This window comes from Chryseobacterium cupriresistens, from assembly GCF_046614675.1.
Lineage (GTDB): Bacteria > Bacteroidota > Bacteroidia > Flavobacteriales > Weeksellaceae > Chryseobacterium > Chryseobacterium cupriresistens.
Window position 1 is genome coordinate 288,357 of the sequence record NZ_JBKKJT010000004.1, and the last position, 192,058, is coordinate 480,414.

Sequence of the window (192,058 nt, forward strand, 5' to 3'; positions counted from 1 at the left end):
GAAGCGGTTGGCAACAAGAGAGGCAACAAGATTGGGAATTAATCCCATGGCGGTATCGGCTGCAAAACGGCCTTTACGCTGTTGAAAAGCGTGTTTTACTTTTTCAATGTCAGCAGAAGAAACCTGAGGTAATAACTCTTGTAACAATGAAGAAATCTGTTCTCCGGTTCTTACAATTTCAATCGCTCGGGTAGCACCCGGACCCGTATAGTTTCCTTTACCGATAATGATCCCTGTTTTTTCAAGGGAAATATTCTTTTGAAATACACCTGCATCTTCCAGCGCTTTCTGTACCAGATCAAGGGTAAGCAAATGGTCAGGTTCCGTTCCTTCAACAGCCAGTGGCAAAATACCAAATGCGGTAGGATCAAATGTATAATCAGGGATAAACCCTCCACGCTGACAGTAAAAACGGTCAACGGGACTTGTGGCATCACTGAAATGAACAGGATCTATCCGATCCGCCGGAGCGACTTCGGTAGAATCAACTTTATTGACAATATTCTGCCAGAAAGTGTTGGCATCCTGTGCCCCGGGAAAGACACAGGATAAACCAATTACAGCAACATCTGTTTTTTTCATACTTTGTTTATGCAGAGTTTTACCAATTATTTCCTGACATGATCAGCACCTGGCTTTCCGTTCCGTATTTGATCTCATTAAGGAAGATTTCTTTTCCTTCATCCAATGGGATCATAGAAATTCCTCTGCGTTCGTACTCAGATTCCAGGGTGGAAGAAACCATTCCGGCACCTTTCCATGGTCCCCAGTTGATAGAGATTACTTTTCCTTTTAATCTTTTGTTTAAAGCATTCGCGTAATCATCCAGTACACTGTTGGCTGCCGCATAATCTGTCTGACCTTTGTTACCGTATACTGAAGCGATACTTGAGAATAATACTACAAACTGACAGTCGGAACGAAGCTGTTCTGCCAATACACGCAGGGGTTTTACTTTGGTATCAAATACACGTCCGAAAGAGCTTGTGGTCTTTTGTTTGAATAATTTATCTTCTAAAAGACCTGCTCCGTGGATGACTCCATCCAGACGGTCGTATTTTTCATAGATATTGCTGATTAATCTGCTCAAACCTTCTTCGTCACAAAGATCCAGCGATTGGTAAATGATCGTATTTCCAAGTTCTTCCATATCACGGATAGTGCGAAGAATCTGATTGTTTTTGAAAATTTTCGTTGTTTCTTTTTCAATCTCTGCCGGAGAAGTGAATTGTCCGGATCTGATCAGGAATCCTCTGATTTCCTCTTTGGTTTTCATTCCCTGAAAATCTTTCGCAGAAAGTTCATTTCTTGGGTCTGCGGATCTTCCTACCAGAATATAGGTACAAGGATAAGCCTGAGACATATGCTTTACCAGTTCGGCGGTGATTCCCTGTGCACCTCCAAGTACCAATACCACAGATTTCTGGTCCAACTGGATATGCGCTTCATGCAAGCTTGTGGATAATGGAGAAGGGATGATGTCTATTTTATGTCTCTGATCATTTTTGTAAATGATTTCAGCGGGTTTATCATTTGTAAGGATTTCCTTTAAAGTGATTTCAGCAATCTGATCCACTTCCTGAGGCGTGCTAAGGCTGATCAGTCTGCAGGCGGTATTGTCAAATTCTCTGGCTAAACTTTTGAAAAGTCCCGGATAACCCTGATGATGGCGCAATACGCTTACATCTGTGATTTCCTGAAGATGTGCAGGAATATCAGAGATCAGGTATACCCATTTTGCTTTATCAAAGTCCAGTTTTTTGATCAGATCCACATGATCGATAATGCTTGGTTTATCAGCTGCTGAGAACAGGTCCAGCATAATTAATCCGTCAATGTTGGAAAGATCTTTTTCTGTATCTGCCACTTCTACGATAGCTCCGTGTTTTTCCAGAGCTTCTTTGATTGCGGAGGTGTGAGTGCTGTTATCCTGGGTAATGGCAAAACGTTTTCCCTGCAATACTTCTGTGTTTTGCACTAAAGAAGGATCAGTAGGCGTGATGTCAAAACGAAGACGTGAAAGTACATTTTGAGTTGGCTCTACCGTATTTTCTTCTTTAGCTTCGTGAGTAGTTTCATTATTTTCACCATTCATTTCACTGATCCAGTTGGCCAATCCGCGAAGGGTTTTAATGGCCGCCAGTTTTTCCATCACATCATCCGCCTGCTCAAGGTTTTGACCAAAACCGATCTTGATTTTAAGATCACCTATGATTTCCATACGTTTGATGGAGTCTATACTTAAATCCGCTTCCAGATCCAGATCAAGACCCAGCATTTCTTTCGGATATCCTGTTTTCTCACTTACGATATTCAGAATCGCATTTTGAAGATCTTCAAGAGAAAATGCCGGTTGATTTTGTGATTTTGAAACGGTGGGTTCAGTTGCTATTCCGTTTTTTTCAGGTGCAGCAGTTGTTTCAGCACCTGAGAATTCAGTAAGCCATGAAACTAATCCGCTTAATGTTTTTATGCCTGCCAGCTGTTCCATAACGGTGTCTTCGCTGGTGTTTCCGTTGCCCAGAGTTCCCAATTCGTTACGAAGTGTTCCGATGATCTCAACTCTTTTGATAGAGTCGATACTTAAATCCGCTTCCAGGTCCATTTCCATACCCAGCATTTCCTGAGGATATCCTGTTTTGTCACTTACCACCTGCAGTAATAAGGATTTGATATCTTTTGAAGGAGCCTGTTTCACGGCTGCAACGGCTACGGGTCTTTCTTGCTGAACAGGCTGAACCGGAATAGCAGAAACTGGCTGTTGAGCCGGAGCCTGCACCGGTGAATGATATACAGGAGCAGGAAACGCCTGAGGGTTCTGTCCTATAAAGGAAAGCATCACATCGCGTTGTGCTTGTATCATTAATTTCATACTGTTTAAATATTCCTGCAGCATACGTTCAGCGGTAGATTGCGCTTCAGCTGCCGGTGCCTGATGATTCGTAGTAAAATTGTTCATGGGAATAGGGTTTATGAGTGGTAATGCACCATTAGATGGCAGATTACCATGAGTTGGATGGGCAGTCTGCCCGTTAACACGCCAGATGGCTGGACTTTTCTTATAAAGCTCAGGTTGGTTTAGATCAATAACCTTCACGTTTCGGCCATCAAAAAGTTTTTCAATATTAAAGCTTCGGCCGGTTCCTAAATATTGTGCCAGCATACAAAGCAGGTGACTGAATTTATTGTGGCTGTTGTCTTCAACATATAAGGTCAGCTGATCTTTTTCCAGACAGGACTTGGTTAATCCGGTAAGAACTTTTCCCGGTCCTACTTCAATGAAGATTCTTGCTCCGTCATTGTACATGGCCTGCAGCTGTTCTACAAATCTTACAGGCTGTACCAGGTGGTCAGTAAGTCTTTCTTTTATTTCTGCCGGATCTGCGGGATATACTTCTGCCGTGGTATTGGACCACACTGGAATCTGCATTTCCCCAAAAGGAATATCTTTCAATACCTCAGCATATAATTCCTTGGATTTTGCTAACAACGGACTGTGGAATGCACAGGCGACTTCCAGTTTTTTAGCAGAAATCCCTTCCTGTTTAAGTGTCTCAAGCAGTTTATTGATCGCATCCGTATTTCCGGCGATCACACATTGTGTTGGCGCATTGAAGTTGACAGGATAACATCCTTCTATTTTCGCAATAATCGGTTGCAAGCGTTCCGCTGTAGCGCTTGCTGCCAGCATTGAACCCGGATCTCCTCCTTCCACAGAATTTAAAATAGACTGAGCTCTCTGAACACTTAAATCTACCAGTTTATTTTCATCAAATACTCCTGCAAAGCATAAAGCCGGAATTTCACCGTAGCTATGACCCGCCAGCATATCTGGAACAATACCCAATGATTCTAAGAATTGAGCCAATGCAAGGTCTACAATTCCTAAAAGTGGTTGTGCCAAACGGGTATCTTTAATGGTTTCTTTCTGTTGTTTTAAATCAGTTTCATTAAAAGTTTTAGATGGAAAAACCACTTTTTCAAGCTCAGGATAATTATCAATAATCTTACGCATGGCCGGGAAAACGACAAATAAGTCACGGGCCATATTGATTCTCTGGCTGCCTTGTCCGGGGAATGTGAACGCTACTTTACCTTCTTTTTTATTCACGGTAAATGTATCTTTAGTCTCAATTCCTAACAATACAAGCTCAACCTTCATCATCAGATCTTCAACCGTATCAGCCACAATGCTGAACTGGATAGGCTTTTCTGAACTGATGCTTAAGCTGTATGCAATATCCTGTAACGGAATACCATCATTAATTTCTAATAAAGTTTTAATCTGACCGGACTGTTCTTTCGCTTCTTCATATGTATCTCCACGGAAAACAAACAGTTCTGAAGGCCATGACTGCATGGCAATTGAATCATCCTGCTTAGGATGGTTCGCAATAACGGTATGGAAGTTTGTTCCTCCAAATCCGAAAGCACTGATCCCTGCATAACGGTTTTTCTCTGCCCATAATCCACTTTCTGCATGGAATGCAAACGGACTGGTTTCTGCATTGTAATACGCGTTAGGCTGCTGAAGGTGAAGGGTAGGTGGCTTTACACCGTGATATACTGCAAGAGAAGCTTTGATTAATCCTGCTAATCCTGCTGCACATTTTGTATGACCAATCTGTGTTTTTACAGATCCTAAATGAGTCTGCCCGGGTAATGCCCCTGAACGGCTGAATAAATTAGTCAGTGCACTTAATTCGGTTTTATCACCTACCACCGTTCCTGTACCGTGAGCTTCCACTAATCCAACAGATGCAGGGCTTATACCTGCCTGGGTGTAAGCACGTTCTAATGCTCTTACCTGACCTATCTGTCTTGGAGCAGTCAAGCCCAATGCTTTTCCGTCACTGGATCCTCCAACGCCCTTAATCACTGAATAAATACGGTCTCCATCACGTACGGCATCCTCATATCTTTTTAAAACAAGGATGGCAATACCTTCTCCAAGAGCAATACCGTCTGCATCGCTGTCAAATGTAGCACATCTTCCTTTTCTGGATAGAGCATGCGTGCTGGAGAACATCAGATAATCGTTAATTCCATTGTGTAAGTCTGCACCTCCGGCAAGAACCATATCAGATTTTCCTAATACAAGTTCCTGACATGCCAGATCAATGGCAGCCAAAGAAGAAGCACATGCTGCATCTACCGTAAAGTTTCTGCCGCCAAGGTCTAATCTGTTCGTAATCCTACCTGCGATTACATTTGCCAGAATACCCGGGAAAGAATCTTCAGTCGTATGTGGGAAGGCTTCTTTTACTTCTTCATGAAGTTCTCCGAAAACCTGCTTATAATATCCTCTGAAACTATAGCTGTTGGCAAGATCATTTCCTCCTTCAGCCCCTATGATGACAGAAATGTTTTCTCTGTTGATGTGTTTTTCTCCATATCCTGCATCTTCCATGGCACGCTTGGCAACCAATAAAGTTAACAGTTGAGTAGGTTCAATAGCGGCAAGAGATTGTGGTGGAATACCGAATGCCAATGGATCGAAATCGATTTTAGGAATAAATCCTCCCCATTTGGAGTGGGATACATCCGGTCCGTCAGAATCCGGATGGTAGTATAATTCCTTATTCCATCTTTCGTCGGGTACTTCAGTGACACTGTCTTTTCCTAAAATGATGTTTCTCCAGTATTCATCAAGGTTTTTAGCTCCCGGGAAAATACATTCCATTCCTACGATGGCGATGTCCAGCGGTTTTTCCGTAGAAACGGGTTCTTCCGGTAATGCCGCCTCCTGAATATGTTCGTAATTGTCTACAACACTTTGATGAAGTGCTGCCAGTGAGATCACACGATTCTGCATGGTGGCTACCTGTCCGATCATATACATTCCTAAGTCCAGCTGATCCTCTTTAGGAATATTGACAAGCTTATCGCCCTGTCGTTCTATGCCTTTCGCAGCAATACGTAAACGGCCTACATTTAATTTTTCAAGCTGTTCCCAGACTTGTTTTTTATCCATTCCGGCAGCAAGAAGTTTTGCTTTTTCTGTATTGAAATGGTGGGTAAAAGCTGTATTTAAACAACGGGTTTCGTGTCCTGGAGCTGTTTCCAGCAAGACCGTATCTTTTGCCTGCATAGCCTGGGACTGAAATTCTTCCTGAATGGCTCCTGTCTGTACAGCTTCATGAGTATACAGATAGGCTGTACCCATCAATACCCCGATTTTTACTCCTCTTGCAGCCAATGGAGCTGTCATGATGGAAACAAATGCTGTTGAAAAGGCGTTATGAATTCCCCCTGCAAAAAATACACTGATGTTTTCAGGATGCTCTTCTTTTAAAATACGTTCAATTTGTTTTTCCCAAAGAACCGTACTGGACAGCGGACCTACGTGGCCTCCGCATTCACGTCCTTCAAAAATAAAGTTTTTAGCTCCTTCTTTAAGGAAAATATCCAGAAGAGCAGGGGAAGGAACATGTAAGAATGATTTTATTCCCGCTTTCTCAAATACTTTGGCCTGTGCGGGTCTTCCCCCTGCAATTAAAACTACCGGAGGTTTTGCTTCCAGTATATAAGAGGTTTGCTCATCTCTTAATTCCTGAGGGGCAAATCCTAAAATTCCTACTCCCCATGTTTTTTCTCCGGCCAGCTTTTTGGTGTCCATTACCAGAGACTTTGCAGCTTCTCCTTTTAATAAGGATAAAGCAACAAAAGGTAAAGCTCCGGCATCTGCTACTGCGTTGGCAAATGAAGGAACGTCACTCACACGGGTCATCGGACCCTGAGCAATAGGGTATTGCAGTCCCAGTTCCTGAGCTAAAGAGTTTCCTTTATCAATTACTTTGAGTGCTTTTGCCTGCTTCAGATGTCCATACATGGCTTCTTTGAAACCGAAAATAAGTTTTTTCAGTGTTTTGAAATCTTCATACAGATCTGTGGCCAGCGAAATGTCCTGTCCCATTGGAATGTAACAAGTGCTGAGATCCAGGTCTGTAAAATATTGTTTCAGATCTCCGGCAGTTGCATTCTCGGATAAGGAAGGTGAGTTGGGTCTCACCAATACGCGATGGTTGGCAATCACCTTAGTTTCTGTACCATTCAGTTTTGAGCATATTTCTTTCAGATCCTGAGGAACTGCACTTTCGGGGAACAACGCTAGCTGGCTGTCCAGTACAATTCCTGTTGCTCCCAAAGCTTTTGTTGCCGCTGCGGTATGGAGACCTATTCCTCCCTGTACCCACACCGGAATGCTCTGGATTTCTTTGATCACACGCTGGAATAATACAAACGTGGATTCATAGCCTACCCATCCGCCTGCTTCATTTCCTTTGATAATGATTCCTTCTGCTCCCGCCTGTTCAGCCTGTCTTGCTTCTTCCAGACTCGTTACCTGATAAACTGCAGGCAGCGCAGAGGGCTTAGACATTCCGAATGGAAGGATCGCAAATCTTACCTTTTCAGGAATTTGAAGAGAGACGAAGTTGTCTGCAGAAAAATAAATACCATAAGATGGTACGTCTATCTGATCAAGTTGATGTAACGCTTCCTGTGCAGCCGTTATCTCATTTCCTAAACTTAAAACGGGGAATGCACCCGCCTGGTGTAATCTGGATATAAGAGTAACGTCCGGCTTTTCAAAAGGCGTCAGTCCAATAATGGTTAAGTTTTTCATGGCGTGATAATTATTGAATGATAGCAGAGATTCATAACAACATGCTTTGCCTTTCGGTAATAAGGCAATTGCTTATCATTATGATATAATAAAATTGGTTTTTGTTAGATCGTTAACGAATTGAATCTTTTTTTGGCAATTATTCAATGATCTATTGGTCTGGAATAGATTGCATAATATAAGGTTAGTGTCCGGTTGTTCAAAGGGCATCAGCCTGATTGTGGTCAAGTTTTTCATAGCATTTACGGTATTGGGATAGGTAATGTTGTTTCATAACAAAACATCAATATCACTGGGATATACAATGATATTTTGTTACGATGAAATAAAAATAATAAAATTGTATTATATATTTAATCATAAATGCAATTTGATAACTATTTTTTAATATAAAAAGTATAATTATTCAAATGCTATTAAAGTATATTTATTGTTTTATTATTCTTAGAAACGTGACGATACAATCTTAGTAATTTTAACTATAACTATTTATAGTTAAAAAAATGTTAAGCAAATATAGGAATAAAAAATAAAATATTTCAAAAACAAGAGATTTGTTTTGAGTAATATTACAAAAAGATAATATACAGTGATAAGAGTCCGAAAGTGTAAGAATCTCCTTTGTCAATCTGATAAATGGACAGTGCAAATTTATATAAAATTAATCAATATATTGTGATTTAATTTAAATTATTTATGAATTTTTCCTATCCTTTTGATAAAGAAATAGATAGGATATTTTAAGAATAATTAATATATGTTTCCGAAATTCATAAAAAAAACAGTAAGTGTTTGATATGCTTACTGTTTCTTATGTGTCGATTGTTGTTGTTTTTGTTAATAAGCCATTGGCATGCTTTGTGGGATCATTGAAGTAAAATTCCTTTCAGTGAGCAGGATTGCAGGTGAGTTGTTGTTGGTTTAAAAAACTAAAAGATACTTAATCCATACTGTTTGGCCAGATCTAAAATCATATGATAGCCGGCCAGAGAATTTCCATGCTGGTCTAAAGCAGGACTGAAAACTCCGATTCCTATTTTTCCCGGAACACTTACGGTAATTCCGCCTCCTACACCGGATTTGCTTGGCAGTCCTACCATTCTGGAATATTCACCGCTGAACTCATACATTCCGGCAGTCAGCATTTGTGATTCTATCAGTTTGGCCATATCGGCATTTTTAAAAGTGGTATCTCCGTCGAATCTTACGCACTGGTTGGCAAAGAAATAACCTATTTTAGCAAGATCCTCAGCGGTAAGTTCAATGGAACACTGCTTGAAATAGTTGTCCAGCTGGTCTTCATTTCCCGAAATCAGTCCGCTGTTTTTCATAATATAAAACATTCCACGGTTGCGGTGTCCTGTTGATTTTTCAGATTCGTAAACTGATTTGTTGTAATCTATGGACGGGTTTTTGGTGATGTACCTTACCATATCCAGTATCTTCAGGAATGGTTTTTCTCCGTCACCGGAAATTAATGAAGTAGTAAGAATTGCCCCTGCATTCATCATAGGATTAAGCGGCTTTCCTGTAGTTTCAAGGTTGGAAAAATGGTTGAAAGGTTTATCGGAACCGAAATATCCCATTTTTTCAAAGATATTGGTTTCTCCTTTTTCATTGACAGCCACCATTAACGATATGATTTTGGAAATGCTCTGCATGGTGAATTTTTTATTGATATCTCCGGCATTGAATACTTTCCCATTTTTGTCTACCACTGAAAAGGCTATTGCTTTAGCGTCCATTTTTCCCAGTTCAGGAATATAATCAGCTACTTTTCCCTGGCTGTAATAAGCTCTGTTCTTCTCCAGGATGCTGTTTAGTGTTTTGTCCGAAATGGTTGAGATATCTGCGGTTTTCTGAGCATAAACAATTGTGTTTAAGGAAATAAAAGCTGCTGTACAGATTCCTTTAGCAGAGAATAAAAAGCTGTTGTTTTTCATAGGGAAGGTATATTCAAATATAATGTTGATGATAAGCCTTGAAAAACAAAGATAAAGTATTTTAATCTTGTCAGCAATTCTCTTTATCGTGGTTATGAATATCGGTGCAGGTCTGTATAGGTGTTGCTTATTGAAGAAGATTAAATTGCCGGATTACATGAGAAATTTTTAAGAAAAGAAATGGATAAAAGTTTGTTGTTTTACCTGTTTTTATATGTGATTAATTTTAATTTGAATTATTGTTTTAAAGTAAAAAATTAATTTTATTTACTTTTTTGTTGTTTGTTTTAGTTTTTAATAAGCTAAAATGAATGATTTTATTCTATTAAAATGAGGTTGGAGCGCCTACATTGACCGTAGCATAAGGATTTTTTTACATAACTAATATGTTGGTGAAATAGCATATAATCACGAATTTGTTTATATTGTTGAAATTCAGTTGTGAAATAATGTTATTTTTTCACGATTAAATGATTTTTGTATTATTATTTTTATTAATTTGACAAAAAATTAATAACACTTTTTTAATAACTATGAAAAACAACACCTACTTTGGCAGGCAGCACGTCTTCAGATGGCTCCTGCTATGTTGGCTTCTGGTACCTTGGGTACTGCAAGCACAAGCTCAAATTACATGGACCGAAGAGGTCGGATGCCAGGAATTCCGCGGCGAAAAAGAAGGTCAGGTTCCTGACAACGGTATCGCCAGTTCCTACATCAATTCTGCGCAGTGCCTCCGCGTCTGCGAGAAATCAATAGACCCTGTCAAATATCTTGTTCAGGGATCCAACGTTTCTAATGTACAATGGTCAGTTTCAGGAGGAACTGCCACAATTTCCGGAACCGGAAATACCTTGGCGTATGTTACGTGGGGTGCCGCCGGTAATGGATCTTTACAGGCTGTTATCACATACAATGACGGAACTGTGGAAACACAGACCATCTGTATTGAAAAAATCAACAGACCTATTGCTAAGTTTGAATTGCTTAATCTGGATTACACGGTATGTAATAATACAACGGTGTATTTTGATAACCTTTCCGAACAAAACGGAGGGTCAGATATTGTCAATTATTTCTGGCAGTTCGGAGATGGAACTACTTCCACTTCCACAGCTTTTGAGCCGTCTCATATCTACACTAATCCCGGTATTTACACCATCCAGCTTACCGTAACCAATAAGTGCGGATGCCAGAGCAAGTACAGAAAGGAAATCAAGGTAGTAAAATCTTATCCTGTACAGATCAATTGTGCTTCTGTAGTATGTGAAGGAAGTACTGAGAAATACAATGCTCAGGATGGGTGTAACAAAGGACAATGGAAAGTTATTGGTGGAAACATTATAAACAATAACGGTAACGAAATTGAAGTAGTTTGGGATCAGGTGGATCCTCTGGACGGTTTCGGGTATGTCATGTATATGTCTGAATGTGCCTGCCCTGAATGGACTACAGTTAAAATCCCAGTGATTTTAAAGAATGCAAAAGTTAAAGGACAGGATAAAGTATGCGCCGGAAAGCAATATACCTATTCTATTCCTCAATGGCCTACGACAAAAGTTAACTGGAATGTATCCGGGCCTGGAACAGGGCTGCTGGTTAATACCCAGCAGAGAAATGAAATTGTTTTCTCGGCTACTCAGCCCGGAACATATCACCTTGAGGCCACCTACTACAATACTTTATTAGCTTGTGAAGGAAATGCCTCAATTGATATCACTGTTGAACAGCCTGTAACGATAAGCGGCGGTACGGATGAGATCTGTGCGGGAACAAGCCAGACATTTACAGCTACCCCTAATGTACCTGTTATCTGGAAAGTAACTACCGGAGGCTCTACTGTGACTTCGGGAGTAGTATCCGGGCCATTCAGCTATACTTTTAACACCGCGGGAACCTATACTATCGTTGCTGTGAAGCAAGGAGGAGATTGTGAAAGTAACCCAAGAATTATTAAGGTATTACCAATTCCGCAGCCCCCTACAGGAACTATTTCAGGTGAGACAAAAGTATGTCCTGGAAAACCTTATGTGTATACCATCAGTTCAGTGGATCCGGGAATGGTTCCGGTTTGGAGTGTTACTAACGGAACAATCCAGGGTAGTAATGCAGGATCTTCTGTAACGGTTATCTTTAATACGGGTGCTTCATCCTATTCAGTATCTGCACAGAATAAATCGATGAGTAATGCAGGATGTCTTTCTGCTCCGATTTCGTTCAGTGTAGCGCCGTTAGACCTTAATACCATTACGGTTAATCCTAATCCGGGCGGACCTTTCTGTCCGAGCAGCACACAGACATTTACTGCAAATCTGAACGGTATTGTTCCTGATTTTATGGAATGGACATTCGCAAGTCCTAACTTCGGAAGTGTTGTAGGAGGACAGGGTACCAGTAACATTACTGTCAACTTCAACGAAATCTCTACAACAAGCAGCACTATGCTGAACCTGAGAGTTGTAAAATGTGGAGTTACAAAAATCATCAGTGTTCCGGTATCTTTATTACCGCTTCCTGTGGTAAGCTTCACAAATGTTGGAGGAATCTGTTTAGGTTCCAACCTTACATTCTCTGTTAATCAGGGATCAATCACTTCAGCAACGGGTGTAACTTTCACTTTTGCAAACGGAAATACCTATAATACCACTTATAATCCATCAGGAAATTACAGCTTCCCTAATAACGGATATATTCAAAACGGATCAGGAAGTAACGTTTCTCAAACGGTTACAGTAACTTATACAGGAACTAACGGATGTAACTATAAGCCTACTGCAAGCGCAAACTTTACAATCTATCCTGAAACTATTATTACAGTTTCTCCGGTATATAATATCCTGGTATGTGATCCTACAACAATGACACCGTATACGCTTACGGCAAATAGTTCTACAGGACTTACCAATATTACTTCCTGGCAGTGGTTCCAAAACAATTCACCTATATCAGGTGCTACAACCAACTCATACACCATAGGCGGTGCAGGTGCTTTTGGAACTTATAGAGTACAGGCTGTAGATATTAATGGTTGTGTGGTTTCTTCACAGAATATTAATGTGAGCCAGCTTTGCCCAAGCAGCGGAACTTGTAATACAGATCCTCAGATCAACTTTACAGCTGCGTGGTCAGGTTGTAATACAATTTCAACATCAGGGTTAACGTATAACGGAACTCCTGATCAGATAGAATGGTCATCAGACAACGTACTTACTTTAACTTCTCCTCAGGGACAGCCTACAGCAACGTATCAGACTACACTTGCAGGAGCACATATTGTTTTTGTACGTTTAAGATATGGTTCATGCTGGTACAGCAAAGCAGTAGAAGTAAGAAAGAACTACGAGCCTAAATTCAGTGTAAGCACGGTGTGCAGCGGAGGCGGATATAATGTGACTCTGTTTAACAGTTCTACTATATTTGAGATTAACCAGTCATCTATTACGTATACATTCACCAGCCCGGGTCAGCCAACTCAAACAGGACAGACGGCTACTTATAACAACCTTGCGCCAGGTACTTATACCTTCACCATGACAATGTCTGCGCCAGGGAAACCAGCGTGTACCACTACACAGACGATTACATTAGCTCCGGTTCCTAGTACCAGCTTCCTGGTTCCGGCATGGCTATGTGTACGTGAACCTATTACATTCACTGCACCGGGATACAACTCGGCTAATACCTACACATGGCTTTTTGATGGTACAGCGTATGTAGCTTCGGGAGCAACTGCTACGGTTACCTATAATACAAGTGGTGCCAAGACAATACAGCTAAAAGTAACTACTCCTAACGGATGTGTATATATTTCACCAATTGCAAACATTAGCGTGAATGAAGCTTCCATTGATGGTAATATTTCACCTGTTAACGTAGTTGCCTGTGCAGGATCTGTTCCTACACTTGTATTTAATGGTTCGGTAGGAACTGCCAGCCAGTATATCTGGATGAATGGTTCACAGCCGGTGCCTGGAGCTCCAAATTCAATGACATTCACGCCTACTCAGTCGGGAACTTACTGGCCGGTATTGGTATCACCTGATGGTTGTAAAACAAGCATCATGAGTACTAAACCTGCAACAGTAACGGTTAAAAATGCTCCATATGTAAATATTTCTGGTAAAGCTACTATCTGTGCAGGATCTTCTACCATACTGACTGGTCTTGTAACAGATAATACATTAGAATACCAATGGAAGAAAGCAGGTTCAGTAGTTATACCATGGACTTCTGCTCCTTATCCGATCACTCTTAATACAGGATCATTAGCTGCAGGTACCTATGTTTATACTCTTGAGGTAAGAACTCCGGGTACATCAGGATGTGTAAGCTCTAAAAACTTTACCCTTACGGTAAGTAATCCGCCATCATCTATTACGGCAACGTATAGTTTGGTAAGCTGCCAGCCTTATAAAATCCAGTTAACTGCATCAGGACCATCTACAGGAAATTATAACTGGAGTAATGGAATGTCTGGTCAGACAATTACAGTCAATGAAGGTGGTGTATTCCAGGTTACTTATACTGCGCCAAGCGGTTGTAAAGTATCCAGCTCTGTGGAAGTACCATTAAGCCTTGAAAGCCTGATGTGGGTATTCCCTACAGGATGCTATGATGAATGTCTTAGAGAGAAGAATTATATTATAGGACCAAAAGGGGTATTTGATCATCATGATTGGATGTTGTTCGGAAACAGTATTCAAACCGGGAACAATAACTTTATCTTCCCGTTATATATCGGCTCTCCTGGTACATACCAATTACAGGTAAATCACTTAGGATGCCAGTATACATCAGGAACCATGAATTACTATCCAGGTAAAGATTGTGGATACGAAACAGATTGTAAGATTGAAGGAGATATTAAACCAATGAAGTGGGTAGGAGACCATTATTCTGTTTCTGGTATTATTCACAATGCCGGAGGACAGCCAATAAGTCTTAATGTTTCAAGTGTTAACGGATACGGAACTTATATTCCGTCTATTATTACCATTCCTGCAGGAGGAGTGTATGATTTGAATGCTAATCCGTTAGCTTTCTATCCAAATCCAAACTTCCAGGGTACAGACGAGGTTTTATTCTATAATGAGACATGTAAGTTTAGTACCAAAGCGGTAGATCCGGAATGGATAGGCATGAGAAGTGCATCAAGAAGTGTTACCGCTGCTGCAGTTTCTTCTCTGAAAATGATACCAAATCCTGCGAAGGAAAAAGTGAAAATCTCATACAATACAGGTAACGAAAAGTTATTGGCAAAACAGATTACAGTTTTTGATGCCATGGGCAATGTCAAATTCCGTAAAGAAGTGAAAGCGGCTTCCGGAGAGGTAGACGTGGAAGTTTCCAGCTGGCTGCAAGGCGTTTATATCGTTATTGTGCAAACGGGAGACACATCATTACAAGGGAAACTAATTAAAAATTAGTGACTTATAAATCAGTGTTCTCTTCGGAGAGCACTGTTTTTTATAGTATGTGATAATTAAATGAATTTATATGATACAACTAAAAAACAAGCTTTGGGGATTACTATTGATGTTGCCGGTATTATCTTTCAGCCAGACTTACCAGTGGCAATGGGCAAAACAGGCCGGCGGCCAATCCGGTTCTGCCGATCCGGGGTTTAATTACCAATTTGATGAATCTATACGGGATATTGTTGTAGATAACAATAACAACACCTATTATCTCGCAAGTGTATGGAATGGAGGCCAGAATCTGAATGGGGTGGCTGTACCTAATTATGGACTACGTGATCTTATTTTGTTTGCTACGGATTGTCAGGGGAATGCACTGTGGTCTACCGTTATTGGCGGATCAGAAGATGGTGAAAATGCCTGGCATATTGAAGTGGATAATAATGGTGGTTTATATGTAATGGCTACTCTTTATAATAATTCTTACAGCGGCGATCCTACCGCTCTTCCTATGCATTTTGATGCTACTCACACCATGCCTTTGTATACCTATTATGATCAGACAGTAGAACCGGCGCATAAAGCGGCATATCTGCTTAAATATAAAACTTCTGACGGAACATTGGATTGGAGTAAAGCTTTGCAGGGAGATGTCAGTTATCTCAGCAGACGTTGTGATGTTCAGATGATGTATATGGATTCATCCAAAAATATTCATGCTGTTATGGGTTTCAGAGCAGGAAATCATTTAAATGGTTTAATTACCGTGCCTTCAACCTTCACTACCTCCTTTCAGTACTATCTGGTTAAATTCAACTATGATAACGGGAGTATGACACCTGCAACGCCACTATTGCTTCCTATAAGCGGAGGATTAACTGCAGGAGGAACTGATGGTAAAGTAAATCTGCTGTACGATGAAAGCTTAAACAGATACTATCTGGCAGGAAAAAGAATGGTAGGAAACTACAGCAGTACTATGGAAAGTCTTTCGTACAATAATATTCCTTTTACAAAAAATGCCTATATACTTGCTTTTAACGGAAGTACCGGAGCTGAATTATGGAGAAAAGAATTTGACAATAGCTTACCGGCATTTATGGATGATGAAATTCATTCCGTAATCAAAGGTTCAGGTTCTTCAGATATTTATATTTCTGGACGTTATTTTTCAGGAACAGTTCCTACCACTTTCGGAAACTATTCTTTTCCTGTACAAAATTATCAGGGACAGACTCCTTTTGTGATGAAGCTGAATGCTGATGGAGCTGTACAATGGGCAAAAGTTCCGGATGGGCTTACAAGCTTTTCTGCGTACCGTTTCATGAAAGGAAAACTGGCACTGAACGGAAATGAACTGGCCTTCGCCAAAGGAAGCTGGAATGAGATTTGGGGAAGCTTTTCAATGACACGTCCTAATTCAGATTTATCAGATCCTTTGCTGGTACGTTTCAATAAAGATACGGGTGCAGTAATTGGAACCGGAGAAATTCATAGTAATTTTCAGGTTCAGGATGAATTTACAGCCATTGCTGTAGATAAAGATGGAAATTATGTACTAGGCGGTCTTTTTCATGACCAGCTCTTTACAGATTCCAATGATAATGTCAATACCATGACAGTAAATGTGACGGGAGGAAAATCCCAGTCTTTCATTACTAAATATTCTAAGTCAGCATGCAGCCAGATGTCGGTAGAGGAAGCAGCCGTACACGCAGGAATTCAATTATTCCCGAATCCGGTTCAGGATGTGCTTACCATCAGGAGCAAAGAGCCTTTGGTTTCCTATGAAATCTTTGGAACTACGGGACAACTGGTAAAACAGGGAACTTTGAATATGATGCAGGAACAGATCGTATTATCTTCTCTTCAGACAGGAGTATATTATATTAAACTTAAAACAAAATCTTCAACAGTAACAGAAAAGATACTGAAGAAGTAAAAAAACAAAACTGAAAATCAATAACCTTATATATAAACGGTGTTTCCATTGGAAAACACCGTTTTTTGTTGAAAAAGATCGGTCTGTTCGCAATTTTACAATTTTGGGATTTCGGAAATGCATTGTTTTGTATAAAATTTTTACAATGAAAAAATTACTTACTCTAAGCGGATTATTACTATTTGCATTCTGGTGTAATGCTCAAAACACTGATCTTATGAAAACAGTAAGAAAAACCATAGAAGCCAGTAACGGAATCTATGCTGATCTGGCTAATAAAAATGACGGTTCTATCCTGACCCGATATACTGATGATGCATGTCTTTTTCCACCCAATGCTGCGCCATTATGCGGAAAGGAACAAATACTTTCTTTCTTTAAAAACGGCCCGAAAGTACATGTTAAGTTCATGATTCAAAACCTGTACGGAGATGGCAGAACCTCGGTTACCGAAGAAAGTTATTATGAAATGACAGATTTAGAAGGTAAAAAACTGGATGACGGAAAAGTGATCGTCATCTGGAAAAATACAAAAGACGGATGGAAGATGCATCGTGATATGTTCAGCAGTAATCATCCAGCAAAATAAAGCTAAAAACCAATATTAACAGCCTGCTGAAGATCCGTATCATTTTTGATCAGTGAATGTCTGGATGCGGAAGGGGTAATGCCTGTAAATTTTTTAAACTCTTTAATAAAATGTGCCTGGTCATAATACCCGCATTCATAAGCTATCGCTGTAAGGGGTTTCCGGGTGTTGAGAATCATGGGCAGGCTTTTGTTAAATCTGGTAACCGCAGCAAAAGATGAAGGGGGTATCCCGATATGAGCAAGAAAAAGCTTTTGGATATACCTTTCTGACAGCCCTGAAATTTGCGCCATGGCAGGTAAATCTAATGAGTGTTCATTCATAAAAAACTGTTGGCTGAGTGCCTGGATTGTTGCGGCTTTCTTTATCTGGGATTCATTTTTTTTCAGCTGTTGAAGAAAATACATTTCTAAAACACTGATTTTTGAATAAAGATCGCCAGCCTGCATGATACGGTCGTATATTTCTCTGCTCTCATTCTTTGTTACATCATACATATCGGTGGCATAGTTGGTAAATTCTGACAAAGGATCAGAAAAAAATAAGCTGCCGGCATGTGGGTAGATCCTTGCTATAAGGACTGAAGTTTCTTTTGCTGCGCTGAGACGGGTCGGAACAGTGAGATGTCCCAGCAATTCTATATCCGGAGTATCTTTTTGTTTACCGTTGATTGTGGTAGCAGCAAAACCACCGGAGATATTGATAATCAGATCTACATATCCGCTGGGGTAAAATACTTCATCCCGGAGATCCTTATCAATGGTAACAATAGTATAACTCTTTATATAAGGTGCTAAGCTGGCGGATGGTAAAATTTGCATAGCTGTTGTAGGGGTTAATTCATTGACGGATAGTCTGTTCGAATTTAGGAATAAATATGATATGAATTCAAGAGAAGATTGGTAAAATAAAATTCCATTATAAAAAGATATCAGGATTTTTGTAGTGAAGGTTTATAAACAACCTATTCCGTATTTTTGCAGAGAATTAACCCGCTAAAAGGGTTTATTTAAAAATATGAGCGATACATTTTCTGACAATCCTCAAATAGAGGTGGTTTCTTCTTTTTCCGAACTTGTAAATACCTCTTTTCAGGGAGTCCGGAATGCGGTTTGCTGGCAGAGAAACCTGGCCGGTGATTTTACAGAAATTGTTTCCAAGCTTCGTTTGAAAGAGAATATCACAGTAGTTTCTTCAGACGATCTCTTAGCACTGCAGCTGACGGAAGAGGGGAATGTGGCGAGAGGAATTATCTTACATGATTTGAAATTGTTGACAGATTTCGGAGCTTCACCGGTTCTTAATTTGCTTAAAAACTATGAACGGGATGAAGAGCTTGGTTTTATTTCAACGGATGTATACTCGTATCATGTAGACCGTTCGCCTGTTGCAACAGATACTTTTCTATGCACTTATCACGGAACAGCGAGTGATATCATCGCTAATGATCAGGTGGAACAGAAAATTTTAATTCCTGAAGTCCGGGAACAGCTCAAAAAATTATATGATGGCACTGAAGACGAATTTGAAGACTTCCTGAAAGAGTATTTCTTTGATCTTCATTATCAGCCTAAGCCCGATGCAGAGCCTGTCAATTTAGGAATTGGCCATCTTTGGCGTATTGCAGTAGATCATCCTGAGCAATCCGCTTTGCCATGTGTTCACAGGGCACCTGTGGAAAATGATGGTGAATACAGGCTTCTCCTGATTTGTTAATTCAATTTGCATCGAAATCAATGAGGTCATGAAAAATCCAACATCATCAGGATATTGGATTTTCATAATTGATAGACTGAGTTACATATCAGTTATTTATTTTCAGAAGATCAGCTTCACCATTTTATTTTTATTTTGGGCACTACCTTTTTTATTTCTTTGGCTACATTAGTTCCTGCTTTCCCAAGCTCGTTACTAATGTTTCTGACCACCTTTACCGCTTCATGATTTTTTCCGGGGCCGTATTGTAAATCATGAACAGTCGTATTCCATGTTTTGACGATATCGTTGTTAGGACCAAACTGACCTTTTAAAGCGTCTCCAATCTGGTTTAATCCTTTAACAATCGTATTATTTTTTCCAAAACAGCCGTTGTCACCACCAACTCCGTTTGTTAGACATTTATTTAATTCACGATAGGTTAACTGGCCGCCCGCACATCCTGCAAATGCATACGGCTGGCCTCCAGTGCTTACCGCACATTCCACGGCTATTTGAGCTTCTGTATTCAGATTAAGCTTACTTGCACCATAACAAACCGCAGTTCCCATAAAAGATATTTCTCCACTGTTGGCCTGATCTTTAAAGCAGGAAACTAATTGCTTGAGTTCAGGATCATTGACTTTATCAGCGAAACAAAGAGGATACATTTCATAATTACCGCCATACTCTTTATAGCATTTCAGCATATCCTGAGTAATTTGTTTTTCTTTTGAACCGCCTAAAATACTGAGCATACAAAGGCTTTGTTCTTCCATGGTAGCAGAATTTTTGGCACATTTATAAATTTCAAGCTCTTTCTGTCCTGCCATATTCGTTACCATACAGTCCCCGAATTTCAACTGGTTTAATGAGCCATCAAAATTCAAAGAATTTTTATAACAATCCACGGCATTCTGCTCACTGGTCATCATGACATCCCCATAAGGTTTTTGCTCGTCAATAATCTGGGTGGGTAAAGGTCTTAATCCGTCAGCGGTTTCAATTCCTATTTGATTATCGTACGTAGGCTTTGGCAGATACATAGGCGGCGGTGGAGGAACTGGAATATTGGAATAACCCACGACGCGGTATCCATATCTGTAATCTAATTCTATAATATTTTTATTAAAATCCAGGAAAAAAGCCTTTTGATAAGGAATGGCAGACGGCAAGAGTAAATAATTAATTCCGGTCTGATCATATACGGCCTGGCCGGCATTTCCCGGATTGCCATCCTGAACAATCACCCCTGTATTGTACATCGTAAAAGACTGACCGTAAGTAGTCAAAAACATCTGTCCGATTGGATAAACCTGCGCAAACAGGAAGGAACAGAAACTCATCAGTGAAACCAGCGCACTTAAAATGGATAGTTTTTTAATAATTGCGTCCATGATACTTATTTTTGATAAAGGTACCGTGTAGACTATTATCGGGAAATTACCCTTTTTCGCTATTTTTGAAGTTGAAGAGGCTTTATAAATGAAAAACAGCCTTGGAAAGGGCTGTTTTATGTTTGCGGATTTGAAATTTTTGAAAGGTTATAAAGGAGGTTGGAGTTATTTCCCGATGCAAAAGTAGTGAATCTTGATTATCAATAAATTATAAATAATAGAAGCACTGTGGAAACAACTTTTGTAATTATGTTAAAAAACTATTCATATCAAAAAATAAAAAATAATCACTTGGTGTAGAATATTCATTAATGTTGTATTGATTTGCAGAAGCATAACAAATCTGAATATTCTCATTTTTCAATGCAACAAATGCCACAGCTATTGTTGAAATTTTATTATTCAGAGGAGATAAAATAATATTATATTCTTCACCATGTGTATTAATAAGATTTTCAACAACTTTTATTGTTTTTTCAATCTCCACACAAGAAAATTCAAATTCTCCAATTATATTAGACTGATATTTTTGTTTAATCTCATCAAAATTTGCTTTTCCTCTATTACTTAATTGTTCATTAATAGATTCTTCATATGAAGGTCTACCAAGAAGAATAGCATTTGGTTCAAAAGAATTAATTATTTCTTCTGTTCTTTCATTCTCAAAACCATTCAAAATTACCAACATTAATTTTTTACTTGGTAATATCATACCTGAATAGCCAAAAATAGATCGTATATAACGAACACCTCTTGTTAACCATTCACATGGATAATTTTCTGCTGGTGTATATACTAACTGAATATTAGATCTGTTTAAATACCACTCATTATTCAGGGCTTTTAATAGTATTAGTAAAACTTCTCTTGTGAAAGTTGTTATGTCAATAATTATATTGAGTTTTTCATGAGGGTTCTGATCTTTATAAAAACCAGTCAGTTTTTCTAATATAATATCATATGTTTCAAGCGGATTATTTTTAGGATGCTGAATTGTTTTTAAATATGGCATCCTATTTTCTAACTCTTTAAGATTTTCATAAGATACAGTATAATTCTCATCAATATGAAAAATAAATCCATTTTTTACACGATCCACATCTAGTGCCAAAGGAAAGGATTTTGATCTAGTTTCAAACCCTGATGAACAAATAAATAAATCAATATTATTTATTACTGAATATAAATTAGAAAATTGTACTTTCATATTTTAATCATCTAAATTATCAAATAAAGTCGGTTGCAAATTATCACCTGCAGTGAAGCTCTTTGTAGTAGTTTCTATAAATGATTGAGGATTTGTCAAACATGTTTTTAGGACACTGCTGTTCATAAATTTATAACCTCTAAATCCAGTTGGATCAAGTTTAAAAAAAGGAGCTAAAGTTCTACTTAAAATGAATAATTTACTTCTTCCTGTACCTTTTTTATTACCAATTGTACTTTGATGTAAATATCCATAATGAATAGCCAGATCTAAAATTTCTCTTAATTCATCATCTGGTAAATCATTTAATCCGACAGAAAAGACAACTCGTTCAGTTCTCTCACTAACAAATATTTTACGAAACATACCTCCTAAGCCTGTTATCAAATTATACAACTTATCTGCCTTGCTTAATCTTTCAGTACTTGATACATCACCATGCTGTTCTATCACCTTTTTAAACTCATCTTCCAAAAATTTTTGAGAAAAATCATTAATGACTTCATTTTGGATTCTGATTGGGATAAAGTCAACATCATTTATATTTTTATTATCTCTTGATAAATGCTCCGAAAACATGGTTGATGCAGGTTCTAAAAAATACCGTATAATTCCTGAAGAAATATTTACTAAATTATCAAAACCAGCATAATTAAATGTCCCTCCTGATCTTCCCGCAATTAAACTTTTTACATATTCGGATGTTGCATATCTTCTAGCTGCATCTGTACCCGCATAACTCTTGTCTTCATTTTCAAACTTCTCTTTTATTTCGTCGTATTTTTTATTTATTGCATTTTCTTGATTTGTATCATTTGGAAAAAAAGCTTTCGGATCAATTTCTTTGCCTAAATATTTTTGAATCCTCTTCGTTACAATGCTTTCAATTCTTTGATAATAATTTTTTCCAGATGATGTATAGATAGTTGCAATATTTATCTGAGAATAATCATGAGGATAATCAATTGTCTTATCGTTTACAGTATTATAGCTTTTGTAATCTAGTTGTGTTGAAATTTTTAAACTAACAAATTTTGAAGTTCTATATGAAACCCAAGTATTTAAAATTTTTGTTTGGGTTATATTTAGATACCCCGCATCATCTATTAATAAAAAAAGAGCTTTATCTTTAGGTAGAAAAGATAGTTCTTTTAATTTTAACAATATTGGATATAAAAAATCTAAGTAATTACATAAAGACCCCTTATATTCTTCAAGAGAATTAGGGTTCATTGCAATTCTTTTACAATATCCTTTACATTCTAACTGCATTTTATCAATAATTTTCACCATACTTTCAACACATTCAACTGAAGATGTAAATTCTGTTTCAAAATTATCAATTATTCCTCCAGACAAATCAACATACCATAGGAATACACTTTTGTAAAATTTTTCAATTTCGTCTTTATGATCATTAATTTCGTCTCTAAAAGTCAATAAATAATTAAAACATTTACTTGCAACATGTGTTGTCAATAAATGTTCATTAAAAAATGTATTAGAGTTACTTTTTAATCTCTCAAGTTCAGGATAATTAATATCTGTCAATTTGATTGGTACATATAAGCTAAAGTAATCTAAACCACTAATAGAACAATTTTTATCTATCATTTGACAATCAGGCATCATATACCTAAACATCATACTTTTACCTGATCCTCTCGGTCCATTTAAAAATGTATGCCCAACTTCTCTTACTTGATAAAAATCTGTAAAAACATCTACAAAAAGTTCGTGAACTTCACTTGCGGTTACATCTTCAGGGGTTTTAACTTCGAATGGATTCATAGTCAGATAGTTGTTCTATAAAATTTTTAATAAACTCACCATTAATTTTTAATTCATTTTCTTTAAGAGACTCACATAGATCGTAAATATCTTGATCTGAAATAAAAGGATAACCTGTTTCTTTTAATTCATAATAAATATTTTTAATCACATCATCATTTTTACTTTTTAGGATATGAATATTTACTTTTACAATAGTAATCCGTGCTTTTTCGGGTAAAAATCTACTACAATATAAAGCTTCAGTAAAAGTTTTAAATGTTCTATCATAAATTTCATCAAGAAGGTATTTATCAATAATACCGCTTTTAGTTTTTATGGGAAACATCTTTAACAAAAATTCATCTTGAATATAAAAATCTAATTTTAGCTCTCCTCCAGATATAGTTATACTTTCTAAAGCTGCGGAATATCTATGAAAAATTTCACTTGTTGGTGTAATTGCTCCAATATTTAATAAAAAGTTAGAAGCTCTACTTTTATCTTCTGCAAGTTCGTCAGCTAACCTTAAAATTGCAGCTAAAAACTGAGGCCTGATTTTCTGATGAGAAATATTTTCTTGTAAAGGTAATGCTCCTATAGGGTCTTTTTTCCCCCCATGTGCTTTTGCAATATTACCTATATGCATCCTTTCGGCAGTCGATAAAGATCTTCCTGAATCAAACTTTGCCAATAGCTCTTTTCCTTTCTCTGCATGCTCAGATCTGGTCGCAATTAGATGACCCGCATCATGCAACTGAATTGCCATCAGTAAAATAAATAACTCATAAGGCGATAAATAAAAACCTTCCTCATCTCTTATAAATGTAATATTAAGGTTATTCAATAATCTTGTAGCTCTTTCAATGACCATATTTATATGGTCTATACCATGATCATTGTAATAACCTTCCTTTTCAATTTCTAAAATTCTTGTTTTAATTTCAGGATGTATCTCGTCTTTAAACTTATCTTTGAATTCTTCATACTTATTAATATAATTTTTCCCCAAAGGAAAATCATCTAACCTGTCCTTTAAAGAAATGAATTCGTTTTCTATATTTTTAATATTACCTGCCACTTTATTTTAATAGTCGTTATTTGTTTTTATAATTTGATTTATAATTGCTTTTGCTAACAATGGAGGAACAGCATTTCCAATTTGTTGTTGTTTATTCATTAGACTTCCTTTAAAAATAAAATTGTCAGGAAAACTTTGTAATCTAGCTGCTTCTCTTACTGAAAGACCTCTGTCTTGAAAAGGATGAATAAGCATGTTTTTTCTATAATTAGCTATTACAACGGAAGGCTTATCTGCTTTTAGTCTTCTATAAATACCACTATGGCAATTATTTAAATCTTTATAGTTAGTCATTAAGTTTTTAGGAATAGCTTGCCAATTTTCTCCCTGCTTTATATATTTGTATCGTTCAATGACATAATCTTTATTAGTCGAAACAATATTCTGCAATGATTTTGTAGAATTTTGTCTCATAAGCTTAGCATATTTACTTGGCTTATCCCTATAAGGTAGCTCTTCAAAATTACTCCCATTTTTTAGCTCTGGTAAATCTGCAATTGCTTCAGCTACAGAAATTTTATTCTTATTTGGTTTTGGAAAATCAAAATCAACCCCAATTCTATTACCTACCATGAAGAATCTATTTCTATTTTGTGGTACTCCATAATCGGATGCAGTTAAAACTTTTTCTTTAGTGACATATCCCAACTCTGACATTGCATCACGGAGAATCTTTAATACCTCTCCTTTTTTGAACAAAGTAATCCCTTCAACATTCTCAAATACAAACCACTTTGGATTTAGTTCTTTTACAGCTCTAATAAATTGATGGAATAATGAATTATTAGTATTTTGATCATTTCGTGTCTTAGTATTGGAAACTGAAAAACCTTGACAAGGAGGTCCCCCCATCAAAATAAAATAATCATTTTTATAATTTTCAAAACTAATATCTTTAATATCTCCACATAGTGCTTCAGCTTTAGGATGGTTGAATTTAAAAGTTTCAATAGCATCTTTATTGTGATCAATTGCTAAAGAAATTTCAATACCTGCCATTTGTGCTCCTAAGCTCATTCCACCTGCGCCACTAAATATATCAATTCCATTGTATTTTTTATTGGCCATTAGTAATAATATCTTTTATCTACAAAAAAACACAAAAGTACAAATTTAATATTTTCTTTAATGTAAATAAAATAAAATGCTGATATTAAGAATTTTAAACACAATCGTTTATCAAGTGACTTGAGTCTTTCTATCAAAATAAATTTTCTCAAGTTTTATCAGACAATTGATTTTTATTAATTCCTTAGGTATGCATAAATAATCACTTAAGTATTCTATTAGAGCTTCTTCATTTCCCCCATATAGATTATAACGAGATATAGCTTCAGTAATGTCAATATTATTCAATGAAATTTTAGAAATCATTTGTCTTGTTTCTGTACTCCATTCTGTTTTTGTTATTTTATTTGATGCAACAATATCAATATCATAAATTACATCCTTAGTGTCTGGTAAATAAATCTTATTATCTTGTTGTTCAATCAAAAGGTTTTTAATGAAATCAAAGGAGTTTTTTAGTTCTTCTTTTTTTCTAACTTTAAAAATTTCTTGTAACAATCTGTTTTTTTTATCTTTTCTATAATTTCCATTAGAATCAAAATAAACTTCAAAGAGAATACCGTTCAAAAGGTGATTATCTCCATTTTTTTCTTGATAAGCTACCACATTGGTTTTTAAATCTTTAATGAAATTTATACATTCCCACGCTCCACCATTAGCTGCTTGTAAAATATTTCTTCCTAGTACAAATTTTTGATTTTTATCAAGGGTTTCAGGTGAAATTTTTAAAACTTCTTCTAATCCATTATTTTGTGTAGTAAAATTATAACTCTTAAACTTATCTATAATTTTACCAAAATCAGAATCTTCTGAAAATTTTTGATCCATTACTACAGATTCATTATATGGAATTTCTAATGAAAACACAAGCTGTCCTGTATTAAAATAATAATCACTTATTAAAGAGGTATGTTCCCATGTCGTTTGGCTACCATTAGTTAATGAGTAAACAGATTTCCTTACCTTTTTAAATAGTTCTTCAACTGATAGCCTTTCTCTACCTAAATAATCTAAAAGAACACCAGTATAATAACTATGTCCTTTATATCCACCATCACTAGCTCCGTCATTAGGAGATGTAGAAAATGCAATCAATGTTCCACGAGGTGATTGAATCGATGAAGACCCTAAGCCTCCTCCTCTTTGAAAGGTTCTTCGGCACGCATCAATAATCATTAAATTAACCTTATTCGGGTAATTTGAATAAATAGACAAAATTTCTGAAACCTTTATTGAATCCATTCCTGCAGAAAATTTATTAGCTGGAGGAATTTGACAAGTGATTGATGTTAAATAATTCTCTCCATCTAGTTCAAATCCATGCCCTGCAAAATAAAATATTGTTGAATCATAGTTTTTAATATTGGTTTCAAGATAATGTAGTATGTCTGGAATATTACTAGCTGTAATATCTGTAAAAAAATTTACATTAAACCCTAACCGTTTAAATGTTTCCGAAATAGCCGTAGCATCATTTACAGCATTATTTAAAACAGCGCCCTCATGATAGTTATTATTACCAATAACAATTGCTAAAGTTTTCATAGTTTTTAATTATTGCATAAAAGTATTATTTTCACTAAAATTAATATAAATTTTATAACCATTTTAGATACAGAGAATAATAAATAAATTACTTTCTTTCAATTATAGGAATATCTCGATCTTATCCTGTTCTCTATTGGTGTTCAGTTCAATATCCGTAAAAATTTTGTAAAATGGATATTTTTATAATATTGTTTGTCATAAGCCATTAGATATTTGGATAACTTTCTAATGATGCAATAAAAATAACACAAATTTAATATCTGACTTTACGGGTTTCCGTAATGATCTAAATGAATTGACGGTTGGTTATTGAAATAAATTTTTTTTTATTTATACCTAGCTAAAGTCTCCAGTCTTTGAGGCAGTAATAAAGCTCCAAGTTCAGAAACCACGAACAGGAAATTCAATAAACAAAAAAACAGCCTCAAAAAAGGCTGTTTTATATTTCGAATTCAAAATTCTTAAAATATGGTAAAGAAGGTTGTATCTATTTCCCAATACAAAACTTAGAAAAAATATTCCCCAGCACCTCATCATTGGTCACCTCTCCGGAAATTTCTCCAAGATGTTCCAGTGCATTTCTAAGCTCGTACGCCAGTAATTCTGTAGAGATCTGGAAAGAGATCGCTTCTTTTACTTTATGAACCGCATCCATGGATTTTCTTAAGGCTTCAAAGTGTCGTTGATTGGTGATCACAACATTATTTTCTTCAGTTTTTAAATGCTCTACATACGAAGAAAGTTCATTTTTCAGGTCCTGGATGTTTTGATTTTCAACTGCTGAGATTTTAATAAAATCAAAATCGTGGGAAATGGCGTTTCTGAAAATATCTTCTACCGTTTCGTATTTTGTGGGAATTACTTCGTCAATTTTTGTTGCGCAGATAATCAGCTTCAGATCTTCTCTTAACAAAGATTGAATCATTTCAATATCTTCAGAAAAATCCTCGGTAGCAGCATCTGCCAGATACACCAGAATATTGGCGTTTTCTACTTTTTCTTTGGCTTTCTTTACCCCGATTGCTTCAATTTCATCTACCGTTTCACGAAGTCCGGCAGTGTCAATTAACCGGAAAGCATGACCTTTAATATGAAGAACTTCCTCAATGGTATCTCTCGTTGTTCCGGCAATATTACTCACAATCGCCCTTTCTTCCTTCAAAAGAGAGTTCAGCAGCGTAGATTTTCCGGCATTCGGTTTTCCGATGATGGCAACAGCAGTTCCGTTTTTAATGGCATTTCCGTATTGGAAACTTTCAATCAAAGAATTTAGTTTGACTTCAATTTTATCCAATAATCCACTTAAAGCACTTCTGTCAGCAAATTCCACATCTTCTTCCGCAAAATCAAGTTCCAGCTCAATTAAGGAAACGAAATTTAAAAGATCCGTTCTTAATACAGATATTTCATTGGTGATTCCTCCTTTCAATTGATTGATCGCAACTTTTCTCGAAGCTTCATTTTCAGAAGCAATCACATCAGCAATCGCTTCCGCCTGGGAAAGGTCAATTCTACCATTGATAAAAGCGCGAAGAGTAAATTCTCCTGCTTTGGCCATTCTCGCTCCGTTTTTGATCAGGGTTTCCAGAATACGTTTTCCGATATGCGGAGAGCCGTGAAAAGCAATCTCCACAGAATTCTCAGTGGTGAAACTTTTCGGAGCCAGGAAAATAGAAAGCATCACTTCATCAATCGCTTCCTCTTCATCCATAAAATAACCGTAATGGATGGTGTGGGATTTCTGTTTTTCCAGATTTTTGGCCGGAAAACTTTTCTGAACCACAGATAAAGCTTCATTTCCTGAAACACGGATGATGCCTAAAGCACCTATTCCATTGGCCGTAGCCAGCGCGCATATCGTATCGTTATTCATGCTGCAAATTTACGGTTTTTAATGTGAATTTTCATTCAGATCTGCTATTCAGATTATCTATTGCTGTATTCAGTTAAAAACTGCGTAGGTTTTAAAAACAAGCTATGTTTTGAGAGGCTTGCTGTATAAAGAAGTACCTGTTATATCAACAAGTGCAGAATTATTTCTATTAAACACAGGGTGAAAATACGATTTGAAATGTAAAAATTTAAAAAATAATTCTGCTGAATATAAACATAATTTGGAAGGTGTAGTTGGTTGTGGTGTAACATTTATAAGAGTTTTTTAACAACGCCGGTAATAATGTGGGGTGGTAAAATATCATGTAAGTATTAAAAAATTAAACAATTGTTTGGTATGTTAATTGTTGTTAGTGGGGTCGATGATGTTGAAAGTTTAAAAATTTATTATTAAAGCAGTAATAATTTGTTAAAGTATTATAAATGTATATGAATAAACTATTTTTTTTAAATTTTAATAAAAAATTGATTTTTTTATTAATGCTCATTTTCAGTGCTGTAGCCTATGCTCAGTGTATTCCTTATACAGGGCAGGCCATGACAAGCGGAAACACGTATTGCCTCAATGGAAACCTAAGTGTAAGTACCAATATCAGCATTCCGAACGGGACTGCCCTTATTATACAATCCGGACAGCTGCAATCCAATAGTATTCAGGTTGATGGGATTCTGGAAATTACTGACGGAACAAGTGTTAAATGTACAGGAACTGTGAAAGTAGGAACTTTCGGGTCTCAGAAAAATTCAAAAATTAAACTGGGAACCAAATCTTTCTTATCTCTTGTAGGATCAGTGATTCAGGAAGACCCGACATTTGGCGGTTTCTATCCCGGAACAACTTCCGTTATTGAAATGGGAACAAGCAGTGTGGTAGAAATTTGCGGAACATTTACCCAGCAGTCTACGACATACCCTTCTGTTGAATATGTAGGTGTTCCTACCGGAAGAGCGTACTGTATTGCAAAAGCAGACGTAAGTGGTGGTGGAGCTTCCATTATCAGTGATGACAGCCAGATCGTAACCATTGCCATGGGATCTGTTATAGGATTGGGAATGGGGAATTCAAGCTTCTGCGGACCCAATGCAACCAAAGCCATGTGTCCTGCTCTCTGGCCCGAAGGACTATCAGAAGACAAAACAAGCTGTGGAAATGCTCCCGTGATTATTGATGAGATCGACGGATTTTGTACAAAGCCCGGAATTTCTGGGACACCGGACGGATATACAAAATTCGGAATTACCATACAGCAGAAAAGCGATTCATGGCCTGAAAATATACCTAACGGATTCCTGGCTATGGAATCAAAAAATAAAGGTTTCGTGATTACCAGGGTTCAGCATGTAAGCCAGACGCCACAGCCCGGAGATGCCATCGCAGAACCGAAAGAAGGAATGCTTCTCTATGATATTCAGGATAAATGTGTAAAGCTTTATAACGGTACGGAATGGAAATGTGTAGAAAGAAGCTGTAATGATTAAACTGATAAAGAATATGAAAAATATAAAAAATATAAGTATAGCAGCTGCTTTGGTTATTTCCAATACATTTTTTGCTCAGGTTGCGATTGGTAAACAATCCGTGGATGGAAACAGTACGGTCTTAGATTTTGATAACGTGGCAGGAAATACAAAGGGTATAATTCTTCCCGCAACATCTGGTTTTCCTGCAGGATCTTTGGAGAACGGAACATTCATCTTTGATGTCACGGATAACAAAGTAAAAATGTATGAAAATGATGTTTGGAAATCCCTGTCAGATGCAGGTAATTCAAGTGTGGTTATCAATAATAATTCTGCAGAAACGGGAAAAGGAGTCATTATGGGTGAGGCTGCAAGTTCTGCCGATGGCGTATTGGTTCTGGAATCTCAGAATAAAGCGATGATTCTTCCTCAGATAGCAGCACCGCATCTTAATGTGAAAAATCCTTATCCGGGTATGATGTGCTATGATACAGTCAGTAAAACACTGGCGGTATTTGACGGATCAGTCTGGAATTACTGGAAATAGATGATGAAAAATTAATCTAATATTGATTGACTATAAAAAGCAGCTGCATGTTTTCACGCAGCTGCTTTTTATTTTGTCTTAAACAATCTGCGCACTTTCCTTAATGCTGTTCATGACAAAAATGCTCTTCGTCTGGCCGATTCCTTCAATTTCTGATAATTTGTTTACGAAAAACTCGTGAAACTCATCCATATTGGGAGCAAGGATCTTCAGCATAAAATCAAAATCCCCGCTGATATTGTAAAATTCTACCACTTCCTTCAATCTGCCCACTTCCTCAATGAATTTTCCCGCAGTTTTTTTGTTGTGAACATTTAAAGCAATCATACAGATCACCATCATTCCTTTATTAACCTTTTTACGGTCAACCACAGCAGTATACTCTTTAATGATTCCCTGTTTTTCCATACGTTTGATACGCTCATGTGTAGGTGTAGGACTTAAGTTGATCCTGGCCGAAATATCACGGACACTCATCTTCGCGTCTTTCTGAAGCAAACGGAGGATGGATAAGTCTTTGTCATCAGGAATATAATTTTCAGTTGCCATTTTGTTCTGTTTTTATAGGTTTTTTATGGTGTATCAGGTATTTTGTTCTTTTAAATATTTTAAATATTCAATATTGTTCCAAATTTAAGGTTAAATTTTCAAATACGTTCTGTTAATTTTAATTTTGCAGGAAATTTGAAACATGGATACAAGGAAGAATGTAATATTAATTTTAGCATCGGTAGGAACATTTGTAGAGGCATTGGATATTGCGATTATTAATTTGACCATTCCTTCCATTCAGCAGCAGTTTCAGATTGGAGCAGAGACGGTTCAGTGGCTGCAGACGCTTTATGTACTGTTCTTTGGAGGATTTCTGATCATTGGAGGAAAGCTTTCAGATCAGATCGGAAGAAAGAAAATGTTTTTATGGGGAGCCCTGATCTTTATGCTGACTTCTTTAGGAGCCGGACTATCTCAGAACTTTGAAGTGCTGGCCGTATTCCGTGCTTTGCAGGGACTGGGAGCAGCATTGGTAATGCCTTCTGCATTGTCTATAGTGACCAATACCTTCAGAGGAGAACAGGAGAGAAACCGCGCCATCGGAATTTTCAGTTCATTTGCTGCCATTGGTTCAGGGAGCGGACTTTCAGTAGGAGGAATCATCAGTACTTACCTGAGCTGGCATTGGGTTTTCCTGATCAATGTTCCTATTCTTTTAATCACATTGTTGCTGTCGTACTATTATCTGCCAACCGATGAAAAAAGCGAAACCGCTCAGAAAACCGATATGGTTTCAGGAATATTGATGGTGTTTGGATTGCTAAGCCTGACTTACGGAACGCACGAATTGGTTCACATCAAAGAACAGCCTTTCCTGGTAACAGGTTCTTTAATACTCGCTTTAGTACTTCTTGTTATGGTGTACTACCGTTTAAAATCCGTTGCAGAGCCTTTGGTAGATTTAAAACTGTTTAAACACAGATCTTTAGTAGTTTCCAATGCGGTATTTTTTACCCTGGGAGCATTTTTTATCGGATTTTTATTCCTGATTTCACTGATGCTTCAGAAAGATATGGGCTACAGTGCTGCTTCTGCAGGATTAATGCTTGTTCCGTTCAGTATTCTGTCAGCTTTAACGGCTAAATTCATTCTTCCACACATATCAAAACGTCTGAGTTCTTCTCAAATGGGTGTTTTGGGATGGATGTTTATGCTGGCCGGTGGTTTGCTGCTCTTAATTTCTGTATATGCAGGACATCCTCTGACTATGGTTTTGCTTGGAGCGGCATGTATTTCAGGAATAGGAATGACGTTCTGTTTTACCGCACTTTCAGTAATGGGAATTCAGGATGTTGAGCCGGCACATTATGGATTGGCATCAAGTTTGAGCTCTACAAGTTACTTTTTGGGAGCAGGAATCGGATTGTCGTTTATGACCTTAATGAGCCAGATTTTTCCGTCAGAACTTTCTGTGGGAAGTCTGAATCTGATTATTTTGATCAGTTACGCTTTACTGGCTCTAGGAATGTTATTTTATTTTATATTGAAAAGCATAAAAGTGAAGCAGGCAGAAGTAGCCGTTTCATAACGAGCAGCCTTAAAAATACACAAACTATATGACGAAAGAATCGGTGCTTAGAGGCCGGTTCTTTTTTTTGATTTTTGCTATTCTGCTTTCCTTTATTACCTTTGCTGTTTACTATATATCATGAAAATACAGGTTATCAGCGATCTTCACCGGGAATTTGGGAGTACAGAATTATATTTTGATCATGCTGATATAATTGTGCTGGCAGGAGATGTCAATCTGGGAACCAAAGGAATTGAATGGATAAAAGAAACTATATCCGATAAACCTGTCATCTATGTTTTGGGCAATCATGAATATTATAAAGGCTCATATCCGAAAACACTTCACAAGATTAAAGAAGCAGCCCTGGGTTCCAATGTTTATGTGCTGGAAAATTCATTTATAGACATTGACGGCATCCGTTTTCATGGAACCACTTTATGGACGGATTTTTCCATCTTTGGAAATCCTGTTGAGTACGGAATGCTCTGTCAGCCTAAAATGAATGACTATAAAATGATCAGAAGAGATCCTTCCTATTCGAAAATGAGAACATTGGATACCTTTAAAATTCATCAGCTTTCAAAACAATGGCTAAAAGAAAGTCTTGAAGACTCAAAAGGACTTGAAAATATTGTCGTTACCCATCATGCACCCAGCATACAATCTGTACCAGAACATTACAAAAATGATCCTTTAACAGCGGCTTATGCTTCTGATCTGGAAGATTTCATCAGAGAATATCAGCCTCTGTGCTGGATTCACGGGCATATTCATACTCCCGTAAGATATAAGATCGGAGAAACGGAAATTATCTGTAATCCTCATGGTTATATTGATGAAAAATATAATGGATATGATAAGGAGCTGATGATTGTTGTTTAAAAATAGAAGTAAAATTTCCACAGGATTCTTTTTAATGTCTTAAAATGATAAAGTAAAATTGAATCTGCTTCGTCTGTAAGGATGAAGCAGGTTTTAATCCATTATCATTATGAAGACAACTATACAGGAGGGGATTATTCTCATTCCGGATTTCAGCGGATTTACCGAATTTGTGTTCAATACAAAATTGTATACAGGCGAGTATATTGTACGGCAATTACTGTCGACACTCATTGATGTGAACGATCAGTATTTTGAAATTTCCGAGATTGAGGGAGATGCCATTTTATTTTACCGTTATGATGAAAATCCGTCTTACCAGAGTATTTCAACAATGCTGTGGAAGATGCGGACTGCTTTCAACAGGAAAATAGAAGAGTTAAGTAAAAGTTTAAGTACCAAAATTGATCTGGCTCTCAAGTTTATTGTTCATTACGGATCTTTTTCACAGTATAATATCGGAAACTTCAGAAAATTATATGGAAAAACAATCGTGGAAGCCCATCAGCTTTTAAAAAACGGAGTGGCAGAACAGCCTTCTTATGCACTTTTCAGTAATTCTTTTCTGGAAAGCAGCAGGAATAAAGAATCCGGTTTTAATAAAGATCCGCTTCGTCTGCCTGAGGTAGGTGTTATTCATTACTTTGAAAGTGTAAACTAGCATATATTTTTAATAGTAATCCTTGTCAATTTGCTATTGCTAACGGCCCGGGTGAGATCCGGGCTTTTTGCTTGTCAAATTGTTGGAATTTTAAATAAATTTTCAATTTCGTATAAATACTGTTTTTTAAGAATATTTATAATGGAAGTGAGTTTTATTGGTTTGATTTATTGAAAAATTTACATCGTTTTTAAATTTATGTTTATGTTTTAATTGTTATATGCTTGAAAATTAAATAATTATTTTACTTTTTTTACTTTTTAATGTAACATATTAATGAAGATAGTGGTCTTATAGAAAAAACTAAATTTCACATGAAAATACTATTATTTCCCATAGCAATATTAACAGGCGTATCAGCAATGGGCCAACAGGTTCCAGCTCCGGCTGCCAACGATACTGTAAAAGGAAATGCAAAAGAAATAGAAGCGGTTACGCTGGTTGCCAGAAAACCAACCGTAGAATCTAAAGTAGACAGAACTGTATTTAATGTAGCGAATAGTGCAATTCTAGCGGGAAATACAACATGGGATGTGCTGAGAATGACTCCTCTGGTAAGTATTGATAACAATGATGAGGTAAAAGCTGAGGGACAATTGGTTACCGTATATATCAATGACAGGAAATCTGTTTTTACAGGTAAGGAGCTCAAGGAATATCTTAAAACAATTCCTGCCGATAACCTGATGAAAATTGAAGTGATCACCAGCCCGTCTTCCCGTTATGAAACTTCCGGTTCCGTAATCAATATTGTCCTTAAAAAAAGGGATGATGAAGGACTGAAAGGAAGCATATCTCTCAACAACAGACAGAGTACCAAAAACTCACAATACACGAATTTCAACCTGAACTACCATAAGAAAAAGTTTACACAAACCCTTATAGGAGGTTATAATAACGGAACTTATGTACAGACGAATCAGACATGGGATAACCGCTATGCGGAAAATAAACTTACACAGTTTAATCTGAAAAATGTAATGAGAAATGAAAGCCCTTCTGTTTCTTCCACTTCGGAGTTTGAAATTAATGATAAAAATAACTTCGGGCTTGTACTGGAATATTCACAAAACAGGAATTTTCATACTGCAGAATCTGATGGGACCACTACAAAAGACGGAGATCCTGGTGAGTCTTTTCTCCAGACTCAAAACAACGGGGGATTCAGCCGTAATCTGGGGACTAATGCTTTCTATAAATATTATGATAAAGAGAAAAACAGGATTTTAGATATTAATTTAGGAACCAATTATTCCAGTGATAATAATGATAATCTGATCGACAAGCAAATTACTAAGCAAGGGGTGATAACCCATCAGCAGCTGGGCGTTATCAGTAGCAATCAGATGCGTAATTATTACCTGAAAGTTGATTATACACAACCTTTTGGTAAATCGGGTGGCACCATGGAAGTAGGAGGGAAGACCGAAATAAACAACCATGTTATTCCTAACAGCCTGTATGGATTCAGCATTGATAATGCCATCCCGGAATTCGCTAATCTTTCCCGCAATGACAGATTCCATTATGAAGATCATCTGAGCTCCTTATATGCCAATTACAGCAAGACATTTTTTGAAAAACTGGAAACCAGAGTCGGAATCCGTTACGAATATATTGATTATAAAGTAAGACAGGATGTAGCAGGTACGGAAAGAAGGGATTCTTACGGCTCTTTTCTTCCCAACTTATTGCTGAAATATAGTTTTTCAGAGAAATTTGACCTGAGTCTTACCTACAACCGAAGCATATGGAGACCCTGGTATTCTGAATTTAATCCTTTCCTCGTTCCTGAAATTAACGGAACGTATTCCAGAGGAAACCTTTATCTGAATCCTAACCCGAATGACAGGCTTTATCTGAAGTTCGGAATTCTGAAAAAGTACTTTATCTCTGCAAGATATATGCACACGAATCAGGATTACTGGACGACTTACGTAACGGAAAATGGCAGAACAGTTTCATTGCCGGGGAACTTTGATGGAAAGGTTGAAAAATACTACCTATTTGCCAATACCAATCAGAATTTCCTGAAAAATAAACTGAATGTGAATGCCGGATTTGGATGGTACTACATTAATAATAAGGATTTTAACGAGAAGAATAAATTGGGAGCTAAGGATTATATCAGCTATTGGGGAGCCTCAGCGAATATATCTTATACTAATCTGTTTAATAAAAACATTAATGTAAGTGCATGGATGGAACTTGCCAATCAGAATAACGGTAACTCATATGCCAACAATACCAATGTTTTCCATAATATTTCAGTGACTAAAATATTCCCGAAAACCCAGATGGAGCTGAGCATGCAGCTGATGAACATCTTTAAAAGGCCTTATGGCGATAACACAACATACAGCGCGGACGGAACTTTCAGAGAGTACTCAAAATGGGACTGGTATGGAGTTTCTCTTACTTTTGTAAAGCGTTTTGGAAACCAGAAGGTAAAGGAGAATACAAAAACCGACGTAGAGAAAAACGGCGGCGGCGGAAAATAATTCAGGATTTGTTAGATACGTTAAAAGCAGGTTTTCAATTGGGAATCTGCTTTTTATTTTTGGCTGGAAGCTGGAAGCTGGAAGCTGGAAGTAGTGAGGTACGTCCTTGATTGTCTATAAAAATCTGTGAAATCTCTGTAATCTTTGGGAGAAAAATTAAAAAAACAGATCCCAATCCGGAATCTGTTTGCATTCTATCAAATAATTATAAATAGAGTTTATACTCAGTTTTTCTATTTAAGAGTAAATTTCACTTTGGTTTTAATGGCATCTGAAGAATTTCCAATAAGAGCTTCAAAGTCTCCGGGCTCAGCTACCCAATCGTGTTTTTGAGCATCAAAATAACTTAAAGCCGTTTTATCAATGGTGAAAGTCACTTCTTTCTGTTCTCCCGGATTCAGGTATATTTTTTCAAAACCTTTCAATTCTTTTGCAGGGCGTGGAACAGAAGATTTTAAATCACTGATATAAAGCTGCACCACTTCAGCACCTGCCTTTTTACCTGTATTTTTAACGGTTACTGTAAATGTGATTTTACCATCCTGTGAAATAGTAGTCTGGTCTGCTTTTGCTTTTCCGAATTCAAAAGTAGTGTAGCTCAAACCATGCCCGAAGCTGAACAGTGGTTTTATATTTTTGGTATCATGCCAGCGATACCCTACAAAAATGCTTTCGTTGTACGTAATATTGATAGGATTTTTCTGGTCTTTTCCTTTTCCTGCAGCTAACTCATCTTTCTGCCCCGGATATTCTCCAAGCTGGTGTGCTGCATTGTCTTCAAGTTTTACCGGAAATGTAAACGGAAGTTTTCCTGATGGGTTGGCATCTCCTGCTAAAATGGCTGCAATAGAATTTCCGGCCTCGGATCCAAGATACCAGGCTTGTACAACCGTTGGAACTTCTTTGATCCACGGCATGGCCACTGCATTTCCGGAAACTAAAACCACAGCAAGGTTTTTGTTCGCTTTGGCCAGAGCAGAGATGATTTGATCCTGATTGTAAGGCAGTCCATAGCTTTTTCTGTCGTTTCCTTCACTGTCCTGGAAGTCCGCTTTGTTCAGTCCGCCTACGAAAATGACGTAATCTGATTTTTTTGCCAATTCTATGGCTTCATTCAATAATTCAGCCTCAGATCGGGTGTCTTTTAAATCCTGTCCGGATTTTACTCCGTTATATTCTCCTCCGATATCTCCTACATAGCCTCTTGCGTACTGTACATCAGCCTGTTTTCCGAATCTGGATTTGATTCCGTCTAAAGGAAGCGTTTCATATTTCACTTTTAAAGATGAAGAACCACCGCCAACAGTCATTATTTTGATGGCATTCTCTCCGATAACCGCTATTTTTTTGGCCTTGTTAAGATCAATCGGAAGAATATTCCCCTGATTTTTTAACAGAACAATTCCTTCTTCTCCGATTTCTTTGGCAACCGCTTTATGTTCTTCAGAAGCAATATTTCCGAAAGGCTTGTTACGGTTCATTGTTGTTTTATAAGCAAGACGAAGTAATCTGGTTACTTTGTCATCCAATTCTTTAGTACCTACTTTTCCTGCTTTAATCAAATCAAGGTAAGGCTTTGCCAGATAATAATTGTCATAGGCATTTTTAGTTCCTGCAGAAAGTCCGTTGGTCCATGAACCGAATTCAAGATCAAGACCATTGTGGATAGCTTGTTCTGTATTGTTTACAGCACCCCAGTCGGATACCACTACGCCTTTATAATTCCATTCTTTCTTTAAAATATCATTTAAAAGATATTGATTCTGGCTGGCATACTGGCCTTTATACATGTCGTAAGCTCCCATGATCGTCCACGAATCACCTTCTGTTACCGCTGCTTTAAAGGCAGGAAGGTAAATTTCATACAATGCTCTGTCATCCACATTCACACTGCTTGTATGACGGAACATTTCCTGATTGTTCAGAGCAAAATGTTTTACAGAAGTTGCCACTCCGTTAGATTGCACACCTTTAATATAAGGAACCACCATCTTGGATGTCAGATAAGGATCTTCACCCATGTATTCAAAATTTCTGCCGTTCAGTGGAGTTCTGTAAATATTAACTCCAGGTCCCAGAAGAATATCTTTTTTTCTGTAGCGGGCTTCTTCACCCAATGCTTTCCCATAGTTCCATGACATTTTTTTGTTCCAGGTTGCGGATAAAGCAGTCAGGGCAGGGTAGGCGATAATAGAATCGTTGGTCCATCCGGCCTGATCCCATTCGTCCCACATTACTTCAGGACGAACCCCGTGCGGGCCATCTGTAGTCCAGAATTCAGGAATTCCCAATCTCGGAACACCCGGTGAACTGAATTTCGACTGTGCATGAAGCATAGCCACTTTTTCTTCCAGGGTCATTCTTGATAGTGCATCCTGAATACGCTGTTCAACAGGTTTGGATTCATCCAGATAAACAGGAATGGTAGTATTAGTCTGAGCCATATAAGAAGCAGAAATAAAGGTGAATAAACTTATAATGACGGTTTTCTTTAACATAATGCCTTACTATTTGATTAAAAACAAAAATAGAGAAAATTTTTATTATCTCAAATTGAGAAAATAAAAAATTGATAAATAAAAAAACTGCCTGATTATTTGCAGACAGCTTATTATTAAATATTGTATTTGTAAATGCGGAAAACTGAAGAGAAGTTGATGTTGAGACATCAAAGTGAAAAGGCTGAAAGCAAAATTGCAAAATGGTAAAAGACGAATGAAGCTACTCTCATATACTTTCATTCAACACCTCGAATCTTACAACGCTCCTAGCACAGTGTTTAGATTCCTATGGAATGATAAGGCGGACGTATAGGTATAGCATGTAGTTTGTTCATTCCGAAGGAATCTACACTCAAACCCTCTTACTCTCCAACCCGAAAACTCGTATCCCGAATCCACTCTCACAACTCTAATACTCTCAAACTCTCCAACTCATCAATCCCATCCTTTCACAGCACCTCCTTTGAAGATTTCCTTAGCTTTCTTTTCCACTTCCGGAGACTGATAGGCTTTTACAAAGTTTTTTACTTTCTGGCTGTTTTTATTATCCTGTCTGGCGACTACCACATTCACATAAGGAGAATCTTTATCTTCCACAAGAATACCTTGCTTTTCCTGATCCAACCCTGCCTGAGCTGCGAAATTATTATTAATTACCCCTACAACAACATCTCTGTCATCCAAAACTCTTGGAATCTGAGCACCTTCGATCTCCATGATCTTCAGTTGTTTCGGATTTTCCGTAATATCTGTTACTTTGGGAAGAAGTCCCACACCATCTTTCAATTTCAGCAAACCGCTTTTTTGCAGAAGCAGTAAAGAACGTCCTCCATTGGTAGGATCATTGGGAATAACAATCGTGTTGCCTTCCTGTAACTGACTGATATTCTTAATTTTTTTGGAGTAGGCAACAATAGGATACACAAATGTATTTCCTACAGGTACAAGGTTATACCCTCTCTGCTTTGACTGTTCTGTTAAATAAGGAATATGCTGAAAGGCATTGGCATCAATATCTCCGTTAGTCAAAGCTTCATTGGGAACTACATAATCGTTGAAAGGGATCAGTTCCACTTCAAGATTGTACTTATCTTTAGCCACTTTTTTAGCTACTTCAGCAATTTCCTGCTCCGGGCCATAAGTGATCCCGACACGGATAAAGTTCGGATCATCCTTTCTCCCCGAACAGGCACTGAACAGCAATATTCCGGCAGCCACTAAACCAAAAATCTTTATTTTTTTCATTCTATTTTTTTATTTAAATACTATTGAAGCAAAAGAGTAAAAAATGATCTCATTCATCCCCATATCCCGAAACTTGCACCCCGGATCTCAAACACTCCTAATCTCAAACACTCTCACCCAAAAACTACCTGTGATCAAATCTTTTTGACAATCCGTCGCCCATAAACTGGATGATGAAAACCAAAAGAACAAGCAGAATCAAAACGGTATTCATAATTACAATATCATATCCGATATATCCGTACTGGTAACCCACCTGTCCAAGTCCGCCAGCTCCTACAGCACCACCCATTGCAGAGTAACCTACTAAGGTGATCAAAGTGATGGTTGCATTATTGATTAATGAAGGAAGTGCTTCAGGAAGCAAAACTTTTCTGATAATCTGTAATGGAGAAGCTCCCAAAGCTCTTGCCGTCTCTATAAGGCCGTGTGGAACCTCAATAAGGCTGTTCTCTACAAGTCTTGCAATAAAAGGGGCAGCTCCCACACTTAGAGGAACCAAAGCGGCATTTACTCCAATAGAAGTTCCTGCAAGAATTCTTGTGAAAGGAATCATCCATACAATCAGAATAATGAAGGGAATGGCACGGAAAATATTAACCAGAATAGATAATCCTCTATGGTAGGCGGTATTTTCCAGCAGTTGTCCTTTTCTGGTTAAAAATAACATGATTCCTACCGGAAGTCCAAGTACAAATCCAAAGAATCCGGATAAAAATGTCATGTAAACCGTTTCCCAGGTTCCTTTTGCCAAAAGGGCAATTACCGTATCACTAAGCATATCCTTTTACTGTATTTTGAATTTTATTTTGGTTGAAATAATAGATCGCCTGCTGGTTTTCTTCAGTCTCACCCTGAAGCTGTAAAAGTAGTTTACCGAAATTGGAATTTCCAAAATATTCTACATCTGCCTTTAACAATTTATAAGGGATTTTATATTGGCTGTATAGTGTTGAAAGAATCTGTTCAACACTGATGTTTTCGTTAAGTTCTATTTCGACCAGCGGAAATAAACCTTCTTTTGGTTCTTTCTGCAGTCTGCTGCTGAGTTCCTGTGGCAGAGTCATGATGTCTGAATTGATGAACTGGCGGATGATCGGGTGTTCTTTATCCGAAATAATCTCGCTTAAAGTTCCTTTTGTTAATAATTTTCCTTTGTCGATCACAGCAACGTGGTTGCAGACCGATTTGATGACTTCCATTTCGTGGGTAATTAAAAGGATGGTAATTCCCAGTCTCTGATTGATATCTCTTAAAAGCTGCAGAATAGACTGTGTTGTTGCCGGATCCAGTGCGCTGGTTGCTTCATCACAAAGCAGAAGGTGAGGATCATTGGCCAGAGCCCTTGCTATCGCGACTCTCTGTTTCTGTCCTCCGGAAAGGCTTTTTGGATAATCATTGGCTTTATCTTCAAGGCCTACGATCTTCAGGAGTTCGTTTACTTTTCTGTTGATTTCGTCCTTGCTGGTATGATCCAGTTCCAGAGGAAGCGCTACATTATCAAAAACAGTTCTTGAAGAAAGAAGATTGAAATGCTGGAAGATCATTCCGATTTTTTTACGCTCCTCAGCCAGTTGTTGGGAACTGAGCTTTGTAAAATCCTTTCCATTGATAATAATTTGTCCTTCATCCGGTCTTTCCAATAGATTTACGGTACGGATCAGCGTACTTTTTCCTGCACCTGAAAAACCGATAATTCCTACGATATCTCCTTTATCTATAGTAAGACTTACCTTATCCAGTGCTTTGAAAGACTGTTTTTTCTGATGAAATGTTTTTGATATGTTTCTGATTTCTATCATTCTGATTTTATATACTTTTTAAATAGGCTGATATCTTCTGCCCGTTCTGTTTAAAAATCTCCTTACTCTTCTGATTTTGACCTTGGCCCGTTTTGAAAGTCTGAAATACTTGGTGACATTGGTTAGAAGTACTCCCAGCAATATGATGAATAAACCATACAGCTGACCTCCATTGATGCTTTGGTGGGCAACAATCCAGCCTGCAATCACGGTTACAATAGGATTGATGTAGGTATGGGTGCTTACCAAAGCAGCGGGTTTTACGGACAGAAGCCAAATGTACGACAAATAAGCGACTATCGATCCAAAGAAGATCAAAAATAGAACCCCAAACCATGCCGATAATGGAACCGCAGAAACTGAAAAATCAGTCCATTCTCTTCTGAAAAAGGCGATAATAAAAGAGGCTAATCCCGCTACGATAAGCTGTTGGGCAATATTCATAAACGTAGATTGGGAAGCCGGATTTTTCTTTGAATATAATGAACCCAGTACCCAGGCAATGGAGCTTAGTCCTAATACCACAAACGCAGTAATACGCAGGTTTCCATCTGCCAATGCATGGGCATTAGAATTTACACTGCCCTTTAAAAACATAATCAGCCCTACGAAACCGATAATCAATCCTATCGGAATAAATTTATCCGAAAAATAATATTTCCAGTTTTTCTTATCGATAGCAATGAACCAAAATGGTCCTGTTGCAATAGAAATGGCCGCCTCAGAAGCCGTTACATACTGTTCTCCCCAGGCAACAAGCCCGGTTCCTCCGGTAAGAATAAGAATACCGGTTATGGCATTTTTCTTCCAGTTGATCAGAGAATTTGCTTTTTCCCCTTTAGACAGAAGATAACCTATCATCAGAATTCCGGCAACCAGAAATCTTAACCCCGAAAGAATGAATGGCGGAAATCCTTTTAAGCCAAATGAAATAGCTAAAAACGTAATTCCCCATATCACATAGATGTTTGTAAACGCCAATGGAATTAACCATTTGTTTTTAGAATTGCTCATTTTTATGTTTTTAATGTTGTTGTGTTCAATGAAAAAAGGCTCTACCACGTGGTAAAGCCTTTGAAAATATATCTAAATAAAAGTAAGGTCAACCACAGTATTCTTGATGTATAGGCATACACATATCCTTCATCATATTTTTGATGTTATGTTTCTTAATTGAATTATATTTTAATTCTGCCTTCATTTTGTCTTATTTCCTGAATACGTTTGCAAATATATAATATAATTTTTATTAGTCCATTAAAAAAGTAGGCTTTTTAAATATTAAATTATTGTTAATGGATTAACTGTATTTAATTCAGTGTTTTATGTGTTTTTATTTTTTTGATTATTTTAAAGTGTTTATCGATTTTTTATGCTTTTTAATTCAAATACTATAGAGATTGACCGGTAATTGGGGTTGTGGAAAACATAAAATAAATTGAATTTTTTGAGAATTGTGTAAAGGTTGGTTGTGGGATGTTTAAAAAATGATTTAAATGTGTTTCCGAAAAGAGGGTTTTGCATTTATTAAACTAGTTAAATGCACAGGATTTCTGTTCACTGTAATTTAGCATCAAAATTAAAAGACATGGACAATAGAATTTTAGGTCTGCATCATATTACTGCTATTGCAGACAACGCCAAAAGAAATTTAGATTTTTATACCAAAGTTTTAGGCGTAAGACTGGTAAAGAAAACTGTAAATTTTGATGATCCGGGAACGTATCATTTTTATTTCGGAAATGAAAACGGAACTCCGGGAACCATTCTTACATTCTTTCCGTGGGAAGGAATAGGAAAAGGAACCAATGGAAGCGGAATGGCTACTCATATCGGATATTCTGTACCGAAAGGAAGTCTTGACTTTTGGAAAAACCATTTACAAAACCTTAATGTAACCACGGAAGAAGGCGAAATATTCGGAGAAAAGATGATTTCTTTTAAAGATCCGGACGGACTTCAGTTACAGTTAATAGAACCATTAGTTGAAGACAACAGAAAAGTATGGACAACAGATGATATCAAAGATGAAAATGCATTAAAAGGTTTTCACAATGTCACTCTAACCTTAAAAAAAGCAGATCCTACCATTAAAGTTCTGACCGATATTTTAGGATATGATTTGCAGAAACAGGAGGGAGAAAGATACAGATTAGCAACTGATGCTATTGATACCGCTAATATTGTTGATATTATTGAAAATGACACCATTCCGGCAGGTAGAAATGCAGCTGGAACCAATCACCATATTGCATTCAGAGTAAAAGATGATAATGTTTTGATGGAATATCGTGAGAAAGCCTTATCTGCAGGACTAAGCATCACACCAAAAATCAACAGAGATTATTTCTACTCACTGTACTTCCGTGAGCCGGGTGGAGTTTTATTTGAAATTGCAACCGATAATCCTGGATTCACTGTAGATGAGCCTTTGGAAGAGTTGGGAACCAACCTTAAACTTCCTGTTCAATACGAAGGAATGCGTGAGAAAATAGAAGGAGTATTGCCGAACTTATCATAGGTCATCGGTCAGAACTTATAAAGATGCTAATTTTGAATTAACAATTAAAAACAAGAAAAATGGAAAGAACAGAAATAGTTTTAGAAGGAAGAAAAGGAGAGATTCAGCTTTTCTCAGACGATCATAAAGCAGGTAAAATGGACATATCAGTTATAGGAAAAAAACTGACCGTTTACCATACCGAAGTAAATCCGGAATACGAAGGAAAAGGCTTTGCCAAAATCTTACTGGAAAGACTGGTTTCCTACGCAAGAGAAAATGATTTGAAAATTCTACCGCTATGTCCTTATGTTCACGCTCAGTTCAAACGTCATCCGGAAAAATATAATGATGTATGGTTGAAGGAAGAACTGTAGGGAGTTTGAGAGTCGGGATGCGGGTTTTTGAGATTCGAGTTTGAGAGTCTGAGGGGAAGAGGGTTTGAGAATCTTGAGCTAAAAACAGAAGATGAATAAAGTTATTCTCGAACTTATCAACTCGAATCCTGAACCCCGAAATCTCGCCTCCATCATAATAACCAATTAACAATTTTATCACAATGAAACTTATCACAGGATTGCATCACGTTACGGCAATTACCGGCAATGCACAGGAAAATATAGATTTTTATACCGGAGTTTTGGGGCTTCGATTGGTCAAAAAAACAGTCAATTTTGATTATTCAGATGTTTATCATTTTTATTTCGGTGACGAATACGGAACACCGGGAACGATTATGACTACTTTTCCTTATGGTAAAGATCTGATCAATGGCAGACATGGCAAAGGAATGCTCAATACAACAGCTTTTTCAGTTTCTATCGATGCCCTGTATTATTGGATAAACCGTCTGGAACAGTTTAATATTCTCTTTAAACAGCCGCAGCAAAGATTTTCTGATGAAGTTTTTATTTACCTGGAAGATTTTGACGGACTGGGGTTGGAATTGGTTTTTAATGATAAAGACGAAAGAAAAGGTTATTATAATGGTTATATTCCAAAAGATTATGCCATCAAAGGAATTCATCATGTGGAAATCTGGCAGGATGCCTATGAAAGAACAGCAGCACTTCTGACGACCCAGATGGATCATAAAGTAATCAAAGAAAGCCCTGACCGATTGAGATTGGGAACCGACAACATGCCGGGAAAATATGTAGATCTGCTTTCTACCCCAAATGCCTTAAAAGGTTTAGCAGGAAGAGGTACCGTTCATCATGTGGCTTTTGCTACTCCCGATGCAGCATCCCAGCTTGAAATGGTAAAGAGACTCAACGCATACGGATTGGAGCATACCGAAGTGAAAGACAGAAAATATTTTACTTCCGTATATTTTAAAGAACCGGGAGGCGTTTTGTTTGAAATAGCAACTTCAGGCCCAGGGTTCGACGTGGATGAAGAAGCTGCATTTTTAGGTGAAGATCTGCAATTGCCGCTACAGTTTGAAAAAAGAAGAGAACGTTTGAAAGAAGTTCTTCCCAAAATCGATTATCCAACAGAAAAATTCAGATAGAAATAATGAGTCATACTTTAAATATAAAAACAGCAGGAATACCCTTAAATCAGGCGGAAAAAGCTTTGATCATGATTCACGGACGCGGAGGAAGTGCTCAGGATATTCTGAGTTTATCCCGGCATTTGAATGTAAAAGACTATGCACTTCTAGCCCCACAGGCTTTGAATCACAGCTGGTATCCTTTTTCATTTATAGCTCCGGTGGAACAAAACGAACCGTGGTTATCATCAGCTCTTGAAATGGTTGAAGAGACTGTAAAAGCAGCCGTCAATGCAGGAATAAAACCTGAAAATATATACTTTTTCGGATTTTCCCAGGGAGCCTGTCTTACCCTTGAATTTTTAGCCCGCAATGCTCAGAAGTTCGGTGGAGCGGCAGCTATTATTGGTGGCGTGATTGGAGATAAAATCAACTGTGAAAATTATAAAGGTGATTTTGCAGGGACTCCGGTTTTCCTGGGAACCAGCAATCCTGATTTTCATGTTCCGGTAGAAAGAGTATATGCTACAGCCAATATTTTTAGAGAAATGAATGCGGAGGTAACAGAGAAAGTATATGCCAATTTTGGACATTCTATTAACGAAGAAGAAATTGAAATAGCGAATTCAGTTATATTTAAATAGTTTAACCACAAAAGTCACAAAAGATTTGATAAGTAAATATCGAGCGCTTAAAAAGAACACTTAAGTTTTATAAAAATCTTTGATTTTTCTCTCATGTGATCTTTATATTGTATATTATTAAACTTTACAAACATTTTAAAACAAAAACTTTGTGACTTTTGTGGTTATTACATTTTTAAGTAACCTAGTGAAGTGGAGATTCCTACGGAATGGCAAAGTATGAGGATTAACTATCCATACAGATTGTCACTCCGTAGGAGTCTCAATAAATAAATTAACATTCAATAGCGGTGGGCTTTAGCCCGCCTTTAAAAAAATAAATTTACCACTGGCTTTAGCCCAAACATAAATGATCAGAATCTGAAATCTAACTTCAAAAACATGCACGAACAATTACTTTTAATATTAGGACTTTTATTACTTGTTATGCTGCTGGTCATGCTGGCACAACGGATCAAAATTGCCTATCCTATCTTTCTGGTACTTGCCGGATTGGGGATCAGCCTTATTCCCGGAGTCCCTGTTTTAAAGCTGGATCCGGAGATTATATTTCTGATTTTCTTACCACCTCTTTTATACGAAGCAGCCTGGTACACTTCATGGAATGATTTCTGGAAATGGAAACGTCCCATCAGCTTGTTGGCATTTGGTTTGGTATTTCTTACATCTTTGGTTGTTGCTTACACTTCACAAATGCTGATTCCGGGATTTACGCTGGCTTTAGGCTTTTTATTGGGAGGAATTGTTTCGCCACCGGATGCAGTAGCAGCCACAACAGTTTTAAAAGGATTAAAAGTACCGAAACGTACCCTCGCTATACTGGAAGGAGAAAGTCTGATTAATGATGCCTCTTCACTGATCGTTTTCAGGTTTGCTCTGGCCGCTGTAATGACGGGTGCTTTCTCAATGCATGAAGCTACAGGACAGTTTTTTCTGGTAGCAGGAATGGGAATTGTCGTAGGAATTGCCGGAGCACATATTTTTTATGCCATTCACCGTTTTTTACCTACAACACCTGCTATTGATGCGGCACTTACCGTAATGACGCCATATATTTTATTTCTTTCTGCAGAACATTTTCATTTTTCGGGAGTGATGGCGGTAGTGAGCGGAGGATTGTTTATGTCATTCCGTGTTCATGAGATTTTTAAAACAGGAACTACGAGAATCAATATGACAGGAGTCTGGAACACCCTGATTTTTGTGATGAATGCTTTGGTTTTTGTATTAATAGGTCTTGAACTTCCTGATATAATCAATGGATTGGGTGAAATTTCAGTAATGGAAGGCATCAAATATGGTTTGATTATAAGTTTGATCGTCATTGTGGTACGTCTTTTATGGATCTATCCCGTAGCTCATCTTCCAAGATGGTTCAGTGAAAAAGCCCGTCGTGATCCGAGTCCGGGATGGAAAAACCCCCTGATTATAGGATGGGCAGGAATGAGAGGAGTGGTCTCACTGGCAACAGCACTGTCCATTCCGGTTATGATGAATTCGCAGGCTGAATTTCCTATGAGAAATCTGATCATTTTTATCACATTTGTCGTCATTTTTGTGACATTAGTGTTTCAGGGACTTACCCTGCCCTTGATCATTAAATTAACCAAAATAGGGGAGATCGATCATATCCTTCCTTCCCATGAACAGCAGGCCGGGATTCAGATGAGACTGGATAAACTTGCCGTTCAGAGGCTTGATAACGAATACAATGAGGTGTTGAACAGCAATAGTCTCCTTGAAAATCTTAAAAATACGCTGGAAAGTGATATCAAACTTCACCAGAATCATCTCAATTCTATTGAAATGTGTACCAACAGGCAAAACGATATGGCCGAATATCATAAAGTAATGATGGATATATTTGCCTTACAGAGAAAAGAACTGTTTAAAATGAAACGCGAAAAACTTTTCAGTGATGACGAGATTCGAAAAGCAGAATCACAACTGGATCTGAATGAATTAAAAATTACAGGAAATAAACATTTGTAGCGGGTTTCGGGTTTGAGGGTAAGAGAGTGGGTGCGAGGTTTCGAGGTTTTGGATACGAGTGGGAGAGTATGAGGATGGGTGCGTTTGAAATTATAAGAGTGTAAATTATTACAGACAGAATGAACAAACTAAACCCTTTATCTATTTTACACTATATCATTCCGCAGGAATCCAAATCGTCATTTTACCCTTCAAGTAAACAATATAAACATTAAACTCTGAACCTTGAACTTTAAACTTTAAACCTTGAACAACATGAAAACATTACATTTTTTAGTGATTGGAAAGAACCAGGAAATTCTGGATACTTTAAAAAGAATTATCGAAAATAATGAGGGCTGGACAGCAGAGATACAAAATGATGAAAATTTCTGCTATGAATACATAAAGGAAAATACGGTGGACATTGTCCTTTTAAGCTCCGGCTTAGAAGATGATTTTGAGAAAGATATAAAAATATTTTGTGCCGGTTTGGATAAGGATGTTAAAGTAATCGATCATTATGGAGGAGGAAGTGGACTTTTAAAGAACGAAGTTTACAGTCTTTTTCCTAATTTGCAGGGGTAAACTCTGCATTATGTTCGAAAACATCATCAAAAATATTACGCGATTTATTTCAATCACTCCCGAAGAAGAAAAAACTTTTACAGACCTGCTTGTCTGTCAGTCGTTTCCTAAAAAAACAGTTTTACTGAGAGAAGGAGAGATTTGCCAGTTTGAAGGGTATATTCATAAAGGATGTGTGAGAATGTATTGTTTGGATGATAATGGTTCCGAAGTAACGTTACTGTTTGCCATCGAAGATTGGTGGATCAGTGATATTGCATCATTTCATGAACAGAAGCCTTCTAAGGTTTTTATCGAAACACTGGAAGACTCGGAAATCTATATGTTGAATACTACAACAAAAGAAAAACTGCTGCAGGAAGTTCCCAAATTTGAAAGAGTTTTCAGAATGCTGGTTCAGAGGAACCTGGCAACCCTGCAAAGCCGACTGGTGAATACCATTTCCAAGACTGCATCCGACAGATACCTTGAATTCATCAAAGTATACCCTTCCATCCCGCAAAGAGTAGCACAATACTACATTGCTTCTTACCTTGGGGTTTCAAAAGAATTTGTAAGCACCATTAGGAAACGTCTTGCTTCAAAGGAGAAATAAATCTTAGTTTTTTATACTTGCAGATTGCAGAGATTTGCATGGGTTTTATAGGTGTGAATATTTCTGTGAAATTATAGTCACCCATTTTATCGGAGATAAAATCCTTGCGCCTTAAAAATATTTAGCTTAAAAAACAACTCGCGTCTTTGCGTTTTCCAATTATTTTTTTGCTTATCATTCCTACAGAGGTTCCTAAGGAATGACACAGTTGAAATAACGGTCTTACCCACACAGTTTGTCATTCCGTAGAATCTAAATAGAGTTATTCTTTAAAATATTATATCAAATTAAATAGTTCCTAAGAGTAAAAAGACTTTTACACTTTCCAAAAAATAACAATCCATTATAGTTATACTGCCGAATACAAAAGTATCCGGCATTTTTTTTTGCTTCAAAGTCATTTATTAAACTAGTTAAATGTGCAGGGTTTCCGGTCTCTCTAAATTTGTCCTATCAAACAGGAACAAATAACAATCTGATATGGACAGAAAAGATTTTTTAAAGAAAGGATTATTGGGAACAGGAATGTTTGTAGCATCAGCTTCTTTGGCAAGCGCTATGAAAAATGATATCGATGAGATCGAACCACTAGAACCGATCGGATACAATCATCTTCCCAATACAGAATCAAAAATAAAAGAAAACTCTGTGATCCACAGAGCTGATACAAGAGGGAAGGCAGATCACGGATGGCTGTTGAGCCAGCACACTTTCAGTTTTGCCAATTATTATAATCCTGAAAGAATGCACTTTGGAGTATTGAGAGTCCTGAATGATGATAAAGTGGAAGCAGGAAGAGGTTTCGGAACCCACCCTCACGACAATATGGAAATCATCAGTATTCCTTTGGAAGGTGATCTTGAACACAAAGACAGCATGGGAAATACAGCGGTGATCAGAAGCGGAGATATTCAGGTCATGAGTGCAGGAACAGGAATTATGCACAGCGAATTCAACAAAAACAGTGATAAACTTGTAAAATTCCTTCAGATCTGGATTTATCCGAAAAAAAGAAATGTGACGCCGAGATATGATCAGATTACATTAGATAAAACCAAAGGTCATAATCAATTTCAACAGATTCTTTCCCCCAATGCAGATGACGAAGGTGTATGGATCCATCAGAACGCATGGTTTCATCTGGGAACTTTTGAGGAGAATAAAGAAACACAGTATCAAATCAGAAAAAAAGGAAACGGAGTCTATGCTTTTATTTTGAAGGGAAGCGCAGAAATAGGCGGTGAGATTATAGAAGAACGAGATGGATTCGGAGTCTGGGATATTCAGGAAATTACGATCAAAACCCTTCAGGAAGGTACAGAAATCCTTTTAATGGACGTACCGATGACACTATAAAAATTAAACAAAAATAACAACTCTTAAATTTTAAATTATTATGAAAAAATTAATCCTATCATTTGCAGCTGGTTTATTATCATTAACTGCATCAGCTCAAAACCCTGGAAAATCATTATTAAATCCTACCAATCACGCCGTAGTACTCATCGACCACGAAGGACAAATGGCTTTTGCAACCAAAAGCATCAGCATGGAAGAGTTAAGAAACAATGTGGCACTGGTAGCAGGTGGATCAAAAATATTCAATGTTCCTACAGTAGTAACGACGGTGGCAGAAAAGTCATTCAGCGGACCTGTTTTCCTGGAAATTTCAGAAGTATATCCGCAAGCAACCAGTGGATATGTAGACAGAACTACCATGAATACATGGGAAGACGTTAATGCCCATAAAGCCATTACAGGAAAAAATAAAAAGAAACTGGTTTTCGCAGGATTATGGACAAGTGTATGTATCGTAGGACCTGTATTATCAGCGATTGACGAAGGTTACGATGTATATGTAGTAACCGATGCTTCTGGGGATATTTCTAAAGAAGCGCACGATCAGTCAATCACCCGTATGGTTCAGGCAGGAGCACATCCTATCACTTCTGTTCAGTATGTATTGGAACTACAGAGAGACTGGGCTAGAAAAGAAACATACAAACCGGTTAATGATCTGATGAAAAAACATGGTGGAGCTTATGGTATAGGAATTCAGTATGCTCAGGAAATGTTAAAACACTAATGGGACTGTTTCGGCAGGCTTTAAGCCTGCCGAAACCTTCAAACTTAAATATTGAAATTATGAAACTACTGAATATACTTACCCTTTCCACAGTTTTGGCAGCAGGAATTCTGAATGCTCAGAAAGCAGACATGATCATTACCAATGGAAAGATTACCACAATGGATGATAAGAATCCTGAAGTACAGGCTGTGGCCATCAAAGACCATAAAATCTTACAGGTAGGAACCAATGCCCAGATTTTAAAATTAAAAAACGGCAATACAAAAGTCATTGATGCTAAAGGAAACAGAGTGATTCCAGGCTTATTTGACAGCCATTTGCATGTAATCAGAGGAGGACGATTTTACAATACCGAACTTCGTTGGGATGGTGTGAAATCATTAAAAAGAGCATTGGAAATGCTGAAAGAACAGGCTCAGAGAACACCGAAGGGACAATGGGTAAGAGTCATTGGAGGCTGGAATGAATATCAGTTTGAAGAAAAAAGACTTCCCACACTGGCTGAAATTAATGAAGCTACGGGAAATGTGCCTACTTTCATCATGTATCTCTATGGAAAAGCCTGGCTGAACAAAGCCGGATTAAAAGAACTGAATATCAATGGAGATACCCCAAACCCTGCTCAAGGTTTAATTGAAAAAGACAATAACGGAGATCCTACAGGATTATTGGTGGCAGAACCCAATGCATTTATTCTTTATTCAACATTGGCGAAACTGCCGGAACTGAAAGAAGAAGAAAAAGTAAATTCTACCCTTCAATACATGACGGAACTGAATAGATTAGGTGTAACTGCAGTAATGGACGCAGGCGGAGGATTCCAGAATTTTCCGGATGACTACGGAACAACGGATCAGCTGAACAAACAAGGGAAAATTACCGTTCGTCTTCCTTACTATTTATTTGCCCAGAAAAAAGGATCTGAGCTTGCCGATTACACCAAATGGATTGGAATGGTAGAAATTGACGACCATGGTCATAATGATTTTAATGAAATCGATTATCATGTCAACGGTGGAGGGGAAAACCTGGTATCAGACGGAGCCGACTTTGAAAACTTTCTTTTCCCAAGACCCGAACTTCCGGCTACCATGGAGAAAAATATGAAAGACGTAGTAAGTCTTCTGGTAAAAAACAAATGGCCTTTCAGAATTCATGCAACCTATAATGAGAGTATAACCAGATTTTTAAATGTCATTGAAGAAGTAAACAAAGAAACTCCTTTGAACGGATTAGTATGGTTTATCGACCACGCAGAAACCGTTACCGAAGATAATATGAAAAGAATCAAAGCGTTGGGCGGAGGAATTGCAGTACAGCACAGAATGGCGTATCAGGGAGAAAGCTTCATCCACAGATATGGTAAAAAACCAGCTTTGGCATCTCCTCCGGTGAAAAAAATGCTGGAAATGGGAATTCCGGTTGGATTAGGAACAGACGGAACAAGAGTCGCAAGTTACAACCCATGGGTAGCTTTATACTGGATCACCACAGGAAAAACAATAGGAGGAACTCAAGTGATGGGTAAAGAAAATACGCTGGACAGAAAAACTGCTTTATCACTTTCTACTTACGGAGGATACGAACTCATTAAAGACTATCAGAAAGGAAAAATACAGAAAGGATACTTTGCAGATCTTACCATTCTGGATAAAGATTATTTCACAGTCAATGATGAAGACATCAAAAACATCACTTCAAAATTGACGATCGTAGACGGAAAAGTCGTATACGGAGATGAAACCTACAAAACAGCAGCTCCGGTACCACTTCCAGTCATCCCCGACTGGTCACCTGTAAAATATTACGGAGGCTATCAGACAAAATAATTTTTTAGCCACAAAAGTTTTTAATTATTCAAATCAATCAACGTTCCAACTGAAGGGGTGAAAATTCCCCTCCTTTGGAGGGGTGTCAAAAATTCAAAGAATTTTTGACGGGGTGGTCAACCCAGCATTAATACAATCACGACAATCAATTTAATTCATAGCTAAAATTTATTCCAATCATGAAAAAGTTAATCCATATCATCACCAATACCAATCCGGGAAGAAAATTAACCGATGCTGCACTTTTAGTCTTCAGAGTTTTCCTTTCCGTAGAATTAATCGTAGCCCACGGATTAAAAAAAATAGGAGTAGGTGTTTCAGAAGCAGAGCAGGTTCCGAACCCGCTGCACCTTCCGGAAGCATTCAACAGTCTTTTTGCTGATGCAGCCAATCTGGTATTTCCGGTATTTGTGATCTTTGGTTTTTTCACAAGAATTGCAGTGCTGCCAATTTTAGCGGTGACGCTTACAGGATACTTTATTCTCCATTGGAATGATGCTTTACTGGTAAAAGACACTCCTTTTATGTACAGCTTGTGTTATCTGTTTTTACTGTTTATGGGAGCTGGAAGATATTCTGTGGATCATTATTTAACAAAGAAATCATCATGAAAAAACTGATTGCCATTGTACTGTTGCTGCAGATTTTTATTCCACTTCAAATTTCTGCCCAGTTCAAGCTGATGAGGTTTGATGAAGATTATGCTTCCTATAAAGACTCTGCAAAAACTTTTTACAACTCCATCAAATACATACCTATTGCAGAAAAAAGCAACCATTATCTTTCATTGGGGGGAGAAGCAAGACTGGAATTTGTAGATTTTAATAATGAAGATTGGGGTAGAATGGATATCGGGAGCAATCCTTTTCTGATTCAAAGATACAGTGTACATGCAGATCTGCATCTGGGCTCACGGGTAAGAATTTTCGGGCAGGTGAGAAGTGCCTGGGAAAACGGAAGGAAAAATGGTCCGAGACCTATTGATGAAGACCATTTGAATATCCAGAATCTCTTCATTGATATTGATATTCTGAAAAATGACAAAGAAAAGTTGACTGTGCGTGCCGGAAGGCAGGAGCTTGATTATGGAAGCGGAAGACTGATCTCGGTAAGAGAAGGTCCGAATTTAAGACTCTATTTTGATGGATTAAAATTGATGTACAAAAGAGGGAATTTCAGATCTGATGCCTTTATGATGGCCGCCAGTGAAATAAGCCCGGGAGCATTTGATAACAAATCTTCAAAATCAATCAACCTTTGGGGAAGTTACAACACATGGATTATTCCCAGAAGCGGAAATCTGGAGCTCTATTATCTGGGGATTCACAGAAAGGATGTACGTTTTGAAGACGGGCTTTCCGATGAAAACAGACATACTTTTGGCGGAAGATTCTGGAAATATGGAGGAGGTTTTATTTACAATTTTGAAGCAGCCTACCAGTTCGGGAACTTTAATAAAGGAAATATCAGCGCGTGGACGGCTTCTGCAGATATCGGATATATGTTTGAAAATGTAAAAGGAAAACCGACCATCAACCTTAGAAACGATTATATTTCAGGAGACAGCAATAAAGGAGACGGAACATTGGGAACATTCAATCCATTGTATCCGAAAGGAGGTTATTTTGGATTTAATCCTCAGATTGGTCCGGTGAATTTAATTGATATTCATCCCTATGCAACTATTGATTTAGGTAAAAAAATAACCGTACAGGCAGACGTAGTTTTCAACTGGAGATACTCTACTCAAGACGGAATTTACAGACCCAGCGGAACACTAAACCTGGCGTCTTCCAACTCAAAAAAGAGATACATCGGAACCGCATTTTTAGGAAGCTTTAATTATAAGATCAATCCATTTTTAACCTTTAATACAGGAATACAGTATTTCAATACCGGAGCTTTCATTAACGATGTAATCGACAACCACAAAGACGGACTCTTCATCAATTCCAGAATTGTATTTAAATTTTAAAAAAACACAGGGAATTTGAAAATTTGAAAATGAGATCATTTGAAAATAAATTAAACAATTATCCCACATCAATGCACCTTTCCATCACAGAAACTACCTTTGAAAAACAAATAAAAATAGCCGGAGCGAAGCGACTCGCGCCTTAACAACATAAACCTTAAAAAAACTTTGCGTCCTTGCGTTATTCCAACAAACAAAAATTAAAACCCGCAACAAAAATAACCCGCAACTCGCATCCCGAACCCCTCAACAAACAACAAAAAATAAATCAAATGAAAAATACACTAAAACACTCACTGGTAATTGCAGCTTTAGCATTATCTACCTTAAACTTTGCACAAACTACAACCACAGCTCCTGCAAAAACAACAGCCATCGGAACTTCCAAAACCTGGGGAACCGTAGACGGAATCTCCATGATAGGATTGGTACAGGGCCCATCGTCTGCTGACGCCCAGCTTCAGGTAGCCTGTGTTTTCGAATATACAGAAGGTGACATCTTCAGTGCTCAGGCATTGCCGGCAAAACTGAACGGATTGGTTCATCTTGATGAAGCTTTAAAAGGAGAACTGACCAACCTTAGAAAAACAGGACAGTTTCAGGGGCATTCTTTGGAAACGATTTTAATTACGCCACCTGCAGGATCGATGTCTGCAAAGAAATTATTATTGATCGGTTTAGGTGACCGTAATAAATTTACTCCTGATTTAATGACTTCCGTAGGCGAAGTGGCAGCCCGTGAAGCCATGAGATTAGGCGTTACCAATTTTGCATTCGCCAGCGATCTGAAAGATGCCGGAATAGATTCACCCACCGCTTTGGTAGCCGGAAATGTAGTAAGAGGAATTGTACATGCCAACCGTTCTGAAAATTACCTTAAAGAACACAAATTATCCACCACAAAAAAATTAGAAAAAGTATACCTTCTGGCTGGTCCTGCCTTCTTTGAAACCGCAGGCGGAGGAATTTCCGATGCCATTTCAGAAGTAAAAAAGAAATAATGAACTAGTTTCATTACATTGTTGATCCGGCCCTCTTTTTTAGAGGGCTTTTTGTATTATGGGAAACCGTATTAATAATAGGTTGGATTTTATTATATTTAAAAAATAAAAACTTATAACTAATCCTCTTTTATATAATTAAGTATGGGTGGGAATTTTGAATTTAATAGAGATAATATTAGACAAGTTGAGCTACTTCTACCTAAGCTTAAATATTCTGTCTTACCAACAGATATCATAAAATGGCTAGAAAACTTTGAAGATGAAGATATTTTTCATGCCCTAGATATTTTAAAGGTTTTTGAATATATACCTTTTAATGAATTTATGAATAGGATAAATAGTTTATTAAGAAAGATTTATAGCGTGATTCCAATTAAAGAAAGAGCTATTATTTTCCCTTATGGAAAAGTAGGTAAAAGTGGAACTTTAGTTACCTATCCACTATCACATACAAATACCTATAAAAAAAGAGAAAAAGAAGCTAAAGCTAAACTTTCTAAAGATAAAAAATATGATCATAATATTATTACTAATGATCTAAAAAATATTCCAAACCCAAATGACTTTCAGCATATTATTTTTTTGGATGACTTTATTGGAAGTGGCAAAACTTTTTTTAAGGCCATTGAAGAAAAAGAAACGCGCGAATGGTTAAACACTTATAAACTTAAAAATTATTTTTTGTTAAGTTCAATTATCATGGAGGAAGGTGAAAAATATATTTTGGAAAATGTTAAATTAAATTTAATTATTAAATCTGAAAAAAGATATAAAGCTTTCCATCCCGAAAATTCCATCTTCAAATTATTTAGAAATAACCAAAAAATTTTAGACATTGTAACGAATTATGGGGATAAAATTATTGTAAATTATAGACCTATTACCAAAACTCCTTTAGGTTATGATGATAGTGAATCTTTAATATCTTTCTTTCATGGAACTCCTAATAACACATTTCCTATTATTTGGGGGGATAATAAATGGCACCCACTTTTTCCTCGAAATGCTGAAAGAAGAATTTCTGAAGCTTCAAAGTTTAAAAGAACAATAAAGTATTATCTTTTATTGTGTGAAAAGTTAGGGATTGATATCATCGAAGGGAAAAAGACAATTGACCGTTTTGAAGATAAACGTAAAGACGAAACTGTTAAAAAAAAAGAGCAAAACCATGCAGTCGTAGCACTCTTATACTTAAAGGATAAAGGATTTGAAAACATTTTTATTTGTCAATTATTAGGATTGACACTTGATGAATTGCACGATGTCTATATTGAAGCAAAAAATAAAGGTTTGATTGGAATTGGATATAAAAAGATTACCAAGAAAGGGTTGGATCTGCTAAAAGGATTAAAAAGTTTATCTCGCAAGTTTAGTATAAGAGAAGAAACTGAAAAAAATTTTTTAATAAAAGAAGAAAATAGTATATATATACCTTATACGTTCATGGGAATGAAATAATTTGTTAGCAATTATCTGCAAAGATTTCTCAGTGCCTTGTATTGAGAATTAATAAAGAGTCTTTATGACAAATAATATGATTGTATACATTTATATTACAGTTGCAATATATCTTTAAAGCTAAAAAGAAAGATCTATAAAAACTCTTATATGAAAACTACATTAAAACTGGTTTTACTTCAATTATATTTCAAAATATGTTTTACGTTTGATATAATTGGAGGTTGAATTATTAAGGAGTAGAATAAAGGAAGGGAAGACAAGATGATTAAATGAATCTAATTTCCCTTATGTATATTAAAATAATTTTAACATTCAAGTAAAGTAGTAACAATGAATACATTCCCAATTGAACGTTTTGAAATAGTAGCAAAAGAAAAAGGTCATTCAGAAGAATATATAAGAGCGTGTGTGGAATATGCTCAAAACCTAATAAAAAAAGATTATCCAGTTCTTTTTACTCTAGAGCATTTAGCTATTGCAATGGGGATTAAATCAGATTTTCTTAGATGGCTTATTGGAGACCTAAAAACCCAAGATATAATATCAAAACCGGTATTTGAACTTAAGCAAAAAAGATATAAGTTATTTTCAATTAAAAAGAGGAGAGGTGGTAAGAGAGAAATAATGGCTCCTGATAAAGACCTTAAGTATATTCAAAAATGGATTATGTTTAATATTCTCGATAAATATCCATTAAAAGATAGTTGCAAGGGTTTTAGACAGAAGATATCAATAAAAGACAATGCTTTAGTACATGAAGGTGCATGCAAAATTTTAAAAGTAGATCTTTTAAAATTTTATGATACCATTACAGAAGAAAGGGTTTATGGTGTATTTAAAAATATGGGGTATCAAGGTAATTTAGCAGTAAGTTTATCAAAACTATGTACTTATAAACATAGTCCTGAATATTGGAATAGCTTTGAACCCACCGAAAAAGAAATTCTGTCTCGTTATATAAAAGAAATGCCGGCTATTTTACCTCAAGGCTGTCCTTCAAGTCCCATGCTTGCAAATATTATTGCTTCTAAAATGGATTTTAGATTTGAAGAATTAGCAAAGAAAATGAATTTTTCTTACTCTAGATATGCTGACGACCTGACTTTTTCAATTAAAGATAACGGAACTTTACCATCAGTATCATTTATAACTAAAATTATTATAGATGAAGGGTTTTATATTAACTATAAAAAAGTGAAGTATATGTTAAAGGGACAAAAACAATATGTCACTGGTTTGACAGTAACTAACGGAGTTCATACCTCAAAAAAATATAGAAAAAGAATAGCTAGACATATCCATTTTTGCCGAAAATTTGGTGTTGATACACATTTAAATAAAATTCGTAAAGATTTTTTAGGATATACAACATTAAATTTTCATGATTGGTTATATGGACACATTTGTTTTATACATTCAATTGATAAAGAGTACAGTGAAAAATTATTAAAAGATTTTAATAAGATAAATTGGTTTATATAATTTGAGAGATACTATCCCAATTTGCAATGTCAAAAAAAATCCCGATTTTTGCACTCCTTCAATAAACCCGAGTTCATGAAATTATGTATTGCCGAGAAACCCAGTGTTGCCAGAGATATCGCCAAAGTATTGGGCGCTACCACGCCTAAACAAGGCTATATGGAAGGAAACGGCTATTGCGTAACATGGACGTTCGGACACCTTTGTACCCTGAAAGAACCACACGACTACGGTCCGCAGTTCAAATCCTGGAACCTTTTTTCACTGCCGATTATTCCCAGCAGTTTTGGAATCAAGCTGATCCCTAATAAAGGTGTTGAAAATCAGTTTAAAGTCATTGAAAAATTAGTTGAAGAATGTGATGAGGTCATTAACTGCGGGGATGCCGGGCAGGAAGGAGAACTGATTCAGCGTTGGGTATTGCAGAAAGCAAAATGCAACAAACCGGTTCAGCGTTTATGGATTTCTTCACTAACGGAAGATGCTATTAAAGAAGGATTTGCCAGTTTAAAACCGGCAGAAGATTATAAAAACCTTTATCTGGCCGGAAATGCCAGAGCCATAGGAGATTGGTTATTGGGAATCAATGCTACGAGACTATTTACGAAAAAATTTGGGGGAAATAAAGCAGTTCTTTCCATTGGAAGAGTACAAACTCCTACATTGGCGATGCTTGTGCAGCGTCAGAAAGAAATCGATGCCTTTACCACGGAAGAATATTGGGAACTGAAAACCAAATACCGTGACGTGATTTTCAATGCGGCCATTGACCGTTTAAAAACATTGGAACGTGCTGAGAAAGGACTGGAATACCTTAAAGTCAATCCATTTGAGATCGTTTCTTTCGAAATTAAAGAAGGAAAAGAAAAAAATCCACGACTTTTCGACCTGACCGGACTTCAGGTGGAAGCCAATAAAAAATACGGTTATTCGGCGGAAAATACGTTGAATTATGTGCAAAGTCTTTATGAAAAGAAGCACGTAACCTATCCGCGTGTTGATACCACCTACTTATCAGACAGTTTATATCCGAAAATTGCAGGAATTCTTCAGAAAATGTATCCTTATCAGGATCTGATTGCTCCGTTGCTGGAAGCTCCGATTCCAAAATCAAAGGTGGTTTTCGACGATACAAAAGTAACCGATCACCATGCGATCATTCCTACGGAAATTCCGCCTTCTCAGAATCTGAGCAGGGAAGAAAAACTGATTTATGATCTGATTGCAAAACGTTTTATAGCCGTATTCTATCCGGAATGTAAAATTTCCAATACTTTGGTAGAAGGAAAAGTAGGAACCATTCCTTTCAAAACCAGTGGAAGACAGGTTCTTGAAGCAGGATGGAGAGCCGTTTACGCCAAAGAGCCTAAAGAAGAAACCACCGATAAGGAAAAAGAAAAAGAGGAAGAACAAACCATCCCTGAATTTACTGTAGGAGAAACCGGGCCCCACGATCCGATGATTCACCAGGGAAAAACAACGCCTCCAAAACCTTATACCGAAGCAACACTGCTGAGAGCGATGGAAACTGCCGGAAAACAGGTTGAAGATGAAGAATTGCGTGAAATGCTGAAAAACAACGGGATCGGAAGACCATCTACCCGTGCCAACATCATCGAAACCCTTTTCAAAAGAAAATACATCGAGAAAAAAAGAAAAAATCTGATCGCTACCCAAACCGGAATCCAGCTGATCGATACCATCGAAGACGAACTGTTAAAAAGCCCGGAACTGACCGGAGAATGGGAATCCAAACTTCGTAAAATTGAAAAAGGAGAGTATGAAGCCAATCTTTTCAAAGAAGAACTGATTCAGATGGTGACAGAACTCACTGAAAAAGTGGTGTACGGAAAAGGAAAAGTAATTACACTCCAGGAAGAAGAAAAAGAAGAAGTCAAGGAGAAGAAAAAAAGAGAACCTGCGCAGAAAAAAGAACTTCAGTCCTGGGAAGAAACGAAATGCCCGAAATGTAAAGAACATAATCTGATCAAAGGAAAAACCGCCGTAGGCTGCTCCGATTTCAAAAACTGCGGTTTTAAAATTACGTTCGAAATCTTCGGCAAGAAACTATCCGATAAACAACTTTTAGATTTGGTATTAAAAGGAAAAACTTCAAAATTAAAAGGCTTCTCTACCCACCCGGAAGCAATCACAGAAGGTGTTTTGACTTTAAGTAATGATTTCCAGGTGCAATTGAGCTAATCAATAGTATACTTAATCTAAATTATCAGCTACCATTTGGAAAGAATAAACTAACTGGAATTATCAGGTGGAGAATACGGGATTCGAACCCGTGATTTTTCAATACCTGATTAAGCGTATCGGTTATTTTATATCGGGATTCCTGCACTTTTCTAGATATCATTCAGCAATAACCATTTTATCGGAGATAAAATCTTAGCGCCTTAAAAATATTTAGTATGGAAAGAACTTGTGTCTTTGCGTTTTCCAACCCATCTAGATTCCTATGGAATGACTAGGTGTACGGATAAACTAAGCGTTGTATTTGTCATTCCACAGGAATCCAATCTTATTCTTTTCTGCACAATCACAAGCCTTATCCTAGATACCAATACTCCAACTGAATATGTAAAAATTCCCATCTTCCCGAGGGTGGCAAAAATTCAAAGAATTTTTGACGGACTGGTTTTACAGTTTCTCGAATAACCTGTCATCATGAAACTTCAACATTCTCCCTTTTCTGTTTGATAAACTGAAAAACAGATCCAACAATAAAAAGCAGAAGAATAACAAGAAGAGTCTGCCCGATGATGGGATCTTTGATATCTTTAGCCAAAGGATGTCCAATCGGAACCCGTGTGAAAGTCTCATTGATAGTAGGAACTAATGAAAGAAAAAAGCTGAATGACAACAGGAAATTCTCAAAATACCGGGCTTTCTTACTTTCTTTTTTATTGGAAAAAAGAAAATAGGCCACAGTGATCAAAACAAGGATAAATAATGAGAACACATGTCCTGCATTAAAACCTCCGTTTTTGGAGATACCTAATGCTGTAAGTGAAGTGACGGCCGTCGCATAAAAATAGACTTTTCCTGACGGCTTAGCCAGATTGATTTTACCATATCTGATAAATCCTATCACTGCGCCAACAAGAGCTGTTACGCCAATAATAGTGTGAAAAATTCCTAAACCTGATAGATTCATATTGATTGTATTTTAAAATTGATACTTATGAGCTGCAGGTATATTACTGTTCCCTGTAACTGACGGTACAAATTTGCGATAGAAATACAGAAATGATTTTGTGATTTAGTTCAAGAATTTGGGATTTTGGTTCAAAAAAGAACTCCTTATCAAAACAGGAAATACATTTATAATCTTTAAAAAGGTACGATTATCATCCTTTCCGTTCCTGGCGGTAATTGGAGGGCGTTATATGAAATTTATCGCTGAAGTTTTTGGTAAAAGTGGTCAGATCGTTGAATCCGCATTCGAACGCGATATCGGTAATGCGTTCATCGGATATTAAAAGTAATTCGGCGGCTTTTTCCAGTTTTTTGTTTCTTATATAATTGGCGGGGGTATCATTGTAAAGTTTTGCAAATTCTCTTTTGAAAGATGATACACTTAAATTGCTTTGCTCAGCAAGCTGTTCGATTGTTAGCTGTGAAAATAAATTCGCTTCAATGATTTGCTTAAAAGAATAAGTGGTGGGAGAGAAAAGCTGTGACAGGATCAGCTGAACGGCCTTAGCATTCTGTGACTGAGCCAACAGCAAAATGATTTCCTTGAGTTTTAGAACCAATATATCTTCATTAACGAGGGAAGGGTTTTCAAAATAAAAAAGCAGCCCTTCTACGTACTTCTGAATCAGAAAGTCATTGTTTATTTTCTCATTGGATTTATTCGAAACGATATCGGAAGGTTTTTGCAGTAATAAAGGCAATTCTCTGTCATAGATTTTTTTCAGGATGTCAGGATAGAACGTAACGATCACAATCTCACAATGATCTTCTGACGCTGAGTTATGAATATGTTTTCCGGAGCTCATACAGTTCAGAAAAAGAGAATAATTTGCAGAAACATCAAACTCCTGTTCCTCTGTTTTGTACTGAAACTCACCTTTAAGCACATACAGAAAACAAGCTTGCTCCGAAACCGGAAAATCATACCTGAAGGACCCTGATATATCAATTTTCTGTATCAGGGTTTTCCCAAATAATTCGTGTTTTTTGTAATCATTCAGCATAATGGAGTACGTGAGTTTTTGAATTCAATAATAGGAAAGTTAAATAAATTTTTTTGTAAATGTAAAGCAATACTATATTTTATCGGAGATAAAATCTTAACGCCTCAAAAACAGATAGTTTGGCGACAATTGGCGACTTTGCGTTTTCCAACCCGTCTATCCAGAGATTCTTACGAAATGACATTATGTACGAATAAACTAAACGTCGTAAATTTCATTCCGAAGAAATCCGGCCTTACACTTTTTTTGACAGGTGGTTTTACCGGAATAACTTCTCATACCAGCCATCCACATCGCTTTTAATCTCCTCATGATGCTTACATAAAATCATAGCCAGCTCCAGCTCAGATCTCTCAGATTGATAAGGATTCTTTCTGAAGAATCCGATCTGGAAGCCCTTTATCAATGCGTTGAAATATGCCGTGAAATGGGAAAAACAAAAGAGGAAGTGATAGATCATATCAAAAAATCATGTTCCACCTTATCATCATATGACCGGAACCTGTAAAATGGGAGTCGACAGCCTTTCTGTAGTAGATCCGAGACTGAAAGTATACGGAATAAAAGGATTAAGGGTAGCTGACGCATCCATCATGCCGGATGTGGTTTCCGGAAATACCAACGCACCTACCATTATGATTGGTGAAAAAGCAGGCGATATGATCAGAGAAGATCATCATATGAAAGCGTCAGGTTCATCCGAAAAGTTATCGTTTGTTGTGTAAGAAGGGTATAAAACCTTGAAAAGAAGCCGTTTCATGTTTATGGAGCGGCTTTTTAATGAAAAATTGAAAGATCATTGAGATCAAAAACTTTATAGCGCTTACCTTTGTTTAAAATAAAATTCATGACACCAGAAAAAAAGAAACTCATTACAGACAGCTTCAGCCGCTCGGAAACCTTGAAATTCTATAAAGCAGAACTGCTGGTAGTAGAAACTGATTTTATATCGATGAAGATCCCTAAGATGGAAATGATGACCCGAAAAGCAGGAATGTTCAATGGCGCAATGATCGCCTCTCTGGTGGATGTTTCTTCAGGATATGCCGCTGTGAGCCACTATCCGGAAGATTGTTATGTAGTGACCGTTGAATTGAAAGTGAACTACCTTCGTCCGGCAATGGGTGATGCTTTGATTTCAAAATCCTATGTCATTAAAGGGGGTGGAAAAATTGTTGTGGTGAGAACGGAAATCTATGTCCAGACCGAAGGTTCTGCTTCTGAAAGTCATGTGGCGACCTCATTAGTTACCATGATGAAAATAAAATAAGAATTTAAAGGGAATAAAAGCTGGAATATTCCTTCAATAAAGGGTTTCAAAGCATTTTTTTTCCGGAATGGAATGGCTTTTGCTCAACAAATCCCATAAACATTAAAAAATATCACAATGAACTTAATTATCCGACTTTTTATTACAGCAATTGTTGCTTATCTTTTAACTAAAATTTTACCGGGAGTGCAGTTTGAAGGATTTTCTTCAGCCATCATCTTTGCGATTGTACTTGGGGTTCTTAACATATTTGTAAAGCCAATTTTAAGTCTGTTTGGCCTTCCGCTGACTATTCTTACCTTAGGATTCTTTGCGCTGGTAATTAATGCCGCAATAGTCCTGATTGCAGACTATTTCATAGACAGTATGGTTGTAGATGGGTTCTGGTGGGCATTTATCTTCAGTATATTATTATCAATCGTAACTTCTCTGGCGAATTCAATGTTCTCAGATGGAGATTAATTAAAATCATAAAGATCAAAAAAGAAATCCGCTCAACGAGCGGATTTCTTTATTTTTTAATGAACTTCAGTAACACGAGGTCTCCTTTCGAATCTTTAAGCTTTAAAAAGTAATTTCCTGAAATAAGCTGACTAATTAAAATTTCTTTCATAAACTGATCTTTTAAAATCACCCTTCCATTCACATCTATAATCTCATATTCGTTGAAGTTCCGGTCAGTATTTACTTTTAAAATATCTGAAACAGGGTTCGGATAAACTTTGATTAAAACGCTTTTATTTTTAGAGACTGATTCATTAGATGCTAAAAATAAACATGAAGGCGGAGTGGTTATTACCCCATCTGTAAAATCATAATACAAAGTACTTCCCATCGGAATCAGATTGGTACTGACGGTAGCAGGAATATTCTCAAATAGAGTACAGTTATTAAAACGGACATTGGCACTTTCAAAATCTCTCGTAGTCTTATACCATGATTCACATCCGGCAGGTTGCATTACAACTCCGGGCCAGAATGTATCGATTGCAAATCCGTCTATAGAATTGGGACTGACCATATCAACCATTACACAGCTTCCTGATGCCCATGTGGAAGGTGCTTTAAAATAAATAGCAGCAGTAGGAATACTTCCTGTGTAATACTTTTTACTGATTACAGGAGACGAACTTCCTTGTCCGTTAACAAGAAATGCCTTGATCTCTTTATTCTGATCAATAGAAATCTGCACATTATTTACGGCAGAGGAAGAACTAATCGTCGGAGTGCTTCCGTCAGTGGTATAATAAATAGTCCCGTTTCCATTAATAGTGACCTGATAAGGATTATAATAATGATTGGGAAAAGGACTCATCGTAAGCTGTGAAAAAAAAAATGAGGACACACAAAGTGAAGAAAAAAGTATAAATTTTTTCATATTAAATGGGTATTAGTTTAGTTTTTTGTAAAACTAATAAAATTTTTGCCATACATAAATCAATTATTTTTCAACTTTAAAAACTTAATGTTAATTCTTTCGTCCGTTTTTATTTTAAATATTAACTTTGGCAATCTTTGAATTTAATAAAAGGATGTAGGAAATCAACTGATTTTGTACATCCGTTAAAAATGAATATCAACATATGAAACTTAAGTACAGCCTGCTGGCTTTGGCAGCTCCGCTTTTAATGAATGCACAACAAGTAATGACGCCTGAAATTCTTTGGACTTTGAAAAAAGTTGGGGTACAGGCAGTTTCACCAGATCAGGGTTCTCTTATCTATAAAGTAGGGCAGGTAGACCTGAAAACAGAGAAAACGAAAAATGAAAACTATTTTCTGAATGTTCTTAATAACCAGTCTTCCAAAATCGATTTCGGGAAAAAAGCCCTTATTCAGTGGGATAAAAACGGAATCTATGCTCAGGAAGGAGATAAAATCTATCTTTCTAAAGATGCCGGAAAAACCTGGACAGAATTTTATACCATTGGTGAAGCAGATAATATCGTAATTTCTCCTGACGGAAAGAAAATTGCTTTCAGCAAGCAGGTATTGGTAGAAAAAGTAATGGGGAAAGATAAATTCAGCGATACTCCTAAAACAACGGCTCAGGTATACACAGACCTGAATCACAGACACTGGGATTATTTCAATGAAGGAAAATATAACCATGTATTTGTAGTGAATACAGCCGATAAAGTAGAAGGAGCGAAAGATCTTCTGGAAGGAAAAACCTGGGATTCTCCGCAAAGACCTTTCGGTGGTGCTGAAGATTTTATCTGGAGCCCGGATTCTGCACAGCTTTTATATGTTACCAAACCTAAAAGTGGTAAAGAATATGCTACAAGTACCAATACCGATATCTTTGCTTATGATCTGGCATCAGGTACTACCAAAAACCTTACAGAATCCAACAAAGGATATGATGTAAACCCAAAATTCAGCCCGGACGGAAAATCTCTGATCTGGCAGAGTATGGCCAGAGATGGATATGAAGCAGATAAAAATGATGTGAAAATCCTGGATTGGAAGTCAGGGAAGACCACTAACCTTACCTCAGGCTGGGATGAAAGTGTTTCAGGAGACGTTCTTTGGGGAGCAGATTCAAAAACGATCTACTTCACAGCGGCATTCAGAGGTACAAAACAGCTTTTCTCGCTGGATTCAAAATCAGCAAAAGTACAGCAAATCACTAAAGGAGATTTTGACGTAAACGAAATCTTTACAGACAATAAAACTTCACTTTTAGTAGGAAGAACAGACGTAAACCATGCTACAGAATTATTCTCTGTAAACGTTAAGAATGGAGAAATGAAGCAGGTAACTGAAGCGAACAAGGAAACTTATGCTAAGCTGGCTCAGGGGAAATCTGAACTTAAAATGGTGAAAACTTCAGATGGTAAAGAAATGGGAGTTTGGTTCCACTATCCACCGAACTTTGACCCGAACAAAAAATATCCGACTCTGGTATATTGCCAGGGTGGACCACAGTCTGCGCTTACTCAGTTTTTCAGTGTAAGATGGAACTTTGCTCTTATGACAGCCAACGATTATATCGTAGTGGCTCCAAACAGAAGAGGGATGCCAGGCTGGGGAACAAAATGGAATGAAGAAATTTCAAAAGACTGGGGTGGGCAGCCAATGAGAGATTATCTGGCAGCAACAGACTTTGCGAAAACTTTACCTTACGTGGATGGTGACAGAGTAGCAGCTGTAGGAGCTAGTTATGGAGGATACAGCGTATTTATGTTAGCTGGAATCCATGAGAACAGATTCAAGACATTTATTGCTCACGATGGTTTATTTGATATGAAATCATGGTATCTGACTACCGAAGAACTATGGTTTGCCAACTGGGATCTTGGTTCTCCATGGGAAAAACCACTTCCAAAAGCGTACACAGAATTCAATCCAAGCAATTTTGTAGAAAAATGGAACAAACCTATTATGATTGTTCAGGGAGGAATCGATTTCCGTGTTCCCTACGAGCAGGGTCAGGAAGCTTTCCAGGCTGCAAAATTAAGAGGATTAAAATCTAAACTGGTGTACTTCCCGAACGAAAACCACTGGGTACTTCATCCACAAAACGGATTGGTATGGCAGAGAGAATTCTTTGACTGGCTGAAGGAAACTTTGTAGACAAACAATATAAAATATCAATAGAAACGGGCTTTAGCCCGTTTTTTTTAATTAAAAAAACAATGACTTTAGCCAAAACCTCAATAACTTCCTTCTTCAGGCTCCCGGTTTCCTGCCTAATTAAAATAAATTAAATCTTTATATTTGAATATGCAAAAGCGTATTTCTTCATTTCCACCCATTATTGACGCTCAGTCTGAAATTCTGATTTTAGGATCAATTCCCGGAGTGAAATCACTGGAAAAACAGCAGTATTATGCCCATCCGCAAAATAAATTCTGGAAAATCATTTTTGAATTGCTGAACGAACAATTTACTGATGATTACACACAAAGAATTGAAACGATAAAGAAACATCATATTGCCCTGTGGGATGTCATTGATTCCTGCGAGAGAAAAGGAAGTCTGGATTCTGAAATCAGGAATGAAGAAGCCAATCAGATTGCAGAACTGTTAGAAGAACATCCGAACATCCAAGCTATTTTCTGCAACGGCGGAAAGTCATACAAGAACTTACAGAAACTGCTCGGGAAAGATTATAAGCTGCCCGTTTTTTTATTGCCTTCTACCAGCCCGCTTCATACGGTTTCTTTTGAAAAGAAGCTGGAAGAGTGGAAAAGAATTTTGGAATTTTTGGGTGATTAGGAGTTCTGGAATTCGAGGTGCGGGATTCGGGATATTGACTGGGAGAGTTTGAGAGTTTGGGAATGAGAGGGTTTGAGAGGGAGAAGATAAAGCTAGATTCTTACGGAATGGACAACTGGGACGCTTTATTTATCCGTACACTTTGTCTTTCAGTAGGAATCTATATACTTTATAAACCCAGCCCTCAAACCCTCAAACTCTCCGACTCTCCACCAGCTCCAGATATTCTCTCAATCCTTTTAACAGTTCCAATTGATTTTTAGTTCTGTCCAGATTGTGTTCAGGATGCGCGATAGAATAATAGGTACTCCCATTCAGATAATCGGTTAAGAAACGAAGTTCCTGAATATAAATGGCGACCTGTGCTGCATAATCGAGATTCTCAGTTTCCAGCGGTGTCAGTTTTTCTTTTAAATGAAATAAAAATCCTTCTTTTACGACTTTATACATTTCAGGGTTGAAATTATCTATGGCACTTCCATCATCTTCCTGGGTGGTATTGGTATACGACTGGATCATCGTTCCAAAATCATATAAAATGGTAGAAATCATTATGGTATCCAGATCAATCACAGCCAGCGGCTTATGATTCTGATCAAAGAGAATATTACTGATCTTTACATCTGCATGAATAATTCTTTTTGGGATCTGATTGTTTTTCTCCATTTCAATCCATCGGTCCGGCAAGGATAAAAGCTGGTTAGTGATTTCAATTTCAGCTTTAGCATTTTCTTTTAACTGAGGAGCCGCATCTTTGAGTGCATTTTTATAATCCGTAACCCTTTTCTCAAAATTGAGGAAATTGGGAAGAGAATCTTCAATGGCAGGCAGTTTTTCAGTATTTACCGTATTGAGAAAATAACTGAAGGTTTTAGCAGCATCAAAAGCCGTCTGCAAAGAGGGAGCAGTAAGGAATGTTGTACTGTTTTCTATAAAATTGAGCATACGCCATGGCTGGCCATTTTTATCTTTTACCAGAATTTTACCGGTAAGAGAAGGAACAGGTTCTATAATTTCAAATTGATAATGATTTGACCTGAGCACTTCATTGATCATTAAATGGTTATTAACGACCACTTCCGGCTGTTTAAAAACATGATTGTTGATTTTCTGCAGAATAAACTTTTTCCCCTGACCTTTATCCTCCAGAAGATAGGTGGTATTGATCAACCCGTCAGTAATAGGAGTAAGGTCATAACTATCCGTACCGATAAATTCAGCAACAATATCATTTAGCTCCATAGATTTTCCGGGTATCTGTTGTTTTTAATCTCTGAAATCAGAAAATCTTTAACTTCCTTTTTATCATCAGCATATGTAACTCCCATCCATGGGGAAGGAGATACTTTCACCTTTACCTTTACTCTGTTTTCATCCATCATTCTTTGTACTGCAGAAGGAATATAAAATTCCTGATCAGGCAGTGGATCAGATTCTATGAAATCATAAAAATAGGTGTCCAGATAACAGAAAATGTGAGGGTGGAAAATAAAAAAATTCATGGATACCAGGGTGTCAGGATCCAGTTGTATACTTTCTCCGTTTTCAATGTAAACAATTGAGTTATTTATTCTTTGAATGGATGTTTGTTCCACTACTTTGATCAGGTAGTTTTCAGCATCCAGCGTACATATTCCTCTGGCTACAGTACCATTTCCACTCAATGTTGTACCCACAGGATAAGCAATCATCCCTAATTGTGTATCTGATATATGATGATGGTTAATTTCATGTGCAGCGAGCTGATACACTTCTTTTCCGTAGAAATCATCCGCGTTAATCATCACAAAAGGTTCCTGTATTGAATATTTGGCGCAAAGTACGGCATGAGCGGTTCCCCATGGCTTATTACGATCGGGATAATCAAAACCTTCCAGTGAAATAGGAATGCTGTCTATCTCCTGATATACCCAAAGCAATTCAAAATTTTTAGCTTTTGAAATGCCGTTGAGCCTTTCAATATAACTTTCAGGAATCAGTTTGTTGACAATAATAACTACTTTTTGGAAACCGGCTTCCAGTGCATCAAAGATGGAATACTCAAGAATTGGCGAGCCGTTATCGAGTATTCCGTCTACCTGTTTAAGCCCCTTGTATCTGCTTCCTAATCCGCCTGCCAGTATAAGTAATGTTTTCTTAGAACTCATCGGTCATTCCAAATACAGGTTTACGGGTTTTCCATTTTCCATTGGTGAAATCAGGAATATCAACTACCTGACCTCCTTTGGCAATAGACTCTTCGCTTAATGGTGTAATTGAATACCACAATGCAAGATCATACACATCCATCGGGAACTCTATATTCCGTTTGATACATTCAATAAAAGTATTCATTACAAAGAAATCCATTCCGCCATGTCCTGCGCCTGCAGCAGTAGCTTCAAACTTTTTCCACATCGGATGATCGTGTTCTTTCATCCATTTTTCAGTATTGTCCCAACGGTGGGTATGGTTCATGGTTTTTTCAAAATAAATATGTCCCTGGTTGAAATCTCCCCATCCGAAATCCTGCCACAATCCTTCAGTTCCCTGAACTCTGAAACCAAGATCATAAGGTCTTTGTAAACTTGTATCATGAGTAAGAAGAATGGTTTCTCCATTGGCACAGGCAATCTGAGTGGTTACAATATCTCCCTGGTTGAATTTTACTTTGGCATTAGGATGGTTTTGTCCCCCTTTGGGATGCTCAACAATATATTTATGAAGCCCTACAGATTTTGAAGAGAATGAAGAAAGCCTTGTTAAACGGTTCCCTCTGTTGATATCCATCATCATTGCAACCGGACCTAATCCATGAGTAGGATAAAGCTCGCCGTTACGCTTTACATAATGTTCGGTTCTCCATTTTGCCTCACTGAAGCCTTTTTCTCCAAACTCAGCACCGGAATTGTATGGATTAACCCCGTCATTGAAAAGAACACCTCTCAGATCATGCTGATAACCGCCTCTTCCATGTACCAGTTCTCCGAACATTCCTTTACGGACCATATTCAGGATGGCCATAATATCTCTTCGATAGCATACATTTTCCATCATAAAGATAGGAACTTTCGTTTCCTCATATACCTTTACAAATTCCCAGCAGTCCTGAAGCTTTATCGCTCCGGAAACTTCCATGCCTACAATCTTTTTAGCGCGCATGGCTTCCACACCCTGGGTAAGATGCCATTCCCATGGAGTAGCGATCACAACAGCATCTATCGTTTTTAATTTTAAAAGATTCCTATAATCATATTCCCCGTTGGAAAACTCCTGGGCAGCCGGTTTATTGTTGTCTTTTAAGATTTTTTGAGATGCGGCAAGCATCCTTTTTTCCGGATCTGCAAACGCCACAATTTCCACATCATTACGTTTTGCTAGTAATTTTACATGCTCCTGGCCACGAAGACCTACACCGATAAAACCGACGCGGACTTTTTTATCTGTTTTAAAATCATTGGAATAAGCAAATAAAGAATTGGGTAAAACCAATGCCCCAAAGCTTGCCAAAGCTGCAGTCTTAAGAAAGGTTCTGCGGGAGTTACTATTGTTCATCTATATATTTTTTTTAAATATATTAAAACTTTTGTAAATCCCGGTAAGGTGATAGATAATTAGAGAATGAAGTGATGAAGGTGGTTTGTAAGAATTTGAGGCTTATTGGATTTTAAAATTGAACAGTTTTGTAGTTATTAAAATATAGATTATTAATTTTCACTTTTTTAGCAGTTTTACTCATTTATATTTTTTTTAAAAATATTTGTTATATACGTGAAAATTTATTGATTGATCCAGTCTTTTCTTAATGCAATTTGTTTTGAATCAGGGTTGGAGTCATGAGTTACTTTTCCAGTGGCTTCATCATAACTAAAACTTGCTTTTTCCAGATATTCTTTTAAAGGAATGGGATGGCTGCCTTCAATATAGTCTCTGAAAAATGTTCGTATTTCAGAATAAGTCATTTTTGTAATCTCATCAAAAAGTTCATTATCATTAAAGTATTTACACTAAATCACTTCACAATTTGTCTCTTTTATTTTTCCATATAATATACCTCCTCATAAGGCTGAATCAGTACCCATCCATGTCCTGAAAATTTCATCTGAAACTCTTCGCCGCTTCCTCTGCCGATAAGACTTTTGAAAGAAACATTCGTTTTCAGTTCCGGGCTTAGGTTTCCGGACCATGCCACAGTAGCATTCGGATCTGTAAATACAGGTGTATCAGGAGTTACAAGTAAAGTTAAAGGATCTCCGTGAGTTGTAATAGCAATATGGCCCGTTCCTGAAAGTTTTGCCTGGAAAAGACCTCCGGACATCATTCCAGCAATGCTTTTCAGCATAGTAATATCACTTTTTACGCTTTGTTCGTGGGCAAGGATATCATTTCCGTTTACACAAACAGATTCATTGTTCAGATACAGAATACGGACTTTCTTCCCAGAATCTGCAACATATAGTTTTCCGGTTCCTTCTGCTTTCATCAGCCTGGCTCCTTCACCGCTGATAGCTTTCTTTAAAAGATTTCCAATTCCTCCGGACAGCATTCCCTGTCTTTCAAAATTGATATTTCCCACATAGCTTACCATGCTTCCTCTTTTCGTCCATACTGCCTGATTGTTAAGGTTGATTTCCAGAAGATGTTTCGTTTCCAGTTCAAAATAATCTCTTTGCTGCGGATTTTCTTTGGTTTCGTTGATAAATGCTTCAATTGAATATTTACTCATAATGATATTTTTTAATTGGCTGTTTTTAGAGTGTTATTACTTTAGTTTGTCGAGTTTATACTCCCTTTTGTTACTTTTAGGATTCAGATCTACAAATTCATACGCTTCAAAATGGGCAAGTCTGGTTTTGAACATCTCAGTTGCCTTTTCCAGTGACCAGGTTTTAGGGTAATGAAAACCTTCAAATTCTGTATTGAAAATTTCCGCTTTGAAATCATGTGAAAACTCATAATCGCCTGCGTAGGTCAATGCTATTTTGCCTGTCCATATAATATCATACCGGTGATTCTCTTTTTTTGAAAACCGGATCTGATGTCCGGCACAGCTGTCATGCCCCAGCAGGTAGATGTTGAAAGCAAGATCATCATCATCAGAATGTTGTTCAGACGGAAGATCATTACTGAAAAGATCATTTTGAACAACAGCATCGAAATCTAATTTTTCATCAAGGTTATTAATTCTGATTCCTCTCTGTTCACCCCAATAGTTGGACGAGAGTGTACAGGCATGATAGTTTCTCCATACGATTTTGGAGTCCCAGTCGGACAGATCTTCGTCGTCGTCTTCCCCGTTTTCATCGTCATTGGCGTAATAATTTTCAGTTTTTAAATGAAAATCAAACCAGATAAATCCAGATTCATCAATTCTTCCACTCCAGCTAAAGGTTTCAATTTTGTGGCCATTAGGATACGGATTATCAATGAAGTATATTTTACTTACAGGTTCCATATTGAATTTTAATTTTTCCAAAAATACTCTTTTATGTCTTGAAACTCCCCGTAAAATCACGGTTTTATATTTGATTGTAAATAATACTTGACAAAGGGGTGTTCAATGTCGTATATTTGCACTCCGAAAATTACACCTTGTAATTTCAATAATTTTTAAACCGTAATTTAAAAAATGAAAACATCAGATTTTAATTTTGATCTTCCTGCGGAATTATTAGCAGAACACCCATCAGAGCACAGAGACGAAGCGAGATTAATGGTACTTGATAGAAAAACACAGACTATCGAGCACAAATTATTCAAGGATGTTGTGGATTATTTTGATGAAGAAGATTTGTTCATCTTCAACAATACAAAAGTTTTCCCTGCACGTCTTTACGGAAATAAAGAAAAAACAGGTGCTAAAATTGAAGTTTTCTTATTAAGAGAGCTTGATAAAGAAACCAGAGTTTGGGATGTTTTGGTAGATCCTGCAAGAAAAATCAGAATTGGTAACAAATTATTCTTCACTGAAGATGAGTCTTTGGTAGCTGAGGTTATTGATAACACAACTTCAAGAGGAAGAACATTAAGATTCTTATTCGACGGATCTTACGACGAATTCAGAACAAAACTAAAAGAATTGGGAGAAACTCCACTTCCAAAATATATCAAAAGAGCTGTAGAACCTGAAGATGCAGAAAGATATCAGACAATCTATGCAAAAGTAGAAGGAGCAGTAGCTGCCCCTACAGCAGGTCTTCACTTCTCTAAGCATTTGATGAAGAGATTGGAGATCAAAGGGATCAATTTTGCTGAAGTTACCCTTCACGTGGGATTGGGAACATTCAACCCGATTGAGGTAGAAGATCTTTCCAAACATAAAATGGAGTCTGAAGAAATCATTATCGATGAGAAAAATGCTGCCATCATTAACAAAGCGGTAGAATCTCACAGAAGAGTATGTGCAGTAGGTACTACTACCATGAGAGCATTGGAAACTTCTGTTTCTTCAAACAAAAAAATCTCTGCTTTCAACGGATGGACAAACAAATTCATTTATCCTCCTCACGATTTCGGAGTAGCGAACTCAATGATTACGAACTTCCACACACCGAAGTCTACTTTAATCATGATGATTGCTGCATTTGCCGGAAGAGATTTTGTAATGCATGCTTATGAAGAAGCCGTAAAAGAAAAGTATAAATTCTATTCTTACGGTGATGCAATGTTAATTCTATAAAAAAGATAATAGGTAAAAGGTTGCAGGTAATAGTATCTGCAACCTGCCACCTAAAATCTACAACCTTACAATGAAAGATATCCGTACATTATCACTAGACCAGCTTAAAGAATACTTTGTGTCTTTAGGAGAAAAGCCGTTTCGTGCGAAACAGGTCTATGACTGGCTATGGAGTAAAAACCTCCATTCGATTGACGAAATGACGAATCTTTCAAAATCACTTCGTGAGAGAATTTCGGAAGAATATACCATTAATCCTGTTTCCGTAGACCTTCTTCAAAAAAGCTCTGACGGAACCATCAAAAACGGAGTGAAACTTCATGACGGACTGATGGTGGAATCTGTTCTTATTCCTACAGAAACAAGAACAACAGCCTGTGTATCTTCGCAGGTAGGATGCTCATTAAACTGCGAATTCTGTGCTACAGCAAGACTGAAAAGGATGAGAAACCTTGAAGTTGCTGAAATTGTGGATCAGGTAGCCCTGATTGACAGCCAGAGCAGAATGTATTTCGACAGACCGCTTTCCAATATCGTATTTATGGGAATGGGAGAGCCGATGATGAATTACAAAAACGTAGTGGAAGCCATCAAAAAAATTACCCAGCCGGAAGGATTGGGAATGTCTCCAAGAAGAATTACCGTTTCTACATCCGGTATCCCTAAGATGATCAAAATGCTTGCAGATGATGAACTGCGCGTGAAACTGGCTTTATCCCTTCATTCTGCTATCGAATCCAAGCGCAATGAAATTATGCCTTTCTCTGATAAGTTCCCATTGACGGATATTATGGATGCTCTTCAGTATTGGTATCAAAAAACAGGTTCTGTGATTACTTTTGAATACTGCGTATGGAAAGGAATCAATGACGGCGATGAAGACATTAAAGCTTTAATCAAATACTGCAAACAGGTTCCTTCAAAAGTAAACCTGATTCAATACAATCCGATCGGGGACGGAAAATATGACCAGTGTAACAAGCAGGCAGAAGAAAATTACATCCGTCAGCTTGAAAATGCAGGGATTACTGTAATGGTCAGAAGAAGCCGTGGAGGTGATATTGATGCCGCCTGCGGACAGTTGGCCAACAAAACAACAGATTAAAATTTCCTTAAAAAAAGCCTAAAACTTTCTTAAAAAATAGCTTAAAACCCTACCTTTGCACAAATTATTTTGTGATGATGGATTTTCTTATGAGCGAGGACGGGCTGGAAAATGTGTATGCATGGGCTATCCCATTGCATGCCACTGTTATTTTAGCGGAAATGATTTACAGCCACGTTTCAGAAGCTAAGTTATATAGCGGGAAAGATCTTGCCACCAATGTTTATCTTGCATTGATGAACTTTGGCCTTGACCTTATCATGAAGGCATTTGCTATGGGCGTAATGTTCTTCTTTTACCATCACAGGCTTTTCTCTTGGGACCTTAGCGTATGGTACTTGCTGGCATGTTTTATCATCACAGACTTTGCCTATTATGTGCTGCATTATGTGGACCACCGTTCCAGAGCATTCTGGGCAGTTCATATTACGCATCACAGCTCAGAATATTTTAACCTCACAACAGGATTCAGAAGCCCGGTATTACAGCCGCTTTACAGATATCTATATTTTTCGCCGCTGGCATTTTTAGGATTCAATCCCTGGCATATTATGGTGGCATACGCTATAGGACAAGTGTATGGAACATGGGTGCATACGCAGACTGTGAAGAGTATGGGATTTCTGGAATATATTCTGGTAACGCCTTCTCATCACCGTGTACACCATGCTTGTAACGTAAAATACCTGGATAAAAACATGGGAATGTGTCTCATTATCTGGGATAAAATATTTGGAACCTTCCAAAAAGAAGATCCGAATGTACCCGTGAAATATGGAATCTATCCAAAAATGCCGGATAACAGACCGGATACGGTATTATTTTATGAATGGAGAAAAATCTGGAAAGATCTGAAGCAGCCTGGATTAAAATTTACAGACAGAATCAATTATATTTTCAATTCACCGGGATGGAGACATGATGGAACGGGAAAAACGGTAAGGCAATATCAGAAAGAGTATTTTGCAAAACAGGCACAAAAGAAAGAACAACAGCAAAATCAGAAAGAGCAGAAAACGGCTTAACTTCTGATTTAAATCAATAGAAATCTAAGGGAAAAGCGGACTATTTTAGTCCGTTTTTCTATTTTTAGAATGGGCATTTTTCAAAGGCTATACAGTATTTATATTCCGTAGGAATCTCCACTCTTATCTCAAACCCGCATCCCGAAACCCGTACCTCGCATCGCATGCAAACGCTTTTAGCTCAAACCCTCCAAGTCTCCAAGTCTCTAACTCACAATAAAACCTTATTTTTGTCTTATGAAAAAACTCCTTCTGATTGTTGCACTTTTCGTTGGCCAATCTGCATTTTCCCAGCGGACTGATTTTCTGAAAATAAAAAAATACAGAGTTAATTACCTAGATGATAAAATTCAGGAAACTTCAGGACTGAATATTTTAAACGGAAGATTGTATACATTCAATGACAGTGGAAATCCTGCCGAACTTTTTGAATTGGATAAAAAGAGTGGAGAAATTATCAGGACACTGAAAACCAATTTGATCAATACAGATTGGGAAGCGTTAGCTAATGACGGAGAAAATTTTTATATCGGGGATTTCGGAAACAATACCGGAACAAGAAAAGATCTGATGATTTACAAAGTCCCATACCAACGTCTCAATGAGTCTAATGATATTAAAATTCCCGGCTCGGAAAGAGCCTTTGACGGAACAAAAATTCTGTTTTATTATCCCGAACAGATTGAGTTTATTTCTAAAAACACAAAAAACGATTTCGATGCGGAAGCCATGATTTATCTGAATGGAAAGCTGCATATATTTACCAAAGAGTGGGCTTCAAAAGCAACCTCACATTATATCGTAGATCCGGAAATTTCAGAACTGCAGAAAGCAGAGAAGATAGAAACCTATAAAACAGGTTTCGTGGTTACAGATGCCTCTTATTTTGATAAAAAGCTTTATTTAGTGGGATATACCAGGAAAACGGAGATCTTTTTAGATGTTTTTGCAGAAACGGAACCCGGCATATTTTTTAAAGAAAAACCCAGACATTATTACCTTGGAACTGCGCTTTCATTATCACAAATTGAAGGGATAAGCGCAGATGAAAACGGAATTTATATTTCAGGAGAAAAATTCAGGTCTCCGTTGGGAACTGCAAAACCTTCACTTTATTTTATCCCGAAAGAACAACTCAAAGATTAATTTTACCTTAAAATTGAGCGAAAAAAATTATCTTTGTGAGAATTAATAATTATTCACCCAGCATCGCAGATTGTGGCAAACATTGTAGAAGAGATTAAACGACCGATCAATGATGAAATGAAACTTTTTGAACAGAAGTTTTATGAGTCAATGCAGAGTAAAGTAGCTTTATTGGATAAAGTAACCCGTTTTATTGTTACCACCAAAGGAAAGCAGATGCGTCCTATGTTTGTGTTTCTTTGTGCCAAACTGGTGGGTGAGGTGACGGAAAAAACATACCGGGGTGCTTCGATGATTGAGCTGATCCACACCGCTACTCTGGTACATGATGATGTGGTGGATGAAAGTTTTAAACGTCGTAATTTCTTTTCAATCAATGCACTGTGGAAAAATAAGATTGCGGTTTTGGTTGGGGATTACCTTTTATCAAAATCAGTTTTACTATCTACAGACCACAAAGATTATGATCTTCTTGGAGTTATTTCCAGAACCATCCGCGAAATGTCTGAAGGAGAACTTCTTCAGCTGGAAAAGGCCAGAAAACTGGATATTACGGAAGAGGTTTATTATGAAATTATCCGGCAGAAAACAGCAACTCTGATTGCTGCATGCTGTGAAATAGGAGTTCTTTCCAACAATGCTGATGAAGCTCTTGCCAAGAAGATGATGGATTTCGGAACCTTTACCGGAATGGCATTTCAGATTAAAGATGACCTTTTCGACTATTTGAGTTCAAACGTCATCGGAAAGCCTGTAGGAATTGATATTAAAGAACAGAAAATGACACTGCCTTTGATTCATACCTTAAAGATCACCAGTGAAAAAGACAGAAAGTACTATTTCGATACCATAAAACGATATAATAACAATCCTAAGCGTGTAAAAGAGCTTATAGAATTTGTTAAAAGTTCAGGTGGATTGGATTATGCCATTACAGTGATGAAAGAATTTCAGCAGAAAGCAAAAGATATTCTGAATGAGTTTCCGGATTCTGAAGCAAGAAAATCGCTGCATATTATGCTGGATTATGTCATTGAAAGAAAATTCTGATAGTAACACTTTTTGGTCAGTTCTGATTTTTTTATTCTCCTTTTTCCTGTAATCCCGCATGGTGTAACGGATCCTCATTATTGAAAGAAAAATAATCTTATCTTCCAATAATTCAATGAGTTGTGATTAGTTTGCTTTTTTATAAGATTAAATTACTGTAAATTAATATTTTGCATTACTTAAGCAAAATAATTACTAATAATTCATTGATTTTCAATATAATTTTTGTTTATTTGTGGTTAGAAAAAAACAACAAATAATGAGAAAAATTCAAACAATGATGATAGCGTGTGCTATCAGTTCAAGCTTCATCGCGTACGCACAAGTGGGAATAGGTACTCAAAATCCCCAGACAACTTTTCATATTGACGGTTCTAAAGACAATCCTGCAACAGGAATTCCTTCTGTGGCTCAACAGGATAATGATTTCAGTGTAACTTCAAGTGCTAAAGTAGGGATTGGTACGGTTTCACCCACTGAAAAATTAGATGTTGCGTCTGGAAATGCCCGTATCCGTAATATTAATTCGAATATTGGTATCGGAGGAACCGACAGGGTAGTTGTAGCTGATGCTACCGGAATTCTGAAGACCATAGATTTTACTGCTTATTCACTGTTTCATGCGCGTTTAGCAGCGAATCAGAACATCAGTTCTTCTACGATCACGACTTTATTATTCGCAGCACCGATAGCGACTTCCCCTTTCTATTCTTATAATACCGGAACTGGGGTGATGACTTTTAACCAGCCTGGAAATTATCTGGTAACGCTGCAAGCAAGTTTTACCAATATGCCCGCAGGAACACAGCTGCTCATCGGTATCAGACCTGTACCGGATGCGAATTATCTGGGAAGAGGAAGCCATTATAACGCAGTTGCTGCTTCGGGAACTGTAGGTGAACTGATGAATTATACAACCGTGGTTGTTGCGCCTACAGCTGGGTATCAGATCCGTTTTACGGCAGCGCCGAATCAAAATTCTACGATTATTTCGACAGAAACCGGATCTACAGGAAGTGGAAATGTTACCAATGTAACTGTTCAGAAGATCTGATTCTATTTTTACTTTAATTAAACTAAAGTGCTGTATATAGATTTTCGGGAAACTGAAAATGTATATACAGCACTTTTCTTATTAGATTCAGAATCTGATAGTGATTCAGTGTAAAAAATAAGAAAAGAACTGCTTAATGAATTCTTGTATTTTCATATAATTATCCTTATTTATTACCTTCGATTGCTTAATTAAGCGAAAAATTTAAATTAAATAATTTTCAGGGTTACAATGATAACGGCTAGAACTATACAAAATAAAGCGATTAAAAATAAATAATCCGCAATGTTCTCAAACGTGTATTCCCGCTTACTATTTTTTGTTCTGATTGCCAGAAAGGAAAAGAAACAGCTGCAGGCAAAAAGAATACAGGCAAATCCTGCAAATTCGTCCAAATAGGTATGCTGACTGATTTTAGAGATTTTCAATGAGGTGATAATGAGTAGGGAAAATCCTAAAAGATTGCTGGAAGCATTCAATATATGTGGCGATTTTTTTTCCATCTTTTACATTTTTTTTCAAAATAAAGCACAATTTTTTTTATTATCAAATTTTTAAAAAAGATTATTAAAAATTAAAATTAATTTAAAAAGTGTATATTAGCAAAATACTTGAAGATTAAAAACTTTTTTACTTAGCTATGCAAACAACCTATATTGAAACACAGCAAATATCCTTTCAAGATTTTAAAAATCAGATACTTGAAGACTACAGGTTAGGAAGGATCTCTCGTGAAATGTCTTATCTCGGAAGGAGAGAAGTACTCACTGGAAAAGCTAAATTTGGAATTTTTGGGGATGGAAAAGAACTTCCTCAGCTTGCAATGGCGAAAGTTTTCAGAAATGGAGACTTCCGTTCAGGATATTACAGGGATCAGACTTTTGCATTGGCAATAGATGCCTTGACGGTAGAAAGTTTCTTTGCGCAGATGTATGCAGATACCAGCGTGGAAAGAGAACCTGCTTCAGCCGGAAGACAAATGAACGGGCATTTCGCAACAAGAAGTTTACATGAAGACGGAAGCTGGAAAGATCTGACAGCTCAGAAAAATATTTCTTCCGATATTTCTCCTACAGCAGGGCAGATGCCAAGATTATTGGGATTAGCTCAGGCTTCAACTATTTATAAAAGCGTAAAATTTGACGGTTCAGAAAAATTCTCAAGAGAAGGGAACGAAATTGCTTTCGGAACCATTGGGGATGCTTCTACAGCAGAAGGACACTTCTGGGAAACCTTGAATGCTGCATGTGCTCTTCAGGTTCCAATGATTGTTTCTATCTGGGATGATGGGTATGGTATTTCAGTTCCTACAAAAAACCAGAGAGCAAAAGCGGATATCAGTGAAATGCTAAGTGGTTTCCAGAGAAAAGAGGGAGAAAACCAGGGGTGTGAAATTATCCAGGTGAGAGCCTGGGATTATCCTGCATTATTAGATGCATACGCTAAGGCAGAACATTTTGCAAGAACAGAAAGTGTACCGGTGGTAGTGCACGTGGTTGATGTTACTCAGCCACAGGGACATTCTACATCCGGATCTCACGAAAGATATAAAAACGAAGAGCGTCTTGCATGGGAAGCTGAGTATGACGGTCTGGCGAAATTCAAAGAATGGATCCTGAACTATTCTATCGAAATTGATGGGAAAGAAGAAGTGATTGCTACAGCTGAAGAACTGGAGGCTATTGATGAAGAAGCGAAAAAAGCAGCAAAAGCCGGACAGAAAGCAGCCTGGGAAAATTATCAGAAAGCCATTTCAGAACTTATTCAGTCTGTTTTACCTTTAGTAGAAAACCTTAAAGGGCAGAATGCTGAAGTTGAAAATTATATCGCTCATTTCAACAAATTGATTTCAAAAGCTAAAAAAGACATCTTCCATCTGGTAAGACAGACTTTACTGGCGACAAGAGGAACAAATTCTGCGGAAAGAAATCAGCTGATGCAGAAATACAATGAAGTATCTGCTGTTGAAAAAGATAACTATTCTTCTCACTTATATTCTCAATCTCAATGGAAAGCTGAGAATGTTCAGGAAATCAAACCTGTATATTCTGACAGTTCCGAAGAGGTAGATGGAAGAGTAGTGATCAGAAACAATTTTGACAAAATTTTTGAAAAATATCCTGAAACTTTAATCTTTGGAGAAGATACCGGAAACATTGGTGACGTCAACCAGGGATTGGAAGGAATGCAGGAGAAATATGGCGCTTTACGTATCGCTGATACAGGAATCCGTGAAGCAACAATTCTTGGACAGGGAATTGGTATGGCGATGAGAGGTTTAAGACCAATTGCTGAAATCCAATACTTAGACTACGTTCTTTACTGTTTACAGGGAATGAGTGATGATCTGGCAACGGTACATTACAGAACGAAAGGAGGCCAGAAAGCTCCGTTGATTATCAGAACAAGAGGTCACAGATTAGAAGGAATCTGGCACTCAGGTTCTCCAATGGCTGGTATTCTGAACCTTTCAAAAGGTATTTTGGTATTGGTTCCTAGAAACCTTACGAAAGCAGCAGGATTCTACAACACAATGCTTCAGGCTGACGAACCTGCGATCATCGTAGAATGTCTGAACGGATACAGATTAAAAGAAAAACAACCGGATAACTTAGGCGAATTCACTGTTCCTGTAGGGAAAATTGAAGTGACAAAAGAAGGAAAAGATGTTACTTTGGTCACTTACGGATCTACCTGGAGAATTGTAACGGAAGCAGCTAACGAATTGGAAAAATTAGGAATTTCCGCAGAGGTAATTGATATCCAGTCATTGATTCCTTTCGATTTATCCCACGAAATTGCTGAAAGTGTTAAGAAAACCAACAGATTAGTAGTGATTGACGAAGATGTGGAAGGGGGAACTACAGGATTCATCTTACAGCAGATCCTTGAAAAGCAGAAAGCTTTCAGATACCTGGATTCAGATCCGTTGACGATCTCCGCCAATGATCACAGACCAGCATATGCAAGTGATGGTGATTATTTCAGTAAGCCGTCTGCAGACGATATGGTAGAAAAAATCTACGCAATGTTTAATGAAACAAATCCTCAGAAATATCCAGCGATATTCTAATCGGGATTTTAGATAAATTTAAAACCGCTTCCTTTTTGGGAGCGGTTTTTGTTTGCTAATCTTCTTCCGCCAAAACAATTCTCAATTTATTCAATGTATTCATCAAGGTAATACTTGCGGTAAGCTCTACAATCTCTCGTTCTGAAAATTGGTCTATCAGCTTTGCTTTGGTGCTTTCCAAATTATCTTTGCTGTAAATGACAGCTTCTGCCCATTCTAAAACAAGCTTTTGTTGGTCATTAAAGACATTGGTGTGTTTCCAGCCCGAAAGTCTGTTGATGACATCTTGTTCAAAGCCAAAATCAGAGAGCTCTTTAGCATGATAACTACAGCAATAGGCACAGCCATTGATCTGAGATACCCGAAGCTCCACCAATGCAATCAGTTTTTCATCAATACCGGATTTTCTAATGCTGTTATGGGCTCTGTACAGATTTCCAATCGTTTCTTTTGCAATTTCTTTGTAATTCATAATGCAATTTTTTCTGCAAATTTGAATCAGAAATAGTTTTGAAACTATATACTTACATTTTGGTGATATACTTACCTTTTTGAAAGTGCTATCCAAGATAAAAGGCTATCACACATTGACAGCCTTTTTATTTTTTACATCTTCATTCAGAAAAGCACAATCTTTATCTTCATGCTGTCCTTTCACCTGATATTTTGCTTCCCACTCCTCAAGTAAATATAAAATAGGGAGCAAAGCCAATCCCTTTTCTGTAAGAGAATATTCCACTCTTGGAGGAAGTTCTTTAAACTCTTCACGGATTACCAATCCATCAGTTTCCATCTCCCTCAGCTGATCGGTCAAGACCTTTCTGGAAATAACATTAATACGTACTGCCAGTTCCCCGAAACGTAACTTCCTGTCCTTGATAACAAGAACTATAATGGGTTTCCATTTGCTTCCCAAAGCGGCCATTGCCTTACCCAGAGGGCAGCTGTATTGCATTAATTCATTCTTTTTCATAGAGAGATCTTTATTTTAATATCATATGAAACTGCAGTTTCATATGTTACTTTGATGTTACTAATGTAAGTTACTGCGAAGTTACCACTATTTTTTATATAAAAGATACAAAAGTGAACTATTATTAGTTACTTTGTGTAACAATTATAAAATATAAATTTAAATATGAGCACATCATCATTATTTAAACCGTTTCAATACAAGAATTTACAGCTTAAAAATAGAATTGTAATGGCTCCAATGACCAGAGCACAGTCTGACAATGGAGTTCCTACACAGAACATCGCAGATTATTATGGAAGAAGAGCCGCTTCAGAAGTAGGATTGATTCTTTCTGAAGGAACTGTGATCAACAGACCGGGATCAAAAAATATGCAGAATATTCCTGATTTCTATGGTACAGAAGCTTTAAACGGCTGGAAAAATGTTATTGATACTGTACATCAGAATGGAGGTAAAATGGGACCTCAGATCTGGCACGTAGGAGATACGAGAATGTCTGAAGACTATCCGTTGGTTCCAATGGAAAAGGCTTCAACAATGACTATTGAAGATATTCAGGATACCATTGCGCAGTTTGCAGCATCTGCAAAATCAGCAAAAGACCTTGGTTTCGACTGTATTGAAATTCATGGTGCACACGGATACCTTATCGACCAGTTTTTCTGGGAAGTAACCAATACCAGAACCGATGAATATGGCGGTAAAACATTGAAAGAAAGAAGCAGATTTGCTGTAGAAGTAGTAAAAGCGATCAGAGCAGCAGTGGGAGAGGATTTTACCATTATTATCCGCCTTTCACAATGGAAACAACAAGATTATAAAACCAGACTGGCATTTACTCCTAATGAAATGGAAGAGTGGTTATTACCATTAAAAGAAGCTGGAGTAGATATTTTCCATTGTTCACAGCGTCGTTTCTGGGAACCGGAATTTGAAGGTTCTGACTTAAACTTTGCAGGATGGGCAAAAAAAATTACCGGGCAGCCAACTATTACCGTAGGTTCTGTAGGCTTGAACGGAGATTTCCTTAATGCTTTTGCAGGGCAGGGAACAGAAAAAAGAGATCTTACGGAACTAATCAGAAGACTTGACAATGAGGAATTTGATCTTGTTGCAGTAGGAAGAGCTATTTTGCAGGATCACCAGTGGGTACAGAAGATCAAAGACGGCAATACAGAAGCTCTTCTGGATTTTTCAGCAGAAAGTATGAGCGTCTTATTTTAATATCAACAAGGAATGGTGAATTCGCTTTGCTGTCGGTTAACAGCATAATTTTGGGGCTTGCGAAGTAGAATTGACTATCCTGACAGGTTTAGATCAGCATAATTCACTTTATTTTATATTTAATTTTCACCTATTTATTAAAGAACCGGCTTTCAGGATTTCCTGAAAGCCGGTTTTGTAAATTTATGGACATCCAACTGAATCCAGGACACATTTCCATCGAGGAGGGATTCCATTGCTGCCAGGAATGTAGCAGGCTGTAGTCCCTTCCGGACAATCAGGAGCATTTCCACCATTGATTTTTTTTAGATCTGATTTTAATAATTTTCTTAGATTTTTCATAGGTAATAATTTGTTGATTTACACAAATATAATATTTTTTGAAAATGCAACAATACTTTACGGATAATAATGTGAAATACATTATTTAAATATGACAAGATAAAATAAACCCGCTCACAGAATTTTCATGAGCGGGTTTTAACAGATTTAAATATCTAAAACTGCCTGTAAATTGGCAGAAATGATTTCCTTATAAACCGATATTCTTGGTCGGTTTCAATTGTTTTAAGATACTTTTTGGGATGGCATTTTTGTGAACAAGAATTGCTGTTGATTTGTATTCAACATAAGGTCTTGTTACATACAGATATCCGGCGAAATCATTGGTTACACCCCATGAATTTTTTACCATATAATATTCTTTACCAGTCTGATCTTTTGCCAGACCTACGATATGCATACCATGGTCATCCGTTGTAGAAAGATTGTTAAGTGCTTTCTGACGCATGTCTTCAGTGATGGTTTTATCTTTTTTAGGCTCTGTAAACAAAGTCTGCTTGTTCTCTGCAGTAATTTGGTCAAGATCCATATCCGGAACGTAAGCTACACCGTTTTTATAAGAAAAATAAGGCTCAGAAACGTCAGTTGCCCAACCTACAGAATATCCTTTATTTACAGCGTTATCAATAATTGCAGTAAGATCTTTCATCGGAACATTCCAGTCAGAATCATGGCTCCAGTTATCAGGAATCGGAACTACAAATTTCTGAAAATATGGATAATCTTTATAAGAAGATAATTCCACATAATCTTCAGGGTTGATTCCTACTACTTCTTTAGCAAATGTTTTCGGAGTATAGTTTTTTCCTTCATAAGTGAAGTTAGCAGGTACTTTGCCTAAATATTCATCAAGAATAGCATCTACAGAATCCATCCAGTTGTCTGTAAGCTTTCCTTTTGAAGAAGCCTGAACAAGGCTGTCAAGAACCGGCTTCAGTTTTCCCTGCATTTCCTTGAAGTTATTGGTAGTCTGTCCTGCTTTTAATCCTGTGTAAACATCCTGAGGAACTGCTCCGTACTTTTTGTACATATTGATTACGTCGTGAAGTTCTCCTCCGTCACCCCAGCTGATAGCGCCATTATTCAAAACATATAATTTTGCTTTATCGTGGTAGGAATTTCTTGCTGTAAAGATTTCAGCAAGATCTACAGGTTTTTTGCCCATTCTCTGCATTTCAGATTCAAGGAAAGAGTTTCCGGAGTAGCTCCAGCAAGTTCCTGATGAACCCTGGTTCTTTACAGAAGTCGCACCTACGTCCTTTAACGTTGTGAACTGAAAATTAGCATTTTGTGATTGGTTGTTTTTTAACTTGTTGATTAAGTCATCTTGGGCAAACATCATACTTCCTGCAGACAAAACAAAAAGTAATGATGCAATTTTGGCATTTTTCATTACTATAAAAAGATTATTTATATTAAGAGTCGTTGATAATAGAGATTTGTTACACAAGGAAAAGTTAAATTTGAAATTAAAAAAAGACTCAAAAGAAGTAAGAAGTTGCTTTATAATTTTATTTTTTAATTATTTTCTTAAAGAAGTTGATCATGTTTCCAACCCTTTCAAAAGTTTCCGCATCTATCATAGTATAACTCCTGACTATGGAACAAGAATTATTATTGGAATGCCAGCGTAACAACCGCAATGCCCAGCGGAAGGTTTACGAGAAAATGGCGGGCAGACTCTACGCAGTCTGCAGACGCTATCTGAAAAACGACGAAGATATAGAAGAAGTATTGGCTGATACATTCTATAAAATCTTCACGAAAATTACTCAGCTTCAGAATCCCGAAACTTTTGAAGCATGGGCAAGAAAAATAGCGGTAAACGAATGCCTACAGAAGTTGAGATCGGATAAAGGACTGTTTATTTCCCTGGAAGAAAATTTTCCTGATCATCCTGAAGGAACTACAGAAAACCTTTCTCTGGAAAAAGATATTCTGAGCTTACTGAATTTTCTTCCTGAAGGCTGCAGAGCCATCTTTAATCTTTTTGCTATTGAAGGATATCCTCATAAAGAAATAGCGTCCATGCTTTCCATCAGTGAGGGAACATCAAAATCCCAGCTCAATTTTGCAAGGAAAAAGCTGCAGGAACTTCTCGTAAATCAAAACATTTAAACTTTTACAACAATGGAAAATAATCATATAGATCAACAATTCAATGAAGCTTCCAGGCTTTCAAAAGAGCCAGCTGTTTTTCCTGGTTTTGAGAAAGTATGGGGAAAAATTGAAAAGAAATTAGATAAAAAAGAAGATAAAAAGAAGATTATTCCTCTTTGGCTGCCGTATGGTATTGCTGCAAGTTTGATGATTGGCCTTGGGGCTTTTTACTTTATGAATAAAAAAGAGACTGCAGAACCTTTACAACCTGTAATTGCAGAGAATACAAGTTCAAGTAGTCCGATTAACAAAATGGATATTGCAAAGATAGACAGGACTATCAAGGAGAATATCAGAAAAGAAGAATTGCCTGTAACGGTACCTCTTCCCACAGAACTTAAATCTTCATCAGTTGCAGGAATAGATCCGTATCAATCTCATCCTATCTGCAATATTCCGCCATTGGAAGTTTCTGAGAGAGTAACAGCATCTTTGCCTCAGATATACAGTGATACTTTAAAGACAAAAGAGATTGATGAAGTTGTTGTCACTGCTTATGGGATTAAAAAGAGTTATAAATCTGTTACCGCTTCCTCAACGGTTATGATTGCTTCTACAGATAAAATTCCTGTGCATGCTCCGGCTGCCGTTTCTTCACTGGCTGGAAGAGTTGCCGGGTTAGAAGTGTCAACCGGAATTAAAAAGCATGATGCAATATTAATAAGGGGTTCAAGAAGTATTGATGGTCGCTCGACGGCTCCTTTATATATTGTTGATGGAGTTGTTTTAGGCGGAGAATCTGGATTTTTAAATACTCTGGATCCAAAAAAAATAAAAGAATTAAAAGTACTGAAAGGGCTTGAAGCTACTGCCCTGTATGGAAGCAAAGCTAATAACGGAGTTGTTATAATTACCACAAAAGGTTTATCTAACGATGAAATAGAAAAACTCAAAAAGTTATCTTCAGACAATGCTGAGAAAATACTAAAAGAAGCTGAAGAACCTGAAAAAGAACTTCCCAAAGCAGGCCAGCTCACAGCGGGAGAAGTTAACGATTTTTCTAAGTGGGATTATTGGAAAGATATTGCAGTTCCTACACTGGATCAGTATAAAAATACATGGAAATTCTTTCCTGATAAAAGGGTTTCAGTTCAGTTGGTCAATAAAGACAGAAAACCGATAATAGGGGAGAAAATAAAACTATTGGATGATAAGAAAAATATTATCTGGGAAGCCGTTTCAGATAATCTGGGCAATGTGGAATTATGGATATCACCGATGACTGACGAGAAACCTGACTCAGAGAAATATTATTTATCTGATGGTTCAGGGCAGATCATCAGTAGTAATCTCAGAACCTTTAAAAATGGACAAAACCTGATTATTCTTGATAAACACTGTCTGCAAAAGCGTGTATTGGATCTTGCTTTTGTAGTTGATGCTACAGGTTCTATGGGGGATGAAATTTCTTATCTCCAGTCTGAACTTTTGGATGTATTGAAAAAGATTGAAGGACAGCTTAAAAATACAACGGTAAGATATGGATCAGTTTTTTACAGAGATCAGGGAGATGAATATGTGACCCGAAAATTTGACTTTTCTGATAATGCAGAAGATCTTGTTGGGTTTATTAAAAAACAGAACGCTGGGGGTGGCGGAGATACACCGGAAGCGGTTGTTGAAGCATTGGAAGTTTCTGTTGATGAGCTGAAGTGGAGTGATGAAAATTCAACGAAAATTATGTTTTTAATTCTGGATGCTCCTCCACACCATTCGGAGCAGAATATAAAGGATTTATACAGAACAATAAAGACTGCGACAAAGAAAGGGATTACCATTATACCATTGGCAGCCAGTGATACCGATAAACAAACAGAATATCTGATGCGTACATTTGCTTTACTCACCAATGGAACCTATACGTTCCTTACAGATGACAGTGGAATAGGAAACAGCCATATTAAACCTACCATAGATTCTTATGAAGTTGAAAAGTTGAATGATTTATTATTAAGATTAATCCTTCAGAGAGCTGTTTTGCCAGAATGTAGCGCAGGAATTTCAAATGATAACATCAACAAAAAAATGGAAAAAGAAATTGACAGTCAGATTGATATTAAAACTGTGCTATTTCCAAATCCTACAAAAGGTCAGCTGCAGATAAAAACAAGAAAACCAATTGAAGAACTGTTTGTGTATGATCTTGCCGGAAAGATTATTATGAGAAAAGAAAAACTGCCGGAAGGTAAAAATACAATTGATTTAACTTCTTATCCTCAAGGGATTTATCTTGTACGTATTCATACTAATGATCAATGGGAAACATTTAAGGTCATTAAAAATTAATTATCTTAAAAAAAGAAATTTCCCCGGAAATTTCTTTTTTTATATTTTTAAGCATACTAATAATTGATGAAAAAGAATTATTTGCTGTTATTGCCATTTACGATTACCTTATTACAGGCACAAAATTCACAATTGTACTATTCCGGAAAATTTTTAACATCTAAGGATAAAGAACAGAACTTTTTAAAGGTTTATAATAAAAACAGTGGTATTTATGAGCTGACTGATGAAAAAGGATTTGCCATTATTGCAGCTAAACCTTATGATACCCTAGTGTGGAACCAGGGGAAAAATACCCATGTTATTTCTTCTTATGAACTCAGGGAATTAAAAACGATTCTGGAAAATCAGACAGGAAGTAAAAGTGTAGAAAATGTTTACAGTAAAGCCTATGACAGTCTTGTTTCAAAGGAGATTAAAGACGATTTCAGTATTGAAAAAACTAAAACTCAACTCAGTAAAAGATCACATTCTTATTTTGATAAAATAAGAAAATTAAAGCAGAAGAATGATAGTGTTTATGTTTTAAAAAGGATCAATAAGACAACTTTGCTTTTTAACGGAAGCTTTACCACGTCTTTTGATATTAAAAGCAGGAATGCTGTTCCGGGGACTCAAAATAAGTATGTCCAGGGAAGATCTGAAAATGGAAATCTTGTTTGGAAAGGCCCTGAAACGAATGAAATGTTCAGTTTTGGACCAGAGCTATCTACCCTTGGATTTAACGGATTACCTTATGAGTATGATCAGAATGGAAAACTGATTCCATGGGTTGATGGACTTCAGGGTGCAAAAAGATATGATAATAACCTTTTTAAAACCACAGTAGGTTATAATAACCAGTTGAATCTAAATGCTTTTATACAACAGGGTAACAATGAAAAACTCCGTCTTGCCCTGAATCTGGGGCAGCAAAAGAACCAGATGTATTTTATGGATCAGTTTGATATTACCAATACCCTTAAAGCAAAACTGAATGCAGATTTGGGTGGATATTACATTAATCTTGCTTTTAGCTACGAAGAAGATAAAGTTACGAATACCAATAGAATAGGGCTGTTCAACAGAGCTTACCAAAACTCATTGTTAACGCCGGTTTCTTTTTCAAATGAACAAAATACTTTTCTGAATAACGGTTCGCAGAGAAGCTACAGCCAATATGCAGACAATCCTTCTTTCCTTTTGGAGCAGGATAGCCGATACCGCTATAAGAATCGGGACAGACAGTTGAGTCTCAGCGTAGCGAAAGACTGGGATCAGTTTAAACTGAATATTACTCAGTCCTATGAAAGTATTACTACCTGGAATCAGGACCAATATAAACCTTCTACCTATGGTTTCCTCAGCGGTGTATCGAATGAAAGGATTCAAAACAACAGCTCCTATCATTCCAATATACAGGGCTCTTATTCATTGGGAAACTATGACTTTAGAAATACTTTCAGCCTGAATTTTATTTTAAATGATAAAAAATCCGACATTTATAACAGCCTTACCCATCAAAGATATCTTTATCAGAGAACTTCACAGGATCATATTTTTAATTATAATATGAATATCCGCGATTATGATTTCGAAGCAGGTTTTAATCTCGGGAATTCATTTTACATATCCAATACTTCACTTAAAAATAATTATTGGCTTCCAAAAGCTAACTTTTATCTGAAGTTCAATGAGATCTTCAATTGGTATAATTACAATTTTAAATTGTTGGGAAGCTACACACAATTAAGTTCCGAACCGGAAATTACAAGATCCTATGCTTCGTATTCTAGTACTTTGCTGAAGGCGGAAAATTATAATCAATACTTTCCGGTACAGGAAGTAGAAAGTTTCCGGGGTTTATCAAATATTGATACTCGGGAATGGAAGATTGGAGCCAGGCTGAATCTTGGGTATAAAATAAGTGTAGATGGAGAATATTTTAATAAAAAGAATACTGACGATATATTTCCTATCTTTGAAAACAATCAGCTGAGGTTAAAGAATGTAGCAGATCATACCTACAGCGGATATGAATTCAATTTTGCTTACGAACGATTACGTCTGGGATACGATATGTATACCACCCATAAAGTTTCCTTTTTCAAATATAAAGATATTGTAGACCGCATGGCTCCTGGATATCAGAACCTTGCCGTTTCGGGATTTAAAGACATTTACAAAACATTGGCAGAAGGACAGGTTTTGGGTGCTGTGATGGGCAGTTACTTTGAAAGAAATGCAGCCGGACAACTGATCATTGATGAGTTCGGTTTTCCTAAAAAAGCAGACGGAATGAAAATTATTGCAGATCCTACACCGGATTTTGTGATGAAATTCAATCACAGTTTTGCCTATAAAAACTGGTCTTTAGATATCAATTGGGAATGGAAAAAAGGAGGCCACCTTTGGAACGGGACACAGGCGGTTCTCGATTACTACGGTCGTTCTTACGGCTCAGGAGAAGAAAGGAATATCAAAAATTATATTTTTGAAGGTGTACAGGCCAATGGAACTGTCAACCAGATTCCTGTGGATTTCTATGATCCCAACCAAAATGTTATGGAAAACAGATGGTCGAGGTACGGTTATTTAGGCGTGGCTGAAAATTATGTTCAAAAGGCAGATTATATAAGAATAAATAACCTTTCACTTTCCTCAGATTTCCCTATTAACAACAGGAAACAGAATCTTAAACTGACTTTTTATGTAAACAATATCATGCTCTGGCAGGCTAATAATGGGGTAGATCCCAACCAGAATTTCTACGATATGAGCAATGGAAGAGGATTGGATTTTTTTAATCTTCCTTCATTTAAAACATTTGGCTGTATTGTTTCACTTAAATTTTAACTCATGAATCTCAAGTTTATATCCACCTATATCATCCTGCTGTGCTTATTGTTTTCAGCCTTTTCTGTGAAAGGGCAGCAACCATTTCAGGATTTTGAAAAAGAAAAGACCTACATCCAGACCAATCATGTTTTTTATAAACCTGGGGAGCAAATGTATTTTAAAATATATGTTGTAAAAGGGAATAATAATTTACCTGTCGAAGAAAGCAGAGTAGTAAATTTCGAAATAACAGACCCTGCAGGAAGTGTTGTGAGAAAATTGAAATATGAAATTACCAATGGATACGCCCGGGGAGATTTCTATTTTGCTGAAGACATGAAGGGTGGCATCTATAAAATCAGAGCTTTTACCAACTGGATGCAGAACGAAGAAGGGAAAAATACCTTCGAAAAAGAAATTACCCTCCAGAAAATTGTATCTCCAAGAATTTTAATGAAACTGGATTTTCCTAAAAAAGGATATGGCCCTGGAGATGAGGTAAGTGCTGATTTTTCAATGAGAAGTCTTAGCAATCTTCCGATTCCTTTTTATGAAGCAGATTACACCGTAATGCACAACGGAGAAACGGTTTCAGAAGGAAAACTTATTACCGATAAAGAAGGTAGAAAACTGTTAACCTTTAAGCTTCCTGAAGTTTTGAAATCCTCTGACGCTCTTTTGAATATCAAGGTGAATTTTGACGGATTTACCGAATCCATCTCCAGAAATATTCCTGTTGTCCTGAATAATCTGGATGTGAAATTCTTACCTGAAGGCGGAACTTTTGTCAATGGAATAGAACAGAATATCGCTTTTAAAATTCTGGATGAGTTTGAAAAACCTGTAGATGCTGTTTTGGCAGTTTACAATCAGAATCACGAAAAAATAAAGGAAATTTCAGCCTATAATTTCGGAATGGGAAACTTCCGGTTTACGCCTAAAATAAGAGAAACTTATTATGCAAAAGTGCTGAAACCGGAAAATATTACCCAGACTTTTAATCTCCCGGTAGCAAAAAATGAAGGACTGGTTTTGAATATTCGGAATGAAAATAAAAACCTGAATGTTACCATCGTTTCTACCCGGGAAAAAACAATTACCCTGTTGGGAAGTTTCCGCGGAAAAGACGTTTACAGCAAAATCATTTCGCTGAAAAAAGGAATGAATTCTTTAAAAATTGCAGAAAAGGATTTCCCTACAGGAATCTGCAGGTTCACTGTTCTGGAAAACAGTATGCCGATTGCAGAAAGGATTGTTTTCGCTAATAAAGTAAACCAGCTGAATATAAAAGTTACCCCTGTAAAGCAACATTATCTGCCGAGGGAAAAAGTGATGCTGAATATTGAAACTACCGATGAAAATAATAAACCTGTTCCCGCTAATCTTGGAATAAGTGTGGTAGATGATAAGCTATGGACTTATGCTGATGATAAACAGAATCATATTATTTCCTGGCTTTTGATGGACTCTGAGCTCAAAGGAAAAATTGAAAAACCTCAGTTTTATTTCGATAAAAAAGAAGAAAAAGCAGATAAAAGCTTAGATCTTGTGATGCTGACAAACGGTTACCGATATTTTGAGCCTATTCCGGAAATTGTGAAGAGCAATAAATACAAATACCTTCCTGAAAAGAAAAACACAATCTATGGCGTGGTAGAAGATGAAAACAAAAAACCGGTGAAAGCAGATGTTTTTCTTTTGGACACCTATAATAAAAAGATCCTCAAACAGACTGTTGCTGAAAACGGGAAGTTTTATTTTTCGGATTTAAATGCAAATAATTTTTATAAAATTATTGCAAAGTCTTTTCAGCCTAAACATCAGCTGAAAATCAGAATTCTGTCTTATAATCTGGATATTAATCCTTTAGCGAAACAGAAGCTTACCCATATAGACGTAGAAGAAATTGTAAAGGAAGCTGAAAGAAAAGAAGAAGTAAAAAAAGAAAACAGAAACAATACCAGTCAGCTGAATAATCCCGGCAGATCAAAAACCGATACCATCAGTAGAAATAAGAGTATTGAAGAAGTAATTGTTGTGGGGTACGGTGTAAAGAAAGATCAATTAACGGTTGCTTCTACCACAGTATCTTCTTCTATGGAAATGCAGAATGCCAGCGTAACTTCTCTGTTGAGTGGAAAAGTAGCAGGATTAGTTATAACAGGTACCGGACAGTCGGGGACAGGTGAACAGATCAATATCAGAGGAACGGCCTCTATTACCAATAAGAACCCGCTATTCATTGTGGATGGTATTCCTGTCGAAAACTTTAATACAACGATCAATCCAAATGATATCAACAGTATTACCGTTTTGAAAGATGCTGCGGCTACCGCTATTTACGGAAGCAGAGCTGTGAATGGAGTGGTGATCGTCAACTCATCCAAAAATAGAAAATCAGAAATAAGTTTTGATATTACACCGAAATCTTACCTTGCCATAGAAACCGTGCCTTATGGAAAACTAATAGCATATGAGGGGGCAAGAGAATTCGTTTATCCTGAGTATAAATCCACCAGTACCTCTTACCGTTTTGATTACAGAGAAGCGCTTTACTGGAATCCCGTAGTAGAAACCGATAAAAGCGGAAAAGCAAAAGTAGAGTTTTATAATTCAGATGCGAATTCCACTTTCAGAATTATGACAGAAGGAATTGCCGCATCAGGACTTTTGGGAAGAGATGAAACAACATATGCTGCCCAGAGTCTGATTTCGATAGATACTAAAATTCCTCAGTACCTGACGAGAACAGACCAGATGACAATTCCTGTGGTAATTAAAAATAATTCTCCTGAAACGCGTAAAATGACCATGGACGTTATTGTACCGAACCATGTGAAACTCATCAGTTCTGATAGTCTTATCACTCTGAAATCATTAGAATCAGGAAGATTATTTGTGAAAATACAGGCTGATGAGACTGTGAATTCTGATATTCAGTTTTCAGTAAGATCAGGAGATTTCAGAGAGACAATGATTCTTCCGTTTAAAGTAGAAGAAAAAGGATTTCTCCATCAGTTTTCCATCATTAATAATAAAACAGATGATCTCAAAATCAATATTCCGGAGTATATCAACGGAAGTCTGTATTCGTCCTATTATGTATTTGAAAGTACGGCTCTGAAGATGTTTGGAGACATAGAGCAACTTAAAAAGGAACCTCATGGATGTTTTGAACAGCTTTCCTCAACAGTATATCCTAACATTTTTATTCTTGACTATTTAAAATCAAGTAAAAAAATAAACACCGCAACTGAAAATCTGGTGATAAAAAATCTGAAAAAAGGCTTCCAGAAGCTGCTGAGTTATAAAAATAAGGACGGAGGTTTCGGATATTTCAGCTCCGCAGAATCAGATGTCGCCCTTTCAGCATTTGCGTTATTGGAATTTATGGAATTAAAGAAGTACGTGAATCCGGATGCTAAGCTCATCCAGGAACTTTCCTCATTTATTTTGTCAAAAAAGAATGCAAACGGATTATTCGAAGTAAGAAAACCCTATGAATCCAAAAAAGACTTTTCTGAATTTTCCTGGTCGAGAAATATGTATGTTGTATATGCTCTGTCCAAACTTGGGTTTAAAAATGAAATTGAAGATTCCTTTCAGGTAATGCTGAAAAGAGCTTTGGCTACAAAAGATTCTTATCAATTGGCTTTACTTGCTAATGCAGCAGCATATCTTGGGAAACAAAAAGAATATGATGATATGATAAAAATTCTGGACAAACAATATGAAACAAAGAAGGTAAAATCTGAAGTTACTTTTACTGGTTCATGGGGAATGTCTGCGGATGCGGAGACACTTTCATTATATATTATGGCCCTTCAGAAAGATGAGAAACTCAACCAGTTGAAAATTGCTGAAGCAGCTGATCAGCTTATTGGTTTGAATGGTTATTTCGGATTCGGCTCTACACAGGCCACAACACTGGCAATCCAGGCATTATCTGATTTTTTCTCTAAAAATGAGAAATTGTATGGAACTGAAAAACCGGTTATTAAGATTAACAAAGCGAATACTTATCCTAATATAAGTCTGTCATCAGCATATAAAACAGGGGAAAATGATATCACTATTCATTATCCATCACAAAAAGGACTTCCTTATAAGCTGGAATATCAATATTACACGCTGCAAGCTCCGGAAAGCAAGGATATTCCACTTACCATGGAGACCAAATTAAAATCCGGAATGTCAAAAACAGGGGAGACCAGGAGAATGACCATTACTGTAAAAAATAAAATAAACGGTGAGCTGCCGATGACCATAGCAAAGATTGGTATCCCGGCAGGACTAACGCTGCAAAATGCTTTACTGAAAGATATGGTTGATAGAAAACAGGTTTCTTACTATGAGATTTTCGATAACTATCTGGTTTTATACTGGGAACATTTCAATGCTGAGGAAACAAAAACTATTAATCTTGATCTCAAAGTGGAATTTGCCGGAACGTATACAGGGAAATCAAGTAATGTTTACCTCTATTATATGCCGGAAGCAAAATATTGGAACCAAGGGATTACAACCAGTATTGAACCTTAATTTTTTATAAACTGAAACAGACATCCATTGATCCTTGTGATAAGTTTGAACCTTGACAAGGATCATGGAAAATATTTCTAAAATTAATTTTCAATAATTATTGAAAATTCAAAAAATATAATTACATTTGTTACAGAAATTAAAAAGGAAACAAAATGCAACTTTCAGAAGCAAAAGAAAAATACATTCAGACCTGGGGAACCTTTGCTACCAATTGGGGAATCAACCGTACGATGGCACAGGTGCATGCATTGCTTCTGGCGAGCGGAAAACCTCTTTCTACAGATGAAGTTATGGAACAGCTGGAGATTTCAAGAGGAAATGCCAATATGAATCTACGTGCTCTGATAGACTGGGGAATCGTAAAAAAGGAATTTGTAAAAGGCGACCGTAAAGAATATTTCGTAGCAGAAAAAGATGTATGGTATTTGTTCAAGCAAATTACCAAAGAAAGAAGAAAAAGAGAAATAGAGCCTGTCATTTCCTTTCTTGAAGAGTTAAAAAATATTGAGGATAAAGATTCAGAAGAAGCACAGGAATTTATCAAGCTGATGAATGATTTCAGTTCTGTCACCGGAAAAATCAATAACATCATGGATCTGGCGATAAAAAGTGATGACCACTGGCTGGTAGGGAAGATTACCAATCTGTTGAAATAAATTTTCAAAAAATGAGAAATCTTTTGTTACTATGTCTTTTAACTCTGATGATGAGCTGTCAGAAAAATGTAATGGCAAATTTCGATATTCATATAGAAAACTCTGATAAATATGATAATGGGCGTCACGATTTGTACAAAATTGAAATCTATAAGGATGAGAAGATTTTCAAAATTCTAGAACCTGAAGGGTCTGCTCTTTTCTTAAATTCCAATATAAAATTTGACAGTTTAAAAGAAGGAAAGTATTCATTTGTTTATGAAAATCTTTTTGGAGAAACCATAAAAAAAGAAATAAAAGTTGATGAATCTAAAACATACAGAGTTAGTATTAATCCTGATTATTTATTAAAAAAAAATAATAAAACTGTTTTTGAAAATCTAAAAGACTCGGAAGCAAAATTGGTATTTCAATCAAGAGGATGTTTTCATCAGGGTAAAGATTCAATAATCATCATTAATAAGGGAAAGAATTACTTTCTCCGACTGAAAAATGGTAGTTTGAAGATTTTGGATAAAGAAGCATGGGCGTATTTGGTAAAAACGGAAAATATAATAAGAGAAATTCCTAAAGATGGAGAGTGTACCACAAGAGATGAATATATTTTCTATCATAAAGGAAAATCGGATACCATTAATGACACTACATGTAGATTTTCTACTTGGTATACGCTGAAAGACTATTTAAAAAAGAATATACAATAAAATAAATCTGGATGAAAATCCTTTTTTATTTTAATTTAATTTTCAAAAATTACTGAAAATATAAAATTAATAATAATTATGAGAAATTTAATCATTCATTTATTCCTGATTATTTATTTCAGAAGAAAAGGATCACTTTAAAACCATTGCTGCCATGAAAACATTTGCAAAATATGATTATTACATTCAGTTATTCTTTATAATAATTGGGCCTCAGGTTTTTATATTTGGTGGTTTGTCTGGATTTGTTCTGTTTTATTTTATAGTAGGAATTCCTCAATTGGTAAGTTTCCTGATCAAACTGTTTTTCAAAACAAAAAAGTCAGCATTGTATATCGCGTATGGAATTGTAATAGTACCGGTCTGGATTATTGTAACCATCTTGTTTACAGAGAAACACATCAATGATTTTTTTGGATATGTTTTAATGGCTGTTCTTTTATATAGCCCTGTGATGGCAGCGGCGTATGTTTATGACTGTTACACTACTTATGAATCTTATAAATCACAATTATGAAAACGCTCAAAAACCACACATTAATCTACGACAATGAATGTCCTATGTGCAATCTCTACTCCAAAGGTTTTACTAAATGCGGAATGCTGGATGAAGATGGAAGAGAAGCCTTTACAGAAATCACATTGAGAAATAAAATCCTGATAGATTTCAACCGTGCAAAAATGAAATTGCTCTGGTAGATCACAACAAAAATGAAGTCGTTTACGGATTAGACAGTCTGCTCCTCATCATTGGAAACTCTTTTCCATTGTTGGCAAAAATTGCACGGACAGAACCTCTGTATTGGTTTTTTCAAAAACTGTATTCTTTCGTTTCTTATAACAGGAAACAGATCATTCCTTCCTCAAAAGACTATACAGAACAATCCTGTGTTCCGGATTTTAATCTGAAATACAGAATTGCATACATCGGTTTTGTTGTTATTTTTTCAGCATATATCCTAAGTATATTTTCCGGTAAACTGAACTTGAATTTAGAGAGGAATTTCGTGAGAGAATTTGCCGTTTGCTTTGGCCAGATCCTTTGGCAGACTATCTTTTTAAAAGCTTATCTCAAAGATAAAATTTGGGATTATCTCGGAAATATGATGACTGTTTCTTTAATCGGAACTTTACTGTTAATTCCTGCGCTGATGACCAGTTTTACTCCTGTTTTTTATATGATATATTTTGGAATTGTAGTAGTGATCATGTTTCTGGAACATATCAGAAGGTGCAGAATACTAAGGCTGAATTATCTTCCTACCATTTCCTGGATATTATTTAGATTAATAGCGCTAACAATCATTATTCTGACCACTTTTGGAATTAAAATATAACAAGCTAAAATGTTTTAAAAATGTCAACCATCTATTTAAATACAATCATCAAAGCAGATATTCACTATGTTTTTGATCTGGCAAGAAATATTGATCTTCATCAACAGTCAACCTCAAAGTCTCATGAAAAAGCCATTGCAGGACGTACTTCTGGATTAATTGAAGAAAACGAAACCGTAACCTGGCGGGCAAAACATCTGGGAGTTTATCAAAATCTCACCACGAAAATTATCAGCATGGAAAAACCGTTTCAGTTTATTGATGTCATGCAGAAAGGAGCCTTCAAATCCATGCGCCACCGACATATTTTTAAATCCGTAAATGGAAATACCCTGATGACAGATATTTTCGAATTTGAATCTCCGCTGGGTATTTTAGGGAAATTATTTAACTCAATTTTTCTTAAAGGATATCTAAGGAAATTTTTACTCAGAAGAAATGAAATGATCAAAACTATTGCAGAATCTTCTGTCCGTGATGGAATTGCGATTTTTTAACCTTAAAAACAGTGTTATGAACTTTTTAAAAGCAGAATGGCGAAAGCTGGCCATCATCAATTACGAAATCAATCCTCAAGTTTTGCTGCCCTACCTTCCAGGAGGAACAGAACTCGATTTTTATAAAGGCAAATGCTATGTAAGTCTGGTAGGATTCATGTTTTTAAATACCAAATTATTGGGTATACCGGTCCCTTTTCACCGGAATTTTGAAGAAGTGAATCTAAGATTTTATGTAAAGAAAAAAGAAAACGGAATCTGGAAAAGAGGAGTGGTGTTTATTAAAGAAATTGTCCCCAAACCTGCATTAAGTCTGGTCGCCAATGCTGTTTACAAAGAAAATTATCATACCATGCCCATGAAAAATCAGATGGAAAAAGGAGAGGAAGAACTGCTGATCCGCTATTCATGGAAGGATAAAAACTGGTATTCCATTCAGATTATGGCTGAAAATGTAACAAAACCTATGGAAGAAAATTCAGAATTTGAATTCATCACAGAACATTATTTTGGCTTTACCAAAAAAGAAAACACAACTTCTGAATATGAAGTCTGTCATCCGAAATGGGAATGGTATACTGTAAAAGAATATCAGTTAGAAGTAGATTTTCAAAAGATCTATGGAAATAATTTTGAATGCCTGAATCATCAGCTGCCTCTTTCCATAATGCTGGCCGAAGGCTCCGAAATTCAGGTCAAAACCAAAAAATACATTCATTAAAAAGTACAAGAGTAAAGAACATCTTTCTCTATCCAGGATCATCTGTGCCAATCAGTGAAATCTGTGGGCAAACCATAAACCTTAAACTTTAAACTTTGAACCCAAAACATTAAATCTCAAACAATGAAAATAATCATAGCTGGTGGAACCGGATTCCTGGGCGAAAATTTAGAAAAATACTTTTCAGAAAAAGGATATCAGGTCTATATTTTGACCAGGAAGCCTCATCGTAAAAACGAAATCTATTGGGATGCCCGAACAATAGGAGAATGGAAAAACAGCCTTGAAAATGCCGATGTTCTGATCAATCTTACGGGGAAATCTGTGGATTGCCGGTATCATGAAAAAAATAAACAGGAGATCTATTCTTCAAGAATCAACAGCACAAAAATATTACAGAAAGCAGTAGGTGAATGTTCTGAAAAGCCAAAAATATGGCTGAATGCAAGTTCTGCAACCATTTATGTTCACTCTGAAAATAACTTAAATACAGAAGAAAACGGAATTATTGGAGACGATTTTTCTATGAATATCTGCAAAAGCTGGGAGAAAGAATTTTTTGCAGTTAAAAATGAAGAAATACGAAAAGTTGCCCTTCGTACTTCTATTGTCCTTGGAAATAATGGAGGTGCTTTTCCAAAACTGAAAATGATTACAAAACTGGGGTTAGGTGGAAAACAGGGAAGAGGAAACCAGATGGTAAGCTGGCTTCATATTGAAGATTTCTGTAAAGCAGTGGAATGGATTATTCAGCATGACACTATCTCAGGCGCAGTGAATATAACCGCTCCGGATCCTCTTTCCAATCAAAGTATGATGAAAAAACTGAGAAATAAAATGAGAATACCTTTCGGACTTAACGCCCCGGTTTGGCAGCTGGAAATTGCCTCCATATTCCTGAATACAGAAACGGAATTATTATTAAAAAGCAGAAACGTCTATCCGGAAAAACTTATAAAAAACGGATTTAAGTTTTCATATTCTACATTTGATGAAGCGATTCTTAATCTCCTGGAATCCTAATGTTTGCAGGTTTCCCTAAGGATAATTAAATTAGCGGAAAACTATTCCTTATGCTGGTTATATCCAAAATAAAACCCTTTTTCCTTTCATCCCTTTTTATAAGTTCAATTGCATTTTCACAGGCTCATAATGTATCGGACGGATATCAGAAGCCTACAGATTCTTTGGTGGTACAAAATCTGGAACAGTGGCAGGATATGAAATTCGGATTGTTTATGCACTGGGGAACCTACAGCCAGTGGGGAATTGTTGAAAGCTGGAGCATATGCCCGGAAGATGAATCATGGACACAGAGAAAACCCGAACACGGGAAGTCATATTACGAATATGTAAAAAATTATGAAAATCTTCAGACTACCTTCAATCCAACCCGATTCAATCCTCAGAAATGGTCAGACGCGGCGAAGAAGGCAGGAATGAAATATGTGGTTTTCACCACCAAACATCACGATGGTTTTGCCATGTTTGATACCCGGCAGTCGGATTATAAAATTACTTCTCCCCAAACCCCTTTTTCAAAAAATCCAAAATCTGATGTGACGAAAGAAATTTTCAATACGTTCAGAAAAGCAGGATTTAAAATTGGTGCTTATTTTTCAAAACCTGATTGGCATTCCGATGATTATTGGTGGTCTTATTTTCCGCCCAAAGACAGAAATGTCAATTATGACCCAAAGAAATATCCGGAAAGATGGGAGAACTTTAAAAAGTTGACCTTTAATCAGCTGAACGAAATTACTTCCAATTACGGGAAAGTTGATATTCTCTGGCTGGATGGAGGCTGGGTACGTCCTTTTCACACCATAGATCCAAAAGTAGAATGGCAGCGCACTATCAAAGTAGAGCAGGACATCGATATGGACAAAATAGGCACGATGGCTAGAAAAAATCAGCCGGGAATCATCATTGTAGACCGCACCGTTCCGGGAAAATGGGAAAACTATGTTACTCCTGAGCAGGCAATTCCGGAACATGCTCTTTCCATTCCGTGGGAAAGCTGCATCACCATGGGAGATTCCTTTTCTTATGTTCCCAATGACAACTATAAGACCTCCCAGAAGATCATTGAAACATTGGTTAAAATCATTTCAAGAGGAGGAAATTACCTTATGAATATTGCACCAGGACCTAACGGAGATTACGATCCCATTGTATATGAAAGGTTACAGCAAATTTCAGGCTGGATGGATAAAAATCAGTCTGCGGTTTTTGCAACAAGAAGTATTGCACCTTATCACGACGGAAATTTTTATTATACACAAAGCAAAGATGGAAAGACATTGAATATTTTTCACTTGGATGAAAAGACAAATTATGAGTCTCCATCAACATTAAGGTTTACCATTCCTGATCATTTTAAACCGAAATCTTTGAAAGTTTTAGGCTTATCAAACAAAATTCAATGGAAAAAATCAGGGAATTCAATTGAAATTAACTTGCCGAAAGAAAGAACTCAATTAAAATATTCAACTGTAATTCAAATCGTTCAATAATGAGATGTATTTGTTTTAAACTTGCCGGAGCCGCATTATTGTTGAATGTTGTGATTACTTTTGCTCAAAAACCTTTGTATAAAGATCCCAAGCAGCCCATTGAAACCAGAATTCAGGATCTGTTGAAGAGAATGACCCCAGAAGAAAAATTCTGGCAGTGTTTTATGATTCCCGGAGATTTGGATAACGTCCCGAAAGGACAATATTCACATGGAATTTTTGGACTTCAGGTGAGCGCAGGAAATCAGGGAGGCGGAGCAGCAGGACAACTGCTGAAATACAATGCCAGTGAAGATGCAGAAATACTGGTGAAAAAGATCAATGCCATTCAGAAATATTTTGTGGAAGAATCACGATTGGGAATTCCCATGATTCCTTTTGATGAAGCTTTACACGGATTGGTTCGGGATGGCGCTACTGCTTTTCCGCAGGCAATTGGCCTGGCTGCTACTTTCAATCCGGAATTAATGACCAATGTTTCAACAGCCATTGCAAGAGAATCAAAATTGAGAGGAATCCGCCAGATTCTGACCCCTGTAGTAAACCTTGCCAGCGATGTGAGATGGGGAAGAACAGAAGAGACCTATGGTGAAGATCCATTTTTGACCTCCGTAATGGGAGCCAGCTTTGTCAATTCATTTGAAAATATGGGAATTATTACCACACCTAAACACTTTTTAGCGAATGTAGGAGAAGGAGGAAGAGATTCTTACCCTATTCATTGGAGCAAAAGATATCTGGAAGAAACCCATTTAATTCCTTTTCACAATACTTTTACAAAAGGAAAAAGCCGTTCTGTGATGACTTCTTATAATTTGCTTGATGGAAGACCTTCAACCGCCAATCATTGGTTATTGACTGAAAAACTAAAAAAAGACTGGAATTTCAAAGGCTTTGTTATCAGTGATGCAAGTGCGGTAGGAGGAGCCAATGTTCTCCATTTTACAGCAAAAGATTATGATGATGCTTCTGCACAGGCTATCAATGCCGGGCTTGATGTGATTTTTCAGACGGAATATAAACATTATCAACTATTTATTCCTCCTTTTTTGGATGGAAGAATCTCAAAAGAAAGAATTGATGATGCTGTTTCACGAGTATTAAGAGCGAAATTTGAACTTGGATTATTCGAAAATCCCTACGTTTCTGTTAAGGAAATTGAAGAATTAAAAAAACTCAATCACAAACCTTTGGCAGAAAATGCAGCGGCAGAGTCTTTTGTTTTGCTTCAGAATAATAACCGGACGCTTCCTGTTCCGGCGAATGTTAAAAAGATTCTGGTGGTAGGAGCGGATGCTGTGGATGCAAGATTAGGCGGTTATTCAGGGCCCGGAAACAAAAAAATAAATATACTGGATGGCCTTAAAAACTATGTGAACAATACAGAGACTGAAATTATGTATTCAAAAGGAATTGACTGGAATGTAAAAGATTTTACCACAATTCCAAACGAATATCTGTCCTCTGAAAATAAAAAAGGATTAACAGGATATTATTTTGCCAATACTGATTTAAAAGGTAATCCGGCTTTTGGAAGGCAGGATGAAAACCTCAGTTTCAAATGGACTTTATATTCTCCTGATCCGGGAAAACTGCAGCCTGACAATTATAGTATCCGGTGGACCGGAAAGCTGGAAGCTCCCAATTCCGGAAAATACCAGATCGGCCTGCGTGGAAATGATGGTTTCAGATTATACCTGGATGGAAAATTAGTGATTGATCAATGGGAAAAGCTGAGCTATTCCACAAAAACTGTGGAGGTAGACTTCGTAAAGGGGAAAAAATATGATATAAAGATCGAATTTCATGAAAATCGTGGCGAAGCCAATTTAGAATTGATCTGGAACTATGGTTTATATGATTATCAGAAAGATTTTAAGGAAGCTTTAGATCTTGCCCAAAAAGCAGACTATATTCTTGTTACGGCCGGAATTCATGAAGGTGAATTTCAGGACCGATCATCATTAAGTTTGCCTGGAAATCAGGAAGCGTTTATTCATGAGGTTTCAAAACTGAAGAAACCTGTAACAGTTCTTCTGGTAGGCGGCTCTGCCATAAAAACAACAGCGTGGAAAGATAAAGTAGGAGCCATCTTAGACATTTGGTATCCGGGAGAAGAAGGCGGAAATGCGGTAGCAAAAACGCTTTTCGGAGCTGAAAATCCATCCGGAAAACTACCGGTCACATTTCCGGTTCATGAAGGGCAGTTACCTTTAACTTACAATCACCATCCAACAGGAAGAGGAAATGATTATTATGATCTGAGTGGAGAACCACTATATCCGTTTGGCTTCGGACTCAGTTATACCTCTTTTGAAATTTCTGACCTTCAGTTGAGCAAGACTCAGTATTTTGAAAATGAAACCATTGTTGCTGAAGTCAAGGTGAAAAATACAGGTTCAAAAGCCGGAAGTGAAGTCGTTCAGCTGTATGTGAAAGACCTGCTGGCTTCCGTTTCAAGACCAGTTATTGAACTGAAAGGATTTCAGAAAGTAGAACTAAAACCTGGAGAATCAAAATCAGTCACTATAGAAGTTCCTGTAAAACAATTACAGTTTTTAAATGAAAAAATGGAATGGGTGGTAGAAAAAGGAACGTACAGAGTTATGATCGGTAATTCATCGAAGAACCTTCCTTTAAAACAAAATATTGAAGTTTTATGACCATAAAAAAGAGCAGAAATTTCTGCTCTTTTTTGTATCTATTATTGAGATTGTCTAGTATTTTCTGGCCAGTAAAACGTTCAGTAAGAATGTTCCTGCCCAGTTACTGTTATTGGTTGTTACACCATTCGTACCGATAAAGTCTACACGGGCAACAGATACGGTAAGCCTGGTTTTACCGCCAGTACCGTTATTGGCCAGACTTACAAAAGATGCTGTAAACACATCCGGGAAACTTGAGTTGTTTCCTGCGGTAAGAATAGGATACATATTGGTAACATTGAAAGGAGTACCCTGATATTCATACACGAGGGTCATTCTGCTGGCATTGGAGTAGGAAGCAGTCTGGGCTCTGTCCACAGATGTTTTGCTCACAATCCACCACCTGTCTGTTGCAGCACCTGAATCATAGCCTGCATTAGCATGATTGGTCCAGTCAGCAAGGGCTGCTGTTCCAAGGGCATGAGGAGGAATGAAAAGCTGTGTACCATAAATTTCTACATTGCTTGGTTTTGGAAGAACTGTAAAAGATAAATCCCATGTTCCTCCGGAAGTATTACTGTTGTTTACTACTTCGGCATATGCTCCAGTAGGGATTACAAAAGAAGCAACAGGAGTATTGTCTATTCTTAAAGTATTTCCACTGGAAGCCTGTAATGTAATAGCATTGGGAGAAATGTTCTTAATCTTATAAATTCTTCCTGTAAAACTGGTTGTCCCGGTTCCGATCACAGGAAGGGTAAAGGTGGCATCTGCAGTTCCGTTATAGGTAATATAATGATCAGTAGCCAGAATATTATACGTTGTAGCAGTAATCTGAGTATAGCCAGCCCTTAAAGAACCGTTTACAGCAAGCGTACTGTTAGGTGTTGTTGTATTAATGCCTACTTGTGCAGTTAAGGGAATAGCAGCCAATAAAAGGATCGAAATGTATTTTCTCATATTGCATAATTTAATTAACACAAAAATATAAAAAAAACATATGAAAATTATTTGATAATGAATATTTTAAATGTTTTTTAAATAAACCATTAAGATTTTAATATCAATAAATGTTCGGCATTTCTCAATGTACACTATTTTAAGCGGAATTATCTCCTTGAGATACATACTATGCTTTCTTTAAAAAATCTTGGTATGATATATGTAAGATTTATCATGAACCGGAATGAATTTCATTAAATGATATTGGTTTAATTGAAAACATTCAAAAATATGAACATTATGAAAAAGTTATTAATTTCAACAGTATTGTTATTAGGTTTATCCATGAATGTTGCTGCCCAGAAACATCCGCCGGTACCTCCGCATCCTTCAAAAAGTGAGTTGGTCAATATTAAAATGCAAGAACTTACCAAAAAATACAATACTGAAAAAAAACTGATCCTTAATCACCCGCTTGCGACCAAAAAGATGAAGAGAGATCAGATGAAAGCTTTGAATGAAAGATATGCAGCTGAAAAACGATTGCTTAGACAGGCAAGATAATACAGTATTTTTGCAGTTTTTAAAATGGTAAAACCAGTTTTTTATCCGTAAAGTTTTGAAAAGTTTTCAACGTAAGGAAAGTTTATTGAAAGAGAATGCATTGTGTATTCTCTTTCTTTGTTGAAAATTGAATGAAAACAGCTTTATTGGTGCATTTTAAGATCAGTTTGAAGAAACATAAAACATCCAATATTTTTCCTTAAATTCGCATAAAAATTTTTAAAGTAATGAATTACGATATTATTGTCATTGGAAGTGGTCCTGGTGGATATGTTACTGCGATCAGAGCAGCGCAATTAGGTTTCAAAACCGCAATTATCGAGAAAGAAAATTTAGGAGGAATCTGCCTTAACTGGGGATGTATTCCAACTAAAGCTTTATTGAAATCTGCTCAGGTTTTTCATTATATCAACCATGCTGAAGATTATGGTTTGAATAAAGTGGAGGCAAGCTTTGAATTCCCGAATGTGATTCAGAGAAGCCGTGGTGTTGCCAGCAAAATGAGCAAAGGAATCGAATTCTTGATGAAAAAGAATAAGATTGACGTAATTCTTGGTACTGCAAAAGTACAGAAAGGTAAAAAAGTTTCTGTTACAGATAAAGAAGGAAAAGTAACTGAATATACAGGTACTCACATTATTATCGCTACAGGAGCTCGTTCAAGAGAATTACCAAACTTACCGCAGGATGGTAAAAAAGTAATCGGATACAGACAGGCATTATCTCTTCCTGAGCAGCCGAAATCTATGATCGTTGTAGGTTCCGGAGCTATCGGGGTAGAATTTGCTGATTTCTATAACACAATGGGAACTAAAGTAACCATTGTTGAATTCATGCCAAACATCGTACCGGTAGAAGATGAAGAAATCTCAAAACACTTGGAGAAATCTCTGAAGAAGACAGGAATCGAAATCATGACAAACGCTTCAGTGGAAAGTGTTGATACATCTGGTGAAGGAGTAAAAGCTACTGTGAAAACAGCTAACGGAAACATCACTCTTGAAGCTGATATCTTATTATCTGCTGTAGGTATTGCTGCTAATATCGAGAACATTGGGCTAGAAGAAGTAGGAATCCAGACAGATAAAGGAAGAGTATTGGTAAACGAGTGGTATGAAACTTCAGTACCTGGTTACTATGCGATCGGAGATATTATCCCAACTCAGGCATTGGCTCACGTAGCATCTGCAGAAGGAATTACTTGTGTGGAAAAAATCAAAGGAATGCATGTTGAGAAAATCGACTACGGCAATATTCCAGGATGTACATACTGCCACCCTGAAGTAGCGTCTGTAGGTCTTACTGAAAAGCAGGCTAAAGAAAAAGGATACGAAATCAAAGTTGGTAAATTCCCTCTTTCTGCAAGTGGTAAAGCTACTGCAAACGGAAACACAGACGGATTTATCAAAGTGATTTTCGATGCTAAATACGGAGAGTGGTTAGGATGCCATATGATCGGTGATGGAGTAACAGATATGGTTGCTGAAGCTGTTGTAGCGAGAAAATTAGAAACCACAGGTCACGAGATCATCAAATCTATCCACCCGCACCCAACAGTTTCTGAAGCGATTATGGAAGCTGCAGCTGCTGCTTACGGTGAGGTGATTCATATTTAATCTGAAATACAGAATCTTATATATAATTTAAACCCGGATTTTCCGGGTTTTTTTAGTGAAAGTAATAATAACTTTGTAAATCTCTATTGCACATTAATAGCTTTGGACTGCATTTCTTCATTAAGTTTATAGCTATCCTCCAGAAAATGATATTTCACAATTTTACCATTCACTACTTTAAAAATCACAACAAATTCAGTAGTAAATATCTTATTGAATTTTAAAATTTTTGAAGACAGATATCCAGTAGCAGTGGCATTTTCACCATTAACAGCTATAAAGTCGATTTCAAATTTTTCAGGTTTGACATTTGAGTATAATTCTTCAAAAAATTCTTCTATTTCCTTCTTAGTTTGCCTTTTACCTGTCCACGGAAATTTTTGTTTATTTCCAGGCAAGTCCCAGTCTGCATGATCAGAAAATAAATCTAAAATATTTCCTTCCTTTTTTCCGGATTGTAAAGCAAAAAATTCATCTATTACCTCTTTTGTTGTTTTTAGAGATTCTTTGTTGATAGGTAACGATGGATTTTTAAATATATTTATTCTATCTACATCTTCTGAAGTAAAATCAGGATCTACATACACATGTATACGTTTGATAAATTCATCTTCGAATTCAAAAACATTGCAGAATTTACCATAAGAAATCTTATTATCAGGCCACTCCTTTCCGGATTTTGTAATTCCCCTTTCTGTCCCTTCTACCACAATACTATGGTCAGAAATTACATATTTAAAATTATCAATATCATGGCTGAGGCTTTGAAGATGAGCACCCATTACTTTTCCAAAATTTGTGATTCCATTTTTTCCCTTTTCAAACCCGAATTTAGGATAATATATTTCTACATCATCTGTATAGAGATTAAAATATTCTTCGTCAAATTGCCCTTCATCCACTTTTTTGAAATACGTTTTCACTTTGTTTTTGCGAAGTGTCGCAAGATCTGTATTGTTCATATTTTTTTGTTGTTGTATTGCTGACCTGTCCTGAGCTTTCATATTGGTAATGTTTATGAATATCAGAAGAGTAGCTGTTATTATGATATTGTTCTTCATTTTTATTTAAACCGATCGTTCCAGAATTTGATAAAAAAAATTATTTCTTAATTTGATCTATTAAAAAATCAACCATTTCCATTACTTCCTTTTTATTTTGGGTCAGGTTATAATGGCTCCAGAAACTGCTGAAAGAAGATAATATATAGCGGGCAATAATCTGAGCTGAAGTTGTACTTTTGATATTTCCATCTTCCTGAGCCTGTAATATTGCTTTTTCTAAAATAGCCAGTAAAGATTTGCCACTTTTTAAAATAAGCTGCCTGGCTTCCTGATCTTCCGGAACAATTTCGAAAATGGTTTTCACCGTAAGGCATGCTTTATTATCAGTTACAGTTTGTTCAACAACATCACGGATAATGTTTTCAAGCGCGGTTATACCTTCATTTTTTGCTTGTAACGCCTGGTAATATTGATTTTCTTTGAAATCAGAATAATTGGATAAGCATTTTAAGAACAAATCATGTTTATTACCATAGGTATCATAAATACTGCTTCTGTTCAGCTTCATAGCATCTACAATATCGTGCATTGAGGTAGCGTGATATCCCTTTTCCCAAAAGAGATTACGGGCTAATTCCAGTTTTTCCGTATAATCGAATTCTTTATTTCTTGGCATACTGCAAATATACAATTTAAACCAATCGTTCCAAATTGAATTTATTATTATTTAGATTCTTTATTAGCGTGTAAGGCTGGCAATTGATTCTTTAAACATGTAAAAATAACCTAACAGGTTTTTAAAACCTGTTAGGTTTAATGCCCATCTAATTGATAAGAAAATCAATTCGCTCCAGGATTAATCATACAACCAAAGATTTTTATCTGTGGTTTTTTATAGAAAGTATACTCATTAGTGTTTTTCAGGATAAAAAGCTTAGTAAAAAACCTAGTAGTGCTCCTCCGATAACTAAAAAAGCACTGTTTAGTTTTTTAAATCCGAATACAACAGCTATACTTATACAGGCGATAAGAGTTGTTTTCCAGTCGGTAATGCTGTCAATTCCCATAGTGATGCATACAGACAGAATGAGAGCTACAGAAGCCACATTTACACCGTTAAGAAAAGATGAAAATGTTGCAGAATTTCTCATTTTATTTATGAAAGGACCAGACAACGCAACAAATATAAAAGAAGGAAGGAATATGGCTAAAGTAGATACCAAAGCCCCCGAAAGTCCATTGATCTGATATCCGATAAATGTCACTGAAGAAAACACAGGCCCCGGAGTAAACTGGCCTACGGCGATAGCATCTATAAGTTCCTGACGGGTAATAATCCCTCTGGAAACAAGCTCTGTATCCAGAAAAGCGAATAAAACATATCCACTGCCATATAATATAACTCCGATTTTCAGAAAGATCCAGAATAATTTTAAATTGAGCAGAGAAGATGTGTTAGACAGTAAAAACTGAAGTGGACTAATAAAAATAAAATTGTTCAGCTTTTTATTTCTTTGCTGATACTCTATCATCAATATTAAAAATCCGGCTCCGAACATTAATACTATTTCACTGATTTTTAACAAAGAACATATGAGAACAATTCCTCCAACAGCCGCTAATGGGAAAGTTTTTACTGATTTTTTTGCCAGTGGGAATACGGCACCTATTATAATCGCTATAATGGCAGGCTTTATTCCATAAATAAAAGGAGATACTTCGGGAAGCCTGCCATATTCTTTGTATAGCCATGCAAAAATACCGGTAATAATAACCGCAGGAAATATAAAACAAAGCCCGGCAACTATAAGTCCTTTCCAGCCTGCTCTTTCACGTCCTATATGGATTGCCATTTCAGTACTGTTAGGACCGGGAATGAGATTGGTAGCTCCAATAAGATCCAGAAATTCCTGATCTGTCAGCCACTTTTTTTCAGCTACCACTTCTTTTTGCATCATTGCAATATGGGCTGCCGGGCCTCCAAATCCAATGATTCCGAGCTTCAGAAATAATTTGGCAAGGTCTTTTAAGTCATTATTATTGTTCACTTTAAACGATTTGTTTTACAAGAACCATTTATTAAAAATTGATTTGATAAAAGTAAAAAACTATAGTATATATTTTAATGTCTGCATGATCATTTTTTACATTAATTTTGAAAAGTATAGGCTTTAATAGCAGATTGTAAAGGTCAGGCTGGTTAAGGATTTAAAGCTGTTTGATTGAATTTTAATGTGATTACAGCGATTTTTCTTAAAATAATTTTAAAATTAGCATATTTATAAAAATTAACTTAATTATTTCAGACTGTTTTCTTACATTTATTCAATGAATTTTGAGAGAGTAGGACTTGTTTTATCAGGAGGCGGTACCAAAGGAATCGCTCATGCAGGAGTATTAAAATTCTTACAGGAAAAAGGTATTGAGATAGATATTCTTTCCTGCTGCAGCGCAGGATCTATTGTAGGATGTCTTCATGCTGTCGGAAAAACTCCGGAAGAAATCCTGGAATTCTTCAATTCTGTCTATTTTTTCAATTGGAAACACTTTACGTTCAATCAGCCGGGACTGGTTTCTTCAGTGATCTTCAGAAACTACCTGAAACCTATTTTCCACGAAATGAAATTAGGTGATCTTGATATTGAAGTGAAAATCGTAGCTACAGAGTTGGTTGCAGGTACCCAGAAAATTTTTGATAAAGATTTTGAAATTGTTGATGCCATTATTGCCTCTTGCTCCATTCCGGGAATCACAACTCCTTATATCATCGGTGATGAAATGTATTGTGATGGAGGAGTACTGAATAACTTTCCGGCAGATATCATCAGAGAAGACTGTGATAAGCTGATCGGTGTATTTGTATCTCCACCCAATGAAGCAAAGATTAAGGATCTAAACTCTATTAAAGCTATTGTTTCCCGCTCTTACGACCTTCTGTCCTACAGAATCGAAAAAATAAAATTTGATTACTGTGACTGGTTCATTTCTTCCCAAAAATTATCTTCCTACGGAACTTTCGAACGGAGAAAAGACAGACTGGAAGAGATTTTCAATATCGGTTACAAAGCAGCAAAAGAAAGCTATGAAGAAAGTACTTTTTTCACAGAATTAAAACAATCTGGAACATAAAAAAATCCTGCATTAATCAATACAGGACTTTTATTTTATAAGAAAGGAAAACAATCTTGGGTTCTAAAAGAGAAGTTATAGGCAGACTATAATAACTTTCAGCCTCATTCTTTCAGCTTCCCGCTTTTATAATTCTAATTTTTCACGACATATCCGTCCTGGCGAACAATTTCACGGTCATTCGCATCATTTACAACTAATGTATAAGGTGCTTTTTTCGGAGAATCTGTAAGATAATTTCTCCAGATCTGATAGCTGTGCCCTTCATTGTTGAATTCGATATAATAATTTCCTCCTGTACCGTCAGGAATCAGTTCACCATCGCTGATGATCATGCTTGGCTTAGCGGTGATCTTTGCATTGGCATTCCAGGACTGGTAAAGGTATTTGCCATTCGGTTGTTTGTCGATTCTGATCTTGAACTTTTTGGTTTTAATAATAACAGTCTTTGGTACCTGCTGAAGGGCAGAAGAAGTTATAAAACCGTCTGTTTTCGGAGCGGGAACTTCTTTAGCCTGAACAAAAGAAAACTGGGCTAAACAGAAAGTCCCTAATAAAATATGCTTTATCATATTAAGTGGTTATTGGTTAACATTTCAGATTCTATCAAATATAAAGCCATATTTCAGCTGAATGTTCTTTTTAGGAACAAGTGCGTAAAGTTTATTACAATGATTTTTTAATTATAATAAATTTGTATGAGCTAAAAATAGATTAAAAATAATTATTTAAATATTTCTTTGAACTCATCTGTGTAAGATAACTTTTCATAACCTAAGTGCTTAAAATTTCCTTGAATGTAATTTTTTATCTGAAAATAATTTTTATGATAGAATTGTGATATTTTTACAACTTTATTTCCTTCTTTATACAAGTAAAGATATTCGTAAGTTCCTCCTTTACCTGTCAAATGGCTAAACTTCCAACCTTCAATTTCATGAGTTTATAAGTTTTAGTTAGAAGTCCAAAAAATCTTCTCACAACAATAGTATCTTTATCGATTGTTATCTTGATACATTTTGTTCTTACTTCTCCAAAGAGTATTACAAACGAAAAAATAAGTATACTTGGGAGAAATATTCTTGGAAATACTGGAGTATTATAATTTTTTGTAATAAATATCCCGGGGATAATTGATATAATAATATATAAACAGGCAATCAACAATAAAGCTGGTAAAAAAGCTTTAAAAGTAAATTTTGTATTCATAATTACAAAATAGACCTCCTAATTTAATGTTCAGGTTTAATCTCAAAATTCTGTGTATAACTTGCAAAAGCATCTTCCAGGCTTTCAAATTTACCTTTGAATTCATCAATAGGGCAGTCCTGAAGAATATTTCCTTTATGGATAAGAATAACTCTTGAACAAAGAGCTTCCACTTCCTGCATGATGTGAGTAGATAGTAAAACAGTCTTTTGCTGTCCGATCTGTTTCACCACATTACGGATTTCAATAATCTGATTGGGATCCAGACCATTGGTAGGTTCATCCAGAATCAGCAGATCCGGCTGATGAATGATAGCTTGTGCCAATCCTACACGTTGCTTGTATCCCTTAGACAACTGTCCGATTTTTTTTGATTTTTCCGGAGTAATTCCTACGAGTTCAATCACTTCATCTACTCTGGATTCTGAAATTTTGTGGATATTGGCTACAAACTGAAGGTATTCTTTCACGTACATCTCCAGATAAAGCGGATTATTCTCCGGAAGAAAACCTATTTTCTTTTTGCTTTCAATCTCATGATCTGAGATATTCATTCCATTAAAAATAATTTCTCCCTGATCAATTTTCAGAGCCCCGACAATAGACTTCATCAGCGTAGATTTTCCGGCACCGTTTGGGCCAAGAAGACCGATGATTTCATTTTTATCAATAGAAATGTTGATGTTGTCAAGAGCAGTCTGTTCACCAAATTTTTTGGTTAAATTGATTATCTGAAGCGGCATAAATTGTAATGTCTTTCTGCAAAAATAAAATAAAAAAACTCATCCGATAGAATGAGTTTAGCAATATTTATAAAATATAATTATTTTCTTGATTTTTTCTTGGCTCCGCCAGATGCCGGAGTTGCTGTAGAAGCAGTGTTGGTGGCTCCTTTTACTGCTGAAGGGTTTATACCGGAAGGTTTGTCATACATGGCATACTTTCCATTCGTTCTTCCAAAAATTTTCTCCACCTGTTTTTGGGTTAAAAACTGTGATTTTCCAATGTATTTCCGGTTCTTGTTGATCACCTGAATAAACTGCATGGTCTGCTGCCCATAGTTTTTTTCATAATGAAGCTCTATGATATCATTAGGCAGTTCCAATATAATATTTTCTTCTGGAGTGGAAATAAAACCATCCATAATCAGTTTATAGAGCCCGGCAACATCTCCATTAAGGTTCTGGAATGAAAAAGACCGGATTGTATTCAGGTTGCTGGTGTTCAGATCCTGGTAGTTCACTGTAAATTTATCTTCCTTTTTATATAGACCAACGGAATTATCTTTACCAATTTCCACCAAACTTTCATTTTTCAACACTTTGATCTGTGAGAAAACTGAAATACCGAACATACATGTAATAAGTAGAATTATTTTTCTCATGGAATGAATTTTAATGTTTTATAACTTGGTGCACATAAATTTACTCATAAAAAAGCTAAAAAGCAATTTTAATTCGTTAAAGCAAAAGTAACATTTTTTTTTAATATTTATAAGAGATCATCTGCTGATGCTATGGGCTTCATTGTTTATATAAACGATTGTAAATCATGAAGTTTTATTCTCTTTTGTGAAAGTGCTGTTATTTTTGTTACATCAGGTATATAATTCTGAATATAATGTAATGTGTTGAAAAACAGATTGAAAATCCTTATGTAAAATTAAATTAAAAATTTATTAAAAATAAATGTTAAAAATGAGGTTTTGTGAATTAATCAATAAAAAAATATCAATGAGAAGCTATAGCTGTAAGAATTACATTCTTTATTGCAGCCTCTTTGAAACTCCAGTATTCGCTGTTTTCGGGCATCTGATTCTCAAGAATAATCAGGGTGGTATCAGTGGAAGGAAAATAAGTGTTAAGGCAAGTGAAACCATCACCAAGACCTGTGACTGCAAAATAATCCAGTCCTGCCTCTTTGATAAATCTTATATTATACCCGAATCCCATACTTTCTTTTCCAAACACATTATGCTGGGAAGTTGTAGAAGGTGTCAGCATCAGCTTTTGAAATTCAGGAGAGAGAAGTTTTCCTTTAAATAAAGCCTGATCCCATTTTGCAAGATCCTGCACCGTAGAAATAATGCCTGCAGCAGGTGCTATCTTATCATTCAGGAAGGTTTCTTTTACTTTTTTAAACTGATTATTTTCATTCATATAACCTGCAACCAGAGATTGATTATTCTTTGTATTGTAAGCAAAAGTTTGATCCATTCTTAGTTTTTTGAAAAGAGAATTGGCTAATTCAGTAAAACTTTTTCCTGTTGTATTTTTAAGGATTTCACCCAGCATGATATAAGAAAGGTTGCCATATTTAAACTGAGTACCGGCTTTGAAAGCTGCAGGTTTTTCAAGATTGCTAATCCCGTGGGTATGGTTCAGAAGATGATGTACGGTAACTGTGTCGGCCCAGGTTTGGGTAAGAGAAGGAAGGTATTTTCTGATAGGAGTACGAAGGTTCAGCTTTCCCTGTTCGGCGGCCTGTAAAACCAATACTGCGGTAACCTGCTTAGAATTGGACATGATTTCAAACTGATCTCCTGTTTTCAAAAGAATTTTTTTATCAAAATCTTTGTAGCCATTGGATTTCAGATAGTGTACTTTTCCTTTCTGAGCCACCAAAACGACGCCATTGAAAGCTATCGGGTTGGGAGACGTTATAATACTGTCGATTTTATGAGTGTAAGCGTCTTGTTTCTGAGCTGCTGCGGCAACAGATAACAACGTAGAAAATACACTGGTGAAAAATAATTGTGTTTTGGTCATTACTTATTTTTTTGCTAAAAATTGAGATGTAAGAAAATTCTTATTGAATCTTTTGTAAATGGTTGTTTTTAAAGATTTGAGCTTCCAAATATATCTTTTTCCTTAGATTCTACAAGTAAATATTTGTCAATTAATATGAGTGAAAGCATAAACCAGTAAGATAAAAGTTTGTATTTTTAAAGTTGGTTTGAATTTATATGAGTAATAATACTCAAAAATGCTGATGATATTCTATCCGGAAATGTCAATAATCAACTAAATTTCTTTTTTATGGAAAATACAGAGCATAAGCATGGAGCATCTTCTTCCATGGAAGTTGAAAAGCATTCAAAACGTTCTTCCTCTACAATGTACGGACAATTTGTATTGATGGCTGTAGTGATGTTTTGTGCGATGTATATCATTATGTATGCTATGATAGACAGCCTGAAGAATCTTATTTCGAACATTAATAATCTATATATGGCTTTGTTGATGACTTCAGCGATGCTTCTCATTGAATTGTGGGTGATGCGAAAGATGTATACCAACAAAGCAATAAATTGGACTATAGTGATCATTGCCGTAATATCAGGTATTTTTTCCTGGTTCGGAATCAGAGAACAGATGAATGTTGATGACAGACAGTTTGTCAAAAGTATGATTCCTCATCATGCAGCAGCTATTTTAATGTCACAAAAGGCTCATCTTACCGATCCGCAGCTGATTACCCTGCAGAAAAATATTCTTAAAACCCAATCCGAAGAAATCAAGCTGATGAAGCACAAACTCAGAGAATTTGAAAAAAGGTAGGGCAGGAATCTGAAATAACACGAATATAGATATACTGTTATTTTAATCAGAATATTTTAATAATTTAGTTTCCATGAAAATTAAAACTATTAGCCTTTCTATCATTTTTTTCACTATTATTTCCTGTAAAAAGGATAAAGAATATCCTAAATATGTTGAATTGGAATCGGGAAATGGAAGCTATTCACTTTTTATAAAAGATGGAAATTTTGAATTTTTAAAAACAGAATTTGTAAGCTATGATCATATGGTAACAGCTCCTTTTTCAGAAGGTAAATATAAGATATCAGGTGATGAACTGATTTTGAATAGTGATAAAGGAAAAAAATATATTTTCAAAATAGGGAATGATTCAGAACTGATTCCTGCAAAAATGGATTCCCTGAAAGATATGAAAGGATTGTATCCTGTTCAGATTCTTCATAACAATAAAATGCCGAAAGAAATGGGACGCCTGGATTCTTTAGGAAGAAAAAATGCGTTGTGGCTTTATTTTAATGAAAAAGGGAAGGTGATTAACCAGAGATTGTATAAAAATGGAGAGCTGGTAAAAGATCATTACAAGTCGGATATTGTTATAAAATAAAGAATAAGCAAGAGACCTGGAAATAAACAGTATGCAATTTTATCACAGATAAAATCCTTGCGCCTTATAGCAGTCTTCTTAATAGAACTTTGCGTCTTTGCGTTTTCCAATTATACCTTTCTTATTTGTGTGTTTTTGAAAACGAAAAACGCAAAGTTTTTTTAATTCCATAAATAATTTTAAGGTGAAAGAAGATCAAAGGTTTTTAGCAAATGAAAGTCAAAAATATATCAGCACCTTACCTTAGTCAATAAAAAAAGGCGCCACTTACAAGTAAATGGCACCTCGTTACTGAATATATTTGAATGTAAAATTGTTTTTGGTTTATCTACTCATTCTGCTTGATTTGTGGGTTATTATTAATCTCTTTATTAGGAATCTGGAATCTGAATTTATCAGGAGTCAGGTTGAATCTTCCAAAAGTATGATTCGTTCCTGTGTATACCCTTTCTAAAGGGTTGTTTAATCTTTTCATATCAAACCAGGCGTAGCCTTCACCCCAAAGTTCTATTCTCTTTTGCAGGACAATTTCATTAATCAGCTCGCTGCCTGATTTCGTAGATAATGTGTAGGCCTGATCTCTTTTTGAGGTAATGTCAAATAATACCTGTCTGGCTTCTGTTTCTCTTCCCTGTCTGGCCAGAGCCTCTGCCTGGATATAATACAGTGAGGAAGCTCTGATGTAAATATAATCTCCTTCAAAAAGCGTAGGATCCTTAAACTTCCAGCTTACGTAAGGCGGATAATTCTTCGTTTTTCCATTAAAAGTATAGGCTGCATTCTGGCTTCCATTGAAGACTTTCTTACGGTAATCCGTTGCCGGAATGGCATCATAAAGACGCTTGTCAATCAGCTTACGGATCTGTGCGGCTCCGGCATACCCTTCATTCGTATTATCAAACATGGAGAAGAAAGAAGCATAATAATTTCCGATGCTCATTGTGGAGATCGTATTATGAAAACCCCATATTACCTCAGGATTATTGATGTTGGAAAAACCGGTGTTGGTATAATCTTCTTCGGTCATAAGGGCAATTCCCTGTTTGCTTTCCTGAGCATATTGTGCAGCCTTGATATAATCCCGTGTTTCAAGAAATACTTCGGATGCAATAGCTTTAGCAGTTCTTTGGTCTATCTGGGCTCTGGAAGGTCGGGCATACGTATCCAGAAGCGTAATAGATTCTTCAATATCTTTTTTGATTTGTGAATAGACCTCAGCAACCGTTGATCTGGGAAGCCCCTGGCTTGGATTAGCTGCAGTAAGCACCAGGGGAAGTCCCGGTTCAGACTGATGTCCGTTATAATCATGGGCATAAAAACGAACCAGATAAAAGTAGGAATAAGCTCTCAAAGCAAGAAGCTGTCCTGCAATCGCTCTGTTTTTTGCATTGGCATTCTTATCCAGTCCATCCAGCAGTTTGTTAATTACGAATATTCTTGCATAAAAAGTAGTCCATACAATCTCAGAAGCAATATTACTGGCATTAGTGGCTTCATAATTATAAAACATTCCTAAATGCTGGTTGGTAGACTGGATGACATCATTGGACATCAGATCGGAACCCGCTTTGATTCCCATGATTCCGAAATCCGAGTGAACGGTAGTACCGCCCGCACCATTGCTTCGAAGATCAAGATAGATGCCACCCAGGATTTTTTCCGGACTGTTTGCATCGTTATTGAGCTGCTCCCCGGAAATATCTCCTTCCGGTAGCGTATTGAGGTCATTAGCACAGCTGGTAGCCAAAAAACTCATAGCTGCAGCTGTTATAAAGTATTGTATTGTGTTCATTCCTGTTCTTTTAAAAATTAAGTTTAAAGCCTAAAGAGACACTGGATAAAAGAGAATAGCGGTAAGCATCTGAAACTCCTGTCAGTGAAGCTCTTGGATCATATCCTTTTCTCTTAGACCATAGATACAGATTGTTTCCTGTTACATAAATTTTCAGGCCTGATAAGCCTGCCTGCTGTGCGAAACCGTCAGGAAGCTGATAGGAAAGGGTTACATCCTGAAGACTGATATAATCCGACTTGATCAGATACAGCGTTGAATTTCCGTTCTGGTTTGTAGCGCTAAGATCTACTCTAGGCAATGCAGCCGTTGGATTTTCAGGGGTCCAGGTTTTATCCAGATCTGTTGAATAGTTGGAACCATAGCTGTCAGAATGGAATAAGCTTCTGTAAATATCATCATATCCATAGCCTCCGAACTGGTAAGCAAAATTCACTGCCAGATTGAATCTTTTATAACTGAAATCTGTTCCGAACCCTCCATATACTTTTGGAATAGCAGACTTTCCGGTGTTATAGTCGGTGGCTTCCTTATAATTACTGGTCACTGTTCTTTCTTCCTTTTGGGTCGTTGGGTTGATCGTTGTGCGATACCATAAAGCATCACCGTTCTCAGGATTTACTCCGGCAAATTCTTTTAGGAAATAGGTGTAACGGTCTCCACCTTCTGTCAGGATAAATAAACCTGAAACAAGTCCTGTATTTCTCTGCTCAGCCGGTAATCTGGTAATCTTATTTTTATAGTGAGTGGCATTCGCATAAAAACTCCACTGGAACTCATCACCGCGAAGAATATCTACATTGACATTCGCCTGAACACCTCTGTTGGTCATATCTCCGATATTTCCGTATTTCACATATGAACCCGCATTGGATGGAGGAAGAGGAAGAGCGTAAATCATATCCGAAACTTTTCTTTCAAAATAATCGGCATTCAGACTGATTCTGTTTTTTAAAAGTGAAATTTCAAAACCGGCATTCAGGTTTTTGGAGGTTTCCCATTTTAAATCCTTATTTCCTTGTTTTTTAAGCGACAGAACAGGTTTGTCGTCCCCGAAGTTGTTGATTCCGTAGATATCCTGATACGCATAATAATCTCTGCTGGAACCACTTAAAAGAATGTTGTCATTTCCCTGCTGCCCATAAGAAGCTTTTAATTTTAAAGCATTGATAATACGATTGTCTTTAAGAAAATCTTCCTTTGCGATATTCCATGCAAGTCCTAATCCATAGAAATTTCCCCATCTGCTTTCCGGAGAAAATACGGAAGAACCGTCTCTACGGATATTGGCATTAAAGAAATATTTTCCGTCATAATTATACAATAACCTCGTGAAATAACCTTCTACGGCATATTCATAACCGCTTCCGGATAAGTCGGTAATTTTTACGGCATTGTCAAATGACTGAGAGTCGGGTAGTAAAAGCTGCTGTTTTGATCCTGAGAATCCATCATCTTTTATTTTATTCAGTTCATGCCCTGCAAGGAGGTTGAAGCTGTGATTTCCCAGCTTTTTCTGGTAAGTAAGCAATTGCTGATGGTTCAGGGTATATTTAAAATTAGAACCTTGAGAAATTGTTCCTCCCACAGAAGATGAAGTTCCTCCTGCCGTATTTCCGAACTGCAGGTTTCTGGTATTTTCGAGATAAGCTCCGAAATTATAAGTGAAATCAAGTCCTTTGATGATTTCATAATTTAAACCCAGGTTCAGGTTGGTAATGTTACTGACAGTCTGTGACTTATCTTTCTGAAGGTTTCCTACAGGATTTTCAAACACCGCATAAGATCTTGTGGCTCCGTTGGGACCTTGGCCGTCTCCGTAATCATATAGAGCATTTCCATAACTATCATAAAGCCTCTGGTAATTGTTATCTCTCAGGAAAACAGGATAGAAAGGAGCAATATTTCTGGCAAACTGGAAAGGGTTGGAAAAACCTCCGGTCTCCCCGAAATCCTGCTTGCTGTAAGTGTAGGATAAAGCACTTGTTAATTTTAGCTTTGAAGTGATAGCGTAGTCTACATTAGACCTGATCCCGAATCTTTCAAAACCTGACGAGATTAAATATCCTTTATCATCAAGATAGTTAAGGGAAGTATAAGTTTTCACCTGATCTCCATTAGCATTGATACCTACCGTGGCTTCTCTTCGCAAAGCAGGTCTGAAAAGCAGTTTCTTCCAATCGTCCTGATACAATAATTTTGCATCAGAATTAAAAGAACCATCCTTTGATATCAGCTGATTAAAAGGAACATTATACACATTATATCCAAGTTTTGTCAATGCTGAAAGTCCCACATCATGAGGAGAAGGGCCTGAAGGAACAGCTCCCGGCTGTTTCAGTCTTGCGATTTCACCAATTCTTGCTCTGTTATAATAAGCGGTATAATAATCCTGAGGAGAAGTATAAACCGAATAATCTTCAATAGATCTGAAATTAACCCCTGTTTTTACATCAGCCTCTATACTTACGCCTTTACTTTTTCCTCTTTTGGTGTTCACAATAATAACACCATTAGCCCCTCTGGAACCGTATAAAGCATTCGAAGAAGCATCTTCAAGAAAAGAGATGCTTTCAATATCCGATGCGGCAATACTGTTCAGGTTTCCGCTGTACGGAATGCCATCCAGTACAATTAAGGGGTCACTGGAAGCGTTGATAGAGCCTATTCCTCTCATTCTGATGGTCGGCTGAGAGCCCGGCTGTCCTGAGGAAATCACCTGTACCCCCGCTACTTTTCCTCCAATTCCCTGAAGAATATTTCCGTTTTGAAGATTAGAAAGATCTTTAGCCTTCAGCGACTGTACAGATCCCGTAATTTCTTCTTTTTTCTGCTTCCCAAAAGCTACCACCACCACTTCTTTGATGGAAGTTTCTTTGGAAAGACTGTCTTTGCTTTGTGCAAAACCATATTCCGCGAACAGGAGTAAGGCCAATACACCAAGCTTGCATTGTTTCTTTTTCATTATATTAATCTAGGTTTAAAACTGAATTGTGTATTACTGCTGATCTCCCGGTAAAAAATGTGACTTTCCGCCTCCTTTTTTCAGGGAGGTTATAAAACGAATAGTAAAATTACAGGAGAGGTACCTGGATGAAAGAAGCCTTGAACTCTTTGGCTTTAATTCCTACAGTAATGAATGTATCTCTTAAAAAGTTAGCACATCATCATCATGCACATCATATCAAAGCACATGTCTTGAGAAATGCAGTTGTGCTGTGAAAGGGCAGACATTCCACAACAATTTTGCTGTGCAGAAGCTGCCGTCGTAATGGTGCATAGGTAAGAATTAAAGGTATTCTTATTCATGAGAATAAAGTTTATGATTTTTTTAACTGGGTCAAAATTATCTAATAAATGACGAACCCAGATAAAACGAGAGCATGAGATAAATCATATTAGTCTACTAAATTAGTAGGTTAATTGATTTGAATTAAATTTATGAATCGTAAATATTTGATTTTTAATTAATTAATTCCATGTTTGAAAATGTTAAAAAATGATAAAAAAGTTAATTTTTCAAGTGTGAATTAAATTTAAAATTATAAGTCTATTTATTTTGTAGACTTTTTATTTATTTTATAGCTGTATTTTCATGAGAATAAGGATCAGGAGCTTCATCCTGCTATCCGCTCATACTCCTCGCACCTGGCTGAATCCACTTTCTGCTGCGGGGTAACCGCTGCTATCAGGGCTAAGGATGATTTGAATTATAAGTGATAAATGATCAATGATCAATGATCAATCATAATATAAAATTATCCCAAACCTCTGTGTCAATCTGTGAGATCTGCGGTGATAACAAAAAAAGAAGTCCATCTTTCGATAGACTTCTTATGAAAACAAGATTAAAATATGGATTTATTCTTTCTTAATATCCGGAACTGCCAACGGAGCCTGATCCCAACCACCGCCAAGCGCTCTGTAAACAGCAACACTCGCTTTAAGTTGGTTCACTTTCTTTTCTACAAGCTCAAATTTGGATTCCAGGGCATCCCTTTGGGTTAGTAAAACTTCCATGTAATCAGCACGGGCATATTTGAAGAGGTCGTTGGAAATATCTATAGACTTTGTTAAAGCATTCACTTCCTTCGTTTTGATATTCACACTGCTTTCCAGATTATGAATTTTAGATAACTGGTTTGCTACCTCAATATAAGCTCCCAAAACAGTCTGCTCATAATGATACACTGCCTGAATCTGTTTCGCATTGGCATTATTATAAGCCGCTTTAATCGCCCTTCTGTTGATCAGAGGTGCTGTAAGTTCTCCCGCAAGAGAAAACAGGAAAGACTGAGGTTTGATGATATACAGTGGATTAAAAGCCTGTAACCCGACTCCTGCAGAAAGATCAAGAGAAGGGTAGAACCTTGCTTTGGCCACTTTAATGTCAAGCCTGGCAGCGGCCAGTTCATATTCAGCCTGCTTGATATCCGGACGGTTTTCCAAAAGTTCAGAAGGAATTCCTCCATACACCGCTTGCGGAACAATAGAATCAAAAGAATTCTGACTTCTTTCCACGGGTTGTGGAAATCTTCCCACCAGATAATTGATCTTGTTCTCCGTTTCAACTATCTTCTGCTGGATGTCATACTGCATGCCCTGAGTTTTCAGAACCTGGGCTTCAAATCTCTGTACTGCCAGTTCATTGGATCGCGCATTCTTTTTTAACTCTTTGATAATATCCAGCGCATCATTCTGAATTTTAATATTCTGATTCAAAATAACCAGCTCATTATCCAGTGCCAGCAGCTCATAATAAGAATCTGCAATCTCAGAAATAAGATGAGTTGTCATGAAATTCTTTCCTTCAATGCTGGCAAGATATCGCTGTACCTGTGCTTTTGTCGCATTATGCAGCTTTCCCCAGATATCCGTTTCCCATTGTGCCTGAGCTCCTACCCCAAAATCAAATAAAGGTTCCGGCATTTCTCTGCCGGGCTCTATTTCAGTATTGGCTTCCATGGCTCCGATATTGGTGTACCGGCTTACTTTGTCTACACCAGCTCCGGCTTTTAAACCTACAGAAGGAAGATATTCACCTTTTCTGGCTTTGATTTCATTTTTAGACATTTCAATTTCCTGAAGAACAATATTCAGTTCCTGATTATTCTGAAGAGCCTGGGTAATCAGTTCCTGAAGATGCGGATCACTGAAATATTCATTCCATTTCATTTTTCCGGTATTGATGGTGTCATTTTCTGCTGAACCATATTTTTCAGGAACAGTTTTGTTCTCAGTACGTTGTGCTATTTCTATAGGTTTACAGGCAGTAAGACTTAATAAGAAGACTGCCAGACCTGCATATTGATATATTTTTCTTTTATTCATAATGGATCATGTCTTCGCTTAATGGAGATTCATCTTCGTCTTTAATCATTTTTTTACCATCAGACCACTTGGCAAATATGTAATAGAGCCCGGGAATTACTATCACTCCGAATAAAGTTCCGATCAGCATTCCGCCCAGTGAGGAAGCACCGATAGTATGGTTTCCGATGGCCCCGGCGCCCCTTGCAAAAACAAGCGGAACCAATCCTGCAATAAAGGCAAAAGAAGTCATCAGGATCGGTCTGAAACGGGCTTTGGAACCTTCTACAGCAGCTTCAAGAATAGAATCTCCTGCTTGGCGTCTTTTCACGGCAAATTCTACAATAAGTACTGCGTTTTTACCCAGTAATCCGATAATCATGATCAATCCTACCTGCGCGTAGATGTCATTTTCCAGTCCCATCGCTTTTAATAACAAGAAAGACCCGAAAACTCCCACCGGTAAAGAGCAAAGTACCGCAAACGGAATAAGGAAACTTTCATATTGTGCCGCCAGAACCAGATACACAAATACCAAAACAACAAGGAATACATAGATCGCTTCATTACCACGTTGCGCCTCATCATAAGACAATCCTTCCCATGCCACTTTGTATCCGTGAGGAAGTGTTTTGGCCGCTGTTTCGTTGATAGCCTGAATAGCATCTGCCGTTGTATACCCTGCAGCCGGAAGTCCGCGGATTGCAGCAGAATTGTACATGTTGTAACGGGTGATTTCATTAGGTCCCTGTGTCTTTTTCATTGTCATGAATGCGGAATAAGGGACCATTTCATCACGGTCATTTTTCACATACAGATTCATGATATCTGTAGGAAGTCTTCTGAATTCCGGGGACGACTGTACATATACTTTGAAGAACTGTCCGAAACGGATAAAGCCCTGTTCATAGGTACTACCGATCAGAATGTTGAGGTTGTCCATCGCTTTTCCGATAGAAACTCCTTTCTGCATCGCTGCATTATTATCAAATACCAGCTCATACTGAGGATAATTAGCCGCAAAAAAGGTGAAGACTCCTGAAAGCTCCTTACGTTTTTTAAGCTGTGCGATGAAATCTTTATTGGCTTTATCAAATTCCTGATAATCGGTAGTTCTGTTCAGATCAAGCAATCTCATGGAGAAACCTCCCGAAGATCCGAATCCCGGTACAGCCGGCGGTTCAAAGAACTCAATGGTAGCTCCAAGGTCTTTTGATTTTTCTTCCAGTTCTTCCATGATCTCCTTCACAGAATGATCACGGTCGTTCCAGCTTTTAAGGTTGATCAGACAGGTTCCTGCATTCGAACCACGGCCTTCCGTCATGATTTCATATCCTGCCAGGGATGATACAGATTCCACACCGTTTACTCCCATACAGATTTTCTGTAATGTTCTGGAAACCTTATTCGTCTGCTCAAGAGTAGAACCCGGAGGAGTCTGGATGATGGCATAGATAGTTCCCTGGTCTTCATTCGGGATAAACCCGCCCGGAAGAACCTTATTGATCATCACAATTCCGGCACAGAATGCGATCAGAATTCCCCATGTTACCACCTTTCGGCTTACGATTTTTCTAAGGAATGAAGCATATTTTCCGGTTACTTTATCAAAACCGCTATTGAATGAGTCTAAAGCTTTGGTGAAAATATTGGCTTTTTTAGGCTTTCCATGGTGGTTTTTCAATAACATTGCGGCCAAAACAGGAGTCAGCGTAAGGGCTACTACCGCTGAAATCACAATAGAACTCGCCATAGTAATCGAAAACTGACGGTAGAAAGTTCCCACCGGACCCGTCATAAATGAAATAGGAATGAATACAGCTACCATCACGGCTGTAATGGCAATAATAGCACCCGCAATTTCACCCATCACTTCTTTTACTGCTTTATAAGGCGAAATATTACTGTCTTCCATTTTGGCGTGAACAGCCTCAATGACAACAATCGCGTTGTCAACCACAATACCGATCGCCAGTACCAAAGCAAAAAGGGTAACAAGGTTGATGGTTAACCCAAAGAATTGGATCACAAAGAAAGTTCCGATCAAAGAAACCGGCACGGCAATAATAGGAATCAGCGTAGAACGCCAGTCGCCAAGGAAAATGAAAACTACAATGGCCACCAGAATAAATGCATCTCTTAAGGTATGTATCACCTGTTCAATAGAAGCATCAAGAAACTGGGATACGTCATAACTGATTTTATAATCAACACCCGGAGGAAAGTTCCCTTTCATTTCTGCCAGTTTCGCTTTCACATCTCTGATCACGTCATTGGCATTACTTCCGTAGTTTTGTTTCAATACAATGGAAGCAGAAGGATGCCCGTCAAGGTTGGAATAAATATCAAAGAATTCACTTCCAAGCTCTACCTTGGCAATATCTTTCAGTTTCACATTTTCACCTTCGGCATTGGAACGCACGATAATATTTTCATATTCTTCCGGTTTGTTGTATTGCCCTTTATAAGTCAGTACATATTCCAGTGACTGTGCTGCAATACCGGAACTTTGTCCGATTCTCCCCGGGCGTCCGATGATACTTTGTTCGCCGATAGCTTTCATCACCTCATCTACAGAGATGTCATAAGCACGCATACGGTCAGGGTTCAGCCAGATACGCATGGCATATCTTCGGCTACCCAGGATCTGCGATTTTGCAATCCCGTGGATACGGTTAATTTCCGGGATGATATTCACCATAGAGTAGTTGTACAGGAATTTTTCATCCATACTTTTATTCGTGCTGTAAAGGTTCACGTACATCAGCATACTGGGCTGAATCGGGTTGACAACAACTCCTTCTTTCTGTACCAGTTCCGGTAATAAAGGCATTACCTGGTCCACTCGGGTTTTTACCAGAACGACTGCCTCATTCGGATCGGTTCCGGGATCAAAGACAACGTTCACGGTAGCTTCCCCGGCACTGGTGGCATCGGTGGTGATGTAACGCATTCCCTGAACTCCATTGATGGCATTTTCAATCGTAATCAAAGATGATTTTACCAATACATCTGCACTCGCGCCGGGATAGGCAATAGAAACGGCTACGGTGGTAGGGGCAATTTTTGGAAACTGTTCCGTAGGAAGCTGCTTCATGGCGATACCTCCCATAAACAGGATCACAACCGATATCACAATGGCGAAAACCGGTCGGTGTATTACTTTTTTAAACATAATGCTGCTTTTGGGTTACTCGGCGTACAGATCCAGGTTCGACATTACTTTTTCAGGCTTTTGGTATTTTGAACTGATCTTTTGATTTTCCTGTACCATTCTAAGACCTTCCAAAAGGATTCTGTCATCCTTTCCAAGTCCTGACGCCACTACATAAATATGCGGTAATTCGGCAGCCACTTTTATTTCTCTTGCATGTACTTTACCATCTTTACCGATCACATAAACATATTTCTTTTCCAGTTCCTCGAAAGTCGCTTTCTGTGGAATCATCATTGCATTGGCATAAGGTGAGGTGATAACGATGTTTCCGGTTTCACCATATCTCAACAGTCCCTTCGGGTTCGGAAAAGTAGCCCTGTAAGCAATATTTCCGGTTTCATTGTCAAAATCAGACTCTATGGTTTGTACGATACCGTCTTGTGTAAACTCTTTGCCATTGGCCATTCTTAAACGTACATGCATTGGATTATTATCCTTTTTGGCATCCATCTGATTAAGATATTCAGCTTCCGGTACATTGAAATATACCCACATTTTGCTGTTGTCGGAAAGTTCAGTTACAAGCTCGCCTTCATCTACAAGGCTTCCTTTACGTACGTGTAGCTTTCCTACAATTCCATTGAAAGGAGCACGGATTTCTGTAAATTTTAAATGGGTATTCATTGAAGCAAGTTCGGCCAGTGCTTTTTCATACCTTGCTTTAGCCATAGCCATTTCCTGAGGGGCAACAATGTTTTTGTCAGAAAGGTTTTTGGTATTCTGATATTCGATTTGCGCGTATTTGGATTCCGCTTTGGCACGGTTTACATCAGATTCATAAAGATTAGGCATGATTTTGAACAGCAGCTGCCCTTTTTGTACAAACTGCCCTTCATCTACATAAATAGACTGGATGTATCCTTTTTCCTGAGCTCGAAGCTCAATATGATTAATAGAACGGATTTGCGCAACATAATCTTTGTTCACCAAAGTATCTTTGATAAGCGGGCTTGTTACGTTGAATGACGCTGCTTCTGTTTTTTCCTTTTTTTCAGATTGACAGCTTACAAACAAGAGAATAAGGCACAAGTTGATATACATGAGACTTTTCTTGACCATGATAATATATTGTTTTATAATAATTTATAATTGAAAAAATAGTGTCATCGGCTCTCATAACAGAGTATGAAAGCGGATAAGGTTTTCGAAAAAATTAGTATAAATCACAGTCGGATGACCCTGTACTGGAGGTACAGATCATCATGTAAGGTCTTTAAATGTTCTGATTGGGCAAGTGAAACAGCGATTTGTCTGTTGTGAAATGTAGTAACGAAACCTGAAATCAGATGCCAGAAACCATCTTTGAAAAGGGCAAGAAGCTCGGTAGAACCGGAGGTCTCTACGTTGTCATCATTTTCATTGTCGTTTTCAGAAAGATTAGCTCTGATTTTGTTGTACAGGGGATGGCTGACACTGTAAGTATCATGAGCTTCATTATTTTTAAGAAAGGCAAAAGAGTCTTTGAAGCTCTTTTTTTCGTGAACAAGAAGATCGGTGGTAAAATGAAGATCGGAAGAAATATCCGTTGAAATATACTGCTGAATTTGCCCATAATACCATCCTAAAACGGTAAGCATCGCAAATAACAAGCTGTACAAATATTGATAAAATCTTTTCCGCATCCCAGAGACAAAGGTAATTAAACTTAAAAATAGGTGCAACGGCTAAAGATTAAAAAAGTGTTAAAAATTAGGCTGTTTCATTGAAAAAATAAATGAAATTGCGATGAACTAGGTTGTGAGCATCCATAATCCTTCACCAAACTGTTTAAAAATAATACCAGTCTTTCTCCTCTGCATTTCAGAACCTCTTTCCCGTAAAGAAGGATAAATAATCTTTGATCAATATTAGTCTGCAGCATTGATGTTGCATACTTTTTATTTCATTATAATTACCTGGAGATTTTAAAAATTTTAATATTATTTTTGAATTAGCTTTATTTTGCACAATTTTTGCTGTAAAAAGCTACTTTTAACGGTTAAAGCATAGCCGATAGTACAAAAAATTCCTCCAATATTTATTATGATGAAAAAATACCTTATATATATATCACTTTTTGGAGCACCCTTATTTTGGGGGCAAGGTAAAGTGACCGAAAAATCTGCATACCAACAGAAACTGGCATTATCAGAGACAGAAAATGCATTAATGGCATTTGATGCTGATATAAAATTGTCCGATGAAGAAATCGCTTTGGATAAAAAACTATTCCAGATTCGTAAACAGTTTCTCAGTGATTCGGAAGCAAAGAAAATATCTTTATATAACAGCTCTTTTAATGAATTAAAACCATTAATAGAAAGCAGCAAGCTGTTTGAAATTCTTCAGACAATGCCGAAAGGAGGTTTGCTGCATACCCACAGCGGTGGAATAACAGATGTGAAATGGATCATTTCAGCTGCAAGGAAATATGAGGAATGTTATGTTTACGATCAGAAAGACAACAATCAGTTCATTTTCGGACAGCTGGCCTTTTTTGAAAAAGGAAAAGTCCCGGCCGGATTTGTAAACCTTGATAAAAAGCTTACTTCGAACCCTGGTTTTGAAAAAGAACTGCAGGATCTTCTTACGCTGAAACGTGATAGCCTTTGCTCTTATACAGATTATTGGATTGAATTTGAAAAACGTTTTAAACGTATCAGTTTACTGCTTCCATACCGTCCTTTCTTTAAAGCATATTATCTGAAAGGATTTCAGGATTTGATCAAAGACAACGTACAGCACGTAGAAATCAGATATATCTTTGATGAGCTTTATGATTTTCAGCATGGAAAATATCCTTTGAAAACTTCTGTCACAGATCTGCAGGACATTCTTAAAGAAGTACACCAGTCAGATCCGCAGTTTACCCTGAAACTGATCTATTCAAGCTTTAAATTCCTCGATAATGAAAGTATCGGGAAACAGCTGGAAACGGCATTTAAAATGAAGAAAGAATTTCCGGATATGATCTCAGGCTTTGACCTTGTAGCGGATGAAGCAGCAGGTCATCATATCAGTTTTTTTGAAAAAAGCTGGGCAAAAATGAATGAACTTAGTACAAAGTATAAGGTAGAGCTGCCTCTTTTCCTTCATGCCGGAGAAAGCAATTCTATGTTGAATACAAATGTTCTGGATGTAGCACCGCTCAATAATAAAAGAATCGGTCATGGACTGAATCTCATCTATTTTCCAAAAACCATGGATCAGATCAGAAAACAGGATAAATTGGTGGAAGTGAGCCCGATCAGTAATCAGATCTTAGGATATGTAAGTGATCTGAGGAATCATCCGGCAAGAGTTTTATTAAGTAACGGAGTACAGTGTTCCATCAGCAGTGATGACCCTTCTGTCTATGGATATACCGGTCTCAGCTATGATTTCTGGGTAACACAGGTGTATTGGGAGCTGGATGTGAAAGCCCTGAAAAAACTGGTTTTCAATTCTATTAATTATTCTTCTATGAATGATAATGAGAAAACGAAAGCTGCAGCTTACCTGAACCAGCAGTGGAATGATTTTGTTCAGAAAACAAATCAGAAATTAAATTAATAGGATTCTTCCTGTAAAAATAAAATCGCATTATTGACCTCAATAATGCGATTTATCCTTTTAACAGATACATCTGTTACTTTTTAAACTTTGCTTTGGATAATTCTTTTTTTACAGATGTACTCAACTTTGGCGGACTTACTTTAGTCAGAGCCAAAGACTCACAGCCATTGAAAACAGCAAAACGTTTTACGGTTTCTACGAAAGGTTTTAGCCATAACCCTATGTCTACAGTATTGTTTTCAATATGCAGATGAATAAGCTCCAGTTTTTTTTCCTTTCTATGCGCTTTACAGTCAACCCTTCCGATAAACTGATCCCCAAACAGTATGGGTAAACAGAAATAGCCGTATTGTCTTTTTTCTTTTGGAGTATAGCATTCCAGGCGGAAATCAAAATCAAAGATCTGTTTGATTCTGTCCCGATGGATAATAGCGTTATCAAACGGAGACAAAAGCCAGATATTGGAATTTCCGGGATCAAATGTCTTTTCAAGAACATGGTTCAGCATAAAGACAGAAGATAATCCTTCTGTTTTCACCTGAGATATCAATCCTTCTTCAAGCATTGTCTGCAAGACCTTATTGACATCTTTCTTTACATCATTTCCCTTCCGAAGGTGTGTGATCTGCTTTAATGTAGTAAATCCATAAGCTCTCAGATTGGTTTTTACCAGATATTCTGCAAACTCAAGTGGAGTAGGTTCTGTAGTATCAATAGAAGAAGGTAAAACCCTCTCGGTGAGATCATATGTTTTCTGCATTCCCACACGTCCGCTTATCATCAGGTCTCCCTGCATGAAAAGTCTTTCAAGAGCCAGCTTGGCAGGTTTCCAGTTCCACCAGCTTCCTGTCTTATGGCTTTCATTTTCAAAATCTCTCGCTCTTTTAGGGCCTTCGTTACGAATGGTGTCTCTCACATATTCCATTACCCTGTGATCAGCATTGTAGTAACGGGATTCTCCTCTTTTAATCATCAGCATCTGAGGCAAAACATACCGGAAATCCTGCATAGGAAGATAAGACGCAGCATGAAACCAGTACTCAAATACCTTACGTTCTTCTACCAGTTCCTCCAGATAATCTGCATGAAAATCAGGGATTCTTGTCCAGAGAGTATGATGATGAGCACGCTCCACCATAGATAAAGTATCGATCTGTATATATCCAAGGTGCTCCAAAGCCTTAAGAACCGCATCTTTTCCGGTTCCGAAAGGCGCGTGTTGCGTTAATCCCTGGCTATCCAGTGTTGCAAGTTTCAATTGTCCTGATGCCAACTTCTTTTCCATATTTGAAATTCGGAGAAACAGCTTTTAAGATGTTTCTATCAAATATAGTGATTTAAGGGAAAAGCACTGAACAGGATCTGTTAATACTCGGGGCGGCTGGTTAAAATCAGTTGTTTTGACGATTATCTCTTTTCAGCTCCCTTTCAATTTCATTCACATAGGGAAGGGGAGTAAGGTAACTTTCTTCAATATATTGTCTGATACTTTCATCCGTTTTTTTGTTAACCTTCCTGATGAAAAGCTGATTACCGGATTTTAATGATTGAATATAATTGAATGTATTCTGTGTATTTTGAAAAAAGGAGGTCTCAAGTACTGCTCTTTTATCATCATTGACGATAATATCATTGAATGATGTGTTCATAAGAACAGTCTGAAAAAATGAATCTGCAGGTAAAAAAGTATGAAGATAATAGTCTTCAAAATCCATTACCATTTTGTTGTTGGTTAAAAATAAGCAGGTTTCTCTTGTAAACATAAACCATTTACCACCTATATAAGGAATCACATCTTTCATAAAAGATCGTTTGTAGATGAAAGACGAGATCATATAAGCCAATTCCGTAAAGTGATTTTGTATTCTTTTCAGCGTGTCGGGTCTGTAAAACTTCTGATCATAATAAAAAAGATAATTCCTGCCTTTATTGATGGTAAGAAATTTACGGATAATATTTTGTGATTTCAGTGGATAATCTTCACCGCTCAGATTGATAAAATAATCCCATTCTTTACTTGCATTCAGGAGAAATTCCATAGCGTTCAATTCTGCCTGAACGATGTTGAAACCTCCCGAAACTATATTCATACTGTCCAGAATATAGACATTGGGAAAATGAACGATATAAAGTTGTATTTCTTCAATGAACTCTTGTTTCGCTTTTTTATCAATATGGATAAGATAAAACTGATCCCTTGTATAGATTTTCTCAAACATGTTTTTAAATACTTCAGGTTTATGATGTATCATAATGAAATAAGCAATTCTTACATGTGGGCCAGAATGGGATTCTAATATTCTGGGAGAAGGTTGGGGGATGGGGGAAGAAGTTTGCATATTCCGGAGTTTAAAATCATCCGCGTCAGCAAACAATTTGATTAATTGGCAGAAGGTACGAATAAATTTTTGATAATCAATTAATTAAATAAAGTTATGTTCGTTTTTTTTATTGTAGGTTTGCAGTACATTTATAAAAAACAGGTCACTGCCTTTGCTATTCTGTCATAGTTTAAATCACTTTTTTCTTTCAGTTTTGCTTTTTCAGCTACCAATTTATAGTGTTTGTTTTCATAACGGGAATAAGAGATTATAAAGTTCTATTGTAGATAAGAGCGACACGTTATTGCCGGTTAACCATAATATATTTAAGGATATTATGATAGCTGAAGCAAGAAAAAGATGAGCAGAAAAGAATTCTCTTTTGTGTATCATTATAATACTCCAATTCAAATTCTGCCCAGCAGGTTTGTTTGTAAAATACCGGAATCCGGAATTATAATGAATTTTAAAAATTTAAATCTAATCAATCCTATTATCCGTGCGGTGACAGAAGCAGGATATTCCAGGCCTACTGAGATACAGTATACTGTGATTCCACATATTTTAGCAGGAAGAGACATTATAGGATCTGCACAAAAAGGTGCCGGGAAAACAGGTGCTTTTGCTATGCCTATTCTGCAGCTGCTGAAAAGACAAACTCCGGATCATAAAGAAATACGGACTTTAATCCTTACTCCAACAAGAGAATTGGCAATACAGATAGAAGAAAATTTAAAAATTTACAGTAAGTATCTGCCATTATCCCAGCTTTCCATTTATGAGGGCGTTTCCATTGGCAGCCGGCTTGCAGCACTCCGAAAAAGGGTAGATATTCTTATAGCAACACCCGCAGGACTGCTTGATGTAGAAAATCAGAGACATATCGATCTTTCTAAAATTGAGTTATTTGTTTTGGATGATGCAGATAGGATGCTTGAAATGGGATTCATTAATCATATAAAAAAAATATTGAATCTGGTTTCCCATAAAAGACAAAACATGCTTTTTTCTGCAACAATGCCGGGAAGTTTAAAATATTTTGCCAAAACAATTCTGAATAATCCCATAGAGATTATTGCAGATCCGGCTTCTTCAATACCCCAGATGGTGAAGCGCCCGGACCTTAAAAATATTCAACCAATGATGGGAAATACAATACCTGTCAGAATATCATAAATAAAATCTGTAGCGTTTACAGATCATAATACACAATTTTTAATAACAATTACAATGCAAGAAGGCACCGTAAAATTTTTCAATGAAGCAAAGGGCTTCGGTTTTATTACTCCGGCAGACGGAAGTAAAGATATATTTGTACATTCTTCAGGATTAAACACAAGAATGATTTGCGAAAACGATAAAGTAGTTTTTGAAGTACAAAAAAGCGATAAAGGTTTAAATGCTGTTAATGTAAAGTTAGCATAATAAAAATCTTGCTTGCAGATAGGTTAGAATAACATTCTTTGCCATATCAAGGTTCGTATTTTACATTTTTTCTCATTCAAAATTCATGAAACTTCAGGATCTGGATATTGTTTGAAAGAACATTGATGTAATGTAGATTATTTTTATTTTTTATTTTCATTATGTTCATTTGCCTCTTGCTTATATGTGAGAGGTTTTTCTGGGATTTAAGAAAATAAGGGCGCAATTGGTCTGAATATTGACACATTAAAACCGGATGCCCGGAAAATAAATAGGCAGACTTGATTTACACTTACCACAGTAATAATAGATGAGCTGTACATATTTAATCCCTCAAAAGGTTCAGAAAAGATATGATTATTATTAATAATTTTAATGAGTATAAGTCCCTTGAAGGGCAGACGTTAGGTGATTCTGACTGGCATACAATAAATCAGGATCAGATCAATAGATTTGCCGATGCAACCCAGGATCACCAGTGGATTCATACGGATCAGGAAAAGGCAGAAAAAGAAGGCCCTTTTCAATCAACTATTGCTCACGGGTATTTAACATTATCCCTGATTCCCTATCTCTGGAAACAGATTGCAGATGTGAGAAATGTAAAAATGGAAATCAATTACGGAATAGAAAACCTTAAGTTTGGAGAAGCTGTCCCTGTAAATAGTGAAGTAAAACTGCAGGCAACCGTAAAATCTGTGGTTAACCTCAGGGGAACTGTAAAAGCAATTGTGGAGGCCAGACTTCTAATTAAAAATCACGTAAAACCTGCTTATACAGGGGATGTTATTTTTCTTTATCACTTTAAGGATTGATTGTTTTTGAGTGTGTAAAAGGTTGGTATTTAATATTTTATTAGTTAATGAGCTACCATCTGGTCGAGTCTGTAAATAAATTCTTCAATTTCCATTTGCCTGGCATTGGCAAAACCTTTATCGGTACCGATTTTTTTAAACCCACATTTTTCCAGAATTTTTTGTGAACCCAGATTATCAAAAAGCAACACGGCCAAAACAGGCCTTGTGGTTTCCGTGGCTTGATGGTCAGTATTATGTCGTACGTACAAATGCCTATAGGCTACAGTAAAAATACCCGGCTTCAAAATCGGAAATTTATACCCTAAAATCCGTTCTTTTTTCACCGTTACTTTGGTATGTTCAAAAGAAGCTTCGAAACCCTGAACAACGGCAGCATCCGAAAAGCCAGCAAAAAGAGTAGGAACATACCAAATGTTATTATCATGAAAAATCCAGAAAATGTTGCTCCCTTTGTAGAAGCATCACAAATTATCACAGAACTGAAAGACAGAGCAAATGATATTCTTTCCAGTGTTTTAAGTACAGACCTGTCTGCGATCACCATCAACGGTAAAGGAAATTTTCCTTACTACTGGCAGGATCCGTCTAACCTGAAGTTTAATAAAAAAACTTACGACTGGATCTCTTCCAACCTCAGAGCCAATACTGAGCCGGTACAGCTGGATCAGGTATTTACCAATTACTTTATTGATGCTTTCTCAAAAGTCAACTATTCTCTATCTGTAGAAGATACAGCTGTGCTGAATGACGCCCATACAAGAGCTACAGATCAGCAAATGGCCTTGCTCAATGCCTGGGTGGCCGCTTATAATACGCTTCCTCCTGCTACTGACACCATGCAGCCTATTGATATTATTATGGATAAAATCGCTACAGAATGGGCGAATCCCGCTACTACTTTGTACCAGATTCAGAAAAGCGATAACCTTGATGCTTTACTGAATAAGACACCGGCGAGCGGAAAACCTATTATCCCGGTATTAGCCAGTTATCTGGATGCGCTGGGGGCTACCATATCCTTGCAGAACAATGTGACAATGAATAATGGATACTTATCCAAAGCCTTAAAGAATGTACAGAATCCTAAAAAGGAAAATGGCGGACTGCTGCTGAATGACGACAGTATCTTACCGGCTTTTGAGGTGACCACTCCGCTTGACCAGATTTTAAATGGTCTTAAAAATACGTCTCAGACCGCTCAGATCGATATGGAAGTAAGCCGTGAATCTGATAGCCGTTTCCGTGTTTCCGTAGAGGGAAAAACGGGTTTTTCTATTCCTATCTTTGATTTCTTTACTTTAGGAATTGGAGGCAATGCGAACTATTTCAGTGAAAATATTGCCACAAGCAAAAACTCCATCAAAATATCAATGATGTTTACAGGAGTTACCCTGGTAAACTTTGGACCAAAAGATTTTAATATTGCCGGCAATATGTACTGGGCATGGTTTGACCCTATCCGTAAAGCACAGATCAACAGCAGAGACAAAGAGGAAGAAAAACATATCTCGGGATACAAATTTTCTCCGGATCCGGGAATGAAATTCGGACCTGAAGGACCTTTCGGTTTACTGAACGGGGTGGCCATTTCCAATTATCCTACGGTAGAAATCACTGTAACAGGTGAAGATTATAAAAGTATTCAGAAAACCTTTGAACAGTCTTCTTCTGCTACGCTTTCTTTCTTGGGAATTCCTTTGGCAAGTGTTAAAGAATCTACCTATTCTTCTTCCTTCTCTGTGGATCAGTCAAAATCTACGATCAAGATCACACTCAGCCCTCCGCCAAGTCTGGTAGCCGGTAATAATAGAGATTCCATAGCGTGGGTTCTTGGTGCTATTGTGGATTATCCTGCGGAAGTGAGTGATGATGTTGAGCTTCTTAATAATGAAGAGTTAGTAGCTAAAGGTGCGTATCCTAACTACCAGCTGTATAAAGATAACTTCGGAACGACCTATTGTTCTGTGAAAAAAGTAAAATCACATGCGGTAGGTGCTACATGGGTAAGTGAATGTCTTGCCGCCCATCCGGGTACAAGTCCTGCAGGAAAACCATGGACAAGCCCTAAACAATCCGGGGTGATCTGGCCATAATCAACCAAAAATAAATAATAAAAACAGACTGTCTCAACAAGACAGTCTGTTTTGTTAGATTTTATAGTAAGGTCTTCTTACTCTGTCAATTTTCAAAATTTTTGCTGTTCGGAGCCAGGGAGAATTTAAAGAATAGGGAAATTAAAAACTATTTGACCAGAAGATAGATTCCAACACCAATAGCGGCATAAGCCGTAACGGTAAGAATATCAGCAATAGGCTGTGAAAAGCGTTTTTCTGCAATTCTTTCGCTGTTGATCTGATTCTTATGGAACTTCAGACTTTTTTTAGCGTTACGAACCGGATGTACTACCAGACTGTCTCCTTCCCATCGGTCAACAATTACCTTATAGCTTTTGTTGTCAACTTCAATTTTAACATTTTTACCGGCGGCCAGTTTCTCCTGAATATTCACAGGTGCAGGTTGGGCAATCAGACTTTGTGGTGCTGGGTTTGAACCTGTCATTTCTGCAGAAGTATTATTCGCTGCAGCGGTATTTTTTTTAGGAGCCTGATTATTGTCAGCAGCCGGAACCGCTGGTTTTTTTACCTGATAGGTATAGCAGCTGGTAAGAGTACATAATATAAGGATGAAATAAAAATTCTTTCGCATAAGCCAAATTTAAGAATTAAACGGAATATTTGGGAGTTTCTTTTGAAAGATGATGTTTTTTTTGAAGATTCCTATTGTTTACTATGCAAAAGGCTTCTTCATAGTAGCAAGCTCAGGTAAAAAAGACAAAGTACAGTTTTTCCTGTGCAGTATAATTCCGACACAAAAGGCACAAAAGTTTAAACACTTTAGCTTTTTCAAAACCAACCTTATTTGTGATAAGTACACCTGAGTTTTGTGAAAATCTTTGGTTTTCATCTTATGTAGGCTTTTCTGCGGTATTATTTTAAACTAACCTAAGTGAATGTAAGTGTTTTAAATAAAACCTTTTTATGACTTTTTTGGTTTTATAAAGTGTAAACAGCTTTGTTTTTAGAATGTTGGCTTTTTACTACTAAAAACCAGATCAAGGTCGTGAGAAAAAACTCAACAAGAAAACAAAAACAGATCTGTCACTTTTTAGATCAATAGTTAGAACAATTTTAAAACGGACGAAAAATATATCCCATTTATATCGCATATATACTGGATAAATGCATAATTGATGTATGTAAAATTTGTTGAAAGTGTATCATTGATGTATATAGATATTGTTGGTGTACCCTCTTATCTCATTACTTTTGCGCCAACAAAATGATCAAATAATGAAAAAAAAACTTCTATTACTTGGAGGCTTAATAATTAGCCTTCAGGTGTTCTCTCAAGTAGGTATCAACACGCCAGACCCTCAGGCCAGCCTGGATGTAGTAGGTAAGCCCACATCTACAAATGTATTCGACGGTATTATCGCGCCCAGAATTACTGGAGCACAACTCAGAGCAAAGACATATACTCAAAAACAACAGGGAGCATTGGTATATGTAACAGCTGCAGATACAGCTCCCGGCGGGCAGACAGCAGAAGTAACCAGCACCGGGTATTTTTATTTTGACAGCAAACTGAACCGCTGGCAAAAACTGAACTCGGGAACTATCGCCGCAGGGGATCCTACAACCGATGCTTTCATAGATGATCCCGCCAATACAATGGTGAAATTAGGAGCATCTTCTACCGGAACTGCCAGATCTTCAAACACCGATTTCGTTATTAAAGACAACGGAAAAGTGGGAATAGGGACTCAATTACCTGAGGCAGGCCTGCATATAAAAGAAAACGGCAATACTGACAGTAACCAGTTGAAAGTTCAGTCAACGAATAGCTCTCCATTAATTAATCTGGAAAGAACAGGAACTAATAACTTATCTGCCGGAGCAGAGCTTGGAAAATTATCCTTTAATGGAAAGATTTCAGGAGCTAACTTCCCATTAGCAGGGATAAAAGCCAATTACTGGGGTAATGGGGCAACCAATTCTTCATCTCTTACATTTTCTACCAGCGACCGACCAGCTGTCTTAATTAATGAGAACGGAAATATGGGAATAGGACGTATTGATGCCAATTATGCAATGTCTCCTACACAAAAACTGGATGTAGACGGAAATGTAAGATTCAGAGGTGTTCCATCATCCACAATGAACAGCACAGACATGTTGATGGCATTGGATGCTAATGGAGTTGCTAAAAAAGTAGACATCACAACACCGGCCAGTGTTTTGGTTGCGACAAGAACCGGACCTTCTGTAAAATCGGGAGATGGCTCCTCCGCCATCATGTGGTTTGAAAATACCCGTCTTTCTGATAATACCTATCTGACAAGAGTTGATAACGGTACCTTTCAGGCAGTCAAAACAGGATTATACACAATAAGTATCACAGCCCACTTTGACCAGGTTCCTGACGGAACGTTAGCACAAAACCACTACAGAGGAGTAACGGTTGGGGTAAGAACTACAGCAAATAAACTTACCCAGCATTATGGATCCAATTATATGGGAAATGGATACACCAATATTACTGCTGTTTTTGTATTAAATGCAGGTGAACAATTTCATGCATACAGCCAATGTGATAAAGGTGGGTCATACAGACAGATGGAAGCTACGATGTCTGTTGTTTACACACCTTTATAATAAGTATCTTAAAGATATTGCAGTTATATAAACACTACTTTTAATAAAGGTAAGCAGCTGTTCTGGTCAACTTTATAATTGCCTTTCAACTGCAAAACTAGAAAACCCTTTTCAGAAACAGAAAGGGGTTTTGTTGTTTTTAGAATATTTGATTTATAATGCTGAAACCACACGAAAGTATTCGCGAGACTGCGGGGAGAAGCCTTGTAGAGTAGGGATACGGTTTTCCGTAATTGAGGTTTTATAATCTCATTTATTTTTGCGAATAAAAGCTAATATGATACTAACCATAATTAATATATCATTTGGTATTGGTGAATTTTTTTCAACAACATTCTTAATCTTGATTATCTTGTCATCCTGTGCATATCTTTATAGGATTTCTAAAAAGTACCAGAAATCTAAATATGCAATTTCATCTCTTGCAGTCATGTTGATATTACATTTAGTCGCTTTTCCTTTCTTATATACTTTAATGCTTAAAAGTAACCCAAATAGCTTTGAATTTAAAACGGCGATTCATGATAATCGAAAACAGATAGTGTTGAATGAGTGGATTGATGATTCTAAAGATATTCCCTCTCAGATTAAAGCTCTTGAAAATATCAAACTGGCAAATTATACAATCTTAAACAAATCGTTAAAAGAATTAGAGCAATTAACTTTTACAGAGAATCATATATTACATTCAGATTTTGATCTTAATATTCCTGGAAGGAATTTTATGGCAACAATTTATATATTTGATAAAAAGGGGGTTTTAAAAAGGAAATTTACAAAGACTGGTGGTCAAAACGAATTGGATTCTATGAAATTTGGTAGCGTAATCACTCATGATATTAGTTATTTAAAAGATAAACTCCACTACTACAAAGTTAAAAAAGTTGAGTTAGACAAAAATAATTTTTGGACTTATGCAACATTACTTCCCTATAGCGCATCTTCTTTATTCACAGGAAATATGTCTCCATTAACACCTATAGCCAATATATTTTATACAATTCATTATATCATAATCTATTGTATTGGTATTGGCGTTTTCCTTCATTTTCTGATTAGAAATCTGGAATTAATTATTAGAAACCGAAAATCTTAATTTAAACTATAATGTCGAATGGCTTTGCTGAAGGGATTAGCCACAAATAGGTTTCTCCTTATCCATCTGGGCAAAGCCTCCTGACTCTGAGCTTGCCAATAAATACTTTAAAGAATTTTCGTTGAACTATTGCAAGACGGTAGTCTGTGGTAGATTAGTATAAAAATGAGAAAGGTAGCGGTATCTTTATGGCTACTATGATTTGCGGCTTTCTTCTTCAAAATAAAATAGAGAGACTATCTCAGTCTCTCTACTTTATCATTTTAAAACCTGCTGATCATACAGGATATTATCATCTTCATCAAAGCTTATGATCAGAACTTTATATTGCTTGGCGCTGTCGTTATTAAAGAATTTAATTCTTGGAGGAACGTAGTCGCTGTCAAACAAATCAGGGTTCCAGTAGAGGGTTTCGCGGGTATCATTTTCAATTTTTTCCGGAGCATCGTCATCGATCATTTCAATAGGGAACTCTGAAGGTTTATCATATCCTTTGATGATTGATACATTGTTCTTCTTCAATTCTTTTTCATTACTTTTAGATTTCATATTCCCCTTCATGGTATAGATGGCTACGGCATCGCCTATTAATCCGGATCCTTTAATGATCTTTACCATCGCAATATTATTAACCGGAAGACTGGTAATCATGGTAGGATCGGTCTGTATTTCATCCAAATAGAGCTTAGCCTGCTGCCCGCGGATATAAGGAACGCTTGCTCCTGAGTTATTTTTCTGAAATGTCAGGCCGGCAGCTCTTCCCTGCAGCCAGTCTAAAATATTGCTTGATCCTGAAATATGCTGGTCTTCATTAACGAAATCAAATACTGTAGAATTGACAGAGCTGAACATGCCGCTAGACAGTTGTTTATCAAGCTCCGCTTTCGGATCTTTCTTTTTTCCTACTAAAGCTACCGCCTGGATTTGTATATCGTTACTCTCTTTCTTTTTATTATTTTTCTGAGTATTGATCGCTCTGGAAATGGTTGGAGGCAGGCTTTTATTTTTGTCGGTTTTTACCAGTGTATATTGGGTTGCCGGGAAATTGCCTGTAAATGGGGAGGGAGTCACTAACGGTTCTATGGTAACAAACAAATCATCATTTCCCGATTCTTTATTTTCTGAATTCACAAAGGCCGAGATCTCCAGCGGTTCATCATTATTGAGGTTGTTTAAATAGATATACCCATTCTGATCTGTTTTGAACTGACCGAATACTGGCTGATTTTCACCCGATTTTGATAATAAATTGACCGCCGAATTGATCATCAGGGCATTGTTTTTAATAGGTTTCACCCTGTAAGACAGATATTGCTGAGACTGTGTTTTAATGGTGGGTGCCGCGCCGCTGAGTACAGAATTCCAGTCGAATCTTTTCCAGTTTTCTGAAATAAGCAGGGCGTCCAGCGCTTCAGTGTTGGCATTTTTAGAAAAATATTGCGCCGGGCTGTCTATTCTTGTTGTAAAATCTCCCGTCAGCCAAAGTCTGCTCAGAATATTTTCCTCTTCAGGAGTCTGGCTACCGTCATCTTCACTCACCAAAACCGTGTAATGTTTAAAATAAGACTCGGGGGAAAGATCAATACTATTGAATGCTCTTGGCGTTGGTTTTAAGCTTTGGCCTATTATTTCTGCTTTCTCAATTTTTAGATCAGCAGGTTTTATAAAGCAAAGCCTTTTTGCCACGATATTGTCCTGTTCATCAAAAATAACCAACTGTAAAATACCATTCGCACCATTACTTACTTTTGTAGGAATGAGACTTGATACATCACTCGTCAGATGGTTGATATTGGCTCTGTAAGCAAGATGGTTGTTGATGAGTCCTACAACTTTATAACCCTGAAGCTGTTGTTTCAGATGAATACCTTTTATGTTGTATTTTATCCCTTCTTTGGAACTTACAACCTCTATACTCAGACCGCTGTCTGCAGCTTGCGGCAGATCAATGGTCTGGCTTTTTCCTTTATTATCCTGAATAATGGCCTGGTATTTTTTTCCTGATGCCGGAGTTATTGTAAAGGAAGCCACATTTTTATCAAAAGATTTGAATGTAGTAACAGGAGTGTTGGGAGCTTGAATATCAATTATTTTTCCGGACCAGCTCTCCGGGAGGGAAGAATTACCCGATAACCTTACAGCAAATTTGGTAGAGGTGCCGTTAATGAAAGTTCCGCCTTCCGGAAATACTTTGGCAGACCAGTCGGAATTTTTTGCAATAACCAATGATTCTGCAGAGTTCGGATTGTAAACCGGAATGGTTTTGACAATCTGAAAATCTTCATTGAAATTGGTCATATAAGGAGTGTATGCTCTCATAAAATAAACCTGTTCCGGGAGATCTTCTTTCAGTTGAAAATCCCCGCTGCCTTCCCCGTTCGTAAGAAGTACAGTTTTCCAGTCGATTAATTTTTTATCAACATTGTAAAGCTCTACAAATAGGGTAGTAGAGAGTGGCGACCGGTTGTAACCGTTAAATACAAAACTTTTAAACCAGATTTTATCACCAGCTGCATATTGTGATTTGTCGGTAAGTATATATACTTTCTCCTGCTCGTAATGATCCTCAAGATTGGTAATTGCTTTTTCCAGTCTGGTTTGTGCCAGTATAGGCTGTACCATTGAAAGAAGCATTACACAGAATATATTTTTCATAGAAATCTCAGCACATTTTAATTCTTTGCTAATGTAATCATTTAAAGACTTCCGGAAAGGTTAAAAACTTATAATTATCCAATGTACAGGCTATTTTTTACTAAAGTTTTTACTTGCAGAACTACCGGTGTTTTTTAACAATATGATGTTTTATAAAACAATACAGTCTAATAAAATCACCCGACAAAATTGATAATTTTCTCAATAAGGTGAGATGTGGTACGTTAAAACCGCAAATATAACCTATCTTTAATTATATGAATTGAAGAAACTTACAGATATGCGGAAAGTGATCCGGTGTCGGCAAGATAGTTGTACTCAATGAACGACCAAACAGAATATAAACTATGAATGTACAGTTAAAACAGAATTGTCATTTTAAAAATGACGGTGCCGATAATTTCGGTTCGGACATTTTAAAAGGATTGTCCGCTCATCCGAAAAAATTATCTTCAAAATATTTTTACGACAAAACAGGCGATCATCTCTTCCAGCAGATTATGGCGATGCCGGAATATTATCTTACCAATTGTGAACTGGATATATTTCAAAATAAAACAGAGGAACTTGTAAAAGCAATTTCCAATATCAATGAATCTTTTGATCTTATAGAACTGGGAGCTGGCGATGCGATGAAATCATCTTACCTTCTCAGAAATTTAGTAGAGAAAGGAACAAACTTCACCTATATGCCTATTGATATTTCTGGAAATATTCTTTCTGTTTTGCAGGAAAACCTCAAAAAGAGCCTGCCTGAACTGAACGTTTTACCGTTGGAAGGAGAGTATTTTGATATGCTTGATAAAGCCACCGGGATTTCAAAAAGGAAAAAGGTAGTTCTTTTCTTAGGCGGGAATATAGGGAATATGGAAAGTGAGGAAGCCGCCCATTTCTGCAGTGAAGTGAAAAGAAAACTGAATTCCGGGGATCTGTTTCTTGTAGGGTTTGACCTCAAGAAAAATCCACACACCATTCTTGCTGCTTACAACGATCCTGCGGGAATTACCGCTTCATTCAACCTAAATCTTCTTACAAGAATCAACCGCGAATTGAAAGCAGATTTCAAGGTGGAAAATTTCCAGCATTATCAAAATTATGACCCGGTTTCAGGAGATTGCAGAAGTTTCCTGGTAAGTCTTTGTGATCAGGAAGTTCATATAGGAAACTGTTTATTTACCTTCAAAAAAGATGAATTGATTGATATGGAGATCTCCCGGAAATTTTCTGAACAGGATATCAGAAAACTGGCTGGCGACTCGGGTTTTCATATTCTTGCTGAAATTAAAGATTCTAAAAACTGGTTTGTAGATTCTATCTGGATGGTATAATTTAAAATGATTTTTTATGAAAAAAGATGCATTACCTGTAAAGGCAAATCCTTATAAAGACTGGGTTAAGAAATACTTTGAAGTCAGAAATCGTTCCGTTGAAATTTGCAGTCCTCTGGAAATTGAAGACTATGTAGTTCAGCCCGTAGTAGATGTGAGTCCTCCGAAATGGCATTTGGGACATACCACCTGGTTTTTTGAAACTTTTATTTTACAGTCCAATTTTCCAGGGTATGAAGTTTTTGATCCTCAGTATAATTTTGTGTTCAACAGTTATTACGAAACCATCGGTGCCCGTGTTATCCGCACCGACAGGGGAAACCTGAGCCGTCCATCTGTTTCTGATGTCTTTAAATACCGGGAATACGTGGATCAAAAGATGGATGAATTTCTTCAAAGCGGATATCTTACACAACCATTGGAATCTCTGCTGGAATTAGGGTTAAACCACGAACAGCAACATCAGGAATTGTTACTTACAGATATCAAATACATTTTAGGGCACAATCCTTTATTTCCTGCTTATAAAAAAGAAAATATTTCAAAAAAAGAATCTGCCGGAAACTCAGAAATGATCAGTTTTTCAGAAGGAATTTATGAAATCGGTTTTAAAGGTGAAGGGTTCTGTTTTGATAATGAGCTGGGAAGGCATAGGATATATCTGAATGATTTTAAAATTAGCAGTCAATTGGTGACCAATAAAGAATATGTAGAATTTATGGAAGCCGGAGGCTATGAAGATTTCAGACACTGGCACGCCGAGGGTTGGGACTGGGTAAAGCAAAATAATGTAAAATCCCCTTTATACTGGCATTTCATTGATGGGAAGTGGATGAACTATACTTTAAACGGCTTACAGGAAATCGACTTAGAGGAAGCGGTCTGCCATATCAGTTTTTTCGAAGCCTCTGCTTTTGCTTCATGGAAAGGAAAACGCCTGCCAACCGAAGCTGAATGGGAAGCTGCATCAGCCTGTTTCAACTGGGGAAACCGCTGGGAGTGGACTAATTCCGCTTATCTTCCGTATCCTGGATATACAAAAGAAGCTGGAGCAGTGGGAGAATATAATGGAAAATTCATGGTGAACCAGATGGTGCTTCGTGGTGCTTCGGTAGCCACTCCGCCGGGACACAGCAGAAATACCTACCGGAACTTTTTCCCGACTCATTTACAGTGGCAGTTCACCGGAATCAGACTTGCACAATAATTTTGCCTATGATTACAGTTCAATCGGTTTCAAAAAGTTTTAACGGAAAAAAAGCAGTTGATGATATTTCCTTTCAGGCCAATGATAAGGAAATTCTGGTGCTTCTGGGAACAAGCGGCTGCGGGAAAACTACCATGCTGAAAATGATAAACCGCCTCATCGAAGTAGATTCCGGAACTATTTTGATTGATGGCAAGAATATTCAGTTACAAAAAGCGGAAGAGCTGCGCATGGGAATTGGATTTGTCATGCAGCATTCCGGGTTGTTCCCCCATTACACCATACAACAGAATATAGCAGTTATTCCCGATTTGCTGAAATGGGATAAAAAAAAGACAGCCGGAAAAATCCTTGAATTATTGCACAAACTCCATCTCTCTGAAGACGTGCTTACACGGTTTCCCAATGAATTAAGCGGCGGACAGCAGCAAAGAGTGGGAATTGCGAGGGCTTTGATTGCCGATGTCCCTGTTTTGCTGATGGACGAGCCGTTCGGAGCGCTGGACAATATCACCAAAAGTGATATTCATTCAGAATTCAAATCCCTGGAAGAACTTAAAAGTAAAACCATTATTCTGGTGACTCACGATGTTCAGGAAGCCTTCGATTTAGGTCATAAAATCTGCCTGATGGACCAGGGAAAAATTATTCAGACAGGAACTCCGGGAGAAATGTTGTATCAGCCCAAAAATGATTTTGTTAAGAATTTTTTTGCTAAAAACCGGCTTTTACTGGAATACAAAGTAGCCAGATTGAAAGATCTGAGCTCTCTGATTGAAGGCAGCCGTTTCTATGAAGAACTTCAGTTTTCAGATAATACCAATGTTTGGGACGCTTTGCAACATCTGAGTACAGATACTTTCCTTTCCGAAGATTACGAAAATCTGGTTAAAGCATTTAATGAATACCGAAAATTCCAGACTGTATGAGCGAGCAAAGTTTTTGGCAGTTTATCACGGAGCAGCATGAGAAACTGCTTACTCAGGTTGTACAGCATCTGGGACTCACTTTTTTATCTCTGTTTCTGGCCATCATGATCGGGGTGCCTTTAGGAATTCTCATTGCCCGAAAAAGAAAATTATCAGGTTCTGTTTTAGGAACGGCAGGGATTTTACAGACTATTCCCAGTATTGCGCTGCTTGGTTTTATGATTCCTGTTTTCGGGATTGGAGCAGCTCCGGCCATTGTTGCATTGCTGATCTATGCCCTTTTACCGATCATCAGGAATACATACACCGGAATAACGGAAGTAGATCCGGCGGTAACCGAAGCTGCAAAAGCAATGGGAATGAATGGAAAACAGCTGCTTTTCAAAGTTCAGCTTCCTTTGGCGATGCCTGTTATTATTGCAGGAATCAGGACGGCGGCGGTGATCAATGTGGGGGTGGCAACTTTAGCTTCTTTTGTGGCGGCAGGCGGTTTGGGTGAATTTATTTTTGGCGGAATTTCCCTCAATAACACCCATATGATTCTGGCCGGTGCAATTCCCGCCGCTTTGCTGGCTGTTCTCTTAGATCAGACCATTGCCGTTTTACAGAAATTAAGCTATCAGTCTGTAAAGAAATTAAAATATATAATTCCGGCTGTTTTGGCATTTATCGGGATTATTTATCTTTTAACTTCGGTTTCAAACCATAAGATTAAGGCAGGTTTTACCCCTGAGTTTATGGGCCGGCAGGACGGAAATCTGGGACTTCGCTCGGTATATGGGCTTGATGCACATCCACTGGTTGTAAGCGATGCCATTATGTACAAAGCAGCCTACGAAAAAGAGCTGGACCTCATCAGCGGATATTCAACAGACGGAAGGATCAAAGCTTTTGATTTGTATGTTCTGGAAGATGACAGGAAGATTTTTCCTCCTTATTTTGCGGCTCCGGTGATCAAAACAAAAACATTGGAAAAATTTCCCGGACTGGAAAAAACACTGAACCTTTTGGCAGGTAAATTCAATGATTCTATCATGACTGAACTGAATTACAAAGCTGATTATCTTAAACAGACTCCCGAAAAAATTGCTAAAGATTTTTTAATGAAAACAAATTTATATAAAGATCCACGCAAAGGAAATTCCCAAACCATAAAAATCGGATCCAAAATTTTTGGTGAGCAATATATTCTGGCCGAAATGTACAAAATGCTCATTGAAGGCTACACAGATTATAAAGTAGAAACAAAAACAGGGCTCGGCGGAACGAAAATCTGCTTTGATGCTCTGATGAATGATGCCATTGATGTATATCCTGAATACACAGGAACCGGACTGCTGGTTTTGCTGAAACCTTCGGCAAAAACGATAGAAGAAGTGTCTAAGAGCCCGGAAAAAACGCTGGAGTATGTTAACCGGGAATTCCGGAAACAGTACGGAATTGAATGGCTGCAGCCACTTGGTTTTAATAATGCATATGCTTTGATGATGCGGAGGAAACAGGCAGATGAACTTAAAATCAAAACTATTTCAGACCTGAAAAAATATATGGATCCTCAATGATGACAGACAGTTTTCAACAAAAAGAATTCTAACCTTATCTTATATAGCTTATTAAAATTAATCAGAGTAGATGGTTTTTCTACTCTGATTTTTTTTGTTTTTAATTAAGAGGCTTTCTGCCGGTAAAAATATTGATCAGAACGACAATAATGGCAACCACCAGAAGGGTGTGGATTAAACTTCCTGTGTCCATACCGGGAATGATTCCAAGCATTCCGAGTAGCCAGACTGCGATGCAGATGACTGCAACAAGCCATAATAAATTTCTCATACTATTATTTTTTTGTGGTTAGTGTTGTGATGTAGTGTATAGTTAGCGGCCTCGTTTTATTGATGCCTTACACCTTTATGGTGATATTGGGTGCTTTTATGATCGGTTTTATAGTGGGAATAAACAGTATCAGTAACCGTACTGTAATTTTTATTGAAAGACTGATCATCCTCTAACTGTGGCATGGGATAATGAAACTCCTTGCCGTTCTTATAAAGTTTATTGTCGTAAGTCCGGTAAATCTGGTTTTCTTTATAAGTGTTTCCGTCAGGTGCAAGATATACTTTGCTTTTCTTGCCTTTCTTTCGCAGGCCCATATAAAGCAAAGAACTTCCTGCTGCAAGAGCCAATGTAATTTTTACTATATTGTTCATACGATTGTGATTTGATTTTAATAATTACAATTTTTTTGCCATAAGATAGAAATGTGGTACTTTTTAGGCATATAAATGTTTGATGAAAAGAAAAAGCCTGGCAGAGCCAGACTTTTTAGTTTCAGAGCGTTTGTTCTGTATGTTTTCCTTCCCTGATCTCTTCTACCATTTTGGCATTAAAGGCAGGAAGATCTTTTGGTGTTCTGCTCGTCACGAGTCCGGCATCTACTACCACCTCGCTGTCTTCCCAGCGTGCGCCTGCATTTTTTAAATCCTGGCTGATGGAGTTGACGGAAGTCAGATTCCTTCCTTCTACCACACCCGCGTTGATCAGTACCTGCGGTCCGTGGCAAATGGCTGCTACAGGTTTATGCTGAGCAAAAAAATCCTTTACAAAAGTGAGTGCTTTTTCATTGGTTCTCAGCTGATCGGGATTAATAACTCCTCCCGGTAATACCAGCGCATCATAATCTGAAGCCGCTGCATTGTCCAGCGTTTGATCTACCGGATATTCCTTACCCCAGTCTTTTTCTGCCCATGCCTTAATACTTCCCGCTTCAGGACTTACGATATGGGCGGTCCATCCCTGTTGTTCCAGATATTCTTTAGGTGAACTTAATTCACTCTCTTCAAAGCCATGTGTGGCCAGTATTGCGATTTTCTTTGACATAGTACTGTTTTTTGTGTTAAGTATCGGAAGATTTATGACCTCCGATTACAACGTCCGATTGTTGTGTGATGATTAAATAAAAACTTACCTCATGAGAAAGAGGATATCTACTTCTTTAGATCTTCAAGAACTTCAAATTTATCATGAGAAGCCTTAAGCTGATGAAGCTGATCCAATACCACTCTGGAACTTTCCGGGCAAAGATCACCGCTGTCTAATGCATCCTGATATGCGTCTATAGCAGCACTTTCACCATATACAACATTTCCTAACGTAGAGCCGGCTGTATCTGCAGCAAAAGAATTTTTAACATCAATCCATGCTCTGTGGATGGCGCCTGCAGTAGATCCTGATTGATCCGGTGTGCCTCCTCTTTCTGTAATCAGATTGCTCAATTCGTTTTTCATTTTGTGAGACTGGGCTACCATGGTATCATAGTCTGCTCTCAGTTGTGGATAATCATCCCATACTTTGTCTTCCACTTTTGAAAATCCCTGAATTCTGTCGTTGGTAATGTTCAGTAAATCATTCAATACTGAAACTGTTTTCTCGTTGTTCATATTTTTATATTTTAAATTGGTACTATGAACTTTGCAAGTGCTGTGCCTCAAACGGGATATCTGCAAAGATGTGGTATTTAAAAAAAACTTAAAATTTTGAAAACAAATCTTAATTAAAAATATATGAAGAACTGCAAAGAACTCCATAATCAAAAGCACCACAGAGGTTTATTCGTTTTTGTACTGCGAACAAATGCTTCCCTGAAAAAGCATTTACCGCTAGCTATTTTATCAGCAAAAAGAATTGATAACAGTTTCAGCTTTGGCTTCTTTGATGGAGTAGGAGGACAGCTGCAATAAAATATAATCGGGCATACAGATAGATGATGCCATAATTTTTTCTATATTTAGAAGAAGTAAGTGTATGATTTACTCATATTTAGAAAAAAATGGCTTGTGTTTGTATTTTACATTCCAAAACAGGCCTATCCATATAATATAAAAAAGAGAATGCCGATAAACCCGATACCTCCGGATGGAGGCCTGTTATATAAAGAAACAGATATGACTCAGTTGTTCCCTGAGCCTTTCAATGCATTAACAGCCTTATTGTTTTTAGCCATAGCCATTTTCTGGACCATTAAGCTGAAAGGTAGCTTCAAAGAATATCCTTTTTTAACCTACTGCCTGGTTTTATTATATATCGGTGCCATTGGGGGAACGGTGTACCACTCATTCAGGCAATGGCCGGTATTTATCATGATGGACTGGCTTCCGATTATGCTATTATGCCTGTCTGCAGGGTTTTATTTTGTAGCGCAGAGCACCAGATGGTACTATGCTGCTGTAATGGTTCTGGGATATGTCGCTCTGATGTTTGCTTTAAGAAACTGGATTCTAATCGATAATCCTTCCCTTTTTATCAACGTCAATTATGCCATCATGGCCTCATTGGTAGTTTTCTCGGTACTCAGGTATCTGATGTATACCCAATGGAAAGCCGGCAAATGGGTAGGCTTTGCTGTATTGTCATTTGTTTTTGCACTGACCTTCCGTATTGCTGATAAGTGGGAATGGTTCAGTTTCGGGACCCACTTTTTGTGGCATACTTTCGGGGCGGTGGCGACGTTTTGTATGTTTAATTATATTAGTCTTACAGGGAATGTGATTAGAAAGACATAAGTAGCTTTTATTACTACTTTACTTTCTGTTTCTCCCAGAAATTCTCAAATTAATGTCAAAATTCATTTTGATTTTTCGAAACATTTTGAAAACTAAGTATAATGCTGCTATGATTTGTATTTCAGAAGTATTTTTGAAAATACCATTGGTTGGGTATTCTTGATAAGAATTTGTTAAGACTTCTTCATTAAATTTTGTTTGACTTTTTTCAATAGTTTTAATTGTACTCATTTGCAATATTTGTTAATTGATACTGCAAAGATTAATTATTGTTGAATACGAGTGTTATCCAAATTATTATCCAGTTTATCCAGAAACGATAATAATTGATTACAAACTAGATTGTTACGTTTTAATCTGTATTGATAATTTTACTCTGAGGAATTTTAAACTGATTTTGTTTTTCTGTTGAAAGTTTATTTTCTGTAAAAAGGGTTTTGCGTATATCTTCAGGCTTTGGTTGCTCTTCCTTATCTATAAATTCAAAATGATCTAAAATCATCCGAGAAATAGCGCTGGTGTTATCTTTTCCGTTTCTTTTTGGAGCTTCAATAAATCCTTTTTCGATTAATTCTGAAAATAGATAACCAATAGATTGAAGACTACCTTTAATTTTTATTTTTTGTGGAACCGAAATTTTTTCAATATCAGAGGAATTTGATAATTGAGACTCTATTTCTGAAGTAATTTTCTTTTCTAAACCATCTCCTTTGTAACCCGTAGTTTGGCGTCGTAAAAGTTTTTCCCTGTCTCTATCAAATATTTTACTCATATGTTTAAAGTGCATATCAATATTATCTGAATCAAAATATTTTAAATCAAAAAAATACAAAATTTTACCATAATAGTATACTAAATGATTTTTATATGTACCATACTCATCAAAATTATCTGTAGGTCTATAATACCTTTGATACGGGTTGTTTCCAAGTATATAGTAATCAATTTGTTTTATTTGGTGAGCTAAAGATTTGTGATCATCATTTTTTTCAAAATAGTCATGTATTGTTGCGTAAATATATTTTTCTTTAAAGTTTTTAAAACTATATTGAAGATATTCAATGATTTCTTTTTCAGTAAAATAAGAGACTATTATATATTTGATTAAATTATCGTTGTCAAATTTATTTTCAGCAGAGTTTATGTAATCAAGAAAATAGTTGTAATCATGATTTCCATTTTTTGCGATATTAATTTCAAAATGTGACAATGAATTAGCTTTAAAAACTTCTACTTCATTTATAAAATCTGAAAACTTATTATGAAGTAAAAGATTGTCTTCAGTTAATAGTTGTTTTTCGATTACCTTATGATTCTTCTCTAATTCATTAAATAATAGATAAATTTCTTCTTTTAAAAATTTATACAAACGATTAAAATAATTCTTTTTATCATACTGATAGAAATCTATTTCACCTATTATGAAAACATAATCAATAGTTCTTTCTTCCCCTTTATCATAAGTATAGATTAAATCATCTGTTATAGCTTCAAAATGTTTTGGAAAATGAGATATATCTTCATCTGAGCTAGGTTGCCTCTTGTGCTCTTCTTGACTATTCTTTGAAAAAAGAATGTTCTCTAAAATTTTAATGTCGGCGAAAAAACGTTTTTCAATATATTTCTGTGTTGTTAAAAATTGATTTTTTTCTTTTTCTAATAGGTAATAATTAAACTCTAGATTTTTGAAAATTTTCAAAAAATCTACATATGTATGAAAGTAAATATTGACTTTAATATCTTGGTAATCTATTGTTTCAATTTCTTCGAAATTTTTTTTCCAATTTGGATTTGTCTTTAAAATATCCTTTTGAATTTTAATTTTCCCGTAATTTTGTTGAGAATTTATAATACTAAAAAGCTCCATACACTGAACATTTGATAGTTGGCTACTATTACAAATTTATAAATAAAATGATTCAGGAAATAATTTGGCTTGGAAGAATATTTCTGTTGCACAAAGCCTTCCGATTTTGAATTAATAAAATAAGATCATTTCTTCTAAAATAGCTCCAAAGTCAGGAGACTTCGAAGAGCTAGGGTTTTTATTCTCTTCTCCAATATTTTAAATCTAAATTTACTTTTGCAAAGTTTTCTTTCTTTGCAATTTTCTGTGCTGCAATTTGATATTGCTTGCTTACATTTGGAGTTAAATTTTTTATTGAAGTCCATCTTGGTAAAACTAATTCAGTTTCTTCATAAATTCCAGTGGCAACATCTTTATCTAAAGGGACTTCTAAAAACTTTATTTTTTGATTAAACTCATTAAATTGAGTTGGGAGTTGATAATAATCCGAGAAAAACTTATTGTATACAATTTCTCTTAGAAATAGATTTATTCCTTTTCTTGCTCCTCCCCAAGATTTTCCATTTTCTGGAAATTTTGACACCAGATTTGTAGTATGCTTGTCCAAAAAATTATTATAGACATCTTCATTATCAAGAGAGTTTATAAATTCATTAATATTAATTTCATAAAAATATTCTCTTGCTATTTTGATTATTCCAGAAGAACCTTGGTTCCTTAAAGCAGAGGCACCAACGGAAATGATAGATAATCTTTTATGTATTTGATCTAGGAATATTTTTTCTGTCATTCAATTTTATACTTTTTTTAGATTCTAAAGATTTCGGTAACTTCTAATTCTCGTCGAATTGATTTTATAGTAAGTACTATCAAGTCTATTGTGTTTGTAACAAATAATGCAACAATGATTAGGGTTAAAAAATGATTAAAATGAGATGAGAACTCTATTATAAAAACAAAGAGAGAGAGGATTACAATAATAACAAAAATCAGAATATTTGATAGACTTTGCTTAAAAATTGCTGGAAAGAAATCTGAGTTTAGTTTTGTAAAATAATAATGTTTTTCAAAAATTGATGTTGTAAATAAAACCATCAGATTTTTTATTTCTTCTTTCAAATTTTCTATTTTAATTTTCTTTTCCCATAATTCTTGAAGCAGATTCAATAATGGGCTCCAACCAATATTTGTGCACCTTATTAAAATTTACAATAGTGTCATCCGAATTATCAAGGAAATACCAAAAGGAATTACAATATTCAGTATACCTCTCTATATCTTCCAAGCTGTAATTTTGAGGATTTACTTCTGCATAAAATAAAAATTCATTTTCTCCATTTGTTAGTCCCTTTAATGCTAAATATGATTGGCCACTAACTCCGTGAATTTTATCATTCATTTCTGTATGCTCATCATAAGTGAATTTTCTAATACCAGGTATATCATAACCACGATATTCTTCATAAGTTAAATTGGGATAGTGATAGTCAACAGCAGATTTTATATTTACAGTTCTTAACTTCCAAAATTCATGCATATCTAAAATACGGAATGCAATATTCCTTAGCTGAGTAATTTTTATAGCATATTCATCAATTTCTTTTTTTCTTTCGACACGAATTGTTTTTTCGGCAAACAATTTTGAAAATAGATAAGTAACCATAATTGCTATAATAATGCAACCTGCAGATATTAATAAAGAAAGAATCTCCTTTTTATTAAAATTTTCAGCCTTAGAATAGCTAAAAAGAATTAAACAAGTAACAATAAAACATATTTGGAGAATAATCATTCTGAAATAATTATTTTCCAAATAATCTATTATTTTTTTTAAAACTTTCATAATCTATTGTGAATTTTCTTATTACTTAGACATAAAGATCCCGACTCTCGTCAGGACCAATTATTCAAATAAAGTTATTTACCTTGCGGTTTTTTAGGTGGTTTTAAAGAAGGTGTATTTCCTGGCGTGTCCTTATTATCGCGTTGGCGTTGATCTGGTTTGCCAGTTGATTTTGCTTTTCTTTTTGGTCCTGGTTTAAGTGCCATAATATTAATGTTTTGTTATTAACAAAGTCAAATTTATCAATGATAATTTATAATATCTTACGGCTTTCCGTAAACACCAAAAATAAAAACCATCTTAAAATTTTCAATCAGTATTTTTACGGAATTTCTTAAAGATTTTGAAAATTTCGCCAAAAAAATCCTAACTTTCGTCAGGATTATTCATTTATAAGTTTAAAGAAATCAGATAAACTAATTTTTCTTGCTTCACATATTTTAAAAAGTGTTTCAACGGGTATTCTGTAAGTTTCTTCACTTTTAATTTTTCTAATGGTGCTTTCTTCTACACCATGATTTTTGGCAAAAGAATTTTGTGACTTGCCTTCCTGAAGCCAAGGTATCAACCATTTCTTTGTAATGTATAAACAAATTTTTTCGTTTATATCTGTCATGGAACAAATGAAATAATTAAATAATAAAAAATTACGGTCGATCGACCGTAATTGAATTTCTTTTCTTACATTTATAAAAAAAATAACCCATTAAGAAAATTGAAGAAGAATAAAACGGTTCGCTTAAAAAATAGCTTCAGCTATAGCTTAACGATTCTTCACCCCTTAAAAGCTCTTAATGGTTAAGAAAAATTTCAACACTAAAAAACACAAACAATGAAAAAAAGCAGAACAAACTTAGATTCCCGGTTTCGGACAGAAAAGAAGAACTCCGGCTTGCAGCTGATAGAAACTTTCTTTCAGTTCAATGAGCTGGATGTTTCCAAAGAAAGGCTCAGCAATATTATGAATTATGCAGTAAAGAGAAACAGCTGGATCCATGAAGATCCGGCGGTGATCTTCCAGTTTCATCAGTCGATGCGGTCATTGATCCGGGCGGGCTATCTCATGATGCTGAAGGACAGAAAATGGACGGTCGATACACAATCGGAAAAAATTTCCCCTTGGGTTCTTGGTCTGCTTTCGGAGAAAGAATACCGGAATCCTCTGCTGGTTTTCAAAAAAGCATTCAGAGCCTACACCCTCAAAGAATTTGATTATTTTATGTCCGGAATCGTCTATTTTTCAATGGGTGTTTATGAAAATCTACCGGAAAGGAATATCGTTATGCCCTATATTCATACGGTGAAAATGCTGGATGCTGCACACCTTATTCTTCAGAGAAGAAGAGAAAAGAAGATAGCTGAAACCCATTAAAAATAAAAAATGCCCCTTTTTCAGGGGCATTATATTATTGAGCTTTTACTTGCTCTATCTTTATGTAAATTTTAGAAAGGTTGGGTTGGGCACTCCCTGAGGTGGGGGCTCCTGCCATAATGGTTGCGGTATAAGCAGTTTTTGAAGAAGCGTTGCTGTCTATCCAGGTATATCTTCTATGCTCAGGTCCGCCACTGGAACCATCTATAATCCCTACGTTCCCCCAGTAAGCGCTTCCTACTGCTCCGGTGCCTTGAGGAAACCAGGTAGCTGTTGCATCTCCCATACCGCCCCATACTCCTGAAGTAATATTGTTGGTAGTTTGAGCTGCTCCAATATAACCGCCATATTCGGTATTGTAATTCCAATATAGATTCACGGTAGCCCCTGTATTATTAAATAACTGTACATTTGGAACTGCAGCGGTTGTACCACTGGTGGTGTCAAATATTACTCTGATAGAATACTTACCATCCGGGGTAGCAAGAGGAAAAGTATAGGCTTGTTTCCCGTTGGAATCGGTTGTTAGGGTGGGATATCCCATCACAGCAACAGGAGTAATGTCTGCACGGCTGCTATTTCCCACTGTAGCGGTACAGTTTTGCGCTGCTGTTAGGAAAGAAACCGTACTGTTGGTCATCGGAATAGTCATGTCATTAGCAGTGGTGGGAGTTCCGCTTACTGAGAATACCAGCTCGCCATCACCAAACTCTAAAGTTCCCGGTCTTAACTGGAAAGTCAATCCGTTGATGGTAAAAGGAGTTCCTGAATTATATGCTCCGCCGTTTCCTCCGCTATAAGTAACTCTCAGGTTTCCGGTGTAAGGAGTACCGGGAGTATAAGTAGAAGGACTTAAGTAAGCTGTGGTACACTGTAATGCAGAAATCGCCGGAGCTACGGCATTGGTTGCCTGTGTCAGTCTTTGCCATACTGTTCCGTCAAAATAATAATAGCCCATAGCAGTAACATTGATACGTTGCCCTGTGGCATCTCCGCCGGTGACGTCCGTAATATAAATTAATGCGCCGGTCTGATTGATACCATAGGTAGCGGTATTGGCTGTAAGCTCAGCTCTGGTGAGTCTTGGGGCCTGTAATCCGAATGTTTGTGAGTTATTCGTAATCAGCCCCGAAGTATCTCTTGTAGCAGATACATCCAATGTTGTTTTAGGTGATGCAGTATTAATCCCTACTTGGGAAAAGGAAACTCCTGAAATAAGAATAGCAGTGAGGTGTGTAAATTTTGTTTTCATATGAGGGTGTTATTTTGTGTGTACCAAATATAATTCTTTTTTTTGTGAAAAATGAAAAAAAAACCTTTGTGATTGATAAAAATTAACTAATTGGTAATATTCAGTTTCATTATGATATGTTTTTTAAGATAAAAATTTCATTTTTTTAACCGTTTAATTTTTGTTTTTTACGAGTAATAAAAGCCACAAAAGCTTTTTAAGCTAAGCTATCTACTTTGTGTATAGAAGTATACCAAAGGTGTTTAAGCAATAAAAACTTTTGGGACTTTGTGGTTAATTTTGAAAAACCTTTCTGTAAAATTCACAGTCTGATTCTTTTAATGTTGAAAGAAGGATGATTTACTTATATTTGCCTGCAAAGCAAATTCAAATGTTCAAAAAAGTAAGCACTGTATTTATCCTTGGATTTTATACTGTTTTTTGTTCGGCCCAGCAGGTCCGGCCTTCAAAATCATCTGAAATTTACCGCGAAATCAAAACCCTTAAAAACCTGCCTAAAGTTTTATATCTTGCGGCGCATCCCGATGATGAAAATACAGGATTGCTTTCCTGGTTAATCAATGGTCAAAATGTAGAAACGGGGTATTTATCTTTAACCAGAGGTGATGGCGGTCAGAATTTATTAGGCACGGAACAGGGTGCTGCATTGGGTTTAATCAGAACGCATGAGCTTTTGGAAGCAAGAAAGTTAGACGGTGCCCAACAGTTTTTTACCCGTGCTATTGATTTCGGATTTTCTAAAAATACGACCGACACTTTTAAACAATGGAATGCAGACAGTATTACAGCAGATGTAGTCTGGGTAATCCGTAAATTCCGTCCGGATATTATCATTTGTCGTTTTCCTCCTACTGCTGCGGCAGGGCACGGACAACATGCAGCTTCGGCTGTGGTAGCGGAAAAAGCCTTTAAGCTGGCAGGTGATAAAACGGCTTTCCCGGATCAACTGAAATATGTCAATGCGTGGCAGCCAAAACGCGTATTGTGGAATACTTTCCGCTTTGGTGGAGTGAATACCACTGCTGAAAACCAACTGAAAGTGACCGTTGGGCAATATGACGCTCAACTGGGAATGGGTTACGGAGAATTGGCCGGATTAAGCAGAAGTTTGCATAAAAGCCAGGGGGCAGGAACACAGTCTGTAGCCGGGATCAGAACAGAATATTTTGCCCACGTTGCCGGTGAGTCTGCAGAAGCAACTCTTTTTGACGGAGTTACTAAAACCTGGACTTCACAGGGAAATGCTGATATTGACCAGTTATTAGATCAGATTATTTCCGCTTTCAATTTCAATAACCCCGATCAGAGCCTGCCTGCTTTGCTTGCATTAAGAAAAAAGGTCATGGCGCTGCGGGATTCGGACCAGAAAAAGGATAAAATTAAATCTCTTGACAACATTATTTTAAGCTGTGCCGGGTTTATGGGCGAGGTGGCTACCAATCAGGCTGAAGCGGTTGCCGGAGATCATTATAATTTCAGGTTAAATCTGATTTCAAGAACTGTAAATCCTGTCATTTTAGAAAATGTTAAATGGTTAAGTCAATCAGAAAGTTTCAACAGGGAATTGTCAAAAGATTCCTTAATTACCATTCAGCATGATATTCAGATTCCTGCGGATGCAGCAGTTACAGAACCTTACTGGTTGGCAAAACCACCTGTGAACGCAGCAACTTTCGCTGTTCCGGATGAAACTTTAGTCGGTATGCCTGAGGCAGAATCACCATTGAATGTTTTGGTTGGTTTAAAAATCGGCTCGGAAAAGTTTCAGGTTACACTTCCTTTATCTTTCAAGAAATTGGATCCGGTGCGTGGTGATGTGGTGGAAGCCTTGCGCATTGTTCCTGCTGTGGAGCTGAAATTTATCCAACCCCTTTATCTGGTCAAAGAAAATGAAGATCTACGATTGAGTATAAATTTTAAGGTTAATTCCAACAAACCGTTCAATAAAGGAATTCTGAATCTGATGTATAACGGAGAAAGATTAGGAAGTGCTGAAGTAAATTCTGTAAAAGGGAAAGATTTTACCTTCGATTATGTTATTCCAAAAGCTAAGCTTGCTTCCATAAGCTCAAACCGTTTGCAGCTGGAAGCCAATTATGTTGCAGATGGAGTCACTTATCATAAAAAACAGGTGTTAATTCAGTATCCGCATTTACCTTCCTTACAATATTTTGAGCCTGCCACTGTGACGGTGATGAAAGGTGATATTCAGGCCAAAGTTAAAAAAGTAGGGTATGTACAAGGTGCGGGTGATTTCATTCCCGAGTTTCTGCGCATTGCAGGTGTTCAGGTAGATATCCTGAAAGACGGAGATTTTTATGGCAGCATAGATGAATCCGGTGAAAACGGCAGTCCGAACAAACTATCACAATATGATGCCATCGTGCTTGGTGTTCGTGCCAACAACACGGAGAAAAAGCTGGGTCGCTGGATGCCTTTTTTATGGTCTTATGCCAAAGCCGGAGGTAATCTGGTGATGCAGTATAATACCAATCAGGATACCACCGTTGATCAATTGGGAATGTACAATTTCACTATTGCCAATAAGCGTGTTACTGAAGAAAATGCTGCAGTTAGGTTTTTAAATCCCAATCATAAATTACTGAACTTTCCGAATAAAATAACTGCGGATGATTTTAAAGGCTGGGTACAGGAACGTGGTGCCTATTTCCCTGCTCAATGGGATGCCGCATATGAACCGCTTTTTGAAATGCATGATACGGATGAAGAGCCTCTTCAGGGATCAACTTTATATGCCAGATACGGAAAGGGTAATTTTATTTATACACCGTTAGCATTTTTCAGACAGTTGCCTGCGGGAAATGTAGGAGCTGCACGTTTATTTTTAAACTTTTTATCTGCACAGAAAAACTGATGAACAAACAACTTAAAAACTGGAATATCTGGTACATACTATTAGCCGTTGCATTAGTAGTACAGATCGTATTTTATTATGGGTTTACTAAATTCTGGGCATGAGTAATATAGATTGGACGGTTCTTATTGTTACACTTGTTGCAGTGGTGGTTTACGGCGTATTCATCGGTCGTGGCCAAAAAAGCAACGAATCCTACCTGAAAGCAGATAATAAAATGCCCTGGTATATTGTGCTCATCGGTATTATGGCCACCCAGGCAAGTGCCATTACATTTCTTTCAGCACCGGGCCAGGCTTATACAGACGGAATGCGCTTTGTGCAGTATTATTTCGGTTTGCCTTTGGCGATGATTGTGATCTGTATTACTTTCATTCCGATTTTTCAACGCTTAAATGTTTATACTGCCTATGAATATTTAGAAAACCGTTTTGATAAAAAAACAAGGGTGCTCACTTCACTGCTTTTTCTTTTTTCCAGAGGGTTATCAACCGGAATCAGTATTTACGCTCCGAGTATTATCTTATCAAGCGTTTTAAACTGGAATATTTATGTAACCAATGTTTTAACAGGTGGCATTCTGTTGATCTACACTTATATTGGAGGTGCAAAAGCGATCGCTCACACCCAGAAATTACAGTTTCTTATTATTCTCGGAACTATGGCTTTTGCAGGGTATCTCCTTATTCAGAATATGCCGGATGGAATCGGTTTTAATGATGCGCTGTATCTGGCGGGGAAATCCGGGAAGCTTAATGTCATCACCACGGAATTCGACTGGAAAGATAAATACAATATCTGGAGCGGCTTGATTGGCGGTTTTTTTCTGGCGCTTTCTTACTTTGGTACGGACCAGAGCCAGGTCGGTAGATATATCACTGCGAAAGATAATACCAATGCAAAAATGGGTTTGCTGTTGAACGGGTTGGTTAAAATTCCGATGCAGTTTGCTATTCTCCTGATTGGTGCTTTGCTTTTCGCATTCTTTTCTCTGAAACCGGCTCCGATTTATTTTAACGAACGCTCCTATGAGTATTTAAAGGAAAAACAACCTGAGCAGGCTGCAGTTTTTGAAAAAGAGCATCAGGATTTACAAATAAAATTTAATGCAGAATCGAAAGAAATTTTAAAGCTTAAAGAACAAAATTCTCCTCAGCTTGCCAAAACGATTCAGGATTTTAAAGATACGCAATCGCAAGTAAAAGCATTGCATGGAAGGGTAGAGGAAGCTATTAATAATTCAAATTATAATGCGGAGAAAACGGACACGAATTATATTTTCCTGTATTTCGTGAAAAATACACTGCCTGCAGGAATGATCGGGCTGCTTTTTGCCGTCATTTTTCTGGCCAGCTGGGGTTCCATTTCGGCAGCACTGAATTCCCTTGCCGCCTGCTCATTAAAAGATGTTCATTTACTATACAGCAAAGAAATTCCTGATGATAAAACCGAATTGAAATACAGCCGCCTGCATACTTTAGCCTGGGGTATTTTTTCAATCGGTGTAGCTATGTTTGCCACTCAGATGGGTTCACTTATTGAAGCGGTTAACGTATTAGGCTCTCTTTTCTACGGACCTATATTGGGGATTTTCCTTGTTGCATTTTACTATAAAAAGATCAACGGTCCGAATGTATTTATTGCTGCCATTTTATCGGAAATTACGGTTATTGCCGTGTATCAGTTCGATATCGTTTCTTTCCTCTGGCTTAATGTAATCGGGGCAGCAGCAGTCATTATATTTTCTGCAATCGGTTTGCTGTTTTATAAGCAGAAAACAGTAAATTCGTAAACGAACAATATTAAAAACAAACAAATAAAAATATTATGAAAACGATTCTTAAATCTGCAACTGTACTTGTTGCTACGATGACGATCTCAATGAATGCCTTTGCACAGGAGGCTAAAAAACCTGCCAGCCCTCCTGCTACGGCTACAGGAAAAATTAAAGATGCCAACATTACAATAAACTATAGCAGCCCTTCTGTGAAAGGACGTACAATTTGGGGCGGTCTGGAAGCTTATGATAAAGTTTGGCGGGCGGGAGCCAATGAAGCCACTACTTTTGAAACGGATAAAGATATTACCGTTCAGGGTAAAAAACTGCCTGCAGGTAAATACAGCTTTTTCTTAATCCCTAAACAAAGCGGAACCTGGACTGCGATTTTTAACAAGGAGCCAAAACAATGGGGTGCTTATAAATACGAACAATCTAAAGATGCTTTACGTGTTGATGTAAAAACAAAGGCTTTGCCAGCAACACAGGAAACTTTAGTTTATAAAATAAACAGTAATGGATTTACAATGGATTGGGACAAAATCTCAGTTCCTGTAGAGATAAAATAATTTGAATTACAAATTAAAATCCCGGTTTATCCGGGATTTTTTGTTTACAATTTTGATATTGTATAAGGCTGCTGTTGCAGTTCTAATCATTTCCTGTTTAAGTTTTAAAATGCAGAACAGTCTCAATTACATTATAATACAGCCTCTGACCATTCCTCAGCCATCTTTTCAACATAATCTACAAAGTTGTCAACATCTTGTATCGTGTAAAAAGTGTATTCAGGCTGATCTTCAAGAGGATCAACATTCTCAAACCAATGATCATGTGCAAATAAAAGTACCTTCCCTGAATTCTTTTCATACATTGTCATATTGCCATTAGCTTCCAGGGCAAAGCAAATGAAGTCATTATATTGTATCGGTTGTTTGTGTTCTTCTTCACAAAGATTTTCATAATATTCTTCCCATTCGCCGATTCCCGTTATGCAGGCAGATTTTAAGAATAAATAGTCCTGATTATTAGTCAGGGCCGGTTCGGGCTGATGATAAGATTCTGAAATCCCGCCTATCTCTTTAAGTAATAATTCATGTTCTTTTGTTAACACAATGTTATCCGTATCTTCTAACTCAATTTTGGTTAACCAGCCACAGCTTTTATTGTACTTATTGGTCCATGAGAACAATCGGTAGGGATTATTGTTTACACTAAATTCCAGCTTTCTGGCCCTTTGAATAAGTTGAGATAATTTAGGGAATGTTGATGTAAAATTATCGGAAAGATTCAGAACTGATTCTGTATCATACAATGTAACAAGATCATTTGGCCTGATAAACCAATTGATGTCTTTTTTAAATGTTTCAAAGTCTAAATTCATTTGATTTTGATTGAATAAACAATAAATATAGGGAAGAAAATAATAATTGAGTTACCTACATCGAAATTAGAGTATATCAACTGTAAACGAAACGGTCAAAAGTAGATTTTAATGAAAGCTGTGCTTACGTTTCAAAGGGACTCTAGTAATCATCTGTAAATCATTGAAATATAGAACTTTATAGCATAATCCAGTACATTTAGGCTTATTGAAATATTAACCCGTTATTTTCAGAGATTGAATGAGTCCGTGAGACAATTGAAAATGATATTTTAAAACAATTGGGCTGCCCGGAAATGTTCCCGAAGCTTCCGCCGATAAGATGTTTTCACTTTCGTTATAATCTAATGGTTTCATACTGGCTTTGTAATCTTTGTTGGCTTTGTCAATCCAGCTTTCAATTTCTGCTTTTCCGTTATGGGTTTTGCCTTCATCAAATACCTCCGCATTTTCAGCAAAACAATTTGCATAGGCTGCACTGTTAAATTCGTTTTGGGCTTTCACCAATTCTGAAATAATGTTTGGTAAATTCATTGTATGGTATTTTAAGATGATTAAATGGTTGGCACTGTACCGCCATCGATTATAAATTCAGTTCCGGTTAAATAACTGGCTCTTGGTGAAACAAGAAAACCAACTAATTCAGCTACTTCTTTCGGTTCGGCAGGTCTTCCGAAAGGTATTCCGCCCAATGCATCCATAACGCTGTTTTGCGCTTCTTCTATAGTACTGTTTGCGTTTCTCGCAATTTCACCCAGCCAGGCTTCCGAAGCTGTTGTATTGATCCACCCTGGTGAAACAGCCAGTACCCGAACACCTTTTGGGGTAACTTCGTTCGATAAACTTTTACTATAGTTTCTCAGTCCTGCTTTTGAAGCTGCATAAGGTAAGGTTGAATCATAAAGGGGTAATTTACCCTGGATGGAAGCGATGTGAATAATTACACCATTTTTTCGCTCTATCATTTGTGGTAAAAACCCTCTGTCCAGTCGAACCGGAGCAAGCAAATTAGCTTGTAAGGTTGATTCCCAATCTTCATCGGTTAATGCTGCAAATCCACCAGCGGGTGTTGATGAAGAACCCAAGTTGTTCACAAGAATGTCCAGTCTCCCATAAGCCGACAGCACTTCGCTGATGACTTTTTGTGTTCCTTCTGCTTTACTCAAATCGGCAGGAATGAAATGCAGGTTGCTGTTTTCTTTTTCAGGCGCGTTTCTCGCAGTTATTATAACCATTGCACCAGCTTGCAGCAGTCTTTCTGCTATTGCTTTACCGGTTCCTTTTGTTCCGCCTGTTACTAGGGCAATTTTACCTTGAAGTTCGTTGTTGTAATTAAATAGATTTTCCATTGTTAAATTCTTTGATACAAATTTCAGAAGTATCACTTTTTCAGGCAATAACGGAAAATTGAATTGCATAGGGATAATTTTTTCCCCTATTGTGCAATTTGGCACATTGGATTAAATTTGTGTATGCATGAAAGAAAAATACCCTTGAATTTAAACTGCGGTCTTGACCTTATCGGTGAAGTCCTTTACGGTAAATGGAAAATCCGTCTGCTGTGGTTTATCAATGAGGGTCATCTGCGCCCAAGTGAATTACAGCGTAAAATTCCGGATGCTTCGAGACGCGTTTTAAATATCCAGTTAAAAGAACTTGAAGAGCACGAACTTGTTACAAAGAAAATTTATGCTCAGGTTCCACCAAAAGTTGAATATTCTCTCACAGATTTTGGAAAGACATTGATTCCGATAATTTCTGCACTGGGATATTGGGGTGATGAAAATGAAGAGAGGCTGAGAAGAGTGATTTTGAACAGGATGGGTGAGAAGGGTTGAAATGAAGATTTAAAAATTTTTGTTACTACTTCTATCAATTTATAAATAAAATGCGGTTAATTGTTCTTTTAATTACACGAATTAATTTCATCAATTATTATTTAGCCCCTTCAAAATATTTATACAATCATGATTAAATATACTAAAAATTTTAAACGAATAGTCTGAAATAAAAATGGCTCAATTTGGATTAAGTTGAAGCTGTTTTAATCTTTATGACCCCAACAGGATTATCTTTGAACACTTATAAGGTGATTGAGTTCGTTTAAACCAAATTAAGTAAGAACTGAAAAGTTCATTTTTATAACGTCGTTTTCCTTAAAATAAAACTTCTGCAATTTAATTATAAGAACCTAAAACTGGCAAACTAAGTACGGCTAGTCTTCAGGTGGTTTTTGTAAATCTTATATAGAACTTGAATAAATATCCAAAGAGTATTATTTAACGAATTCAAGGTATGTATTGAACAGATAAGAGTCGGATTATTTAATTATCAGTCCATTGCTTTAGTACAATTGCATTAGTTATTTCAAATAAATTGTCTCAATTTTAGATGTATTTAGTTGTTTTTTTTATAATAAAGAGCTGATAATTTGATGATTGTGTTAATTTTTGCGCTTGCTTTGTTTTGTGTAATTATCTATTATGTTGTTGTTTTTTTTAAATATTATTTATTATTTTTTTATCATTTAACATTTATTTAATTGTATTTTTGGATTATTTTATTATTTTTGAATGTGTGAGTTTTTTGTTGACTTTTTTAAAATTTTGATTATTTTCTAATATATGTAGCAGGGTTGTTAGATTCTGTTAATGATGAAGTTGGTTAAAGTTTTATATTCATTATTTTTAATTACAAAAGACACAAAGGTTTTAAATACTTACGTTTTAAGAGTCAGATTTTATGTATAATAAGTACACTTAAATTTTGTGAAAATCTTTGGTTTTCATTTTATGTGCACTTTTATGCATTTTTATTTTAAGCTTACTTAAGTGAACTCAAGTGTTTTAAAATGAAACCTTTTGTGGTTTTGTAAAGGTTATTTTAGAAAACAAGTGTTTTATCTTCAATGAATTTGGATTGAAACTCTTCTAATTGCCCAGTTAAATGTAATGATACTTCCTAAGCTACTATAAAAGGAACTATAGCAGTAAGGACTTTATACAAATCAGAAGCTGACCAACTGTAGTAAATTATAATTATGTCTATGCAAAAGATAACTTTATTTTTTTTATCCCTTATCAAAATTATTTTCGCACAGGAAGGGATAGGTGTAATTAATAATAATTTATATGTTTCAATGGATGTAGGGGCAAAAAGTATTTCTTTTCAGGAAAATAAGAAGGGTATATTATTCCTGGCAGTGAAGAGGATATTATTAATCTTTTTTTTGTTTTTGTCCGGTATATTCTATACTCAGAAATGGTCTCCTGAACAAATAGACCGTTTACAAAACAAAATAGGAAGCCAATACATTCAGAAAGGCAGAATTCATGATGGGATTGAACAAACTAAAAAGTCAATAGAATTATCAGAGGAAATAAATTATACAAAAGGCAAGGCAAGAGGATATATTCATATGGTAAATTTTCTTCATTCCTTGGGAAAGTACAATGAAGAACAGCTATACCTGCAAAAGGCGGAAGCTTTGTATAATACATTTGAAGACGATCCTGCATTACTCTCAGCATTTTTTGCTGCTTACGGAAAAAACTACCAGGAATTAGGATTAATAGCAAAATCCAACGAAAGCTTTGATAAAGCACTTCAAGAAGCTGTGAAAATAAAAGATAAACAGCGAAAGAGAAAACGTCTTCATTATATTTATGGGTGTAAAGCTATAAACTTCGGACTGATTGAATATAATGATTCCATGTACTATTATATACACAAAGCTTATAAAATTTTACCAAGAGTAGTGGAAGCAACTAATCTTACAAGCTATTTTCTCGAAAATAAGAAAAATCCTGATTCTGCAAAATTTTATCTTGACGAGGCTGAAGGTTTACTTAAAAACTCTACGGAGACATTTGACTTTTTGGTATTTAATTATATGTCCGGACAGTATTATGAAAGTATAAAAAACTACAATAAGGCTTTGGAGTTCTACGAAAAATCTCTCGCTTTATCAATTAAGATGAACAGACCCAAAAACATGATGAAGAATTACAAAGAAATAGCTGAAATATATAATCTTCAGAATAATCTTTATAAAGCCAATGAATATCTGAAAAAATATACAAAAATTAGGGATAGCTTTGAGAAAGGTAATTTGATTGCTTTACAGACCTCTGGAAAAAAAATCATAGATGATGAAAAGAAACAGATCCAAGATTCGAATAAGAAATGGTATTACATAATTACAGGATTATTTTCAGGGATAACTATTCTAATAGTTTTACGATGCTTTGGATATTACAACAAAATACAGAAAAAGGATCTGTTGTTGAAAGAGAGTACAACAACTATTTGGCAAAAAGATTTACAGGTGAAAGTATTAGAGCAAAAAGTAAATGAAACTTTTGATGAAATAATACAATTGGCAAAAGAAAACCATCCCGAATTCTGGGGACGTTTTCAAGAAGTATATCCTGATTTTCGTAGTAAAATTCTCAGTATTAATCCTACTTTAAAAGTTTCCGAACTCGTCTTATCGGCTTATATTTATTTAGGGTTTAATACAAAAGATATTGCTAATTATACCTTTAAGGCTGTCCAGACGATAAAAAATAATAAATATAATCTAAGAAAAAGATTAAATATCCCTGCACAGGAAGATATAGTAGTTTGGATAAGAAATAAGACGGATAAAGAAATTAATATTTAGAAAGGATTTCAAATACTTCTGAAAAGAGAATATGACTCTTGGGTTAAATAGTGTTTTCTGATAATATATTTTCTACGCTAATTTTATTAAGGTACTTTGTGGGTGCCTTATTTCTTTTGATTTAATCGATGAATTGTTTTGCTTCGTCCCTTTAAAACTTGGAGCTTTAGATTCTTTCATATAAAAAAGCGCAAATGAAAAATAACGGATATTCTGGTCTTAGTAAAACTTATGATTACAGCAAGATAAAAGTATAGAGATACAATATATAAAGATTATATCAGCGACTTTATATTGTATCGTAATGAATATTGTCTTGAAGTAGTACTATTAAGCTGTCTATTGGCACGAGTTGGAACCAGATATTCAACTTGCAAAGAATAACAGTCCAGAATTTTGGGTGCTTTGTTAGGAACAGTTCCCTGACTTTCGGAAAAAGACCCTGGAACTACATGCCAATCTTAAAGTTTCTTAACTTATCTTCTGTGCATATATTTTTCAAGCCTTACAACGAAATATATAGCAAGCATATATTTAGAGCAATACAGATCATCAGGAACAAAAAAATAATTTAAGAAAGAGGATTAAAGTTCCTGATGGGGATGATTCAACTCTATGGTTCGGGAAAATTAGAATAAAAGGTTTTGTGTTTGATTATCAGTGTTTTGTAATGTTAAGTACTTCGTTGGTACCTGGCTTTTTTTGCATATATAAAGTAATTTCATGTGATTTGCATTAAGTAACACTGTAATTATTTGTACGGTTACGAATACAGCTTAAGATGAAAAATTATAATTATATCCTTCTTAGTAGGGTATAATTAAAGGTAAAACACAATTCTAAAAACATACACATGCAAAAAAAATTTATTATGTATGGAGCTATATTAGTTCCAATGTTCCACCTAGCTCAAGTGGGGATTAGAACAACTTCTCCCATTGCAAGCCTTCATATGGAGCCGACAAGTATTTCGGCTCCTACGGGGATGGATGGGATCTTGATTCCCAGAGTAAAATCATTTCCTATTGCTCAGTCGAAGGGGCATACCGTTTTCTTATTTCAGCATGCGACGCTTCCGGATGGTTTTTATTATTGGGATGGTATAAGCTGGGTTTCCTTTCTTAGCAACTATAACCGCCTGTATGATGATAGTATTTATGCAGTAACCGGTGTTGGTTATTCTGCTTCCGGAAATACAGAGAATAATGTATTATTCAGTACATTAAAAGCATATGATAGTACAGGCTTCTCTGTTTCGGCTAATCAGATTACTGTAGGAAAAAGCGGTACCTATCTGGTCAGTTTTAATTCAGCATTAAAAAAAACGATTGGTACAGTCAATGAGAATAGAGCAATTTATACTTATCGGGTAAAAAAGAATGGAGTAACAGTTTTGACAACTTCTAACTCCGTAACTAATGAAGGTACAACAGCAACCAGCGTGGCTCTTAGCGGAATTTTAAATCTGGTTCAGAATGATGTTATAATAGTTACAGTACAAAAAACTACTGAGACGGGAAGTACATCATATGTAGGTTATGGAACAAACTGTATTACAATGACATACCTGAATGATTAATCTTTAATGCTATGAAAAAAATAACTATATTTTTCTTAATGTTTCCTTTCGGACTTTTGTTTGCTCAGAATGCGGTAGGTGTAAACACAAGTGCTCCGCAGGCCATACTGGATATACAGGCAAAAAATGCAGGTACTCCGGAAAATTCTGCAGGTATGTTATTCCCAACTGTAAGTCGCTTTTCGTCTGTGGATCCTGCTCAGAGTCAGAATGGAATGCTCGTTTTTTTTGATAACGCTAGTACGGCAGGTTTTGAGGGATACTATTTCTGGGATGATTCCAAAAAATTATGGCAGTATATATTCCAGACTAAGATTTTAGGAAAGAATCTATTTAAAACTATTGCTTCAGGAAATGGATTTCCTGTAATTTCCAATAGTAACACAAATACTAATGTTTGGTTTAAAACCCCCTTTACAGGTTTGAAAGCTCCGGATGCAAATTACACATTACAGAATGGTGATGTAGTTGTAGGGAGAACTGGAAATTATTCAGTGTTTTTTACCGGTGGTGTATACAAAAATACAGGTGATACCGGGGCAACGGTAACAGAAGTTGGAATCTTTATAGACAATGCGGCTACTCCTGTACTTATAGCCAAATCACCTTTACCGGCGGCAGATAATGCTAAAAGAAGTACCAATCATACGATTTCGAATATTATAACATTAACTAAAGGGCAGAGAATATCGGTACAGACACGGAGAATCAATTCATGTACTACGGAAGTTGGGCCAGAGTCTGTTTATACACTAACCTTATCTTATCTGGATTAATAATTATGAAAAATATATCAACTTTACTTATACTTGCTAACTTTTTTTGTTTTAGCTTTCTAAGCTCCCAGGTTGGGATCAATACCAATGCTCCTAAAACCACTTTAGAAGTTAAAACAATTGATAAAGATAATCCGCAGAGTAACGAAGGAGTAATTATACCAAGGGTAACATCACTGAATGTAACAAGTGCCAAGCAGCATGGATTATTGGTTTTCCTTGACTTCGAAGATCCTCTCACTGTGGCTATTGAAAGAGGGTTCTATTGGTGGAACAATACAAGTAATACATGGATTCCCTTTTTTTCTATGAATAAAATGACCAAGGACAAAACCATTACTTATGTAAGTTGTAAAAATGTATTTGATGAAGGTCCTTTAACTTCTGTTTCAACCAACTTAAGAACTCTTGGTTTTGATAGTACTACACTTATTGCTAATGATACTGGTAACTTTTCAGTCAATACAGCTGGAGAACTGGTTGTGCAAAAAGCAGGTACTTATCATGTTCAGGGCGTAATTTCTCTTCACAATGTCACAAATGGTAATAATCCAGCCAGAGATGCTTATGAAGGAATCATTTTGGTCAATGGTGTAGAACCTGTACCTAATCTGCGTACTGCATATGGGTTTCCTAGCGGTCAAAATATTCTTGACAGCAACACAGCTATTTCTGGGTTTGTGACCTTAAATGTAAATGATAGGATCCGATTTTCTATAAACAGATATTATAAAGACCCTACTTTTACAGATGCTGCTACAATCACCCCCAATGGTACGCTTTCTAATCTTACGTTGCGCTATATGGGCAATTTTTAAAAAAAATATTAATAAAGTGTAAAAGCTGGATAATAAAAAATACACAATAAAAAAATACAATTATTGGTAAACTGCTTTGATTTCTGCTTTTTATTTTGGTCAAATCTTACTGGTAAACGGAACCATTATATAACACGGGATTCAATATAGATAAAAATAGTGTTCTTAACTTTCATATTACCGCCAAAAATTTCTTTAGAGGTTATTTCATAATGCCTATGCATCGATAAAACACGTAAAATTTATTTAAACACATGAAAAATTTATTCTTATTCTGTACAATCCTGATTCTTGGATTTTACAAATCTCAAGTAGGTATTAATACTCCAATACCTAAAGCTACATTAGATGTGGAAGGACAAGCCGCAAGTCCAACCGTAACAGATGGTTTTATACCTCCCAGATTAACGGGAGATCAGTTAAAAGCAAAAGATAACGTTTATTCAACTAATCAAACAGGTTCTATTGTTTATGTTACAGCAGCAACAAATTCACCTTCGGCGAAAACAATCAATGTAACAGCTGTAGGATATTACTTTTTTGATGGCACTATATGGAAATCCCTTGTTACCCCGGCTTCTGGTGGTACACTACTAGGATATAGTGCATTAGTATATGGTAATAGTGTTCCATGGACTGTTGACAATGTTATTACTACCTTTGATATAAGTCAGGGAAGTGGTAATCTTTCATCATGGAGAACAAATAATACCACACTTACTGTTCCTGCTAATCAAGGGGGAACATATATAATCTCATATACTGCAGGGCTGTTAATAAATGGGAATGTTCCCACCACTTATTCTTTCATGGCTTTTCCAACTAAGAACGGCGTTCAGATAGGCAATCGTTCCACGACCGCAGTACCTGGAGGGGCAGGAACAAATTATGCAAATGAAACCGTTTCCAATACCTGGAGTGTAATAGTAGATTTAGTACCTGGGGATCAGATTCAAATGAGAGGATTTACTTATACTGCTTCTGGTACTCCTGTTTCTTTCAGAGTAGTACGTTTATCATTAGAAAGAGTAAATTAGTTTTAGTAAAAAAATAAAAAAATACGAAATATAAAGCCTAATAAATATTATTGATTTTAATTTCATATCATTTACATTACAGATAAAACACTAGAATGAAAAAAAATTACCTATTGTTGTTTTGTTTTTAAACTGCATAGTACATGCATAAGTGGAAATAAATACTTCCTGTACATGTGAAATTACAATATTCAGCTATTGTAACCGGAATGGTTTCTTTAAACGCTGGCAATCCATTTAATTTGGTAGTGTTTCTAAGTTACATAATACTCTAGTTACGGCCATCGGAGGATACTCATTTACCTATACAATAGTCTGGGCTAAAGTTATTATTCAGTGTCACTGGATTGTAGAAATTAGGATTCTTTCATAAAGCTTGTAAATGCTTTTTTTAATTAGTTGCAACCTGATCTACAAACACAGTAATGCTATATATTGAATAGATTGTTCTTTTGGACAATCTATTTTTTATAATAAAATATTCAAACATATGATCTGCAAATATTGCTTTAATATTCCGTTAAGTAATTAAAAATCGTTTGTTGCTTTGATAAATAGGCTGCCGGCTTATTAGTAAAGTCAATATCATAATCTTTTTTGACTTCGTTTTTATCTTTTGAATTATTGATCTTTAATAATCAGAATTTACAATGGGAACTATAGTGTGTTTGATATTTCCCCAAAAAGTAGAATTTGACGGAAAAAGTTTTCAAACACCTAAAATGAATATCGTTGCTCAGTATATACACCACTATAACAACGGATTAGGAATAAAAAAAACCGACATCAAAGAATGAAATCTTCAAATGTCGGTCTTGTGACCTCGACAGGATTCAAACCTGTAACCTTCTGAGCCGTAATCAGATGCGCTATTCAGTTGCGCCACGAGGCCTTTTGTTATCTTGTTGTTTAACGGTTGCAAATATACCACTTTTTTCCGTTCTTTGAAACATGAAACAGAAAATTTTACTTTTATTTACGGTCTTCTCGCTAATTGCCTGTAAAAGAGAATCAAAAATTTCGTCCTCAGATTGGACAAATATCTCAAACCGCACCCAATTTAAGGAACATAATGGTACCCTGGAGCTAAAATCGGGTAATTTTACTTACAATTTTAAGCAAAATCAAACTCCATTCAAAAAAATAATCCTGCTGAATGCAAGTATGGCCGGATATATTTCGGAGCTTGGAGCGGAAAATGTAATCATAGGAGTTTCCAGTCCGGAGTATATTTATTCAGAAAAAATTCAGAATCTGATTAAAGAAGGAAAAATTCAGAATGTAGGAAGCGAACAAAAGTATGATGTGGAAAAGATCATCTCTATGAAACCGGATGCTATTTTTACCAATCATATTGCCAGTTTTGATAATACTTATGAGCTTTTAAAGAATAACGGTATCCAGGTCATATTTCTGGATGAATATATGGAACAGAAACCTTTGGAAAAAACGGCTTACATCAAGATTTTCGGAGAGTTTTTAGGAAAAGAAAAAGAAGCAGCAACCAAATATCAGGAAGTGGAGAAAAACTATAACGATCTGAAGCAGCTTGCATCAAAAGCAAAAGAAAAACCTGTTGTACTTGCCAATGAGATGTATGGAGATGTCTGGTATCTTCCGGGAGGAAATACTTCCGTGGCTCATTATATTTCAGATGCCCATGCGAATTATATCATGAAGGATAATAAAGACGAAAAAGCATTGACAATGAGTTTTGAGGAAGTATATGCCAAAGCCGGTGGTGTTCAGTACTGGGTAAATGCAGGAAGCCATGCTTCGAAAAAAGAAATGCTTGGCATGAATCCTTTCTATGGGAAACTGGATGTATTCAATAAAGGGAAAATATATACCATTGCCGGAAAAGAAAAACTGAAAGCCAATGATTTTTTTGAAAGCGGTGTGATAAGGGCAGATCTGATCCTTAAAGATTATATTAAGATCTTCCATCCGGAACTTTTACCGGATTATCAGCTTACTTATATGAAAGAATTGCAGTAACTCGTACTATTTGCTTATTTTTGCCTTTCCTTTTTATCAAGTTATGTGGAAAAAAATTAAACAGCTTATCTTCATCATTCTTGTTCTGAATGTAGTTTTTATCATCTGGGGTAGATTTTTTAATCCTCCCATCACTCTTACCCAGATTGGAGGACTTTTTGAATATGGAAAACTGCACAGGGATTACATTTCCTATGACGAAATGGGAAACAATGTGAAAAAAGCCGTAATTGCCTCAGAAGATCAGAAATTTTTTGTTCATGACGGTTTCGATTATACAGCCATTGAAAAGGCGATGAAATATAATGAGAAAGGCAAAAAAATAAGAGGTGGAAGCACCATTTCCCAGCAGACGGCAAAGAATGTATTTCTCTGGCAGGGCAGAAGCTGGGTAAGAAAAGGACTGGAAGCGGTGTATACTTTCATCATCGAAAAAGTATGGACAAAAGATATTATCCTTGAAAGATACCTGAATTCCATAGAAATGGGGCAGGGAGTATTTGGAGTGGAAGCTGCGGCACAATATTATTTTGGCAAATCATCCAAAGATTTAAGTGTCTCAGATGCAGCGTGGATTGCTGCTGTATTGCCTAATCCAAAGAAGTATGATCCTAAAAATCCATCCCCATATCTGAGAAAGAAACATAATTGGATTATGAGACAGATGAGGAATGTGAGTTTGAAATAGTATCTTTGTACTAATGAAATTCTTTAATTCCAGCACAAATTTTGAGTCAGTTCTTAAAAAATATTTTTCTTTTAAGAACGAAACTCTTTCTTTAGAACCCTTTGCAGAGTTTCTGGAGACCATAAAAGAGGCGGACTTTACAGATGTGCTTAATTTCTTCAGAAGCAATCCTGATTTTGCTCAGAACTTTAAATATTACATTCATAATATTTTTAGAGGAAGACCTTTCAACCTTTCCCTTACAGAAGCGAATATTCTTTCAGAAAATGCCTTTTTACCTGAGCTTAAAAAAAGAATACTGAACAAGGTTCTGCCACCCGTTGAAAACGAAAATACGGTTTGGTACATGATCGATAATGTCAGTATGTGGCCGAAAAAGGATTTGAAATATCTCCATAATCTTCCTGAAAACGAGATCAATGAATTTTTACATTTATTAGGAGCATCGGATTTTATTATCCGTCCTAATGTGAAAAAAGAACTTATTTTCTCTATGAACATCCTTTCCTGGAGGGTAACCGGAATGGCGATGGAAGTGGAAGTAGTGAGAATGGCACCTCAATACAGAAATTTAGACAATCCCTTTCTGGCTCTACAGAATGAGCTGGAGACATTGGCAGATGATCTTGTAAAAGATCCGGAAGTACAGCTGCATTCAAAAGACAGCAGATATAAGCAGATAAAAATCTACGCAGAACAATGCCAGGAGTTTGTGAATATTGCTTTTAAAAATTCTGCCAAATATGGTATTTCAGGAAAGATTAATCAATCCCTGTTAAAAATCCGTCAGCAGACAGAAAGAATTTATGAGATCGTACAATTACTGGTTATTGATACAGATGAAGATGTTCAGATAAAATCAAAGCAGTTGATTTTTAATATTCTGAATTATAAATCTCACAAAAATAATATTTCAGATCTTATCAACGACAGCACGAGGTTGATCTCACACCTTATTACCAACCATACTGCAGAAGCCGGAACTCACTATATAACTTCTAACCGGAAAGAGTATATGACCATGTTCTACAAGGCAAGCGGCGGTGGAATAATTGTAGGAGCGCTCTGTGTTCTGAAAATGCTGTATGGATATATTCCCGGAAGTGATTTTTCACACGCTTTCCTATACTCCATGAACTATGCAATGGGATTCGTGATGATCTATCTGATGGGTTTTACCCTTGCTACAAAACAGCCGGCCATGACTGCCGCAACGATGACAAAAGTATTATCCGAAGAAGGGAATGCCCAAAGAAATAATACAGAATTTGCCCATTTGGTATCTAAATTATTCAGAAGTCAGTTCATTGCCTTTGTAGGGAATGTGTTGCTTGCTTTTCCGGTAGCGCTTGCCATTATTTATGGACTGGATGTCTTTTTCTCACAAAATCTTGCCGTTGAACGTTCTGATAAATTGTTAAAAGACCTCGATCCTTTTAAATCAAAAGCTATCCTGCACGCAAGTATTGCCGGATTCTATCTCTTTATTTCCGGAATTATTTCGGGAAATATCGGGAACAACTCGGTATTTTATCAGATCCCGGAAAGAATTGCCAAAAACCTTTCAATCAGAAGCTTTTTCGGAAAGAAATTCGCAAAAGGACTTTCAAAATATTATGCTAAAAACTGGCCGGGAATTATTTCCAATTTCTGGTTTGGAGTTTTCCTTGGAGCAACTGCACCTGTCGGAATGTTTTTCGGGCTGGATCTGGATATCAGACACATTACCTTTGCCGCCGGAAACTTTGCATTAGGACTGTACGGAAAAGATTTTTCAGTAGATTCCTATACATTCTGGATATCCTTTTTTACCGTCTTTTTAATCGGATTCTTCAACTTCCTGGTAAGTTTTAGTTTATCCATGTTTTTGGCCTTCAGGTCAAGAAAAATGAACTTTGGGCAGGTAAGTGAAATCTATAAAGAGATTTTCAGATACTTTACGAAACATCCGCTGAAATTCTTCCTGCCGCTTAGCTCAGGTCTGGACAAGAAAGCAGACGATTTGATGAGCAGTACCATTTCTAATAAATCAGAAGAACATTAATATCATAAAAAATGCTACCCCAGGGTAGCATTTTTCTATTGTTATAGCTATTAAAGACAAATAGGAAGTAATGGGCATTTTGTCGGCAATGTTGTCCAATAAGCACATTCGTTTTCATTAGCGCAGCTTACAGCACAGCAGATCTGTCCAACGCCTCCTCCCTGTATTGTTTTTAAAGTTTTTCTTGTCAGTTTTTTTGATGCAATTGATTTTTTCATGAGATTAATTTTTTTTGTATGATAAATATATCAATAATATTGAATGATAATGTAAAACGATATCAAAAAAACTATAAAATCTGTAAATCTTTAAATTTATCTGCCCCAAATTTGTTCTGGAACTTTTTAAGATAAAAGCTTTTACGCATCGTAAAATCATGTTTCAGTAAAGGAGAATCAATTTTAATGATAATACATTCTTTTTCTATATTGACACTTCTGATTTCATTGAAAAGACTTTCATCAAGATACTCTTCAAGGAAGTCCTTGATGTCAAAAGCAACAAGTTTATGTTCAAAACCATAAATCCTGGCAAAAGATTTTACCAGTTCGGAGGATTGATATTCACGTTTTTTCTTCTTCATAGTTGGGGCTCGGGTTTCGGGATGGGTGATTCGGGGTTTTGGGTTGCGTGGTTTTGGCTTGGGGATTTATTTTTTACTGTAGATTATTTTTATTCCAATTTTCTATGACCCATTTTTTATAAATGTTGATTTTTCCGCCTAATGTGTTGTATTCATTTCTTAATGTCTCAAATTCTAAGGAAAAATTAGGATATAATATCATGATTTTTTCCAGATGGTTAATTGTTTCATCATTACTCGCATGGCTGTAAATCAGGAAGCGAATGTAGTCATTCCTATAAGTTGATCTACCATAGCCTTCAACAATATTTGTAATGACTGAATCTGAAGATCTTCTTAATTGGCTGCCTAATTCAAACAGTTCATATTTAGGCAGAAGCAGGGAGGCTTTATGGGTTTTTAAAAATAAGTCGAAAGCTATTTTATAAATTTATAAATATCCAGATTTCTATAACTCATATCATTTGTGTTTTAGGATCTTAAGTTAAGACAAAAAACGGTTCGATGATAAAGAATAGATGATAAAGAATATTAGTCTTTTACTTCATATCTACGTCCACACATATTTACCTGCATTTAATACCTCGTAACTCGCATCCCGAACCTCTTATTAAACTTCAAAAATTATACTTTCTTCATTTATTTTCTTCACAACACTTTCCGTACGCTCTCTGTGAGTATCTGTAATGAAAATCTGTCCGAAACTTTCCTTGTTGACAAGTTCAATCAATTGCGAAACTCTGGTATCATCAAGCTTATCGAAAATATCATCAAGCAACAGGATAGGAGTCTTTTTGGTGAGCTCTTTTACAAGACTCATCTGAGCCAGTTTTAAAGAGATCAGGAACGATTTCTGCTGTCCCTGAGATCCGATTTTTTTGATTAACACATCATCCATTTCAAAAAGAAGATCATCCTTATGGATTCCTTTTGAAGTATACGTGAGCATACGGTCTCTCTCAAGGCTTTCCCTTAAAAGATTGTCAAAAGAATCCTCCAATAGGTGAGATTCGTAAATAACAGATACCGTTTCTTTGCCACCGGAAATAATACGATAGAAATTCTGAACAATTGGATTGAGCTGTTCTACAAATTCTTTTCTTTTCTTAAATATTTTTGTTCCGAATCTGGTGATCGGATCATCATAGATTTCCAGAGAATCTTTGTCCCAGGTTCTGTTTTTTGCAAAATATTTCAGTAACGCATTTCGCTGCTGAATGGTCTTCTGATACTGAATAAGATCAAAAAGATATTCAGAATCCGTCTGAGAGATCATTGCATCCAGAAACTTTCGTCTGCTTTCCCCGGAATCCGAAATAAGATTAGAATCATAAGGCGAGATCATAACACTTGGAAGATAACCGATATGATCAGCAAGCCGGTCGTAGCTTTTATCATTTTTTTTGATGACCTTTTTAGCTTCCTTAGGCTGGGTGATTCTGATGATATCTTCGCTGTCTTCATTCTGAATTTCCGCATCAATGGTAAAAAAGTCTTCCTCTTGCTTAATATTGTTAAGGTCTGTATTTCCTAAAAAGCTTTTTCCTACGGATAAATAATGCAAAGCGTCCAGAATATTAGTTTTCCCAACGCCGTTATTACCCACAAAACAGTTGATTTGCGGGGAGAATTCAAATTTTTTCTCAGAGTGGTTTTTGAAATTATAGAGGGAAAGCTTTTTGATAATCATTCGTCAAAAATACTTCATTATTAGTAAAAATAAAAAGGGAAGTGCCGAACAAGTTTCCACCCCGAAAGAATAATAAGCGTCATCTCTTTTATTTTCAGAGAAATAGATGAGAATATAAGTTGTGATACTGGCCATAAAAAAAGCAAGCGCATATTCCAAATCAAGATAAAAAGCAGAAATGATACTGCTGATGAAAACAAGTGCATAAGCAATGTACTTGGTATTTTGTACCCCAATCAGCATAGGAAAGGTTTTTACGGTATCGCTGTTCATATCACGGATATCAAAAGGAAGAACAAGTGCGGTGATAAAGAAAAAGCTGATCAGAAAAATAGGAATACTAAATTCAGGAAGGGTAAGCCAGCAATTAACCAATGCCCATAATAATCCTACGTAAAAAACTTTCAGTAAGGGAATTTTCCGGATATAAACATCAAGAAAAAAACTATTGTAAAGCAATCCCAATATGACAATGATAAACCATTTAAGCAGTCTTATTTCATTGTGATTATGAATGATTAAAAAAGCACAGACAATTCCTGCTGCTGCATTGAGAACAAGTATTTTTAAAAAGTGCCTGGTATATTGGTATTTAGTATACAGATAACCACTGAAATAAGTGATGAAAATAAGTGCAAAGGTAGGGAAACGGAATGTGTTTTGCTCTTTCATGAAAAATACTGCAAAAAGAGTTCCCATAAGAGAGACATAAAGCTGGCTGTCTATAACGGTTTTTTTCAGTATTTTTAAGATGTTCATTTATCAAAATTAATATATATGAAAAGATTTTCCAAGATTTTTCTGCTTTTGCTTGTAATGCTGAGCTTTTCAACGGTATCCGCACAGAAATATTACGATACCCAATGGAAAAAAGTGGCTGAAAATAGTTCAAAAGGAGCTTATAAATCTAATCTTCCCATTATTTTAGACATACAAAAACAAGCCATGAAAGAAAATAATGCCTTCGAGCTGATCCGTTCTCTGAAAGCGGAATTCAGTATTGTAAACCAAACTGTTGACGATGACCAGAATGATGCTGCTTCTCAGTTTTTTAAAAAACTTAAAGAGGCAGAAGGAAAAATAAACGGAGAAGGTAAACTGGTGTACAAAGTTCTGCTGAATGGCTTTTTTATGGATTATTATCAACAGAATTCATGGAAAATAAACGGAAGAACCAATATCAACTCTCAGGATGTTTCGCAGATTGAAACCTGGAGTAAACTTGATTTTAAAAATTACCTGACTAAAAATTTTCAGGAGCTTGATCAGGAAAAACCTGAAATGAGAAAGATCTCGTTGGAAAAGTATAAGAATATCTTTTCAGAGACAGGAGACTTTGCCTATTTTCCGACATTGGCGGATTGGTATGCCGTTAAAAAAATAACGTTTCTATCTGAAAACAACATTTTTACCAAAAATGAGTTGACAGCCAACCGTACAGCAATCAATGCAATGTATGATGAACTGATCGAACAGAATACGGGAAATCCAAAGTTGTATTTCATGAAAGAAAAGATAACGGAAAACTGTAATTTCAATCATTGCAAGGATAAACTTCAGCAGCTTCAGAATCTTTTGAAATCCAATGTAGAGGGAGATTATAAAGTGGTTATTATGGGAGACATCATGGATGAGCTTGTGGGTAAGAAGCCTAAAGAAGCTCTTGCATTAGCGGCACAGGCAAAAAGTGATTATCCGAAATCTGCTTTCCTGGAGAATATTAAAAGTAAAGAAGCCCAGATTGTCAATCCTTATCTGACTTTAAAATATGAATCCCAGACCCAGAATGATCTGCCGGTTCATTTTGTTGCGCAGTATAAGAATGTATCAGAATTTACCCTGAATATTTACGAAGTAAAGGATGATTTTACATCACTCCTTCAATACGTTCAGAATTCTTATTCCAATACTTTCGGAAATCTGAAAAAGAATCTGGTAAGAAAAGAAACATTCCAGCTTCCGGATCCAAAGGATTATCAGAATCATACCACTTCACTCGAAGTAAAACCTCTTCCATCAGGAATATATGTAGCAGAATTTACGGTGGCGGGAGCAGATATGAAAGATACAGACTCCAGACATAATTTATATTTTCTGGTTTCCGGAAACAGAATTATTTATCAGTCCAAAACAGACAGAAACCCTCTTTCGGATGAATTGAAACTGGTTAATAGCGAGAATGGTAAGCCTTTGGCTAATGAAAGTCTTCGGTTTTATGAATTTGTTTCTAATACAACATTAAATAAGATTGAAGGAACAACCAATGCCAACGGAGTATTTAAGTTTCCTTCCACAGACAGTAAAGAATATTACAGAACTTTCCTGATCCAGCAGCCTAAAACCAATGATTTCCAGATCATGCAGGTGTATGGAAACAGAGGATTTGTTGAAGATTACAATCCTAACAAACAAACCCGTTCAACTGCCCAGATCTTTATTGACCGAGGAATCTACCGTCCCGGACAGACTGTTTATTTTAAGGTGGTGAATACCAGAATGAATAAGGAAGTTGAAGCTGTTCTTTCAGGATTGAAACAAAAAATAACGTTATTGAACACCAATAGTGAAGAGGTTTCTTCCCAGGAATTTACCACCAATGAATTCGGTTCTTATCACGGAAGTTTCATTCTTCCGAAAGGAAAACTGAACGGTAACTTTTATCTGAGAATAGAAGGGGAAAGCACGGGATATAAAAATTTCAGGGTAGAAGAATACAAAAGACCAAAATTTGAAGTAACCTTTGCTCCTGTTAAAGAGGAATACAAATATGGCCAGACAATAGAACTGAAAGGAAAAGCTGTTATGTTTTCCGGTGTTCCGCTGAGTAATACGGCCGTAAACTATGAAATCAAAAAACAGAATATCCGATGGAGATATTTCAGCTGGTATCCGCAGAATGATGATAATGAAAACTCGATTCTGGGCGAAGCAAAAACCAATGAAAAAGGAGAGTTTACGATTCGTTTGGAACTTAAAAAAGATGAAAAGCTGGAAGGAATACAGATTGATAACTATGCAGTGAATGCATCTGTTACAGATATCAATGGAGAAACACAGACGGCTGATACCCAATTGAAAGTGGCTTCTGTTTCTCATTACATTCAGGCAGAAAATATCAGCAATACTTTTACAGACGAAAATGTAAAAGTAAAGGTGGAAACCAAAAATTATAACGATCAGAATCTAAAGAAACCTTATCAGGTTAAGTTATCGAAGCTGACTGCTCCGGACAGGATCTTCAGAGATAATTTCAAATCTGATGTTCAGAATCTTCCGAAATATTCAAAAGAAGAATTTATCAGCAAATTTCCACATGATCTTTTTGATAAAAACGATGAGATGAAAAACTGGAAAACCGAAAAAGTACTGATTGAAAGACAGCAGCAGCCTTCCGCTGATAATTCTCAGGCAGCAGCCAGTCTTGATTTAGGAAAACTGGAAGCAGGAGATTATCAGCTGGAACTTTTCAATATTGAAGGAAAAGATACGATCAAAACTTCACAGTATTTCAGTGTCTGGGATAAAACAGTTTTAAAACCCACTCAGAAAACATTCCTTACGGTTATCGCTCCGAAAGAAGAATTGCCAAGAGGTGAAAAAGCCAAAGTATATGTGTTCTCGGCAATTCCTGATGCACTGGTGAATGTTTTTGTACAGGATGGATCCGGGAAAACGGTTTCAGAAGTACATCAGTTTAAAAACGGAATATTAGAATATACCGCTGAAATTCCTAAAGATAAAAGTGTTTCGGATCTTAACCTTCAGTTTCAGCTGGTAGCATTTAATGATGTGAACACACAATCTGTTTCTTTAAAAATAAAAGACACAGAAAAACCTTTGAAAATAGAAACCATTACTTTCAGAGATAAGCTGGAACCTAACGTTAAAGAAAAATGGACGGTAAAAGTAACCGGAAATGACAAGGAAAAGATCAATGCTGAAGTATTGGCCAATATGTATGACATGTCTCTGGATCAGTTTGCAGCGAACAGTTACAGCTGGAGGAAATTGTATACACCATTTGTAATGGTAACTTCTTATGGAATAAGAAATTTTCTGGAACAGCAAAGCTATTATAAAAGATTAAGATATTTTGAAGACAGATATGTGCAGATGCCACAGTTTAATTGGTTTGATGGAAATTATTATTCAATTTCAAGAGAAACCATTGTAGGAGTTAGCAATCAGGAAGGAATTGCACTACCCCCATCACCAATTGCAGGTGCCAAATTTAAAACAGCAAGATCTGCCGTGGCAAAAGAAGCTGTGGTATTGAATGATAGTGCGATTGATCTCCTTGATTCAGGAAGACAATTGACGGAAGAGGAGAGAAAAAGATATACAGACGTTCCTGGCTCTGTTGATGTAGAGAAAGACTTGGATAAAGTAGCTGTCCGCCAGAATCTGAATGAAACTGCATTCTTCTATCCGGATTTGAAAACCGATTCAGAAGGAAATGTCAACTTCGTGTTCACCTCTCCGGAAGCATTGACCAAGTGGAAACTGATGTTCCTTGCCCACACCAAAGATGCAAGAGCAGCTACGTTGGAAAAAGAAGTGGTAACGCAGAAAGAATTCTCAGTAACGCCAAACTATCCTAGATTCCTGAGAGAAGGAGACGAGTTGAATCTACAGTCGAAGTTATCCAATCTTACCGATAAAAAATTGAATGGTTCTGCCGAATTACAGATTCTGGATGCCTTTACCAATGAAAATATTTCTTCGAAGTTTGGGGTCACTTCCGGAGTACAAAACTTCAATCTTAATGAAAACGGAAGCAGTGCGTTAACATGGAAATTAAAGGTTCCGGATGATGTTTCTTCTGTTATTTTCAAAGTGGTGGCCAAAGCGGGAGCTTATTCTGACGGAGAACAGCAAGCCATTGCTGTATTGCCTAACAGAATGCTTGTGACGGATGCTGTTCCGGTTTTTGTGAAAGAAGGCGAAACCAAAACATTTGTATTAGATAATCTTAAAAATAATACATCCACAACGGCTTCCAATGTTTCCAATACGTTGGAACTGACAACCAATCCGATCTGGGAGATCATGTTTGCCCTTCCAAGTCTGAAAAATGACCAGAATAACTCTGCAGACGTAATCTTTAACAAATGGTTTGCAGATGTTTTGGCTTCGGAAATTTTCAAAGCCAATCCGAAAATGAAAACAGTTTTTGAAGAATATCAGAACAAAGGGCTATTACAATCAAATCTGGAAAAAAATCAGGAGTTGAAACAGTTGCTGCTTGAAGAAACTCCGTGGGTGCTGGAAAGTAAAAATGAGGGTGAGCAGATGCAGAAATTAGCGTTGTTATTTGATGTCAATACGATGAAAAATTCTATCAATCAGGATTGGGATGATTTCAAAAAACTACAGAATCCTGATGGTGGCTTCTCATGGTATCCCGGCTATCCAAGTTCTTACGGAACGTCATTGTATATCCTTAAAAACTTAGGAAAAATTAATTCATGGTTAAAAGATAATGTGAAGGATTATCAAAATGTAGATCAAAAAGTACTTGTTGCTAAATTGATCCAGTATGTAGATAATGAGGTGAATAAATATTTTGATGCAAAAAAAGGAAATGTCTGGAACAACTGGACGATGGATTATCTTGATACCAGAAACTACTGGGAGCAGCAATATCCTTTAAAAGGAAAAGGAGCTACCCTGAAAACGCTGGTAAAGCAAAAAGCCAAGACAGCTAAGATCACAGATTTTACATTCTTCGGACTTCACCGTGCGGCATTATTGATGAACGATTATGGTCTGAAAGAGGTGTCAGATAAGTTAATGACTTACCTTAAAGAAACTTCCACAGATACCAAAACACAAGGAGTCTACTGGAAACAAAACCTGAATGATTGGGGATGGTTTGGTTCCAAAGTGGTCAACCATGCCGGAGCACTGGAAGCTTTCAACAAATTGAAAGCTAATGATCAATCTTTTATTGAAGATATGAAGATCTGGCTGGTAACCCAAAAAGAAGTCAACTCATGGAGAAGCTCAAGAGGAACTGCTGAGGTGATCTTTACCATTTTGAATTCAGGGAAATCATGGACTGGGGCTGAAAGTGATAAAGCAACGATTGTTTGGGGAGGAAAAGAACTGCTTCCTCAGACACAGGCAACTGGTTATGTAAAATCAACCGTGAAACCGGAAGCTATAGATAAAAATTTAGCCACCGTAACGGTTACAAAACCTGGTCCCGGAATTGTGCAGGGAGGATTGTTCTGGCAGTATTACGAAGATCTCGATAAAATTAAATCTTCTGAAAATTATATTTCTGTAACCAAAGAACTTTATAAAAAAGTGAAAACGGTAAACGGAGAAGAACTTCAGAAAATCTCAGTGGAAACCCCATTGAAAGTGGGAGATAAAGTAACTGTAAGGATGATTCTGAATACAGACAGAGCGATGGAGTTTATTCATATTAAAGATATGCGTGCAGCAGGATTTGAGCCTGTAGATGTATTATCCGGATATCAATGGAAAAATAATCTGGGCTACTATCAGTCGACCAAAGATGCTTCTACCAATTTCTATATTCAGTATATGCCGAAAGGAAAATATGTATTTGAATATGATGTAGTAGCCAATGCATCCGGAAAATTCTCCAATGGAATTACAACGATGCAGAATTATTACGCACCGCAGATGAATGCCCATACAAAAGGAAGTAATGTAACAATTTCAGAGTAACTGATGAACATAGAAGACTGTAGTAATTTTTTTTACTACAGTTTTTTATTTCTAGATTTTTAATAAAAATAGAATAAAATCGAAAAATCAAACAATTGTTTAATTTGGAATGGTTTTTGGAATTAAGGTAATATCAATTAAAAAAATTATTAAAAGATGAAATTTTCTAAAACTTTAATTACAGGATTGGTATTGATGGCCGGAGTAAATGCTTTTGCACAAAAGAAAGCAGAAAAGTTTGAAAAACTACAGATTGAAATGTTCCCGAAAGCAAAAGAAGGTTATAAACAAGTATATATTCAGCTTCCCGTAGCAAAAAACGAAAACGATTTAAAAGTTGAACTTTTTGTAGGTGCTGAAAAAATGTTAGACTGTAACAATTATTTCTTAATGGGAGAAATGAAAACCCAGGATCTTCAGGGATGGGGATACAACTATTATGAAGTAGAATCCAAAGGAGAAACAGCAGGAACGTTGATGGCTTGTCTGGATAAAAAACTGACTAAAAAGTTTGTTACCTTAAAGCCCGAAATCGTAAGATACAACAGTAAACTTCCATTGGTGTTCTATGTACCGAAAGACATTGAAGTCCGTTACAGAATTTTACGTCCTGATGCTGCCATGAAAAAAGCAGTTCAAAAATAAATCAGTTTATTATAATGATACAGAAAACTCCTCACAGCGATGTGGGGAGTTTTCGTTTTTTTCAGGGTAAAATAATTCGTCATGTCTTTGCTAAGTGAAACGCCCTTGCGAACGAATTCAAAGCTATCAACAATGCTTTTGCGAAGACTGCGTTGTACTTTTGGTTTCGGCTCCTATGTTTGCAAAAGAATAAATTTACATACAAAGCAAAAGGGGTGAGAGAACAGTTTTGGCTAAATAACTCAGGAAGTATATTGTGCTTTAGAAATGTCCTCACTTCTTTATTCCTT

Annotated in this window: 157 protein-coding genes and 1 tRNA gene (1 of these 158 running past the window's edge); 87 read left to right on the forward strand and 71 right to left on the reverse strand. The window is 36.6% G+C overall.

Annotation, left to right across the window (positions count from 1 at the left end; translation table 11 throughout):
- From ACLI50_RS13625 to glsA, 3 genes are all read right to left on the reverse strand, one after another.
- Positions 1-582: the start of a beta-ketoacyl synthase N-terminal-like domain-containing protein gene (locus ACLI50_RS13625; protein WP_411414004.1), read on the reverse strand. The gene continues 3,672 nt to the left of window position 1, outside the view; 582 of the gene's 4,254 nt are visible here — the first part of the coding sequence; its start codon is at positions 580-582; its stop codon lies beyond the left edge, outside the window.
- A gap of 19 nt (positions 583-601) precedes the next feature.
- Positions 602-7,627 (reverse strand): SDR family NAD(P)-dependent oxidoreductase, encoded by a 7,026-nt coding sequence (locus ACLI50_RS13630; RefSeq protein ID WP_411414005.1) that lies wholly within the window; start codon positions 7,625-7,627, stop codon positions 602-604.
- 929 nt (positions 7,628-8,556) lie between these two features.
- Positions 8,557-9,570: a glutaminase A gene (gene glsA / locus ACLI50_RS13635; RefSeq protein WP_411414006.1), complete on the reverse strand. Its 1,014-nt coding sequence runs from the start codon at positions 9,568-9,570 to the stop codon at positions 8,557-8,559.
- Between the two features lie 533 nt (positions 9,571-10,103).
- Between glsA and ACLI50_RS13640 the strand changes: the two genes are divergently transcribed.
- The 3 genes from ACLI50_RS13640 (at position 10,104) to ACLI50_RS13650 (ending at position 17,518) form a co-directional block, all read left to right on the forward strand.
- On the forward strand, positions 10,104-14,996 hold the full coding sequence (locus tag ACLI50_RS13640; protein WP_411414007.1) for a PKD domain-containing protein: 4,893 nt from the start codon (positions 10,104-10,106) through the stop codon (positions 14,994-14,996).
- A 70-nt stretch (positions 14,997-15,066) separates the two neighbouring features.
- Positions 15,067-16,929 (forward strand): T9SS type A sorting domain-containing protein, encoded by a 1,863-nt coding sequence (locus tag ACLI50_RS13645; RefSeq protein WP_411414008.1) that lies wholly within the window; start codon positions 15,067-15,069, stop codon positions 16,927-16,929.
- Positions 16,930-17,074: 145 nt separating this feature from the next.
- The gene (locus ACLI50_RS13650) at positions 17,075-17,518 is read left to right on the forward strand and encodes a YybH family protein (protein WP_227941864.1); all 444 of its coding nucleotides are present in this window, start codon (positions 17,075-17,077) and stop codon (positions 17,516-17,518) included.
- A 2-nt stretch (positions 17,519-17,520) separates the two neighbouring features.
- Here ACLI50_RS13650 and ACLI50_RS13655 read toward each other — a convergent pair whose 3' ends face one another.
- Positions 17,521-18,339, reverse strand: coding sequence for a helix-turn-helix domain-containing protein (locus tag ACLI50_RS13655; RefSeq protein ID WP_411414009.1), 819 nt, complete (start codon positions 18,337-18,339; stop codon positions 17,521-17,523).
- Between the two features lie 196 nt (positions 18,340-18,535).
- On the opposite strand from ACLI50_RS13655, the gene ACLI50_RS13660 reads away from it, so the two are divergent.
- Positions 18,536-19,234, forward strand: a complete 699-nt coding sequence (locus tag ACLI50_RS13660; protein ID WP_411414010.1) for a DUF1826 domain-containing protein — start codon at positions 18,536-18,538, stop codon at positions 19,232-19,234.
- Positions 19,235-19,350: 116 nt separating this feature from the next.
- Here the strand turns inward: ACLI50_RS13660 and ACLI50_RS13665 are convergent, their stop codons facing one another.
- From ACLI50_RS13665 to mnmE, 7 genes are all read right to left on the reverse strand, one after another.
- On the reverse strand, positions 19,351-20,610 hold the full coding sequence (locus ACLI50_RS13665) for a hypothetical protein (RefSeq protein ID WP_411414011.1): 1,260 nt from the start codon (positions 20,608-20,610) through the stop codon (positions 19,351-19,353).
- 247 nt (positions 20,611-20,857) lie between these two features.
- Positions 20,858-21,817 (reverse strand): hypothetical protein, encoded by a 960-nt coding sequence (locus tag ACLI50_RS13670; protein WP_411414012.1) that lies wholly within the window; start codon positions 21,815-21,817, stop codon positions 20,858-20,860.
- Positions 21,818-21,820: 3 nt separating this feature from the next.
- On the reverse strand, positions 21,821-23,608 hold the full coding sequence (locus ACLI50_RS13675) for an ORC-CDC6 family AAA ATPase (protein WP_411414013.1): 1,788 nt from the start codon (positions 23,606-23,608) through the stop codon (positions 21,821-21,823).
- Entirely contained in the window at positions 23,589-24,668 is a 1,080-nt protein-coding gene (locus ACLI50_RS13680; RefSeq protein ID WP_411414014.1) for an HD domain-containing protein, read from the reverse strand. Before ACLI50_RS13680 ends, ACLI50_RS13675 begins: the two co-directional genes overlap by 20 nt.
- 6 nt (positions 24,669-24,674) lie before the next feature.
- A complete protein-coding gene (locus ACLI50_RS13685) occupies positions 24,675-25,736 on the reverse strand; it encodes a DNA cytosine methyltransferase (protein ID WP_411414015.1) in 1,062 nt (353 codons plus the stop codon).
- 111 nt (positions 25,737-25,847) lie between these two features.
- Complete coding sequence (locus ACLI50_RS13690) at positions 25,848-27,281, reverse strand: caspase family protein (protein ID WP_411414016.1); 1,434 nt, start codon at positions 27,279-27,281, stop codon at positions 25,848-25,850.
- 490 nt (positions 27,282-27,771) lie between these two features.
- Positions 27,772-29,157: a tRNA uridine-5-carboxymethylaminomethyl(34) synthesis GTPase MnmE gene (gene mnmE, locus ACLI50_RS13695; protein WP_110010585.1), complete on the reverse strand. Its 1,386-nt coding sequence runs from the start codon at positions 29,155-29,157 to the stop codon at positions 27,772-27,774.
- 500 nt (positions 29,158-29,657) lie between these two features.
- On the opposite strand from mnmE, the gene ACLI50_RS13700 reads away from it, so the two are divergent.
- Both ACLI50_RS13700 and ACLI50_RS13705 read left to right on the forward strand, forming a co-directional pair.
- On the forward strand, positions 29,658-30,656 hold the full coding sequence (locus ACLI50_RS13700) for a phage tail-like protein (RefSeq protein WP_411414017.1): 999 nt from the start codon (positions 29,658-29,660) through the stop codon (positions 30,654-30,656).
- A 13-nt stretch (positions 30,657-30,669) separates the two neighbouring features.
- Positions 30,670-31,185, forward strand: a complete 516-nt coding sequence (locus ACLI50_RS13705) for a phage tail-like protein (protein WP_411414018.1) — start codon at positions 30,670-30,672, stop codon at positions 31,183-31,185.
- A gap of 78 nt (positions 31,186-31,263) precedes the next feature.
- Here ACLI50_RS13705 and ACLI50_RS13710 read toward each other — a convergent pair whose 3' ends face one another.
- Positions 31,264-31,734 carry an Lrp/AsnC family transcriptional regulator gene (locus ACLI50_RS13710; protein WP_411414019.1) on the reverse strand — a complete coding sequence of 157 codons (471 nt, stop codon included), beginning with the start codon at positions 31,732-31,734 and terminating at the stop codon, positions 31,264-31,266.
- A 142-nt stretch (positions 31,735-31,876) separates the two neighbouring features.
- On the opposite strand from ACLI50_RS13710, the gene ACLI50_RS13715 reads away from it, so the two are divergent.
- From ACLI50_RS13715 to ACLI50_RS13730, 4 genes are all read left to right on the forward strand, one after another.
- A complete protein-coding gene (locus ACLI50_RS13715) occupies positions 31,877-33,265 on the forward strand; it encodes an MFS transporter (RefSeq protein ID WP_411414020.1) in 1,389 nt (462 codons plus the stop codon).
- A gap of 120 nt (positions 33,266-33,385) precedes the next feature.
- Entirely contained in the window at positions 33,386-34,132 is a 747-nt protein-coding gene (locus tag ACLI50_RS13720; protein ID WP_411414021.1) for a metallophosphoesterase, read from the forward strand.
- Positions 34,133-34,241: 109 nt separating this feature from the next.
- Entirely contained in the window at positions 34,242-34,793 is a 552-nt protein-coding gene (locus ACLI50_RS13725; protein WP_110010596.1) for a DUF2652 domain-containing protein, read from the forward strand.
- A gap of 314 nt (positions 34,794-35,107) precedes the next feature.
- On the forward strand, positions 35,108-37,294 hold the full coding sequence (locus tag ACLI50_RS13730) for an outer membrane beta-barrel protein (protein WP_411414022.1): 2,187 nt from the start codon (positions 35,108-35,110) through the stop codon (positions 37,292-37,294).
- 233 nt (positions 37,295-37,527) lie between these two features.
- Here the strand turns inward: ACLI50_RS13730 and ACLI50_RS13735 are convergent, their stop codons facing one another.
- From ACLI50_RS13735 to ACLI50_RS13755, 5 genes are all read right to left on the reverse strand, one after another.
- The gene (locus ACLI50_RS13735) at positions 37,528-39,738 is read right to left on the reverse strand and encodes a glycoside hydrolase family 3 C-terminal domain-containing protein (protein WP_411414090.1); all 2,211 of its coding nucleotides are present in this window, start codon (positions 39,736-39,738) and stop codon (positions 37,528-37,530) included.
- 492 nt (positions 39,739-40,230) lie between these two features.
- Entirely contained in the window at positions 40,231-41,040 is an 810-nt protein-coding gene (gene metQ / locus ACLI50_RS13740) for a methionine ABC transporter substrate-binding lipoprotein MetQ (protein WP_411414023.1), read from the reverse strand.
- 124 nt (positions 41,041-41,164) lie between these two features.
- Positions 41,165-41,821 (reverse strand): methionine ABC transporter permease MetI, encoded by a 657-nt coding sequence (gene metI / locus ACLI50_RS13745; RefSeq protein WP_411414024.1) that lies wholly within the window; start codon positions 41,819-41,821, stop codon positions 41,165-41,167.
- A complete protein-coding gene (locus ACLI50_RS13750; RefSeq protein WP_120231801.1) occupies positions 41,814-42,842 on the reverse strand; it encodes a methionine ABC transporter ATP-binding protein in 1,029 nt (342 codons plus the stop codon). The genes metI and ACLI50_RS13750 overlap by 8 nt, the downstream gene beginning before the upstream one ends.
- A gap of 18 nt (positions 42,843-42,860) precedes the next feature.
- Positions 42,861-43,856: an EamA family transporter gene (locus tag ACLI50_RS13755; protein WP_346562826.1), complete on the reverse strand. Its 996-nt coding sequence runs from the start codon at positions 43,854-43,856 to the stop codon at positions 42,861-42,863.
- 574 nt (positions 43,857-44,430) lie between these two features.
- Here ACLI50_RS13755 and ACLI50_RS13760 point away from each other — a divergent pair.
- The 17 genes from ACLI50_RS13760 to ACLI50_RS13840 all read left to right on the forward strand — a co-directional run bounded on the left by ACLI50_RS13760 (position 44,431) and on the right by ACLI50_RS13840 (position 63,142).
- Positions 44,431-45,363 (forward strand): ring-cleaving dioxygenase, encoded by a 933-nt coding sequence (locus tag ACLI50_RS13760; protein WP_120232232.1) that lies wholly within the window; start codon positions 44,431-44,433, stop codon positions 45,361-45,363.
- A 59-nt stretch (positions 45,364-45,422) separates the two neighbouring features.
- Positions 45,423-45,719, forward strand: coding sequence for a GNAT family N-acetyltransferase (locus ACLI50_RS13765; RefSeq protein WP_411414025.1), 297 nt, complete (start codon positions 45,423-45,425; stop codon positions 45,717-45,719).
- 182 nt (positions 45,720-45,901) lie between these two features.
- Positions 45,902-46,855 carry a VOC family protein gene (locus ACLI50_RS13770; protein WP_411414026.1) on the forward strand — a complete coding sequence of 318 codons (954 nt, stop codon included), beginning with the start codon at positions 45,902-45,904 and terminating at the stop codon, positions 46,853-46,855.
- Positions 46,856-46,860: 5 nt separating this feature from the next.
- Positions 46,861-47,481: an alpha/beta hydrolase gene (locus ACLI50_RS13775; protein ID WP_411414027.1), complete on the forward strand. Its 621-nt coding sequence runs from the start codon at positions 46,861-46,863 to the stop codon at positions 47,479-47,481.
- A 381-nt stretch (positions 47,482-47,862) separates the two neighbouring features.
- Positions 47,863-49,473, forward strand: coding sequence for a Na+/H+ antiporter (locus ACLI50_RS13780; RefSeq protein WP_411414028.1), 1,611 nt, complete (start codon positions 47,863-47,865; stop codon positions 49,471-49,473).
- Between the two features lie 255 nt (positions 49,474-49,728).
- A complete protein-coding gene (locus ACLI50_RS13785; RefSeq protein ID WP_202839204.1) occupies positions 49,729-50,040 on the forward strand; it encodes a hypothetical protein in 312 nt (103 codons plus the stop codon).
- Positions 50,041-50,050: 10 nt separating this feature from the next.
- Complete coding sequence (locus ACLI50_RS13790) at positions 50,051-50,635, forward strand: Crp/Fnr family transcriptional regulator (protein ID WP_202839206.1); 585 nt, start codon at positions 50,051-50,053, stop codon at positions 50,633-50,635.
- A gap of 480 nt (positions 50,636-51,115) precedes the next feature.
- Positions 51,116-51,991, forward strand: coding sequence for a pirin family protein (locus tag ACLI50_RS13795; RefSeq protein ID WP_280210146.1), 876 nt, complete (start codon positions 51,116-51,118; stop codon positions 51,989-51,991).
- A gap of 40 nt (positions 51,992-52,031) precedes the next feature.
- Positions 52,032-52,721 carry a hydrolase gene (locus ACLI50_RS13800; protein WP_411414029.1) on the forward strand — a complete coding sequence of 230 codons (690 nt, stop codon included), beginning with the start codon at positions 52,032-52,034 and terminating at the stop codon, positions 52,719-52,721.
- Positions 52,722-52,780: 59 nt separating this feature from the next.
- A complete protein-coding gene (locus tag ACLI50_RS13805) occupies positions 52,781-54,553 on the forward strand; it encodes an amidohydrolase (protein ID WP_411414030.1) in 1,773 nt (590 codons plus the stop codon).
- A 179-nt stretch (positions 54,554-54,732) separates the two neighbouring features.
- Complete coding sequence (locus ACLI50_RS13810) at positions 54,733-55,164, forward strand: DoxX family protein (protein WP_202839209.1); 432 nt, start codon at positions 54,733-54,735, stop codon at positions 55,162-55,164.
- Positions 55,161-56,528, forward strand: coding sequence for an alginate export family protein (locus ACLI50_RS13815; RefSeq protein ID WP_411414031.1), 1,368 nt, complete (start codon positions 55,161-55,163; stop codon positions 56,526-56,528). Before ACLI50_RS13810 ends, ACLI50_RS13815 begins: the two co-directional genes overlap by 4 nt.
- 272 nt (positions 56,529-56,800) lie before the next feature.
- Positions 56,801-57,529: a M17 family peptidase N-terminal domain-containing protein gene (locus ACLI50_RS13820; protein ID WP_343639191.1), complete on the forward strand. Its 729-nt coding sequence runs from the start codon at positions 56,801-56,803 to the stop codon at positions 57,527-57,529.
- Between the two features lie 144 nt (positions 57,530-57,673).
- On the forward strand, positions 57,674-58,990 hold the full coding sequence (locus ACLI50_RS13825; protein ID WP_411414032.1) for a phosphoribosyltransferase-like protein: 1,317 nt from the start codon (positions 57,674-57,676) through the stop codon (positions 58,988-58,990).
- A 333-nt stretch (positions 58,991-59,323) separates the two neighbouring features.
- Complete coding sequence (locus ACLI50_RS13830; RefSeq protein WP_411414033.1) at positions 59,324-60,475, forward strand: reverse transcriptase family protein; 1,152 nt, start codon at positions 59,324-59,326, stop codon at positions 60,473-60,475.
- Between the two features lie 75 nt (positions 60,476-60,550).
- Positions 60,551-62,677, forward strand: a complete 2,127-nt coding sequence (locus ACLI50_RS13835) for a type IA DNA topoisomerase (RefSeq protein ID WP_411414034.1) — start codon at positions 60,551-60,553, stop codon at positions 62,675-62,677.
- Positions 62,678-62,947: 270 nt separating this feature from the next.
- Positions 62,948-63,142: a hypothetical protein gene (locus tag ACLI50_RS13840; protein WP_343639187.1), complete on the forward strand. Its 195-nt coding sequence runs from the start codon at positions 62,948-62,950 to the stop codon at positions 63,140-63,142.
- Between the two features lie 7 nt (positions 63,143-63,149).
- Here the strand turns inward: ACLI50_RS13840 and ACLI50_RS13845 are convergent, their stop codons facing one another.
- The 3 genes from ACLI50_RS13845 to ACLI50_RS13855 form a co-directional block, all read right to left on the reverse strand.
- On the reverse strand, positions 63,150-63,641 hold the full coding sequence (locus ACLI50_RS13845; protein ID WP_411414035.1) for a hypothetical protein: 492 nt from the start codon (positions 63,639-63,641) through the stop codon (positions 63,150-63,152).
- Positions 63,642-63,834: 193 nt separating this feature from the next.
- The gene (locus ACLI50_RS13850) at positions 63,835-64,686 is read right to left on the reverse strand and encodes a helix-turn-helix transcriptional regulator (protein ID WP_411414036.1); all 852 of its coding nucleotides are present in this window, start codon (positions 64,684-64,686) and stop codon (positions 63,835-63,837) included.
- A gap of 259 nt (positions 64,687-64,945) precedes the next feature.
- Positions 64,946-65,146 carry a hypothetical protein gene (locus tag ACLI50_RS13855; RefSeq protein WP_411414037.1) on the reverse strand — a complete coding sequence of 67 codons (201 nt, stop codon included), beginning with the start codon at positions 65,144-65,146 and terminating at the stop codon, positions 64,946-64,948.
- A 31-nt stretch (positions 65,147-65,177) separates the two neighbouring features.
- On the opposite strand from ACLI50_RS13855, the gene ACLI50_RS13860 reads away from it, so the two are divergent.
- From ACLI50_RS13860 to ACLI50_RS13870, 3 genes are all read left to right on the forward strand, one after another.
- The gene (locus ACLI50_RS13860; RefSeq protein WP_411414038.1) at positions 65,178-65,411 is read left to right on the forward strand and encodes a GMC oxidoreductase; all 234 of its coding nucleotides are present in this window, start codon (positions 65,178-65,180) and stop codon (positions 65,409-65,411) included.
- Between the two features lie 122 nt (positions 65,412-65,533).
- On the forward strand, positions 65,534-65,956 hold the full coding sequence (locus ACLI50_RS13865) for a PaaI family thioesterase (protein ID WP_202839222.1): 423 nt from the start codon (positions 65,534-65,536) through the stop codon (positions 65,954-65,956).
- Positions 65,957-66,073: 117 nt separating this feature from the next.
- Complete coding sequence (locus ACLI50_RS13870) at positions 66,074-66,418, forward strand: phage holin family protein (RefSeq protein WP_114821738.1); 345 nt, start codon at positions 66,074-66,076, stop codon at positions 66,416-66,418.
- 49 nt (positions 66,419-66,467) lie between these two features.
- Here the strand turns inward: ACLI50_RS13870 and ACLI50_RS13875 are convergent, their stop codons facing one another.
- Positions 66,468-67,334: a T9SS type A sorting domain-containing protein gene (locus ACLI50_RS13875; RefSeq protein ID WP_202839223.1), complete on the reverse strand. Its 867-nt coding sequence runs from the start codon at positions 67,332-67,334 to the stop codon at positions 66,468-66,470.
- Between the two features lie 205 nt (positions 67,335-67,539).
- Between ACLI50_RS13875 and ACLI50_RS13880 the strand changes: the two genes are divergently transcribed.
- Positions 67,540-69,534 carry a S9 family peptidase gene (locus ACLI50_RS13880; protein WP_343639174.1) on the forward strand — a complete coding sequence of 665 codons (1,995 nt, stop codon included), beginning with the start codon at positions 67,540-67,542 and terminating at the stop codon, positions 69,532-69,534.
- Between the two features lie 150 nt (positions 69,535-69,684).
- Positions 69,685-70,179: a DNA-deoxyinosine glycosylase gene (locus ACLI50_RS13885; RefSeq protein WP_202839224.1), complete on the forward strand. Its 495-nt coding sequence runs from the start codon at positions 69,685-69,687 to the stop codon at positions 70,177-70,179.
- A gap of 192 nt (positions 70,180-70,371) precedes the next feature.
- Here ACLI50_RS13885 and ACLI50_RS13890 read toward each other — a convergent pair whose 3' ends face one another.
- From ACLI50_RS13890 to ACLI50_RS13915, 6 genes are all read right to left on the reverse strand, one after another.
- Positions 70,372-71,421 carry a phosphotransferase enzyme family protein gene (locus ACLI50_RS13890; RefSeq protein WP_343639171.1) on the reverse strand — a complete coding sequence of 350 codons (1,050 nt, stop codon included), beginning with the start codon at positions 71,419-71,421 and terminating at the stop codon, positions 70,372-70,374.
- Positions 71,412-72,326, reverse strand: a complete 915-nt coding sequence (locus ACLI50_RS13895; RefSeq protein WP_202839227.1) for a nucleotidyltransferase family protein — start codon at positions 72,324-72,326, stop codon at positions 71,412-71,414. Before ACLI50_RS13895 ends, ACLI50_RS13890 begins: the two co-directional genes overlap by 10 nt.
- Positions 72,316-73,713, reverse strand: coding sequence for a Gfo/Idh/MocA family protein (locus ACLI50_RS13900; RefSeq protein ID WP_411414039.1), 1,398 nt, complete (start codon positions 73,711-73,713; stop codon positions 72,316-72,318). Before ACLI50_RS13900 ends, ACLI50_RS13895 begins: the two co-directional genes overlap by 11 nt.
- A gap of 224 nt (positions 73,714-73,937) precedes the next feature.
- Entirely contained in the window at positions 73,938-74,120 is a 183-nt protein-coding gene (locus ACLI50_RS13905) for a hypothetical protein (RefSeq protein WP_202839232.1), read from the reverse strand.
- Positions 74,121-74,191: 71 nt separating this feature from the next.
- Entirely contained in the window at positions 74,192-74,884 is a 693-nt protein-coding gene (locus tag ACLI50_RS13910) for an AIM24 family protein (protein WP_062672057.1), read from the reverse strand.
- Positions 74,885-74,920: 36 nt separating this feature from the next.
- Complete coding sequence (locus ACLI50_RS13915) at positions 74,921-75,634, reverse strand: hypothetical protein (RefSeq protein ID WP_202839234.1); 714 nt, start codon at positions 75,632-75,634, stop codon at positions 74,921-74,923.
- 153 nt (positions 75,635-75,787) lie between these two features.
- Between ACLI50_RS13915 and queA the strand changes: the two genes are divergently transcribed.
- The 6 genes from queA to ACLI50_RS13945 all read left to right on the forward strand — a co-directional run bounded on the left by queA (position 75,788) and on the right by ACLI50_RS13945 (position 82,217).
- On the forward strand, positions 75,788-76,837 hold the full coding sequence (gene queA, locus ACLI50_RS13920) for a tRNA preQ1(34) S-adenosylmethionine ribosyltransferase-isomerase QueA (RefSeq protein WP_034696367.1): 1,050 nt from the start codon (positions 75,788-75,790) through the stop codon (positions 76,835-76,837).
- A 70-nt stretch (positions 76,838-76,907) separates the two neighbouring features.
- Complete coding sequence (gene rlmN, locus ACLI50_RS13925) at positions 76,908-77,942, forward strand: dual-specificity RNA methyltransferase RlmN (protein ID WP_202839242.1); 1,035 nt, start codon at positions 76,908-76,910, stop codon at positions 77,940-77,942.
- 74 nt (positions 77,943-78,016) lie between these two features.
- Positions 78,017-78,967, forward strand: a complete 951-nt coding sequence (locus ACLI50_RS13930) for a sterol desaturase family protein (RefSeq protein ID WP_411414040.1) — start codon at positions 78,017-78,019, stop codon at positions 78,965-78,967.
- 237 nt (positions 78,968-79,204) lie between these two features.
- Positions 79,205-80,113 (forward strand): hypothetical protein, encoded by a 909-nt coding sequence (locus tag ACLI50_RS13935; protein WP_343639157.1) that lies wholly within the window; start codon positions 79,205-79,207, stop codon positions 80,111-80,113.
- A 72-nt stretch (positions 80,114-80,185) separates the two neighbouring features.
- Positions 80,186-81,163: a polyprenyl synthetase family protein gene (locus ACLI50_RS13940; protein WP_343639155.1), complete on the forward strand. Its 978-nt coding sequence runs from the start codon at positions 80,186-80,188 to the stop codon at positions 81,161-81,163.
- A gap of 259 nt (positions 81,164-81,422) precedes the next feature.
- The gene (locus ACLI50_RS13945) at positions 81,423-82,217 is read left to right on the forward strand and encodes a hypothetical protein (RefSeq protein WP_110010440.1); all 795 of its coding nucleotides are present in this window, start codon (positions 81,423-81,425) and stop codon (positions 82,215-82,217) included.
- Positions 82,218-82,426: 209 nt separating this feature from the next.
- Here ACLI50_RS13945 and ACLI50_RS13950 read toward each other — a convergent pair whose 3' ends face one another.
- Positions 82,427-82,720 carry a hypothetical protein gene (locus ACLI50_RS13950; protein ID WP_110010441.1) on the reverse strand — a complete coding sequence of 98 codons (294 nt, stop codon included), beginning with the start codon at positions 82,718-82,720 and terminating at the stop codon, positions 82,427-82,429.
- A gap of 137 nt (positions 82,721-82,857) precedes the next feature.
- On the opposite strand from ACLI50_RS13950, the gene ACLI50_RS13955 reads away from it, so the two are divergent.
- A complete protein-coding gene (locus ACLI50_RS13955) occupies positions 82,858-85,290 on the forward strand; it encodes an alpha-ketoacid dehydrogenase subunit alpha/beta (RefSeq protein WP_202839249.1) in 2,433 nt (810 codons plus the stop codon).
- A 55-nt stretch (positions 85,291-85,345) separates the two neighbouring features.
- Here the strand turns inward: ACLI50_RS13955 and ACLI50_RS13960 are convergent, their stop codons facing one another.
- Both ACLI50_RS13960 and ACLI50_RS13965 read right to left on the reverse strand, forming a co-directional pair.
- On the reverse strand, positions 85,346-85,762 hold the full coding sequence (locus tag ACLI50_RS13960; protein ID WP_062672035.1) for a carboxymuconolactone decarboxylase family protein: 417 nt from the start codon (positions 85,760-85,762) through the stop codon (positions 85,346-85,348).
- Between the two features lie 108 nt (positions 85,763-85,870).
- Positions 85,871-86,263 carry a winged helix-turn-helix transcriptional regulator gene (locus tag ACLI50_RS13965; protein ID WP_047388122.1) on the reverse strand — a complete coding sequence of 131 codons (393 nt, stop codon included), beginning with the start codon at positions 86,261-86,263 and terminating at the stop codon, positions 85,871-85,873.
- Between the two features lie 165 nt (positions 86,264-86,428).
- On the opposite strand from ACLI50_RS13965, the gene ACLI50_RS13970 reads away from it, so the two are divergent.
- A complete protein-coding gene (locus ACLI50_RS13970; RefSeq protein WP_288442844.1) occupies positions 86,429-87,490 on the forward strand; it encodes an NADH:flavin oxidoreductase in 1,062 nt (353 codons plus the stop codon).
- Between the two features lie 152 nt (positions 87,491-87,642).
- Here ACLI50_RS13970 and ACLI50_RS13975 read toward each other — a convergent pair whose 3' ends face one another.
- A complete protein-coding gene (locus tag ACLI50_RS13975) occupies positions 87,643-87,786 on the reverse strand; it encodes a hypothetical protein (RefSeq protein ID WP_395974385.1) in 144 nt (47 codons plus the stop codon).
- A gap of 236 nt (positions 87,787-88,022) precedes the next feature.
- Positions 88,023-89,225, reverse strand: a complete 1,203-nt coding sequence (locus ACLI50_RS13980; RefSeq protein ID WP_411414041.1) for a C1 family peptidase — start codon at positions 89,223-89,225, stop codon at positions 88,023-88,025.
- A gap of 206 nt (positions 89,226-89,431) precedes the next feature.
- Between ACLI50_RS13980 and ACLI50_RS13985 the strand changes: the two genes are divergently transcribed.
- From ACLI50_RS13985 to ACLI50_RS14050, 14 genes are all read left to right on the forward strand, one after another.
- Positions 89,432-89,950, forward strand: a complete 519-nt coding sequence (locus tag ACLI50_RS13985) for an RNA polymerase sigma factor (protein WP_395974383.1) — start codon at positions 89,432-89,434, stop codon at positions 89,948-89,950.
- 12 nt (positions 89,951-89,962) lie between these two features.
- Complete coding sequence (locus ACLI50_RS13990; protein WP_395974381.1) at positions 89,963-92,278, forward strand: T9SS type A sorting domain-containing protein; 2,316 nt, start codon at positions 89,963-89,965, stop codon at positions 92,276-92,278.
- A gap of 66 nt (positions 92,279-92,344) precedes the next feature.
- The gene (locus tag ACLI50_RS13995; protein WP_411414042.1) at positions 92,345-95,113 is read left to right on the forward strand and encodes a hypothetical protein; all 2,769 of its coding nucleotides are present in this window, start codon (positions 92,345-92,347) and stop codon (positions 95,111-95,113) included.
- A gap of 3 nt (positions 95,114-95,116) precedes the next feature.
- Positions 95,117-99,637, forward strand: a complete 4,521-nt coding sequence (locus ACLI50_RS14000) for a TonB-dependent receptor plug domain-containing protein (protein ID WP_411414043.1) — start codon at positions 95,117-95,119, stop codon at positions 99,635-99,637.
- Positions 99,638-99,792: 155 nt separating this feature from the next.
- Positions 99,793-100,296: a GbsR/MarR family transcriptional regulator gene (locus ACLI50_RS14005; protein ID WP_034696386.1), complete on the forward strand. Its 504-nt coding sequence runs from the start codon at positions 99,793-99,795 to the stop codon at positions 100,294-100,296.
- Between the two features lie 71 nt (positions 100,297-100,367).
- A complete protein-coding gene (locus ACLI50_RS14010) occupies positions 100,368-101,000 on the forward strand; it encodes a hypothetical protein (protein WP_411414044.1) in 633 nt (210 codons plus the stop codon).
- Positions 101,001-101,154: 154 nt separating this feature from the next.
- On the forward strand, positions 101,155-101,517 hold the full coding sequence (locus tag ACLI50_RS14015; RefSeq protein WP_202839270.1) for a hypothetical protein: 363 nt from the start codon (positions 101,155-101,157) through the stop codon (positions 101,515-101,517).
- The gene (locus ACLI50_RS14020; protein WP_411414045.1) at positions 101,514-101,699 is read left to right on the forward strand and encodes a hypothetical protein; all 186 of its coding nucleotides are present in this window, start codon (positions 101,514-101,516) and stop codon (positions 101,697-101,699) included. Before ACLI50_RS14015 ends, ACLI50_RS14020 begins: the two co-directional genes overlap by 4 nt.
- Before the next feature lie 71 nt (positions 101,700-101,770).
- Positions 101,771-102,337, forward strand: coding sequence for a hypothetical protein (locus ACLI50_RS14025; RefSeq protein ID WP_411414046.1), 567 nt, complete (start codon positions 101,771-101,773; stop codon positions 102,335-102,337).
- A 20-nt stretch (positions 102,338-102,357) separates the two neighbouring features.
- A complete protein-coding gene (locus ACLI50_RS14030; RefSeq protein ID WP_202839272.1) occupies positions 102,358-102,834 on the forward strand; it encodes an SRPBCC family protein in 477 nt (158 codons plus the stop codon).
- Positions 102,835-102,850: 16 nt separating this feature from the next.
- The gene (locus tag ACLI50_RS14035; protein WP_411414047.1) at positions 102,851-103,555 is read left to right on the forward strand and encodes a YqjF family protein; all 705 of its coding nucleotides are present in this window, start codon (positions 102,851-102,853) and stop codon (positions 103,553-103,555) included.
- Positions 103,556-103,678: 123 nt separating this feature from the next.
- Entirely contained in the window at positions 103,679-104,578 is a 900-nt protein-coding gene (locus tag ACLI50_RS14040; RefSeq protein ID WP_411414048.1) for a TIGR01777 family oxidoreductase, read from the forward strand.
- A gap of 50 nt (positions 104,579-104,628) precedes the next feature.
- A complete protein-coding gene (locus ACLI50_RS14045; RefSeq protein ID WP_343639119.1) occupies positions 104,629-106,071 on the forward strand; it encodes an alpha-L-fucosidase in 1,443 nt (480 codons plus the stop codon).
- Positions 106,071-108,734 (forward strand): beta-glucosidase, encoded by a 2,664-nt coding sequence (locus ACLI50_RS14050; RefSeq protein ID WP_411414049.1) that lies wholly within the window; start codon positions 106,071-106,073, stop codon positions 108,732-108,734. Before ACLI50_RS14045 ends, ACLI50_RS14050 begins: the two co-directional genes overlap by 1 nt.
- Positions 108,735-108,788: 54 nt before the next feature.
- Here ACLI50_RS14050 and ACLI50_RS14055 read toward each other — a convergent pair whose 3' ends face one another.
- Positions 108,789-109,676, reverse strand: coding sequence for a hypothetical protein (locus tag ACLI50_RS14055; RefSeq protein WP_202839281.1), 888 nt, complete (start codon positions 109,674-109,676; stop codon positions 108,789-108,791).
- A 282-nt stretch (positions 109,677-109,958) separates the two neighbouring features.
- Here ACLI50_RS14055 and ACLI50_RS14060 point away from each other — a divergent pair, with 282 nt between their 5' ends.
- Both ACLI50_RS14060 and lpdA read left to right on the forward strand, forming a co-directional pair.
- The gene (locus tag ACLI50_RS14060; protein ID WP_238349598.1) at positions 109,959-110,222 is read left to right on the forward strand and encodes a hypothetical protein; all 264 of its coding nucleotides are present in this window, start codon (positions 109,959-109,961) and stop codon (positions 110,220-110,222) included.
- Between the two features lie 227 nt (positions 110,223-110,449).
- Positions 110,450-111,838 carry a dihydrolipoyl dehydrogenase gene (gene lpdA, locus ACLI50_RS14065; protein ID WP_202839283.1) on the forward strand — a complete coding sequence of 463 codons (1,389 nt, stop codon included), beginning with the start codon at positions 110,450-110,452 and terminating at the stop codon, positions 111,836-111,838.
- 83 nt (positions 111,839-111,921) lie between these two features.
- Here the strand turns inward: lpdA and ACLI50_RS14070 are convergent, their stop codons facing one another.
- The 3 genes from ACLI50_RS14070 to chrA all read right to left on the reverse strand — a co-directional run bounded on the left by ACLI50_RS14070 (position 111,922) and on the right by chrA (position 114,890).
- Positions 111,922-112,899: a nuclear transport factor 2 family protein gene (locus ACLI50_RS14070; RefSeq protein WP_343639111.1), complete on the reverse strand. Its 978-nt coding sequence runs from the start codon at positions 112,897-112,899 to the stop codon at positions 111,922-111,924.
- A 40-nt stretch (positions 112,900-112,939) separates the two neighbouring features.
- The gene (locus ACLI50_RS14075) at positions 112,940-113,518 is read right to left on the reverse strand and encodes a TetR/AcrR family transcriptional regulator (RefSeq protein ID WP_411414050.1); all 579 of its coding nucleotides are present in this window, start codon (positions 113,516-113,518) and stop codon (positions 112,940-112,942) included.
- Positions 113,519-113,762: 244 nt separating this feature from the next.
- Positions 113,763-114,890 carry a chromate efflux transporter gene (chrA, locus tag ACLI50_RS14080; protein WP_411414051.1) on the reverse strand — a complete coding sequence of 376 codons (1,128 nt, stop codon included), beginning with the start codon at positions 114,888-114,890 and terminating at the stop codon, positions 113,763-113,765.
- 280 nt (positions 114,891-115,170) lie between these two features.
- On the opposite strand from chrA, the gene ACLI50_RS14085 reads away from it, so the two are divergent.
- Complete coding sequence (locus tag ACLI50_RS14085; RefSeq protein WP_110010461.1) at positions 115,171-115,971, forward strand: patatin-like phospholipase family protein; 801 nt, start codon at positions 115,171-115,173, stop codon at positions 115,969-115,971.
- Between the two features lie 134 nt (positions 115,972-116,105).
- Here the strand turns inward: ACLI50_RS14085 and ACLI50_RS14090 are convergent, their stop codons facing one another.
- The 4 genes from ACLI50_RS14090 to ACLI50_RS14105 all read right to left on the reverse strand — a co-directional run bounded on the left by ACLI50_RS14090 (position 116,106) and on the right by ACLI50_RS14105 (position 119,948).
- A complete protein-coding gene (locus ACLI50_RS14090) occupies positions 116,106-116,543 on the reverse strand; it encodes a hypothetical protein (RefSeq protein ID WP_343639105.1) in 438 nt (145 codons plus the stop codon).
- A 660-nt stretch (positions 116,544-117,203) separates the two neighbouring features.
- Positions 117,204-117,923 (reverse strand): ABC transporter ATP-binding protein, encoded by a 720-nt coding sequence (locus ACLI50_RS14095; protein WP_110010464.1) that lies wholly within the window; start codon positions 117,921-117,923, stop codon positions 117,204-117,206.
- An 80-nt stretch (positions 117,924-118,003) separates the two neighbouring features.
- Positions 118,004-118,564: a hypothetical protein gene (locus ACLI50_RS14100; RefSeq protein WP_110010465.1), complete on the reverse strand. Its 561-nt coding sequence runs from the start codon at positions 118,562-118,564 to the stop codon at positions 118,004-118,006.
- A 346-nt stretch (positions 118,565-118,910) separates the two neighbouring features.
- Complete coding sequence (locus tag ACLI50_RS14105) at positions 118,911-119,948, reverse strand: serine hydrolase domain-containing protein (protein ID WP_411414052.1); 1,038 nt, start codon at positions 119,946-119,948, stop codon at positions 118,911-118,913.
- 270 nt (positions 119,949-120,218) lie between these two features.
- Between ACLI50_RS14105 and ACLI50_RS14110 the strand changes: the two genes are divergently transcribed.
- Entirely contained in the window at positions 120,219-120,740 is a 522-nt protein-coding gene (locus tag ACLI50_RS14110) for a DUF305 domain-containing protein (RefSeq protein WP_202839300.1), read from the forward strand.
- A gap of 73 nt (positions 120,741-120,813) precedes the next feature.
- The gene (locus ACLI50_RS14115; protein WP_202839301.1) at positions 120,814-121,326 is read left to right on the forward strand and encodes a hypothetical protein; all 513 of its coding nucleotides are present in this window, start codon (positions 120,814-120,816) and stop codon (positions 121,324-121,326) included.
- Between the two features lie 328 nt (positions 121,327-121,654).
- Here ACLI50_RS14115 and ACLI50_RS14120 read toward each other — a convergent pair whose 3' ends face one another.
- The 6 genes from ACLI50_RS14120 to ACLI50_RS14145 all read right to left on the reverse strand — a co-directional run bounded on the left by ACLI50_RS14120 (position 121,655) and on the right by ACLI50_RS14145 (position 133,243).
- Positions 121,655-123,118 (reverse strand): RagB/SusD family nutrient uptake outer membrane protein, encoded by a 1,464-nt coding sequence (locus tag ACLI50_RS14120; protein WP_411414053.1) that lies wholly within the window; start codon positions 123,116-123,118, stop codon positions 121,655-121,657.
- 10 nt (positions 123,119-123,128) lie between these two features.
- Positions 123,129-126,083: a SusC/RagA family TonB-linked outer membrane protein gene (locus ACLI50_RS14125; RefSeq protein WP_411414054.1), complete on the reverse strand. Its 2,955-nt coding sequence runs from the start codon at positions 126,081-126,083 to the stop codon at positions 123,129-123,131.
- An 896-nt stretch (positions 126,084-126,979) separates the two neighbouring features.
- Positions 126,980-128,449 (reverse strand): TolC family protein, encoded by a 1,470-nt coding sequence (locus ACLI50_RS14130; protein ID WP_411414055.1) that lies wholly within the window; start codon positions 128,447-128,449, stop codon positions 126,980-126,982.
- Positions 128,442-131,603, reverse strand: a complete 3,162-nt coding sequence (locus tag ACLI50_RS14135; RefSeq protein WP_202839316.1) for an efflux RND transporter permease subunit — start codon at positions 131,601-131,603, stop codon at positions 128,442-128,444. The genes ACLI50_RS14130 and ACLI50_RS14135 overlap by 8 nt, the downstream gene beginning before the upstream one ends.
- 15 nt (positions 131,604-131,618) lie before the next feature.
- Positions 131,619-132,704, reverse strand: coding sequence for an efflux RND transporter periplasmic adaptor subunit (locus ACLI50_RS14140; RefSeq protein WP_110010473.1), 1,086 nt, complete (start codon positions 132,702-132,704; stop codon positions 131,619-131,621).
- Positions 132,705-132,808: 104 nt separating this feature from the next.
- Positions 132,809-133,243 carry a hypothetical protein gene (locus ACLI50_RS14145; RefSeq protein WP_137904669.1) on the reverse strand — a complete coding sequence of 145 codons (435 nt, stop codon included), beginning with the start codon at positions 133,241-133,243 and terminating at the stop codon, positions 132,809-132,811.
- A gap of 424 nt (positions 133,244-133,667) precedes the next feature.
- Between ACLI50_RS14145 and ACLI50_RS14150 the strand changes: the two genes are divergently transcribed.
- Positions 133,668-135,176 carry an amidohydrolase family protein gene (locus tag ACLI50_RS14150; protein WP_202839319.1) on the forward strand — a complete coding sequence of 503 codons (1,509 nt, stop codon included), beginning with the start codon at positions 133,668-133,670 and terminating at the stop codon, positions 135,174-135,176.
- Positions 135,177-135,252: 76 nt separating this feature from the next.
- Here ACLI50_RS14150 and ACLI50_RS14155 read toward each other — a convergent pair whose 3' ends face one another.
- The gene (locus ACLI50_RS14155; RefSeq protein WP_202839321.1) at positions 135,253-136,464 is read right to left on the reverse strand and encodes a winged helix-turn-helix domain-containing protein; all 1,212 of its coding nucleotides are present in this window, start codon (positions 136,462-136,464) and stop codon (positions 135,253-135,255) included.
- A gap of 106 nt (positions 136,465-136,570) precedes the next feature.
- The gene (locus tag ACLI50_RS14160) at positions 136,571-137,518 is read right to left on the reverse strand and encodes a beta-1,6-N-acetylglucosaminyltransferase (protein ID WP_202839323.1); all 948 of its coding nucleotides are present in this window, start codon (positions 137,516-137,518) and stop codon (positions 136,571-136,573) included.
- A 342-nt stretch (positions 137,519-137,860) separates the two neighbouring features.
- Here ACLI50_RS14160 and ACLI50_RS14165 point away from each other — a divergent pair, with 342 nt between their 5' ends.
- The 3 genes from ACLI50_RS14165 (at position 137,861) to ACLI50_RS14175 (ending at position 139,740) form a co-directional block, all read left to right on the forward strand.
- A complete protein-coding gene (locus tag ACLI50_RS14165; protein ID WP_411414056.1) occupies positions 137,861-138,676 on the forward strand; it encodes a DEAD/DEAH box helicase in 816 nt (271 codons plus the stop codon).
- A gap of 54 nt (positions 138,677-138,730) precedes the next feature.
- Complete coding sequence (locus ACLI50_RS14170; protein WP_227943732.1) at positions 138,731-138,925, forward strand: cold-shock protein; 195 nt, start codon at positions 138,731-138,733, stop codon at positions 138,923-138,925.
- A gap of 353 nt (positions 138,926-139,278) precedes the next feature.
- Positions 139,279-139,740: a MaoC family dehydratase gene (locus ACLI50_RS14175; RefSeq protein WP_411414057.1), complete on the forward strand. Its 462-nt coding sequence runs from the start codon at positions 139,279-139,281 to the stop codon at positions 139,738-139,740.
- Positions 139,741-139,784: 44 nt separating this feature from the next.
- Here ACLI50_RS14175 and ACLI50_RS14180 read toward each other — a convergent pair whose 3' ends face one another.
- Positions 139,785-140,066 (reverse strand): GNAT family N-acetyltransferase, encoded by a 282-nt coding sequence (locus ACLI50_RS14180; RefSeq protein WP_411414058.1) that lies wholly within the window; start codon positions 140,064-140,066, stop codon positions 139,785-139,787.
- A gap of 99 nt (positions 140,067-140,165) precedes the next feature.
- Between ACLI50_RS14180 and ACLI50_RS14185 the strand changes: the two genes are divergently transcribed.
- Entirely contained in the window at positions 140,166-141,836 is a 1,671-nt protein-coding gene (locus ACLI50_RS14185; RefSeq protein WP_411414059.1) for a lamin tail domain-containing protein, read from the forward strand.
- Between the two features lie 148 nt (positions 141,837-141,984).
- Here the strand turns inward: ACLI50_RS14185 and ACLI50_RS14190 are convergent, their stop codons facing one another.
- Positions 141,985-142,449: a hypothetical protein gene (locus ACLI50_RS14190; RefSeq protein ID WP_202839327.1), complete on the reverse strand. Its 465-nt coding sequence runs from the start codon at positions 142,447-142,449 to the stop codon at positions 141,985-141,987.
- Between the two features lie 644 nt (positions 142,450-143,093).
- Between ACLI50_RS14190 and ACLI50_RS14195 the strand changes: the two genes are divergently transcribed.
- Both ACLI50_RS14195 and ACLI50_RS14200 read left to right on the forward strand, forming a co-directional pair.
- Complete coding sequence (locus ACLI50_RS14195; RefSeq protein WP_202839329.1) at positions 143,094-144,458, forward strand: phage tail-like protein; 1,365 nt, start codon at positions 143,094-143,096, stop codon at positions 144,456-144,458.
- A 277-nt stretch (positions 144,459-144,735) separates the two neighbouring features.
- Complete coding sequence (locus ACLI50_RS14200; protein WP_227943726.1) at positions 144,736-145,554, forward strand: hypothetical protein; 819 nt, start codon at positions 144,736-144,738, stop codon at positions 145,552-145,554.
- Between the two features lie 258 nt (positions 145,555-145,812).
- Here the strand turns inward: ACLI50_RS14200 and ACLI50_RS14205 are convergent, their stop codons facing one another.
- Positions 145,813-148,209 (reverse strand): hypothetical protein, encoded by a 2,397-nt coding sequence (locus ACLI50_RS14205; RefSeq protein WP_411414060.1) that lies wholly within the window; start codon positions 148,207-148,209, stop codon positions 145,813-145,815.
- A 347-nt stretch (positions 148,210-148,556) separates the two neighbouring features.
- On the opposite strand from ACLI50_RS14205, the gene egtD reads away from it, so the two are divergent.
- From egtD to ACLI50_RS14225, 4 genes are read left to right on the forward strand one after another with little or no spacing between them, the layout of a single operon-like run.
- A complete protein-coding gene (gene egtD, locus ACLI50_RS14210; RefSeq protein ID WP_411414061.1) occupies positions 148,557-149,537 on the forward strand; it encodes an L-histidine N(alpha)-methyltransferase in 981 nt (326 codons plus the stop codon).
- Positions 149,538-149,553: 16 nt separating this feature from the next.
- On the forward strand, positions 149,554-150,744 hold the full coding sequence (gene egtB, locus ACLI50_RS14215) for an ergothioneine biosynthesis protein EgtB (RefSeq protein ID WP_411414062.1): 1,191 nt from the start codon (positions 149,554-149,556) through the stop codon (positions 150,742-150,744).
- A gap of 8 nt (positions 150,745-150,752) precedes the next feature.
- Positions 150,753-151,673 carry an ABC transporter ATP-binding protein gene (locus tag ACLI50_RS14220; protein ID WP_411414063.1) on the forward strand — a complete coding sequence of 307 codons (921 nt, stop codon included), beginning with the start codon at positions 150,753-150,755 and terminating at the stop codon, positions 151,671-151,673.
- Complete coding sequence (locus ACLI50_RS14225) at positions 151,670-153,235, forward strand: ABC transporter permease/substrate-binding protein (protein WP_411414064.1); 1,566 nt, start codon at positions 151,670-151,672, stop codon at positions 153,233-153,235. The genes ACLI50_RS14220 and ACLI50_RS14225 overlap by 4 nt, the downstream gene beginning before the upstream one ends.
- A gap of 100 nt (positions 153,236-153,335) precedes the next feature.
- On the opposite strand, the gene ACLI50_RS14230 is transcribed toward ACLI50_RS14225, so the two are convergent.
- The 4 genes from ACLI50_RS14230 to ACLI50_RS14245 all read right to left on the reverse strand — a co-directional run bounded on the left by ACLI50_RS14230 (position 153,336) and on the right by ACLI50_RS14245 (position 155,110).
- Positions 153,336-153,506 (reverse strand): lmo0937 family membrane protein, encoded by a 171-nt coding sequence (locus tag ACLI50_RS14230; protein ID WP_047433678.1) that lies wholly within the window; start codon positions 153,504-153,506, stop codon positions 153,336-153,338.
- A gap of 56 nt (positions 153,507-153,562) precedes the next feature.
- Positions 153,563-153,880: a hypothetical protein gene (locus ACLI50_RS14235; RefSeq protein WP_411414065.1), complete on the reverse strand. Its 318-nt coding sequence runs from the start codon at positions 153,878-153,880 to the stop codon at positions 153,563-153,565.
- A 121-nt stretch (positions 153,881-154,001) separates the two neighbouring features.
- A complete protein-coding gene (locus ACLI50_RS14240; protein WP_411414066.1) occupies positions 154,002-154,550 on the reverse strand; it encodes a type 1 glutamine amidotransferase domain-containing protein in 549 nt (182 codons plus the stop codon).
- A gap of 107 nt (positions 154,551-154,657) precedes the next feature.
- Positions 154,658-155,110 (reverse strand): PA2169 family four-helix-bundle protein, encoded by a 453-nt coding sequence (locus ACLI50_RS14245; RefSeq protein ID WP_411414067.1) that lies wholly within the window; start codon positions 155,108-155,110, stop codon positions 154,658-154,660.
- A gap of 123 nt (positions 155,111-155,233) precedes the next feature.
- On the opposite strand from ACLI50_RS14245, the gene ACLI50_RS14250 reads away from it, so the two are divergent.
- Positions 155,234-155,410 (forward strand): hypothetical protein, encoded by a 177-nt coding sequence (locus ACLI50_RS14250; protein WP_411414068.1) that lies wholly within the window; start codon positions 155,234-155,236, stop codon positions 155,408-155,410.
- A gap of 150 nt (positions 155,411-155,560) precedes the next feature.
- Complete coding sequence (locus ACLI50_RS14255; protein ID WP_411414069.1) at positions 155,561-156,232, forward strand: hypothetical protein; 672 nt, start codon at positions 155,561-155,563, stop codon at positions 156,230-156,232.
- Positions 156,233-156,250: 18 nt separating this feature from the next.
- Here the strand turns inward: ACLI50_RS14255 and ACLI50_RS14260 are convergent, their stop codons facing one another.
- The 6 genes from ACLI50_RS14260 to ACLI50_RS14285 form a co-directional block, all read right to left on the reverse strand.
- Positions 156,251-156,463 carry a hypothetical protein gene (locus ACLI50_RS14260; RefSeq protein ID WP_312287982.1) on the reverse strand — a complete coding sequence of 71 codons (213 nt, stop codon included), beginning with the start codon at positions 156,461-156,463 and terminating at the stop codon, positions 156,251-156,253.
- 121 nt (positions 156,464-156,584) lie between these two features.
- On the reverse strand, positions 156,585-158,099 hold the full coding sequence (locus ACLI50_RS14265; protein ID WP_411414070.1) for a hypothetical protein: 1,515 nt from the start codon (positions 158,097-158,099) through the stop codon (positions 156,585-156,587).
- A 178-nt stretch (positions 158,100-158,277) separates the two neighbouring features.
- Positions 158,278-158,829: a hypothetical protein gene (locus ACLI50_RS14270; RefSeq protein ID WP_411414071.1), complete on the reverse strand. Its 552-nt coding sequence runs from the start codon at positions 158,827-158,829 to the stop codon at positions 158,278-158,280.
- Between the two features lie 339 nt (positions 158,830-159,168).
- Complete coding sequence (locus ACLI50_RS14275; RefSeq protein WP_411414072.1) at positions 159,169-159,882, reverse strand: hypothetical protein; 714 nt, start codon at positions 159,880-159,882, stop codon at positions 159,169-159,171.
- A 74-nt stretch (positions 159,883-159,956) separates the two neighbouring features.
- Complete coding sequence (locus tag ACLI50_RS14280; RefSeq protein ID WP_411414073.1) at positions 159,957-160,088, reverse strand: hypothetical protein; 132 nt, start codon at positions 160,086-160,088, stop codon at positions 159,957-159,959.
- A gap of 176 nt (positions 160,089-160,264) precedes the next feature.
- Positions 160,265-160,498: a helix-turn-helix domain-containing protein gene (locus ACLI50_RS14285; protein ID WP_047486272.1), complete on the reverse strand. Its 234-nt coding sequence runs from the start codon at positions 160,496-160,498 to the stop codon at positions 160,265-160,267.
- Positions 160,499-160,714: 216 nt separating this feature from the next.
- Between ACLI50_RS14285 and ACLI50_RS14290 the strand changes: the two genes are divergently transcribed.
- On the forward strand, positions 160,715-161,254 hold the full coding sequence (locus tag ACLI50_RS14290; RefSeq protein WP_411414074.1) for a hypothetical protein: 540 nt from the start codon (positions 160,715-160,717) through the stop codon (positions 161,252-161,254).
- A gap of 34 nt (positions 161,255-161,288) precedes the next feature.
- Here the strand turns inward: ACLI50_RS14290 and ACLI50_RS14295 are convergent, their stop codons facing one another.
- Positions 161,289-162,506: a phage tail-like protein gene (locus ACLI50_RS14295; RefSeq protein WP_411414075.1), complete on the reverse strand. Its 1,218-nt coding sequence runs from the start codon at positions 162,504-162,506 to the stop codon at positions 161,289-161,291.
- 370 nt (positions 162,507-162,876) lie between these two features.
- Between ACLI50_RS14295 and ACLI50_RS14300 the strand changes: the two genes are divergently transcribed.
- The 3 genes from ACLI50_RS14300 (at position 162,877) to ACLI50_RS14310 (ending at position 167,727) form a co-directional block, all read left to right on the forward strand.
- Positions 162,877-165,381, forward strand: a complete 2,505-nt coding sequence (locus ACLI50_RS14300) for a PIG-L family deacetylase (protein WP_411414076.1) — start codon at positions 162,877-162,879, stop codon at positions 165,379-165,381.
- A 100-nt stretch (positions 165,382-165,481) separates the two neighbouring features.
- Positions 165,482-167,173, forward strand: coding sequence for a sodium:solute symporter family protein (locus ACLI50_RS14305; protein ID WP_411414077.1), 1,692 nt, complete (start codon positions 165,482-165,484; stop codon positions 167,171-167,173).
- A 35-nt stretch (positions 167,174-167,208) separates the two neighbouring features.
- Positions 167,209-167,727: a DUF2911 domain-containing protein gene (locus ACLI50_RS14310; RefSeq protein ID WP_411414078.1), complete on the forward strand. Its 519-nt coding sequence runs from the start codon at positions 167,209-167,211 to the stop codon at positions 167,725-167,727.
- A gap of 131 nt (positions 167,728-167,858) precedes the next feature.
- Here the strand turns inward: ACLI50_RS14310 and ACLI50_RS14315 are convergent, their stop codons facing one another.
- The 3 genes from ACLI50_RS14315 to ACLI50_RS14325 form a co-directional block, all read right to left on the reverse strand.
- Positions 167,859-168,542, reverse strand: coding sequence for a hypothetical protein (locus ACLI50_RS14315; protein WP_202839356.1), 684 nt, complete (start codon positions 168,540-168,542; stop codon positions 167,859-167,861).
- A 216-nt stretch (positions 168,543-168,758) separates the two neighbouring features.
- The gene (locus tag ACLI50_RS14320; RefSeq protein WP_110010503.1) at positions 168,759-169,076 is read right to left on the reverse strand and encodes a hypothetical protein; all 318 of its coding nucleotides are present in this window, start codon (positions 169,074-169,076) and stop codon (positions 168,759-168,761) included.
- Positions 169,077-169,096: 20 nt separating this feature from the next.
- Entirely contained in the window at positions 169,097-169,960 is an 864-nt protein-coding gene (locus tag ACLI50_RS14325) for an SDR family oxidoreductase (RefSeq protein ID WP_411414079.1), read from the reverse strand.
- 75 nt (positions 169,961-170,035) lie between these two features.
- Between ACLI50_RS14325 and ACLI50_RS14330 the strand changes: the two genes are divergently transcribed.
- The 6 genes from ACLI50_RS14330 (at position 170,036) to ACLI50_RS14355 (ending at position 177,418) form a co-directional block, all read left to right on the forward strand.
- Positions 170,036-170,380 (forward strand): winged helix-turn-helix transcriptional regulator, encoded by a 345-nt coding sequence (locus tag ACLI50_RS14330; protein WP_228406526.1) that lies wholly within the window; start codon positions 170,036-170,038, stop codon positions 170,378-170,380.
- 1,208 nt (positions 170,381-171,588) lie between these two features.
- The gene (locus ACLI50_RS14335; RefSeq protein ID WP_202839358.1) at positions 171,589-173,208 is read left to right on the forward strand and encodes a tetratricopeptide repeat protein; all 1,620 of its coding nucleotides are present in this window, start codon (positions 171,589-171,591) and stop codon (positions 173,206-173,208) included.
- Positions 173,209-174,061: 853 nt separating this feature from the next.
- Positions 174,062-174,787 (forward strand): phage tail-like protein, encoded by a 726-nt coding sequence (locus tag ACLI50_RS14340; RefSeq protein WP_411414080.1) that lies wholly within the window; start codon positions 174,062-174,064, stop codon positions 174,785-174,787.
- Positions 174,788-174,798: 11 nt separating this feature from the next.
- Positions 174,799-175,563, forward strand: a complete 765-nt coding sequence (locus tag ACLI50_RS14345; protein WP_309871885.1) for a phage tail-like protein — start codon at positions 174,799-174,801, stop codon at positions 175,561-175,563.
- 5 nt (positions 175,564-175,568) lie between these two features.
- The gene (locus tag ACLI50_RS14350; RefSeq protein WP_411414081.1) at positions 175,569-176,381 is read left to right on the forward strand and encodes a phage tail-like protein; all 813 of its coding nucleotides are present in this window, start codon (positions 175,569-175,571) and stop codon (positions 176,379-176,381) included.
- A gap of 254 nt (positions 176,382-176,635) precedes the next feature.
- Positions 176,636-177,418: a phage tail-like protein gene (locus ACLI50_RS14355; RefSeq protein WP_489752991.1), complete on the forward strand. Its 783-nt coding sequence runs from the start codon at positions 176,636-176,638 to the stop codon at positions 177,416-177,418.
- An 818-nt stretch (positions 177,419-178,236) separates the two neighbouring features.
- On the opposite strand, the gene ACLI50_RS14360 is transcribed toward ACLI50_RS14355, so the two are convergent.
- Positions 178,237-178,310 (reverse strand) — tRNA-Arg (locus tag ACLI50_RS14360).
- 59 nt (positions 178,311-178,369) lie between these two features.
- Here ACLI50_RS14360 and ACLI50_RS14365 point away from each other — a divergent pair.
- Genes ACLI50_RS14365 through ACLI50_RS14375 form a run of 3 tightly spaced genes read left to right on the forward strand, consistent with a single transcriptional unit; the run spans position 178,370 to position 182,148 of the window.
- Positions 178,370-179,416 carry an ABC transporter substrate-binding protein gene (locus ACLI50_RS14365; RefSeq protein ID WP_343639030.1) on the forward strand — a complete coding sequence of 349 codons (1,047 nt, stop codon included), beginning with the start codon at positions 178,370-178,372 and terminating at the stop codon, positions 179,414-179,416.
- Between the two features lie 43 nt (positions 179,417-179,459).
- Positions 179,460-180,104, forward strand: coding sequence for a monofunctional biosynthetic peptidoglycan transglycosylase (gene mtgA / locus ACLI50_RS14370; RefSeq protein ID WP_110010517.1), 645 nt, complete (start codon positions 179,460-179,462; stop codon positions 180,102-180,104).
- 13 nt (positions 180,105-180,117) lie between these two features.
- Positions 180,118-182,148, forward strand: coding sequence for a recombinase (locus tag ACLI50_RS14375; RefSeq protein ID WP_411414082.1), 2,031 nt, complete (start codon positions 180,118-180,120; stop codon positions 182,146-182,148).
- A gap of 50 nt (positions 182,149-182,198) precedes the next feature.
- Here the strand turns inward: ACLI50_RS14375 and ACLI50_RS14380 are convergent, their stop codons facing one another.
- The 5 genes from ACLI50_RS14380 to ACLI50_RS14400 form a co-directional block, all read right to left on the reverse strand.
- Positions 182,199-182,366 (reverse strand): hypothetical protein, encoded by a 168-nt coding sequence (locus ACLI50_RS14380; protein WP_157885754.1) that lies wholly within the window; start codon positions 182,364-182,366, stop codon positions 182,199-182,201.
- A gap of 71 nt (positions 182,367-182,437) precedes the next feature.
- Positions 182,438-182,731 (reverse strand): hypothetical protein, encoded by a 294-nt coding sequence (locus ACLI50_RS14385; protein ID WP_411414083.1) that lies wholly within the window; start codon positions 182,729-182,731, stop codon positions 182,438-182,440.
- 73 nt (positions 182,732-182,804) lie between these two features.
- On the reverse strand, positions 182,805-183,161 hold the full coding sequence (locus ACLI50_RS14390; protein WP_411414091.1) for a four helix bundle protein: 357 nt from the start codon (positions 183,159-183,161) through the stop codon (positions 182,805-182,807).
- A gap of 180 nt (positions 183,162-183,341) precedes the next feature.
- Positions 183,342-184,421, reverse strand: coding sequence for a DNA replication/repair protein RecF (gene recF / locus ACLI50_RS14395; RefSeq protein ID WP_411414084.1), 1,080 nt, complete (start codon positions 184,419-184,421; stop codon positions 183,342-183,344).
- Positions 184,422-184,424: 3 nt separating this feature from the next.
- Positions 184,425-185,180, reverse strand: coding sequence for a UbiA prenyltransferase family protein (locus tag ACLI50_RS14400; protein WP_411414085.1), 756 nt, complete (start codon positions 185,178-185,180; stop codon positions 184,425-184,427).
- 18 nt (positions 185,181-185,198) lie between these two features.
- On the opposite strand from ACLI50_RS14400, the gene ACLI50_RS14405 reads away from it, so the two are divergent.
- Together ACLI50_RS14405 and eco are read left to right on the forward strand one after the other, a co-directional pair.
- On the forward strand, positions 185,199-191,123 hold the full coding sequence (locus tag ACLI50_RS14405) for an alpha-2-macroglobulin family protein (RefSeq protein WP_411414086.1): 5,925 nt from the start codon (positions 185,199-185,201) through the stop codon (positions 191,121-191,123).
- 156 nt (positions 191,124-191,279) lie between these two features.
- Positions 191,280-191,768: a serine protease inhibitor ecotin gene (gene eco / locus ACLI50_RS14410; RefSeq protein ID WP_110010523.1), complete on the forward strand. Its 489-nt coding sequence runs from the start codon at positions 191,280-191,282 to the stop codon at positions 191,766-191,768.
- The last annotated feature ends 290 nt before the right edge of the window (positions 191,769-192,058 follow it).

What these genes read in the sequence shown, in the direction of transcription:
- ACLI50_RS14060 (WP_238349598.1), top strand. Translation starts at nt 109,959, where the DNA reads ATGAAAAAGTTATTAATTTCAACAGTATTGTTATTAGGTTTATCCATG.
- ACLI50_RS13825 (WP_411414032.1), top strand. Translation starts at nt 57,674, where the DNA reads ATGGGTGGGAATTTTGAATTTAATAGAGATAATATTAGACAAGTTGAG.
- ACLI50_RS14150 (WP_202839319.1), top strand. Translation starts at nt 133,668, where the DNA reads ATGATGAAAAAATACCTTATATATATATCACTTTTTGGAGCACCCTTA.
- ACLI50_RS13850 (WP_411414036.1), bottom strand. Translation starts at nt 64,686, where the DNA reads ATGCTGAATGATTACAAAAAACACGAATTATTTGGGAAAACCCTGATA.
- ACLI50_RS14295 (WP_411414075.1), bottom strand. Translation starts at nt 162,506, where the DNA reads ATGAAAACAAAATTTACACACCTCACTGCTATTCTTATTTCAGGAGTT.
- ACLI50_RS13705 (WP_411414018.1), top strand. Translation starts at nt 30,670, where the DNA reads ATGAAAAATATAAAAAATATAAGTATAGCAGCTGCTTTGGTTATTTCC.
- ACLI50_RS13770 (WP_411414026.1), top strand. Translation starts at nt 45,902, where the DNA reads ATGAAACTTATCACAGGATTGCATCACGTTACGGCAATTACCGGCAAT.
- ACLI50_RS13845 (WP_411414035.1), bottom strand. Translation starts at nt 63,641, where the DNA reads ATGAATCTATCAGGTTTAGGAATTTTTCACACTATTATTGGCGTAACA.
- ACLI50_RS13685 (WP_411414015.1), bottom strand. Translation starts at nt 25,736, where the DNA reads ATGGCCAATAAAAAATACAATGGAATTGATATATTTAGTGGCGCAGGT.
- ACLI50_RS13645 (WP_411414008.1), top strand. Translation starts at nt 15,067, where the DNA reads ATGATACAACTAAAAAACAAGCTTTGGGGATTACTATTGATGTTGCCG.
- ACLI50_RS13670 (WP_411414012.1), bottom strand. Translation starts at nt 21,817, where the DNA reads ATGAAAGTACAATTTTCTAATTTATATTCAGTAATAAATAATATTGAT.
- ACLI50_RS14165 (WP_411414056.1), top strand. Translation starts at nt 137,861, where the DNA reads ATGAGCAGAAAAGAATTCTCTTTTGTGTATCATTATAATACTCCAATT.
- ACLI50_RS14195 (WP_202839329.1), top strand. Translation starts at nt 143,094, where the DNA reads ATGAAAAAAAAACTTCTATTACTTGGAGGCTTAATAATTAGCCTTCAG.
- ACLI50_RS13655 (WP_411414009.1), bottom strand. Translation starts at nt 18,339, where the DNA reads ATGCAAATTTTACCATCCGCCAGCTTAGCACCTTATATAAAGAGTTAT.
- ACLI50_RS14030 (WP_202839272.1), top strand. Translation starts at nt 102,358, where the DNA reads ATGTCAACCATCTATTTAAATACAATCATCAAAGCAGATATTCACTAT.
- ACLI50_RS13725 (WP_110010596.1), top strand. Translation starts at nt 34,242, where the DNA reads ATGAAGACAACTATACAGGAGGGGATTATTCTCATTCCGGATTTCAGC.
- ACLI50_RS13780 (WP_411414028.1), top strand. Translation starts at nt 47,863, where the DNA reads ATGCACGAACAATTACTTTTAATATTAGGACTTTTATTACTTGTTATG.
- ACLI50_RS14095 (WP_110010464.1), bottom strand. Translation starts at nt 117,923, where the DNA reads ATGCCGCTTCAGATAATCAATTTAACCAAAAAATTTGGTGAACAGACT.
- eco (WP_110010523.1), top strand. Translation starts at nt 191,280, where the DNA reads ATGAAATTTTCTAAAACTTTAATTACAGGATTGGTATTGATGGCCGGA.
- ACLI50_RS14265 (WP_411414070.1), bottom strand. Translation starts at nt 158,099, where the DNA reads ATGGAGCTTTTTAGTATTATAAATTCTCAACAAAATTACGGGAAAATT.
- ACLI50_RS13960 (WP_062672035.1), bottom strand. Translation starts at nt 85,762, where the DNA reads ATGAATTACAAAGAAATTGCAAAAGAAACGATTGGAAATCTGTACAGA.
- ACLI50_RS14300 (WP_411414076.1), top strand. Translation starts at nt 162,877, where the DNA reads ATGTTCAAAAAAGTAAGCACTGTATTTATCCTTGGATTTTATACTGTT.
- ACLI50_RS14320 (WP_110010503.1), bottom strand. Translation starts at nt 169,076, where the DNA reads ATGAATTTACCAAACATTATTTCAGAATTGGTGAAAGCCCAAAACGAA.
- ACLI50_RS13785 (WP_202839204.1), top strand. Translation starts at nt 49,729, where the DNA reads ATGAAAACATTACATTTTTTAGTGATTGGAAAGAACCAGGAAATTCTG.
- ACLI50_RS14190 (WP_202839327.1), bottom strand. Translation starts at nt 142,449, where the DNA reads ATGCGAAAGAATTTTTATTTCATCCTTATATTATGTACTCTTACCAGC.
- ACLI50_RS14230 (WP_047433678.1), bottom strand. Translation starts at nt 153,506, where the DNA reads ATGAGAAATTTATTATGGCTTGTTGCAGTCATCTGCATCGCAGTCTGG.
- ACLI50_RS13910 (WP_062672057.1), bottom strand. Translation starts at nt 74,884, where the DNA reads ATGAGTAAATATTCAATTGAAGCATTTATCAACGAAACCAAAGAAAAT.
- ACLI50_RS14115 (WP_202839301.1), top strand. Translation starts at nt 120,814, where the DNA reads ATGAAAATTAAAACTATTAGCCTTTCTATCATTTTTTTCACTATTATT.
- mtgA (WP_110010517.1), top strand. Translation starts at nt 179,460, where the DNA reads ATGTGGAAAAAAATTAAACAGCTTATCTTCATCATTCTTGTTCTGAAT.
- ACLI50_RS14015 (WP_202839270.1), top strand. Translation starts at nt 101,155, where the DNA reads ATGAAAACATTTGCAAAATATGATTATTACATTCAGTTATTCTTTATA.
- ACLI50_RS14130 (WP_411414055.1), bottom strand. Translation starts at nt 128,449, where the DNA reads ATGAATAAAAGAAAAATATATCAATATGCAGGTCTGGCAGTCTTCTTA.
- ACLI50_RS14090 (WP_343639105.1), bottom strand. Translation starts at nt 116,543, where the DNA reads ATGATAAAGCATATTTTATTAGGGACTTTCTGTTTAGCCCAGTTTTCT.
- ACLI50_RS14240 (WP_411414066.1), bottom strand. Translation starts at nt 154,550, where the DNA reads ATGTCAAAGAAAATCGCAATACTGGCCACACATGGCTTTGAAGAGAGT.
- ACLI50_RS13790 (WP_202839206.1), top strand. Translation starts at nt 50,051, where the DNA reads ATGTTCGAAAACATCATCAAAAATATTACGCGATTTATTTCAATCACT.
- ACLI50_RS14305 (WP_411414077.1), top strand. Translation starts at nt 165,482, where the DNA reads ATGAGTAATATAGATTGGACGGTTCTTATTGTTACACTTGTTGCAGTG.
- ACLI50_RS13830 (WP_411414033.1), top strand. Translation starts at nt 59,324, where the DNA reads ATGAATACATTCCCAATTGAACGTTTTGAAATAGTAGCAAAAGAAAAA.
- mnmE (WP_110010585.1), bottom strand. Translation starts at nt 29,157, where the DNA reads ATGAATAACGATACGATATGCGCGCTGGCTACGGCCAATGGAATAGGT.
- ACLI50_RS13650 (WP_227941864.1), top strand. Translation starts at nt 17,075, where the DNA reads ATGAAAAAATTACTTACTCTAAGCGGATTATTACTATTTGCATTCTGG.
- ACLI50_RS14245 (WP_411414067.1), bottom strand. Translation starts at nt 155,110, where the DNA reads ATGAACAACGAGAAAACAGTTTCAGTATTGAATGATTTACTGAACATT.
- ACLI50_RS14035 (WP_411414047.1), top strand. Translation starts at nt 102,851, where the DNA reads ATGAACTTTTTAAAAGCAGAATGGCGAAAGCTGGCCATCATCAATTAC.
- ACLI50_RS13710 (WP_411414019.1), bottom strand. Translation starts at nt 31,734, where the DNA reads ATGGCAACTGAAAATTATATTCCTGATGACAAAGACTTATCCATCCTC.
- ACLI50_RS13935 (WP_343639157.1), top strand. Translation starts at nt 79,205, where the DNA reads ATGAAAAAACTCCTTCTGATTGTTGCACTTTTCGTTGGCCAATCTGCA.
- ACLI50_RS13970 (WP_288442844.1), top strand. Translation starts at nt 86,429, where the DNA reads ATGAGCACATCATCATTATTTAAACCGTTTCAATACAAGAATTTACAG.
- ACLI50_RS13955 (WP_202839249.1), top strand. Translation starts at nt 82,858, where the DNA reads ATGCAAACAACCTATATTGAAACACAGCAAATATCCTTTCAAGATTTT.
- ACLI50_RS13675 (WP_411414013.1), bottom strand. Translation starts at nt 23,608, where the DNA reads ATGAATCCATTCGAAGTTAAAACCCCTGAAGATGTAACCGCAAGTGAA.
- ACLI50_RS14280 (WP_411414073.1), bottom strand. Translation starts at nt 160,088, where the DNA reads ATGGCACTTAAACCAGGACCAAAAAGAAAAGCAAAATCAACTGGCAAA.
- ACLI50_RS13640 (WP_411414007.1), top strand. Translation starts at nt 10,104, where the DNA reads ATGAAAAACAACACCTACTTTGGCAGGCAGCACGTCTTCAGATGGCTC.
- ACLI50_RS14155 (WP_202839321.1), bottom strand. Translation starts at nt 136,464, where the DNA reads ATGGAAAAGAAGTTGGCATCAGGACAATTGAAACTTGCAACACTGGAT.
- ACLI50_RS14010 (WP_411414044.1), top strand. Translation starts at nt 100,368, where the DNA reads ATGGCAAATTTCGATATTCATATAGAAAACTCTGATAAATATGATAAT.
- ACLI50_RS13870 (WP_114821738.1), top strand. Translation starts at nt 66,074, where the DNA reads ATGAACTTAATTATCCGACTTTTTATTACAGCAATTGTTGCTTATCTT.
- egtD (WP_411414061.1), top strand. Translation starts at nt 148,557, where the DNA reads ATGAATGTACAGTTAAAACAGAATTGTCATTTTAAAAATGACGGTGCC.
- ACLI50_RS13835 (WP_411414034.1), top strand. Translation starts at nt 60,551, where the DNA reads ATGAAATTATGTATTGCCGAGAAACCCAGTGTTGCCAGAGATATCGCC.
- ACLI50_RS14160 (WP_202839323.1), bottom strand. Translation starts at nt 137,518, where the DNA reads ATGCAAACTTCTTCCCCCATCCCCCAACCTTCTCCCAGAATATTAGAA.
- ACLI50_RS14335 (WP_202839358.1), top strand. Translation starts at nt 171,589, where the DNA reads ATGCAAAAGATAACTTTATTTTTTTTATCCCTTATCAAAATTATTTTC.
- ACLI50_RS14315 (WP_202839356.1), bottom strand. Translation starts at nt 168,542, where the DNA reads ATGAATTTAGACTTTGAAACATTTAAAAAAGACATCAATTGGTTTATC.
- ACLI50_RS13735 (WP_411414090.1), bottom strand. Translation starts at nt 39,738, where the DNA reads ATGGCTCAGACTAATACTACCATTCCTGTTTATCTGGATGAATCCAAA.
- ACLI50_RS13900 (WP_411414039.1), bottom strand. Translation starts at nt 73,713, where the DNA reads ATGAACAATAGTAACTCCCGCAGAACCTTTCTTAAGACTGCAGCTTTG.
- ACLI50_RS13865 (WP_202839222.1), top strand. Translation starts at nt 65,534, where the DNA reads ATGACACCAGAAAAAAAGAAACTCATTACAGACAGCTTCAGCCGCTCG.
- ACLI50_RS14140 (WP_110010473.1), bottom strand. Translation starts at nt 132,704, where the DNA reads ATGGTCAAGAAAAGTCTCATGTATATCAACTTGTGCCTTATTCTCTTG.
- ACLI50_RS13895 (WP_202839227.1), bottom strand. Translation starts at nt 72,326, where the DNA reads ATGAGTTCTAAGAAAACATTACTTATACTGGCAGGCGGATTAGGAAGC.
- ACLI50_RS14375 (WP_411414082.1), top strand. Translation starts at nt 180,118, where the DNA reads ATGAAATTCTTTAATTCCAGCACAAATTTTGAGTCAGTTCTTAAAAAA.
- ACLI50_RS13995 (WP_411414042.1), top strand. Translation starts at nt 92,345, where the DNA reads ATGAAAAAGAATTATTTGCTGTTATTGCCATTTACGATTACCTTATTA.
- ACLI50_RS14325 (WP_411414079.1), bottom strand. Translation starts at nt 169,960, where the DNA reads ATGCAATTCAATTTTCCGTTATTGCCTGAAAAAGTGATACTTCTGAAA.
- ACLI50_RS14260 (WP_312287982.1), bottom strand. Translation starts at nt 156,463, where the DNA reads ATGAGTACAATTAAAACTATTGAAAAAAGTCAAACAAAATTTAATGAA.
- ACLI50_RS14405 (WP_411414086.1), top strand. Translation starts at nt 185,199, where the DNA reads ATGAAAAGATTTTCCAAGATTTTTCTGCTTTTGCTTGTAATGCTGAGC.
- ACLI50_RS13840 (WP_343639187.1), top strand. Translation starts at nt 62,948, where the DNA reads ATGACTAGGTGTACGGATAAACTAAGCGTTGTATTTGTCATTCCACAG.
- ACLI50_RS14250 (WP_411414068.1), top strand. Translation starts at nt 155,234, where the DNA reads ATGAAGAACTGCAAAGAACTCCATAATCAAAAGCACCACAGAGGTTTA.
- ACLI50_RS13985 (WP_395974383.1), top strand. Translation starts at nt 89,432, where the DNA reads ATGGAACAAGAATTATTATTGGAATGCCAGCGTAACAACCGCAATGCC.
- ACLI50_RS13950 (WP_110010441.1), bottom strand. Translation starts at nt 82,720, where the DNA reads ATGGAAAAAAAATCGCCACATATATTGAATGCTTCCAGCAATCTTTTA.
- ACLI50_RS14205 (WP_411414060.1), bottom strand. Translation starts at nt 148,209, where the DNA reads ATGAAAAATATATTCTGTGTAATGCTTCTTTCAATGGTACAGCCTATA.
- ACLI50_RS13880 (WP_343639174.1), top strand. Translation starts at nt 67,540, where the DNA reads ATGAAACTTAAGTACAGCCTGCTGGCTTTGGCAGCTCCGCTTTTAATG.
- ACLI50_RS13980 (WP_411414041.1), bottom strand. Translation starts at nt 89,225, where the DNA reads ATGAAAAATGCCAAAATTGCATCATTACTTTTTGTTTTGTCTGCAGGA.
- ACLI50_RS13800 (WP_411414029.1), top strand. Translation starts at nt 52,032, where the DNA reads ATGAAAAAATTAATCCTATCATTTGCAGCTGGTTTATTATCATTAACT.
- ACLI50_RS13855 (WP_411414037.1), bottom strand. Translation starts at nt 65,146, where the DNA reads ATGATCTATCACTTCCTCTTTTGTTTTTCCCATTTCACGGCATATTTC.
- ACLI50_RS13930 (WP_411414040.1), top strand. Translation starts at nt 78,017, where the DNA reads ATGATGGATTTTCTTATGAGCGAGGACGGGCTGGAAAATGTGTATGCA.
- ACLI50_RS14040 (WP_411414048.1), top strand. Translation starts at nt 103,679, where the DNA reads ATGAAAATAATCATAGCTGGTGGAACCGGATTCCTGGGCGAAAATTTA.
- ACLI50_RS13820 (WP_343639191.1), top strand. Translation starts at nt 56,801, where the DNA reads ATGAAAAATACACTAAAACACTCACTGGTAATTGCAGCTTTAGCATTA.
- ACLI50_RS13860 (WP_411414038.1), top strand. Translation starts at nt 65,178, where the DNA reads ATGACCGGAACCTGTAAAATGGGAGTCGACAGCCTTTCTGTAGTAGAT.
- ACLI50_RS13875 (WP_202839223.1), bottom strand. Translation starts at nt 67,334, where the DNA reads ATGAAAAAATTTATACTTTTTTCTTCACTTTGTGTGTCCTCATTTTTT.
- ACLI50_RS14100 (WP_110010465.1), bottom strand. Translation starts at nt 118,564, where the DNA reads ATGAGAAAAATAATTCTACTTATTACATGTATGTTCGGTATTTCAGTT.
- ACLI50_RS14365 (WP_343639030.1), top strand. Translation starts at nt 178,370, where the DNA reads ATGAAACAGAAAATTTTACTTTTATTTACGGTCTTCTCGCTAATTGCC.
- ACLI50_RS13890 (WP_343639171.1), bottom strand. Translation starts at nt 71,421, where the DNA reads ATGGAGCTAAATGATATTGTTGCTGAATTTATCGGTACGGATAGTTAT.
- ACLI50_RS14285 (WP_047486272.1), bottom strand. Translation starts at nt 160,498, where the DNA reads ATGACAGATATAAACGAAAAAATTTGTTTATACATTACAAAGAAATGG.
- metQ (WP_411414023.1), bottom strand. Translation starts at nt 41,040, where the DNA reads ATGAAAAAAATAAAGATTTTTGGTTTAGTGGCTGCCGGAATATTGCTG.
- ACLI50_RS14120 (WP_411414053.1), bottom strand. Translation starts at nt 123,118, where the DNA reads ATGAACACAATACAATACTTTATAACAGCTGCAGCTATGAGTTTTTTG.
- ACLI50_RS14235 (WP_411414065.1), bottom strand. Translation starts at nt 153,880, where the DNA reads ATGAACAATATAGTAAAAATTACATTGGCTCTTGCAGCAGGAAGTTCT.
- glsA (WP_411414006.1), bottom strand. Translation starts at nt 9,570, where the DNA reads ATGAAAAACAACAGCTTTTTATTCTCTGCTAAAGGAATCTGTACAGCA.
- rlmN (WP_202839242.1), top strand. Translation starts at nt 76,908, where the DNA reads ATGAAAGATATCCGTACATTATCACTAGACCAGCTTAAAGAATACTTT.
- ACLI50_RS14345 (WP_309871885.1), top strand. Translation starts at nt 174,799, where the DNA reads ATGAAAAAAATAACTATATTTTTCTTAATGTTTCCTTTCGGACTTTTG.
- ACLI50_RS13750 (WP_120231801.1), bottom strand. Translation starts at nt 42,842, where the DNA reads ATGATAGAAATCAGAAACATATCAAAAACATTTCATCAGAAAAAACAG.
- recF (WP_411414084.1), bottom strand. Translation starts at nt 184,421, where the DNA reads ATGATTATCAAAAAGCTTTCCCTCTATAATTTCAAAAACCACTCTGAG.
- ACLI50_RS14220 (WP_411414063.1), top strand. Translation starts at nt 150,753, where the DNA reads ATGATTACAGTTCAATCGGTTTCAAAAAGTTTTAACGGAAAAAAAGCA.
- ACLI50_RS14270 (WP_411414071.1), bottom strand. Translation starts at nt 158,829, where the DNA reads ATGACAGAAAAAATATTCCTAGATCAAATACATAAAAGATTATCTATC.
- ACLI50_RS14255 (WP_411414069.1), top strand. Translation starts at nt 155,561, where the DNA reads ATGCCGATAAACCCGATACCTCCGGATGGAGGCCTGTTATATAAAGAA.
- ACLI50_RS14175 (WP_411414057.1), top strand. Translation starts at nt 139,279, where the DNA reads ATGATTATTATTAATAATTTTAATGAGTATAAGTCCCTTGAAGGGCAG.
- ACLI50_RS14400 (WP_411414085.1), bottom strand. Translation starts at nt 185,180, where the DNA reads ATGAACATCTTAAAAATACTGAAAAAAACCGTTATAGACAGCCAGCTT.
- ACLI50_RS14380 (WP_157885754.1), bottom strand. Translation starts at nt 182,366, where the DNA reads ATGAAAAAATCAATTGCATCAAAAAAACTGACAAGAAAAACTTTAAAA.
- ACLI50_RS14085 (WP_110010461.1), top strand. Translation starts at nt 115,171, where the DNA reads ATGAATTTTGAGAGAGTAGGACTTGTTTTATCAGGAGGCGGTACCAAA.
- ACLI50_RS13905 (WP_202839232.1), bottom strand. Translation starts at nt 74,120, where the DNA reads ATGACTTATTCTGAAATACGAACATTTTTCAGAGACTATATTGAAGGC.
- ACLI50_RS14340 (WP_411414080.1), top strand. Translation starts at nt 174,062, where the DNA reads ATGCAAAAAAAATTTATTATGTATGGAGCTATATTAGTTCCAATGTTC.
- ACLI50_RS14355 (WP_489752991.1), top strand. Translation starts at nt 176,636, where the DNA reads ATGAAAAATTTATTCTTATTCTGTACAATCCTGATTCTTGGATTTTAC.
- ACLI50_RS14110 (WP_202839300.1), top strand. Translation starts at nt 120,219, where the DNA reads ATGGAAAATACAGAGCATAAGCATGGAGCATCTTCTTCCATGGAAGTT.
- ACLI50_RS13775 (WP_411414027.1), top strand. Translation starts at nt 46,861, where the DNA reads ATGAGTCATACTTTAAATATAAAAACAGCAGGAATACCCTTAAATCAG.
- ACLI50_RS14075 (WP_411414050.1), bottom strand. Translation starts at nt 113,518, where the DNA reads ATGCCAAGAAATAAAGAATTCGATTATACGGAAAAACTGGAATTAGCC.
- ACLI50_RS14200 (WP_227943726.1), top strand. Translation starts at nt 144,736, where the DNA reads ATGATACTAACCATAATTAATATATCATTTGGTATTGGTGAATTTTTT.
- queA (WP_034696367.1), top strand. Translation starts at nt 75,788, where the DNA reads ATGAAAACATCAGATTTTAATTTTGATCTTCCTGCGGAATTATTAGCA.
- ACLI50_RS14070 (WP_343639111.1), bottom strand. Translation starts at nt 112,899, where the DNA reads ATGAAGAACAATATCATAATAACAGCTACTCTTCTGATATTCATAAAC.
- ACLI50_RS13760 (WP_120232232.1), top strand. Translation starts at nt 44,431, where the DNA reads ATGGACAATAGAATTTTAGGTCTGCATCATATTACTGCTATTGCAGAC.
- ACLI50_RS14290 (WP_411414074.1), top strand. Translation starts at nt 160,715, where the DNA reads ATGAAAAAAAGCAGAACAAACTTAGATTCCCGGTTTCGGACAGAAAAG.
- ACLI50_RS13665 (WP_411414011.1), bottom strand. Translation starts at nt 20,610, where the DNA reads ATGGACGCAATTATTAAAAAACTATCCATTTTAAGTGCGCTGGTTTCA.
- lpdA (WP_202839283.1), top strand. Translation starts at nt 110,450, where the DNA reads ATGAATTACGATATTATTGTCATTGGAAGTGGTCCTGGTGGATATGTT.
- ACLI50_RS13945 (WP_110010440.1), top strand. Translation starts at nt 81,423, where the DNA reads ATGAGAAAAATTCAAACAATGATGATAGCGTGTGCTATCAGTTCAAGC.
- ACLI50_RS13690 (WP_411414016.1), bottom strand. Translation starts at nt 27,281, where the DNA reads ATGAAAACTTTAGCAATTGTTATTGGTAATAATAACTATCATGAGGGC.
- egtB (WP_411414062.1), top strand. Translation starts at nt 149,554, where the DNA reads ATGAAAAAAGATGCATTACCTGTAAAGGCAAATCCTTATAAAGACTGG.
- ACLI50_RS13805 (WP_411414030.1), top strand. Translation starts at nt 52,781, where the DNA reads ATGAAACTACTGAATATACTTACCCTTTCCACAGTTTTGGCAGCAGGA.
- metI (WP_411414024.1), bottom strand. Translation starts at nt 41,821, where the DNA reads ATGCTTAGTGATACGGTAATTGCCCTTTTGGCAAAAGGAACCTGGGAA.
- ACLI50_RS14170 (WP_227943732.1), top strand. Translation starts at nt 138,731, where the DNA reads ATGCAAGAAGGCACCGTAAAATTTTTCAATGAAGCAAAGGGCTTCGGT.
- ACLI50_RS14020 (WP_411414045.1), top strand. Translation starts at nt 101,514, where the DNA reads ATGAAAACGCTCAAAAACCACACATTAATCTACGACAATGAATGTCCT.
- ACLI50_RS14385 (WP_411414083.1), bottom strand. Translation starts at nt 182,731, where the DNA reads ATGAAGAAGAAAAAACGTGAATATCAATCCTCCGAACTGGTAAAATCT.
- ACLI50_RS13990 (WP_395974381.1), top strand. Translation starts at nt 89,963, where the DNA reads ATGGAAAATAATCATATAGATCAACAATTCAATGAAGCTTCCAGGCTT.
- ACLI50_RS14045 (WP_343639119.1), top strand. Translation starts at nt 104,629, where the DNA reads ATGCTGGTTATATCCAAAATAAAACCCTTTTTCCTTTCATCCCTTTTT.
- ACLI50_RS13755 (WP_346562826.1), bottom strand. Translation starts at nt 43,856, where the DNA reads ATGAGCAATTCTAAAAACAAATGGTTAATTCCATTGGCGTTTACAAAC.
- ACLI50_RS14225 (WP_411414064.1), top strand. Translation starts at nt 151,670, where the DNA reads ATGAGCGAGCAAAGTTTTTGGCAGTTTATCACGGAGCAGCATGAGAAA.
- ACLI50_RS13715 (WP_411414020.1), top strand. Translation starts at nt 31,877, where the DNA reads ATGGATACAAGGAAGAATGTAATATTAATTTTAGCATCGGTAGGAACA.
- ACLI50_RS14135 (WP_202839316.1), bottom strand. Translation starts at nt 131,603, where the DNA reads ATGTTTAAAAAAGTAATACACCGACCGGTTTTCGCCATTGTGATATCG.
- ACLI50_RS13815 (WP_411414031.1), top strand. Translation starts at nt 55,161, where the DNA reads ATGAAAAAACTGATTGCCATTGTACTGTTGCTGCAGATTTTTATTCCA.
- ACLI50_RS13730 (WP_411414022.1), top strand. Translation starts at nt 35,108, where the DNA reads ATGAAAATACTATTATTTCCCATAGCAATATTAACAGGCGTATCAGCA.
- ACLI50_RS13660 (WP_411414010.1), top strand. Translation starts at nt 18,536, where the DNA reads ATGAGCGATACATTTTCTGACAATCCTCAAATAGAGGTGGTTTCTTCT.
- ACLI50_RS13720 (WP_411414021.1), top strand. Translation starts at nt 33,386, where the DNA reads ATGAAAATACAGGTTATCAGCGATCTTCACCGGGAATTTGGGAGTACA.
- ACLI50_RS13810 (WP_202839209.1), top strand. Translation starts at nt 54,733, where the DNA reads ATGAAAAAGTTAATCCATATCATCACCAATACCAATCCGGGAAGAAAA.
- ACLI50_RS14310 (WP_411414078.1), top strand. Translation starts at nt 167,209, where the DNA reads ATGAAAACGATTCTTAAATCTGCAACTGTACTTGTTGCTACGATGACG.
- ACLI50_RS13965 (WP_047388122.1), bottom strand. Translation starts at nt 86,263, where the DNA reads ATGAAAAAGAATGAATTAATGCAATACAGCTGCCCTCTGGGTAAGGCA.
- ACLI50_RS13885 (WP_202839224.1), top strand. Translation starts at nt 69,685, where the DNA reads ATGCAAAAGCGTATTTCTTCATTTCCACCCATTATTGACGCTCAGTCT.
- ACLI50_RS14000 (WP_411414043.1), top strand. Translation starts at nt 95,117, where the DNA reads ATGAATCTCAAGTTTATATCCACCTATATCATCCTGCTGTGCTTATTG.
- ACLI50_RS13765 (WP_411414025.1), top strand. Translation starts at nt 45,423, where the DNA reads ATGGAAAGAACAGAAATAGTTTTAGAAGGAAGAAAAGGAGAGATTCAG.
- ACLI50_RS14350 (WP_411414081.1), top strand. Translation starts at nt 175,569, where the DNA reads ATGAAAAATATATCAACTTTACTTATACTTGCTAACTTTTTTTGTTTT.
- ACLI50_RS14105 (WP_411414052.1), bottom strand. Translation starts at nt 119,948, where the DNA reads ATGACCAAAACACAATTATTTTTCACCAGTGTATTTTCTACGTTGTTA.
- ACLI50_RS13630 (WP_411414005.1), bottom strand. Translation starts at nt 7,627, where the DNA reads ATGAAAAACTTAACCATTATTGGACTGACGCCTTTTGAAAAGCCGGAC.
- ACLI50_RS14055 (WP_202839281.1), bottom strand. Translation starts at nt 109,676, where the DNA reads ATGAGAAAATACATTTCGATCCTTTTATTGGCTGCTATTCCCTTAACT.
- ACLI50_RS14005 (WP_034696386.1), top strand. Translation starts at nt 99,793, where the DNA reads ATGCAACTTTCAGAAGCAAAAGAAAAATACATTCAGACCTGGGGAACC.
- ACLI50_RS14275 (WP_411414072.1), bottom strand. Translation starts at nt 159,882, where the DNA reads ATGAAAGTTTTAAAAAAAATAATAGATTATTTGGAAAATAATTATTTC.
- ACLI50_RS14050 (WP_411414049.1), top strand. Translation starts at nt 106,071, where the DNA reads ATGAGATGTATTTGTTTTAAACTTGCCGGAGCCGCATTATTGTTGAAT.
- ACLI50_RS13700 (WP_411414017.1), top strand. Translation starts at nt 29,658, where the DNA reads ATGCTCATTTTCAGTGCTGTAGCCTATGCTCAGTGTATTCCTTATACA.
- ACLI50_RS13795 (WP_280210146.1), top strand. Translation starts at nt 51,116, where the DNA reads ATGGACAGAAAAGATTTTTTAAAGAAAGGATTATTGGGAACAGGAATG.
- ACLI50_RS14185 (WP_411414059.1), top strand. Translation starts at nt 140,166, where the DNA reads ATGAAAAATCCAGAAAATGTTGCTCCCTTTGTAGAAGCATCACAAATT.
- ACLI50_RS13975 (WP_395974385.1), bottom strand. Translation starts at nt 87,786, where the DNA reads ATGGTGGAAATGCTCCTGATTGTCCGGAAGGGACTACAGCCTGCTACA.
- ACLI50_RS14125 (WP_411414054.1), bottom strand. Translation starts at nt 126,083, where the DNA reads ATGAAAAAGAAACAATGCAAGCTTGGTGTATTGGCCTTACTCCTGTTC.